Annotated in this window: 210 protein-coding genes, 3 tRNA genes, 1 pseudogene, 1 riboswitch and 1 other annotated feature (2 of these 216 only partly in view); of the genes and pseudogenes, 74 read left to right on the forward strand and 140 right to left on the reverse strand. The window is 61.4% G+C overall.

Annotated elements, in window-relative coordinates:
• Together degP and dgt are read right to left on the reverse strand one after the other, a co-directional pair.
• Nucleotides 1-1,027, reverse strand: partial view of a serine endoprotease DegP gene (gene degP, locus J0X03_RS20235; RefSeq protein WP_033641869.1) — the 5' portion only. The gene continues 416 nt to the left of window position 1, outside the view; only the first 1,027 of its 1,443 coding nucleotides appear in the window; its start codon is at nt 1,025-1,027; the stop codon falls past the left edge of the window.
• Nucleotides 1,028-1,208: 181 nt separating this feature from the next.
• Complete coding sequence (dgt, locus tag J0X03_RS20240) at nt 1,209-2,726, reverse strand: dGTPase (RefSeq protein WP_033651661.1); 1,518 nt, start codon at nt 2,724-2,726, stop codon at nt 1,209-1,211.
• A gap of 129 nt (nt 2,727-2,855) precedes the next feature.
• Here dgt and mtnN point away from each other — a divergent pair, with 129 nt between their 5' ends.
• From mtnN to J0X03_RS20260, 4 genes are all read left to right on the forward strand, one after another.
• The gene (gene mtnN, locus J0X03_RS20245) at nt 2,856-3,557 is read left to right on the forward strand and encodes a 5'-methylthioadenosine/S-adenosylhomocysteine nucleosidase (RefSeq protein WP_160203968.1); all 702 of its coding nucleotides are present in this window, start codon (nt 2,856-2,858) and stop codon (nt 3,555-3,557) included.
• Between the two features lies 1 nt (nt 3,558).
• Entirely contained in the window at nt 3,559-4,365 is an 807-nt protein-coding gene (gene btuF / locus J0X03_RS20250; RefSeq protein ID WP_123061387.1) for a vitamin B12 ABC transporter substrate-binding protein BtuF, read from the forward strand.
• Complete coding sequence (locus tag J0X03_RS20255) at nt 4,365-4,979, forward strand: TRIC cation channel family protein (protein WP_033641866.1); 615 nt, start codon at nt 4,365-4,367, stop codon at nt 4,977-4,979. Before btuF ends, J0X03_RS20255 begins: the two co-directional genes overlap by 1 nt.
• A gap of 186 nt (nt 4,980-5,165) precedes the next feature.
• Entirely contained in the window at nt 5,166-5,414 is a 249-nt protein-coding gene (locus J0X03_RS20260; RefSeq protein WP_160203967.1) for a hypothetical protein, read from the forward strand.
• Nucleotides 5,415-5,470: 56 nt separating this feature from the next.
• Here J0X03_RS20260 and erpA read toward each other — a convergent pair whose 3' ends face one another.
• A complete protein-coding gene (gene erpA, locus J0X03_RS20265; RefSeq protein WP_033641865.1) occupies nt 5,471-5,815 on the reverse strand; it encodes an iron-sulfur cluster insertion protein ErpA in 345 nt (114 codons plus the stop codon).
• A gap of 89 nt (nt 5,816-5,904) precedes the next feature.
• Complete coding sequence (gene clcA, locus J0X03_RS20270; RefSeq protein WP_033641864.1) at nt 5,905-7,344, reverse strand: H(+)/Cl(-) exchange transporter ClcA; 1,440 nt, start codon at nt 7,342-7,344, stop codon at nt 5,905-5,907.
• Between the two features lie 174 nt (nt 7,345-7,518).
• Here clcA and hemL point away from each other — a divergent pair, with 174 nt between their 5' ends.
• Entirely contained in the window at nt 7,519-8,808 is a 1,290-nt protein-coding gene (gene hemL / locus J0X03_RS20275) for a glutamate-1-semialdehyde 2,1-aminomutase (protein WP_015376661.1), read from the forward strand.
• Between the two features lie 62 nt (nt 8,809-8,870).
• On the opposite strand, the gene ampE is transcribed toward hemL, so the two are convergent.
• Together ampE and ampD are read right to left on the reverse strand one after the other, a co-directional pair.
• Entirely contained in the window at nt 8,871-9,725 is an 855-nt protein-coding gene (ampE, locus tag J0X03_RS20280; protein ID WP_033631795.1) for a beta-lactamase regulator AmpE, read from the reverse strand.
• Complete coding sequence (gene ampD, locus J0X03_RS20285; RefSeq protein WP_103101738.1) at nt 9,725-10,321, reverse strand: 1,6-anhydro-N-acetylmuramyl-L-alanine amidase AmpD; 597 nt, start codon at nt 10,319-10,321, stop codon at nt 9,725-9,727. Before ampD ends, ampE begins: the two co-directional genes overlap by 1 nt.
• An 84-nt stretch (nt 10,322-10,405) precedes the next feature.
• On the opposite strand from ampD, the gene nadC reads away from it, so the two are divergent.
• The 4 genes from nadC to hofC all read left to right on the forward strand — a co-directional run bounded on the left by nadC (nt 10,406) and on the right by hofC (nt 14,564).
• On the forward strand, nt 10,406-11,296 hold the full coding sequence (gene nadC / locus J0X03_RS20290) for a carboxylating nicotinate-nucleotide diphosphorylase (RefSeq protein ID WP_025301584.1): 891 nt from the start codon (nt 10,406-10,408) through the stop codon (nt 11,294-11,296).
• Nucleotides 11,297-11,482: 186 nt separating this feature from the next.
• Nucleotides 11,483-11,920 carry a prepilin peptidase-dependent pilin gene (gene ppdD / locus J0X03_RS20295; protein WP_033651664.1) on the forward strand — a complete coding sequence of 146 codons (438 nt, stop codon included), beginning with the start codon at nt 11,483-11,485 and terminating at the stop codon, nt 11,918-11,920.
• A gap of 5 nt (nt 11,921-11,925) precedes the next feature.
• The gene (gene gspE / locus J0X03_RS20300; protein ID WP_160203966.1) at nt 11,926-13,368 is read left to right on the forward strand and encodes a type II secretion system protein GspE; all 1,443 of its coding nucleotides are present in this window, start codon (nt 11,926-11,928) and stop codon (nt 13,366-13,368) included.
• Nucleotides 13,365-14,564: a protein transport protein HofC gene (hofC, locus tag J0X03_RS20305; protein ID WP_060659952.1), complete on the forward strand. Its 1,200-nt coding sequence runs from the start codon at nt 13,365-13,367 to the stop codon at nt 14,562-14,564. Before gspE ends, hofC begins: the two co-directional genes overlap by 4 nt.
• Before the next feature lie 54 nt (nt 14,565-14,618).
• Here the strand turns inward: hofC and J0X03_RS20310 are convergent, their stop codons facing one another.
• Nucleotides 14,619-15,662, reverse strand: a complete 1,044-nt coding sequence (locus J0X03_RS20310; protein ID WP_015376656.1) for a GMP reductase — start codon at nt 15,660-15,662, stop codon at nt 14,619-14,621.
• A 362-nt stretch (nt 15,663-16,024) separates the two neighbouring features.
• Here J0X03_RS20310 and coaE point away from each other — a divergent pair, with 362 nt between their 5' ends.
• Nucleotides 16,025-16,639 (forward strand): dephospho-CoA kinase, encoded by a 615-nt coding sequence (coaE, locus tag J0X03_RS20315; RefSeq protein WP_025301580.1) that lies wholly within the window; start codon nt 16,025-16,027, stop codon nt 16,637-16,639.
• Here coaE and J0X03_RS24345 read toward each other — a convergent pair.
• A complete protein-coding gene (locus J0X03_RS24345) occupies nt 16,539-16,769 on the reverse strand; it encodes a hypothetical protein (protein ID WP_227414610.1) in 231 nt (76 codons plus the stop codon). The two genes, coaE and J0X03_RS24345, sit on opposite strands and share 101 nt — an antisense overlap.
• Between J0X03_RS24345 and zapD the strand changes: the two genes are divergently transcribed.
• Together zapD and yacG are read left to right on the forward strand one after the other, a co-directional pair.
• Nucleotides 16,696-17,397 (forward strand): cell division protein ZapD, encoded by a 702-nt coding sequence (zapD, locus tag J0X03_RS20320; protein WP_372507295.1) that lies wholly within the window; start codon nt 16,696-16,698, stop codon nt 17,395-17,397. The genes J0X03_RS24345 and zapD overlap by 74 nt on opposite strands.
• A 51-nt stretch (nt 17,398-17,448) precedes the next feature.
• Nucleotides 17,449-17,640 carry a DNA gyrase inhibitor YacG gene (gene yacG / locus J0X03_RS20325; protein ID WP_025301578.1) on the forward strand — a complete coding sequence of 64 codons (192 nt, stop codon included), beginning with the start codon at nt 17,449-17,451 and terminating at the stop codon, nt 17,638-17,640.
• A 39-nt stretch (nt 17,641-17,679) separates the two neighbouring features.
• On the opposite strand, the gene mutT is transcribed toward yacG, so the two are convergent.
• From mutT to secM, 3 genes are all read right to left on the reverse strand, one after another.
• Nucleotides 17,680-18,084, reverse strand: coding sequence for an 8-oxo-dGTP diphosphatase MutT (mutT, locus tag J0X03_RS20330; RefSeq protein ID WP_033641858.1), 405 nt, complete (start codon nt 18,082-18,084; stop codon nt 17,680-17,682).
• A gap of 80 nt (nt 18,085-18,164) precedes the next feature.
• Nucleotides 18,165-20,873 (reverse strand): preprotein translocase subunit SecA, encoded by a 2,709-nt coding sequence (gene secA, locus J0X03_RS20335; protein WP_042783690.1) that lies wholly within the window; start codon nt 20,871-20,873, stop codon nt 18,165-18,167.
• An 82-nt stretch (nt 20,874-20,955) separates the two neighbouring features.
• The gene (gene secM, locus J0X03_RS20340) at nt 20,956-21,486 is read right to left on the reverse strand and encodes a secA translation cis-regulator SecM (RefSeq protein WP_033641856.1); all 531 of its coding nucleotides are present in this window, start codon (nt 21,484-21,486) and stop codon (nt 20,956-20,958) included.
• A 26-nt stretch (nt 21,487-21,512) separates the two neighbouring features.
• Between secM and J0X03_RS20345 the strand changes: the two genes are divergently transcribed.
• Nucleotides 21,513-22,028 (forward strand): DUF721 domain-containing protein, encoded by a 516-nt coding sequence (locus J0X03_RS20345; protein WP_004932751.1) that lies wholly within the window; start codon nt 21,513-21,515, stop codon nt 22,026-22,028.
• A gap of 114 nt (nt 22,029-22,142) precedes the next feature.
• On the opposite strand, the gene lpxC is transcribed toward J0X03_RS20345, so the two are convergent.
• The 16 genes from lpxC to mraZ all read right to left on the reverse strand — a co-directional run bounded on the left by lpxC (nt 22,143) and on the right by mraZ (nt 39,993).
• Nucleotides 22,143-23,060 (reverse strand): UDP-3-O-acyl-N-acetylglucosamine deacetylase, encoded by a 918-nt coding sequence (gene lpxC / locus J0X03_RS20350; RefSeq protein WP_004932754.1) that lies wholly within the window; start codon nt 23,058-23,060, stop codon nt 22,143-22,145.
• A 103-nt stretch (nt 23,061-23,163) separates the two neighbouring features.
• Complete coding sequence (ftsZ, locus tag J0X03_RS20355) at nt 23,164-24,318, reverse strand: cell division protein FtsZ (RefSeq protein WP_004932757.1); 1,155 nt, start codon at nt 24,316-24,318, stop codon at nt 23,164-23,166.
• A gap of 74 nt (nt 24,319-24,392) precedes the next feature.
• On the reverse strand, nt 24,393-25,649 hold the full coding sequence (gene ftsA / locus J0X03_RS20360) for a cell division protein FtsA (protein WP_004932758.1): 1,257 nt from the start codon (nt 25,647-25,649) through the stop codon (nt 24,393-24,395).
• Nucleotides 25,646-26,497: a cell division protein FtsQ gene (gene ftsQ, locus J0X03_RS20365; protein WP_004932761.1), complete on the reverse strand. Its 852-nt coding sequence runs from the start codon at nt 26,495-26,497 to the stop codon at nt 25,646-25,648. The genes ftsA and ftsQ overlap by 4 nt, the downstream gene beginning before the upstream one ends.
• Before the next feature lies 1 nt (nt 26,498).
• Entirely contained in the window at nt 26,499-27,419 is a 921-nt protein-coding gene (locus J0X03_RS20370; RefSeq protein ID WP_033651670.1) for a D-alanine--D-alanine ligase, read from the reverse strand.
• Complete coding sequence (gene murC, locus J0X03_RS20375; protein WP_025301571.1) at nt 27,412-28,887, reverse strand: UDP-N-acetylmuramate--L-alanine ligase; 1,476 nt, start codon at nt 28,885-28,887, stop codon at nt 27,412-27,414. Before murC ends, J0X03_RS20370 begins: the two co-directional genes overlap by 8 nt.
• A gap of 83 nt (nt 28,888-28,970) precedes the next feature.
• Nucleotides 28,971-30,035 (reverse strand): undecaprenyldiphospho-muramoylpentapeptide beta-N-acetylglucosaminyltransferase, encoded by a 1,065-nt coding sequence (murG, locus tag J0X03_RS20380; RefSeq protein ID WP_004932773.1) that lies wholly within the window; start codon nt 30,033-30,035, stop codon nt 28,971-28,973.
• Nucleotides 30,036-30,038: 3 nt separating this feature from the next.
• Nucleotides 30,039-31,241, reverse strand: coding sequence for a cell division protein FtsW (gene ftsW / locus J0X03_RS20385; RefSeq protein WP_015376649.1), 1,203 nt, complete (start codon nt 31,239-31,241; stop codon nt 30,039-30,041).
• On the reverse strand, nt 31,238-32,557 hold the full coding sequence (gene murD, locus J0X03_RS20390) for a UDP-N-acetylmuramoyl-L-alanine--D-glutamate ligase (RefSeq protein WP_123061384.1): 1,320 nt from the start codon (nt 32,555-32,557) through the stop codon (nt 31,238-31,240). Before murD ends, ftsW begins: the two co-directional genes overlap by 4 nt.
• Nucleotides 32,558-32,559: 2 nt before the next feature.
• Nucleotides 32,560-33,642 carry a phospho-N-acetylmuramoyl-pentapeptide-transferase gene (mraY, locus tag J0X03_RS20395; protein ID WP_004932782.1) on the reverse strand — a complete coding sequence of 361 codons (1,083 nt, stop codon included), beginning with the start codon at nt 33,640-33,642 and terminating at the stop codon, nt 32,560-32,562.
• Nucleotides 33,636-34,997 carry a UDP-N-acetylmuramoyl-tripeptide--D-alanyl-D-alanine ligase gene (gene murF, locus J0X03_RS20400; RefSeq protein ID WP_033641854.1) on the reverse strand — a complete coding sequence of 454 codons (1,362 nt, stop codon included), beginning with the start codon at nt 34,995-34,997 and terminating at the stop codon, nt 33,636-33,638. The genes mraY and murF overlap by 7 nt, the downstream gene beginning before the upstream one ends.
• Nucleotides 34,994-36,481, reverse strand: coding sequence for a UDP-N-acetylmuramoyl-L-alanyl-D-glutamate--2,6-diaminopimelate ligase (murE, locus tag J0X03_RS20405; protein WP_033641853.1), 1,488 nt, complete (start codon nt 36,479-36,481; stop codon nt 34,994-34,996). Before murE ends, murF begins: the two co-directional genes overlap by 4 nt.
• Entirely contained in the window at nt 36,468-38,231 is a 1,764-nt protein-coding gene (locus tag J0X03_RS20410) for a peptidoglycan glycosyltransferase FtsI (protein WP_004932790.1), read from the reverse strand. The genes murE and J0X03_RS20410 overlap by 14 nt, the downstream gene beginning before the upstream one ends.
• Before the next feature lie 42 nt (nt 38,232-38,273).
• The gene (gene ftsL, locus J0X03_RS20415) at nt 38,274-38,594 is read right to left on the reverse strand and encodes a cell division protein FtsL (protein WP_033651674.1); all 321 of its coding nucleotides are present in this window, start codon (nt 38,592-38,594) and stop codon (nt 38,274-38,276) included.
• On the reverse strand, nt 38,591-39,532 hold the full coding sequence (gene rsmH, locus J0X03_RS20420; protein WP_089196585.1) for a 16S rRNA (cytosine(1402)-N(4))-methyltransferase RsmH: 942 nt from the start codon (nt 39,530-39,532) through the stop codon (nt 38,591-38,593). The genes ftsL and rsmH overlap by 4 nt, the downstream gene beginning before the upstream one ends.
• A gap of 2 nt (nt 39,533-39,534) precedes the next feature.
• Nucleotides 39,535-39,993 carry a division/cell wall cluster transcriptional repressor MraZ gene (gene mraZ, locus J0X03_RS20425; RefSeq protein WP_004932796.1) on the reverse strand — a complete coding sequence of 153 codons (459 nt, stop codon included), beginning with the start codon at nt 39,991-39,993 and terminating at the stop codon, nt 39,535-39,537.
• An 862-nt stretch (nt 39,994-40,855) separates the two neighbouring features.
• On the opposite strand from mraZ, the gene J0X03_RS20430 reads away from it, so the two are divergent.
• Nucleotides 40,856-41,296 carry an L-alanine exporter AlaE gene (locus J0X03_RS20430; RefSeq protein ID WP_033641852.1) on the forward strand — a complete coding sequence of 147 codons (441 nt, stop codon included), beginning with the start codon at nt 40,856-40,858 and terminating at the stop codon, nt 41,294-41,296.
• Between the two features lie 34 nt (nt 41,297-41,330).
• Here the strand turns inward: J0X03_RS20430 and cra are convergent, their stop codons facing one another.
• The 5 genes from cra to leuO all read right to left on the reverse strand — a co-directional run bounded on the left by cra (nt 41,331) and on the right by leuO (nt 48,304).
• Nucleotides 41,331-42,335, reverse strand: a complete 1,005-nt coding sequence (gene cra, locus J0X03_RS20435; RefSeq protein WP_004932801.1) for a catabolite repressor/activator — start codon at nt 42,333-42,335, stop codon at nt 41,331-41,333.
• Between the two features lie 218 nt (nt 42,336-42,553).
• Nucleotides 42,554-43,045, reverse strand: coding sequence for an acetolactate synthase small subunit (ilvN, locus tag J0X03_RS20440; RefSeq protein WP_004932806.1), 492 nt, complete (start codon nt 43,043-43,045; stop codon nt 42,554-42,556).
• 2 nt (nt 43,046-43,047) lie between these two features.
• On the reverse strand, nt 43,048-44,766 hold the full coding sequence (gene ilvI / locus J0X03_RS20445; protein WP_028127857.1) for an acetolactate synthase 3 large subunit: 1,719 nt from the start codon (nt 44,764-44,766) through the stop codon (nt 43,048-43,050).
• A gap of 316 nt (nt 44,767-45,082) precedes the next feature.
• Nucleotides 45,083-46,891 carry an AMP-dependent synthetase/ligase gene (locus J0X03_RS20450; protein ID WP_160203965.1) on the reverse strand — a complete coding sequence of 603 codons (1,809 nt, stop codon included), beginning with the start codon at nt 46,889-46,891 and terminating at the stop codon, nt 45,083-45,085.
• A 465-nt stretch (nt 46,892-47,356) separates the two neighbouring features.
• Nucleotides 47,357-48,304, reverse strand: a complete 948-nt coding sequence (gene leuO, locus J0X03_RS20455; RefSeq protein WP_033641849.1) for a transcriptional regulator LeuO — start codon at nt 48,302-48,304, stop codon at nt 47,357-47,359.
• Nucleotides 48,305-49,176: 872 nt separating this feature from the next.
• On the opposite strand from leuO, the gene leuA reads away from it, so the two are divergent.
• From leuA to leuD, 4 genes are read left to right on the forward strand one after another with little or no spacing between them, the layout of a single operon-like run.
• A complete protein-coding gene (leuA, locus tag J0X03_RS20465; protein WP_033641848.1) occupies nt 49,177-50,751 on the forward strand; it encodes a 2-isopropylmalate synthase in 1,575 nt (524 codons plus the stop codon).
• 2 nt (nt 50,752-50,753) lie between these two features.
• On the forward strand, nt 50,754-51,845 hold the full coding sequence (leuB, locus tag J0X03_RS20470; RefSeq protein ID WP_025159635.1) for a 3-isopropylmalate dehydrogenase: 1,092 nt from the start codon (nt 50,754-50,756) through the stop codon (nt 51,843-51,845).
• Nucleotide 51,846: 1 nt separating this feature from the next.
• On the forward strand, nt 51,847-53,247 hold the full coding sequence (gene leuC, locus J0X03_RS20475) for a 3-isopropylmalate dehydratase large subunit (protein ID WP_160203964.1): 1,401 nt from the start codon (nt 51,847-51,849) through the stop codon (nt 53,245-53,247).
• A gap of 9 nt (nt 53,248-53,256) precedes the next feature.
• Nucleotides 53,257-53,859 carry a 3-isopropylmalate dehydratase small subunit gene (leuD, locus tag J0X03_RS20480; RefSeq protein WP_025159634.1) on the forward strand — a complete coding sequence of 201 codons (603 nt, stop codon included), beginning with the start codon at nt 53,257-53,259 and terminating at the stop codon, nt 53,857-53,859.
• Nucleotides 53,860-53,896: 37 nt separating this feature from the next.
• Here leuD and J0X03_RS20485 read toward each other — a convergent pair whose 3' ends face one another.
• From J0X03_RS20485 to sgrT, 3 genes are all read right to left on the reverse strand, one after another.
• Entirely contained in the window at nt 53,897-55,369 is a 1,473-nt protein-coding gene (locus J0X03_RS20485; protein WP_047572680.1) for a DASS family sodium-coupled anion symporter, read from the reverse strand.
• Nucleotides 55,370-55,513: 144 nt separating this feature from the next.
• Nucleotides 55,514-56,710, reverse strand: a complete 1,197-nt coding sequence (locus J0X03_RS20490; RefSeq protein ID WP_033641845.1) for a sugar efflux transporter — start codon at nt 56,708-56,710, stop codon at nt 55,514-55,516.
• 156 nt (nt 56,711-56,866) lie between these two features.
• A complete protein-coding gene (gene sgrT, locus J0X03_RS20495) occupies nt 56,867-57,040 on the reverse strand; it encodes a glucose uptake inhibitor SgrT (protein ID WP_071845093.1) in 174 nt (57 codons plus the stop codon).
• Nucleotides 57,041-57,130: 90 nt separating this feature from the next.
• Between sgrT and sgrR the strand changes: the two genes are divergently transcribed.
• The 7 genes from sgrR to ilvN (J0X03_RS20530) all read left to right on the forward strand — a co-directional run bounded on the left by sgrR (nt 57,131) and on the right by ilvN (J0X03_RS20530) (nt 64,571).
• A complete protein-coding gene (sgrR, locus tag J0X03_RS20500) occupies nt 57,131-58,792 on the forward strand; it encodes an HTH-type transcriptional regulator SgrR (protein WP_033641844.1) in 1,662 nt (553 codons plus the stop codon).
• 37 nt (nt 58,793-58,829) lie between these two features.
• Nucleotides 58,830-58,948, forward strand: a riboswitch (TPP riboswitch).
• A gap of 57 nt (nt 58,949-59,005) precedes the next feature.
• Nucleotides 59,006-59,992, forward strand: coding sequence for a thiamine ABC transporter substrate binding subunit (thiB, locus tag J0X03_RS20505; RefSeq protein WP_042783680.1), 987 nt, complete (start codon nt 59,006-59,008; stop codon nt 59,990-59,992).
• Complete coding sequence (gene thiP / locus J0X03_RS20510) at nt 59,968-61,575, forward strand: thiamine/thiamine pyrophosphate ABC transporter permease ThiP (protein ID WP_089196583.1); 1,608 nt, start codon at nt 59,968-59,970, stop codon at nt 61,573-61,575. Before thiB ends, thiP begins: the two co-directional genes overlap by 25 nt.
• Nucleotides 61,562-62,266 carry a thiamine ABC transporter ATP-binding protein ThiQ gene (gene thiQ, locus J0X03_RS20515; RefSeq protein WP_046688226.1) on the forward strand — a complete coding sequence of 235 codons (705 nt, stop codon included), beginning with the start codon at nt 61,562-61,564 and terminating at the stop codon, nt 62,264-62,266. Before thiP ends, thiQ begins: the two co-directional genes overlap by 14 nt.
• 88 nt (nt 62,267-62,354) lie before the next feature.
• A complete protein-coding gene (gene ivbL / locus J0X03_RS20520; RefSeq protein WP_154747116.1) occupies nt 62,355-62,468 on the forward strand; it encodes an ilvB operon leader peptide IvbL in 114 nt (37 codons plus the stop codon).
• Nucleotides 62,469-62,579: 111 nt separating this feature from the next.
• Nucleotides 62,580-64,274, forward strand: coding sequence for an acetolactate synthase large subunit (ilvB, locus tag J0X03_RS20525; protein ID WP_033641840.1), 1,695 nt, complete (start codon nt 62,580-62,582; stop codon nt 64,272-64,274).
• 3 nt (nt 64,275-64,277) lie between these two features.
• Nucleotides 64,278-64,571, forward strand: a complete 294-nt coding sequence (ilvN, locus tag J0X03_RS20530) for an acetolactate synthase small subunit (RefSeq protein WP_160203963.1) — start codon at nt 64,278-64,280, stop codon at nt 64,569-64,571.
• A gap of 29 nt (nt 64,572-64,600) precedes the next feature.
• Here the strand turns inward: ilvN (J0X03_RS20530) and J0X03_RS20535 are convergent, their stop codons facing one another.
• On the reverse strand, nt 64,601-65,377 hold the full coding sequence (locus J0X03_RS20535) for a DedA family protein (protein WP_160203962.1): 777 nt from the start codon (nt 65,375-65,377) through the stop codon (nt 64,601-64,603).
• A gap of 215 nt (nt 65,378-65,592) precedes the next feature.
• Between J0X03_RS20535 and J0X03_RS20540 the strand changes: the two genes are divergently transcribed.
• The 3 genes from J0X03_RS20540 to rluA all read left to right on the forward strand — a co-directional run bounded on the left by J0X03_RS20540 (nt 65,593) and on the right by rluA (nt 71,821).
• On the forward strand, nt 65,593-67,959 hold the full coding sequence (locus tag J0X03_RS20540) for a DNA polymerase II (RefSeq protein WP_101453541.1): 2,367 nt from the start codon (nt 65,593-65,595) through the stop codon (nt 67,957-67,959).
• A 247-nt stretch (nt 67,960-68,206) separates the two neighbouring features.
• The gene (gene rapA, locus J0X03_RS20545) at nt 68,207-71,113 is read left to right on the forward strand and encodes an RNA polymerase-associated protein RapA (RefSeq protein WP_047025192.1); all 2,907 of its coding nucleotides are present in this window, start codon (nt 68,207-68,209) and stop codon (nt 71,111-71,113) included.
• Between the two features lie 57 nt (nt 71,114-71,170).
• Nucleotides 71,171-71,821 (forward strand): bifunctional tRNA pseudouridine(32) synthase/23S rRNA pseudouridine(746) synthase RluA, encoded by a 651-nt coding sequence (rluA, locus tag J0X03_RS20550; RefSeq protein ID WP_033641835.1) that lies wholly within the window; start codon nt 71,171-71,173, stop codon nt 71,819-71,821.
• Nucleotides 71,822-71,964: 143 nt separating this feature from the next.
• Here the strand turns inward: rluA and djlA are convergent, their stop codons facing one another.
• Complete coding sequence (gene djlA / locus J0X03_RS20555) at nt 71,965-72,786, reverse strand: co-chaperone DjlA (RefSeq protein WP_025301546.1); 822 nt, start codon at nt 72,784-72,786, stop codon at nt 71,965-71,967.
• A 228-nt stretch (nt 72,787-73,014) separates the two neighbouring features.
• Between djlA and lptD the strand changes: the two genes are divergently transcribed.
• From lptD to apaH, 6 genes are all read left to right on the forward strand, one after another.
• Nucleotides 73,015-75,375 (forward strand): LPS assembly protein LptD, encoded by a 2,361-nt coding sequence (gene lptD, locus J0X03_RS20560; protein ID WP_021505352.1) that lies wholly within the window; start codon nt 73,015-73,017, stop codon nt 75,373-75,375.
• A 65-nt stretch (nt 75,376-75,440) separates the two neighbouring features.
• The gene (surA, locus tag J0X03_RS20565; RefSeq protein WP_033641834.1) at nt 75,441-76,742 is read left to right on the forward strand and encodes a peptidylprolyl isomerase SurA; all 1,302 of its coding nucleotides are present in this window, start codon (nt 75,441-75,443) and stop codon (nt 76,740-76,742) included.
• Nucleotides 76,729-77,721 (forward strand): 4-hydroxythreonine-4-phosphate dehydrogenase PdxA, encoded by a 993-nt coding sequence (pdxA, locus tag J0X03_RS20570; protein WP_160204701.1) that lies wholly within the window; start codon nt 76,729-76,731, stop codon nt 77,719-77,721. Before surA ends, pdxA begins: the two co-directional genes overlap by 14 nt.
• Complete coding sequence (gene rsmA, locus J0X03_RS20575; RefSeq protein ID WP_033641833.1) at nt 77,714-78,532, forward strand: 16S rRNA (adenine(1518)-N(6)/adenine(1519)-N(6))-dimethyltransferase RsmA; 819 nt, start codon at nt 77,714-77,716, stop codon at nt 78,530-78,532. Before pdxA ends, rsmA begins: the two co-directional genes overlap by 8 nt.
• Nucleotides 78,533-78,544: 12 nt before the next feature.
• Nucleotides 78,545-78,922, forward strand: a complete 378-nt coding sequence (apaG, locus tag J0X03_RS20580; protein ID WP_015376624.1) for a Co2+/Mg2+ efflux protein ApaG — start codon at nt 78,545-78,547, stop codon at nt 78,920-78,922.
• A gap of 2 nt (nt 78,923-78,924) precedes the next feature.
• On the forward strand, nt 78,925-79,776 hold the full coding sequence (apaH, locus tag J0X03_RS20585) for a bis(5'-nucleosyl)-tetraphosphatase (symmetrical) ApaH (RefSeq protein ID WP_033641832.1): 852 nt from the start codon (nt 78,925-78,927) through the stop codon (nt 79,774-79,776).
• 46 nt (nt 79,777-79,822) lie between these two features.
• On the opposite strand, the gene J0X03_RS20590 is transcribed toward apaH, so the two are convergent.
• From J0X03_RS20590 to J0X03_RS20605, 4 genes are all read right to left on the reverse strand, one after another.
• The gene (locus J0X03_RS20590; protein WP_160203961.1) at nt 79,823-81,712 is read right to left on the reverse strand and encodes a PhoX family protein; all 1,890 of its coding nucleotides are present in this window, start codon (nt 81,710-81,712) and stop codon (nt 79,823-79,825) included.
• Between the two features lie 180 nt (nt 81,713-81,892).
• The gene (gene folA, locus J0X03_RS20595) at nt 81,893-82,375 is read right to left on the reverse strand and encodes a type 3 dihydrofolate reductase (RefSeq protein ID WP_033637073.1); all 483 of its coding nucleotides are present in this window, start codon (nt 82,373-82,375) and stop codon (nt 81,893-81,895) included.
• Between the two features lie 143 nt (nt 82,376-82,518).
• Complete coding sequence (locus tag J0X03_RS20600) at nt 82,519-82,983, reverse strand: threonine/serine exporter (RefSeq protein WP_033651687.1); 465 nt, start codon at nt 82,981-82,983, stop codon at nt 82,519-82,521.
• Nucleotides 82,980-83,780, reverse strand: coding sequence for a threonine/serine exporter family protein (locus J0X03_RS20605; protein WP_033641829.1), 801 nt, complete (start codon nt 83,778-83,780; stop codon nt 82,980-82,982). The genes J0X03_RS20600 and J0X03_RS20605 overlap by 4 nt, the downstream gene beginning before the upstream one ends.
• A 128-nt stretch (nt 83,781-83,908) precedes the next feature.
• Between J0X03_RS20605 and J0X03_RS20610 the strand changes: the two genes are divergently transcribed.
• Nucleotides 83,909-84,523 (forward strand): LysE family translocator, encoded by a 615-nt coding sequence (locus tag J0X03_RS20610; RefSeq protein WP_015376619.1) that lies wholly within the window; start codon nt 83,909-83,911, stop codon nt 84,521-84,523.
• A gap of 34 nt (nt 84,524-84,557) precedes the next feature.
• Here the strand turns inward: J0X03_RS20610 and kefC are convergent, their stop codons facing one another.
• From kefC to pvcA, 8 genes are all read right to left on the reverse strand, one after another.
• Entirely contained in the window at nt 84,558-86,411 is a 1,854-nt protein-coding gene (kefC, locus tag J0X03_RS20615) for a glutathione-regulated potassium-efflux system protein KefC (protein WP_033651689.1), read from the reverse strand.
• Complete coding sequence (gene kefF / locus J0X03_RS20620) at nt 86,404-86,961, reverse strand: glutathione-regulated potassium-efflux system oxidoreductase KefF (RefSeq protein WP_033641826.1); 558 nt, start codon at nt 86,959-86,961, stop codon at nt 86,404-86,406. The genes kefC and kefF overlap by 8 nt, the downstream gene beginning before the upstream one ends.
• A 170-nt stretch (nt 86,962-87,131) precedes the next feature.
• On the reverse strand, nt 87,132-90,356 hold the full coding sequence (carB, locus tag J0X03_RS20625; protein ID WP_025301533.1) for a carbamoyl-phosphate synthase large subunit: 3,225 nt from the start codon (nt 90,354-90,356) through the stop codon (nt 87,132-87,134).
• Between the two features lie 16 nt (nt 90,357-90,372).
• A complete protein-coding gene (carA, locus tag J0X03_RS20630; protein ID WP_160203960.1) occupies nt 90,373-91,521 on the reverse strand; it encodes a glutamine-hydrolyzing carbamoyl-phosphate synthase small subunit in 1,149 nt (382 codons plus the stop codon).
• A gap of 470 nt (nt 91,522-91,991) precedes the next feature.
• Nucleotides 91,992-92,813, reverse strand: coding sequence for a 4-hydroxy-tetrahydrodipicolinate reductase (dapB, locus tag J0X03_RS20635; protein ID WP_160203959.1), 822 nt, complete (start codon nt 92,811-92,813; stop codon nt 91,992-91,994).
• Nucleotides 92,814-93,076: 263 nt separating this feature from the next.
• A complete protein-coding gene (locus tag J0X03_RS20640; RefSeq protein WP_160204700.1) occupies nt 93,077-94,336 on the reverse strand; it encodes a glycosyltransferase in 1,260 nt (419 codons plus the stop codon).
• 25 nt (nt 94,337-94,361) lie between these two features.
• Nucleotides 94,362-95,225: a TauD/TfdA dioxygenase family protein gene (locus J0X03_RS20645; protein WP_033651693.1), complete on the reverse strand. Its 864-nt coding sequence runs from the start codon at nt 95,223-95,225 to the stop codon at nt 94,362-94,364.
• Nucleotides 95,226-95,320: 95 nt separating this feature from the next.
• Nucleotides 95,321-96,289 (reverse strand): L-tyrosine isonitrile synthase, encoded by a 969-nt coding sequence (pvcA, locus tag J0X03_RS20650; RefSeq protein WP_004932937.1) that lies wholly within the window; start codon nt 96,287-96,289, stop codon nt 95,321-95,323.
• A 212-nt stretch (nt 96,290-96,501) separates the two neighbouring features.
• Here pvcA and J0X03_RS20655 point away from each other — a divergent pair, with 212 nt between their 5' ends.
• Complete coding sequence (locus tag J0X03_RS20655) at nt 96,502-97,407, forward strand: LysR family transcriptional regulator (protein ID WP_223525040.1); 906 nt, start codon at nt 96,502-96,504, stop codon at nt 97,405-97,407.
• Between the two features lie 271 nt (nt 97,408-97,678).
• Here J0X03_RS20655 and ispH read toward each other — a convergent pair whose 3' ends face one another.
• The 5 genes from ispH to ribF all read right to left on the reverse strand — a co-directional run bounded on the left by ispH (nt 97,679) and on the right by ribF (nt 103,519).
• Complete coding sequence (gene ispH, locus J0X03_RS20660) at nt 97,679-98,632, reverse strand: 4-hydroxy-3-methylbut-2-enyl diphosphate reductase (protein WP_033641819.1); 954 nt, start codon at nt 98,630-98,632, stop codon at nt 97,679-97,681.
• Nucleotides 98,613-99,083, reverse strand: a complete 471-nt coding sequence (fkpB, locus tag J0X03_RS20665) for an FKBP-type peptidyl-prolyl cis-trans isomerase (RefSeq protein ID WP_016929135.1) — start codon at nt 99,081-99,083, stop codon at nt 98,613-98,615. The genes ispH and fkpB overlap by 20 nt, the downstream gene beginning before the upstream one ends.
• A 1-nt stretch (nt 99,084) precedes the next feature.
• The gene (gene lspA / locus J0X03_RS20670) at nt 99,085-99,594 is read right to left on the reverse strand and encodes a signal peptidase II (protein WP_025301524.1); all 510 of its coding nucleotides are present in this window, start codon (nt 99,592-99,594) and stop codon (nt 99,085-99,087) included.
• A gap of 13 nt (nt 99,595-99,607) precedes the next feature.
• Complete coding sequence (gene ileS, locus J0X03_RS20675) at nt 99,608-102,424, reverse strand: isoleucine--tRNA ligase (protein ID WP_033641818.1); 2,817 nt, start codon at nt 102,422-102,424, stop codon at nt 99,608-99,610.
• A gap of 156 nt (nt 102,425-102,580) precedes the next feature.
• Entirely contained in the window at nt 102,581-103,519 is a 939-nt protein-coding gene (ribF, locus tag J0X03_RS20680; protein WP_033641817.1) for a bifunctional riboflavin kinase/FAD synthetase, read from the reverse strand.
• A gap of 390 nt (nt 103,520-103,909) precedes the next feature.
• Here ribF and rpsT point away from each other — a divergent pair, with 390 nt between their 5' ends.
• On the forward strand, nt 103,910-104,173 hold the full coding sequence (gene rpsT / locus J0X03_RS20685; RefSeq protein ID WP_004932960.1) for a 30S ribosomal protein S20: 264 nt from the start codon (nt 103,910-103,912) through the stop codon (nt 104,171-104,173).
• A gap of 71 nt (nt 104,174-104,244) precedes the next feature.
• On the opposite strand, the gene nhaR is transcribed toward rpsT, so the two are convergent.
• The 4 genes from nhaR to dnaK form a co-directional block, all read right to left on the reverse strand.
• Nucleotides 104,245-105,144, reverse strand: a complete 900-nt coding sequence (gene nhaR, locus J0X03_RS20690) for a transcriptional activator NhaR (RefSeq protein ID WP_004932962.1) — start codon at nt 105,142-105,144, stop codon at nt 104,245-104,247.
• A 192-nt stretch (nt 105,145-105,336) separates the two neighbouring features.
• On the reverse strand, nt 105,337-106,503 hold the full coding sequence (gene nhaA, locus J0X03_RS20695) for a Na+/H+ antiporter NhaA (RefSeq protein ID WP_089196576.1): 1,167 nt from the start codon (nt 106,501-106,503) through the stop codon (nt 105,337-105,339).
• A 235-nt stretch (nt 106,504-106,738) separates the two neighbouring features.
• Nucleotides 106,739-107,863, reverse strand: coding sequence for a molecular chaperone DnaJ (gene dnaJ / locus J0X03_RS20700; protein ID WP_004932969.1), 1,125 nt, complete (start codon nt 107,861-107,863; stop codon nt 106,739-106,741).
• Nucleotides 107,864-107,969: 106 nt separating this feature from the next.
• The gene (gene dnaK / locus J0X03_RS20705) at nt 107,970-109,883 is read right to left on the reverse strand and encodes a molecular chaperone DnaK (RefSeq protein WP_033641815.1); all 1,914 of its coding nucleotides are present in this window, start codon (nt 109,881-109,883) and stop codon (nt 107,970-107,972) included.
• A 325-nt stretch (nt 109,884-110,208) separates the two neighbouring features.
• On the opposite strand from dnaK, the gene satP reads away from it, so the two are divergent.
• Entirely contained in the window at nt 110,209-110,808 is a 600-nt protein-coding gene (gene satP / locus J0X03_RS20710; protein WP_033644189.1) for an acetate uptake transporter, read from the forward strand.
• Nucleotides 110,809-110,851: 43 nt separating this feature from the next.
• Here the strand turns inward: satP and J0X03_RS20715 are convergent, their stop codons facing one another.
• The 3 genes from J0X03_RS20715 to tal all read right to left on the reverse strand — a co-directional run bounded on the left by J0X03_RS20715 (nt 110,852) and on the right by tal (nt 113,976).
• Complete coding sequence (locus J0X03_RS20715; RefSeq protein WP_160203958.1) at nt 110,852-112,159, reverse strand: MFS transporter; 1,308 nt, start codon at nt 112,157-112,159, stop codon at nt 110,852-110,854.
• Between the two features lie 124 nt (nt 112,160-112,283).
• Nucleotides 112,284-112,871, reverse strand: coding sequence for a molybdopterin adenylyltransferase (gene mog, locus J0X03_RS20720; protein WP_015376607.1), 588 nt, complete (start codon nt 112,869-112,871; stop codon nt 112,284-112,286).
• 151 nt (nt 112,872-113,022) lie between these two features.
• Nucleotides 113,023-113,976, reverse strand: coding sequence for a transaldolase (gene tal / locus J0X03_RS20725; RefSeq protein WP_004932982.1), 954 nt, complete (start codon nt 113,974-113,976; stop codon nt 113,023-113,025).
• Nucleotides 113,977-114,360: 384 nt separating this feature from the next.
• On the opposite strand from tal, the gene J0X03_RS20730 reads away from it, so the two are divergent.
• Both J0X03_RS20730 and yaaA read left to right on the forward strand, forming a co-directional pair.
• Entirely contained in the window at nt 114,361-115,797 is a 1,437-nt protein-coding gene (locus J0X03_RS20730) for an alanine/glycine:cation symporter family protein (protein WP_004932985.1), read from the forward strand.
• A gap of 105 nt (nt 115,798-115,902) precedes the next feature.
• Nucleotides 115,903-116,679, forward strand: a complete 777-nt coding sequence (gene yaaA, locus J0X03_RS20735) for a peroxide stress protein YaaA (protein WP_047575391.1) — start codon at nt 115,903-115,905, stop codon at nt 116,677-116,679.
• Between the two features lie 46 nt (nt 116,680-116,725).
• Here yaaA and thrC read toward each other — a convergent pair whose 3' ends face one another.
• The 5 genes from thrC to J0X03_RS20760 all read right to left on the reverse strand — a co-directional run bounded on the left by thrC (nt 116,726) and on the right by J0X03_RS20760 (nt 122,460).
• Nucleotides 116,726-118,015, reverse strand: a complete 1,290-nt coding sequence (gene thrC, locus J0X03_RS20740) for a threonine synthase (RefSeq protein ID WP_046688216.1) — start codon at nt 118,013-118,015, stop codon at nt 116,726-116,728.
• Nucleotides 118,016-118,018: 3 nt separating this feature from the next.
• Nucleotides 118,019-118,948 carry a homoserine kinase gene (gene thrB, locus J0X03_RS20745; protein ID WP_004932993.1) on the reverse strand — a complete coding sequence of 310 codons (930 nt, stop codon included), beginning with the start codon at nt 118,946-118,948 and terminating at the stop codon, nt 118,019-118,021.
• 1 nt (nt 118,949) lies between these two features.
• Complete coding sequence (gene thrA / locus J0X03_RS20750; protein WP_033641811.1) at nt 118,950-121,409, reverse strand: bifunctional aspartate kinase/homoserine dehydrogenase I; 2,460 nt, start codon at nt 121,407-121,409, stop codon at nt 118,950-118,952.
• Between the two features lie 24 nt (nt 121,410-121,433).
• Nucleotides 121,434-121,551, reverse strand: a sequence feature (Thr leader region).
• Entirely contained in the window at nt 121,490-121,576 is an 87-nt protein-coding gene (thrL, locus tag J0X03_RS20755) for a thr operon leader peptide (protein ID WP_071845095.1), read from the reverse strand. (Overlaps the previous feature by 62 nt.)
• Nucleotides 121,577-121,770: 194 nt before the next feature.
• Nucleotides 121,771-122,460, reverse strand: a complete 690-nt coding sequence (locus J0X03_RS20760) for a tRNA/rRNA methyltransferase (protein WP_046688215.1) — start codon at nt 122,458-122,460, stop codon at nt 121,771-121,773.
• A 629-nt stretch (nt 122,461-123,089) separates the two neighbouring features.
• Between J0X03_RS20760 and arcA the strand changes: the two genes are divergently transcribed.
• On the forward strand, nt 123,090-123,806 hold the full coding sequence (gene arcA, locus J0X03_RS20765) for a two-component system response regulator ArcA (RefSeq protein ID WP_004933003.1): 717 nt from the start codon (nt 123,090-123,092) through the stop codon (nt 123,804-123,806).
• Nucleotides 123,807-123,857: 51 nt separating this feature from the next.
• Here arcA and creA read toward each other — a convergent pair whose 3' ends face one another.
• The gene (creA, locus tag J0X03_RS20770) at nt 123,858-124,337 is read right to left on the reverse strand and encodes a protein CreA (RefSeq protein WP_033641809.1); all 480 of its coding nucleotides are present in this window, start codon (nt 124,335-124,337) and stop codon (nt 123,858-123,860) included.
• A 342-nt stretch (nt 124,338-124,679) separates the two neighbouring features.
• Here creA and robA point away from each other — a divergent pair, with 342 nt between their 5' ends.
• Entirely contained in the window at nt 124,680-125,549 is an 870-nt protein-coding gene (gene robA / locus J0X03_RS20775) for an MDR efflux pump AcrAB transcriptional activator RobA (protein WP_033641808.1), read from the forward strand.
• Here robA and gpmB read toward each other — a convergent pair.
• Nucleotides 125,546-126,193, reverse strand: coding sequence for a 2,3-diphosphoglycerate-dependent phosphoglycerate mutase GpmB (gene gpmB, locus J0X03_RS20780; protein ID WP_069101002.1), 648 nt, complete (start codon nt 126,191-126,193; stop codon nt 125,546-125,548). The two genes, robA and gpmB, sit on opposite strands and share 4 nt — an antisense overlap.
• A gap of 101 nt (nt 126,194-126,294) precedes the next feature.
• On the opposite strand from gpmB, the gene yjjX reads away from it, so the two are divergent.
• Entirely contained in the window at nt 126,295-126,813 is a 519-nt protein-coding gene (gene yjjX, locus J0X03_RS20785) for an inosine/xanthosine triphosphatase (protein WP_033641807.1), read from the forward strand.
• A gap of 11 nt (nt 126,814-126,824) precedes the next feature.
• Here yjjX and trpR read toward each other — a convergent pair whose 3' ends face one another.
• Together trpR and sltY are read right to left on the reverse strand one after the other, a co-directional pair.
• Nucleotides 126,825-127,154 carry a trp operon repressor gene (gene trpR, locus J0X03_RS20790; protein ID WP_016929152.1) on the reverse strand — a complete coding sequence of 110 codons (330 nt, stop codon included), beginning with the start codon at nt 127,152-127,154 and terminating at the stop codon, nt 126,825-126,827.
• Between the two features lie 54 nt (nt 127,155-127,208).
• Nucleotides 127,209-129,137 carry a murein transglycosylase gene (gene sltY / locus J0X03_RS20795; RefSeq protein WP_069101000.1) on the reverse strand — a complete coding sequence of 643 codons (1,929 nt, stop codon included), beginning with the start codon at nt 129,135-129,137 and terminating at the stop codon, nt 127,209-127,211.
• A gap of 632 nt (nt 129,138-129,769) precedes the next feature.
• On the opposite strand from sltY, the gene yfiR reads away from it, so the two are divergent.
• The 4 genes from yfiR (at nt 129,770) to ettA (ending at nt 133,971) form a co-directional block, all read left to right on the forward strand.
• Nucleotides 129,770-130,381: a regulatory sequestration protein YfiR gene (gene yfiR / locus J0X03_RS20800; protein WP_033651698.1), complete on the forward strand. Its 612-nt coding sequence runs from the start codon at nt 129,770-129,772 to the stop codon at nt 130,379-130,381.
• A complete protein-coding gene (dgcN, locus tag J0X03_RS20805) occupies nt 130,378-131,625 on the forward strand; it encodes a diguanylate cyclase DgcN/YfiN (RefSeq protein ID WP_033641804.1) in 1,248 nt (415 codons plus the stop codon). Before yfiR ends, dgcN begins: the two co-directional genes overlap by 4 nt.
• Before the next feature lie 38 nt (nt 131,626-131,663).
• Complete coding sequence (gene yfiB, locus J0X03_RS20810; RefSeq protein ID WP_033641803.1) at nt 131,664-132,161, forward strand: outer membrane lipoprotein YfiB; 498 nt, start codon at nt 131,664-131,666, stop codon at nt 132,159-132,161.
• A gap of 142 nt (nt 132,162-132,303) precedes the next feature.
• Nucleotides 132,304-133,971, forward strand: a complete 1,668-nt coding sequence (gene ettA / locus J0X03_RS20815) for an energy-dependent translational throttle protein EttA (RefSeq protein WP_025159620.1) — start codon at nt 132,304-132,306, stop codon at nt 133,969-133,971.
• A 30-nt stretch (nt 133,972-134,001) separates the two neighbouring features.
• Here ettA and J0X03_RS20820 read toward each other — a convergent pair whose 3' ends face one another.
• Nucleotides 134,002-134,907 carry an AraC family transcriptional regulator gene (locus tag J0X03_RS20820; protein WP_033651700.1) on the reverse strand — a complete coding sequence of 302 codons (906 nt, stop codon included), beginning with the start codon at nt 134,905-134,907 and terminating at the stop codon, nt 134,002-134,004.
• Between the two features lie 107 nt (nt 134,908-135,014).
• Nucleotides 135,015-135,926, reverse strand: coding sequence for a LysR family transcriptional regulator (locus J0X03_RS20825; protein WP_047572716.1), 912 nt, complete (start codon nt 135,924-135,926; stop codon nt 135,015-135,017).
• A 97-nt stretch (nt 135,927-136,023) separates the two neighbouring features.
• Here J0X03_RS20825 and J0X03_RS20830 point away from each other — a divergent pair, with 97 nt between their 5' ends.
• Nucleotides 136,024-137,025: a zinc-binding alcohol dehydrogenase family protein gene (locus J0X03_RS20830; protein WP_033641800.1), complete on the forward strand. Its 1,002-nt coding sequence runs from the start codon at nt 136,024-136,026 to the stop codon at nt 137,023-137,025.
• A 31-nt stretch (nt 137,026-137,056) separates the two neighbouring features.
• Here J0X03_RS20830 and J0X03_RS20835 read toward each other — a convergent pair whose 3' ends face one another.
• The 4 genes from J0X03_RS20835 to serB form a co-directional block, all read right to left on the reverse strand.
• Nucleotides 137,057-138,490, reverse strand: coding sequence for a glycosyltransferase family 39 protein (locus tag J0X03_RS20835; protein ID WP_033651702.1), 1,434 nt, complete (start codon nt 138,488-138,490; stop codon nt 137,057-137,059).
• Between the two features lie 133 nt (nt 138,491-138,623).
• Complete coding sequence (nadR, locus tag J0X03_RS20840) at nt 138,624-139,898, reverse strand: multifunctional transcriptional regulator/nicotinamide-nucleotide adenylyltransferase/ribosylnicotinamide kinase NadR (protein WP_033641798.1); 1,275 nt, start codon at nt 139,896-139,898, stop codon at nt 138,624-138,626.
• 58 nt (nt 139,899-139,956) lie between these two features.
• Nucleotides 139,957-141,342 carry a DNA repair protein RadA gene (gene radA, locus J0X03_RS20845; RefSeq protein WP_004933048.1) on the reverse strand — a complete coding sequence of 462 codons (1,386 nt, stop codon included), beginning with the start codon at nt 141,340-141,342 and terminating at the stop codon, nt 139,957-139,959.
• Between the two features lie 19 nt (nt 141,343-141,361).
• On the reverse strand, nt 141,362-142,339 hold the full coding sequence (serB, locus tag J0X03_RS20850; RefSeq protein WP_042783658.1) for a phosphoserine phosphatase: 978 nt from the start codon (nt 142,337-142,339) through the stop codon (nt 141,362-141,364).
• Nucleotides 142,340-142,449: 110 nt separating this feature from the next.
• On the opposite strand from serB, the gene J0X03_RS20855 reads away from it, so the two are divergent.
• Nucleotides 142,450-143,133: a YtjB family periplasmic protein gene (locus J0X03_RS20855; protein WP_160203957.1), complete on the forward strand. Its 684-nt coding sequence runs from the start codon at nt 142,450-142,452 to the stop codon at nt 143,131-143,133.
• 169 nt (nt 143,134-143,302) lie between these two features.
• On the opposite strand, the gene deoD is transcribed toward J0X03_RS20855, so the two are convergent.
• The 13 genes from deoD to J0X03_RS20920 all read right to left on the reverse strand — a co-directional run bounded on the left by deoD (nt 143,303) and on the right by J0X03_RS20920 (nt 155,804).
• The gene (gene deoD, locus J0X03_RS20860) at nt 143,303-144,034 is read right to left on the reverse strand and encodes a purine-nucleoside phosphorylase (RefSeq protein ID WP_004933059.1); all 732 of its coding nucleotides are present in this window, start codon (nt 144,032-144,034) and stop codon (nt 143,303-143,305) included.
• A gap of 166 nt (nt 144,035-144,200) precedes the next feature.
• Nucleotides 144,201-145,424 (reverse strand): phosphopentomutase, encoded by a 1,224-nt coding sequence (gene deoB, locus J0X03_RS20865; RefSeq protein ID WP_033641795.1) that lies wholly within the window; start codon nt 145,422-145,424, stop codon nt 144,201-144,203.
• A gap of 192 nt (nt 145,425-145,616) precedes the next feature.
• Nucleotides 145,617-146,942, reverse strand: a complete 1,326-nt coding sequence (deoA, locus tag J0X03_RS20870; RefSeq protein ID WP_033641794.1) for a thymidine phosphorylase — start codon at nt 146,940-146,942, stop codon at nt 145,617-145,619.
• A gap of 66 nt (nt 146,943-147,008) precedes the next feature.
• The gene (gene deoC, locus J0X03_RS20875) at nt 147,009-147,788 is read right to left on the reverse strand and encodes a deoxyribose-phosphate aldolase (RefSeq protein ID WP_160203956.1); all 780 of its coding nucleotides are present in this window, start codon (nt 147,786-147,788) and stop codon (nt 147,009-147,011) included.
• Nucleotides 147,789-148,158: 370 nt separating this feature from the next.
• Nucleotides 148,159-149,436, reverse strand: coding sequence for a NupC/NupG family nucleoside CNT transporter (locus J0X03_RS20880; protein WP_160203955.1), 1,278 nt, complete (start codon nt 149,434-149,436; stop codon nt 148,159-148,161).
• A 184-nt stretch (nt 149,437-149,620) separates the two neighbouring features.
• Nucleotides 149,621-150,403, reverse strand: coding sequence for a TatD family hydrolase (locus tag J0X03_RS20885; RefSeq protein WP_046688209.1), 783 nt, complete (start codon nt 150,401-150,403; stop codon nt 149,621-149,623).
• Entirely contained in the window at nt 150,400-151,518 is a 1,119-nt protein-coding gene (locus J0X03_RS20890; protein WP_033651706.1) for a patatin-like phospholipase family protein, read from the reverse strand. Before J0X03_RS20890 ends, J0X03_RS20885 begins: the two co-directional genes overlap by 4 nt.
• Nucleotides 151,519-151,528: 10 nt before the next feature.
• Nucleotides 151,529-151,714 (reverse strand): CsbD family protein, encoded by a 186-nt coding sequence (locus tag J0X03_RS20895; RefSeq protein ID WP_004933086.1) that lies wholly within the window; start codon nt 151,712-151,714, stop codon nt 151,529-151,531.
• Between the two features lie 68 nt (nt 151,715-151,782).
• Entirely contained in the window at nt 151,783-151,944 is a 162-nt protein-coding gene (locus J0X03_RS20900; RefSeq protein WP_004933089.1) for a DUF1328 domain-containing protein, read from the reverse strand.
• Nucleotides 151,945-152,106: 162 nt separating this feature from the next.
• Nucleotides 152,107-152,721, reverse strand: a complete 615-nt coding sequence (osmY, locus tag J0X03_RS20905; protein WP_033641790.1) for a molecular chaperone OsmY — start codon at nt 152,719-152,721, stop codon at nt 152,107-152,109.
• A 516-nt stretch (nt 152,722-153,237) separates the two neighbouring features.
• Nucleotides 153,238-154,827: a peptide chain release factor 3 gene (gene prfC / locus J0X03_RS20910; RefSeq protein ID WP_033641789.1), complete on the reverse strand. Its 1,590-nt coding sequence runs from the start codon at nt 154,825-154,827 to the stop codon at nt 153,238-153,240.
• A 151-nt stretch (nt 154,828-154,978) separates the two neighbouring features.
• Nucleotides 154,979-155,422, reverse strand: a complete 444-nt coding sequence (rimI, locus tag J0X03_RS20915; RefSeq protein WP_033641788.1) for a ribosomal protein S18-alanine N-acetyltransferase — start codon at nt 155,420-155,422, stop codon at nt 154,979-154,981.
• Nucleotides 155,367-155,804, reverse strand: a complete 438-nt coding sequence (locus J0X03_RS20920) for a DNA polymerase III subunit psi (RefSeq protein WP_033641787.1) — start codon at nt 155,802-155,804, stop codon at nt 155,367-155,369. Before J0X03_RS20920 ends, rimI begins: the two co-directional genes overlap by 56 nt.
• A 146-nt stretch (nt 155,805-155,950) precedes the next feature.
• On the opposite strand from J0X03_RS20920, the gene rsmC reads away from it, so the two are divergent.
• Nucleotides 155,951-156,991 (forward strand): 16S rRNA (guanine(1207)-N(2))-methyltransferase RsmC, encoded by a 1,041-nt coding sequence (gene rsmC / locus J0X03_RS20925; RefSeq protein ID WP_033641786.1) that lies wholly within the window; start codon nt 155,951-155,953, stop codon nt 156,989-156,991.
• 51 nt (nt 156,992-157,042) lie between these two features.
• Here the strand turns inward: rsmC and J0X03_RS20930 are convergent, their stop codons facing one another.
• Nucleotides 157,043-158,035 (reverse strand): aldo/keto reductase, encoded by a 993-nt coding sequence (locus J0X03_RS20930; protein WP_047025178.1) that lies wholly within the window; start codon nt 158,033-158,035, stop codon nt 157,043-157,045.
• A gap of 118 nt (nt 158,036-158,153) precedes the next feature.
• Here J0X03_RS20930 and J0X03_RS20935 point away from each other — a divergent pair, with 118 nt between their 5' ends.
• The 4 genes from J0X03_RS20935 to J0X03_RS20950 all read left to right on the forward strand — a co-directional run bounded on the left by J0X03_RS20935 (nt 158,154) and on the right by J0X03_RS20950 (nt 159,509).
• Nucleotides 158,154-159,098: a LysR family transcriptional regulator gene (locus tag J0X03_RS20935; protein WP_060659972.1), complete on the forward strand. Its 945-nt coding sequence runs from the start codon at nt 158,154-158,156 to the stop codon at nt 159,096-159,098.
• A gap of 72 nt (nt 159,099-159,170) precedes the next feature.
• Nucleotides 159,171-159,257: transfer RNA gene (locus J0X03_RS20940), tRNA-Leu, on the forward strand.
• A 36-nt stretch (nt 159,258-159,293) separates the two neighbouring features.
• Nucleotides 159,294-159,380: transfer RNA gene (locus J0X03_RS20945), tRNA-Leu, on the forward strand.
• 42 nt (nt 159,381-159,422) lie between these two features.
• A tRNA-Leu gene (locus J0X03_RS20950) sits at nt 159,423-159,509 on the forward strand.
• 89 nt (nt 159,510-159,598) lie between these two features.
• Here the strand turns inward: J0X03_RS20950 and J0X03_RS20955 are convergent.
• A complete protein-coding gene (locus J0X03_RS20955) occupies nt 159,599-159,883 on the reverse strand; it encodes a DUF1435 domain-containing protein (protein ID WP_116286794.1) in 285 nt (94 codons plus the stop codon).
• A gap of 259 nt (nt 159,884-160,142) precedes the next feature.
• On the opposite strand from J0X03_RS20955, the gene J0X03_RS20960 reads away from it, so the two are divergent.
• Nucleotides 160,143-161,222, forward strand: coding sequence for a GGDEF domain-containing protein (locus J0X03_RS20960; protein ID WP_033641782.1), 1,080 nt, complete (start codon nt 160,143-160,145; stop codon nt 161,220-161,222).
• A 45-nt stretch (nt 161,223-161,267) separates the two neighbouring features.
• Here J0X03_RS20960 and J0X03_RS20965 read toward each other — a convergent pair whose 3' ends face one another.
• Nucleotides 161,268-161,864 (reverse strand): TetR/AcrR family transcriptional regulator, encoded by a 597-nt coding sequence (locus J0X03_RS20965; RefSeq protein WP_069101052.1) that lies wholly within the window; start codon nt 161,862-161,864, stop codon nt 161,268-161,270.
• 136 nt (nt 161,865-162,000) lie between these two features.
• Here J0X03_RS20965 and J0X03_RS20970 point away from each other — a divergent pair, with 136 nt between their 5' ends.
• Complete coding sequence (locus tag J0X03_RS20970; protein WP_069101051.1) at nt 162,001-163,197, forward strand: MFS transporter; 1,197 nt, start codon at nt 162,001-162,003, stop codon at nt 163,195-163,197.
• Nucleotides 163,198-163,207: 10 nt separating this feature from the next.
• Here the strand turns inward: J0X03_RS20970 and J0X03_RS20975 are convergent, their stop codons facing one another.
• Nucleotides 163,208-164,119, reverse strand: a complete 912-nt coding sequence (locus J0X03_RS20975; RefSeq protein WP_101453549.1) for a LysR family transcriptional regulator — start codon at nt 164,117-164,119, stop codon at nt 163,208-163,210.
• A gap of 108 nt (nt 164,120-164,227) precedes the next feature.
• Between J0X03_RS20975 and J0X03_RS20980 the strand changes: the two genes are divergently transcribed.
• Nucleotides 164,228-165,430: an MFS transporter gene (locus J0X03_RS20980; protein WP_160203954.1), complete on the forward strand. Its 1,203-nt coding sequence runs from the start codon at nt 164,228-164,230 to the stop codon at nt 165,428-165,430.
• A 1-nt stretch (nt 165,431) separates the two neighbouring features.
• Here J0X03_RS20980 and fucP read toward each other — a convergent pair whose 3' ends face one another.
• Genes fucP through J0X03_RS21015 form a run of 7 tightly spaced genes read right to left on the reverse strand, consistent with a single transcriptional unit; the run spans nt 165,432 to nt 171,593 of the window.
• A complete protein-coding gene (gene fucP / locus J0X03_RS20985; protein WP_160203953.1) occupies nt 165,432-166,661 on the reverse strand; it encodes an L-fucose:H+ symporter permease in 1,230 nt (409 codons plus the stop codon).
• 40 nt (nt 166,662-166,701) lie between these two features.
• Nucleotides 166,702-167,061, reverse strand: a complete 360-nt coding sequence (locus tag J0X03_RS20990; RefSeq protein WP_096242793.1) for an L-rhamnose mutarotase — start codon at nt 167,059-167,061, stop codon at nt 166,702-166,704.
• Entirely contained in the window at nt 167,058-167,834 is a 777-nt protein-coding gene (locus tag J0X03_RS20995) for an L-fucose dehydrogenase (protein ID WP_046688200.1), read from the reverse strand. Before J0X03_RS20995 ends, J0X03_RS20990 begins: the two co-directional genes overlap by 4 nt.
• A complete protein-coding gene (locus tag J0X03_RS21000) occupies nt 167,812-168,675 on the reverse strand; it encodes an amidohydrolase family protein (protein ID WP_160203952.1) in 864 nt (287 codons plus the stop codon). The genes J0X03_RS20995 and J0X03_RS21000 overlap by 23 nt, the downstream gene beginning before the upstream one ends.
• A 14-nt stretch (nt 168,676-168,689) precedes the next feature.
• On the reverse strand, nt 168,690-169,967 hold the full coding sequence (locus tag J0X03_RS21005) for an L-fuconate dehydratase (RefSeq protein WP_160203951.1): 1,278 nt from the start codon (nt 169,965-169,967) through the stop codon (nt 168,690-168,692).
• Between the two features lie 14 nt (nt 169,968-169,981).
• Nucleotides 169,982-170,827, reverse strand: coding sequence for a fumarylacetoacetate hydrolase family protein (locus J0X03_RS21010; protein WP_101453552.1), 846 nt, complete (start codon nt 170,825-170,827; stop codon nt 169,982-169,984).
• Nucleotides 170,828-170,852: 25 nt separating this feature from the next.
• Nucleotides 170,853-171,593, reverse strand: coding sequence for an SDR family oxidoreductase (locus tag J0X03_RS21015; protein WP_101453553.1), 741 nt, complete (start codon nt 171,591-171,593; stop codon nt 170,853-170,855).
• Between the two features lie 236 nt (nt 171,594-171,829).
• Here J0X03_RS21015 and J0X03_RS21020 point away from each other — a divergent pair, with 236 nt between their 5' ends.
• Complete coding sequence (locus J0X03_RS21020; protein WP_033641770.1) at nt 171,830-172,588, forward strand: FadR/GntR family transcriptional regulator; 759 nt, start codon at nt 171,830-171,832, stop codon at nt 172,586-172,588.
• Between the two features lie 125 nt (nt 172,589-172,713).
• The gene (gene ampH, locus J0X03_RS21025) at nt 172,714-173,856 is read left to right on the forward strand and encodes a D-alanyl-D-alanine-carboxypeptidase/endopeptidase AmpH (RefSeq protein WP_033651366.1); all 1,143 of its coding nucleotides are present in this window, start codon (nt 172,714-172,716) and stop codon (nt 173,854-173,856) included.
• Nucleotides 173,857-173,890: 34 nt separating this feature from the next.
• Here the strand turns inward: ampH and hpaC are convergent, their stop codons facing one another.
• The 11 genes from hpaC to J0X03_RS21080 all read right to left on the reverse strand — a co-directional run bounded on the left by hpaC (nt 173,891) and on the right by J0X03_RS21080 (nt 184,550).
• Nucleotides 173,891-174,406: a 4-hydroxyphenylacetate 3-monooxygenase, reductase component gene (gene hpaC, locus J0X03_RS21030; protein WP_016929186.1), complete on the reverse strand. Its 516-nt coding sequence runs from the start codon at nt 174,404-174,406 to the stop codon at nt 173,891-173,893.
• A 16-nt stretch (nt 174,407-174,422) separates the two neighbouring features.
• The gene (gene hpaB, locus J0X03_RS21035) at nt 174,423-175,985 is read right to left on the reverse strand and encodes a 4-hydroxyphenylacetate 3-monooxygenase, oxygenase component (protein WP_004933158.1); all 1,563 of its coding nucleotides are present in this window, start codon (nt 175,983-175,985) and stop codon (nt 174,423-174,425) included.
• Nucleotides 175,986-176,163: 178 nt separating this feature from the next.
• Entirely contained in the window at nt 176,164-177,060 is an 897-nt protein-coding gene (gene hpaA / locus J0X03_RS21040; protein WP_004933161.1) for a 4-hydroxyphenylacetate catabolism regulatory protein HpaA, read from the reverse strand.
• A gap of 34 nt (nt 177,061-177,094) precedes the next feature.
• Nucleotides 177,095-178,465, reverse strand: a complete 1,371-nt coding sequence (gene hpaX, locus J0X03_RS21045) for a 4-hydroxyphenylacetate permease (protein WP_160203950.1) — start codon at nt 178,463-178,465, stop codon at nt 177,095-177,097.
• Nucleotides 178,466-178,468: 3 nt separating this feature from the next.
• Entirely contained in the window at nt 178,469-179,263 is a 795-nt protein-coding gene (gene hpaI / locus J0X03_RS21050; protein WP_049235379.1) for a 4-hydroxy-2-oxoheptanedioate aldolase, read from the reverse strand.
• Nucleotides 179,264-179,339: 76 nt separating this feature from the next.
• Nucleotides 179,340-180,143, reverse strand: a complete 804-nt coding sequence (gene hpaH, locus J0X03_RS21055; protein ID WP_004933170.1) for a 2-oxo-hept-4-ene-1,7-dioate hydratase — start codon at nt 180,141-180,143, stop codon at nt 179,340-179,342.
• 14 nt (nt 180,144-180,157) lie between these two features.
• Entirely contained in the window at nt 180,158-180,544 is a 387-nt protein-coding gene (locus tag J0X03_RS21060; RefSeq protein WP_004933172.1) for a 5-carboxymethyl-2-hydroxymuconate Delta-isomerase, read from the reverse strand.
• A 50-nt stretch (nt 180,545-180,594) separates the two neighbouring features.
• Nucleotides 180,595-181,668 (reverse strand): 3,4-dihydroxyphenylacetate 2,3-dioxygenase, encoded by a 1,074-nt coding sequence (gene hpaD, locus J0X03_RS21065; protein ID WP_089180517.1) that lies wholly within the window; start codon nt 181,666-181,668, stop codon nt 180,595-180,597.
• Nucleotides 181,669-181,705: 37 nt separating this feature from the next.
• Nucleotides 181,706-183,160 carry a 5-carboxymethyl-2-hydroxymuconate semialdehyde dehydrogenase gene (gene hpaE / locus J0X03_RS21070; RefSeq protein ID WP_160203949.1) on the reverse strand — a complete coding sequence of 485 codons (1,455 nt, stop codon included), beginning with the start codon at nt 183,158-183,160 and terminating at the stop codon, nt 181,706-181,708.
• Nucleotides 183,157-183,921, reverse strand: a complete 765-nt coding sequence (locus tag J0X03_RS21075) for a fumarylacetoacetate hydrolase family protein (protein WP_160203948.1) — start codon at nt 183,919-183,921, stop codon at nt 183,157-183,159. Before J0X03_RS21075 ends, hpaE begins: the two co-directional genes overlap by 4 nt.
• Nucleotides 183,918-184,550, reverse strand: coding sequence for a fumarylacetoacetate hydrolase family protein (locus tag J0X03_RS21080; RefSeq protein WP_033651368.1), 633 nt, complete (start codon nt 184,548-184,550; stop codon nt 183,918-183,920). The genes J0X03_RS21075 and J0X03_RS21080 overlap by 4 nt, the downstream gene beginning before the upstream one ends.
• A 328-nt stretch (nt 184,551-184,878) precedes the next feature.
• On the opposite strand from J0X03_RS21080, the gene hpaR reads away from it, so the two are divergent.
• A complete protein-coding gene (gene hpaR, locus J0X03_RS21085) occupies nt 184,879-185,331 on the forward strand; it encodes a homoprotocatechuate degradation operon regulator HpaR (RefSeq protein WP_160203947.1) in 453 nt (150 codons plus the stop codon).
• Between the two features lie 56 nt (nt 185,332-185,387).
• Here the strand turns inward: hpaR and J0X03_RS21090 are convergent, their stop codons facing one another.
• From J0X03_RS21090 to J0X03_RS21120, 7 genes are all read right to left on the reverse strand, one after another.
• Complete coding sequence (locus tag J0X03_RS21090; RefSeq protein WP_100396026.1) at nt 185,388-186,179, reverse strand: SDR family oxidoreductase; 792 nt, start codon at nt 186,177-186,179, stop codon at nt 185,388-185,390.
• A 4-nt stretch (nt 186,180-186,183) separates the two neighbouring features.
• Entirely contained in the window at nt 186,184-186,981 is a 798-nt protein-coding gene (locus J0X03_RS21095) for a MoaF C-terminal domain-containing protein (protein ID WP_160203946.1), read from the reverse strand.
• A 10-nt stretch (nt 186,982-186,991) separates the two neighbouring features.
• Nucleotides 186,992-187,774, reverse strand: a complete 783-nt coding sequence (locus J0X03_RS21100; protein WP_046688188.1) for an SDR family NAD(P)-dependent oxidoreductase — start codon at nt 187,772-187,774, stop codon at nt 186,992-186,994.
• Complete coding sequence (locus J0X03_RS21105; RefSeq protein ID WP_060659985.1) at nt 187,767-188,357, reverse strand: DUF3156 family protein; 591 nt, start codon at nt 188,355-188,357, stop codon at nt 187,767-187,769. The genes J0X03_RS21100 and J0X03_RS21105 overlap by 8 nt, the downstream gene beginning before the upstream one ends.
• A complete protein-coding gene (locus J0X03_RS21110) occupies nt 188,332-189,825 on the reverse strand; it encodes an APC family permease (RefSeq protein ID WP_160203945.1) in 1,494 nt (497 codons plus the stop codon). The genes J0X03_RS21105 and J0X03_RS21110 overlap by 26 nt, the downstream gene beginning before the upstream one ends.
• Nucleotides 189,826-189,954: 129 nt before the next feature.
• Complete coding sequence (locus tag J0X03_RS21115) at nt 189,955-191,139, reverse strand: anaerobic sulfatase maturase (RefSeq protein ID WP_047572777.1); 1,185 nt, start codon at nt 191,137-191,139, stop codon at nt 189,955-189,957.
• Nucleotides 191,136-192,848: an arylsulfatase gene (locus J0X03_RS21120; RefSeq protein WP_089197651.1), complete on the reverse strand. Its 1,713-nt coding sequence runs from the start codon at nt 192,846-192,848 to the stop codon at nt 191,136-191,138. Before J0X03_RS21120 ends, J0X03_RS21115 begins: the two co-directional genes overlap by 4 nt.
• Before the next feature lie 482 nt (nt 192,849-193,330).
• On the opposite strand from J0X03_RS21120, the gene J0X03_RS21125 reads away from it, so the two are divergent.
• The 4 genes from J0X03_RS21125 to J0X03_RS21140 all read left to right on the forward strand — a co-directional run bounded on the left by J0X03_RS21125 (nt 193,331) and on the right by J0X03_RS21140 (nt 197,318).
• Entirely contained in the window at nt 193,331-193,978 is a 648-nt protein-coding gene (locus J0X03_RS21125; RefSeq protein WP_123062141.1) for a helix-turn-helix transcriptional regulator, read from the forward strand.
• 140 nt (nt 193,979-194,118) lie between these two features.
• On the forward strand, nt 194,119-195,306 hold the full coding sequence (locus J0X03_RS21130) for an MFS transporter (RefSeq protein ID WP_123062140.1): 1,188 nt from the start codon (nt 194,119-194,121) through the stop codon (nt 195,304-195,306).
• Complete coding sequence (locus tag J0X03_RS21135) at nt 195,303-196,415, forward strand: class II histone deacetylase (RefSeq protein ID WP_160203944.1); 1,113 nt, start codon at nt 195,303-195,305, stop codon at nt 196,413-196,415. The genes J0X03_RS21130 and J0X03_RS21135 overlap by 4 nt, the downstream gene beginning before the upstream one ends.
• Nucleotides 196,416-196,511: 96 nt before the next feature.
• On the forward strand, nt 196,512-197,318 hold the full coding sequence (locus J0X03_RS21140) for an alpha/beta hydrolase (RefSeq protein WP_142001869.1): 807 nt from the start codon (nt 196,512-196,514) through the stop codon (nt 197,316-197,318).
• A 39-nt stretch (nt 197,319-197,357) separates the two neighbouring features.
• Here J0X03_RS21140 and J0X03_RS21145 read toward each other — a convergent pair whose 3' ends face one another.
• The 3 genes from J0X03_RS21145 to J0X03_RS21155 form a co-directional block, all read right to left on the reverse strand.
• On the reverse strand, nt 197,358-197,723 hold the full coding sequence (locus tag J0X03_RS21145) for a cupin domain-containing protein (protein ID WP_015376517.1): 366 nt from the start codon (nt 197,721-197,723) through the stop codon (nt 197,358-197,360).
• Between the two features lie 18 nt (nt 197,724-197,741).
• Entirely contained in the window at nt 197,742-199,043 is a 1,302-nt protein-coding gene (locus tag J0X03_RS21150) for an NAD(P)/FAD-dependent oxidoreductase (protein WP_033641752.1), read from the reverse strand.
• Nucleotides 199,044-199,144: 101 nt separating this feature from the next.
• Nucleotides 199,145-199,903: a helix-turn-helix transcriptional regulator gene (locus tag J0X03_RS21155; protein WP_046898053.1), complete on the reverse strand. Its 759-nt coding sequence runs from the start codon at nt 199,901-199,903 to the stop codon at nt 199,145-199,147.
• 229 nt (nt 199,904-200,132) lie between these two features.
• On the opposite strand from J0X03_RS21155, the gene J0X03_RS21160 reads away from it, so the two are divergent.
• A complete protein-coding gene (locus J0X03_RS21160) occupies nt 200,133-201,260 on the forward strand; it encodes an iron-containing alcohol dehydrogenase (protein WP_160203943.1) in 1,128 nt (375 codons plus the stop codon).
• Nucleotides 201,261-201,395: 135 nt separating this feature from the next.
• On the opposite strand, the gene J0X03_RS21165 is transcribed toward J0X03_RS21160, so the two are convergent.
• Complete coding sequence (locus tag J0X03_RS21165) at nt 201,396-202,325, reverse strand: LysR family transcriptional regulator (protein WP_033651382.1); 930 nt, start codon at nt 202,323-202,325, stop codon at nt 201,396-201,398.
• Nucleotides 202,326-202,460: 135 nt separating this feature from the next.
• Here J0X03_RS21165 and aptA point away from each other — a divergent pair, with 135 nt between their 5' ends.
• From aptA to J0X03_RS21185, 4 genes are all read left to right on the forward strand, one after another.
• Nucleotides 202,461-203,801 carry an omega-aminotransferase AptA gene (gene aptA, locus J0X03_RS21170; RefSeq protein WP_033641748.1) on the forward strand — a complete coding sequence of 447 codons (1,341 nt, stop codon included), beginning with the start codon at nt 202,461-202,463 and terminating at the stop codon, nt 203,799-203,801.
• A 10-nt stretch (nt 203,802-203,811) separates the two neighbouring features.
• Complete coding sequence (locus tag J0X03_RS21175; RefSeq protein ID WP_042783620.1) at nt 203,812-205,320, forward strand: CoA-acylating methylmalonate-semialdehyde dehydrogenase; 1,509 nt, start codon at nt 203,812-203,814, stop codon at nt 205,318-205,320.
• A 125-nt stretch (nt 205,321-205,445) separates the two neighbouring features.
• Nucleotides 205,446-206,822 carry an APC family permease gene (locus tag J0X03_RS21180; RefSeq protein ID WP_033641746.1) on the forward strand — a complete coding sequence of 459 codons (1,377 nt, stop codon included), beginning with the start codon at nt 205,446-205,448 and terminating at the stop codon, nt 206,820-206,822.
• Between the two features lie 2 nt (nt 206,823-206,824).
• Entirely contained in the window at nt 206,825-207,934 is a 1,110-nt protein-coding gene (locus J0X03_RS21185) for a DmpA family aminopeptidase (protein ID WP_047025158.1), read from the forward strand.
• A gap of 34 nt (nt 207,935-207,968) precedes the next feature.
• Here J0X03_RS21185 and J0X03_RS21190 read toward each other — a convergent pair whose 3' ends face one another.
• From J0X03_RS21190 to J0X03_RS21210, 5 genes are read right to left on the reverse strand one after another with little or no spacing between them, the layout of a single operon-like run.
• On the reverse strand, nt 207,969-209,219 hold the full coding sequence (locus tag J0X03_RS21190; RefSeq protein WP_160203942.1) for a phospholipase D-like domain-containing protein: 1,251 nt from the start codon (nt 209,217-209,219) through the stop codon (nt 207,969-207,971).
• Nucleotides 209,212-209,862: a MotA/TolQ/ExbB proton channel family protein gene (locus tag J0X03_RS21195; protein WP_060659997.1), complete on the reverse strand. Its 651-nt coding sequence runs from the start codon at nt 209,860-209,862 to the stop codon at nt 209,212-209,214. Before J0X03_RS21195 ends, J0X03_RS21190 begins: the two co-directional genes overlap by 8 nt.
• 46 nt (nt 209,863-209,908) lie before the next feature.
• Complete coding sequence (locus J0X03_RS21200; RefSeq protein WP_047572799.1) at nt 209,909-212,152, reverse strand: TonB-dependent receptor family protein; 2,244 nt, start codon at nt 212,150-212,152, stop codon at nt 209,909-209,911.
• Nucleotides 212,153-212,191: 39 nt separating this feature from the next.
• Nucleotides 212,192-212,938, reverse strand: coding sequence for an energy transducer TonB (locus tag J0X03_RS21205; protein WP_046688175.1), 747 nt, complete (start codon nt 212,936-212,938; stop codon nt 212,192-212,194).
• A gap of 1 nt (nt 212,939) precedes the next feature.
• Nucleotides 212,940-213,347, reverse strand: coding sequence for an ExbD/TolR family protein (locus tag J0X03_RS21210; protein ID WP_021504179.1), 408 nt, complete (start codon nt 213,345-213,347; stop codon nt 212,940-212,942).
• Between the two features lie 542 nt (nt 213,348-213,889).
• Here J0X03_RS21210 and J0X03_RS21215 point away from each other — a divergent pair.
• Nucleotides 213,890-214,192, forward strand: a complete 303-nt coding sequence (locus J0X03_RS21215) for a DUF5862 family protein (protein WP_004933246.1) — start codon at nt 213,890-213,892, stop codon at nt 214,190-214,192.
• A gap of 55 nt (nt 214,193-214,247) precedes the next feature.
• Here the strand turns inward: J0X03_RS21215 and idi are convergent, their stop codons facing one another.
• From idi to J0X03_RS21240, 5 genes and pseudogenes are all read right to left on the reverse strand, one after another.
• Nucleotides 214,248-214,823 (reverse strand): isopentenyl-diphosphate Delta-isomerase, encoded by a 576-nt coding sequence (gene idi / locus J0X03_RS21220; RefSeq protein WP_069100389.1) that lies wholly within the window; start codon nt 214,821-214,823, stop codon nt 214,248-214,250.
• 41 nt (nt 214,824-214,864) lie between these two features.
• The gene (locus J0X03_RS21225) at nt 214,865-215,092 is read right to left on the reverse strand and encodes a non-oxidative hydroxyarylic acid decarboxylases subunit D (protein WP_096242776.1); all 228 of its coding nucleotides are present in this window, start codon (nt 215,090-215,092) and stop codon (nt 214,865-214,867) included.
• A gap of 142 nt (nt 215,093-215,234) precedes the next feature.
• Nucleotides 215,235-216,152: pseudogene (locus J0X03_RS21230) on the reverse strand (L,D-transpeptidase family protein); the annotation flags it as partial.
• Nucleotides 216,153-216,385: 233 nt separating this feature from the next.
• A complete protein-coding gene (locus tag J0X03_RS21235; protein ID WP_047025153.1) occupies nt 216,386-217,261 on the reverse strand; it encodes a helix-turn-helix domain-containing protein in 876 nt (291 codons plus the stop codon).
• 10 nt (nt 217,262-217,271) lie between these two features.
• On the reverse strand, nt 217,272-217,649 hold the full coding sequence (locus J0X03_RS21240) for a hypothetical protein (protein ID WP_069100371.1): 378 nt from the start codon (nt 217,647-217,649) through the stop codon (nt 217,272-217,274).
• Between the two features lie 120 nt (nt 217,650-217,769).
• Between J0X03_RS21240 and J0X03_RS21245 the strand changes: the two genes are divergently transcribed.
• A complete protein-coding gene (locus tag J0X03_RS21245) occupies nt 217,770-218,591 on the forward strand; it encodes an AraC family transcriptional regulator (protein WP_096242775.1) in 822 nt (273 codons plus the stop codon).
• Between the two features lie 36 nt (nt 218,592-218,627).
• Here J0X03_RS21245 and J0X03_RS21250 read toward each other — a convergent pair whose 3' ends face one another.
• From J0X03_RS21250 to J0X03_RS21280, 7 genes are all read right to left on the reverse strand, one after another.
• On the reverse strand, nt 218,628-219,764 hold the full coding sequence (locus tag J0X03_RS21250; RefSeq protein WP_046688171.1) for a porin: 1,137 nt from the start codon (nt 219,762-219,764) through the stop codon (nt 218,628-218,630).
• A 371-nt stretch (nt 219,765-220,135) separates the two neighbouring features.
• Nucleotides 220,136-220,906, reverse strand: a complete 771-nt coding sequence (locus J0X03_RS21255) for a 3-hydroxybutyrate dehydrogenase (RefSeq protein ID WP_101453565.1) — start codon at nt 220,904-220,906, stop codon at nt 220,136-220,138.
• A 12-nt stretch (nt 220,907-220,918) separates the two neighbouring features.
• Nucleotides 220,919-222,313 carry a GntP family permease gene (locus J0X03_RS21260; RefSeq protein ID WP_197666623.1) on the reverse strand — a complete coding sequence of 465 codons (1,395 nt, stop codon included), beginning with the start codon at nt 222,311-222,313 and terminating at the stop codon, nt 220,919-220,921.
• 42 nt (nt 222,314-222,355) lie between these two features.
• On the reverse strand, nt 222,356-223,279 hold the full coding sequence (locus J0X03_RS21265; RefSeq protein WP_160203941.1) for a 3-hydroxyacyl-CoA dehydrogenase family protein: 924 nt from the start codon (nt 223,277-223,279) through the stop codon (nt 222,356-222,358).
• 18 nt (nt 223,280-223,297) lie between these two features.
• Nucleotides 223,298-224,482 (reverse strand): acetyl-CoA C-acetyltransferase, encoded by a 1,185-nt coding sequence (locus J0X03_RS21270; RefSeq protein ID WP_160203940.1) that lies wholly within the window; start codon nt 224,480-224,482, stop codon nt 223,298-223,300.
• 2 nt (nt 224,483-224,484) lie between these two features.
• A complete protein-coding gene (locus J0X03_RS21275) occupies nt 224,485-225,150 on the reverse strand; it encodes a CoA transferase subunit B (protein WP_069100375.1) in 666 nt (221 codons plus the stop codon).
• Between the two features lie 11 nt (nt 225,151-225,161).
• Entirely contained in the window at nt 225,162-225,860 is a 699-nt protein-coding gene (locus J0X03_RS21280) for a CoA transferase subunit A (RefSeq protein ID WP_004933280.1), read from the reverse strand.
• 168 nt (nt 225,861-226,028) lie between these two features.
• On the opposite strand from J0X03_RS21280, the gene J0X03_RS21285 reads away from it, so the two are divergent.
• Complete coding sequence (locus J0X03_RS21285; RefSeq protein WP_047572821.1) at nt 226,029-226,946, forward strand: LysR family transcriptional regulator; 918 nt, start codon at nt 226,029-226,031, stop codon at nt 226,944-226,946.
• A gap of 151 nt (nt 226,947-227,097) precedes the next feature.
• Nucleotides 227,098-227,499, forward strand: a complete 402-nt coding sequence (locus J0X03_RS21290; protein WP_046688163.1) for a putative T6SS immunity periplasmic lipoprotein — start codon at nt 227,098-227,100, stop codon at nt 227,497-227,499.
• Nucleotides 227,500-227,514: 15 nt separating this feature from the next.
• Here the strand turns inward: J0X03_RS21290 and J0X03_RS21295 are convergent, their stop codons facing one another.
• Entirely contained in the window at nt 227,515-227,814 is a 300-nt protein-coding gene (locus J0X03_RS21295; protein WP_049204564.1) for a hypothetical protein, read from the reverse strand.
• Between the two features lie 236 nt (nt 227,815-228,050).
• Here J0X03_RS21295 and J0X03_RS21300 point away from each other — a divergent pair, with 236 nt between their 5' ends.
• Nucleotides 228,051-229,184, forward strand: the 5' portion of a protein-coding gene (locus J0X03_RS21300; protein WP_122016555.1) for a glutamine synthetase family protein. The gene runs 237 nt beyond the window's last position; only the first 1,134 of its 1,371 coding nucleotides appear in the window; its start codon is at nt 228,051-228,053; its stop codon lies off the right edge, out of view.

Raw genomic sequence — 229,184 nt, forward strand, 5'->3', positions numbered from 1 at the left:
TAGTGACGATCACGTCACCGGCCTTGATGCCCGCCTTCGCGGCGGAAGATTTCGGCATTACCTGGCTGACGAAGGCGCCGCGCTGCGCGTCGACCTTCATCGCCTTGGCCAGCTCAGAGTTCAGCTCGGTGCCCATGATGCCCAGCTCGCCGCGTTTCACCTGGCCATACTCGACCATTTGCGCCGTCAGGTTTTTCACCATATTGCTCGGAATGGCGAAGCCGATGCCGATGTTGCCGCCGTCCGGCGCCAGGATCGCGGTGTTGATGCCGATCAGCTCGCCGTTCAGGTTAACCAGCGCGCCGCCGGAGTTGCCGCGGTTGATTGCCGCATCGGTCTGGATAAAGTTTTCGTAGTTTTCGATGTTCAGGCCGCTGCGCCCCAGGGCGGACACGATGCCCGAGGTGGCGGTTTCACCCAGCCCGTACGGGTTGCCGATCGCCACGGTGTAATCGCCGACGCGCAGCTGATCGGAGTCCGCCATCTTGATCGCCGTCAGGTTCTTGAAGTCTTTCAGCTGGATCAGGGCGATGTCGGAACGCGGATCCTTGCCGATCACTTTGGCGTCGAAACGGCGGCCGTCGCTCAGCTGCACCTGGATCTTGTTGGCGTTGTCCACCACGTGATTGTTGGTCACCACATAGCCCTTGGCGGCATCGATAACCACCCCAGCGCCCAGCGCCTGGAATTTCTGCTGCGTGCCCTGCGGCTGCTGGCCATCCGGTCCGGGCTGTTCAGCGCCCTGACACATCGGCGAGCCCTGGAACGGTGAACCGTCCTGGCAGAACGGCGAATCTTCACCGAAGAACTGTTGGAACTGTTGCGGCATGCGCGGCGTATTGACCGTGGTGCTGCCCTCAACGTTAATGCTCACGACGGAAGGCATCACCTTCTCCAGCATCGGCGCCAGGCTCGGCAACTGCTGGGTGCTGGAAGACGCGGTTTCAGCGGCGCTGGCCGTAACCGGGCCCATCGCCATACCGATGCTGAATGCCAGTGCGCTCAGAACTAATGCGGTTTTTTTCATCTGTGTGTCTCTTATAAAGTCGTTCAAAAAAGAATGGCTGTCTTGCGTGCTTATTCAGAGTTAATTAATAGCCCGAAGTTCCGGCACAGATGATTGGCAATAGTAAACAAATATTGTTCGTCTTTACAAAACTCGAGACAGCCAACCGGTTGGAATTGCTGATAATTATTCCTCCGCTTAATTATTCCGCCGCCATTAATCGACGATATTCATCATAGGCATAAAGGTCGGTCATTCCGCTGATATAGTCCTGCAATAAACGCGCGCGGAAATAATATTCCCGAATGGTTTGCTGCTCCGGCGATAAATGCTGCAGCCCTTCTACCGCTTCCACATAAGCCAGCCGATGCTTGGTGGACAGCTTGTGGAACAGGCGCGTTTCGATCGGGTAAGCGCGATGGCTGTCCTCGCGCACCAACCGGCTGAAGTCCGCCAGCGACATCGCCAGCAGCGGGCTGTAAATGTCCAGCAGGCCGCTGATCACCCGGTAGCCTTGCAGCTCGAGCTGCTCGACCTCCGGGTGGTTGAACACGTGCTTGAACGCCACATTTTTAAATATTTTCAGTAGCTGATAGGCCGGGCTGGAATCTTCCAGCAGCGCCTGATTGAAACTGCCCTGATAAACCGCGTCAAGATTGTCGATAAAGCGCTGCGCCGCGTGCGGCACCAGCCGCGCCACGGTAAACACCCGCAGATACATGAAGAACTGATCTTCCGCGCTGCGCCGCGCGCCGCCGCGGTCGATCTTGCGAAACGCGCTGGCGACGGTCTTGTCGAACAGATCGCCCGGCGCCACCTCGCCCCACTCCTGAATCAGGTGCTGATACAGCTGCTCGACGGTGAAAATGCTCTTCTCCACCGCGTCTTCCAGATCGGCCACGCAGTACGAGATATCGTCGGCGGCCTCCATGATGTAGGTCAGCGGAAAACGATCGAACTCGCCCATGTGCAGCTCGCGCCGCAGCCGATCGACAAAGGCTTCTTCCGCCAGATAATAGCCGGGCTTTTTCATCAAATAGCTGTGGCTGGCGGGGATGTCGCCCGCCCAATAAGCCGGGCGGGTGTATTTCAAAATGCAGCCGACCTGCGCGTAGGTCAGATTGAGTTTCAGCAGGCTGTACACCATGCGGATCGCCTGGGCGTTGCCCTCGAAATGGCTGAGATCCTGACGGATCCGGCTGCGCAGCCGGTTCAGATCGCTCTCCCCTTCATGCAGCCGCAGCGACGCGACCTGGCAGCGATCGTGACTGCCCGGCTCGCTGCCGCAGCTGGCAGGATCGAGCCGCTGGGCGAACCAGTCGTTGATCGCCGACTCGCCGAAGTGGCCGAATGGCGGATTGCCGATATCGTGCATCAGACAGGCCATTTCCACGATGCTCTCAAACGGATCGAGCAGCCGGGTCAGGCCGAATTCATCGATCTTACCCGCCTGTTTGAAGCGGTTGAGGATCTCTTTGGCTATATGGCGCCCGACCTGCTGCACCTCCATCGAGTGCGTCAGGCGGCTGCGCACCGCCGCGTTGCGCTCCAGCGGAAACACCTGGGTTTTTTGCTGCAAACGGCGAATGGCGGCCGAGTTGACGATGCGCCCGCGATCGCTCTCGAACTGCCGCACGATGTCGTACTCTTCCTCGGCCTCGATCGGTTTGCTGAAAGGCCGTTGGAAGCTGATTTTTTGCTTGAAGTCGATCCCGGACATCTGTTTCTCCGCCGTTGCGCCCTGCCCCCGTGATAACAATTCCCGGCGGCGGATGCAACGCATTATCTCTGATACACAGCCATGATAGACTATGCCGCAATTCTCACGGCCAATCAGCGAGTGTTATTTATGAAAGTAGGCATCATCGGCGCAATGGAGCAGGAAGTCACCCTGCTGCGCGATCAAATCGAAAACCGTCAAACCATCCAGCGCGCGGGCTGCGAAATCTACACCGGCCAGATCGGCGGCGTTGAAGTGGCCCTGCTGAAATCCGGCATCGGCAAAGTCTCCGCAGCCATGGGCACCACCCTGCTGCTGGAGCACTGCAGCCCGGACGTGGTGATCAATACCGGCTCCGCCGGCGGCCTGGCCAGCACGCTGCGCGTGGGCGACATCGTGGTGTCGGAAGAAGTGCGCTACCACGACGCCGACGTCACCGCCTTCGGCTACGAGCCGGGCCAGATGGCCGGCTGCCCGGCGGCGTTCGTCGCCGACGACGCACTGATCGCGCTGGCGGAAAGCTGCATCAAACAGCTGGATCTGCACGCGGTGCGCGGCCTGATCTGCAGCGGTGACGCCTTCATCAACGGCGCCGAGCCGCTGGCGCGCATCCGCGCCACCTTCCCGCGCGTCGCCGCCGTGGAAATGGAAGCCGCGGCGATCGCCCACGTCTGCCATCTGTTCGGCACGCCGTTCGTGGTGGTGCGCGCCATTTCCGACGTCGCCGACAGCGAGTCGCACATGAGCTTTGACGAGTTCCTGGTGGTAGCGGCCGAGCAATCTACGCTGATGGTCAACGCCATGCTGCAAACCCTGGCCAAGCGCGGTTGATGTGAGGCTGCGCTTCACCTCGGCGCTCTGGCTGCTGGCGTTCTGGCTGGCCCTGCCGGCCGGGGCCGCCCAGCGAGTGATCAGCCTGGCGCCCAACGCCACCGAACTCGCCTATGCCGCCGGCATGGGCGAGGTGCTGGTGGCGGCGAGCGCCTATTCCGATTATCCGCCGCAGGCCGCCAGGCTGGAGCAGGTGGCCTCCTGGCAGGGCATCAACCTGGAGCGGGTGCTGGCGCTCAAGCCGGATCTGATCCTCGCCTGGCGCGGCGGCAATCCGCAGCGCGTGCTGGATCAGCTCGCCGCATTCGGCATCCCGATCTTCTATGCGGACGCCGATAATCTCGAAGGGATCGCCGGCTTGCTGGATAAGCTGGCGCAATACAGCCCGCACCCGGACCAGGCGCATCAGGCCGCCGCCGGCCTTCGCCGCCAGTTCGCCGATCTCAGGCAACAGTACGCCGATAACCCTCCGCGACGCGTGTTGCTGCAGTTCGGCACCCAGCCGCTGTTCACCAGCTCCGGCGCCACGCTGCAGAGCCAGGTGTTGACGCTGTGCGGCGCGCAGAACGTCTTCGCCGACAGCCGCACGCCTTGGCCGCAGATCAGCCGCGAGCAGGTGCTGGCGCGCCAACCCCAGGCCATCGTCATCACCGGCGGCGCGAAAGAGGCCGCCAATGTGAAAGCCTTCTGGGCGCCGCAGCTGCAGGTGCCGGTGATCGCGCTGAATGAAGACTGGTTCAATCGCGGCGGCCCGCGGCTGCTGTTGGCGGCGCAGCAACTGTGCCGCCAGCTGGCGGAGATCCGCTGATGCTGGTGTTCTGGTTGGATATTCTCGGTACGGCGGTGTTCGCCGTCTCCGGCGTACTGCTGGCCGGCAAACTGCGCATGGATCCGTTCGGCGTGTTGGTGTTGGGCGTGGTTACCGCGGTCGGCGGCGGCACCATCCGCGATATGGCGCTGGCCAACGGCCCGGTGTTCTGGGTCAAGGATCCCACCGATCTGGTGGTGGCGATGATCACCTGCGTATTGACGCTGCTGCTGGTGCGCCAGCCGCGCCGCCTGCCGAAATGGGTGCTGCCGGTGCTCGACGCCGTCGGGCTGGCGGTGTTCGTCGGCATCGGCGTCAACAAGGCTTTCGCGGCCGGCACCGGCCCGCTGGTGGCGATCTGCATGGGGGTGATCACCGGCGTCGGCGGCGGCATTATCCGCGACGTGCTGGCGCGCGAGATCCCGATGATCCTGCGCACCGAAATTTACGCCACCGCCTGTATCATCGGCGGCATCGCGCACGCCACGGCGTTTTACACCTTCAACATGCCGCTGCAACAAGCCATGATGCTGGGCATGGTCATCACGCTGGCCATTCGGCTGGCGGCCATCCGCTGGCACCTCAAGCTGCCCGCCTTTATTCTCGAACGCTGAGCCGCCGCCCTGCGGGGCGGCGGCCTGGTGATTTATTAGACTATAAACGGGTTTGGTGGTATTATTTTCGTCCAGAAAATAGCGTATTGACGATGTAAAGTTCTGTAACCATCAGGTTAATTCCTTCCCCGCGCTGTTAAAACTTTTTAACTTTTTGCCGATAAGTCATCACAAGATGGCTTACGGATGGCTATTCCCGCAATGATGAAAAAAATTCTGCTTGCCTGCTGTGGCTCCCTGCTGAGTGGAGCCGCCTATGCCGATGCCGTCAGCGGCCAGATCGGCATTACCCTGACTATTGAACCGCAATGCACCGTGCGCCTCGAAGCCGCCGCCCTGCGGGACGAATGCAGCCACGCGACGGCACAGCCGAATATCATCCACAGCCCACCGGCCCAGGAGAACGGCGTGGCAGTGATCCTCGTGGAGTGGTAGGCATAAAAAAACCCGCCGGCTGGAAAGCAAGCGGGTTGATATTCTGACAGGCAAACTCAGATGCTGAACGACGAACCGCAACCGCAGGTGGTTTTGGCATTAGGGTTGGTCACCACGAAGCGCGATCCTTCCAGCCCTTCGGTGTAGTCCACCGAACCGCCAACCAGATACTGCAGGCTCATCGGATCGACCACCAGCGCCACGCCCTGCTTCTCGATGGTCATGTCGCCATCGTTGACCTTGTCGTCAAAAGTGAAACCGTACTGGAATCCGCTGCAGCCGCCGCCGGTAATGTAAACCCGCAACTTCAGGTTCGGATTTTCTTCGTCAGCAATCAGGTACTTGACCTTGTTTGCTGCTGCCTCGGTAAATTGCAGGGGCAGTGCCGTTTCATCACTCATACTCTTTACTCCCAACATTGTTCAGCATCAGATCGCGACCAGGGCTGCCTGATTAATATTAACGATTATCCGATACCTGAGTGTTGCGTTCAAGTATTCACCGCATTTGTTGTATTTTCTTTACTTGTTTTCTCCGCCGCTTCCCGCGCCAACTGCGCCTCCTGCCGTTGCAGGGTGCGCGCCAGGATCGACGAATACAGCGGCTTGCCGCCGAGCAGTTGCGCCACCACCGTAGCGCCGAGGCAGGTGATGATCATCGGTAAAATCAGCTGGTAGTTGTCGGTCATTTCCAGCACCAACACGATGCCGGTCAGCGGGGCGCGCACCGTGGCGGCGAACAACGCCCCCATGCCGGCGATGGCGAAAGTGCCCGCCTCGATGCCGTACTGCGGGAACAAATGCGCCCCCGCCAGCCCGAAGGCGGTGCCGAACAGCGTGCCCAGCGCCAGCATCGGCGCAAAGATGCCGCCCGGCGCGCCGGAACCGAAGCACAGCAGCGTGGTGAAGATGCGGGTAATGAAAATGAACATCAACATGCCGACGCTGTAATTGCCCGCCGCGGCGATCGGGATCAGCCCAAAGCCGCCGCCCGCCGCCTCCGGCTGGATCAGCCCCAGAATGCCGCACACGCCGCCGAGCAGCCCGCCCATCAGCAGCACATTGCGCATTCTGCCGCCGTGCAGGCGCGCGAACATGTCCTGAGTGCGAAAGATCAGCGCGTTGAATCCCACGCCCACCGCGCCGAATATCGCGCCCAGCACCAGATAGAGCCACAAGGTGTTGATGGGTGCCGAGGCGAGTTTGCCGACCGCGATCACCGAGCCTTGGCCGTTGAACAGCTGGAACACCACGCTCGACATGATAACGCCGATAAACACCGCTTTAATCGAGATCAGGTTGTAGCGAAACTGCGGCCGCATCTCTTCGATGATAAACAGAATGCCGGCCAGCGGCGCGTTGAACGCGGCGGACAGCCCGGCGGCGGCCCCGGTCGCCAGCAGCGAATGGCGCGCCTCGGCGCCGCGAATGCGCAGCACGTCCAAGACCATGCGCCCGACGTTGCCGCCCATCTGTACCGTAGGCCCTTCGCGCCCCAGCACCATGCCCGCCCCCAGCGTTCCCATGCCGCCGATGAATTTCACCGGTATCACGCGCCACCAGCGCACCGGCCGCAGCTCCTCCAGCGCGCCTTCGATCTCAGGAATGCCCGAACCGCCAGCCTCAGGCGCAAAGCGCCGCACCAGGTAATAACCCAGCGCCGCCAGCGCGGCGGACAAGATAAACGCCAGCGGCCACACCAGGATCCAGAAGTCGGCGACCTGCGCCAGCGAAGCCAGCCGCTGCTGCTGCACCCACTCCACCGCTTTATCGAAGGCCACGCCGAGCAAACCGGCCAGCGTCCCCACCAGCGCGGCCATCAACAGGATCGCCACCGGCGTTTTGTCGCGGCGGATAAACTGGCGCACCGCATCGCTGCGGCTAAGACGCGGGCTCAACGTCCCGACTGGCTGTGATTGTGATTCTGTCATCGCGAGTGATTCGTCAGGTAATTTGTAATACAAATAGGCAGGGCGATAATTCTACCCCAACCCGGCGGCGGGCGCTGCCGTTAATGGTATCTGACTGTGATCGTTTCATAACGCGGCGCTCTCCTCTAGAATAGCGCGGTCAAATCATTCAAAAGAGAATCCAGGAGCCGATTTATGAGCCTACACAGCAAGTCCGAAAGTCTGTACGCCCAGGCGCAACAGTTGATCCCCGGCGGGGTAAACTCTCCGGTGCGTGCATTCACCGGCGTGGGCGGTGTGCCGCTGTTTATCGAGCGCGCAGACGGGGCTTACCTGTTCGATGCCGACGGCAAGGCCTATATCGACTATGTCGGTTCCTGGGGGCCGATGGTGCTGGGGCATAACCACCCGGCGATCCGCGACGCGGTGATTGAAGCGGCGCAGCGCGGCCTGAGCTTCGGCGCGCCGACCGAGATGGAAGTCAAAATGGCGCAGCTGGTCACCGAACTGGTGCCGACGATGGATATGGTGCGCATGGTGAACTCGGGCACCGAAGCCACCATGAGCGCCATCCGCCTGGCGCGCGGCTATACCAACCGCGACAAAATCATCAAGTTCGAAGGCTGCTACCACGGTCACGCCGACTGTCTGCTGGTGAAAGCCGGTTCCGGCGCGCTGACCCTCGGCCAGCCGAACTCACCGGGCGTGCCGGCCGACTTCGCCAAGCACACCCTGACCTGCACCTACAACGACCTGGATTCGGTGCGTGCCGCCTTCGAGCAGTACCCGTCCGAGATCGCCTGTATCATCGTCGAGCCGGTTGCCGGCAACATGAACTGCGTACCGCCGCTGCCGGAATTCCTGCCGGGCCTGCGCGCCCTGTGCGACAAGTACGGCGCGCTCTTGATCATCGATGAAGTGATGACCGGCTTCCGCGTGGCGCTGGCCGGCGCGCAGTCCTATTACGGCGTTGAGCCGGATCTGACCTGCCTCGGCAAAATCATCGGCGGCGGCATGCCGGTGGGCGCCTTCGGCGGCCGTCGCGAGGTGATGGACGCGCTGGCGCCGACCGGCCCGGTCTACCAGGCGGGCACCCTGTCCGGCAACCCGATCGCCATGGCGGCGGGCTACGCTTGCCTGACCGAAGTGTCGCAGGTTGGCGTGCACCAGACGCTGACCGAACTGACCGAGATGCTGGCCGCTGGCCTGCTGCACGCGGCGCAGGAAGAGAATATTCCATTGGTGGTCAACAACGTCGGCGGCATGTTCGGCCTGTTCTTCACCGACGCGCCGGCGGTCACCTGCTACCAGGACGTGATGCAGTGCGACGTGGAACGCTTCAAGCGCTTCTTCCACCTGATGCTGGAAGAGGGGGTGTATCTCGCGCCGTCCGCCTTCGAAGCGGGCTTCATGTCCGTGGCGCACAGCAAGGAAGACATCCAGCGCACCATCGACGCCGCGCGTCGCTGCTTCGCCAAGCTGTAATCCCGGCCGGATGGCCAAAAAGAAACGGGCGCCGAGGCGCCCGTTTTGTTTTTCACGGCGGTTTACAGCAGCGTGCCGTAAATGGTCAACAGCGCCACCACCACCACGATGATCATCGTCACCTTGCGCGCCAGCGTCACCGCCGCCCGCGGCGTTTGCACCGGGTCCATATGCGGATCGCGCGCCAGCGAGAACTGCGCCAGCCGCGTCAACACCTGATACGACGACGAATGCCGATCGCCGAGTGAGGCGAACCAGGCCGGCAACGCGCGCTCGCCGTGGCCGAACAACGCATAGGCCACCCCGGCCAAACGCACCGGGATCCAGTCCAGCCAGTTCAGCAGATGATCGATGCCCGACTGCGAACGCTCCAGCGGCGTATTGTGGCGCGCCAGCCAGGTTTGATAGGCGCGCAGGAAGGCATATCCCGCCAGCGCGATCGGCCCGTACGGCCCAAAGACCACGAACCAGAACAGCGGCGCCAGGTAATAACGGAAGTTGATCCACAGCAGCGCGTTTTGCAGCTCGCGCAGACGCAGCTCTTCACTGCAGTCCACCGGCAAACCGTGGATCAACGCCAGCTCTTCCGCCATCTGATCGCTGGCATGGGTATCCCCCTGCCGCGCCGCTTTCAGGTAGGCGCGATAGTGTTTGCGCTTGATGCCGGCGCCGACGCACAGCAGATCGATGACGATCCACAGCAGCAGCGTCACCACGCCGAAGAATAACCCGTGCGACAACCACAGAACGCCCCAGACGATCACCATCCAGGCGGCGGTCATCGCCAGCGTCTGCGCCAGCGAAACCCGATGCAGCCGCTGAAATACCACTTCGAGGCGATGATCCAGCTGCCAATGTTCCCCCAGCTTGAACAGGCGCTCCCAGGCCAAAACCAGCAACAGCGTAAACAGCGTCATTAGCGATTCCTCTCCCTTTTTCTTGTCTCAAGCATAGCGTCGGCGGGCGCGCCGCGTTGTTCCAGAGATGCCAGATAGCGATCCCAATCGAACGCCGGCCCGGGATCGGTTTTGCGGCCGGGGGCGATATCGCAATGCCCGGCGATATGCGCCGCCAACGGCGGATAATGTTCGGCCAGCAGCGCGGTGACCGCCTGCAGCGTGCGATATTGCGCCTCGGTGTAGGCTAACTGGTCGGTGCCTTCCAGCTCGATGCCGATGGAGAAATCGTTGCACCGTTCGCGCCCCTGATACACAGAAACGCCCGCGTGCCACGCGCGCTGGTCGAAGGGCACATACTGCACGATCTCCCCGTCGCGGCGGATCAGGCAGTGCGCAGACACTCGCAGCTGATGGATCTCGGCGAAATAAGGGTGCTGCGCGGGATCGAGCGTGCCGGTGAACAGCTGGTCGATATAGGGGCCACCGAATTCGCCGGGCGGCAGGCTGATGTTATGGATGACCAGCAGCGAGGGCGGCTCGTCATCCGGGCGCCGATCGCAGTGCGGCGAAACCACTCGCGTCACCCCGACAATCCAGCCATTTTCCAACTGCATCAGACACCTCTCTGCGGTGGTACTTATTCCTGCAACAGAGTAGCATGTTCCCCTACGAACTAACCGTCCATTTCGGAGTTTTCCATGCCGACACGCCGCTACAGTGCCGACCGTCGCCGCACCGAGCTTCTTGAACGTATTGAAAGTGATATTCCCTATTCCGTCGCCCAGGCGCTGCGCGAAGACCTGGGAGGTGAAGTTGACGCCGGGCGCGATATTACCGCGCAATTGTTACCGGCGGACAAGCAGGCCGAAGCCACCGTCATTACCCGCGAAGCCGGCGTGTTCTGCGGCCGCCGCTGGCTGAACGAAGTCTTTATTCAGTTGGGCAACCAGGTGCAGGTGGAGTGGCTGGTGGCAGACGGCGACCGTCTGATACCGAACCAACCGCTTTGCCGGCTGCGCGGCCCTGCGCGGGTGCTGTTGACCGGCGAGCGCACCGCGCTGAACTTCGTGCAGATGCTCTCCGGCGTGGCGACCGAGGTCAGCCGCTACGTGGCTCTGCTGGAAGGCACCCAGACTCGCCTGCTCGATACCCGCAAGACCTTGCCCGGCCTGCGCACCGCGCTGAAATACGCCGTGCTGTGCGGGGGCGGCAGCAACCACCGGCTGGGGCTGTCCGATGCCTTCCTGATCAAGGAAAACCACATCATCGCCTCCGGCTCGATCAAAAACGCGGTGGAAAAAGCCTTCTGGCTGCACGCCGACGTGCCGGTGGAAGTGGAAGTCGAGTCGCTCGATGAGCTGCAGCAGGCGCTGGACGCCGGCGCCGACATCATCATGCTGGACAACTTCAGCGTCGAGATGATGCGTCAGGCGGTCGCCCAAACCCAGGGCCGCGCCCAGCTGGAGGTGTCCGGCAACGTCACCAGCGAGACGCTGCGCACCTTCGCCGAGACCGGCGTGGATTACATTTCGGTCGGCGCGCTGACCAAACATGTGACCGCGCTCGATCTGTCGATGCGCTTCAAATGATCCCCTCGCCCCCGGCCGCCGGGGGCGTTAACGCAGATTTGCGAAGCCCCTCGCACCGTTTTTCCCTCCGCTGCAAACGACATCAATACTGATGGAAGCACGCCGAGAAACGCGTAAAACCCGCTCGCCGTTCCCCCGCGCAAACCGCTACCGTTGTTTTCCACACCCTTATGGAGGAAACAACGCATGGAAACGCAACGCGGCTTTAGCCTGATCGAACTGATGGTGGTGATCGCCATCATCGCCATCCTCAGCGCCATCGGCATTCCCGCCTACCAGCGCTACATCCAGAAAGCGGCGATGACCGACATGCTGCAAACCATGGCGCCATATAAGCTGGCGGTCGAGCTGTGCGTACTGGATGAAGGCGCGCCCGCCGGCTGTGAAGCCGGCAGCAAAGGCATTCCCAGCGGCGGCGCGTCGCGTTACGTCAGCGGGGTGAAAGTCGTTAAAGGCGTAATCACGCTGACCGGCACCCAAACGCTGCAGGGGCTGGCGGTGGCGTTAACCCCCAAGTCGAACGCCGATGGGCTGACCCGCTGGACCCGGCTGTGCAGCAGCGAAAACGCGACGCTGGTTGAGGTGTGCCGGGAAGTCTTCCGCTTCGACGACGCGGCGGAGTAACGGCGATGAACGCGCAAATCAGCGAAGAGGTTCACACCCTGTGTCGGCGCTATCAGGCGCTGGCGTTGAGCGAGGACCCGACCACCCTGACGGTCGCGCTCAGCGAAGAAGCGCCGCAGGGGCTGCTGGCGGCGCTGCGTTTCGCCACCGGCAAACGCATCCATCTGGAACAATGGCCGGCGGCCAGGTTGGAGCTGGCGCTTAACCAGCGCCACGAACCGCTCTCGGCGCCGCTGGCGGCCGAAGAGGACACAACCGACATCGCCTACCCCGACGACGGCGATGCGCCGGTGGTGCAATTCATCAACCAGACGCTGCGCCTGGCCATCCAGCGCCGCGCCTCGGACATCCACTTCGAGCCTTTTCGGCAGCATTTTCGCATTCGTCTGCGCATCGACGGCGTGCTGCAAACCCTCGCCTCACCGCCGCCGCAGCTGGCCGCGCGCCTCGTCGCCCGGCTGAAGATCCTCGGCCAGTTGGATATCGCCGAGCGCCGTCAGCCTCAGGACGGGCAGCTCAGCCTGACGCTGGACAGCGCGCGCTATGCCATGCGTATCGCCACTCTGCCGACGCTGCACGGCGAAAAGGTGGTGCTGCGCGTTCAGCAGGGCGAGCAACAAGAACTGCCGCTGGATCAGTTAGGCATGAGCCGGGCGGATCTGGCGCGCTACGCGACGGCGCTGGCCTGCCCGCAAGGGTTGATCCTGGTGACCGGCCCGACCGGCAGCGGCAAAACGGTGACGCTGTACAGCGGTCTGCGCCAGTTGAACGATGCGCAGAGCAACCTGTGCAGCGTCGAGGATCCGGTCGAGATCCCGCTGTTCGGCGTTAATCAGACCCAGATCAACGCCAAAACCGAGCTGAGCTTCGCCCGGGTGCTGCGCGCCCTGCTGCGCCAGGATCCAGACGTCATCATGATCGGCGAGATCCGCGATGCGGAAACCGCCGAGATCGCGGTCAAGGCCGCGCAAACCGGCCACCTGGTGCTGTCGACGCTGCATACCAACTCTACCGGCGAAACCCTGACGCGGCTGATGCACATGGGGATCCCCGGCTACCTGCTCGCCGGCTGTCTGAAGCTGATCGTCGCGCAGCGGTTGGTGCGCAGACTGTGCCGCCACTGCCGCTATCCGCACAGCCAGCCGACGCATTTTCCCAGCGAGATCTGGCCGGAACCGCTCACTGTCTGGCGCGCCGATGGCTGCGAGCATTGCTTCGGCGGTTACTATGGGCGCATCGGCGTGTATGAACTGTTGGCCATTACGCCGGAAATACAGGCGGCATTGCTGGCGAACGCCGCTCCCAGTCTGCTGGCGGATATCGCCCGCGAACAGGGGCAGCTTTCGCTGCTGCAAGCGGGCCTGGCGCTGGCCGCCGAAGGCACGACCTCGCTGGAAGAACTGTACCGCGTGATCGACGTCGTCCAGCCTGGCATAGCCGCGCCATGAAAGCGCGCCGGCTGTTTCTTTGGCAGGCTTTCGACGCACAGGGCGCCTTACGCCGCGGCGAACTGATGAGCGAGGAAAAACGGCAGGTGAGCCGGTTGCTGATCGAACAAGGCCTGCAACCGTACCGAATCGGGCACGGCAAACGCGTTACGCCCGGCCAATGGCGTGGAGAACCGTTAATCCACTTCACCCGCCAGCTCGCCACTCTGCTGCAGGCGGGGTTGCCGCTGGTCAATGCGCTGCAGTTGCTGGCAGCAGAGCATCCTTCGGCAGCCTGGCGCTGCCTGCTGCGCCAGCTGGCCGACCAGGTGCGCGAAGGGCAACCGCTTTCCGAAACCCTCGCCGAACAACCGGGGATTTTTCCCCTGATCTATCGCCAGCTGATCGCCATCGGTGAACTGACCGGCAACCTCGATCGCTGCTGCCTGCAGCTGGCGCAACAACAGGAGGCCCAGTTGCTGCTGCGCCGCAAGGTGACCAAAGCGCTGCGTTACCCCCTCTTCATCTGCGCGGTGGCGCTGATGGTCAGCGTGTTGATGCTGGTGATGGTGCTGCCGGAATTCGCCAAGGTTTATCAATCGTTCGATGCGCCGCTGCCCTGGTTTACCCAAGGGTTGCTGGCATTGTCTGCGCAGTTGATCGCCACCGGCCCCTATCTGGCGCTGCTGCTGGGCGCGTCGCTGTTCGGCTATGGCCGCTGGCTGCACCCGCGCCCGCCGTGGCGCAGACGTGAACAGGCTCTCTTGCTGCGCCTGCCGCTGATCGCCCGGCTGGTGAGCGGCGGCGCGCTGAGCCAAACATTTCGCATCCTGACCATGACCCAACGCGCCGGGCTGACGCTGGTGGAAGGGTTGAACGCGGCGGCGTTGGCGGCTGACCATCTGCTGTACAAACAGGCGCTGGAGCAGGTGCAACGGCAGATCGCCGAAGGCGAAGCCTTTCATCATGCCCTGGGCCTGCAACCGCTGTTTCCGCCGCTGTGCCGGCAGCTGGTGCGGGTGGGCGAAGAGTCCGGTTCGCTGGACGCCTTGCTGGATAAATTGGCGCAGTTGTATGAACGGCAGACGCACGAGCTGGCCGATACGCTGGCGCAAACGCTGGAGCCGCTGCTGATGCTGGTGGTAGGTGGGATTGTCGGCGCTTTGGTGATCGCCATGTATCTGCCTATCTTTCAACTGGGCAGCGTGTTGGGATAAGGGTAAAAGGATAGCGGGCGCCGCGATGCGCTGCGCCCGAATGCAAGGTGCGGCTTATTTGCTGCCGAAGACGCGGTTTTCCTGCTCCGCCACGCGGATAAAGGTGGTGCGCTTGGTCAGCTCTTTCAAACGCTCGGCGCCGACGTAGGTGCAGGCGGAACGCAGGCCGCCGAGGATATCGCGCACGGTGAACTCCACCTCGCCTCGCAGCGGCAGCTTGACGGTTTTGCCTTCGGCCGCGCGATACTCCGCCACGCCGCCGACGTGGCGCTTCATCGCTGACTCGGAGCTCATGCCGTAGAACAGCATAAATTTCTCGCCGTTCTCTTCCACCACGGTGCCTTCGCACTCGTCGTGGCCGGCCAGCATACCGCCCAGCATCACGAAGTCCGCGCCGCCGCCGAAGGCTTTGGCGACATCGCCCGGCACCGAGCAGCCGCCGTCGCTGACGATTTGGCCGCCCAGCCCGTGGGCCGCATCGGCGCATTCGATCACCGCCGACAGCTGCGGATAGCCCACGCCGGTCTTCACGCGGGTGGTGCATACCGATCCCGGCCCGATGCCGACTTTAACGATGTCGGCGCCGGAGAGGATAAGCTCCTCCACCATCTCGCCGGTCACTACGTTGCCGGCGCAGATGACGTGATTCGGGCAGGCTTCGCGCGCTTTCTGCAGGAAGGCGACGAAGTGTTCAGAGTAGCCGTTGGCCACGTCGATACAGATGAATTTCAGCGCCGGAGACAGGGCCAGGATCTGCTGCATTTTGGCGAAGTCGGCTTCTGAGGTGCCGGTGGACACCATCACGTGGCGCAGCACCGATTCCGGCATGCGCTGCACGAAGTCAGCCCATTGCTCGACGCTGTAATGTTTGTGTACGGCGGTGAGAACGTCGAAAGAAGCCAGGGCCTCAGCCATGCGGAAGGTGCCCACCGTGTCCATGTTGGCGGCGATAATCGGCACGCCGGACCAGCTGCAACCTGAATGCTTGAAGGTAAACTGACGTTCCAGTTCAACCTCGGAACGGCTTTTCAACGTGGAACGCTTAGGGCGGATCAACACGTCTTTAAAGCCTAACTTCAAATCTTCTTCAATACGCATGACTTATGATTTCCTGGTTAATGGCGACGGATCGCAAGGAGGATATTCGAACCTCTGCCCGACGGCTTTCCCGTGGCGCGGAAAGATGACGGCGAGATTAATGCCAGTTCCAGTGACGTTATAATACGCGCTAATAATCGCCGAACAAGACTGCGAATTCGCCTTTATTTACGCTACAATCCGACAAATTTACCTGCATAATCGCAGTGTGATTGCCCGCTCATTTCTGCCGTGCCGCTGCGCTTTTTCTCGCCGTCCAAACGGGGCCGGGGCGCAAGCGCCGCCTGCCGACTTGCACTTCTGCGCGATCGCTTTATGATTCGTCTATTATTTTTTTATGAACATCGGATGCACCTAACACCATGGCCTACATTGTTGCGTTGACCGGGGGCATAGGCAGCGGCAAAACGACCGTTGCGAACGCCTTTGCGCGCCACGGCGCAGCCATTGTCGATGCCGACGTGATCGCCCGTCAGGTCGTTGAGCCGGGCACCCCTGCTCTGGCCGCGATCGCCGAGCGATTTGGTAATGAAATGTTGCTGCCGGACGGCGCGCTCAACCGCGCTGCGCTGCGTCAGCGCATCTTCAGCCACCCCGATGATAAAACCTGGCTGAACCAACTGCTGCATCCGCTGATACACCGCGAGACCCAACGCCAACTGGCGCAGGCGGCCAGCCCGTACGCGCTGTGGGTCGTGCCGCTGCTGGTGGAAAACGGCCTGCAGGATCGCGCCGATCGGGTGCTGGTGATCGACGTCGACACCGAAACCCAGTTGGCTCGCACCATCGCGCGCGACGGCATCAGCCGCGAGCAAGCGCAGAGCATTCTCGCCGCCCAGGCCACGCGCCAGCAGCGCCTCGCCGTGGCGGATGACATTATTGACAACAGCGGCGCCGCTCAGGGGATAGAGCCACGGGTCGCCGCACTGCATCGTCGCTACCTTGAACTGGCGGCAACAGCGCCCCAACAGGATTAAACTGCATGAGTGATGTTTCCCCAACCGTTCTCTTTGAACACCCGCTGAACGAAAAAATGCGTACCTGGCTGCGCATCGAGTTTTTACTGCAACAGCTGCACGGCCAGCGCGCCCTGAGCGAAACCGCCATCGCCCTTACCTTTTTCCGCACCGTCTCCGATTTGCTGGACGTACTGGAGCGCGGCGAGGTACGCACCGAACTGCTCAAAGAGCTGGAGCGTCAGCAGCAAAAACTGTTGGCCTGGGCCGATGTGCCGGGCGTGGATATGGCGCTGATCGAGCAGTTGCGCGGCCAGTTGAAGTCGCGTTCATCGGCGCTGATGGCGGCACCGCGCCTCGGTCAGGCACTGCGTGAAGACCGGCTGATCGGCCTGGTGCGCCAGCGTCTGAACATTCCCGGCGGCTGCTGCAGCTTCGATTTGCCGACCCTGCACATGTGGATGCATGCGCCGCAGCAGGATCGCGATGCCGACGTCGCCGCCTGGCTGCAGTCGCTGGATCCGCTGAACCAGGCGCTGATCATGGTGCTGGATCTGATCCGTCAGTCGGGGCCGTTCCGCAATCAAATCAGTCTGAACGGCTTTTTCCAGGACAACGCCGAAGGGGCGGACCTGCTGCGCCTGCGCCTTCATCTGGCGCCGCAGCTTTATCCGCAAATTTCCGGCCACAAGACGCGTTATGCCATTCGTTTCCTGCCTTTGGACAGCGAACATGGCATGGTGCCTGAACGCCTGACGTTCGAACTGGCCTGTTGTTGAACTCATGAAAGCAAGCCTTCTCAGCACCGCCAGAAGGCGTAAGGAACCGTTATGACGACCGTAGTGAAATGCCCAACCTGTGGCACCGGCGTGGTTTGGGGCGAAGTCAGCCCGTTCCGGCCGTTTTGCAGCAAGCGCTGCCAACTGATCGATCTTGGCGAGTGGGCCGATGAAGAGAAGCGCATTCCGAGCAACAGCGATCTGTCGGAAAGTGAGGACTGGAGCGAACTCGACGACCGCTAATCGCCGATTGAAGGCCTGGCGCACGCCAGGCCGATAGTGTTATTGCGCGGCACCAGCCTGCGCCACCAGCAGTTGGATAATGCCGGCGTTGGCTTCCGGGAACTCGTCTTCACGCAGCTCCGCCTGTTTTACCCAGCGCATCGGCTGCCCCTCACGGCCAAACGGCTCGCCCGCCCAATGCTCCACCAGATAAAAATTCAGCGTCACGATGCGATCGCTGAAGCGATGTTCCACCACCTCCAGCAGTTCGGCCCGATCGGCTTCGATACCGGTCTCTTCACGCAGCTCACGGCTCAGCGCCTGTTCCGGCGTCTCACCCGGTTCGATCTTGCCGCCGGGAAACTCCCAAAATCCGGCCATGTGCGCGTCAGCGGCGCGGCGCGTAATAAAGATCTCCCGTTGAGCATTGCGGATGATGCCCACGGCGATATTCAGATGTTTCATCTCACCCTCCTGATGGGTGCCAAAAAACAGGGGCTCAGCAAGCTGAACCCCCGGGTATTATCGGTCAACCGCGGCCGGCATTACTGCAGGCGGCCGTGGCACTGCTTGTATTTCTTGCCGGAACCGCATGGGCAAGGATCGTTGCGGCCCACTTTGCGCTCGGCGGTCGCCGGCGCGTTCGGATCTTCGGTCACCAGCGCGTTCTCGTCGTGGTGGCTCAGCTGTTGCTGCTGCGCCAGACGCTCGGCCTCTTCACGGCGCTGCTGTTCCAGCGCTTCCACCTCTTCCGGCATCCGCACCTGTACCTTGCTCAGCACACTGATCACTTCATATTTCAGCGATTCCAGCATGGTGGCGAACATGTTGAAGGATTCGCGCTTGTACTCCTGCTTCGGATCCTTCTGCGCATAGCCGCGCAGGTGGATGCCCTGACGCAGGTAGTCCATCGCCGCCAGGTGCTCTTTCCACAGGGAATCCAGCGTCTGCAGCATCACGCCCTTCTCGAAGTTGCGCATCATTTCGCTGCCGACCACTTCTTCCTTACGCAGGTACTGCTCTTTGGCGTTCTCCAGAATACGTTCGCGCAGCGTCTCTTCGTGCAGCTCCGGCTCTTTGTCCAGCCACTGGGCGATCGGCATCTCCAGATCGAAGTCGTTCTTCAGGCGCTCTTCCAGCCCCTGAATATCCCACTCTTCTTCCAGCGACTGCGGCGTGATGTAGTTGTCGATGGTGCTCTTGAACACGTCCTCGCGGATGCTGGCGATGGTTTCGCTCACGTCGGACACGTCCAGCAATTCGTTACGCTGGCTGTAGATGGCGCGGCGCTGATCGTTGGCGACGTCGTCGTATTCCAGCAGTTGCTTACGGATATCGAAGTTGCGGCTTTCCACTTTGCGCTGCGCGTTGGCGATCGCCTTGGTCACCCACGGGTGCTCAATCGCTTCGCCTTCTTTCATGCCCAGTTTACGCATCATGCCGGACACGCGATCCGAGGCGAAGATACGCATCAGGGCATCTTCCATCGACAGGTAGAAGCGGGATGAACCGGCGTCGCCCTGACGACCGGAACGGCCGCGCAGCTGGTTATCGATACGGCGCGATTCATGGCGCTCGGTGCCGATGATATGCAGGCCGCCCGCCGCCAGCACCGCGTCGTGGCGCTCTTTCCAGGCGGCTTTGATAGCTTCGATCTGCTCTTCGGTCGGCTCTTCCAGCAGCGCCACTTCGGCCTGCCAGCTGCCGCCCAGCACGATATCGGTACCACGGCCCGCCATGTTGGTGGCGATGGTCACCGCACCGCTCTGGCCGGCCTGGGCGACGATGTCCGCTTCCATGGCGTGGAATTTGGCGTTCAACACCTTGTGGTCGATGCCCGCTTTGGTCAGCTCTCGGGACACCACTTCGGATTTCTCGATTGAGATGGTCCCCACCAGCACCGGCTGGCCTTTGGCGGTACGCTCGCGGATGTCTTCAATGATGGCGCCGATCTTCTCTTTCTCGGTCATGTACACCAGATCCGGCATATCCTTACGGATCATCGGACGGTTGGTTGGCACCACGATCGTGTCCAGCTTGTAGATCGAGCTGAATTCGAAGGCTTCGGTATCGGCGGTACCGGTCATCCCGGCCAGCTTCTCGTACAGACGGAAGTAGTTCTGGAAGGTGATCGAAGCCAGCGTCTGGTTCTCGTTCTGGATCTCCACGCCTTCTTTGGCTTCCACCGCCTGGTGCAGACCGTCGGACCAGCGGCGGCCCTGCATGGTACGGCCGGTGTGCTCATCGACGATGATCACTTCGCCGTCTTTCACGATGTAGTCCACGTCGCGGGTGAACAGCACGTGAGCGCGCAGCGCGGCGGTAACGTGGTGCATCAGCATGATGTTGGTCGGCGAGTATAGCGATTCGCCTTCATCCATGATGCCGGCTTCCACCAGCATCTCTTCAATCAGGATCAGGCCGCGTTCGGTCAGGTGTACCTGACGCGCCTTCTCGTCCACCGAGAAGTGCCCTTCACCTTTGAAGGTGTCGGAGTCTTCTTTTTCCTGGCGGATCAGTTTAGGGATCAGCTTGTTGACCTTGATGTACATCTCGGAGCTGTCTTCTGCCGGGCCGGAGATGATCAGCGGCGTACGCGCTTCATCGATCAGGATGGAGTCCACCTCATCCACCAGCGCATAGTGCAGTTTGCGCTGCACACGCTCTTCCGGGCTGAACGCCATGTTGTCGCGCAGGTAGTCGAAGCCGTACTCGTTGTTGGTGCCGTAGGTGATGTCGGCGGCGTAAGCTTCGCGCTTGGCCGGCGCCGGCATGCCCGGCAGGTTGATGCCGATGCTCAGACCGAGGAACTCGAACAGCGGACGGTTGTTTTCGGCGTCGCGCTGCGCCAGATAGTCGTTGACGGTCACGACGTGCACGCCGCGGCCGCTCAGGGCGTTCAGATAAGCCGGCAGCGTCGCGGTCAGGGTTTTACCTTCACCGGTGCGCATCTCGGCGATGCAGCGGTCGTTCAGTACCATGCCGCCCAGCAGCTGCACGTCAAAGTGACGCATGCCGAACACGCGCTTGCTCGCCTCACGCACCACGGCGAAGGCTTCCGGGATCAGGCTTTCCAGCGATTCGCCTTTCTCCAGGCGCGCGCGGAATTCGTTGGTTTTCGCTTTCAACTCGTCATCGGACAGCTTTTCCATGTCCGGTTCCATGCGGTTGATCTGCTCAACCACTTTGCGCATGCGGCGCAGGGTACGATCGTTACGGCTGCCAAAAACTTTGGTTAATAATTTCACTAACATGATGTTTGATATCTCTGTCATGACCGCCGAGCGCGGCAGTCAACTTGCTATTATTTATGGTTTTTGTGCCCAAAGGGCGAGATCAGACGAGGGCGACGGGCCCGGCGCGAATGCCCTGCACCTGCGCCACCCACAGGCCGGTCTGGTGCCGCGCCAGCGTTGGCAGCACCTCAAGGTGGGTGTGGCGAATGATGGTCGGCGGCTTCGGCTCGTGCGTCAGCAGCGCGTTGAGAGTAGAAAGCAGCGCCAGTTGCGCTACCTGCAAAGGGGGTTCCGCTTCGGCTTCGCTCTCCTGCACACGCGCATAAACCGCCTGCGGCGCCAGCGCGAAAGAGAGGTGACGAATGACGGTGCGCAGCGCATGTTGCTGCCAATAATCTACGCTGAAGGTAGGACGGCGATGCGCGTCCTGCAGCAGGGCCAGGCTGTTGAAGGTGCCGTTGGCCGAATTTTGCCGGTTAAGGCTGGACGATGTGCTCGGCAATGCGGCCTGATCGGGTGCGCCGGACAAATTGGAAGGCGCGCCAAGCGTGGCCGCAACCATCCCTAACAGGAGATGGGGCCAGAAATAACGTCTGCCAAATTGTCGCCAACGATTTAGAATACCGATCACGAGTTTATAATCCGCCGGAGCCCATTATGCGCGATAGCCGTCCACAATTATTAGATGTCCTGTTCGACGACGCGTCTGCCGGCAGCAAAGGGCCGCTGCATAACGTCCAGCAACGCGCGGTGGCGCTGCTCAAGCTTAACCGTGCAGTGAAGGGCCTGTTGCCCGCTCCCCTGCATCCCTGGTGCCGCGTCGCGAATTTCCGACAGGGTATTTTAGTGCTCGAAACGGCAAATGCCAGTTGGATGATGCGCTTGCGCTACGAACAACCCGCTTTGCTGTCTGCACTACGAGCGCAAATTCTACCATCATTGTCGTCGATCGACATCAGGATTAATCCGGCCTTGATGGCGAAAGGCAGCAACCAGGTGCAAAACGCCGAAAAAGCGCCGGAAAAACCCGTGCCGATGCGGCATTTGAGTCTGGAGAGTGCGGAAGAGCTGAGGGGATTAGCGAGCCGTAGCCCAGAGAAACTGCGCAAGATATTGGAACGGCTGGCTGCATTGGCCGGAGAGGGTACCAACACAACCAGTCGTGATAAGTAATCAGCGACACGGACTGCAAAATACCGGACAGCCGACACCACACCATCGTGAGCCTGAATTCTCAGGCTCTCAGGGGATGCGCCTGCCGTTATTCGCAGGCGAGGAATGCAGACCTTACGCCAATACGGTAGACGGTGCCTTGAATGCCAATGGCATTTCGGCTTCGTCCTGGAAGGTCACGTATTCCCACGCTTCCTGCTTGGCCAGCACGGCCTGCAGCAGTTTGTTGTTCAGCGCGTGGCCAGACTTGAACGCGGTGAACGCGCCAATGATGTTGTGGCCGCACATGAACAGGTCGCCGATGGCGTCCAGCATTTTGTGACGTACGAATTCGTCTTCGAAACGCAGACCGTCTTCGTTCAGCACGCGGTAGTCGTCTACCACGATGGCGCAATCGAAGCTGCCGCCCAAGGCCAGGCCGCGGGACTGCAGGTATTCGATATCACGCATGAACCCGAAGGTGCGCGCGCGGCTGATTTGACGCACGAACGACTCAGCCGAGAAATCAAGACGATAGCGCTGAGAGCTGGCGTCGATGGCCGGGTGGTTGAAGTCGATGGTGAAGTCCAGGCGGAACCCGTTATGCGGGGACAGCTCGGCCCACTTGTCGCCATCTTCAACGCGTACGGTCTCTTTCAGACGCAGGAATTTCTTCGCCGAGTTCAGTTCTTCGATGCCGGCATCCAGCAGCAAGAACACGAACGGACTGGCGCTGCCGTCCATGATTGGGATTTCAGCGGCGTCGACTTCGATGACGATGTTGTCGATGCCCAGCCCAGCCAGCGCGGCGTTAAGATGCTCAACGGTCGAAATACGCACGTCATGCTCATTCACCAGGCAAGTACAGAGCATGGTATCACGCACGGATTTTGCATCAGCCGGAAAATCAACCGGTGGATTCAAGTCAGTGCGACGATAGATGACCCCGGTATTAGCCGGCGCTGGGCGCATTGTCAGCGTGACTTTCTTGCCGGTATGCAAACCGACGCCAGTCGCCTGAACAATACGTTTTAATGTCCTTTGTTTGATCATCGTTTTATCTCGCAATGTTATCCATCCTACCAGCCAAGCATACAGCATGGCTGGCGGGACAGTTTAGCACAAAGAGCGGAGATTCCAAATTCTCAGGATATTCTTAGTCTGCCTGTTTACGCAGGAAGGCTGGAATATCAAGATAGTCGGGCTCTTTATTCGGCTGCGCAGCTTGGTCGTTGACCACCTTCGCGGCAGGTTTCACTTCCTGCGGCAGAGGCGACATGCCGTGCTGCTGATAACGGTGATCCATCACCGGCTGGCTGGCCTGCTTATTGGTCACCAGGGTGATTTCAGGACGCTTGTCCATACCGATACCGGTTGCAACCACGGTTACGCGCAGTTCGTCGTTCATTTCCGGATCCAGCGAGGTACCGATAACCACGGTGGCGTTGTCGGAAGCGAACGCACGGATGGTGTTACCCACGGTTTCGAACTCATCCAGACGCAGGTCGAAGCCGGCGGTGATGTTGACCAGTACGCCGCGCGCGCCGGACAGGTCGATGTCTTCCAGCAGTGGGCTGGAGATCGCCATTTCGGCCGCTTCTTCGGCGCGGTCTTCACCGCAAGCCACACCGGAACCCATCATCGCGTAGCCCATTTCGGACATCACGGTGCGCACGTCGGCGAAGTCGACGTTCATCAGGCCCGGACGGGTGATCAGCTCGGCGATACCCTGCACCGCGCCTTTCAGCACGTCGTTGGCCGCGCCGAACGCGTCCAGCAGGGAGATGCCGCGCCCCAGAACTTTCAACAACTTGTCGTTCGGGATGGTGATCAGTGAGTCCACGTGTTTGGACAGTTCAGCGATACCCTGCTCCGCGAATGCCATGCGCTTTTTGCCTTCGAAGTTGAAAGGCTTGGTCACCACGGCCACGGTCAGAATACCCAAATCTTTAGCCACTTCAGCCACCACTGGCGCCGCACCGGTACCGGTGCCGCCGCCCATGCCGGCTGCGATGAAGACCATGTCTGCGCCGTCCAGCGCTGCGCGCAGGGCTTCGCGGTCTTCTTCCGCTGAATTGCGACCCACTTCCGGGTTCGCGCCCGCACCCAGACCTTTGGTAATACCGCTACCAATCTGGATGGTTTGGCCAACCGCCGTTTTGCGGAGCGCCTGGGCGTCCGTGTTCACAGCGAAGAATTCAACACCTTCGATGCGCTCGCGCACCATGTGTTCAACGGCGTTGCCACCGCCGCCGCCGACGCCGATGACTTTAATCACCGCGTCATTGGTTAGTTCCATTGGTTCAAACATAGTTTCTCTCCGTTTTGTGCCTGTCGCTGCGAGATCATAAAAAGATTACTCAGCATGATCTCTTTGTTGAAACATTAAAACTCTTTTCTCAGCCAGCTATTGATGCGTTTAAACCAATTGCCCACCGAGGCGCGTTTTTCTACTTCTGTCTCACCGCTCAGGTGAGACTCTTTTCCATAGTGCAGCAGACCTACCGCCGTCGAGTAGTAAGGCTCCTGCGCATAATCCGTCAGACCCGTGATGTTCAAGGGTTGGCCGATGCGTACCTGGGTGTGGAACACCCGTTGCGCACAGGCTGCCAGGCCATCAATCTGGGCGGCGCCACCGGTCAGCACGATACCGGCCGCCAGATGATGCTTCACCCCTTGCTGACGCAGTTGCTCCTGCAATTGCAAAATTTCATCGTTAACCAGATTCAACAGTTCGGTGTAGCGTGGCTCAATGACTTCAGCCAGCGTCTGTCTTTGCAGACTGCGCGGAGGACGTCCCCCGACGCTAGGCACCTCTACATTCTCATCCTTGCTAACAATCGACCCAAGCGCACAACCGTGTCGAACTTTAATCGCTTCCGCGTCGGTCGGCGGCGTGCCGAAGGCGTAAGCGATATCGCTGGTGACCACGTTCCCGGCGTAAGGGATCACTTTGGTGTGGCGCAGCGCACCGCCGGTGTACACCGCCATATCCATGGTGCCGCCGCCGATATCCACCACGCAAACGCCGAGTTCGCGTTCATCTTCGGTCAGCACCGCGTAGCTCGCGGCCAGACCGGCGAAAATAAGTTGGTCAACTTTCAGGCCGCAACGTTCCACGGCCTTGACGATGTTCTTCGCCATATCGTTATGGCAGGTAATCAGATGCACCTTGGCCTGCATGCGCACGCCGGACAGCCCAACCGGGTTTTTGATGCCTTCCTGATAATCGATGGCGTATTCCTGAGGAATCACGTGCAGGATGCGGTGTTCGTCGCGCACGCGCACCGATTTGGCGGTGTGCACCACGTTCTCCACGTCGTCCTGCGTCACTTCCTCTTCCGAGATAGGCACCATGCCGATTTCGTTCTGGCAGCTGATGTGTTTGCCCGACAGCGCCAGGTACACCGACGAGATCTGGCAGTCCGCCATCAGCTCGGCCTGATCGATGGCGCGCTGTACGCACTTCACCACCGACTCCAGGTCGTTTACGCCGCCCTTATCCATGCCGCGAGACGGGCAGCTGCCCACCCCGATAATGTTGACCATGCCATCGGGCAGAACTTCCCCTACCAACGCGGAGACTTTTGCAGTACCGATCTCCAGTCCAACTACCAGTTTTCTGTCCGTCGACTTGATCATTGTTGTTTTGCCTGTGCCTGATTCTGTTGCTGATTACTGTTTTGCTGACCGCCAAGCGCCTGCGGATCGACCAACACCGGAGCCCACCCTACCGAAGCGCCGGACTCGTAGCGCAGATCGACATAGCTGACACGCTTGCTCTCCGCCTGGCCCTGCTGCTGCAATACCGGGTAAAGCTCGATAAACCGCTGCAAACGCCCGTTGCGGTCATCGCGCCCCAGCTCAAGCCGGACATCGTTGTCCAGCGCCAGCTGCCAGGAATGGCGCGCGGTCATCGCCGCCATTTTCAGCGTATATTTGCTGGCCGCCAACGTGGCGCTCATCGCCCGATAGCCTTCCAGCACATCCTGCTCGCTCCCTTCCGGCCCGTAGAGCAGCGGCAACTTCTGCTTGCCCGCCCGCTCCGCCGGCACGCTGAACGCTTTGCCCTCGGCGTCCACCATGTGCAAATCGTTCCAGCGCGCCACCGGGACATACTCCACCAGATGGATCTTCAGCTCATCCGGCCATTGTTTGCGCACGCTGGCCTGCTTGATCCACGGCAGACGTTCGATCTGCTGCTGGATAACGTCCACATCCTGCGTCATAAAGGTGCCGGGCGCGCCCAGCGCCAGGATCGCCTGACGAATATCATCGTTGGTGGTGTAATGGCGTTCGCCGGTCACCACCAGCCTTGAGAGCGGCAGGCGACTGGCGTCTTTCATCCAGCCAAGCACCGCCCAACCGCTCCACACGACCGTTCCCAACACCATCAGCAGGAAAATCATTCCCGCCAACTGGGTTCCATTGCTGCGGCGCGGGCCGTTATCCACCTCGCGATCGCGCGCATTCAGGGCAGCTTGCGACATATCAGTCGGCCAACTCCAAAATTCTCGCCACTAGCTGCGAGAAGCTTAATCCAAACTGGCGCGCCGCCATCGGCACCAGGCTATGACTGGTCATGCCCGGAGAGGTATTCACCTCAAGCAGATAGAAGCTGCCATCGCTGTCTTGCATCACATCGACGCGGCCCCAGCCGCTGCAGTCCAGACCGCGGTAGGCGCGCAGCGCCAACGCCGCCATCTCGGCTTCCTGCTCGGCGCTCAAACCGCTCGGGCAGAAGTACTGCGTGTCGTCCGAAATGTACTTGGCCTGATAGTCGTAAAACACGCCGGCCGGCTGGATACGAATAGACGGCAGCACCTGGTCGCCCAGCATCGCCACGGTGTATTCCGGGCCGCTCAACCACTTCTCCACCAGCACATCGTCGTCATGGCGGAAGGCTTCTTCCAACGCCGCTGCCAACGCCGCGCTTTCGGTGACCTTGCTCATGCCAACGCTGGAGCCTTCACGGCTCGGCTTGACGATCACCGGCAGACCGAGATCCGCCACGCGCGCCAGCAGCGCCGCTTTTTCGGCGCCGAGATACAGCTGGCGATTCAGCGCCACGTAAGGCGCCACCGGCAAGCCCATCGATTGCCACACCATCTTGGTGCGCCATTTGTCCATGGTCAGCGCCGAGGCCATCACGCCGCTGCCGGTATAAGGCAACTCGAGAAACTCCAGCAGCCCCTGCAGGGTGCCGTCCTCGCCGCCGCGGCCGTGCAGCGCGATAAACACTTTGGTGAACCCCTGCTCTTTCAGCTGGGTCACCGGGAAATCGCGGGTATCGACGCCGTGCGCATCGATACCGGCTTCGCGCAACCCGGCCAGCACCGCGGCGCCGGACTGCAGAGAAACGTCACGTTCAGCGGAGGTGCCGCCCAGCAGAACTGCAACTTTATCAGCCATGGTGCTCCTCCTCTTTCTTCGGCGGCTGCAGCTTCAGCTCGGCCAGTTTACGGGCGATTTTGCCCACGTTGCCGGCGCCTTGCACCAGCACCAGGTCTTCATCCTGCAACAGCTGCGCCAGCGTTTCCGGCACGGTATCGGCATCGGAAACCAGGATCGGATCCAGCTTGCCGCGGCTGCGGATGGTGCGGCACAGCGAGCGGCTGTCCGCGCCCGGGATCGGCGCTTCGCCGGCGGCGTACACGTCGAGCATCAGCAGCACATCCACCTGCGACAGCACGTTGGCGAAATCGTCGTACAGATCGCGGGTGCGCGTGTAGCGGTGCGGCTGGAAGATCATCACCAGACGCTTGTCCGGCCAACCGGCGCGCGCCGCTTTCAACGTGGCGTCCACTTCGGTCGGATGGTGGCCGTAATCGTCCACCAGCATCGCGCTGCCCGCTTTGCCGTTGACCGGCTCCAGCGGAAACTCGCCGAGGAAATCGAAGCGGCGCCCAGTGCCCTGGAAGCCCGCCAGCGCGCGCAGGATATCTTCGTCGTCTATGCCTTCTTCGGTCGCTACCGCCACCGCCGCCGCTGCGTTCAACGCATTGTGGCGGCCCGGCGCGTTCAGCGTCACCGTCAGCAACGGTTTGTCCTGACGGCTCAGGGTAAAGTGCCCCTGCGGCCCAATCTGCCGGTAGTCTTCGATGCGCACGTCGGCATCTTCACTGAAGCCGTAGGTGGTGATATGACGACCCACGCGCGGCAGCAGCTCACGCACCACCGGATCGTCGATGCACATTACCGCGCGACCGTAGAACGGCAGGTTGTGCAAGAAATTGATAAACGTCTGCTTCAGGTTCTCGAAGTCGCCCTGGTAGGTGTCCATGTGGTCGGCTTCGATGTTGGTGACCACGGCCACCATCGGCTGCAGATGCAGGAACGACGCATCGCTCTCATCCGCTTCCGCGATCAGATAACGGCTGGACCCCAGTCGTGCGTGGGTGCCCGCCGCCTTCACCAGCCCGCCGTTAACGAAGGTCGGGTCCAGGCGGGCTTCGGCGTAAATGCTCGAGACCATCGCCGTGGTGGTGGTTTTGCCGTGCGTGCCGGCGATAGCGATGCCGTGGCGAAAACGCATCAGCTCCGCCAGCATTTCAGCGCGGCGGATCACCGGGATGCGCGCTTCACGGGCGGCGACGATCTCCGGGTTGTCGGCGGAGATGGCGGTAGATACCACCACCACACTCGCATCCAGCACGTTTTCCGGACGGTGATTGAAATAAATCGTCGCCCCGAGCGCGCTCAACTGCTGGGTCACCGGATTTGGCGCCAGGTCGGAGCCGCTGATCTGATACCCTTCGTTTGCCAACACTTCGGCGATACCACCCATGCCGGCGCCACCGATGCCGACAAAGTGAATGTGCCGGACGCGACGCATCTCGGGCACGATAGTACGTAGTTTCGCCAGTTGTTGTGTATTCATCACTCTCTCTAATCCGGATCCGGTATCCCGGCCTACATCACATTGCTTTTATTCAGGTTCGGCGCGCCGAACCCCTGCACTCGTTACTTAGCGAGCCGCACCAGCTCCGCCGCCACGCGCTCGGTGGCGTCCGGAATGGCGACCGCGCGCGCTTTCTCGGCCATGGCCAGCAGCGTCTTGCGATCCCAGCTCGCCAGCAGTTCGGCCACCACATCGGCGTTGAACTGCGGCTGTTCGATAATCTTCGCCGCGCCGGCTTCTTCCAGCGGGCGTGCGTTCCAGTACTGTTGACGATCCTTGTGCATGAACGGCACGAAGATCGCCGGCAGCCCCGCCGCCGCGATTTCGCTGACGGTCAACGCGCCGGAGCGGCAGACCACCACGTCGGCCCAGGCATAGGCGGCGGCCATGTCGTCGATGAACTCAGTCACCTTGTGCTGCGTCTGACCTACCCTTTCGTAGTCGCGCAGTACCGTTTCCAGCGCGCCCTTGCCAACCTGATGCCAGAGCGTAATTCTATCGCCCAAACGCGCCGCGACTTCAGGAACTGTCTGATTCAGCACGCGGGCGCCCTGACTTCCGCCAATCACCAGCACGCGGATCGGGCCTTCGCGCCCTTGCAACCGCTCCGCCGGCAACGGCAGCGCCAACACGTCGGTGCGCACCGGGTTGCCCACCACCTCGGCGTTCGGGAACGCGCCGGGGAAGGCCTGCATCACTTTGGCGGCGATGCGCGCCAGCCAGCGGTTGGTCAAGCCGGCGATGCCGTTCTGCTCGTGCAGCACCACCGGGATGCCGCACTGCCAGGCCGCCAGGCCGCCGGGGCCGGAAACGTAACCGCCCATCCCCAGCACCACATCCGGCTGATAACTGCGCATGATGGCTTTCGCCTGCCGCACCGCCTGCCAGATCCGCAGCGGCGCCGTCAACTGGGCCTTCAGGCCCTTGCCGCGCAGGCCGGAGATGCGGATAAAATCAATCTCGATCCCGTGCTTCGGCACCAGATCGGCTTCCATTCGGTCTGCGGTTCCGAGCCAGCGCACCTGCCAGCCCTGCGCCATCAGATGATGCGCGACCGCCAGCCCCGGGAACACGTGCCCGCCGGTACCGCCTGCCATCACCATTAAACGCTTAGGTTTCCCGCTCATCCCTTACCTCTTCACAAACGCCTGAGCCTTGGTCAGGCGCGTTTCATAATCAATTCGCAGCAACAGCACGATCGCCGTCGACATAATCAGCAAGCTCGAGCCGCCGTAACTGATCAGCGGCAGCGTCAGACCTTTGGTCGGCAACATGCCCGCGGCGGCGCCGACGTTAACCAGCGCCTGGAAGCTGAACCACACGCCGATCGCGCAGGCCAGGAAGCCGGAGAAGCGTTGGTCGATCTCCAGCGCGCGGCGCCCGATGGACATCGCGCGAAAAGCGACGAAGAATACCATTAACAGGGCTAAAACCACACCGATATAGCCCAGTTCTTCACCCAAAATGGAGAAGATGAAGTCGGTGTGCGCTTCCGGCAAATACTCCAGTTTCTGCACCGAGTTGCCGAGCCCCTGCCCCCAGAACTCGCCGCGGCCGAATGCCATCAGCGACTGGGTCAACTGGTAGCCGCTGCCGAACGGGTCGGCCCACGGGTTCCAGAACGAGGTCACGCGGCGCATACGGTACGGTTCCGCGATAATCAGCAGCACCACGGCGAACACGCCGGAGCCGATGATCGCCAGGAACTGCCACATTTTCGCGCCGGCCAGGAACAGCATCGCCAGCGTGGTGATGAACAGCACCACCACGGTGCCGAGATCCGGCTGCGCCAGCAGCAGCACCGCCAGCACCACCATGACGCCCATCGGCTTACAGAAGCCCCAGAAGTTGCTGCGCACCTCTTCCACCTTGCGCACCAGATAGCTCGCCAGGTAGCAGAACAGCGACAGCTTGGACAGCTCCGCCGGCTGAATACGCAGCGGGCCGAGCGCGATCCAGCGCGAGGCCCCGTTCACCGAGCTCCCCACCACCAGGACGATCAGCAGCATCACGATCGACATCAGCAGCATCACGTTGCTGTAGCGCTGCCAAACTTCCATCGGGATGCGCAGCGTCACCAGCGACAGGCCGAACGCCAGGCCGAGGTACAGCGCATCGCGTTTGGCGAACAGGAACGGATCGTCCGCCAGGCGTTGGCCGATCGGCATCGACGCCGAGGTCACCATCACGAAGCCGATGATCGCCAACCCGAAGGTCAGCCACAGCAGGGTGCGATCGTACAGCACCATGTTGACCGCGTCGTTGTCGCGCGCGCCGGTCACCCAGTCTTTCAGCCGTTCTGTCAGCCCGAAGTTCGGCAAGCGTAGTTTCATCCGCCAAGCTCCTGCGCCAGGCGGGCGAACTCATCGCCGCGCACTTCAAAATTACGGAACTGATCGAGACTGGCGCAGGCCGGCGACAACAGCACCATATCGCCGGGCTGTACGCGGCCGGCGATGGTGCGCATCGCCTGCTCCATGGTCTCGGTCAGCGTCGCCACTTCCGGCCGCAGCTGCGCCAGCTGGGCGCCGTCGCGGCCAAAGCAATACAGCCGCACGTTGTCGCCCTGCAGATAGCGCGCCAGCGGCGAGAAATCGGCGGACTTGCCGTCGCCGCCCAGCAGCAGATGCAGCGTGCCGTCCACCTGCAGGCCGTTCAGTGCCGCTTCGGTGCTGCCGACGTTGGTGGCTTTGGAATCGTTGATCCAACGCACGCCGTTGTTCTCCCAGGCCAGCTGGAAGCGGTGCGCCAGGCCGGTGAAGGTGGTCAACGCCTTCAGGCTGGAGGCACGCGGGATATTGACCGCATCCGCCAACGCCAGCGCCGCCAGGGCATTGGTGTAGTTGTGGCGGCCGGTCAGCTTCATCTCGCGCGTATTCAGCACCTTCTCACCGCGCACCCGCAGCCAGGTTTCCCCCTGCTGGCGGTTCAGGTGATAGTCGCCCACGTCCGCCCCGAAGCTGACGCAGCGTTCGTCGGCGCCGCGCACCGGCATGGTCAGCGCATCGTCCGCGTTCACTACGCACACCGCGGCGTTTTCATACACGCGCAGCTTGGCGCCGCGATACTGCTGCAGGCCGAACGGATAGCGATCCATATGATCTTCGGTCACGTTCAGGATGGTCGCCGCCGCCGCCCGCAGGCTATGCGTCGTTTCCAGCTGGAAGCTGGACAGCTCCAGCACGTAAAGCTGACATTCCTGGCGCAACAGGCTCAGCGCCGGCAGGCCGATATTGCCGCCCACGCCCACCGCCCAACCGGCAGCTTTCGCCATCTCGCCCACCAGGGTGGTGACGGTGCTCTTGCCGTTGGAGCCGGTAATCGCCACGATCGGCGCCTGCGCCTCGCGGCAGAACAGTTCGACGTCGCCGACGATTTCCACGCCGGCGTCAGCCGCGGCGCTCAATGCCGGGGTCGCCAGCGCGACGCCCGGGCTGGCGACGATCAGATCCGCCGCCAGCAGCCAGTCCTGGTTCAAATCGCCCAGATGGCGCTCCACGCTTTCAGGCAGTTTGTCCAACCCTGGCGGCGCGATACGGGTATCCATCACGCGCGGCGTCACGCCGCGTGACATGAAGAAATCGACACAGGACAGGCCGGTGAGGCCCAACCCGATGATGACGACTTTTCTACCCTGATAGTCTGCCATGATTAACGCACCTTCAGCGTTGCCAGGCCAATCAGCACCAGCATCAGCGAAATGATCCAGAAGCGCACGATCACGCGCGGCTCCGGCCAGCCTTTCAATTCATAGTGGTGGTGAATCGGCGCCATGCGGAAAATGCGTTGTCCGCGCAGCTTGAACGATCCCACCTGCAGGATCACCGACAGCGTCTCTACCACGAATACGCCGCCCATGATCACCAACAAAAACTCCTGGCGCAGCAGCACCGCGATGGTGCCCAGCGCGCCGCCCAGCGCCAGCGAACCGACGTCGCCCATAAACACCTGCGCCGGGTAGGTGTTGAACCACAGGAAGCCGAGGCCGGCGCCGACGATGGCGGTGCAGACGATCACCAACTCACCGGCATGACGCAGATACGGAATATGCAGGTAGTTGGCGAAGTTCATGTTACCGGTCGCCCAGGCCACCAGCGCGAAACCGGCCGCCACGAATACCGTCGGCATAATCGCCAGGCCGTCCAGACCGTCGGTCAGGTTGACCGCGTTGCTGGTGCCGACGATGACGAAATAGGCCAGCAGGATGTACAGCAAGCCCAACTGCGGCATCACGTCCTTAAAGAACGGCACAACCAGCTCGGTGGCTGGCGTGTCTTTTCCTACGGCGTACATGGCGAATGCGACAATCAGCGCAATCACCGACTGCCAGAAATACTTCCAGCGGGCGATCAGCCCTTTGGTGTCCTTACGCACCACCTTGCGGTAGTCATCGACGAAACCGACGATGCCGTAACCCACCAGCACAAACAGCACACACCAGACATACGGGTTGGACGGGTAGGCCCACATCAGCACCGAAATGGTGATGGAGGTCAGGATCATGATGCCGCCCATGGTCGGCGTGCCGCGCTTGCTGAAGTGCGACTCGGGGCCGTCGTTACGCACCACCTGGCCGAAGGACATTTCTTGCAGACGCTTGATCACCCGCGGGCCCATCCACAGCGACAGGAACAGCGCGGTCAGCAGGCTGACAATGGCTCGGAACGTCAGATAAGAAAAGACGTTGAAGCCTGAGTAATACTTGACCAAATGCTCGGCCAGCCAAACTAACATGGTGCTTTCTCCTGTAACGCGCGTACTACCTGCTCCATTGCGGCACTACGTGAACCTTTGATTAACACGGTGATGACCGCATGTTCCGACAGTAATTCCGCCACGCGCGCGATCACTGCTGTCTTGTCCTGATAATGTTCGCCGTTGCCGGAAGCCTCGCTCAGCACGCGGCTCAACCCGCCGACGCTGATCACTTTATCGACCCCGGCCTGGCGGGCGGCTTCACCCACCTGACGGTGGCACTCTTCCGCTTCTGCGCCCAGCTCGGCCATATCGCCGACCACCATCACGCGGTAGCCCGGCATCTCCGCCAGCACCTGCGCCGCCGCAGTCATCGACCCGACGTTGGCGTTGTAGCTGTCGTCCAGCAGCAGCTTGCCTTCGGCCAGCGCCACCGGGAACAAACGCCCCGGCACCGCCTGCAATTGTTTCAACCCCTGACGCACCGCTTCGAGGGTGGCGCCCACCGACATCGCCAGCGCCGTGGCCGCCAGCGCGTTGGCCACGTTGTGGCGCCCCGGCAGCGGCAGCGCGATCTCGGCGGTGCCGAACGGGCTGTGCAGCGTAAACTGCGTACCTGCGCCGTTCACCCGCACGTCGTGCGCGAAGAAGTCCACGCCTTCGGCCGCCTGCGGCGAGAAGCGCCAGACGGTTTTGCCGCCCAGCATGCTCTGCCAGTGCGGCCAGTCGTTGTTATCGGCGTTGATGATCGCCACGCCGTCGGCCGGCAGGCCGGTAAAGATTTCACCTTTCGCCTGGGCGACGCCGGCCAGCGAGCCGAAGCCTTCCAGGTGCGCCGCCGCCAGGTTGTTCACCAAAGCGGTCTGCGGACGCGTCAATGCGGTGGTGTAAGCAATTTCGCCAATGTGGTTAGCGCCCAGCTCTATCACGGCAAAATCATGCTGCGGCTCCAGACGCAACAGCGTCAACGGCACGCCGATGTCGTTATTGAAGTTGCCGGCGGTATACAGCACTTCGCCGCATTCACGCAGAATGGCGGCGGTCATTTCTTTCACCGATGTCTTGCCCGAGGAGCCGGTCAGCGCCACCACGCGCGCCGGCACCTGCTGACGCACCCAGGCGCCAAGCTGCCCCAGCGCCAGACGGGTGTCTTTCACCACCAGCTGCGGCACGTCCACCAATAAGCGCTTACTGACCAGCAACGCCCCGGCGCCTGCGGCTATGGCATCCGCCGCGAAGTCGTGAGCGTCGAAACGCTCGCCTTTCAGCGCCACAAACAGGCAACCGGCGGTCACCTTGCGGGTGTCTGTCGTCACCTCGACAATTTGGCAATCGGCGCCGATCGGTTCAGCGCTCAATACCTCAGCCAGTGTCTGAAGAGAGACAGGGATCATGCCAGCACCCCCAGCAGTCGGGCGACCGTCGTGCGGTCGGAGTAATCCAGGCGGCGGTTGCCCACCAGCTGATAATCTTCGTGGCCTTTGCCCGCCACCAACACCACATCCTGCTCCTGCGCCTGCATGATGGCGCTGGTCACCGCTTCGGCGCGGCCGTGGATCACCAGCGCTTGCCCGGCATCCAGCAATCCGGTCAGGATATCGTTGATAATCGCGCGCGGCTCTTCGGTACGCGGGTTGTCATCGGTGATCACCACGCGATCGGCGAACTGCTCGGCGATGCCGCCCATCAGCGGACGCTTGCCCTTGTCGCGATCGCCGCCGCAGCCGAAGACGCACCACAGCTGCCCCTGGCAGTGCAGGCGCGCCGCTTCCAGCGCTTTCTCCAGCGCATCCGGCGTGTGGGCGTAATCCACCACGACCGTCGGTTTGCCCGGCGCGTTAAACACTTCCATGCGGCCGCAGACCGGCTGCAGACGGTTGCCGGTTTCCACCAGCGCCTCCAGCGGGTAGCCCAGCGACAGCAGCGTCGCCAATGCCAACAGCAGATTGCTGACGTTGAAAGCGCCCATCAGGCGGCTTTCGATCTCGCCGTCGCCCCAGCTGGAGCTGAACCGAACCGTGGCGCCGTTGTCGTGATAATCGACCGCCGTGGTTTTCAGCCAGCGGCCGTGACAGCCCGGCTGCAGGTTGCCCTGCATCGTCACCGCCACCGCATCCGGCAGCTTGCTCAGCCAGCGCTGGCCGACTTCATCGTCGGCGTTGATGATCGCCTGCCCCACATTGTGGGCGGCGAACAGCGACCATTTGGCCGCTTCGTAATTGGCCATGTCACCGTGGTAATCCAGGTGATCGCGGCTCAGGTTGGTGAAGACCGCGGCAGCGAACGGCAGCGCCGCCACCCGGTGTTGCACCAAACCGTGGGATGAGACTTCCATCGCGGCGAAGGTCGCGCCCTGTTCCGCCAAGTCGTTTAATACGTGTTGAACATCCACCGCAGAACCGGTGGTATTCTCGGTCGGGCAGACCTGGCCCAGCAGACCGTTGCCGACGGTGCCCATCACCGCGCTGGTTTCGCCCAGCAGTTGGCTCCACTGCGCCAACAACTGCGTGGTGGTGGTTTTGCCGTTGGTGCCGGTCACGCCGACCAGGCGCAGACGCTCGCCCGGCTGATGGTAAAAACGCCCGGCCAGCGCGGAAAGGCGCTGGTTCAGTTGGCTCAGGTAGATCACCGGCACGCCGTGCATCTCAACGATGGCGCCGTCTTCGGCCTGACCCTCAGCTTCGGCGATCACGGCGGCGACGCCCTGCGCAATGGCCTGCGGAATATAGCGGCGTCCATCCGTTTGATGGCCGACCACGGCGACAAACAGATCCCCGGCAGCCGCCACACGGCTGTCTAATGTCATTTCCCGCAGCGCGCGCCCGGGCGCCGTCGGCACCCACGGGGCGAGTAAGTCGCGCAAATTACGATCTGCCACCTGAACCCTCTTTCTTGTTAATCACTAATTCGCTTTTGTCACCGGTGGGCAACGCGTCAGGCTCGACGTTCATGGTGCGCAATACGCCGCCCATGATGGCGCCGAACACCGGCGCGGAGATTGCGCCACCATAGTATTTCCCACCCTGCGGGTCGTTGATGACGACCACCAGGGCAAAACGGGGGTTACTTGCCGGCGCGACGCCGGCGGTATAAGCGATGTATCGGTTGACGTATTTGCCGTCCGGGCCCACTTTTTTCGCGGTACCGGTTTTGATGGCGATACGGTATCCCTTGATGGCGGCTTTCACGCCGCCGCCGCCCGGCAAGGCCACGCTTTCCATCATGTGCACCACGGTGCGCACCAGAGGTTCAGGGAAAACGCGTTCGCCGGCGACCGGAGGGTCAACCTTGGTGATCGACAATGGGCGATACACGCCCAGACTGCCGATCGTTGCATAGACTCGCGCCAACTGTAACGGAGTTACCATCAGCCCGTAGCCGAAAGAGAAGGTGGCCCTCTCTATGTCAGACCACCGTTGTTTTTTTGGGTATATGCCACTGCTTTCTCCGACCAGCCCCAAATTGGTCGCTTTTCCCAGCCCAAAACGAGAGTAAGTATCTACTAACGCTGAGGACGGCATCGCTAACGCCAGCTTTGAAACACCGACGTTACTCGACTTCTGCAAGATCCCGGTCAATGACAGCTCCGAGTACCGCGCCACGTCTTTGATCTCGTGGCCCTGAATGCGGTACGGGATGGTGTTCAGCACGCTGTTTTCTCTCACCACGCCGTTTTGCAGCGCGGTCATCACCACCATTGGCTTCACGGTTGAACCGGGTTCAAAAATATCGGTGATAGCGCGGTTACGCATGGTTTCTTTCGGCGTACCGGCCATGTTGTTCGGGTTATAAGACGGGCTGTTGGCCATCGCCAGCACTTCGCCAGTGTTCACGTCGATCAGCACCGCAGTGCCCGATTCGGCCTTGTTGAACGCCACGGCGTTGTTCAGCTCGCGATACACCAGCGCCTGCAGGCGCTCATCGACGCTCAGCACCAGGTTATGCGCCGCCTGGCTATCGACGGAGGAGATATCTTCAATCACTCGGCCGAAGCGATCCTTGCGCACCGTTCTCTCGCCCGGTTGCCCGGTCAGCCAGCGATCGAAGCTCTTCTCGACGCCTTCGATGCCTTGCCCGTCGATGTTGGTCACGCCGATGATGTGCGACGTCACCTGCCCCGCCGGGTAGTAACGGCGCGACTCCTGCCGCAGGTAGATCCCCGGCAGCTTGAGTTTGTGGATGTAGTCGCCGATCGCCGGGTTAACCTGGCGCGCCAGATAAACGAAGCGCCCTTTCGGGTTGGCGTTGATGCGGTTGGAAAGCTGGTCCAGCGGGATGTTGAGCGCATCGGAAAGCGCTTTCCAACGGCTGTCCAGCGTGATGCCGCCGCGTTCGTTCAGCTCTTTCGGATCGGCCCACACCGCATTCACCGGCACGCTGACCGCCAACGGGCGGCCGGCGCGATCGCTGATCATGCCGCGCGCGGTCGGCACTTCCTGCACGCGCAGCGAACGCATGTCGCCTTCTTTCACCAGACGATCGGGGTTGATGACCTGCAGGTACGCGACGCGCAGCATCAGGCCAACCATCGCCAGCAAAATGCAGCCGCACAGCAACGCAAAACGCCAGCTGACAAAGCTGGCCTGATCTTCCTGGCGTCTCAACTTACCGGGGCGCGCTGCTTTCATGCGTTTCCTTTCTACTCCGTGTCATTATTCCGGTTAAACCATTCATTGTTTAACGATGATATTTTCCTGCGATGGATCAACGTGTTGCATCTGCAGTTTTTCTGTCGCGATACGTTCAACCCGGCTGTGATCGCCGAGGGCGTTCTCTTCTAAAATCAGGTTGCGCCACTCGATATCCAGCGCATCGCGCTCCAGAACCAGCTGCTCGCGTTCGGCGGTCAGCAGGCGGGTGCGGTGCGCGGTGGTCACCACGAAAATCGCGGAGACCAGTGACGCAATCAGTAAAATCATGGGGATCTTGGCGTTGCGCAGCAGATCGCCGCCAATCACCCCGACCAGGCCGTGACGTTCGTTGCCAATCACGCGGGCATCCTCTCAGCAATGCGCAGCACCGAGCTGCGCGCACGCGGGTTGTCCGCCACTTCCGCTTCCGACGGCATCATTTTGCCCAGCGCTTTCAGCGTTCGCCCGCCCATGCCGCGCAGTTGCTCCTCGGTCAACGGAATGCCCGCCGGCACCTGGGCGCCGCGGCTGTGGTGTCGCATAAAGCGTTTGACGATGCGGTCTTCCAGCGAATGGAAGCTGATGATCGACAAACGGCCCTGCGGGGCCAGCACTTCCAGCGCGCCATCGAGCGCACGCTCGATCTCTTCCAGCTCGCTGTTGATATAAATGCGGATCGCCTGGAAGCTGCGCGTCGCCGGATGCTTGTGCTTTTCACGGAACGGGCTGGCATCGGCGATCAGATCCGCCAGCTCTTTGGTGCGCGTCATCGGCTCCACGCGGTTTCTTTCGACGATGGCGCGCGCGATGCGCTTGGCGAAACGCTCTTCGCCGAAGGTTTTCAGCACCCAGGCGATGTCGTCCGCTTCGGCCTTCATCAGCCACTCTGCGGCAGACAGGCCGGTGGACGGATCCATGCGCATGTCCAGCGGACCGTCGCGCATAAAGGAGAACCCGCGCTCCGCGTCGTCAAGCTGCGGCGAGGAAACGCCCAGATCGAGCAGAACGCCGTCGATCTTACCCGCCAGCTCGCGCTCCCGCACATAGTGCGACAACTCGGAAAATGGGCCGTGTACGATGGTAAAACGAGGATCTTCAATAGATTTGGCGGCTGCAATCGCCTGAGGGTCACGGTCAATTGCCAGCAAGCGCCCTTCCGGCCCCAGTTGGGACAGAATCAGACGAGAATGGCCACCGCGACCAAAAGTACCGTCGATATATATGCCGTTGCTGCGGATATTGAGGCCGTTGACGGCTTCGTCCAGCAGGACGGTGGTGTGTTTATAGTTTTCCAACATGCTTATAGCGACAAGTCCTGTAGCCGCTCAGACAACGGTTCCTGAGTCGACTGTTCAGCGTCAATATCATCCTTGACTTGTTGATACCAGGTCTGTTCATCCCACAGTTCAAACTTGTTGAACTGACCGACCAGCATCACTTCTTTCGTGAGCCCGGCGTGTTGCCGCAGCGTACTGGCTAACAGCAAACGACCGGCACTATCCATCTGACACTCACTGGCATGTCCCAACAGCAGGCGCTGAACGCGGCGCTCGGCGGGATTCATGCTCGACAGACGTGATAATTTTTGTTCAATAATTTCCCATTCGGGCAAAGGATAAAGCAGCAGGCAGGGCTGATGGAGGTCAATGGTACAGACCATTTGGCCTTGCGATTCCTCGTTGAGCAATTCCCGATATCGGGTAGGTACGGCGAGCCGCCCTTTGCTGTCGAGGTTGACCATCGTCGCTCCACGGAACATTCCTGAGCTACCCCTTAGTGACCGTTTTCACCACTTTACCCCACAAATTCCCACACAATGGAGTTTACGGAGGGTATGAAAACCTTGTCAAGCCAGAGCGCCAGCGCTTTGGCAATATTTCTCTGGTCATTTTGGGAGCTGACTCGCGAAAGAAACTCTGATTATTCGACGATTAAAAATTAACACCATGATAAACGGAGAGAATTTTCTAGGCGGAAAGAATCTGATTAAAAACCTGACGAACTGGCGATTAATTAACTCATTACTTCCTTCTGCAAGCCATGTCTCATTTTTCAGCTCGGCAATCTCAGGGCTGTAACCGCTGCCGCCCCGCGCGCGCCAAGGCTCGGCGCCTGACGAGTCGACCGCAGAATAAGGCTATAACTCCTTGAGTTAATAACGCTCAATCGTTATTCACCGTGAAACTGCGCGCTATTTTACTTCAATTTGCACCGCCGTGATGAGAGCACGGCGAAAATAAATGGCTCGGATATTACGAGCAGAAGTAATTTCGATTTAAATCAATTTGGTAAGATTATTCCCAAAACACCTGTTTACAATTATGGTTTCATTTTCTTACACCTTTATTTCCACAATTTTTGCCGGAAAAATCCCCCCGCGGACACAAAAAATCGCAACAGCATGTTTTTAATAGGTTTATTTAAAAACACCGATTTTAATCTCTCCATCCCTTCCTGCGCCCCGGCCCTGCGGGACAAAAACCGAACAAATGTTAAAAATAAAAATATAAACCTAGTTAAAAAACACAAACCAGATCAGCAAACTATATAAAAAGCAAAAAATCAGAATTAACAACCACAAATTATAAAATTAACAGCACATTAACACAAAGGAGAGATACATGCTTTCGCCCGCCGCACACTGGCGCAGCGCCGCTGCCGATACGTTTGCACTGGTGGTGTACTGCTTTATCGCCGGTATGGCGATTGAAGTGTTGATCTCCGGCATGAGCTTCCAGCAATCCCTCTCTTCACGCCTGTTGTCGATCCCGGTCAACATTCTGATCGCCTGGCCTTATGGCCGCTATCGCGATCTGTTTATCCGCACGGCGCGCCGCTGCCCGCACGGCCAGTTCCTACTGCGCAATCTCGCCGATCTGCTGGCCTATGTCAGCTTCCAGTCGCCGGTTTATGCTGCAATTTTATGGAGCGTGGGCGCCGACGGCCAACAAATGCTGGCGGCGGTAACCAGCAATGCGCTGGTCTCCATGGCGATGGGCGTGGTGTATGGTTACTTCCTGGAGTACTGCCGGCGGCTGTTTCGGGTAGCGGATTACGTCTAAAGGAGCCCGCCAACGCGGGCCCCTGTCAGGCAAACTACTTGCGGCTCAGACTGCCGCGGCGGAACAGATTGCGGCGAATGCGCGTCAGCCCCGGCTTGGGTTTACGCGGTTCGTCCAGGCTGGCCAGCACCAGTTCCAGCACGCGCTCGGCCACGTCGCGATGGCGCTGCGCTACCGCCAATACCGGGCACTCAAGGAAATCCAACAGTTCATGATCGCCGAAGGTGGCGATCGCCAGATCGGTCGGCAAGCGGCCGCGTTGCTTCAGCGTCACGTCCATCACGCCCTGCAATAAAGAGAACGACGTGGTAAACAGCGCCTGCGGCATCGGGTGCGTTTTCAACCATTCGGCAAACAGCGCGCCGGCGGCTTCGCGTTCGTAGCTGTTGGCGTACAGGTAATCGACGTGGCGGGGATCCTCTTGCCAGGCCTGACGGAAGCCCTGCTCACGCAGGAAGCTGACCGAAAGCTCCGGCAAGGCGCCCAGGTACAGCACCGACTCCGCCGGGAAGGTGCGCAGCTCCTGCGCCAACGCAAAAGCGTCTTCCTGATCGGCGCCCACAACGCTGATGAAATGCTCGCGATCCAGCGCGCGGTCCAGCGCGATGATCGGCAGCGGATCGTTGGCCCAGCGTTGATAGAAAGGATGCTCCGGCGGCAAGGCGGTGGAGACGATGATGGCGTCCACCTGACGCTGCAGCAGGTGCTCAATGCAGCGCATTTCGTTGTCCGGCTGATCTTCGGAACAGGCGATCAGCAATTGGTAACCCCGCTGGCGCGCCTGGCGCTCCAGGTAGTTGGCGATGCGGGTATAGCTGGTATTTTCCAGATCCGGGATCACCAGGCCGATAGAACGGGTGCGCCCGGCGCGCAGCCCCGCCGCGACGGCATTCGGGTGATAGTTATGCTCCCTGACCACGGCCATCACTTTCTCGACGGTTTTATCGCTGACACGATACTGCTTCGCCTTGCCGTTGATGACATAACTGGCCGTCGTGCGCGAAACGCCCGCGAGACGCGCGATTTCATCCAGTTTCACATTAACCCCTTAATGACGCTGAAAATAGAAGTGAAGGCTGTGCTCGGATTAACCATGGCATCCCGTGCGGTTATTCAATCCAGCCTCTGCGATCTAACAGCAGAAAACACTACCTAGCAACCGCTTTTGCCGAAAGGTGCCGGCAATCGGGCAAAAAAGGCCGAAAAACAAAGGGCGCAGCCACGCCGCGCCCCCGATTATTCGCCGCCAGACCGCGCTCAGCGCATGATTTTGTCGCCGCGCGACACGCCGACCACGCCGGAACGGGCCACTTCCACAATCTCCGCCACTTCACGCACCGCGCTCAGGAAGGCGTCCAGCTTGTCGCTGGTGCCGGCCAGCTGCACCGTATACAGCGTCGCCGTCACATCGACGATCTGGCCACGGAAAATATCGGCGCAGCGTTTCACCTCTTCACGGCCGTAGCCGCTGGCCTGCAGCTTCACCAGCATGATCTCGCGTTCAACGTGAGCGCCCTGCACCAGCTCGCTGACGCGCAACACGTCCACCAGCTTGTGCAACTGCTTCTCAATCTGCTCCAGCACTTTCTCGTCGCCGACGGTCTGGATAGTCATGCGCGACAGCGTCGGATCGTCGGTCGGCGCCACCGTCAGGCTCTCGATGTTGTAACCGCGCTGGGAGAACAACCCCACCACGCGCGACAGGGCGCCGGATTCGTTTTCCAGCAAGACAGATAAAATACGGCGCATGATCAGGTCCTCTCCGTTTTGCTAAGCCACATTTCGTCCATGCTTCCGCCGCGGATCTGCATCGGGTAGACATGTTCGGTTTCATCGACGGTCACGTCGACGAACACCAGCCGCTCTTTTTCCGCCAGCGCCTGCGCCAGCTTGCTTTCCAGCTCATCCGGCGTGCGGATGGCGATACCGACATGGCCGTAAGCCTCGGCCAGCTTGACGAAGTCCGGCAGTGAATCCATGTAAGACTGCGAATGACGGCCGGAATAAATCATGTCCTGCCATTGCTTGACCATGCCCAGATAGCGGTTGTTGAGGTTCACCACCACCACCGGCAGGTTATATTGCAGCGCGGTGGACAGCTCCTGAATATTCATCTGAATGCTGCCGTCGCCGGTCACGCACACCACGGTTTCCTCCGGCAGTGCCAGCTTGACGCCCAATGCCGCCGGCAGGCCGAAGCCCATGGTGCCGAGGCCGCCGGAGTTGATCCAACGGCGCGGTTTGTCGAACGGATAATAGAGCGCGGCGAACATTTGGTGTTGACCGACGTCCGAGGTCACATAGGCGTCGCCTTTGGTCAGGCGATGCAGGGTTTCAATCACCGCCTGCGGCTTGATGGTGCCGCTGTTTTTGTCGTAGCCCAGGCAGTCGCGGGCGCGCCACTGCTCGATAGACTGCCACCAATCGCGCAGCGCATCGTGATCCTGCGCTTTCTCGTCCTGCGCCAGCAGCTCCAGCATCTGCACCAGCACCTGCTTGGCATCGCCGACGATCGGGATATCGGCGTCCACCGTTTTGGAGATCGAGGTCGGATCGATATCGATGTGCAGCACGGTGGCATCCGGACAGTATTTGGCCAGATTGTTGGTCGTACGATCGTCGAAACGCACGCCGACGGCGAAGATCACGTCGGCATGGTGCATGGTTTTATTGGCTTCATAGGTGCCGTGCATGCCGAGCATGCCAACGCTCTGGCGGTGGGTACCGGGGAAGGCCCCCAACCCCATCAGGCTGCTGGTCACCGGCAGGTTCAACTGCTCCGCCAACGCCAACAGTTCGGCTTCGCAGCCAGCGTTGATCGCGCCGCCGCCGACGTACATCACCGGCTTTTTGGCCGCCAGAATGGTTTGCAGCGCGCGTTTGATTTGCCCGCGGTGGCCCTGCACCGTCGGGTTGTAAGAACGCATGCTCACGTCCTGCGGATAGGCATAAGGCATCCGCACCGCCGGGCCGACGATGTCTTTCGGCAGATCGATCACCACCGGGCCGGGGCGGCCGCTGGAGGCCAGGTAAAAGGCCTTCTTCAACACCGCCGGGATGTCTTCGGTGCGTTTCACCAGGAAGCTGTGTTTCACCACCGGCCGAGAAATCCCCACCATATCGCACTCCTGGAAGGCGTCGTAGCCGATCAGCGAGCTGGGCACCTGCCCCGACAGGACGACCATCGGGATCGAGTCCATATAAGCGGTAGCGATACCGGTAATGGCGTTGGTGGCGCCGGGGCCGGAGGTCACCAGCACCACGCCCACTTCGCCGGTGGCGCGCGCGTAACCGTCGGCCATGTGCACCGCACCTTGCTCGTGGCGCACCAGAATATGATCGATCCCTCCGACCGTATGCAGGGCGTCGTAGATATCGAGCACCGCCCCGCCGGGGTAGCCGAATACATGTTTAACGCCCTGATCGATCAACGATCGGACGACCATCTCGGCTCCTGACAACATCTCCATGGGTTTGCCTCCAGGCTTGCTTATTCTTCTCTGGCGCCGGAACGTAGCGCCTGCTGCGGGGCAATGCCCCTAAATTTTTATGGGTTGTCGCTATCGAATTAACATAACGTCAGAATATGGGGCAGGCAAACGGCAAAATGGCTTAACGACGGCGGGGTTATTGCCAAGCGGCTGGAGATCGCGACTTTATAAAAACAATGCGCTAGCCCCAGGGGCGTCAGGCTAGGCATTGTTTCGAACAGAGGGAAAATTACAGAACTAAATCAGGCGAAGAATATGCCGTTTTTTTCGCCGAACGCGCGGTCCGGCGGCGGCCTCAGCCCTGTTCCTGATACATGGAGTCGATTTCACGCTGATAGCGCTGCAGGATCACTTTGCGGCGCAGCTTCAGCGTTGGCGTCAGCTCCCCCAGCTCCATGGAAAAGGCCGCCGGCAGCAGCGTGAACTTCTTCACCTGCTCGAAGCGCGCCAGCTCCTTTTGCATCTCGCGCAGACGCTTTTCGAACATCTCGAGGATTTCACCGTTGCGCAGCAGCTCCAGGCGATCCTGATACTTCAGGTTGACTGACTTCGCGTACTCTTCCAGCGACTCAAAGCACGGCACGATCAGCGCGGAAACGAACTTGCGCGCATCGGCGATGATCGCCACCTGCTCGATAAAGCGGTCCTGCGCCAGCGTGCCTTCCAGCATCTGCGGCGCGATGTATTTGCCGCCGGAGGTTTTCATCAAATCCTTAAGGCGCTCGGTGATGAACAGATTGCCCTCTTCATCGATCGCCCCGGCATCGCCGGTTTTCAGCCAGCCGTCTGCGGTAAAGGTCGCGGCGGTTTCCAACGGTTTGTTGAAATAGCCGCGCATCACGATCGGCCCGCGCACCTGGATTTCATTTTCTTCACCGATGCGCACCTCGACCTCCGGCAGCGGTTTGCCGATAGAGCCGAAGCGGAAATGCCCTTCTTCCCAGCAGGACACGGTCGCACAGGTTTCGGTCATGCCATAGCCGTACTTGATATTGACGCCCATCGCCTGGAAAAACAGGATCACATTGTCATCCAGCTTGGCGCCCGCCGCCGGCAGGAAGCGCACCCGGCCGCCGAGGATGCCGCGCAGCTTGCTCAATACCAGCTTGTCGGCCCAGCGATGAGAGAGTTCGAACAGTTTACCCAACGGTTTGCCGGCCCGCTCCTGAAGGAACTTGCGCTCCCCGCAGACGATCGCCCAGTGGAACAGCGCGCGGCGCAGCCAAGGCGCGCGCGCCACTTTTTCATGCACCGCGCTGAAAATCTTCTCGTAGAAACGCGGTACCGCGCACATCAGCGTCGGGCGAACCTGCCCCATCGCTTCCCGCACCCAGTCGGTGTTCGGCAGGAAGACGTTCTGCGCGCCGGAATGCATGACAAAGAAGCTCCAGGCACGCTCGAACACATGCGACAGCGGCAGGAAACTGAGCGACACATCCTCTTCGCCGACCGTCAGTCTCTCATCATGCAGGTAGAGCTGCGCCGCCAGGTTGCGGTAATCCAGCATCACCCCTTTGGGCTCGCCGGTGGTGCCCGAGGTATAGATCAGGGTGAAGAGGTCCTGCAGGTCGCACTCTTCAATGCGCTGCCGACGTTGAGCGATAAAAGCCGTCGGATCGGCGGCATGCTCGAAGGCGCTCAGGTGTCGCGCTATCTCGCAGCCGCGCAGGTAGGCATCTTGGTCAAACACGATAATATGGCGCAGCTGTGGGCAAACGCCGCGCAGCGCGATGGCCGCGTCCAACTGCGCCTGTTCGCCGACGAACAGTATGCGAATGTCGGCGTCGTTGATGACGAAGGCCGCCTGCGCCGGCGTATTGGTGGAATAGAGCGGCACGCTGACGCCGCGCAGGTGGAGAATCGCGAGATCGGCCAGCGACCAGGCCATGCCGTTATTGGCGAAAATGCCGATGCGCTCTTGCACTTCGGCCCCCAGGGCCAACAGCCCGGCGGCAATGCGATCGATGCGAACGGCGGCCTCTTCCCAGATCAGTTGAAACTCGCCGTTGGGCGACCATTGGCGAAAAGCTGTGCGATCGGCTCGGTGGGTGATTTGATGCTGTATACGATGGATCAAATGGTATTGCAGCAGATTAGTGATCATAGTGCTCTAAGCCTGAAATGAATCATACAGTTAAGCCTGAACGACGCCTTACGGCCCTCATCTCAGCTTACACGTGTTTACTTTTTTCCGCGCAGTCTACCTACTCTCAGGCAGGGGGAAAAGCGATTTCAGCGTAGAAGTGTGAGCCAAAACTCAGGCCGGCTTTCGCGCTTTCATGGGTTGGACAGAACGGGAAGGAAAAGGTTTGCTGGCGGCAATAAAACGCGGCCCATCCGGGCCGCCGCATCGAGTTAGTTAAAAATACCAGTCGTAAAGTAAAAATCAGAATATTAATTTATATTAATTATTTTTGGTAAACGAACCAACTCACCCTGAAAATAAGTTATTTAATCGCCGCAAAACCAAGAAACATCTTAATAAAAACCCAGATAGTTCTTAGTTTTTATCATGAGAAAAAAACGCTCAGTTGAATATTATCTTTATATATCCCCATTTTTTATCGCTTTACTTTGGGTTACCCGCCTCAATCAGGACGGACTTCATCCACTGGTGCCCTTTATCCCGTTCGGAGGATTCATGCCAGGAAAGATAGCAGGTCGCTTTATTGTGATTGGCGCACAAAGGAACCGCCTTTATTTTCAACGCCTCCGTCTGTTGCCGCACCAACCAGGCGGGCGCAATCGCCACCATTTCCGTTTGCGACACCATATTCAACACGCTGTAGAGGTCCGTGCACTGTTGTGTCACGGCGCGCAGCATCGGCTCCTCTAAATAGAAAGGTTTACTGAACGATCCAAAACTTTCCAGGGAAACCGCCGCATGCTGTTCGGCCAACATGTGTTCCGGCGTCACCTCCTCCCCTATTCGCGGGTGCGCCTGCGCAACCGCCAGCACTAATTCGTCGTCGAACATCGCCAGGCTGCGAAACTCCGCCGACTCGAAACGGCTGTAGCCGATGACAAATTCGACGTCCTGATAACGCAATTGATGTTCAATATTATTGTTAATGTATGACTTTATTTGCAGGTTAAGCTGCGGCGCTATCTGTTTGACGTGATTGATTATCCCGGCGCCCAGACGCAAATCGAGCGGGCTGCACAGGGACAGGGAGAACGCTCGCGTGCTGGTCAGCGGCTCAAACTCAGATCCCGGCAACTCATTTTGCACCAGCTGCAGCGCTTGCCGCACCGGCCCGAACAGCTGCCTGGCCCGCATGGTGGGCTGGATCCCGCGCCCGCAGCGCACGAACAGCTCGTCGTTGAACATCACCTTCAGACGCGCTACCGCGTTGCTCACCGCCGGCTGCGACATCCCTAACGAATTAGCAGCTCGCGTAATATTTTGCATTTGCATCACGGCGTCAAACACCGTCAGCAAATTAAGATCGACGCTGCGCAAATGGATGTCCGCCGGCTCTTTGACCATGGCGATTTCTGAATCATATTCAGCCATATTTCACTCCACTAAATCCTGTGTAGATAATCTAATCCTTATGCTCGACAAACAATGAAACGCCGCATTGTCTTATCTTTGCACGACAAATCCTGCCATTACCGTCTTCAGCCGATAAAAAACCTCGTGTTATCGACACGATTTAAGTCGTATATGGAATGCATATCAGTCACTTCTACCGTCAGCAGGAAGAATGCCACCTGGGTGGTACTAATAATTAGGTATTAACAATGATTAATACAATTAAACAACGTAACCCCACTGTATGAGACAAACTATAAAAACACATCATAAGCAATCAAACCATCTAAAAACATCAATCGCTTTGTGTAAAATCGCATTATTTTGTTATATTATGACTAAAACAATCAATTAATCATATGAATTCAATTTAAATCATTCGCATTAAAAATGTTATTTTGTTTCCTCCCGTGATTAATCCTCCTTATTTTTTCATCACAAATCTTAACCCAACAAAATCCAGAAGCAATTAGCGCAGTATATATTCGATTCGTTTATGCTAAGCAGCACGCAAACTGCTCCCATTTTTTCTCTATAGCGCTGCATTTTTACCGAATGATCCTCTGTTTGGACGCATAGCCGGTGCATTGTCCCCGCATTCAATCAGGTGTTGACATCGCCAGGCCAATCACGTATCAAATTAGGCAGACACCCAATTTAAGAGAAGCTGAACCATTATGATCCGTACTCACCGTCTACTAGGCCTACTACTCAACGCATCTTGTTTGCGCGGTATGCCTGTGGACGAAGTTCGGAGCTGACTCAGCCGATCACCCATAAGAAACCCGCGCTACTGCGCGGGTTTTTTTTTGCCCGCTTAGCGTGAAATCAACACGATAAGGAATGCACCGATGAGCCAACAAGTCATTATTTTCGATACCACGCTGCGTGATGGCGAACAGGCATTGCAGGCCAGCCTGAGCGTAAAAGAGAAGATTCAGATTGCGCTGGCGCTGGAAAGAATGGGCGTTGACGTGATGGAAGTCGGCTTCCCGGTCTCTTCGCCGGGCGATTTCGAATCGGTGCAAACCATCGCTCGCCAGATCAAGAACAGTCGCGTCTGCGGCCTGGCCCGCTGCGTGGACAAAGACATCGACGTGGCCGCCGAAGCGTTGCGCGTCGCTGAAGCTTTCCGTATCCACGTGTTCCTGGCCACCTCCACCCTGCACATCGAATCGAAGCTGAAGCGCTCGTTCGACGAAGTGTTGGAGATGGCAGTGCGCTCGGTCAAACGCGCCCGCAACTATACCGACGACGTGGAATTCTCCTGCGAAGACGCCGGCCGCACGCCGATCGACAATCTGTGCCGCGTGGTCGAAGCCGCCATCAACGCCGGCGCCACCACCATCAATATTCCGGATACCGTCGGCTACACCACGCCAAACCAGTTCGGCGGCATCATCACCACCTTGTATGACCGCGTGCCGAACATCGACAAAGCCATCATCTCCGTACACTGCCACGACGATTTGGGCATGGCAGTCGGCAACTCCATTGCCGCGGTCCAGGCCGGCGCCCGTCAGGTGGAAGGCACCCTGAACGGCATCGGTGAGCGCGCCGGCAACTGTTCGCTGGAAGAGGTGATCATGGCGATTAAGGTGCGCCAGGACATCATGAACGTGCACACCAACATCAATCATCAGGAAATCTTCCGCACCAGCCAGATCGTCAGCCAGCTGTGCAACATGCCGATCCCGGCCAACAAGGCGATCGTCGGCGCCAACGCCTTCGCCCACTCCTCCGGCATTCACCAGGACGGCGTGCTGAAGAACCGCGAAAACTACGAAATCATGACCCCGCAGTCGATCGGCCTGAAAGACGTGCAGTTGAACCTGACTTCCCGCTCCGGCCGCGCGGCGGTGAAACACCGCATGGAAGAGATGGGCTACCAGGAGCAGGACTACAACCTGGATACCCTGTACGCCGCCTTCCTGAAGCTGGCCGACAAAAAAGGCCAGGTGTTCGACTATGACCTGGAGGCGCTGGCCTTCATCAACAAACAACAGGAAGAACCGGAACACTTCAGCCTGGGTTACTTCAGCGTGCAGTCCGGCAGCAGCATCATGGCCACCGCCTCGGTGAAACTGATCTGCGGCGGCGAAGAGAAAGCCGAAGCCGCCACCGGCAACGGCCCGGTCGATGCGGTCTATCAGGCGATCAATCGCATCACCGATTACCCGATCGAACTGGTGAAGTACCAGTTGACCGCCAAAGGCCATGGGCGCGATGCGCTGGGCCAGGTGGATATCGTCGTCTCTTATAACGGCCGTCGTTTCCATGGCGTGGGTCTGGCGACCGACATCGTCGAATCCTCCGCCAAGGCGATGGTGCACGTGTTGAACAATATTTGGCGCTCACAGCAGGTAGAAAAAGAAAAACAGCGTCTGCAGCAAAACAAACATCAAAATAATCAGGAAACGGTGTGAACATGACGAAGACTTATCACATTGCCGTCTTGCCCGGAGACGGTATCGGCCCGGAAGTAATGGCTCAGGCGCGCAAAGTGTTGGACGCGGTGCGTCAACGCTTTGACATTCGCATCACCACCGCCGAGTACGACGTCGGCGGCATCGCCATCGATCGCCACGGCAGCCCGTTGCCGGCGGCGACCGTCGCCGGCTGCGAGCAGGCCGACGCCATCCTGTTCGGTTCGGTGGGCGGCCCGAAATGGGAACACCTGCCGCCGGCCGAGCAGCCGGAACGCGGCGCGCTGTTGCCACTGCGCAAGCACTTCAAACTGTTCAGCAACCTGCGCCCGGCCCGCCTGTATCAAGGGTTGGAGGCGTTCTGCCCGCTGCGCGCCGATATCGCCGCCCGCGGCTTCGACATTCTGTGCGTGCGCGAACTGACCGGCGGCATCTATTTCGGCCAGCCGAAGGGCCGCGAAGGCCAGGGCATGCAGGAGCGCGCCTTCGACACCGAGGTGTATCACCGTTTCGAGATTGAACGCATCGCGCGCATCGCCTTCGAATCCGCCCGCAAGCGCCGCCACAAGGTGACGTCGATCGACAAGGCCAACGTGCTGCAAAGCTCCATCTTGTGGCGTGAAGTGGTCAATCAGGTCGCCAAGGATTACCCGGACGTGTCGCTGTCGCACATGTATATCGACAACGCCACCATGCAGCTGATCAAGGATCCGTCCCAGTTCGACGTGCTGCTGTGTTCCAACCTGTTCGGCGACATCCTGTCCGACGAGTGCGCGATGATTACCGGCTCGATGGGCATGCTGCCGTCCGCCAGCCTGAACGAGCAAGGCTTCGGCCTGTACGAACCGGCGGGCGGTTCCGCGCCGGATATCGCCGGCAAAGGCATCGCCAACCCGATTGCGCAGATCCTGTCCGCCACCCTGCTGCTGCGTTACAGCCTGGGCGCCGATGAAGCGGCCGACGCCGTAGAGCGCGCCATCAACCAGGCGTTGGAACAGGGCTACCGCACCGCCGATCTGGCCGGTGACGGCAAAGCCGTCAGCACCGATGAAATGGGCGACATCATCGCTCGCTTTGTAGCTCAGGGGGCATAACATGGCCAAGACCTTATACCAGAAATTGTACGACGCCCACGTGGTGCACGAAGCGCCGGACGAGACGCCGTTGCTGTATATCGACCGTCACCTGGTGCACGAAGTCACGTCGCCGCAGGCGTTCGACGGCCTGCGCGCCATGGGCCGGAAGGTGCGCCAGCCCGGCAAAACCTTCGCCACCATGGATCACAACGTGTCGACCCAGACCAAAGACATCAACGCCAGCGGCGAGATGGCGCGCATCCAGATGCAGGAGCTGATCAAGAACTGCGCGGAATTCGGCGTTTCGCTGTATGACCTGAACCACCCGTTCCAGGGCATCGTGCACGTGATCGGGCCGGAGCAAGGCATGACGCTGCCGGGCATGACCATCGTCTGCGGCGATTCACACACCGCGACCCACGGCGCCTTCGGCTCGCTGGCGTTCGGCATCGGCACCTCCGAAGTGGAGCACGTGCTGGCGACCCAGACCCTGAAGCAGGGCCGGGCCAAAACCATGAAGATTGAGGTCACCGGCGATGCCGCCGAGGGCATTACCGCCAAAGACATCGTGCTGGCGGTGATCGGCAAAACCGGCAGCGCCGGCGGCACCGGCCACGTGGTGGAGTTCTGCGGCAAGGCGATCGAGGCATTGAGCATGGAAGGCCGCATGACCCTGTGCAACATGGCGATCGAAATGGGCGCCAAAGCCGGGTTGGTCGCGCCGGACGACACCACCTTCGCCTACCTGAAGGGGCGTCAGTTCGCGCCGACCGGTGAAAACTGGGAGCAGGCGGTCGCTTACTGGCGCACGCTGAAGTCCGACGCCGACGCCCAGTTCGATACCGTGGTGACGCTGCGCGCCGAAGAGATCGCGCCGCAGGTCACCTGGGGCACCAACCCTGGCCAGGTGATCGCCGTCAATCAGGCGATCCCGGCGCCGGAATCGTTTAACGATCCGGTTGAGCGCGCCTCCGCCGAGAAAGCGCTGGCCTACATGGATTTGAAGCCGGGCATCAAATTGACCGAAGTGCCGATCGACAAAGTGTTCATCGGTTCCTGCACCAACTCGCGCATCGAAGATCTGCGTGCGGCGGCGGCGATCGCCAAGGGGCGCAAGGTCGCCAACGGCGTGCAGGCCATCGTGGTGCCGGGCTCCGGCCCGGTGAAGGCCCAGGCGGAAGCCGAAGGGTTGGACAAAATCTTTATTGAAGCCGGTTTCGAATGGCGCTTGCCGGGTTGCTCGATGTGCCTGGCGATGAACAACGACCGTCTGAATCCGGGCGAGCGCTGCGCGTCCACCAGCAACCGTAACTTCGAAGGGCGCCAGGGCCGCGGTGGGCGCACCCACCTGGTCAGCCCGGCAATGGCCGCCGCGGCCGCCGTCGCCGGTCACTTCGCTGACATCCGTGATATTCACTAAGGGGCTAACGTGGCTAAATTTACTCAACATACCGGCTTAGTGGTGCCTTTGGATGCGGCCAACGTCGACACCGACGCCATTATTCCCAAGCAGTTTTTACAGAAGGTGACCCGTACCGGTTTCGGCCAGCACCTGTTCAACGACTGGCGCTTCCTCGACGATGCCGGCCAGCAACCCAACCCGGAGTTCGTGCTGAACAAACCGCGCTATAAAGGCGCCAGCATCCTGTTGGCGCGGGAGAACTTCGGCTGCGGCTCCTCGCGCGAACACGCCCCATGGGCGCTGACCGACTACGGTTTCAAAGTGGTGATCGCGCCGAGCTTCGCCGATATCTTCTACGGCAACTCGTTTAACAACCAGCTGTTGCCGGTCACGCTGAGCGAGCAGCAGGTGGACGAGCTGTTCAAACTGGTGGACGCCAATGAAGGTACGGAGTTCGTGGTGGATCTGGAGAACCAGACGGTCAACGCCGGTGGCAAAAGCTATCCGTTCGAAATAGACAGCTTCCGCCGCCACTGCATGATCAACGGGCTGGACAGCATCGGCCTGACGCTGCAGCATGAAGCGGACATCTCCCGCTACGAAGCGCAGCAGCCGGCGTTTCTGAATTAATCCCCTTCACCCGCCGCCCGGCGGGTGAATTTTTTCCTCACCAGTAGCCCAGCAGCTTCCACCATGCGCCACCGATCACTATCCAGATCAGTAGGTTAACCACGCTCATCACCCATCCCGCTTTCCACCACTCCCCCAACGTCACATAGCCGGAGCCAAAGATGATCGGCGCGGTGCCGGTCCCGTAATGCGTCAGCGACATCATCAGCGAAGAAGAGAACGCCAGGATCAGGCCCAGCAGCGCCGGCGGCGCGCCGAGCGCGATGCCGGCAGCGAAGAAGGCGGCGAACATCGCCGTTACGTGCGCAGTGGTGCTGGCGAAGAAATAGTGAGAATACAGATAAATGATGGTCAGCAAGATCGTGCCGCCCACCCAACTCATGCCCATATGGTCGATGCCGTTGCCGACGGTCTGCGACAGCCAGCCGATCAGCCCCAGCTTGCCGAGGAAACTGGCCATCATCACCAGCGCCGAGAACCACACGACGGTATCCCAGGCCCCTTTATGCTTCAGCACATCCTCCCAGCTCAGCACCCCGGTAGCCAGCAGCACCGCCAGGCCGATCAGCGCCGCGGTGGTAGGATTGACCGCCAGCGCCGGGCCGAAAATCATCGCCGGAATGCCGGCCCACAGTACCAACAGCAGCGCGAACACCGCGAGAGTAATTTTCTCCGGCAGCGTCACCGGCCCCAGCGCCTGCAGCTTTTCGCAGGCAAAACGCGGCGCGTCCGGGGTGCTTTTCACCTCCGGCGGGTACAGCAGATAAATGACCAGCGGCATCACGATCAGCGAACACAGCCCCGGCACCAGGGCGGCAATCGCCCACATCGACCAGGACAGTTCGAAGCTGCCGTGGGTGCCTTTGGCGATCAGGCTGACAATCAGCGGGTTAGGCGCCGTGGCGGTGATAAACATCGCCGAGGTGACCGGGTTAATGTTGTAGTTCACCAGCGACAGATAGCGGCCGATCTTGCCGGAGGTATTGAGCTCGGGTTTGGAACCAAAGCTGTCGGCGATCGATTTCATGATCGGGTGAATGATGCCGCCGCCGCGCGCGGTGTTGCTCGGCGTCACCGGCGCCAGGGTGGTTTCCGCCAACGTCAATGCATAGGCGATGCCGAGCGTTTTTTTACCGAACAGCGAGATAAAGTAGTAGCCGATGCGCGCGCCCAGCCCGGTTTTGTTCAGGCTGAGGGAGATCATGATAGAAAAGCCGATCAGCCAGATCAGCTGGTTGGAAAAACCGCTGAGCGCGTCGTCCAGCGCGGCGCCCGGCTTGCCGGGGTTGGTGACGCCGGTCACCGCCACCAGGGCGATGGCAATCACCGAGACCGCGCCGATCGGCATCGCCTTGCCGATGATGGCGATGATGGTGCCGATAAACAGCGCCAGCAGCTGCCAGGCGTTGGGCGCAACGCCCTCCGGCACGGGAATGAGGAACCAGATGATCAGCGTGGCGGCAAGGGCGCACAGGGAAGGAAGCGGTTTGAGCGGTGTGAGTTTATCCATAACGTTCCCACTGTTCTAAACAACAAGGCGGCATCTCAATAGCGAGACGGGCGTGGACGCAACGATCGCGCTCCATATGCCTTCAGCTTGGGCGTCCGCTTCAGCCTTCTCAATGACTTGCATCAAGAATGCCGTCGTTTGACCTCACACTTCACGCACTTTGGCGCTCATCCAGAGCGCCGCCAGCGCCAGCAGCGCCGCCATCCAATACACCGAGCCATGACCGAGGTTCTCCACCAGCGCGCCCTGCAGCACCCCGGCCAGGATCACCCCGGTCGAAATGCTGTTGGTGAACAGCGTGGTGGCGGCGCCCGGTCGGCCCGGCATCAAATCTTGAAAATAGAGCATGCCGATACCGGCGACGATGCCGATAAACACCGCGTTGAGCAGTTGCAACGCGATCAGGGTCGGCTTGGTCGCCAGCACCGTCAGCCCGAGGTAAAACAGCACGCCCGCCGCCACCGCCAGCAGCATCATGTTGCGCTTGCCGAAACGTTTGACGTAGTAACCGGCCAGCAGCATCGCCGGGATCTCCAGCCCGGCAGCGGTGCCCATCAGCACCCCGGCCAGCCCCTCAGGCAGGCCGAGATCGGCGGTAATATACAGCGGCATGTCGATGATATACATGGTGTTGCAGGTCCACATCAGCATCGAGGCGATAAACAGCAGACGCACGTCGCGATTGCGCCAGGCGCTGGCGGGCGCAATCGGCGCGGAAGCACCGTCCCGCAGCCCGTCGCCGTCCGCCGCGCGCGGCACCGAAGGCAGCATGAACCCGACCAGCAGCACGCAGATGGCGAAGGTGGCGGCGGCGATCAGGAACATCACGGTAAAGCCGTAATTCAGCGCCAGCGCAAACGACAGCGGCGGGCCGATAACCCACGCCAGCGAAAGCTGGGCGCGCATCACCGAACTGAACATCACCACTTCACGCGCCTCGCTGTCGGCGTATTCCCGCGCCAGCGCGAAGATCTGCGGCATGGCGGTGTTGGCAACGGCGGACATCAACACCCCGGCGGTGATCAGCGTCAGGTAGTCGCGGTTGAAAGCGAACAGCAGGCAGTTGCCGACCGCCATCAGGCAGCACAGCAGGATCAGCCTGCGCCGATCGCCGCGGGTGTCGGAACGTTTAGCCAGCAGGAAGCTGACGACGATGCCGGCCACCGCGTTGGCGGTGTAAAACAACCCGACCCACAGCGGCCGCACCTTAACTTCGGTGGTCAGAAACAGGCTGAGCGTCGGCGTCAGCAACGCGCCGGCGATGCCGGAGAGAAAAGCGATCAGCAGGAAGGCGGCAAAGATGGGGTTGATGCGCAGTGATAACCGTCTCAGGCGTTCCATATCCTCTTCCCTGATCCCAAAGCAGAAGCAAAAACCTTAGGTCACGGCGAGGAAAATGCAAGTCCATCGCTCTAACCGCAAATAAAAAAACCAGTGGGGCGACCCACTGGCTGGTGAAACAGCACCATTACTCAGAAACTTTTATGCCGCAGCGCCTTACAGGTGCTCGCGATACTGCTTGTCGCTCATCTCTTTGATATCCCATTGCGTCAGGTGCGCCAATATTGCCAGCCGCGCCTGCTCGGGCACCACGTTCAGCCAGTCAGCGTGCTGCCGACGCACCGCGCTGAAATAGCGCTGATAGAACGATTTGGATAAGAAAGCTTTCATGATTACGCCCTCCCCTTTCATTGATGAAAATTATCGGCGTAATATAGGGAAAGAAAAATTGACGAGTTGAGACAGGAGTGTTCCTCTTTTATGTCCACGTCCAGATTGCAGCAGCAGTTCATCCGTCTGTGGCAGCGCTGCCACGGTGAAACCACCGACACCACGCTGCAGGCACTGGCGGAGGCGCTGAGCTGCTCGCGGCGCCACGTACGCTCCCTGTTGAGCGCTATGCAGCGGGAGGGCTGGCTCACCTGGCAGGCGGAGTCGGGACGCGGCAAGCGTTCGCGGCTAACCTTTCATTACACCGGCCTGGCGCTGCAGCAACAGCGGGCCGAGGAGCTGCTGGAGCAGGATCGCATCGATCAGTTGGTGCAGCTGGTGGGCGACAAAAACGTGGTGCGCCAAATGCTGCTGTCGCAGCTGGGGCGCAGCTTCCGTCAGGGGAAACATATCCTGCGGGTGCTCTACTATCGGCAGTTGTACAACCTGCTGCCCGGCTCGGCGCTGCGGCGTTCCGAGACCCATTTGGCGCGTCAGATCTTCAACGGCCTGACGCGCATAAATGAGGAAAACGGGGAACTCGAATCCGATCTGTCCCACCATTGGCAGGCGCTGACGCCGCTGCACTGGCGGTTTTACCTGCGCCCGGCGATCCATTTTCATCATGGCCGCGAGCTGGAGATGGCGGACGTCATCAGCTCGCTTTCGCGTCTGACCTCGCAACCGCTGTTCTCGCATATCGAAAGCGTCACCTCGCCGACGCCGTTCGTTGTCGACGTGCATCTGCGCAGCCCCGACCACTGGTTACCCTGGCTGCTGGGCAGCGTGCACGCCATGATCCTGCCGCGCGAATGGCGCGATCTGCCGGACTTCACCCGCCATCCGATCGGCACCGGCCCCTACCGCGTGGTGCGCAACCTTCCCAGCCAGATGAAGATCCACGCCTTCGATGACTATTTCGGCTACCGGGCGCTGATCGATGAGGTCAACATCTGGGTGCTGCCGGAGTTCTCCGAAGAACTGGTGCACTCCGGCGTACAGCTGCAGGGCGATGAAACCGGCAACAGCGAGCTGGAAAGCCGGCTGGAAGAAGGCTGCTACTTCCTGCTGTTCGATCAGCGCTCTCCCTTGGCGGCCGATCCCGCCATGCGCAGCTGGCTGTGCGAATTGATCAACCCCATTTCGCTGCTGAGCCACGCCGGGCCGCTCTACCAGCGCTATTGGTCGCCGGCGTACGGCCTGCTGCCGCGCTGGCACCACAACCGCGCGCTGGCGCAGCAGCCCAAACCGGCGGGGCTGACCGAACTGACGCTGACTCACTTCAATGAGCATTCGGAGTTCCACGCCATCCGCCAGGCGATCGAGCCGCTGCTGGCGCAGCACGGCATCCGCCTGATCGTGCAAAGCGTGGATTACGCGACCTGGCACCAGGGCGACGCGCGCAGCGATCTGTGGCTCGGCAGCGCCAACTTCTATCTACCGCTGGAGTTTTCGCTGTTCGCCACGCTGTACGAGCTGCCGCTGATGCAGCATTGCATGAGCGAGGACCTGGCGCAGGATGCGGCGCTGTGGCGCGCCAACCGTCTGCCGCTGGCAGAGTTCTGCCAGCGCCTGGTCAGCAATCACCAACTGCATCCGCTGTTCCACCACTGGCTGCAGTTGCACGGCCAGCGCAGCATGCGCGGCGTGCGAATGAACACCCTCGGCTGGTTCGACTTCAAATCCGCCTGGTTTGCCCCGCCGGAGGCATAAGCGCCTTTCGCCCAAGTCGGTTAATCTTTACAATAGCGCCGTCTCAACGGGGTGCGGAGAGTCGGGCCGCGTGATAAGCCCGATTTTCCGCTGAGAGCACACCCGTCGAACCTGATCCGGTCAATACCGGCGGAGGGATTTGAGCCCAGCGAACCGGCGACGCCGCCTCGCCCCCTCAGATGCCCTTGCCCCCTTATTTTTCAGGAGTGCAACGTGGTCAAAAAATATCTGCCCTGCTTATTGCTGCTGTGCGCCGCGCCGGTGTTCGCCAAGCCGACGCTGACGGTTTACACCTACGATTCCTTCGCCGCCGACTGGGGCCCAGGCCCGGCGGTGAAAAAAGCCTTCGAAGCCGAGTGCGACTGTGAGCTGAAGTTCGTGGCGCTGGAAGACGGCGTCTCACTGCTGAACCGCCTGCGCATGGAAGGCAAGAACAGCGCCGCCGACGTGGTGCTGGGGCTGGACAACAACCTGCTGCAGGCGGCGCAGCAAACCGGCCTGTTCGCGCCGAGCGGCGTGGACACCGCCAAACTGACGGTGCCGGGCGGCTGGCAGGACGCGACCTTCGTGCCTTACGACTACGGGTATTTCGCCTTCGTCTACGACAAGGAAAAACTGAAGAACCCGCCGAAAAGCCTGCAGGAGCTGGTCAGCAGCGATCGTGACTGGAAGGTGATCTACGAAGATCCGCGCACCAGCACGCCGGGCCTCGGCCTGCTGCTGTGGATGCAAAAAGTGTATGGCGACAAGGCGCCGGCCGCCTGGCAGCAGCTGGCGAAAAAGACCGTGACCGTCACCAAAGGCTGGAGCGAAGCCTACGGCCTGTTCCTGAAAGGCGAAGGCGATCTGGTGCTCAGCTACACCACCTCCCCCGCCTATCATCTGATCGCCGAGAAAAAAGACCGCTACGCCGCCGCCACGTTCAGCGAAGGCCACTACCTGCAGGTGGAAGTGGCCGGCAAACTGAAGGCCGCCAAACAGCCTGAGCTGGCGGAGCGTTTCATGCAGTTCATGGTGACGCCGGCATTCCAGAACACCATCCCGACCGGCAACTGGATGTACCCGGTGATCAACACCCCGCTGCCCGTCGGCTTTGAACAGATGAACGTGCCGCATACCGCGCTGCAATACAGCGCCGAAGAGGTGGCCACACAACGCGGCGGCTGGATCCGGGCATGGCAAACCGCCGTCAGCCGCTGATCCCCCGCTGGCTCTGGCCGGGGCTGCTGGCCGCCGGCATGATCCTGCTGGTCGCCGCGCTGGCGATGGGCTCGCTGTGGCGTCACTCGCCGGACAGCGGCTGGCGCGGCCTGTGGCAGGACAGCTACCTGTGGCACGTGGTGCGCTTCACTTTCCTGCAGGCGCTGCTGTCGGCGCTGATTTCGGTGCTGCCCGCCATTCTGCTGGCGCGCGCGCTCTATCGCCGCCGTTTCCCCGGCCGGCAGTTGCTGCTGCGACTGTGCGCCATGACGCTGGTGCTGCCGGTGCTGGTGGCGGTGTTCGGCCTGCTCAGCGTCTATGGGCGCCAGGGCTGGCTGGCGACGCTGTGCGGCTGGCTGGGCGTCGAGTATGATTTCTCGCCCTACGGGCTGCAGGGCATTCTGCTGGCGCACCTGTTCTTTAACCTGCCGCTGGCTACCCGCCTGTTGCTGCAGGCGCTGGAGAATATTCCGGTGGAACAGCGCCAGCTGGCCGCCCAGCTGGGCATGAACGGCTGGCAGCAGTTCCGCTTCGTCGAATGGCCGGCGCTGCGCCGCCAAATCCTGCCGAGCGGCGCGCTGATCTTCATGCTGTGCTTCGCCAGCTTCGCCACCGTGCTGTCACTGGGCGGCGGGCCGCAGGCCACCACCATCGAGCTGGCGATCTACCAGGCGTTGAGTTACGACTACGATCTGGGCCGCGCCGCCCTGCTGGCGCTGATCCAACTGGGCTGTTGTCTGGGGCTGGTGCTGATCAGCCAACGCCTGAGCCAGGCATTGCCGGTAGGGCATACCCACGCCCAGCGCTGGCGCAACCCGGAAGACAGCCTGTGGCGGCGCATCAGCGATTTTCTGCTGATCGCCGCCGCGCTGTTGCTGCTGCTGCCGCCTCTGCTGGCGGTGATCGCCGACGGCGCCAATCAGGCTATCATCAGCGTGCTGCGCCAGCCGGTGCTGTGGCAGGCGCTGTTCACGTCGCTGCGCATCGCCCTTGGCGCCGGAGCGCTGTGCGTGGCGCTCACGATGATGCTGCTGTGGAGCAGCCGCGAGCTGAAACTGCGGCAGCAGCTGCGCGGCGGCCAAGCGCTGGAGCTGAGCGGCATGGTGATCCTGGCGATGCCGGGCATCGTGCTGGCCACCGGGTTCTTCCTGCTGCTGAACGATACGATCGGGTTGCCGCAGTCGCCCTATGCGCTGGTGATCCTCACCAATGCGCTGATGGCGGTGCCCTATGCGCTGAAGGTGTTGGAGAACCCGATGCGCGACCTCGCCGAACGTTACAACCCGCTGTGCCTGTCGCTGGATATCCGCGGCTGGCGACGGCTGCGGCTGATTGAACTGCGCGCCCTGCGCCGCCCGCTGGCGCAGGCGCTGGCCTTCGCCTGCGTGCTGTCGATCGGCGATTTCGGCGTGGTCGCCTTGTTTGGCAACGAGCATTTCCGTACCCTGCCTTTTTACCTGTATCAGCAGATTGGCGCCTACCGCAGCCAGGACGGGGCGGTGACCGCGCTGCTGTTGCTGCTGCTGTGCTTCCTGCTGTTTACCCTGATTGAACGCTTACCGGGCCGCCATGCTGACGCTTGAAAAACTGACCTATCTGTATGAACACCTGCCGATGCGCTTTGATCTGCGCATCCAGCCGGGCGAGCGCGTCGCGGTGCTCGGCCCCAGCGGCGCCGGTAAAAGCACCCTGCTGAGCCTGATCGCCGGTTTTCTACCGGCGGCCAGCGGCCGGCTGCTGCTGAACGGCGAAGACCACACCGCCACGCCGCCGGCCAAACGGCCGGTGTCGATGCTGTTTCAGGAAAACAACCTGTTCGCGCACCTGACGGTGGCGCAGAACATCGGGTTGGGGTTGGATCCCGGTCTGCGCTTGACTGCGCAGCAACGTCAACAGCGAGAGCACATCGCCCGTCAGGTCGGCCTGGAAGAACACCTGGATCGCCTGCCGGCGCAGCTTTCCGGCGGTCAGCGTCAGCGCGCCGCGCTGGCGCGCTGTTTGATTCGCCGGCGGCCGATCCTGCTGCTCGACGAACCCTTCTCGGCGCTCGATCCGGCGCTGCGCAACGAGATGCTGCAGCTGCTGCAGACGGTGTGCGAACAGCGCGACCTGACGCTGCTGATGGTGTCGCACAACCTCGACGACGCCGCGCGCATCGCGCCGCGCACGCTGCTGGTGGTCGACGGCCGCATCTACTACGACGGCCCGACGCAGGCCCTGCTGGACGGCAGCGCACCGGAAGCGCGCGTGCTGGGCATTTCGGGTAAAGCGTGATCTGACGCGCGTTTTTTATGCTGCGCCAATAAACCTGTTGTGCGAATTTTGCGCCTGTGTTTTTATAAAAACCTGACTTTTTTTACTGATGATAAGGTTCCCTGTGATCGCATCCTCGCTGACTTCGACCCTACTAGTTACCGCGCTACCAGCCGCGGTGGTCGTCGTGCGTGTGGTGGTGGTCGTCGGCAATGCGCCGTAGGGTCCGAATCAACGCATCGATTCCAAAACCCCGCCGGCGCAAACCGGGCGGGGTTTCTTGTTTTAGCACCCTGCCCAGAAAAGCTCACCGGCCTTGAGAAAGGACAGGAACATGGCAACTTCGGGCACGCCTCAACCGGGCACCAGTTTCACCGGCGCACAATTGATCGTTCATCTGCTGGAGCGTCAGGGCATCACCACCGTCGCCGGCATCCCTGGCGGCGCCGCGCTGCCGCTGTATGACGCGCTGAGCCAAAGCACCCGCATTCACCACGTGCTGGCGCGCCACGAACAGGGCGCGGGCTTTATGGCGCAAGGCATGGCGCGCGCCAACGGCAAAGCGGCGGTGTGCATCGCCTCCAGCGGGCCGGGCGCCACCAACCTGGTCACCGCCATCGCCGACGCCAAGCTCGACTCCATTCCGCTGGTGTGCATCACCGGGCAGGTGCCTTCCTCAATGATCGGCACCGACGCCTTCCAGGAAGTGGACACCTACGGCATTTCCATCCCGATCACCAAGCACAACCATCTGGTGCGCGATATCCGCGAGCTGCCGCAGGTGATTGGCGACGCGTTCCGCATCGCCGAGTCCGGCCGTCCCGGCCCGGTCTGGATCGATGTGCCGAAAGACGTGCAGACCGCCACCATCACCCTGGAAGAGCTGCCGCCGATCGCCGTGCCGGACGCCGCCCCGAGCTTCGATCCGGCGCTGGTTTCGCAGGCCGCCGCGATGATCAATCAGGCGAAACGCCCCATCCTCTACCTGGGCGGCGGCATCATCTGCGCCGACGCTCACCGGCAGGCGCTGGAGCTGGCCGAGCGCGCCGGTCTGCCCACCACCATGACGCTGATGGCGCTGGGCGCGATGCCGGTGGAACACCCGCTGTCGCTGGGCATGCTGGGCATGCACGCCGCGCGCAGCACCAACTTCATTCTGCAGGAGGCCGATCTGCTGATCGTGCTGGGCGCGCGCTTCGACGATCGGGCGATCGGCAAAACCGAGCAGTTCTGCCCTAACGCCGCCATCATTCATGTGGATATCGACCGCGCCGAGCTGGGCAAGGTCAAACAGGCCAACGTGGCGATCCATGCCGACGTCGGCCAGGTGCTGCAACAGCTGCTGCCGCAGATCGACACGCAGCCGCGCAGCGCGTGGCTGAACACCGTCAACGATCTGAAGCGCGAATTCCCGTTCAACATGCCGAACGCCGACGATCCGCTGAGCCATTACGGCCTGGTGCTGGCCGCCGCGCGCTGCGTGGACGACAGCGCCATCATCACCACCGACGTGGGTCAGCATCAGATGTGGGTAGCGCAGGCCTATCCGCTGAGCCGGCCGCGCCAGTGGCTGACGTCGGGCGGCCTGGGCACCATGGGCTTCGGTCTGCCGGCGGCGATCGGCGCGGCGTTGGCGGAGCCCGAACGTAAAGTGCTGTGCTTCTCCGGCGACGGCAGCCTGATGATGAACATTCAGGAAATGGCCACCGCGGTCGAGCACGATCTGGACGTGAAAATCATTTTGATGAACAACCAGGCGCTGGGGCTGGTGCACCAACAGCAAACCCTGTTCTACCAACAGCGCATCTTCGCCGCCGCCTATCCGAAGCGTACCGACTTCCTGAAAATCGCCGCCGGATTCGGGCTGGATACCTGCGATCTGAACGCCGCGGAAGATCCTCAGGCGGCACTGGCTGAGGCGATCCAGCGCCCGGGTCCCTGCCTGATCCACGCGCTGATCGATATCAACGAAAAAGTGTTCCCGATGGTGCCGCCGGGCGCCGCCAACATCGACATGATTGGAGAATAAGCCATGCTGCAACCACAAGATAAACCACAGGTGATCCTGGAGCTGGCGGTGCGCAACCATCCCGGCGTGATGTCGCACGTTTGCGGGCTGTTCGCCCGCCGCGCGTTCAACGTCGAAGGCATTCTGTGTCTGCCGTTGAAAGACGGCCAACAGAGCCGCATTTGGCTATTGGTCGCCGACGATCAGCGGCTGGAACAAATGATAAGCCAGGTGGAAAAGCTGGAAGACGTGCTGCGGGTGAAGCGCCACAGCGAAGACGTGCGGGTATTTGAACAGCTGGAAGCGTTCTTCCTGTAAGGCGAACGGGGGCTGACGCCCCCTATCCATTATGATGATTGCCCGGACAGCACCTGCCACAACAGGTGCCGATACACCGGCATCAGCGGCTGCTGGCTCAGCAGATAACCGACCGACAGCGCCGCCAGCCAACTCACGGCGCACACCACGCGCAGCCGCAGCGGCGTCAGCCACCGGCTCAGCCGATCGGCGTTGCGCTTGCCCTCGCGCCACCAGCGCCAGCTCAGCCACACCGCCAGCCAGACCAGCAGCGCCGCCGCGAGCAACAGCCACTTGAACGTCGCGCTGTTGGCGTCGGCGGGGATATCGATCGCCACCCCCGCCAGAATGCCGGGGAAGAAATAGACCGGCGGCCAGGTCAGGCAACCGATGATGTTCGGCAACGCAAACTTGTACGGCGGCAAATCGAGCATGCCGGCCACCATCGGCACCAGCGGGCGCGTCGGGCCAACGAAGCGGCCGATCAAAATGGTCGCCATGCTGTGCTGGTGCAAGGCATGTTCGGTTTTGTCGAGCAGCGCTTTGTTCTTCTTCAGGAACGACCAGCGGTGCAAAGGCCCCTTAAAGGCGCGACCGACGAAATAGGAGATCCAATCGCCGAGCAGGCAGCCGACGATGCCCGCCGCCCAGGCGTAGTAAAAATCCACCTTGCCGCTGCCGATCAGCGCGCCGATGCTGGCCATCATCACCGTGCCAGGCAACAGCAGCCCCACCAGCGCCAACGACTCCAGAAAAGCGACCAGCAGAACGACCATCAGAGTGAAAGCCAGTGACTGGGTGATCAAATCTTGTAAATAGGCTTCCATTACACCTCTGTGGATTATTCGGGCCAAACGGGGCCGAGGATTTTCCAGCGCCGCCGCTGGCGAGTCAATCGATGAATTGTATGCGTATTTGGCAACGCCGCGCAGCAATGGACAATGACTGTATAAAAACCCATACTATAATTTATCTATATTAGCGCCAAAACCGACATCACGCTGAACGTCGCACACGCCGCCCGGCGAAAAACGAAGGGGTTATGACAGCACTGCAACAGGGGTTCCTGCTCACTCGCCACTGGCGCGACACGCCCGCCGGCACCGAGGTCGAATTTTGGCTGGCGACCGACGCGGGCCCGCGCCAGCTGCGTCTGCCGCCGCAAACCTCGGTGGCGTTTATCCCCGCCGAACAAAGGCAGCGCGCGGAACTGCTGCTGCGAGAAGAGCGGCAAGTCGAACTGAAACCGCTGGCGCTAACGGATTTTCATCACCGGCCGATGCTGGGGCTGTACTGCCGCCAGCACCGTCAGCTCATCAAGCTGGAAAAACTGCTGCGGGAAGGCGGCGTTGCGGTCTACGAGGCCGACATTCGCCCGCCCGAGCGCTACCTGATGGAACGCTTCATCACCGCGCCGGTATGGTTCAACGGCCAGGGCGACGGCAATGGGCCGTTGCTCGGCGGCCAAATGAAGCCGGCGCCGGAGTACCGCCCAACGCTAAAACTGGTGTCGCTGGATATCGAAACCACCGCCCACGGCGAGCTTTACTCCATCGCGCTGGAAGGCTGCGGCCAGCGGCAGGTCTACATGCTGGGGCCGGCCAACGGCGGCGATGAGCCACTGGATTTCGATCTGGAATACTGCGCCAGCCGCCCTCAGTTGCTGGAACGGCTGAACGCGTGGCTGGAGCGTCACGATCCCGACGCCATCATCGGCTGGAACCTGGTACAGTTCGATCTGCGGGTGCTGCAAAAGCACGCCGAACGCTACCAAATCCCGCTGCGGCTGGGGCGCGGCGGCAACCTGCTGGAATGGCGCGAGCATGGCTTCAAGCAGAATCACTTTTTCGCCGCCGCCGCCGGCCGCCTGATCATCGACGGCATCGAGGCGCTGAAATCCGCCACCTGGAATTTTCCCTCCTTCAGCCTGGAATACGTTTCGCAGGAACTGCTGGGCGAAGGCAAGGCGATCGACAACCCTTATCAGCGCATGGCGGAGATCGACCGGCGCTTCGCCGAAGACAAGCCGGCGCTGGCCCGCTACAACCTGAAAGACTGCGAGCTGGTGACGCGGATTTTCGCCAAGGCCGACCTGCTCAACTTCCTGCTGGAGCGCGCCACCGTCACCGGGCTGGCGGCCGATCGTAGCGGCGGATCGGTGGCGGCCTTCAGCCACCTCTATATGCCGCGCATGCATCGCCTGGGCTTTGTCGCCCCCAACCTCGGCGAACAGCCGGAGGAACACAGCCCCGGCGGCTTTGTGATGGATTCCCGGCCCGGCCTGTACGACTCGGTGCTGGTGCTGGACTATAAAAGTCTGTACCCGTCGATCATCCGCACCTTCTTGATCGATCCGGTCGGGTTGGTGGAAGGCATGCGCCACCCAAACGACGCCAACTCGGTGCCCGGCTTTCGCAACGCCCGCTTCTCGCGCAGCAAACACTGCCTGCCGGCGATCGTCGAGCAGATCTGGCAAGGGCGCGAGGCCGCAAAACGCCAGCACAACAAGCCCCTGTCACAGGCGCTGAAGATCATCATGAACGCGCTGTATGGCGTGCTGGGATCGAGCGGCTGCCGCTTCTTCGATCCGCGGCTGGCGTCGTCGATCACCCTGCGCGGCCACGAGATCATGCGCCAAACCCGCGAGCTGATCGAAGCCGAAGGCTATCAGGTGATTTACGGCGACACCGACTCCACCTTCGTCTGGCTGAAACAGCCGCATGACGAGCAACAGGCGGCGCAGATCGGCCGGGCGCTGGTGCAACGGGTCAACGCCTGGTGGCAGCAGCATCTGCAGCAGCAGTTCGGGCTGGAGAACGCGCTGGAGCTGGAGTTCGAAACCCACTATTCCCGCTTCCTGATGCCGACCATTCGCGGCGCCGAGCAGGGCAGCAAGAAACGCTACGCCGGCCTGATCGCGCGCGCCGACGGCCAGGAAGAGATGGTGTACAAAGGCCTGGAAACGGTGCGCACCGACTGGACGCCGCTGGCGCAGCAGTTCCAGCAGCAGCTCTATCAGCGCATCTTCAAACAACAGCCCTACCAGGACTATGTGCGTGACTACGTCGGCAAAACCCTGAACGGCGACTTCGACGATCAATTGGTGTACCGCAAACGGCTGCGCAGAAAGCTCGACGACTATCAGCGCAACGTGCCGCCGCACGCCCGCGCCGCGCGCATCGCCGACGACTACAACCGCAGCCAGGGGCGGCCGCTGCAGTATCAGAACGGCGGCTGGATCAGCTACGTGATGACCGTCGCCGGGCCGGAACCGCTGGAAACCCGCCATTCGCCCATCGATTATCAGCACTACCTCGAACGTCAGCTGCAACCGGTGGCAGACGCTATACTCCCTTTCTTGCACGACGACTTCACCACGCTGGTCACCGGGCAGATGGGGCTGTTTTGAGATTGCGCCAGGTTAAGAAAAATCATCCGGTTTTGCAGGTGACGAACGCGCCGCCTTCCATTACCATAGCGCCCTTCCCAAAACTGAACCACGCTTAGCCCTGCCGTCTCGCGACGTCTGCATGGCGTGAACGGCTATTGCCCGTCAAATTTAAAACAAACCGGGATTAACCGATGTTCAGTACAGGTGCCGCGGCCCTTCCCGCCCGGTAACAAGACTTACTTACAAAGAATCGAGCCGACAATATATGCCTTTTACTCTTGGTCAACGCTGGATCAGCGACACGGAAAGCGAATTAGGACTGGGCACCGTCGTGGCGCTGGATGCGCGCATGATTACCCTGCTTTTCCCCGCCACCGGTGAAAACCGCCTCTATGCCAGAAACGATTCGCCGATCACCCGCGTGATGTTCAACCCGGGCGATACCGTCAGCAGCCACGAGGGATGGCAGCTGCAGGTGGAAGAGGTGAAAGAGGAAAACGGTCTGTTGACCTATATCGGCACCCGCCTGGACACCCAGGAAAGCGGCGTGGCGATGCGCGAAGTGCTGCTGGACAGCAAACTGACCTTCAGCAAGCCGCAGGATCGCCTGTTCGCCGGCCAAATCGACCGCATGGATCGTTTCGCGCTGCGTTTTCGCGCCCGCAAATACCAGAGCGAGCAGTATCGCCTGCCGTTCGCCGGCCTGCGCGGCATGCGCGCCAGCCTGATCCCGCACCAGCTGCACATCGCTCATGAAGTCGGCCAGCGCCATGCGCCGCGCGTTCTGTTGGCGGACGAAGTCGGCCTCGGCAAAACCATCGAAGCCGGCATGATCATCCACCAGCAACTGCTGGCGGGCCGCGCCGAGCGCGTGCTGATCGTGGTGCCGGAAACGCTGCAGCACCAGTGGCTGGTGGAGATGATGCGCCGCTTCAACCTCTACTTCTCGCTGTTCGACGACAGCCGCTACGCCGAAGCCAAGCTCGACAGCAGCAACCCGTTCGAGACCGAACAGCTGGTGATCTGCTCGCTGGACTTCGTGCGCCGCAACAAGCAGCGCCTGGAAGAGCTGGCGGACGCCCAGTGGGATCTGCTGGTGGTCGATGAAGCGCACCACCTGGCCTGGAGCGAAGAAGCGCCGAGCCGCGAATATCAGGTGATCGAACAGCTGGCCGAGCATATCCCCGGCGTGCTGCTGCTGACCGCCACCCCGGAACAGCTGGGCCAACAGAGCCACTTTGCGCGCCTGCGCCTGCTCGATCCGAACCGTTTCCACGACTACGGCGAGTTCGTCGCCGAACAGCAGAAATACCGTCCAGTGGCCGACGCCGTCACCCTGCTGCTGAGCGGTGAACGCCTGGCCGACGACAAGCTGAACCTGCTGGGCGAGCTGATCGACGAGCAGGACATCGAACCGCTGCTCAAAGCGGCCAACAGCGAAGGCGACAACGCCGAGCAGGCGCGCCAGGAGCTGGTGGCCATGCTGATGGATCGCCACGGCACCAGCCGCGTGCTGTTCCGCAACACCCGCAACGGCGTGAAGGGCTTCCCGCACCGCAACCTGCACCAGATCAAGCTGCCGTTGCCAACCCAGTATCAGACCGCGATCAAAGTGTCCGGCATCATGGGCGCCAAGAAATCCGTCGAAGCGCGCGCGCGCGACATGCTGTATCCGGAGCAGATCTACCAGGAATTCGAAGGCGAAAACGCCACCTGGTGGAACTTCGACCCGCGCGTCGAGTGGCTGTTGGATTACCTGCTGGCCAACCGCAACGAAAAAGTGCTGGTGATCTGCGCCAAAGCCGATACCGCGCTGCAGCTGGAGCAGGTGCTGCGCGAGCGTGAAGCGATCCGCGCCGCGGTGTTCCACGAAGGGCTGTCGATCATCGAGCGCGACCGCGCCGCCGCCTACTTCGCCTCCGAAGAGGAAGGCGCGCAGGTACTGCTGTGTTCCGAGATCGGTTCCGAAGGCCGCAACTTCCAGTTCGCCAGCCAACTGGTGATGTTCGATCTGCCGTTCAATCCGGATCTGCTGGAACAGCGCATCGGCCGTCTGGACCGTATCGGCCAGATGCACGATATCCAAATCATGGTGCCTTACCTGGAGCACACCGCACAGGCGGTGCTGGGCCGCTGGTTCCACGAAGGGCTCGACGCCTTCGAACACACCTGCCCGACCGGCCGCACCATCTACGACAGCTGCTACGAGCAGTTGATCGGCTATCTGGCCGCGCCGACCGAGCAGGAGGGCCTGGACGAATTCATCCACGCCTGCCGCCAGCAGCATGACCAGTTGAAAGCGCAACTGGAACAAGGCCGCGACCGCCTGCTGGAGATGCACTCCAACGGCGGCGACAAAGCCCAGGCGCTGGCCGCCGCCATCGCCGAGCAAGATAACGACGTCAACCTGGTGGGCTTCGCGCTCAACCTGTTCGACATCGTCGGCATCAATCAGGAAGATCGCAGCGACAACCTGATCGTGCTCACGCCGTCCGACCATATGCTGGTGCCGGACTTCCCGGGCCTGCCGCAGGACGGCTGCACCGTCACCTTCGATCGCGATCAGGCGCTGTCGCGCGAAGACGCGCAGTTCGTCAGCTGGGAACACCCGATCATCCGCAACGGTCTGGATCTTATCCTGTCCGGCGATACCGGCAGTTGTGCGGTGTCCCTGTTGAAAAACAAAGCGTTGCCGGTCGGCACCTTGCTGGTTGAGCTGGTGTACGTGGTGGAAGCCCAGGCGCCGAAGCACCTGCAGCTGACCCGCTTCCTGCCGCCGACGCCGATCCGCATGCTGATGGACCGCAAGGGCACCAACCTGGCGGCGCAGGTCGAGTTCGAAAGCTTCAACCGCCAGTTGAACGCGGTCAACCGCCACACCTCCAGCAAGCTGGTCAACGCCGTGCAGCAAGACGTGCACGCCATGCTGCAGCAGGCGGAAAGCCTGGTGGAAGCGCAGGCACGCACGCTTATAGAACAGGCGAAGCAAGAGGCGGACGACAAGCTGAGCGCCGAGCTGGCGCGTCTGGAAGCGCTGAAGGCGGTCAACCCGAACATCCGCGACGACGAAGTCGAGACGCTGGAGTTCAACCGCCGTCAGGTGCTGGCCAACCTCAATGAAGCCGGCTGGCGTCTCGACGCCATTCGTCTGGTGGTGGTCACCCACCAGTAACCGGCGCGACGCGGGGAGGTGGTTGCCTCCCCGTTCGGCCCTTTTCGCGGAGCCAAGATGGAACCCTACAATCCCCCGCAGGACCCGCTGCACATCCTGTATCAGGATGAACACATCATGGTGGTCAACAAGCCCAGCGGCTTGCTGTCGGTGCCCGGCCGCGCGCCGGAAAACAAAGACAGCCTGATGACCCGCATTCAGGCCGATCATCCGGCCGCCGAATCGGTGCACCGGCTGGATATGGCCACCAGCGGGGTGATCGTGGTGGCGCTCAACAAGGCCGCCGAGCGTGAACTGAAACGTCAGTTTCGCGAACGCGAACCGAAGAAATCCTATATCGCCCGCGTTTGGGGGCATATGGCGCATGACGAAGGGTTGGTGGATTTGCCGCTGATCTGCGACTGGCCGAACCGGCCGCTGCAAAAGGTGTGTTTTGACACCGGCAAAGCGGCGCAGACGGAATATCTGGTGCTGTCGCGCGATGCCGACGGCAGCACCCGCGTGAAGCTGACGCCGATCACCGGCCGCTCGCATCAGCTGCGGGTGCACATGCTGGCGCTGGGACACCCGATCCTCGGTGACGGTTTCTACGCCCCGCCGGAGGCCAAAGCGATGGCGCCGCGGCTGCAGCTGCATGCACAAGAGCTGCGCATCACCCACCCCGCCTTCCAGACGCCGATGCACTTTCGCGCCGAGCCGGATTTCTGAGCTCATCACCCTGAGATACCCTAAATAATTCGAGTTGCAGGAAGGCGGCAACTAAGCGCAGCCCCGGGAGCGTACAAAAAGTACGTGACCGGGGTAAGCGCGGGCAGCCAACACACCTGCAGCTCGAAGTATGACGGGTATCGTTATTTAAAACCTTTCTCGCGTTTGATCAGGTCGTACGCCGCCTGGATCTCCTGCGCTTTCTGCTTGGCCATTTCCATCATCTCCGGCGGTAAGCCTTTCGCCACCAGCTTATCCGGATGGTGTTCGCTCATCAGCTTGCGGTAGGCGCGTTTGATGGTGGCGGCATCGTCGCTGCTGCGCACACCGAGCACCTTGCACGCATCGTCGAGCGTCGGGCCGCGCTGAGCCTGCTGATAACCGCCCTGCGAATACCCGCCCTGCTGACCGCCGCCGAACTGACGCCCGCCCTCCATCATGCTGAGGAACTGATCGAACTGCGCGCGCGAAATGCCCAGCTCTTCGGCGATGACATACAGCACCTGACGTTCGTTCGGGTGCAGCGAGCCGTCGGCGAACGCCGCCTGAATCTGAATTTCCAGAAACATCCGAATCAGATCGAAGCGGCCGAAACAGATGCTGCGGAACTGCTGCAGCGTCTCACGCAGCGGGAACTGGCTCTGTTTGCCCTCGCGGAACGCCTGCTGCGCCGCAGTGCGGGCTTCGCCGTGCAGCTGCAGGCGATCCATGAACAGGCTGGCGATCTGGATATCCGCCTCGGTGACGCGTCCTTTGGATTTGGTCAGGTGGCCCATAACCTGAAAAGTGGTGCGGAAAAACAGCGTTTGCCGCGTTTGCTGGTCGGTGAAAAACCCCCGGCTGCGCTTGTTGCTGCGCGCCGTATCGATCATATGACCGATAATCAGCCCCAGAACTACACCCCAGAATCCCGCGCCAGACCAGATGGCGACGATGACGCCGAGCAGTTTTCCCCAATACTGCATATACTCCTCAATTATCATGCCGAAAGCCGCCCGCTCTCCTCCGTTTCAGGAAAGGGCGCAGGCGATTTTTCCTAGAATTTGGATTATCATACCTGTCATTTATCTTTGCGCCTAACGACGACGCAAGTAAACGGCTGGATTTAGCACTAGCGCAACGCAGATGAGTAATATAGTCTCTGACCGTTTGCCGGACACGACGCCTCTGATGACGGAACACCAAAACCGCGTATGAAAAAAAGTTTCCCAACACTGCTGGCCACGATGATTTGGACGGCACTCTACAGTCAGCATGCGCTGGCTGATCTGGCCGAGCAATGCATGCTTGGCGTTCCTGTTTACGACAAGCCTTTGGTCAGCGGCGATCCGAACAGCCAGCCGGTGACCATCAATGCCGATGACTCGCGCGCCGACTACCCGAAAAGCGCCCTGTTCAGCGGCAACGTGCATATCGAGCAGGGCAACAGCACCCTGACCGCCAAAGAAGTTGAGCTGAATCAGACGCAAAACCCCGGCCAGACGGAACCGGTGCGTACCGTCACCGCCACCGGCGACGTGCACTACAGCGACAATCAGATCAAACTGAAAGGCCCGAAGGCCTGGTCTAACCTGAATACCAAAGATACCGACGTCTATGAAGGCGACTACCAGATGGTAGGCCGTCAGGGACGCGGCGACGCCGACAAGATGAAAATGCGCGGCGCCAACCGTTACACCATCCTGGAAAACGGCACCTTTACCTCCTGTCTGCCGGGCGACGACAGCTGGAGCGTGGTCGGTTCCGAAGTGATCCACGATCGCGAAGAGCAGGTGGCGGAAATATGGAACGCCCGCTTCCGCATCGGTGGCGTGCCGGTGTTCTACAGCCCGTACCTGCAGCTGCCGGTCGGCGACAAGCGCCGTTCCGGCTTCCTGATCCCGAACGCCAAGTACGGCAGCAACAACGGCTTCGAGTTCATGTTGCCGTATTACTGGAACATCGCGCCGAACTACGACGCCACCATTACCCCGCACTATATGTCCAAGCGCGGCCTGCAGTGGCAGACCGAGTTCCGTTATCTGGTGCAGCCGGGCCTCGGCCTGATGGAGTTCGACTGGTTGCCGGACGATAAGGAATACGGCAAAGATCATGACGACAACAAACGCTGGCTGTTCTACTGGAACCACAACGGCGTTATGGATCAGGTGTGGCGCTTCAACGTCGATTACACCAAGGTCAGCGATTCCAAGTACTTCACCGATCTGGACTCCAAATACGGCTCCACCACCGACGGCTACGCCACGCAGAAATTCAGCCTCGGCTACGCCAACGAAAACTGGAACGCCACGCTGAGCTCCAAGCAGTTCCAGATTTACGACGATACCGATCGCTCACAGTCGGACTCGTATAAAGTCCAGCCGCAGCTGGATCTGAACTACTACAAGAACGACCTCGGTCCGTTCGACTTCCATATTTACGGCCAGGCGGCCAAGTTCACCAGCGTCAACCCATACAGCCCGGACGCCACCCGTCTGCATATGGAACCGACGCTGAGTCTGCCGCTCACCAACGGCTGGGCCAGCCTGAACACCGAAGCCAAGGTGATGGCGACCCATTACCAGCAGGATATTCCTGACGGTTTCGCCGCCAACTACCAGAGCCGCAAAAACGCTGCCGCGCCGGAGCTCGATGATTCGGTCAACCGCGTACTGCCGCAGTTCAAAGTCGACGGCAAGCTGGTGTTCGAGCGGCCGATGATCTGGGCCGAAGGCGCCACCCAGACGCTGGAGCCGCGCGTGCAGTACCTGTACGTGCCGTACCGCGACCAGAGCAACATCTACACCTACGACACCACGCTGCTGCAGACCGACTACTCCGGCCTGTTCCGCGATCGCACCTACAGCGGCCTGGATCGCATCGCTTCGCAGAACCGCGTGTCTACCGGTTTGACCACCCGAATTTATGATGACGCGCTGGTTGAACGTTTTAACGCTTCCGTGGGTCAAATCTACTACTTCAGCCGTTCGCGCACCGGCGATCGGGTAACCGGGTACGACAACAACGACGATACCGGCAGCGTGGCCTGGGCCGGCGATACCTATTGGAAAATCGACGATCGTTGGGGCCTGCGCGGCGGCCTGCAGTACGACACCCGCCTGAACAGCGTCTCGCTGGGCAACGGCGTGGTGGAATACCGCCAGGATGCCGAGCGCGTAGTGCAGCTGAACTACCGTTACGCCACGCCGGAATATATCCAGACGGCGTTGAACACCAAAACGGTTCCGGCCTTCCAGGACGGCATCTCGCAGGTGGGCATCACCGGCAGCTGGCCGATCGCCGATCGTTGGGCGGTGGTCGGGGCGTACTACTACGACACCCGCGCCAAACAATCCGCCGATCAGCTGGTGGGGCTGAAGTACAACACCTGCTGCTGGGCGGTGACGCTGGGCTATGAGCGCAAGATCACCGACTGGAACAACAGCAACAATACCAGCGTTTACGACAACAGAGTTTCGTTCAACGTCGAACTGCGCGGCCTGAGCAGCGATCATAGTCTCGGCTCCGCAGAAATGCTGCGCTCCGGCATTCTGCCGTATCAGCGCGCATTCTGACGCTTTGCAACACTTTGAAAACGAGAACTTTCACCCGCATTTGCGGATTACATAATGGGAAATGTATGAAGAACTGGAGAACGCTTATTCTCGGATTGGTGGTTTGCGCCAATGCCGCGTTCGCAGCACCCCAAGAAGTGGATAAAGTCGCCGCCGTCGTGGATAACGGCGTGGTACTCGAAAGCGACGTCAACGGACTGTTGCAGTCGGTGAAGCTCAACGCCCAGCAGGCCGGTCAGCAACTGCCGGACGACAAGACGCTGCGCCATCAGATCATCGAACGTCTGATCATGGATAACATCCAGCTGCAGATGGCCAAGAAAATGGGCATCACCGTCTCCGACGCCGATCTGGACAAAGCGATCGCCAACATCGCCGCGCAGAACCGCATGAGCGTCGATCAGCTGCGCAGCCGCCTGTCGTACGAAGGGCTGAACTACAACACCTACCGCGCGCAGATCCGCAAAGAGATGCTGATCTCCGAAGTGCGCAACAACGAAGTGCGCCGCCGCGTCACCATCCTGCCGCAGGAAGTGGACGCGCTGGCCAAACAGGTGGGCGCGCAGAACGGCAGCGACACCGAAATGAACATCAGCCACATCCTGATCCCGCTGCCGGAGAACCCGTCGCAGCAGCAGGTCGACAAAGCCGAAGAGCTGGCCAAACGCCTGGTGGGCGAGATCAACAGCGGCGCCGACTTCGGCAAGCTGGCGATCACTTACTCCGCCGACTCTCAGGCGCTGAAAGGCGGCAACATGGGCTGGGGCAAGCTGCAAGAGATCCCGACCCTGTTCGCTGAACGCCTGGTCAGCGCCAAGAAAGGTGACGTCGTCGGCCCAATCCGTTCCGGCGTCGGCTTCCACATCCTGAAAGTCAACGACATCCGCGGCGCCAGCCAGTCGGTGTCGGTCACCGAAGTGCACGCCCGTCACATCCTGCTGAAACCTTCGGTGGTGCTGACCGACGACCAGGCGCGCGCCAAACTGCAATCCGTGGCGGAAGCGATCAAGAGCGGCCGCGCCAAATTCGCCGACGAAGCCAAACAGCTGTCGCAGGATCCGGGTTCCGCCATGCAGGGCGGCGATCTGGGCTGGGCTTCTCCGGACATCTACGATCCCGCCTTCCGCGATGCGTTGCTGAAGCTGAGCAAAGGTGAGATCAGCGCGCCGGTGCACTCTTCCTTCGGTTGGCACCTGATTCAGCTGCTGGATACCCGTCAGGTGGATAAGACCGACGCCGCGCAGAAAGATCGCGCTTACCGCATGCTGTTCAACCGTAAGTTCGCCGAAGAGGCGCAGACCTGGATGCAGGAACAGCGCGCCCAGGCTTACGTGAAGATCCTCGATGGCAGCGATGCGCAGCAATAAACGCGTCGTCATTACCCCCGGCGAACCCGCCGGGGTGGGGCCAGATTTGGTAGCCGCCCTGGCGCAGCAGGATTGGCCTGTTGAGCTGGTGGTGTGCGCCGATCCGGCCCTGTTGCTTGAACGCGCCAAGCGTTTGGGCCTGCCGCTGACGCTGCGCGACTACCAGCCGCAGCAGCCGGCCGAGGCGCAACGCGCCGGCACGCTGACCGTGCTGCCGGTGCCGCTCGCTCAGCCGGTTACCGCCGGTGAACTGAACGTCGGCAACAGCGCCTACGTGGTGGAAACCCTGGCACGCGCCTGCGACGGTTGCCTGAACGGCGAATTCGCTGCGCTGATCACCGGCCCGGTGAACAAGGGCGTGATCAACGACGCCGGCGTGCCGTTTATCGGCCATACCGAATTCTTTGCCGATCGCAGCCGCTGCGATCGCGTGGTGATGATGCTCGCGACCGAAGAGCTGCGCGTGGCGCTGGCGACCACCCACCTGCCGCTGCTGGCGGTGCCGGGCGCCATCACGCAGCAGAGCCTGTTCGAAGTCATTCGCATCCTCGACCACGATCTGAAAACCAAATTTGGCATCGCCCAGCCGCACATTTACGTCTGCGGTCTGAATCCCCACGCCGGGGAAGGCGGCCATATGGGGCGCGAAGAGATAGACACCATCATCCCGGCGCTCGAAGCGCTGCGCGCTGACGGTATCCATCTTGTCGGCCCGCTGCCGGCGGACACCCTGTTCCAGCCCAAATATCTGCAAGATGCCGATGCGGTGCTGGCGATGTATCACGATCAGGGGCTGCCGGTGCTAAAATACCAAGGGTTCGGCCGCGCGGTGAATATCACCCTCGGTTTGCCTTTCATACGCACCTCGGTCGACCACGGTACCGCTCTGGAACTGGCCGGCACCGGCACCGCCGATGTCGGCAGTTTCCAAACGGCCCTGAATCTCGCCATTAAAATGATAATTAATTGTAATGAATAACAGAGTCCACCAAGGGCACTTTGCCCGCAAACGCTTTGGACAAAACTTTTTAACCGATCAGTTTGTCATCGATAGCATTGTCTCCGCCATTCACCCGCAGCCGGGCGAAGCGGTGGTCGAGATCGGCCCCGGCCTCGGCGCCCTGACCGAGCCGGTCGGCGCACGCATGGACCGCATGACGGTGATCGAACTGGACCGCGATCTGGCCACTCGGCTGGAGAATCACCCGCAGCTGAAAGACAAGCTGACCATCCGCCAGCAGGACGCCATGACGGTGAATTTCGCCGAACTGGCCGAGGAGGCTGGCCAACCGCTGCGCGTATTTGGTAACCTGCCGTACAATATTTCGACGCCGCTGATGTTCCACCTTTTCAGCTATACTCAGGCAATCCGCGACATGCACTTTATGTTGCAGAAAGAGGTGGTCAACCGTCTGGTGGCCGGCCCTAACAGCAAGGCCTACGGGCGTTTAACCGTGATGGCGCAGTACTACTGCAACGTCATCCCGGTGCTGGAAGTGCCGCCGACCGCGTTCGCGCCGCCGCCGAAGGTCGATTCCGCCGTGGTGCGCCTGGTCCCGCACACCGAGCTGCCGAACCCGGTGGGCGACGTGCGCATGCTGAGCCGCATCACCACGCAGGCGTTCAACCAGCGGCGGAAAACCATCCGCAATAGCCTGGGCGATCTGTTCACGCCGGAGCAGCTGACGGAGCTGGGCGTCGATCCTTCGCTCAGAGCAGAGAATATTTCTGTGGCGCAGTACTGCAAGCTGGCGAACTGGCTGTCAGCCAATCCGGCGCCGCAGCAATAAGGAGTTGTTGTCATGATTGATTCGCCCCGCGTGTGTATTCAGGTTCAGAGCATCTATGTGGAATCACAGTCGATCCCTGAAGAAGAGCGTTACGTCTTCGCCTATACCATTACCATCCGCAATCTGGGGCGGACCAACGTGCAACTGCTGGGCCGTTACTGGCTGATCACCAACAGCAACGGCCGCCAAACCGAAGTCCAGGGCGAAGGCGTGATCGGCGAACAGCCCGTCATTCCGCCCGGTGGAGAGTTTCAGTACACCAGCGGCGCCATTCTGGAAACACCGCTGGGCACCATGGAAGGCCATTACGAAATGGTTGACCATCAGGGTCAGCCGTTCCGCACCGCTATTCCCGTGTTCCGCTTAGCCATTCCAACGCTGATCCATTAATTATGTCGACATACCTTATCGGCGACGTTCACGGCTGTTTCGATGAACTGAAGTCGCTGCTGGCTCAGGTTGCGTTCGATCCCGAGCGCGATCAACTGTGGCTGACCGGCGATCTGGTGGCGCGCGGCCCCGCCTCGCTGGACGTGCTGCGCTATGTGCGCTCGCTCGGCCCGGCGGTGCGCATGGTGCTGGGCAACCACGATCTGCACCTGCTGGCGGTTTACGCCGGCATCAGCCGCAACAAACCCAAAGATCGCATCACGCCGCTGCTGGAAGCGCCGGACGCCGACGAGCTGATCAACTGGCTGCGCCGCCAACCGGTGCTGCAGGTGGATGATGAGCAAAAGCTGGTGATGGCCCACGCCGGCATCACCCCGCAGTGGGACATCGACACCGCAAAAATGTGCGCTCGCGAAGTGGAGGCGGTATTGAGCAGCGACAGCTATCCGCTGTTCCTCGACGCCATGTACGGCGACATGCCGAACAACTGGGCGCCGGAGCTGAGCGGCCTGGCGCGCCTGCGTTTCAGCACCAATGCGCTGACGCGCATGCGCTACTGCTTCCCCAACGGCCAGCTCGACATGATCTGCAAAGATGCGCCGGGCAGCGCGCCGGCGCCGTTGAAACCGTGGTTCGAGCTGCCGCGCCTGGTGGACCCGGAATACACCATCATCTTCGGCCACTGGGCCTCGCTGGAAGGCAAGGGCACGCCGGAGGGCGTGATCGGGCTGGATACCGGCTGCTGCTGGGGCGGCGATCTGACGATGCTGCGCTGGGAAGATCGCCGTTACTTCACGCAGCCCGCCAATCGCGGCGAAGCGCCTGACCACGCCGGCAGATTAGCCGCATCCTGAAACGATAAAGGCGGCCCGGTGGCCGCCTTTGTTCTGTATTGCCGCCTTACGCCCCAATCACTCCGCCATCTTCACGCGTGATCATCAACACCGATGAACGCGGGCGCGGGCTGTTGTTCGGGAAGTGCGAATCGCCTTCTTCTCCGGGATGCTGTACGTTGACGAACATCGTCTTGTAGTCCGGGGTGAAGGTGATGCCGGTCAGTTCGCAGGACTTCGGCCCCACCATGAAACGGCGGATCTCGCCGCTGACCGGATCGCCCACCAGCATCTGGTTGTTGCCCTGCCCGACGTAATCGCCCTTGTTGCTGTACTTGCCGTCGGTGAGGATCCACAGACGGCCGGCGCGATCGAAGCCCAGCCCGTCCGGGCTGTTGAAGGTGTTTTCCGCCGTGATGTTCGGCGTGCCGCGGTTGACGCCTTCGGGGTGGGCAATCGGGTTGCCGCACAGCGCATAGATGTCCCAGGCGAAGGCGTCGGCGGTGGCGTCGCCGCCCTCGTCCCAGCGAATGATTTGGCCGTAGATATTGTTCGGTCGCGGGTTGGCGGCGTTCAACGGCATCCCTTCCTCGCCGCGCTTGCTGTTGTTGGTTAACGTGCAGTACGCGCGCCCGTCATGCGGGTTTACCGCGATCCACTCCGGGCGATCCATTTTGGTGGCGCCGACCTGCTGCGCCGCCTTGCGGGCGAAGATCAGCACTTCGGCCTCATCGCGGAAACCGTTCTCCGGCGTCAGGCCGTTCTTGCCGAACTCAAGCGCAATCCAGCGCCCTTTGCCCTTCAGCGGCGTGCCGGCTTCATCGCCGTCGAACTGCGCCACGTACAGCGTCCCCTCATCCAGCAGCGTACGATTGTTGGCCGGATTGGCGGCGTCGACCACGCCTTTGGAGACGTACTTATAGATATGTTCGCCGCGCTCGTCGTCGCCCATATACACCACCAGACGGCCGTCTTTGGCCACGGTCACCGCCGCGTTTTCATGTTTGAAACGGCCGAGCGCGGTGTGCTTGATGGGCGTCGAGGTCGGATTCAACGGATCGATCTCGACAATCCAGCCGTGACGGTTGAATTCGTTGGGATTCTTCGCCACATCAAAACGCTCGTCATAGTCCGGCCAGTTGCGTTCCGGTTCGCTGACCTTCAGCGTGTAGCGCTTCTGTTCCGGCGTGGTTCGATAATCGGCCTGACGGGTGCCGAAATAGGTGTCGAAGTTTTCCTCGCAGGTCAGGTAGGTGCCCCACGGCGTCTTGCCGTTGGCGCAGTTGCCGAAGGTGCCCAGCACCTTGCGGCCGCTCGGATCGGCGGCGGTCTGCAACAACGGATGTCCGGCGGCCGGGCCGCTGAATTGCATCTCGCTGTTGGCGGTGATGCGGCGGTTATAGCGCGACGGGCGCTCCACCTCCCAGCGCTGGCCGTCGCCGAGCCGCTTGACCGCGACAATGGAGACGCCGTGCGCCGCCTGCGATTTGCGCACCTCTTCCAGGCTGGTGGCCTTGGCGCCGCCGTGGGCGAACAGGTACTGCTCGTTAACGTATTCGTTATTGATGGCCATCACGCCGTGATTGTCATCGATAGGGAAAAAGCTCATGCCATCGTTGTTGTCGCCAAACTGTTTTTCCTGATCGGCGGCGCTGTTGTTGCCCTGCGGATCGAAGGCCGGCGCGCCGTCCACCAGCGGCTCGCCCCAGGAGATCAGTACCTCGGCGCGGTAGCCCGGCGCTATCGTCACTTCATCGGCGGTAGACGCGGCGATGCCCCGGAAGCCCAGCAGCGTGTTCGGCGGCAGATCCTCGGCTAACGCCTCGGTGGAGACCGACCAGATGCCGCCGCCGAGAAAACCGGCCAGGCCGACGGCGCCGGCGCTGCCAAGCAGCAGCTTGCGGCGAGTGGGATCGATCAGGCGGTCGGCGTCTAATTGCTCAATTTGCTTGGTCATAACGTGGTTACCTTTTTAGTTATGGCGCCGCGGTCAAGATTCACCAGAGTTGCCGTGGCGCTCGGAGTTGGGCTTCATACTAATCAGGTAATGTGACGGAAAGGTTACGAATGACCGGCGCAAAAAGACCGGGGGCGCAATTGCTTGCGCCCCCGGGGATGACTGGCTAACGCGCTGAGATCAGCGGCGCTGCAGGATTTCGAAGCAGTAGCTGTGCGAGTTCAGATCGTCGGCGTCGTGGAATTCGCTGAACGTGGTTTCCCACTCGTCCGGCTCGTAATCCGGGAAGTGAGTATCGCCGCCGACTTCGGCGTCGATGTGTGTCAGGTACAGGCGATCGGCGCGCGGCAGCAACTGGGTATAGATGCGCCCACCGCCGATCACCATTACTTCTTCCACCTCACCCGCGGCGGCCAGCGCCTCATCCAGCGAGGTCACCCAGGTCACCCCGGCGGCATTGCCCGGGCGGCTGCTCAAAACGATATTGTGACGGCCCGGCAGCGGGCGGCCGATGGACTCGAAGGTCTTGCGGCCCATAATAACCGGCTTATTCAACGTGTTGCGTTTAAACCACGCAAGGTCCGCCGGCAGGTGCCACGGCATGGCGTTTTCCATGCCAATAACGCGATCCGCCGCCAAGGCAGCGATCAGGCTGATAATCATTGTTTAACCCTGTGTAGGCAGCAAAATTGGTGACACTATACGTAAAGGCCTGAGTGCCGTCGATAGGCTAATCAAGCAAGATGAATATATAAGATAGCTCTTATCAGCATATCTAATAACCAACGTTCTTTTGCCGGGGAATTTCACACGCCGGGGCGTTTGCGGTACAACCACAGACCCGGTAACGACAGGCCGATCGACAACGCGCCGACGATGAAACTGGCCTTGAGGAAGTTGGTGATCATGGTCTCCATCAAAGCCTCGCTGTAGCCCAGATGCGAGATCTCCACCACAGTTATCATCGCGGTATAGGCGGAAATGCCGGGGAACATCGGGATCACCGCCGCCACGGTGAACACCTTCGGATGCGCCAACAGCCAGCGCGACCAATAGATACCGATGATGCCGATCAGGATCGCCGCCAGCAGCGACGCCCACTCGATGTTCATGCCCACGTGCATCATCAGCATGCGCGAGCCGCGCCCGATTGCACCGAGCAACGCGCAATAGCGCAGCGCGCGCAGCGGCACGTTGAACACCATGGCGAAGCCCAGCGCCGGCACCGCCGCCAACAGCATCTCCTGCAACAATGCCCACAGCAGACTCATGACCACCCCCGCAGATCCCACAGCGACATCGCCATCACCACGCCGATACAGGTCGCCAGCGTCAACAGGCTGGCCATCGCCCAGCGCGCCAGCCCGGTGTTGACGTGCCCCTTGAACATGTCGGCCACCGCGTTGATCAGCGGGAAGCCCGGCACCAGCAGCAGCACGCTGGCGGCCATCGCCACGCTCGAGGTCTCTTTAAACACCGGCAGGCGCAGCAGCAGCCCGGATATCGACGTCGCGACAAACGCCGTCAGGCAAAAATTGATCAGCGGATTCATATGGCGGGCGGTGAGGATCTGGCGCACCAGCATCGCCGCGCCGCTGGCGATAAAAGTCACCAGGAAGGCGTCGCCGCCGCCGCCGTTGAGCATGCTGAAACACCCGCAGGACAACCCCACCATCAGCACCACCAGCCAGCGCGGATAGCGCAGCGGCCGGATCTTTTCGAAGCGCCGCGCCACGTCGTGCGTATCCGCCAGATGATGCTCGGCGAGGATCACGATATGCTGCACTTCCGTCACCACCTGCATATTGATGCCGCGATCGACATTCTTGCGGGTCGTGGTCAGGCAGGCGCCGTGGCTGAGGGTGGTCAACACCACCGCATTGGCGGAGATTGAACTTTCCACGCTGTCCATCCCCAGCGCCAACCCCAGGCGGGTGGACAACTGCTCCACCACCGTGCTCTCGGCGCCGTGCTGCAACAGCAGCAGCGCGCATTGAATGCACAAGCGGGTGATTTCACGCTGTTGCCGGTGCGGTTCCGGCCTGTCTGTGGCGGTAGTCTGCTGCATGGTGCTCCGTCGCTGGCGATAGATGAATTATTATCATAGAGCCTAACAATACCTCATTGGGTTGATGCGCATCAGAGGAAGCGGCGTTATTATCGCCAACATGCTGCCTTTTGCGCGAGACGCCTCCCATGCTTGAAACTTCACTGTTCGTCGCCGGCATTGCCGCCCTCGGCATGCTTTCCCCCGGCCCGGATTTTTTCCTGGTGATCAAAAACGCCGCCCGCTACCCGCGTCTGGCCGCCATGATGACCGCCTTCGGCGTGATCTGCGGCGTCGCCACCCACATGTCCTACTGCGTCGCCGGGCTGGCGGTGGTGATCACCACCACACCGTGGCTGTTCAACCTGCTGAAATACGCCGGGGCGGTCTATCTGGTGTGGATCGGCATCCAGGCGCTGCTGTCGCGCGGCGGCGGCAAAATGAACGTCAGCAATCTGCCGCAGCAACAGGTCAGCCTGAAGAGCGCCTTTGCGCAAGGCTACCTGTGCAATCTGCTGAACCCGAAAGCCACCCTGTTCTTCCTGGCGGTCTTCACCCAGGTGTTGCAGATCGATTCCGGTCTGGGTGACAAGCTGTGGTACGCGGGGATTATTCTCGGCCTGTCGGTCATCTGGTGGCCGCTGCTGGTGTTTTTGATCCAGAGCGGGCCGGTGCGCCGCGGGCTGGAAAAGACGCAGAAGATCGTCGACAAATTGCTGGGCGGCATGTTGATCGCCTTAGGCATCAAGGTCGCGCTGAGCTAAGCAAAAAAGGGGCGCCATCACGGCGCCCCTCCCCTTATCCTTTGGCTTCCACCACTTCGTCTTCCGGCGCCTTGCCGTCGATACTGCCGCGCCAGCCGGTCTGCTGCACCCGCGCCAGCCGATTCTGATCCTGCTCGATGGCCGCGCTGAGCATCTCCTTGGCCCGCTGCAGGCTGGCGATACGGAATTCAGTATCCTGGTAATTATCCAGCGTATCTTCCAGCATCTTCAGGTTATAGCGACGGAAAGTGTCCGCTTTCTCGCGCGCCTCATAGGCGTCCAGCCCCAGCAGCTCCAGCGTTTCACGGCCGACGCGCAGCGAGCTTTCGAAGGTTTCGCGCTCCGGTTTTTCCACCCCCAACTGCCGCAACTGATACCAATGATCGACGTCGCGCGCCCGCGCCACCACTTTCAGATGCGGGAAGTGCTGCCTGGCCAGCTCGGTTAACGCCAGGCTGTCCTCCACATCGTCGATGGCGTTGATCAGCACCTTGGCGTGAGCGGCGCCGGCCGCCTCCAGCAGATCGGCGCGCGTGGCGTCGCCGTAGAACACCTTGGTGTCGAATTTACGCAGCGTTTCGATATGGTCCGGATCGTGATCCAGTACCACGGTGTGCACGCCGTTGGCCAACAGTAAACGACCGGCGATCTGGCCGAAACGGCCGAAGCCGGCGATGATCACGCTGGCGTTCTCGTCATCAATGACATCAGCCGGGCGATCCTCTTTCGGCGCATTTTTTTCCAGCTGCGCGGCGATCACCAACAGCAGCGGGGTGGCCGCCATCGACAGCGCCACCGCCAGCGTCAGCGACTTGGCCCATTCAACCGGCAAGACGCCGGCCAGCTGCGCGGCGCTGAAGATCACGAAGGCGAACTCACTGCCCTGCCCCAGCAGAATGGCGAACAGGCCGCGCTGGCGCTTCGGCACCCCGAGCAGCGGGCCGATCAGCCACAGCAACGCCGCCTTGATCAGCATAAAGCCCAGCAGCAACGAGGCGATCAGCAACGGATGATGGAACAGCGTGCCGAAGTCGATCGACATGCCGACGCCGATGAAAAACAGCCCCAGCAGCAACCCTTTGAACGGCTGAATATCGCTCTCCAGCGCGTGGCGGTATTCCGAGCTCGCCAGCAGCACCCCGGCGAGGAACGCCCCCATCGCCATCGACAACCCGGCCATCTCCAGCAGGATGCCAAAGCCGAACACCAGGAATAGCGCCACGGCGCTGAACACCTCGCGCATGCCCGAACGGGCGACGAAGTGCAGCAGCGGGCGGGTGACGTAGCGGCCAAGCAGCACCACCATCGTCAACGCGCCCACCACTTTGGCCGCCGACAGTACGAAAGCGCCCAGCGTCGTGGTGGCGCCGCTGCTGGCCAGCAGCGGGATCATCGCCACCAGCGGGATCGCCGCGATATCCTGGAACAGCAGCACCGCAAACGCGCTGCGGCCGATCGGCGACGGCGTCAAATTGCGTTCGCTCATCGCCTGCATGGCGATGGCGGTCGATGAGAGCGCCAGCGTCAAACCGATCAGCAGCGCCACCTTCCAGTTGAGGCCGAGGAAGTAGCAGAAGGCGCTCAGCGCCAGGCCGCAGCCCACCATCTGAATGCTGCCGCCGCCGAACACCGAGGCGCGCAGCGTCCACAGCCGTTTGGGATCCAGCTCCAGGCCGATGATAAACAGCATCAGTACCACGCCGATCTCGGCGAAGGTCAGGATAGACTCGGCATCCGACACCAGCTTCAGCCCCCAGGGGCCGATAATGCAGCCGGCGATCAGGTAACCGAGCACCGAACCCAGCCCCAGGCGCACCGCAATCGGCACGAACAGCGCGGCGGAACCGAGATAGATCAGCCCCTCGATCATCATGTGGTGGTTATCCATGGCTGGCCTCCCTGGTTTCCGCTTCGGCATGTTCCATCAGATAGTCGACCAACCGCTGCCGGTAGGCTTCGCCGGCGGCGATTAGCGCCGGTTCGTTGCAGGTAAAGGTGTTGTGCAGGGCGAAGTACGGCTGCCAGTTCATGCCGCAATAAATCGCCGTGGCCTGCAGCGGCTGCGCCAGCGCGGCGAAGTTGGGAAAATCGCCCAGTTCGAAATGGTGCTCGTCACCGCCGCTGGTCACCGCCCACAGGCAGTCTTTGCCCACCAGCGCGTTGCCGTCGTGGCCATAGGCCCAGCCGTGCTCCAGCACTTTGTCGATCCACAGCTTCAACAGCGGCGGGAAGCTGTACCACTGCATCGGATGCTGCAGCACCACCATGTCGGCGCGCTCCAGCGCCTGTTGCTCGGCGTTGATATCGATATTGAAATCGGGGTACAGCTCATACAGCGAGCGCACCTCCACCTCGGGAAGATCCCTCACCGCCTGCAGCAGGCGGTGATTGGCATGCGAATGCCGGGGATACGGGTGAGCATAAATTATCAGAATCATTGTTATCGTCGTTCCTTCGTTCCTTGCCAATACACCAAGCATATACCAATCACACAGAGTGACAGTTTGCCCACTGATTGATAGCGGAAATTTTTAACGCCAGCCTACAAATTCACTGAATAAAAAAGGGCGCTGCATCTGCAGCGCCCTGGCGTAGCGTTCTCGCGCGGTTACTTACCAATACGCGCGTGCATTTCCTGCACCGATGTAACCTGCTCGGTCGGATCCGCTTTCAGCGCCATCGCGGTGGCGAAGCCGCCGTTCAGCGTAGTGTCGTAGTGCACCTTGTACTGCAGGGCGCTGCGGCGAATCAGCTTGGAGTCCTCAATCGCCTGACGGCCTGCCGTGGTGTTGACGATGTAGGTGTACTCGCCGTTCTTGATACGGTCCTGAATGTGCGGACGCCCTTCGTGCACCTTGTTGACCAGGCGCGGGTTGATGCCCGCTTCGCCCAGCACCACCGCGGTGCCGTGGGTCGCGTCCAGCTCAAAGCCCTGCTTCAGCAGGCTGGCGGCCAAATCGACCACGCGAGCCTTGTCGCCTTCGCGCACCGACAGCAGCGCGCGGCCCTGTTTCTTCATGCCCGAGTTGCTGCCCAGCATCGCTTTGGAGAAAGCTTCCGCGAAGGTGCGGCCCACGCCCATCACTTCCCCGGTAGAGCGCATTTCCGGCCCCAAAATCGGGTCGACGCCCGGGAATTTGTTGAACGGCAGCACCACTTCTTTCACCGAGTAGTACGGCGGGATGATCTCTTCGGTCACGCCCTGTTCAACCAGCGTTTTGCCCGCCATCACGCGCGCGGCCACTTTGGCCAGCGGCACGCCGGTCGCTTTGGACACGAACGGCACGGTACGCGCGGCGCGCGGGTTGACTTCAATCAGGTAAACTTCGTTGTCCTTCACCGCGAACTGCACGTTCATCAGGCCGCGCACCTGCAGCTCGAACGCCAGTTTTTCCACCTGGCGACGCATCACGTCCTGAATTTCCTGGCTCAGGGTGTACGCCGGCAGCGAACACGCGGAGTCGCCGGAGTGCACGCCCGCCTGCTCGATGTGCTCCATGATGCCGCCAATCAGCACGCGCTCGCCGTCGCAGATAGCATCGACGTCCACTTCCACCGCGTCGTCCAGGAAGCGGTCCAGCAACACCGGCGCATCGTTGGACACGCTGACCGCGGTCTGGAAGTAGCGGCGCAGGTCGGTTTCGTCATAGACGATTTCCATCGCCCGGCCGCCCAGCACGTAGGAAGGACGCACCACCAGCGGATAACCGATGCCCGCCGCCTTCTCGACCGCCTGCTCGATGGCGGTGACGGTGGCGTTGGCCGGCTGCTTCAGGCCCAGGCGGTTGACCGCCTGCTGGAAGCGTTCGCGGTCTTCGGCACGGTCGATGGCGTCCGGGCTGGTGCCGATGATCGGCACGCCTGCGGCTTCCAGCTCGCGCGCCAGCTTCAGCGGGGTCTGGCCGCCGTACTGCACGATAACGCCTTTCGGTTTCTCGATGCGCACGATTTCCAGCACGTCTTCCAGGGTCACCGGCTCAAAGTACAGGCGGTCCGAGGTGTCGTAGTCGGTGGAGACGGTTTCCGGGTTGCAGTTGACCATGATGGTCTCGTAGCCGTCTTCACGCAGCGCCAGCGAAGCGTGCACGCAGCAGTAGTCGAACTCGATGCCCTGACCGATACGGTTCGGCCCGCCGCCCAGCACCATCACTTTCGGCCGGTCGTTGGTCGGGTTGGACTCGCACTCTTCTTCATAGGTGGAGTACATGTAGGCGGTGTCGGTAGCGAATTCCGCCGCGCAGGTATCCACGCGCTTGTACACCGGATGCAGGCCGTGGCTGTGGCGCAGCTTGCGAATTTCGCTCTCGGCGACGCCGGCCAGCTTGGCCAGACGCGCATCGGCGAAGCCCTTGCGCTTCAACGTGCGCAGGAAGTCTTTGTCCAGGCCGTTGATGCCCGCTTCGGCTACCTGCTCTTCCAGGCGCACCAGCTCTTCAATCTGCACCAGGAACCAGCGATCGACGTTGGTCAGGTTGAAGACGCCGTCGACCGACAGACCGGCGCGGAAGGCGTCGGCGATGTACCAGATGCGGTCGGAACCGGCGTCTTTCAGCTCGCGGCGGATTTTGGTCAGCGCTTCCGGATCGTCCAGGCTCACTTTCGGATCGAAGCCGGTGGCGCCCACTTCCAGACCGCGCAGCGCTTTCTGCAGCGACTCTTGCTGAGTGCGGCCGATGGCCATCACTTCGCCGACCGACTTCATCTGGGTAGTCAGGCGATCGTTGGCGCCGGCGAACTTCTCGAAGTTGAAGCGCGGGATCTTGGTCACGACGTAGTCGATGGACGGCTCGAACGACGCCGGGGTGCGGCCGCCGGTGATGTCGTTCATCAGCTCATCGAGGGTATAGCCCACCGCCAGTTTGGCGGCGATCTTGGCGATCGGGAAGCCGGTGGCTTTCGACGCCAGCGCCGAAGAGCGCGACACGCGCGGGTTCATCTCGATGACAATCAGGCGGCCGGTTTTCGGGTTAACCGAGAACTGCACGTTGGAGCCGCCGGTTTCAACGCCGATCTCACGCAGCACCGCCATCGAGGCGTTGCGCATGATTTGGTATTCCTTATCGGTCAGGGTCTGGGCCGGCGCAACGGTGATCGAGTCGCCGGTGTGGATGCCCATGGCGTCGAAGTTTTCGATGGAGCAAACGATGATGCAGTTGTCGTTCTTATCACGCACCACTTCCATCTCGTATTCTTTCCAACCGATCAGCGATTCGTCGATCAGCAGCTCGTTGGTCGGCGACAGGTCCAGACCGCGTTCGCAGATCTCTTCGAACTCTTCGCGGTTGTAGGCGATGCCGCCGCCGGTGCCGCCCATGGTAAAGGAAGGACGGATGATGCACGGGAAGCCGACGTCAGCGGCTACCGCCAGCGCTTCTTCCATGGTGTGCGCGATGCCGGAACGCGCGGTATCCAAACCGATTTTCTTCATCGCCACGTCGAAACGGCGGCGGTCTTCGGCCTTGTCGATGGCATCGGCAGTTGCGCCGATCATGGTGACGCCGAACTCGGCCAGCACGCCCTGACGCTCCAGCTCCAGCGCGCAGTTCAGCGCCGTCTGGCCGCCCATGGTCGGCAGAACCGCATCCGGACGCTCTTTTTCGATGATCTTGCGCACCACTTCCCAGTGGATCGGCTCAATGTAGGTCGCATCGGCCATTTCCGGGTCGGTCATGATGGTCGCCGGGTTGGAGTTGACCAGAATGACGCGGTAACCCTCTTCGCGCAGCGCTTTACACGCCTGGGCGCCCGAGTAGTCGAACTCACACGCCTGGCCGATAACAATCGGGCCAGCGCCGAGGATCAGGATGCTTTTTATGTCTGTACGTTTTGGCATTTTTTACTGCTCCTGATTATTTGGCGTTAGAACGGTAAGTCTCAATCAGTTCGATAAAGTGATCGAACAGCGGCGCGGCGTCGTGCGGGCCTGGGCTGGCTTCCGGGTGCCCCTGGAAGCTGAACGCCGCCTTGTCGGTGCGGTGAATGCCCTGCACCGTGTGGTCGAACAGCGATTTGTGCGTCACGCGCAGATTCGCCGGCAGGTCGTTTTCATCGACGGCGAAGCCGTGGTTCTGCGCGGTGATCATCACCGTGTTGTTGTCCAGATCCTTCACCGGGTGGTTGCCGCCGTGGTGGCCGAGCTTCATCTTCATGGTTTTCGCCCCGCTGGCCAGCGCCAGCAGCTGGTGACCCAGACAGATGCCGAATACCGGAATGTCGGTTTCCAGGAACTGCTTGATGGCGGCGATGGCGTAGTCGCACGGCTCCGGGTCGCCCGGGCCGTTGGACAGGAAGATGCCGGCCGGATTCATTTTCAGCACCTCGTCGGCCGGGGTCTGCGCCGGCACCACGGTCAGGCGGCAACCGCGATCCACCAGCATGCGCAGGATGTTGCGCTTGGCGCCGTAGTCGTAAGCCACCACGTGGAACGGCAGTTCCGCGGCGGTTTTGGCTTCCGGCAGGTCGCCTTCAAGCGTCCAGCTGCCTTGCTGCCAGCTGTAGGCCTCTTGAGTGGTGACCTCTTTCGCCAAATCCATGCCCTTCAACCCCGGGAAACCTTGCGCCTTGGCCAGAGCCAGCGCGGCATCCGGCGAATCGGCGGCGACGATGCAGCCGTTCTGGGCGCCTTTTTCGCGCAGCAGGCGAGTCAACTTACGGGTATCGATATCGGAGATCGCCACGATGTTGTGACGCTTGAGGTAGTCGGACAGGCTTTCTTCACTGCGGTAGTTGCTGGCGATCAGCGGGAGGTCACGAATGACGAGGCCTTGGGCGTGTACTGCGGAGGATTCTTCGTCGGAAGCATTGGTGCCGACATTGCCGATATGAGGATAAGTAAGAGTAACGATCTGGCGGGAATAGGAAGGATCAGTGAGGATTTCTTGATAACCGGTCATCGACGTATTGAAGACCACTTCCCCCACTGCCGTTCCCTCTGCCCCGATGGCCCGACCGTGGAATTGGGTTCCGTCTTCCAGAACCAATAGCGCTGACTTTATCAAAACATCCTCCGAGGAATAATCAATCACAATATTTGCATATTAATTCAGATATCGCGATCTAAATCAATGCAAAAACCGTCCGCGAGGCCAATTTTTGGCAAATTGGGCGCATTTTAATGATGAGTGCCTGGCTTGTCTACCCAAACTGCCGTTTTTTGTTTTATTTTTGCAGTTCTCGGCGCGCATGCGGCTTGAGCGCCGATAAAAACACAGAAAACCGGGACTGGAAAACGGTTGCGGGGAAGAATGACGGAAAACGGCGCCGGAATGGAACAAAAAAGACGCTAAAAAAGCCGAGAGTGGAAAAAAAGGAGATGATTAGCAAAGTAAATATAGATAAATAACATCTTTGACAATAAAACAAATCCAACATGATATTTATCATGTTAAAAAAAAGGACAATAAAATTATTGCCCGATTATCATAGCATTATGACCAATACAACCACATCACGATGGTATGCAAATCAATTATAACTGGTCCAAATTCAATACATCTCGCATATCAAACAGACCTTTATCCCGACTCCGAAGCCAGGAAGCCGCGCGCACCGCGCCGCTGGCGAAAGTCATGCGGCTGGAGGCCTTGTGGGTGATTTCCACCCGTTCACCGATGTCGGCGAACATCGCGGTGTGCTCGCCGACGATGTCGCCGGCGCGAATGGTGGCGAAGCCAATGCTCTTCGGATCGCGCTCGCCGGTATGGCCTTCGCGCGCATAGACCGCGCAGCTTTTCAGATCGCGCCCCAGCGCGCCGGCGATCGCTTCGCCCATGGCCAACGCCGTGCCCGACGGCGCATCCACTTTGTGCCGGTGGTGCGCCTCAACGATTTCGATATCGGTATAGTCGCCCATGACCTGCGCGGCCTTCTCCAGCAGTTTCAGCACCAGGTTGACGCCGACGCTGAAGTTGGCGGCGAACACGATGCCGATGTGCTGCGCCGCAGCGCGGATCGCCTGCTTGCCGGCGTCATCGAAGCCGGTGGTGCCAATCACCATCGCCTTGTGGTGCGCCACGCAAAATTCCAGGTAGCCCAGGGTGCTTTCAGGGCGGGTGAAGTCGATCAAAATATCGAACTCGCTCGCCACTTTATCCAGACTGTCACTCACCTTGACGCCCAGCGCGCCGATGCCCGCCAGCTCGCCGGCATCAACGCCGACCAGGCTCGATCCCGGTCGTGACAGCGCCGCCCCCAACACCACGCCTTCCGCCTGCTGCACCGCCTGGATCAATTGACGGCCCATCCGGCCGCCGGCGCCCGCAATCGCAATGCGGATTTGTGAATCTTTCATGCTTGCTCTCTTCTTGATGTAACGCGTATCCCATTAACCTATCGATTCAGGGTAACTGCCCCGCTGCAGCGCCGCCAGAGGATTCATTTCATAATTAGAAAATTATGATATTGCGCTTCTTTCATCAGCGGCGCTGTCGTGAGATTAACATTCAACCGATTTGGCGGCCTGCGACGATTGTACATAATCATGCAGTTTCCATGGCAAAAAAATGCAGAAAAAAGGCGCCGAAAACGGCGCCTGGGGAAAGGATCACAGCGTGGTCAGGCGGTAATGGCGGCCACTTCGTTGGCTATCGCCGTCAGCGCATCGTGGCGAGCATAGTCCTCCTGCACCAGCGCCGCGCGCCGGCGATAGATCGGCTGTTGCAGAATGCGCGTCGCTGCCGCCAGTATTTGTTCCGCGCTTGGCGTGCTGGTATGCAGGCTGATGCCGCAACCGGCGGCCACCACGCGCGCGGCCGCCTCCAGCTTGTCCTCGCCGGTGCCGGCGACAATCAGCGGCACGCCGCTGTCCAGCGCATAGTTGATCGAGCCGTAACCGCCGTTGGTGATCAAGAGCGCCGCCTGCGGCAACCAGTGTTCGAAGGAGATGAACGCCCGCACTCGGGCGTTGTCCGGCAACGCGTCCATCAGCCCTTCGGTCGCCCGCCCGCCGGTAGTAGCCAACACCCGCACCGGCAGATGCGCCAGCGCCTGCAGCGTCGGCACGATCAGCTGATGCAGATCGACATTGGCCAACGTGCCCTGAGACACGATCACCAGCGGCCGACGATCGTCCTCCTCCCACAGCGCCTCTTCCGCGGCCGGTTGACCACCGCTGCGCAGCGGCCCGACGAAGCGCACGCCGCTCGGCAGGTCGTCGCGCTCATATTCCAGCGCCGTGGTGGCCAACTGCAGGAAACGCTCGCAGCCGCCGATCAGCGCATCGGTAAACGGGCGATTCAGCGGCCGCCCACCCGCTTGCACCAGCGCGGTATCAAAGCTTTGCTGCACCTCATCAAGCAACACCCGCGTCGCTTCATCCACCAATTGCTCGCGGGTCAGCGCCCGCGGCAGCAGCGCCGGCGGGATGCGCGGGCCATAGAAAATGGCGTCGCGCGAAGAATACGACAGCGGCGTGACGCCGATCCCGAAGACCGGCGGCCGTTCGGCGGACTGCAGCAGCGGCAGCACGCCGTAGAAGCAGTTCTCCACCATCAGCAGATCGGTCTTTTCGGCGGCGATGGCCGCACGCAGCTGACGATCCAACAGTGGGATCGGCGCGGCGAAGAAATCTTTCAGCGCCAGCGCCATCTGCGCATTGCCCGGCGGCAGCGCGGCGCGCTCGGGGAAATGCTCCTCCAGGTGGCGATAGTCGAAGTCCACCTGCGCGTCGAACGGCACGAAGCTCGCCCCAGCCGCTTCGGCGCGTTCGCGGAACAGCGCGCCGGTCATCACCCGCACCTGATGCCCTTGGGCGATCAGGTGGCGAGCGATGGCTAACATCGGGTAGACGTGCCCCGGAGTGGCGACCGCCGCCATCAGTATCCTTGCCATAATGCTCCTTTTAAGCTTCTGCGTTGGCCGGCTTCAGCGCCAGATTGGCGCACACCGGATTGCTTTGAATATGCACGCGCTGCAAATGACGCGCGGAACGGGCGGTAAAGCCCTCGCGACCGTGCAGCAGCGAGAAGTTGTCCGCGACCACCACGTCACCCTGTTGCCACTGGTGGGCATAATAGTGACGCGGATCGTACAGGTGCTGCTGCAGAGTACGGTGGAACTGTTCCTGCTGCTGCGCCGGCACGCCGTGATATTCCAGCGCGTGCTGGTTGAGGAATTTTTTTCCCTCCGTCGGCGGTTCATTGTAGCGCATGATCAATCCTCTGCCGTTCGGGTGCTGCACCACCAGCGGCGAACAGACTTCGCCGCCGTAATGCACCACCTGCTTGATGCGGTAGGTGATAGACACCGACAGCCACTGCTCCAGCAACGCTTCGTCCGCATTGGCCAGCAAGCGCGTGGTGTCGACGAAGGTGGTACATCCGCCTTCGTCCGGCGACGGCGCCGCCACGCAGTGGAATAACTGGAACTCGGGGATGGTCGGCTTATACATGCCATCCCAATGCAGCGGGACGTAGCTGCTGTCGAAGATATGATCCTTGGCGTCCGGATGTTCCTTCACGTCCAGCACCGCACCGAACGGCCACATCATGATCTCGCCCCACTGTTCGGCATAGCGAGTCAGGACTTCCGGCTCGCTGAAACCGGAGTCGAATCCGCGCAGCACCAGCAAGTGGTGCTCCTGCGCCAGCGCTCGCAGCGCCGCCACCGGCAGCTCGCTGACCTTTTGCCCCGGATGCTGCGGCGTCAGGATCGCGCCGAACGGGGTGTTCGGTTGAATGTGGCAATTAAGCGGTTGGTTGTTCATAGTGATTCTCCTTGCATCGAATGTGCTGCTCACACGGCAACGTGCCGTCAAAAAGGCGCCCGTCAGGATTTCGGGCGCAAAAGCATGCAGCGGCCTCAGGCCATCTGCGGTTGTTCGATCAGGTAATGGCTCGGCGTGCCGCGGATCTCAACCAACTCGCCGTCCAGGCTCTGCGCGTCTTTACGCTTCATCAGCACGAACTGGCCGTTCACGTTGGCCGCCACGCCATGCCACGGCGTCAGCCAGTCGTCTTTGGTCGGCATCATGTGGATGCCTATCTTCAGGCTGTCGGCCGGCTGCGGGTGAATCGACAGGCGGATCGCCGCCGGGAAATGCTGGGCCAGCAGGTTGCCCCAGGCCCAGCTGCGCTGGATAACGCCGCAGGCGCGCCGTTTGGCGTCTTTTTGCAGCGCGGCGTTGGAACCGCTGTAGCCCGGCAGGAGGCTGTCTTCATACAAGAAGCGCGTGATGGCGCGATACAGCATTAATCCCTGCTCGTCCTGCATCAGCTGGCGCTTGATCGCCTCTTCCGATTCGGCATAACCGTCCACCAACAGCCGGCGCAGCAGATCGTAGTCATCGGTATGCTCCGCCAGGCCTTTGACATCACCGAGGTTGAACACGCTCAGGTGGGTTGCGCCCACTTCATGCAGCAGGCTTTCAATCTCACGTTGATAATGGTTGATCGCTTCGTCGCTGACGCGGATCAGATCGCCGAACACGTGGCCGTCGGAACAGATAACGATATGCGCGCCCGGCGGGTAATAGAGTTGAATGCGCTGGCACAGCGAGTTGAGGAAGATCAGCGACAGCCGCTCCGCCATGTCCGGCACCGCGCCTATCACTTTATTGGCGTTGGGTGACTTGGTCGGAAAAGCCGGCAGCACGAATTCGATGCGCTGGTCGTTTTCAATGAATGCCCGAATGCGCGGCAATTGCACCTGAGTGACCTGCCGCTCCTCTTCAGCCAGAGAAGCATCGTCGGCGATGAGGCGACGTCGATATTGCAATAATTCACGTAGGATTTTTAATGCTATCTCTTCTTTTTTCTGTGCGCTATCCACAATGAGCTCCTGTTGCGATGTGGCGCGGGTGTATTATTGGCAAGCGCAATAAGATTTATCAAAAAGAGATAAAGCGCATGCAAAATAATAATCAGCCCGGCGTTTATATGCTTCAGGCAATATAGGAAAGATGGTGCTATATTATTAGCCCGTATAACTCACAATCTAGGTTAAGTTGTGCTTAACAAACTATGAGCAATATTTTAAAACGCATGGCCATTTTCTCAAAAGTGGTCGATTGTGGCGCATTCAGCATGGCGGCAAAAGAATTGGGCATGACGACATCGGCCGTCAGCCAGCATATTCGCCAGCTGGAGGAACATCTGGGTATTCAATTACTGTTGCGATCGACGCGCTCATTGAGCCTGACCGAAGCCGGATTGTGCTTTTATGAAGATTGTCTGCTGATGATCCACGCCGCCGAGCGCGGGCAACAGCGGATCGCCGCGCTGCGCGGCGAGCTGGTCGGTGAACTGCGCGTCGCCACCTCGACCGAATTCGCCACCCATTATCTGGTGCCGGCGCTGCAGAGCTTCCTCGACGAACACCCGCGCATCACGCTGCGGTTGGAAATCCACGATGAGAGAATAGACCTCATCGCGCAACGCATCGATCTGGCGATACGCGGCGGCGCGCTGGCTGACTCCAGCTACGTCTCCACGCGGCTGGCGCGCTGCCGCGAAGTGCTGTGCGCCTCCCCGGCCTACCTGGCGAACTACGGGGTGCCGGATTCGCCACAGGCGCTGACGCAACATCACTGGGTCACCTTTACGCCGCTCGGCAATCCGCAGTTTGTTCGCCTGATCCATCGCGACGGCGGCGAGCACCGCATGCGCATGACCGGGCGACTGTTCACCAACAGCGGCATGGCGATGAAGGAGCTGGCGCTGACCGGCAAAGGCATCATTCGCAATTTCTTCGCCAACGTCGAGCGAGAGTTGCGCAGCGGCGAGCTGATTGAAATATTGCCCGACTGGCGATTACCGGAAATTAATTGCTATGCCATTATGCCGCGACGGGAGATCCAGCCATTAAAAGTCCGGCGATTGCTGGAGCATATGAAGCTCTATTTAAAGGAGAAAGGATTAAACGACCTAGAACAGATTCGACAAGAATAAAATAAGAAACATCTGCAAGACCACTATTGTAATTATTGTAATCACGTTGACGACACCAGGCCCTATTTAGATTGCAGCCTAATGATATTCTATTTAATGACTTTATTCAGCCTATATAATTAATGACGCCACCGCTATTTCAAATACTCAGAATAAATTTGGCTTTAGTTAGCAGAAAATTTGAATATGCTCAGCATTTTATTTTTAATGCCGTTGGCATTCCAAAAAAAACGGGAAGCCTAAGCTCCCCGTTGTCATTCGCTCACGCACCTCAGTCAATCTGCCGGACGTCCACGCGCAGCTCTTTCGGCACTTCGAACACGATGTTCTCTTCACGCCCGCTGATTTCATGCACGTCGACACCGCCCAGCGCTTTCAGGCGAGAGATCACCTCCTGCACCAGCACGTCCGGCGCCGAAGCGCCGGCGGTGACGCCGATGTTGCGCGCTTCGCTCAGCCAACTTTCCTGAATATCCGCCGCCGAATCGATCAGATAAGCCGGTTTGCCCACGCGCTGCGCCAGTTCGGCCAGACGGTTAGAGTTGGAAGAGTTCTTCGACCCCACCACCAGCACCACGTCCGCATCGCCGGCCAGGTTACGCACCGCTTCCTGACGGTTGGTGGTGGCGTAGCAAATGTCATCCTTGCGCGGACCGATAATGCTCGGGAAGCGCTGACGCAGCGCATCGATCACGTCCGAGGTATCATCAACCGACAGCGTGGTCTGCGTCATGAAGCACAGGTTGTTTTCGTCTTTCACCTGCAGCTTCCACACGTCTTCCGGCGATTCGACCAGGTACATACCGCCCTGCGGGTTGCTGTACTGGCCCATGGTGCCTTCCACCTCCGGGTGCCCGGCATGGCCGATCAGAATCGCTTCGGTGCCGCGGCGGCTGGCGCGCGCCACTTCCATATGCACCTTGGTCACCAGCGGACAAGTGGCGTCGAACAGCATGGTCAGATCGCGCGCCTTGGCTTCGGCGCGCACGGCTTGAGACACGCCGTGCGCCGAGAAGATCAGGATAGAGCCGTCCGGCACTTCGGCGATCTCTTCGATAAACACGGCGCCACGCTCACGCAGGCTGTCGACCACGTAGCGGTTGTGCACCACTTCATGCCGTACGTAGATCGGCGCGCCATACAGCTCCAGCGCGCGTTCCACGATGCTGATCGCACGATCAACCCCGGCGCAGAAGCCGCGCGGGTTAGCCAGCAATATTTGCATGCGTCTCCTCCTGCTGCGGATCGATCTCCAGCACTTCGATGTCGAAGGTCACCGGATGGCCCGCCAGCGGATGGTTGAAATCGACGGTGATCGAATCTTCCGCCACCGCGCGCACCACGCCCGGCATTTCGCTGCCGTCAATCGCGGTAAACAGCATGATGGTGCCCACGTCCGGCACGCCGGTTTCCGCGAAGTCGCGGCGCGAGAAGAACTGGACCAGATCCGGGTTCTCCGCGCCGAACGCCGCTTCCGGCTGCAGGGTAAAGGCGCGCTTGTCGCCCGCGCGCAGGCCGAGCAGCTGCTCTTCCAGCGGCGCCGACAGGCTGCCGTCACCCAGGCGGAACAGCGCCGGTTTGCCGCTGCTGCGGGTGGATTCGGCGGTCGAACCGTCTTCCAGTTTCAGCGTAAAGTGAACCAGCACCGCGCTGTCACTGATAACCTGAGCCGTCATATTACTCACCTTTGCTCTTTGCGCCTTTGTTCGCCGGCGACAGGAAACCTTCCAGCACGATCATCGCCGCGCCCACGCAGATAAAGCTGTCCGCCAGATTGAAGGTCGGGTAGTGCCAGTCACCGACGTAAAAGTCGATGAAATCGACCACGAAACCGTGCCACAGGCGATCGAACAGGTTGCCCAACGCCCCGCCGATGATAAAGGCGTAGGCGATGTTGTTCAGCTTCTGCTGCGCCGCGCTGCGGTACATCATCACCAGCAGCACCGCGACGATGGCGATGGCGATGCCGGCGAAGAACCAGCGTTGCCAACCACCGTGATCGGCCAGGAAGCTGAACGCGGCGCCGTAGTTGCGCGCGTAAAACAGGTTGAACGACGGGATCAACGGCTGGGACTGGCCCAGCGTAAAGTTAGCGAGGATCCACTGTTTGCTGCCGAAATCCAGCGCCAGCACCGCCACTACAACCCACAGCCAACGCAGGCCGGTCGAACAAATTGGTTTACTCATCAGGCGCAAGTTCTCAGGCAAAGTTACGCTTCTCGCCGTCACCGGCGACGTTGCTCACACAGCGGCCGCAGATGTCTGCATGCTCCGCTACCAGGCCGATATCGGTGGTGTAATGCCAGCAGCGCGGGCACTTCTCACCTGGCGCCGTGCTGAAGGCGATCTTCAGCCCTTTCAGCAGCTCGGAGGCCTGCGCGTCGGCCGGCGCCTCCGCCAATGGCGCAACGCTTGCCGCAGAGGTCAGCAGCACAAAGCGCAGCTCATCCTGCAGGCTGTTCAGACGCGCCGCCAACTCGCTGTCGGCATACAGCGTCACCGCCGCTTCCAGCGAACCGCCGAGGCGTTTGTCCGCACGCGCCTGCTCCAGCACCTTGTTCACTTCGCCGCGCACTTTCAGCAGCTCAGCCCAGAAAGCGTCGTTCATCGGCTCGCCTTCCGCCAGCCCGAACAGGCCGTCATACCACTCTTCGGTGAACACGTACTGCGCGCGTTTGCCCGGCATGAAGCCCCAGATCTCGTCTGCGGTGAACGACATGATCGGCGCCATCCAGCGCACCAGCGCTTCGACGATGTGATACAGCGCGGTCTGGCAGCTGCGGCGGGCGACGCTGTCGCTCTTGGCGGTGTACTGACGATCCTTGATGATATCCAGGTAGAAGGAGCCCATCTCGACCGAACAGAACTGCATCAGGCGCTGCACCACTTCGTGGAAATCGTAGTTGGCATAAGCCTGCTCGATATCCTGCTGCGCCGCCAGCGCGCGGCCGACCGCCCAGCGATCCAGCACCACCATGTCTTCCGGCGCCACGCAATCGGTGCTTGGCTCGAACCCGTTCAGGTTGGCCAGCAGGAAGCGCGCGGTGTTGCGGATGCGGCGGTAAGAGTCGGCGGAACGCTTGAGGATCTCGTCGGACACCGCGATCTCGCCGGTGTAATCGGTCGACGCCACCCACAGACGCAGAATGTCGCCGCCCAGCTTGTTCATCACGTCCTGCGGGCTGACGGTGTTGCCGATCGACTTGGACATCTTGCGGCCCTGGCCGTCGACGGTGAAGCCGTGGGTCAGCACTTCCTTGTACGGCGCCTTGCCCTTCATCGCGGTGGAAATCATCAGCGATGACATGAACCAGCCGCGGTGTTGGTCGGAGCCTTCCAGATACATGTCGGCGCCGTGGCCGTTGAATTCAGGACGCACGTCGACAACGGAGGCGTGGGTAGAACCGGAATCGAACCACACGTCCAGCGTATCCGGCACTTTCACGTAGTCGGCGGCTTCCGCGCCGAGGATGTCGGCCGCGTCCAGATCCCACCAGGCCTGAATGCCGTCTTGCTCGACGCGCTTGGCCACTTCTTCCATCAGCTCAACGGTGCGCGGGTGCAGCTGCTCGGTCTCTTTGTGCACGAACAGCGACATCGGCACGCCCCAGGTGCGCTGACGCGAGATGCACCAGTCCGGGCGGTTGGCCACCATCATTTCGATGCGCGCTTGGCCCCAATCCGGGATCCACTGCACGCCCTTGATCTCTTCCAGAGACTGCTGACGCAGGCCTTTCTGATCCATGCTGATGAACCATTGCGGCGTGGCGCGGAAGATGATTGGCGTCTTGTGGCGCCAGCAGCACGGATAGCTGTGCAGGAACTTCTCGACGTGCAGCAGCGCGCCTTTCTCGCGCAGCAGATCGACGATCAGATCGTTGGCCTTGAAGACGAACTTGCCGTCCAGCAGCGGGTAGGTGCCGGTCAGGTAGCAGCCGTTCGGCCCTACCGGGTTGGCCACTTCCAGGCCGTATTTCTGGCCGATCACGAAGTCGTCCGGGCCGTGACCCGGCGCTGTGTGCACCGCACCGGTACCGGCGTCCAGGGTCACATGCTCGCCGAGGATTGCCGGCACGTCGAAGTCCATGAACGGGTGTTTGAAGCGCAGCAGCTCCAGATCGGCGCCTTTGCAGCTGCCCAGCACCGTCCACTCGGTGATGCCGGCGCGTTTCATCACGCTTTCCACCAGTTCGGCCGCCAGGATCAGGCATTGGCCGTCAACCTGCACCAGTTGATAGGTGAAGTCCGGGTGCAGCGAGATCGCGCGGTTGGCCGGCAAGGTCCACGGCGTGGTGGTCCAGATAACCAGCGAAATGGCGCCGTTGAAGTGGCTCACGCCGAACTTGGCCGCCACGGCAGCCGCGTCGGCCGCATGGAAGGACACGTCGATCGACGGCGAAGTCTTGTCGTAATACTCCACTTCCGCTTCCGCCAGCGACGAGCCGCAGTCGGTGCACCAGTGAACCGGCTTGGCGCCTTTCAGCAGGTGGCCGTTGCTGATGATCTTGCCCAGCGCGCGGATGATGTTGGCTTCGGTTTTGAAGTCCATGGTCAGGTATGGACGATCCCAGTCGCCCAGCACGCCCAGGCGGATGAAGTCCTTCTTCTGGCCTTCAACCTGCTCGGCCGCGTATTCGCGGCACTTCTGACGGAACTCGGCCGCCGTCAGCTTCTCGCCCGGTTTGCCGTACAGCTGCTCAACCTTCAGTTCGATAGGCAGGCCGTGGCAATCCCAACCCGGCACATAAGGCGAGTCGAAGCCGGCCATCCCTTTCGACTTGATGATAATGTCTTTGAGAATCTTGTTAACCGAGTGACCAATGTGAATGCTGCCGTTCGCATACGGAGGGCCGTCATGCAAAATGAAGGTTTTTTTGCCCTTTTTGGCAGTACGAATAATCCCGTACAGATCCTGTTCATACCAACGTTGCAGCATGCCAGGCTCGCGCTTGGCGAGATCGCCGCGCATCGGGAACCCTGTTTCCGGCAAGTTCAGGGTATTCTTGTAGTCACTCATGAGATTCTCGTTTCCGTTTTCGGCTATTTACCCGTCACACTTCAAGCTGCATCTTTGTCGGCCGCCCTTTCTCACCCGAATCACTTGCCTGTGCAAGCTCATCGGGGTTCGCGCGGTTGCCGCCGCGATGCGGCTCGAATTGTTTAGGGTAAACGATTAAACCAGTGTTTTTAACCCGAAGAACTTCCGGGCCGTCACCACATCATTGGCGATTTGCTGCTTCAGGGCATCGAGCGAAGCAAACCGTTGTTCATTGCGCAATTTTGCGCGGAGCACCACCTCAATATGGCGCCCGTAAAGATCCATTGTGACATCCAGCAGATGCACTTCCAGCTGCTGGCGCACGCCGGCGACGGTCGGGCGCGTGCCGATGTTGGCCACGCCCGGCAGCGGCTGCGGCCCCAGGCCGTACACCTCCACCGCATACACCCCTTTCACCGGCGCCACCAGGCGCTTGAGCGGCAGGTTGGCGGTCGGGAAGCCGATGGTGCGGCCCAGCTCATCGCCGTGCACCACGCGCCCGGAGATGCTGTACGGGTGGCCCAACAGGGTCTCCGCCAGCGGCAGATCGTCCTCGCTCAGCGCAGTGCGGATCGCCGTACTGCTGATGCGCCGGTCGCCTTCGCGGAAGGTCGGGGTGCTGACCACGTCGAAGCCGTACTCTTTTCCGGCCTGCTGCAATAGCGGAAAATCGCCCTGACGCCCGGCGCCAAAGCGAAAATCATCCCCCACCATCAGGAATTTGACGCCGAGCTTCTCCACCAGCAGCTCGGCGACGAACGCCTGCGCGGTGTTGGCGGCAAAACGCGGATCGAACTTGACGCACAGCAGGTAATCAACGCCCGCCTGCGCCAGATAGTTGGCCTTGTCGCGCAGGCGCGTCAAACGGGCCGGCGCCTTGTCTGCGGCGAACATCTCCAGCGGCTGCGGCTCAAAGATCATGACCATCACCGGCAGCCCGAGGCGTTGCCCTTGTTGCTTCAACTGCTCCAGCAGCGCCTGATGACCGCGGTGTACGCCGTCAAAGTTGCCGATGGTGAGCACGCAACCATGGTGGCGCGCCCGGATATTGTGAATGCCGCGAATTAGCTCCATAGCTGGCTCAAAACAGTGTAAATCGGCGGATTATACCTTGTACAGCCGGTAAGGTTAACCCGCGATTGGTGCCTTTATGTAATAGACATACCATACCGGAGATAATCTGCGCGTGAAACGGCTTCACCGCAGTTTATCCCGCGCCGCCGGGCCGATTCTCGACCGCGGCCAACGGCTTGCGCCCGCCGCGGCAAATCATTGGCGAATTTTCTCGCGAAACACTGTATTCCCAAGAGCGAAGCTGGTAAAATCCTGCGCCATCACAACGTAGCGAGTGCCGCCTGTACAAACGGCGCTTATTTGCACAAATCCATTGACAAACGAAGGCTAAAAGGGCATATTCCTCGGCCTTTGAATTGTCCTCAATAGAATATATTTGGGAGTTGGACCTTGGCTAATATCAAATCAGCTAAGAAACGCGCCGTACAGTCTGAGAAACGCCGCAAGCATAACGCAAGCCGTCGCTCAATGGTGCGTACCTTCATCAAGAAGGTAGACGCAGCTATCGCAGCTGGCGACAAAGAAGCAGCACAAAATGCATTCCTGGTAATGCAGCCACTGGTGGACCGTCAGGCAGCTAAAGGCCTGATCCACAAAAACAAAGCAGCGCGTCATAAGTCAAACCTGACTGCACGCATCAACGCAATGCAATAAGCATTTCGTTATCTGCTTGATAAAAAAACCGGCTCAGGCCGGTTTTTTTACGCCCTGCGTTCAGTAAACCGCTAGCAGGAAAACAGCGCCGAGAAGTCTTTGTTGCACACCCGTTGCACCGCCGGATGCTGGATCATGCGCTCGGCAAAGATGATGTAATACTCCTCCTGCACACTGTCGATGCGCCCAATCTCCACCACATTGTCATCGTTGTAGGTATCCTGCGCATACAGCGTCGGCGCCACGAAAATCGCGTTGTGGTACATGCCGAAGGCCTTCATCAGCGCCGCATCGTCGAACTCGCCCAGGATCTCCACCTGAATGCCCTGCGTATTGAACCAGTTGAGCAGCTTGCGCCCCAGCATCGAGCGGCGGCCGGGGATCAGCAACTTACGCTGCTCCAGACAGGCCGGGAACGGCAACTCCGGCGCCGGCTGGCGGCAGAAGAAGCTGATGCCGCACTCGCCCAGCTTCAGCGAGAACAGCCCTTCCTGCTGGCTGGAGTCCACCGGGCAATCCGACAGGATCATATCCAGCTTGTGCTGGCTGAGCTGCTCCAGCAGCATCTCGTGCGTCGATTCAAAACAACGCAGGTGGATCTGCTCGTTGTCCACCACCACCGCCGTTTCCAATACCTGGCTGACCAACCGCTTCGACAGCGCATCCGCCACGCCGACGTCGAACAGCAGGTTCGACTCTTTGCGGTAGTTGACGATATCCAGCATTTCCTGGCTGAGCATGAACATCTTGTCGGCATAGCGGAACACCAACTGCCCCAGCTCCGAAGGCACCAACCCGCGCCCCTGGCGTTTGAACAGCTTGCCGTCCAACCGCTCTTCCAGCGCCTTGATCTGGCCGGTGATGGTCTGCGGCGTCAGAAACAACGCTTCAGCGGCGCCGACCACGGAACCGGCCTTGCAGACCTGCCAGAAATAGTAAAGGTGATTAAAGTTGATATGCGACATCCTCACGAGCGGCTCTCCTTAACAACGTTTCGCAGCGGCAAACGGTGTGCCGTGACGAGCGACAAACTTCCTTTCCCTGCTTCAGACAACGTATAGCCCCATTAGTCCCAACGAAGAACGGCCGAAGCTGCACATATTTTATACCGCACAGCTCCGACCAGCCATTTTATTGTGCGCCCCTGCCGGGCACTGACAGGATTAACGTACGCGCGGCAACGCCAGACGCAGTAATCCGTACCCCGCCACCGCCGCGGCGGTGGAGCCCAACAGGATCCCCAGACGGGAATAGGTGCTGAGCGCCGCATCGGCCTCGCCGAACGCCAGCGAGGCGATGAAAATCGACATGGTAAAACCAATACCACAGAGCACCGAAACGGCAAACACCTGTTTGAAGCCGATCCCCTCAGGCAAGCGGGCGATGCCCATTTTCACCGCCAGCAGGCTGAAGAGGAAAATCCCCAGCGGCTTGCCGATAAACAGACCGGCCGCAATCCCAACCGGCAGCAGCGAGGTCATTCCCTCCAGCGATACGCCCTGCAGAGAGACCCCGGCGTTGGCGAAAGCGAACAGCGGCAGGATCATGAACGCCACCCACGGGTGCAGCTCATGCTCCAACGTCTCCGACGGCGATGGCCCCTTCTTCACGTTCAGCGGGATCATAAAGCCGACGATCACCCCGGCCAGCGTCGCGTGCACCCCGGACTTGAGGATCGCCACCCACAACACCAGGCCGACCATCATATACAGCGAAGTTTTGCCCACGCCGCGCCAGTTCATCACCGCCAGCAGCACCGTCGCCGCGGCCGCCACCCCCAGCGCGATCATCGACACTTCGTGGGTGTAGAACAGCGCGATGATGATGATCACGCCCAGGTCGTCGATGATCGCCAGCGCCAACAGGAACACTTTCAGGCTGGTCGGCACGCGGTTGCCCAGCAACGCCATCACGCCCAGCGCGAAGGCGATATCGGTCGCGGCCGGGATCGCCCAACCCTGGCGGGTAACTTCATCCGCGCCGTTGAACAACAGGTAAATCAGCGCCGGCGCCAGCATGCCGCCCAGTGCGGCGATCGCCGGAAACACCGCCTTGTCACGCCCGGACAGTGAGCCTTGCATCAGCTCGCGCTTGACCTCGAGCCCCACCACCAGGAAGAAGATGGCCATCAGCCCGTCGTTGATCCACAGCAGCAGCGGCTTGGCGATCTCCAGCGAAGCTACCTTCACCATCACCGGCAGGTTAAGGAATGCCTGGTAGATCCCCTGCGCCGGGCTGTTGGCCATGATCAGGGCGACGATCGCCGCCGCGATCAGGATGATGCCGCCCGCGGCTTCCTGACGTAAAAATTGACGAATGATGTTGGTCACAATACGTCTCTCCAAATCTGAGCAAGGCGTAGCGCCCTGCGAAGCACAGTCATGAAGTGAGTATAGAGGGCGTTTTAATTCGAAAAAATAAGTTTATAAATGCTAAACAGCTCGAAAAAACCGATTAAAAGCACGAATAAGTCACATTTATATAAGGGATTAGCGGTTTGGCGCGCAAATAAAAACCCCGGGACAGAAGCCCGGGGTTCGCGCATAAGCTAACAGAAACAGAAGGTTAGCGAGTCAGATCGTCAAAGAACTTTTTCACCCCGTCGAAGAAGCTCTTCGAACGCGGGCTGTTCTTGTCGCCGGACGGGCCGCCAAGGCTCTCTTCCAGCTCACGCAACAGCTGCTTCTGCTTGTCGTTCAGATTGACCGGGGTTTCCACCACCACGCGACACAGCAGGTCGCCCTGGCTGCCGCCGCGCACCGATTTCACGCCCTTGCCGCGCATGCGGAACAGCTTGCCGGTTTGGGTCTCCGAAGGCACCTTCAGTTTCACCCGGCCATCCAGCGTCGGCACTTCAATCTCGCCACCCAGCGCCGCCATGGCAAAGTTGATCGGCACTTCGCAGTACAGGTTGTTGCCTTCACGCTCGAAGATCGGGTGCGCCTTCACCTGCACCTGAACGTACAGATCGCCCGCCGGTGCGCCGTGCTCGCCGGCTTCGCCTTCACCCGCCAGGCGGATGCGATCGCCGGTATCCACGCCGGCCGGAATTTTCACCGACAGCGTTTTGGATTTTTCTACCCGGCCGTGGCCATGGCATTTGTTGCACGGATCTTTGATGATCTGACCGCGGCCATGGCAATGCGGACACGCCTGCTGCACGGTGAAGAAGCCCTGACGCATCTGCACCTGGCCCTGACCATGACAGGTTGGGCAGGTGACCGGCGAACTGCCCGGCTTGGCGCCGCTGCCGTGGCAGACGTCGCACTCTTCCAGCGTCGGGATGCGGATCTCTTTGGTGACGCCACGTACCGCTTCCTCGAGGGTCAGCTCCATGTTATAGCGCAGATCGGAACCGCGGCTGGCGCGCTGACGGCGGCCTCCGCCAAAGATGTCGCCAAACACGTCGCCAAAGATATCGCTGAAGTCGGCGCCGCCGCCAAAGCCGCCGCCGCCCATGCCGCCCTGTTCAAAGGCCGCGTGCCCGTACTGATCGTAAGCCGCGCGTTTCTGGTCGTCGGTCAGGACTTCGTAAGCTTCTTTAACTTCTTTAAACTTGGTTTCGGCGTCTTGCTCCTGGTTGCGGTCAGGATGGTATTTCATCGCCAGGCGTTTGTACGCCTTTTTGATCTCACGTTCATCCGCCGTCTTGCTGACGCCGAGAATCTCGTAATAGTCTTTCTTCGCCATTCTTTCGCTTACCCTTAACATGCGTGCACGGGCGCAGAGTTGCCTCGACGCCCGTGCTGGTTTCCGGGAGCGGCATCTCGGCCGCCCCGTGCCCGCTTAAGGGCGATTATTTTTTGTCTTTAACTTCTTCGAACTCGGCGTCAACCACGTCGTCTTCTTTCTGCGCCGCGTTGTCCGCGCCGGCGTCAGCACCCTGCTGAGCCTGCTGCGCCTGAGCCATTTCCAGCAGCTTGCCGGAAACCTGCACCAACGCCTGGGTCTTCGCTTCGATCTCGGCTTTGTCTTCGCCTTTCACCGCCGCTTCCAGATCTTTCAGCGCCGCTTCGATCGCCGTTTTGTCTTCCGCCGGCAGTTTGTCGCCCGCTTCTTCCAGCTGTTTGCGCGTGCCGTGGATCAGGTGATCCGCCTGGTTGCGAGTCTGTACCAGCTCTTCGAACTTGCGGTCAGCTTCAGCGTTCAGCTCGGCGTCGCGCACCATTTTCTGGATTTCGTCCTCGTTCAGGCCAGAAGACGCCTTGATGGTGATCTTCTGCTCACGACCGGTGTTCTTGTCTTTGGCAGACACGTGCAGAATGCCGTCGGCATCGATGTCGAAGGTGACTTCGATCTGCGCCATGCCGCGCGGTGCCGCCTGGATGCCGTCCAGGTTGAACTGGCCCAGAGATTTGTTATCGCTGGCGCGCTTACGCTCACCCTGCAGCACGTGGATGGTGACCGCAGACTGGTTGTCTTCCGCAGTAGAGAACACCTGGCTGTGCTTGGTCGGGATCGTGGTGTTTTTGGTGATCAGCGGCGTCATCACGCTGCCCATGGTTTCGATACCCAGCGACAGCGGGGTAACGTCCAGCAGCAGAACGTCTTTCACATCACCGGCCAACACGCCGCCCTGTACCGCAGCGCCCACGGCAACCGCTTCGTCCGGGTTCACGTCTTTACGCGGCTCTTTGCCGAAGAAGTCTGCGACTTTCTTCTGCACCATTGGCATACGGGTCTGGCCACCCACCAGGATCACGTCCTGGATGTCGGAAACCGACAGGCCTGCGTCTTTCAGCGCCACTTTCAGCGGCTCGATGGAGCGCGCCACCAAATCTTCAACCAGCGACTCGAGTTTGGCGCGAGTCACTTTGATGTTCATGTGTTTTGGACCGGTCGCGTCTGCCGTGATGTACGGCAGGTTAACGTCGGTCTGCTGAGCGGAAGACAGTTCAATCTTCGCTTTCTCGGCGGCTTCTTTCAGACGCTGCATCGCCAGCGGATCGTTGCGCAGATCGATGCCCTGATCTTTCTTGAACTCTTCCACCAGGTAGTTGATCAGACGGCTGTCGAAGTCTTCGCCGCCCAGGTGGGTGTCACCGTTGGTCGCCAGCACTTCGAAGGTTTTTTCGCCGTCAACGTCGTCGATTTCGATGATGGAGATATCGAAAGTACCGCCGCCCAGGTCATAAACCGCGATGGTGCGGTTGCCGACTTCTTTGTCCAGGCCGTAGGCCAGGGCCGCCGCGGTCGGTTCGTTGATGATGCGCTTGACTTCCAGACCCGCGATGCGGCCGGCGTCTTTAGTCGCCTGACGCTGGGCGTCGTTGAAGTAAGCCGGTACGGTGATAACCGCTTCAGTTACCGGTTCGCCCAGGTAATCTTCCGCCGTTTTCTTCATTTTCTTCAGCACTTCCGCAGAGATCTGCGGCGGAGCCATTTTCTGGCCTTTCACTTCCAGCCAGGCGTCGCCGTTGTCGGCTTCGATGATTTTGTAAGGCATGATCGCTTTGTCGCGCTGCGCTTCTTCATCCTGGAAGCGGCGGCCGATCAGGCGCTTGATGGCGAACAGGGTGTTTTCAGGGTTGGTCACTGCCTGACGCTTAGCCGGCTGGCCAACCAGAGTTTCACCGTCCTGGGTATATGCGATAATAGAAGGAGTGGTGCGGTCGCCCTCGGCGTTTTCCAGCACGCGTGCCTTGGCACCATCCATAATTGCTACGCAAGAGTTGGTAGTACCCAGGTCGATACCAATAATTTTGCCCATCTAAACGTCTCCACTAAAAAATTCATAAGTCAGTCAGGTTGCTAACCTATATGCGGGCGATTTTTTGCTTTTCAACTGCCCGATATCTCAGTGCGACCCGCGGTTAGCAGCTGCGGTTGCAAATAAGATGGGGCCATCCAGCTCGGCATCAAGGGGCAAGGCAAAAAAAATTTCTTTTTTTATCGTCATTCAGATCATTGTTTCCGGCTGCGGGGATCATTATGATGCGCGCGCTCTGATGGAAAACTTCGATTTTTTGGCCATTCAGACCATTTATGATTTTACTTCGCTGTTTCCGTTAATTTTCTGTTATCGCAGAGGACTTATGCACACCAACAAGTTGGCGAATCCCGGCCCTCTCGGCCTGATGGGCTTCGGGATGACCACCGTCTTGCTGAACCTGCACAACGCGGGCTTTTTCCCACTGAACTCCGCCATCATCAGCATGGGGATTTTCTTCGGTGGCCTGGCCCAGATCCTGGCCGGCCTGCTGGAGTACAAGAAGGGCAACACCTTCGGCATGACCGCATTCACAGCCTACGGCAGCTTCTGGCTGAGCCTGGTCGGCCTGCTGCTGCTGCCGCGTTTGGGCCTGGCGGAAGCCACCGAGGCGCACGTGCTGGGCATCTATCTGGCGCTGTGGGGCGTCTTCACCCTGTTCATGTTCTTCGGCACCCTGGGCGCCAACCGCGTGCTGCAGTTCGTGTTCGCCAGCCTGACGCTGCTGTTCGCCCTGCTGGCCGTCGGCAACATCACCGGCAACCACGCGCTGCTGACCTTCGCCGGTTATGAGGGCATCATCTGCGGCGCCAGCGCCATCTACCTGGCGATGGCCGAAGTGCTCAACGAGCAATACGGCCGCACCGTGCTGCCGATTGGCGAACCGGCCTCGGCCCGCGTCGCGGCATCGCCGGTCACGGCGTAATCGCCCGCCCCTGACGAAAAAGCCCTGCAATGCAGGGCTTTTTTTAGCTGTAGGAACCGGCTCGCCGCTCGCCGGCTTCGCTGTTCAGGTCGCGATGCAGGTAGACACCGAGCAGCAGCCCGATAAGCGACAGCGCCAGCACATAGTAAGCGGGCGCTAACGGGGTTAATTTCATGATCAGCGTCACAAAAATAGGGGTTAAACCGCCAAAAATAGCGTACGAGACGTTATATGAGAACGAGATGCCGGTAAACCGCACTTCCGCCGGGAAAGCCCGCACCATCACGTACGGCACGGCCCCCACCACGCCTACGCTGAAACCCACCAGCGCATAGCAGGCGAACAGCATTTCCGGGCGCACGCCCACCGTCTGATAGAACAGCCAGCTGCAGCCGGCCAGCAGCAAACTGCCGACCACCAGCGTTTTGCTGGCGCCGAAGCGATCGGCCGACAAACCGGCGACGATGCAGCCGGCGATCAGCATGATGGTGGCGATGCTGTTGGCCTGCAGCGTCAGGGCCGGCGCAATGCCGAACTGTTTTTGCAGATAGGTCGGGGTCATCAGGATCACCACCACGATACCGGCGGAGAGCAGCCAGGTCAGCAGCATCGACACCGCCACTTCCCGTTTGTGGTTGAACACCACCGATTTCAGCGGCAGCTCCTCGGCCAGCGCTTTGCGCGCCTGCATCTCGATGAAGATCGGCGTTTCCTGCAGCCAGCGGCGCAGGTACATCGCCACCAGGCCGAACATGCCGCCCAGCAGGAATGGAATGCGCCAGCCGCCGCCGGCAATGCTCTGCGGGCTAAGCGTGGTGTTGATCACCGTCGCCACCACCGATCCCAGCAGGATGCCCACCGTCAGCCCGGCGGTCAGCGTGCCGCAGGCGAAACCGATGCGCCGGCGCGGCACGTGTTCGGCGACGAAGACCCAGGCGCCCGGCACCTCACCGCCGATCGCCGCCCCCTGCAGCACGCGCATCAGCAGCAGCAACAGCGGCGCGGCGATGCCGATGCTGGCGTAGGTCGGCAGCAGGCCCATCGCCAGCGTCGGCAACGCCATCAGCAGAATGCTCAGGGTAAACATCTTTTTGCGGCCGACCAGATCGCCGAAGTGCGCCATCACGATGCCGCCCAGCGGGCGGGCCAGATAGCCGGCGGCGAAAATGCCGAAGGTTTGCACCAGCCGCAGCCATTCCGGCATGTCCGCCGGGAAGAACAGGTCGCCGACCACGGCGGCGAAGAATACGAAGATAATGAAGTCGTAAAACTCCAACGCGCCGCCCAACGCGGCCAACGTCAGCGTTTTGTAGTCTTGCCGGTTCAGCCGGCGATTAGTGTCGTGAGGCATAGGGCACCGTCGGTAAAGGCTGTAAAAATAAAAGCCGCAGGCTTTCTGTAAAAGAATCCTTACTATAGCGGCAAATTATTTTCACACCAAACGGGCTGAAGCCGATCTCGCAGATTGCTGAAATTTAGAGGTTTATCTCGCGACGCGCGCTCTTTGGCCGAAATGCTGCTACCACTGCGGCATGCGTTTCGACATAAGGCCCGTCGAGCAGCTGAATGCAATAAGGCACGCTGGCGAAGATGCCGTGCACCACCGCATTGCCCTGCTCGTCCTTCACCCCTTCCAGCGTTTCCTTGATCGACTTTGGCTGGCCGGGCAGATTGATGATCAGCGCCTGCTTGCGGATCGCCCCCACCTGGCGAGAAAGAATTGCCGTTGGCACATAGTGTAGGCTGATCTGACGCATTTGCTCGCCGAAACCGGGCATCACGCGATCGGCTATCGCCAGCGTGGCGTCGGGGGTGACGTCGCGACGCGCCGGCCCGGTGCCGCCGGTGGTCAGCACCAGATGGCAGCCCATTTCGTCCACCAGCTCACACAGCGTTTGTTCAATTTGCGTCTGCTCATCGGGGATCAGCCGGGTTTCCAGCTTGAACGGCGTCGCCAGCGCGCCGGCCAGCCATTCCTCCAGCGCCGGAATGCCTTTATCCTGGTAAACGCCGCCGGAAGCGCGGTCAGAAACGGAAACCAAACCAATACGTAAAATATCCATGCGTAACCTCTACAGCCTGATGGGGTCCGAACGGGTTCGTCTCCCGTTCTGTTGTCATTGCCGAGAGTATAAGGGCTTCCCCCGCCGGCGGGAGCGTCGGGCATAAAAAAAGGTGGCCTGAGCCACCTTTTTACTGCGCGATCTGCGGGAATTACAGCAGGTCGGCGATCATTTTTTCCAGTTTGCCCTGGTCTACGGCGAACTTGCGGATGCCGTCGGTCAGTTTCTCGACCGCCATCGGATCCTGGTTGTGCTGCCAGTAGAATTCAGGTTCGGTCAGTGCGGCAGGACGCGCCTTCACTTCACCGGTATAAGACAGTTTGCGCTCCAGCGCGCCTTCGCTCTCCGCCAGCTCTTTCAGCAGCGCAGGGGCGATGGTCAGGCGGTCGCAGCCGGCCAGCTCGATGATTTCGCCGACGTTGCGGAAGCTGGCGCCCATCACCACGGTGTTGTAACCGTGTTGTTTGTAGTACTGGTAAATCTCGGTCACGGAGATCACGCCCGGATCTTCGTGCGGCGCGAACTCTTTCTTGTCGCCGTTGGCTTTGTACCAATCGAGGATACGGCCGACGAACGGCGAAATCAGGTAAACGCCGGCTTCGGCGCAGGCGCGAGCCTGAGCGAAGGAGAACAGCAGCGTCAGGTTACAGTTGATGCCTTCTTTCTCCAGCTGCTCCGCCGCGCGGATGCCCTGCCAGGTCGAGGCCAGTTTGATCAGAATGCGATCGTTGCTGATGCCGGCTTCGTTGTACAGCTTGATCAGGCGCTTGGCCTTGGCCACGCTGGCGACGGTGTCGTAAGACAGACGCGCGTCAACCTCGGTGGAGATGCGGCCCGGAACCAGTTTGAGGATCTCCAGACCGATGTTGACCGCCAGCTTGTCGGCGGCGTCGGCGATCTGCTGCTCGCGATCGCTGCTCTGGCCGCGCGCCCAGGCGATGGCTTCGTCAATCAGTTTGCGGTATTCAGGAATTTGGGCTGCATTGAGGATCAGCGAAGGGTTGGTTGTGGCGTCCTGCGGTTGATACAGCTTCATTGCCGCGATATCACCCGTATCTGCAACCACTGTAGTCAGCTGGCGCAGGGAAGTTAATTTGTCGGTCATGTTGGCATTATCTCATCGTTTGTGCATGAACTTTTGGCATTGTTCAACCATGCCCTGCCCTGATAATAACATGCGCCAAGCCCGGTGCAAGGCTGGAAAACCGCGGCGCGCAAGCATCTGTTTTATCCTTGGGCGAGCAACCGTTTACGCCGATATCTTTCGCCATTACCGAGCGGATGGAAAGGCAATAACGTGCTATCGCCCGAATAAATTATGTTAAATTCGAAAAAATTGATGCAATTCGTCCGCCAATCTGCGAAAAATCTCAATCGCCTGACGCCGGACCGATTCCAGCTAAGCTCTTGTAAAAAATAGGCCAATATTTCTCACCTGCGGTGGATGCTGCCAGGTGCGCATGACATTTCGATAAGGAGGAGGGATCCCTTGACGGACCTGATGAATTTTATAAACAACATTTTGTGGGGGTCGGTGCTGATTTATCTGCTGCTCGGCACCGGCATTTACTTCACGCTGCGCACCCGTTTTATCCAGCTCCGCCACTTTAGCCACATGTTCTCGGTGTTGAAAAACAGCAATAAAAGCGACAGCGCCGGCATCTCCTCTTTCCAGGCGCTGTGTACCACGCTGGCGGCGCGCGTCGGCACCGGCAACCTGACCGGCGTCGCCATTGCCCTCACCGCCGGCGGCCCCGGCGCCATCTTCTGGATGTGGGTGGTGGCGTTTATCGGCATGGCCACGTCATTTGTGGAAAGCTCGCTGGCTCAGCTCTACAAAACCAAAGACGACAACGGCAACTACCGCGGCGGCCCGGCCTATTACATGGAAAAGGGACTCGGCATGCGCTGGATGGGCGTGCTGTTCTCCATTTTCCTGATCATCGCTTTCGGCCTGGTGTTCAACGCCGTACAGGCCAACTCCATCGCGCAGGCCTCCGCCGTCGCCTTCCATTTACAGCCGCTGCACGTCGGTATTGGCCTGGTGCTGCTGAGCGGCGTGGTGATCTTCGGCGGCATCCGCTCCATCGCCAAAGTGGCCGAGCTGGTGGTGCCGCTGATGGCCGGCGCCTACCTGCTGCTGGCTCTCTGGGTGATTGGCCATAACATCGAGCACATGCCGGCGATCCTGACGCTGATCTTCAAAAGCGCCTTCGGCCTGCAGGAAGCCGCGGCCGGCGCCGTCGGTTACGGTATCTCCCAGGCGATGACCCAGGGCGTGCAGCGCGGCCTGTTCTCCAATGAAGCCGGCATGGGATCGGCGCCCAACGCGGCGGCGTCCGCCTCGCCTTATCCGCCGCATCCCGCTTCACAGGGCTACGTGCAGATGCTCGGGGTATTTATCGACACCATCGTCATCTGCAGCGCCACCGCGGCGATCATCCTCTCTTCCGGCATTCTCGATCAGCCGACCGACAGCATCAGCGGCATCGATCTGACCCAGCGCGCGCTGTCGACCGCCGTCGGCAGTTGGGGGACTCCGTTCGTCGCCATCGCCATCTTCTTCTTCGCCTTTACGTCGATCATCGCCAACTACGCCTATGCCGAGAGCAACCTGGTGTTCCTCGAGCACAACCACCCAGGCGGCCTGTTGATTTTCCGCTGCGTGGCGCTGGGCATGGTGATGTTCGGCGCGCTGGCGGAGCTGCCGCTGGTGTGGAAAATGGCGGATACCTCCATGGCGCTGATGGCGATCACCAACCTGACGGCTATCTTGCTGCTGTCGCGGGTCGCGCTGAAGCTGGCCGACGACTACCATCGCCAGCGCCGCCTGGGCAAGCTGCCGACCTTCGACGCCAACCGTTACCCGGAGCTGAAATCGCAGCTGGAGCCGGGCGTGTGGGACGACAAGCAGCCGCCGCGCTGAGTATTCCGGGGCGCGTGCGATGCGCGCCCCGCCTATTGGACCGATAGCCCCTTTTTCCCGCGCTTTTTGCTACAGTATGCGCACTTGGATAAACAGGATCTGGCCATGCTCGTTATTATTTCACCTGCAAAAACGCTCGATTACGACAGCCCGCTGGCGACAAAACGCTTCACGCAGCCCGAACTGCTGAGTAAGTCTAAGCAGCTTATCAACATTTGCCGCGAGCTGACGCCGGCGCAAATCGCCAGCCTGATGAGCATCAGCGACAAGCTGGCCGGGCTGAACGCCGCGCGCTTTAGCGAATGGCAACCGACATTTACCCCGGACAACGCCCGTCAGGCGCTGCTGGCGTTCAAGGGCGACGTATATACCGGCCTGCAGGCGCAGGACTTCAACGAAGCCGATTTCGACTTCGCCCAGCAGCATCTGCGCATGCTGTCCGGCCTGTATGGCGTACTGCGCCCGCTCGATCTGATGATGCCGTACCGGCTGGAGATGGGCATCAAGCTGGAAAACCCGAAGGGCAAAGATCTGTACAGCTTCTGGGGCGATCAGATCACCAAAAAGCTCAACGAAGCGCTGGAGCAACAGGGCGACGACGTGGTGGTCAACCTGGCGTCAGACGAGTATTTCAAAGCGGTGAAGCCGGCCAAGCTGCACGGCTCGCTGATCAAACCGGTGTTCCTCGACGAGAAGAACGGCAAGTTCAAGGTCATCAGCTTCTACGCCAAGAAAGCGCGCGGGTTGATGAGCCGCTTTATCATCAAAAACCGCCTGACGCGCAGCGAGCAGCTGGCGGACTTCAACCTGGAAGGCTACGCCTTCGACGAAGCCGCCTCGCAAGGCAATGAACTGGTGTTCAAACGCCCGGAGCAGGCATAAAAAAAGCCGTCGCAAGACGGCTTTTCGCATTTTACCCTGCCGAACTTCAGGCCGGCAGCCCCATCAGGAACTTGCGCAGCTCGCCGAAGCTGGCCGGCAGCGTGTGCGACAGCAGCGGCAGCTCAGCCCGCAGCGCCAGCGCTTTCGGCAACGGCAGTTCCTGGCCGAGTATCGCTTCCACACTCTCTTTAAACTTGGCCGGATGCGCGGTGCCGAGGAACAGGCCGAACTCCCCTTCCTGCAATTGGTCACGCAGCGCACGGTAGGCGATGGCCGCGTGCGGTTCGGAGATATAGCCCAGCTCGGCCAGCTCACGCATCGTGTCTTTGGTGGTCTCGTCGCTGACCGCCGCGTGACCCAGCTCCTTCAACTGCCAGACCTTGCGACGGAACAGCTCTTCCACGCGCGGCCAGTTGTTCGGCTGGCTGACGTCCATGGCGTTGGACAGCGTCGCGACCGTAGCGTGCGGCTGCCACTGGCCGCTGGTCAGGAAGCGCGGCACGGTGTCGTTGGCGTTGGTGGCGGCGATGAAGCGCTTCACTGGCAGGCCCAGCGATTTGGCCAGCAGCCCGGCGGTCAGATCGCCGAAGTTGCCGCTCGGCACCGAAATCACCAGCTGATTGCGCGCTTCCTGTGGCAGCTGCGCCACCGCTTCGAAGTAGTAGCAAATCTGCGCCAGCAAACGGCTGATGTTAATCGAGTTGGCCGAGTTCAGGTGCAGCGCGTCTTTCAATTCCTGATCGTCGAACGCCTGCTTCACCAGCGCCTGACAAGCATCGAAGTCACCGTCGATCGCCACGGTGTGAATGTTGCCGCCCAGGGTGCAGAACAGCTTTTCCTGCAGCGGGCTGATTTTGCCCTGCGGATACAGGATCACCACCCGCACGTTTTTCAGGCCGTAGAAGGCGTGCGCCACGGCGGCGCCGGTGTCGCCGGAGGTGGCGGTCAGAATGGTCACCGGCTGCTCGCCGGCCACTTCCGCCAGCATCTGCGCCATAAAGCGGCCGCCGAAGTCTTTGAACGCCAGCGTCGGGCCGTGGAACAGCTCCAGGCAGGAGACGTCATCGGTCACTTTCGCCACCGGCGCCGGGAACTCAAAGGCGGCCTGCACGCGTTTCTTCAGCGCCGCTTCCGGCACCTCTTCGCCGATAAAGGCCGACAGAATGCGGCTGCTGCGGGTGACAAAATCCTGTTCCAGCAGGTGGTCGATTTCGGTCAGTTCGAACTCCGGCAGCTCCAGCGGGAAGAACAGCCCCTGTTGCTTGCCCAGGCCTTGTTTGATCGCCTGCGCGAAGCTGACCTGCTCGTTGTGATCCTTAAGGTTGTACAGTTTCATGCGTTATCCCAGTAGTCGAGCGCCTGCGGTATCCAGACGGCAAATATGAACAAAACCTTCGTCGTTTTGCAGATAGTGTTGTTGCAGCCAGGCGGCCATGCGTTGCGCGGTGGCGCCGTCGTTGCAGACGGCGAACAGCGTCGGGCCAGAGCCGGAGATGCCGCAGGCCAACGCGCCGATCTCCTGCGCCGCCTTGCGCGCTTCGGCGAAGCCCGGCAGCAGCCGGGTGCGGTACGGTTCGGCGATCACGTCCTGCATCAATTTGGCGGCCAGCTGCGGCTGCCGGGTATGGCAGGCGTGAATAAAGCCGGCCAGATAGCGGCCATGGCTGATGCAATCCTGACGACGGTATTGCGCGGGTAAAATGGCGCGCGCTTCGGCGGTGGACACTTTGATGCCCGGATAGGCCATAACCCACAGCCAATCGTCAAAGCACGGCACCTCCTGGCTGATAATGCCTTCTTCTTCCAGCATCAGCTGCAGGCCGCCCAAATAGCAAGGCGCCACGTTGTCATAATGCACGCTGCCGGAAATGCGCCCTTCCAGCTCGCCCATCAGGCCGAGCAGCGTCGTCTTATCCAACGGACGATCGCAGAATTCGTTCATCGCCATCAGCCCGGCGACCACCGAACAGGCGCTGGAACCCAGCCCCGATCCGATCGGCATGTTCTTTTCCAAACGCATCGCCACCGGCACTTCGCGGCCGATCTCCTGGCAGAAGCGCTCCCAGCATTGATAAACGATGTTCTCTTTCGGCTCGGCCGGCAGCTTGCTGACGAAGCGCCCGGCATTCTGCAAACTGAACGTCTCGGCGGCTTCGACGCTGACACAGTCGCCCAGCAGCGTGCCGTCGATCGGCGAAACCGCCGCGCCCAGCACGTCGAAACCGACGCTGACGTTGCCGATCGAGGCCGGTGCATACACCTTAACCATATTAAACTCCCAACTTCCATGACAGTGTGCGCAGCAGATCGGCGAATACGCCCGCTGCAGTCACATCGTTACCGGCGCCGTAGCCGCGCAGCACCAGCGGCAACGGCTGATAGTAGCGGCTGTAGAAGGCCAGCGCGTTCTCGCCGTTCTTCACTTTATACAACGGATCGTTGCCGTCCACCGCCTCAATGCGCACCTTGCAGCGCCCTTCGTCGATCAGGCCGACATAGCGCAGCACCTTGCCTTGCTCGGCGGCGTTAGCCACGTTGCGCGCGAACTCTTTATCCAGCTCCGGCAACCGCGCCAGGAAGGTGTCCACGTCGCCCGACGCGTCGAAGGACGGCGGCAGCACCGGCTCGACCTCGATATCGCTCAGTTCCAGTTTATAACCGGCCTCGCGCGCCAGGATCAGCAGCTTACGCGCCACATCCATCCCGGACAGATCGTCGCGCGGATCCGGCTCGGTGTAGCCGTTGGCCCGGGCCTGCAGGGTCGCCGCCGACAGCGACAACCCTTCGTCCAGCTTGCCGAAGATAAAGGACAGCGAGCCGGACAGGATGCCGGAGAAACGTACCAGCTCATCGCCGGCGTTCAGCAGGTTTTGCAGGTTCTCAATCACCGGCAGACCGGCGCCGACGTTGGTGTCGTACAGGAACTTGCGGTGCGAACCGGCGGCGGCCGCGCGCAGCTGCTGATAATAGTTCATCGACGAGGTGTTGGCCTTTTTGTTCGGCGTCACCACATGGAAGCCGTCCGCCAGGAAGTCCACGTACTGATCGGCCACCGCCTGGCTGGAGGTACAGTCGACGATCACCGGGTTCAGCAGGTGATATTCCTTCACCAGCCGGATCAGGCGGCCGAGATTGAACGGCTCCTGCGCGCCGGCCAGCGCGTCGCGCCAGCTGTCCAGCGCGATGCCGTGCACATTGGTCAGCATCACGCGCGAGTTGGCGATGCCGCACACCCGCAGATCGATATGTTTTTGCTTCAGCCACGGCTGCTGGCGATAGATCTGCTCGATCAGCGCCCCGCCGACGCCGCCGACGCCGATGACGAACACTTCGATCACCTGATCGGTGTTGAACAGCATCTGGTGGCTGACGCGCACGCCGGTGGTGGCGGAATCATTGCTGACCACCACCGAAATGGAACGTTCGGAAGACCCTTGGGCGATGGCAACGATATTGATGTTGGCGCGCGCCAGCGCGGAGAAGAAGCGTGCGGAAATGCCGCGCAGGGTGCGCATGCCGTCGCCAACCACCGAGATGATCGCCAGGCGTTCCATCACGTCCAGCGGATCCAGCACGCCGTCTTTCAGCTCCAGATAGAACTCCTCTTCCAGCGCGCGACGAGCGCGCTGCAGTTCACCCTGCGGCACGCAGAAGCTGATGCTGTATTCGGAAGAGGATTGGGTGATCAGCACCACCGAAATGCCGGCGCGCGACATCACGGCGAAGACCCGTGCGGCCATGCCGACCATGCCTTTCATGCCCGGGCCGGAGACGTTGATCATCGCCATGTTGTTCAGGTTGGTGATGCCCTTCACCGGCATATCGGCATCGGTGCTGTCTTTGCCGATCAGCGTGCCGGGGGCCTGCGGGTTGGAGGTGTTTTTAATCAGGCAAGGGATTTGGAACTGGGCAATCGGAGTGATGGTGCGGGGGTGTAACACTTTGGCGCCGAAATAGGAAAGCTCCATCGCTTCCTGGTACGACATCGATTTCAGTAACCTGGCGTCCGGCACGGTGCGCGGATCGCAGGTATACACGCCGTCGACGTCGGTCCAGATCTCGCAACAGTCGGCGCGCAGGCAGGCGGCCAGCACCGCGGCGGAATAGTCGGAGCCGTTGCGGCCCAGCACCACCAGCTCGCCCTTGTCATTACCGGCGGTGAAACCGGCCATCAGCACGATGTGATCGGCCGGGATCGCCGCGGCGGCGATGCGCAGCGTAGACTCGGCGATGTCCACGGTGGACTCCAGGTAGTGGCCCTGCGCCAGCAGTTTCTCCACCGGGTTAATCACCGTGACCGGATAGCCTTTGGCGCGGAACACCCCTTCCATGATGGCGATGGAGAGCTTTTCGCCACGGCAGATGATCGCCGCGTTCACGCTGTCCGGGCACTGCCCCAGCAGCGAGACGCCATGCAGCACCTGTTTGAGCTGCGCGAATTCCTGATCGACCACGCCTTTCAAACGATCGTATTCAAAGCCCGGCAGCGCCTGCGCCAGCCCGCTCAGCAGGTCGGCAAAGATCCGCTCGGCGTCGCTCATATTCGGCAGAATGTCCTGGCCCGCCACCGTTTTGTCGATCATCGCCACCAGATGGTTGGTGATCTTTGCGGGGGCGGACAAGACCGTGGCTACCTGTCCCTGACGCGCGTTACTCTCCATGATGTCGGCGACGCGCAGAAAACGTTCCGCATTCGCTACCGAGGTTCCGCCAAATTTCAGCACTCGCATTTGTGATCTCTCCGAATTTAAGCCGAAAAAAAAGCCCGCACTGATTAGGTGCGGGCTTTTTTCTGTGTTTCCTGTGCGCGTCAGCCCGCCCCGTTACCTGTGGTATCGGTGGTGGTAATAATTGTGGTAGTCAGGCTGATATTGCGCATGTTGTCTGTCTGTCTCATGAAATACTTTGTCCCCTCTATTGGTTAAAGCAATCGCTATCCCAAGTCAAACGATTTCTTATTTTTGCTTATTTTCCGTTCAGCGGCGGTAATGCGCGATGCAACAGGTGAAAAGCAAAATGACAGAACAAAAAAACAACCTAAAGCCGGTTTAATAGTGGATCACACTGAGTAACCGCCTGCTGGAGCCGCTATCACTTGGCGAGTTTTTTTTCGATGTCGTGCAGCAGCGTATGCAGCATCGCCGTATCTCGCTGCGGCAACGCACCGAGGCGCTGGTGCAGCCAGTCGCGCAATTTTTGGTCATCGCCGACCTCCAGGGCATCCAACAAAGCATCGGCGCGGTGGCGCAACGCCCTGAGTTGCCCTTCAGGCGCCGCAGCCTCCTGCGGCGCGGCGTTGACGCCCATCAGGCTCGCCAACTGGTAGCAGTACACCATCACCGCCTGGCCCAGATTGAGCGACGGATAATCCGCCTGCATCGGCACGCCGGTCAGCAAATCCGCCAGCGCCAGCTCTTCGTTGGTCAGGCCGGAATCCTCGCGGCCGAATACCAGCGCGGCCTGGCCGACCCACTGCTTACGCTCACTCAGCTGTTCCAGCAGCTCAGGCGGCGTGCAGTAGTAGTGAAAACGCGCGCGACTGCGGGCGGTGGTGGCGACGGTAAAATCCACATCCGCCAGCGCCTGTTCCAGCGTGGCGAACGTTTGCACGCCGTCGAGGATCTCGCCGGCCCCATGTGCCACCCAGCGCGCCGCCGGCTGCAGATGCGCCTCGCTGTCGACGATGCGCAACGAAGCGAAACCCATGGTTTTCATCGCGCGCGCCGCCGCGCCGACGTTTTCCGGCCGCGCCGGAGCCACTAGAACAATATGAAGCTGCATCACTCTTCCACCGAAGGCGGGCCTGCGTTTTTGACGATAGCGCAGCGCCCGCATGTATTTACAATTGCGTAACAATAAACGCGTTAATAGCAACAAACAAGATTAAACGGCTCGTTGAGCTAATAAACCTGTCGTAATAGTCATTATTCATGCTTATGTTTTACTGCATTTATTTATCAATGAGTTAAAACAACGCAATGATCAATAAGCGAATAATTGTATCCTATCGGGCCGGATAATGCTGAATCGTTCACAGAATTTGAGGTTCTGTGACTTAAACTGGCATTTCTGTAAGTGTTTTTCACAAATCTGTTAACGTGCTACAATTGAATTTGATATATGTCAACAAAGCGTAGTTTTGTTGGGTGATGAATTCGGCACGCGCTGTTATATTGCTGTTAATGGGGTTAGGATATGCGCCGTTTTGGCACCCAAGGGGTTGTAGGGAACGGCATCCCCACCAGGCTAGCGATCTTGTTGACATGAGATGGAAAGTGCATCAAGAACGAGTTTACGTACTTTAGTCATTTGCTGAGAGGGAACGTGGCGCTATCTCTGCCCTCCTCTAAGAAAACAGAGACTTCTGTACTTCCTATTTTCTATTTTGTTGGCAATTTTAGGTAGCAAATATGCAGACCCCGCACATTCTGATTGTCGAAGACGAGTTAGTCACTCGTAACACCCTGAAGAGCATTTTCGAGGCGGAAGGCTACATTGTTCATGAAGCCAATGATGGTGCAGAGATGCACAATATCCTGTCTGAAAATGATATCAATCTGGTCATCATGGACATCAATCTGCCAGGCAAAAACGGCCTGCTGTTGGCGCGCGAACTGCGTGAACAGGCCAGCGTCGCCTTGATGTTCCTGACCGGCCGCGATAACGAGGTGGATAAAATCCTCGGCCTGGAAATCGGCGCCGACGATTACATCACCAAACCGTTCAACCCGCGTGAGCTGACCATCCGCGCGCGCAACCTGCTGTCGCGCACCATGAATCTGGGCAGCCTCGGCGAAGAGCGCCGCCTGGTCGAGAGCTACAAGTTCAACGGGTGGGAGCTGGACATCAACAGCCGCTCTTTGATCAGCCCGGCCGGCGAACAGTACAAGCTGCCGCGCAGCGAATTCCGCGCCATGCTGCACTTCTGCGAAAACCCGGGCAAGATCCAGTCCCGCGGCGAACTGCTGAAGAAGATGACCGGCCGCGAGCTGAAACCGCATGACCGCACCGTGGACGTCACCATCCGTCGCATTCGCAAGCACTTCGAATCGACGCCGGACACGCCGGAAATCATCGCCACCATCCACGGCGAAGGCTACCGCTTCTGCGGCGATCTGGAAGAGTAATTCCAGCCTGCCGTCATGAAAACGGGGTTCAGCATGCTGAACCCCGTTTTTTTATTTTGCCTCAGCCCACGGCATGATCGGCACCGCGCTCAGCGCATTCTTCGGCGAGCCGTCGATCACCTTGTCGGAGTAGCTCAGGTAGATCAGCGAATTGCGTTTGGCGTCGTAGAAGCGCACCACCTGCAGCTTCTTGAACACCAGCGACGTGCGTTTCTGGAACACCACATCGCCTTCCGCCTTGCCGTTTTTGATCTTGTCACTCAGCTCGATAGGCCCGACCTGCTGGCAGGAAATGGCCGCGTCGGCGGTATCTTCCGCCAGGCCCAGCCCGCCTTTGATGCCGCCGGTTTTGGCGCGGCTGATATAACAAGTTACATTTTTAACATCCGGATCGTCGAACGCTTCGACCACGATTTTGTGGTCCGGCCCCAACAATTTAAACACCGTATCAACGGAACCCACTTGCTCCGCCTGTGCGCTTCCCACGGTTGCGCAAACCAAACCGAATAAAAATATCCAGCTTTTTTTCATTTACTTAACTCCGATATAACCTTGCCGCGAAAATGGGCTCGGCGATCACCATTATTTATGTCTAAGCTCACGGAATTGGGTTTTTACGGGTCCGCACCGTCCGTTTTAGCACAGAGCGTGACAAAAATCTTTGAGAGTCGCGGAGGAAAAAAATTGCTATGATGCGGCGTCGTTATTTCTTTGCGCCCACTACGGTGTACCCCAATCCAACTCTGGCGCGGCATGCGCAGCAGAGGCAAAGAGTGCAACCCATAATGGCTCATGGATCGGTCTGATAGCGCAGCACCAGCGTGACGAATCAACAGTTCGGGTTCCTACCCCCAAGCTTTACGAGGAAGTTCTATGGATCAAGCCGGTATCATTCGTGATCTGCTTAGCTGGCTGGAAAGCCATTTGGACCAACCCTTGTCGCTGGATAACGTGGCGGCCAAGGCTGGCTACTCCAAATGGCACCTGCAACGGATGTTCAAAGATATTACCGGTAATGCCATCGGTGCTTACATCCGGGCAAGAAGGCTGTCCAAGGCCGCCGTCGCGCTGCGCCTGACCAGCCGGCCGATTTTGGATATCGCTCTGCAATATCGCTTCGACTCGCAGCAGACCTTCACGCGCGCCTTCAAGAAACAGTTTGCGCAAACGCCGGCGCTGTACCGCCGCGCCGAAGACTGGAACGCGTTCGGCATCTGCCCGCCGATCCGTCTGGGGGCCTTCACTCTGCCGCAGCCCGAGTTCCTCTCGTTGCCGGATAAGCATCTGGTCGGCCTGACCCAAAGCTACTCCTGCACGCTGGAACAGATCACCACCGTGCGCACCGAGCTGCGCTCGCAGTTCTGGCGCCAGTTCCTCGGCGAAGTCGAAACCTTGCCGCCGGTGCTGTACGGGTTGCACCACTCGCGTCCGAGCCAGGAGAAGGACGACGAACAGGAAGTGCTGTACACCACGGCGCTGGAGCCGGATCAGGTGCCTGATAAAGTGCAGGAAGTTCAACCGCTGGTGCTGCCGGGCGGCGAATTTGCAATGTTCAGCTATGAAGGGCCCATCGGAGGCCTGCAGGACTTTATCCTGACGGTCTACGGCACTTGCCTGCCGGAGCTCAAACTGACGCGCCGCAAAGGGCACGACATCGAGCGCTTCTACCCGAAAGGCGAGCGCCGTCCGCATCAGGCGCCTACCGAGATCAAGTGCGATTACCTGATCCCGATTCGACGTTAACGCTGCAGTTCGTCCAACGCGGGCATGTCCAGATGCGTGACATCGCCCGCCGTTTCGACGATCCAGCCGGAAGCCAGCCACGGGCTCTGCTGGTGATCGACGCGCGACAGTGAGCAGTTGCGCAAGCGCAGGCGACGTTCCGCATAGGCCGGCAGCCCGAGCACCGTACTGATCAAACACCCCAACGCGATGCCATGGCTGACGAGCAGCGGCTTGCTGCCCTCCGGCAGCATCAGGCAGCTCTCCAGCGCAGCGCGCATGCGCTCGCCCAGCTCCTCCATGGATTCGCCTTGAGGGATACGGCCGTCAGGAGTACCATCGACCATCTGTTTGCGCCACTGTTCTTCCTGCGGCGTCAAACTGTCGATCAGGCGTTCTTCCAGAACCCCCATGTGCAGCTCACGCAAACGCGGATCGCCAATCACTTCGCAGCAACAGGCTTCGGCGATGATCTGCGCGGTGCGGCGCGTGCGCCCCAGGTCGCTGGTAATGATATGCGTAATGCCTTCTTTGCTGACGCGCCTGGCGACCAGACGGGCCTGGTGTTCCCCCATGGCGGTTAACGGGCTGTCGGACTGACCCTGGATGCGGCGAGCCGCGTTCCATTCCGTTTCGCCGTGGCGAACGAGGTATACCTGTAACATTTTTGTTTTCCGTTATACTGCGTGAAATTTGCGTTTATCCCCGGCCCGGCGGCGCTTTTGCCGCTGCCCGGCGTATCGGCCAGAAGGATATCAAACCCGTTATGTACCATGTTGTCGCTGCAACTACCAACCCGGCAAAGATCAAGGCTATTCAATTGGCCTTCGATGACGTCTTCGGCGCAGGCCAATACCGCATTGAACCCGTCGACGTCGCCAGCGGCGTTTCGCTGCAGCCGATAGGCAATCACGAAACGCGCACCGGTGCGCGTCAACGCGTGATGGAAGCGCGCCAGGTCAGGCCCGAGGCCGATTTTTGGGTCGGCGTGGAAGCCGGGATTGAAGAGAATATGACCTTCGCCTGGATGACCATCGAGAACCCGTCCATCCGCGGTGAATCCCGCTCGGCGAGCCTGATGCTGCCGGAAGTCATTTTACAAGGTATTCGCGAAGGCCGCGAATTGGGCAGCGAAATGGCGACGATCACCGGCAACGCCGAGGTGAAGCGCCAGGGCGGCGCCATCGGCGTCTTCACCGACGGCCGGCTGAGCCGCACCAGCGTTTATCATCAGGCGCTGCTGCTGGCGCTGGTGCCGTTCCACAACGCCATCTATCAGCAATAACGCAGAGTCTGCTAGGGCGCGTCGTGCAGCAACTGCTGCTCAAGCCACTGTTTCAGCGCGGGTGAAGCCGCTTTCAGGCTGTTAGAACCGCGGGTGATGGTGGCGATCCCCGCGCCCAGTTCATTTTTCAGCTCGCGCTGGCTCATCTCGCCGCGCATCAGTTCCTGAATGATCCGCACCCGGGTGCCCAGCGCGGTGCGCTCGTCCGGCGTCAGCATCAATTGCAACAGCGGTTGATGCAGTTCTTGCGCAAACGAATTCTGCAGCAGCGCGACGAAGCGCAGCCAATCCTCATTGCCTTGTTCTGAAAGAGCGGGGTCGTTTAACGATAATTGCGTCATGGCAGCCACCATACTATTTAACTAGTACAGCAGCATACCATAGGGCCGTCAAAATCAATAACGTCTCTGCCACTCGGCGTCGGTCAGCACCTTGGCCGGCCGGTGCGTCAGATAGCGGTAAAACGCATCGTAAGCCAGCACGTTCTTGACGTAGCCGCGGGTTTCCGAGAACGGAATGCTTTCGATGAACGCTACCGGATCGATCCGCCCCGCGCTGTTGCCCAGCCAGGTGTTCACTCGCGACGGGCCGGCGTTATAAGCGGCGCTCGACAGAATGCGGTTGCGGCCGAACTGCTGATAGACCGACTCCAGATAGCTGGTGCCGATGGTGATGTTGGTCTGCGGATCGAACAATTGGCTCGGCCCGACATAGCCGGGAATGTTGTACATCTGCACCGTATGCTGCGCGGTGCGCGGCATGACCTGCATCAGGCCGGAGGCGCCGACCGGCGACTGCGCCTTCGGATTCCAGGCGCTCTCCTGACGCGCGATCGCCATCGCATAGCTGCTGGTGATCCCCTTGTCATCGGTGGCGCGGCGGAACTCCTGCGGCCAGGCGACCGGGAAACGCTCTTCCAGATGATCCCACAGCTTGCCGACGATGGTCGCCTGCACGCTCAGATCGGCCCATTTTTGCTCAAAGGCGTAACGCGCCAGCGCCTCTTGTTCAGGCCGGCTGCGGCTGGCGACATAGGAACCCCACTCGCTGCGGGCCAGGTTGTCCATATTCCAGTACATCAGCTCGCGCACTCGGGCCACTTCCGGCCCGTCGGTCAGCGACGCGCGCGGCTTGGCCGCCACCGCCACCATCACCGGATAGGTTGCGTTCAGCTTCTGCGCCGCCACCATCGGATAGAAGCCGCGTTCGGTCATCAGGTTGCGCAACATCTCCTCGCCTTCGGCGCGTTTGCCTTCGTCCATCAGCTGATTGGCGCGCCAGTAGCGCCACTCATCCTTGTTGCGCGACTCTTCCGGCAAGCGAGCCAGCCAGGTCGCGACGCCCTGCCGATCGCCGTTGCCCAGCGCCATGCGCACCCGGCGCTCCAGCAGCGAAGGCGAACGGCTGCGCAGAATCACCTGATCGCGCCACTGCGCCTGTTCATAGGTAGCGTCGCTGCCCATCAGGCGCCAGGCCACCGCCTCTTCCAGCCCCAGCCGCTCCTCGTCGCTCATTTTCTGCAGCCGCGCGAGCGTCGGGATCATCGCCCGCGCGTTTTCCACATCCTGCCGCGCCAGGCGCTCAAAGGCGATGCCGGTGGCGGCACGGGTAAAGTCAGTCGGCCCTACGCTGCGGGCGAAGGCTTCCACGGTGGTCGGATCGTTTTGCAAGCGCACCAGAGCGTTGCCCATGGTTTGATAGTCGGCCGGCAGTTGGCTGTAGAGGTTGCTGACCAGCGAGCTGTTGCCCTCTTTCAGCGCCAGCTTCATGCGCGCCAGAATATCGAGCGGCGTTTGCTTGCCTGCGCCGCGCCAGACGCTGAACAGCCGATCGCAGGCGCTCGGCAGCGTTTTGCCGTTCAGCCACAGCTCGTCGGCGCCGCTCCAGGCCGCCTGCTGGTCGCCGGTAGCCCATTTGGCGTAGTAATAGTTGCAGCGCGCCGCCACCGGTTTGGGCGGCTGTGGGCTGAAGGCCAGCAGGGTGCGCCAATCTTCGCGCCGCGCCAGTTCATTGACGAAGCGCGGCGCCAGCGATTTCGCCGGCGGCAGCGTCGGGTTGCGTTTGATAAAGTCGTTCACTTCGGAGAACCCCGCCTGACTCAGATCCTGAGTCAGCTCGCGGTATTCCAGATAAGGATAAAGCGGGTAATCGCGCAGCGTCGGCATCAGCTGCGCCACCACGTCCATCTGATTGCCGTCCCACGCCTGCTTGATCTGCTGGTAGCGCTGACGTTGCGCATCCAGAGAATCCGCCAGCGCCGCGCCGGAAAACGCCGTCAGGCACAGCCCCATCGCCAACAGCCGTCGCTTGTCCACCTTGACCATCCTCGCTCTTTCCTCACTGATTGTGCCGCGGGAGCCGCCCAGCTCCCCGGTAACCGCCGCGCCACGGCGCCGCAGAACAAAATAAAACCGGGCGCACGGCCCGGACGCAGATATCTACCATAGACAGCGCAATCGCTCATCCATTCAATACTGTAGAAGAAGAAGTGTATCGCCATGATCGGAGCCAGGTAAAAAACGTTTACTTTGGCTGACAAATCAGGGCGGCGAGATATTATCGCCGGCCGGATTTTTATTAGCCGCAACGGCGTTTATTGGAAAAGTAAAATACTTTCTAATTATTAGTTATCACATTATTGCATTTAAGAGATAGCGCCGACGTTGCGCAAATCGCCTGACAGCTGGCCAAACGCGCCAACTTTGCAGAAAAGCGGTGGCAAACCCGAGAGGGCATTTTTATACTATCAAAAATAAGTAGGATAATTCCGAGAAAACAGCACATAAAGCGCCCAACGAAGACATCTTATAATACAATCCGCGCCAATTATGGGTAGATAGTGTTCATTAGGCAGTGCGACTGACAGCTTTCAGCAAAACGATTGTCCCTTCAAGCGGGCCGGATTTTTACTTGTCGGGCCACGGCCTGCGGGCGGTGGATCAGGCCGGAATGGCGGGTGAAGATGGCGAGTAATACCGCGATAACGATGCGTTGCGCAAAAAGCCCCGTGCCGGGCTTCCTTGCCGCACGCCTGAATATCGGCCGCCTGTTGCTGATCGTTTTGTTGGCGCTGCTGACGTTGCCCGGGCCTGCGCGCGCCGCCGATGATCCCTATCAACAGCGCACGCACGCCGTGACGACCGTGGTGGTAGGCATCATCAGCTACGCCCGCTGGTCACGTGAACCCAATCCGATCCGGTTGTGCGTGACCGCACCCACCCAGTATGCCGAGGGGCTGTTCGATCCGATCCTGCTCAGCGCGCCGCGTCCGATTAAAACCGAACGCGTGCCGTTCGACAGCCCGACGCTGAGTACCGGCTGCGATGTCATCTATTTAGGGAACATCAACGCCGCGCAGAGACAAAATTTCATGCAGCGCATTTCCGGCAACTCCATTCTCAGCATCAGCGAGAACGATAGCGAATGCTCCGCCGGCAGCGCATTTTGCCTGCAGATCAACGGCGACCAGGCCGGCTTCAAGGTCAACCTGGACGCCCTGGCGCGCAGCGGCGTGCGCGTTCACCCCAACGTGCTGCAGCTGGCGCGCAAACAGGCGCCGCCGCTATGAGGCTGTTGCGTAGAAACCGTTCCGGCAATGCGCGCCCGACGTTGGGCCGAGTGCTGCAGCGGGTGCATCTTGGGCTGGCGTTGATCGCCGTTGGCACCGCCGGCATCTTTCTGACGCTGGTGGCGCTGTTCGCGCTGCGCGCCTATGCCAACCACAACCTGCACCTGATCGCGCGCTCCATCAGCTATACGGTTGAAGCGGCAGTGGTGTTTGGCGATCGCCCCTACATTCGCGAGGCGATGGTGCTGATCGCCGCCAAAGAAGAGGTGTCGGAGGCCAAAATTCTGAACAACGCCGGTGACGTGCTGGTCAGTTGGCATCGTCCCAAAGATGGCCCGCTGCACGGCATGGAGCAGGTTATCGCCCACTGGGCGCTGCCCGAGCCGGTCATCCTGCCTATCTCCCACGAGGGCAAACAGGTCGGCCAGGTCTGGCTGAGCGGCAACGGCGGCAGCCTGTTGCGTTTCCTGTTGCGCGGGCTGGTCGGCATGATCGCCTGCATGGTGCTCAGTACCCTGTGCGCCCTGGTGTTGTCGCGCCGCATGCTGGTCGGCATCGTCAGTTCGTTGGACGACATCGCCAACGTGGCGCATGCGGTGCGGCGAGATCGCACCTTCGGCCTGCGGGTGCCCTCGGCGCCGATCGCCGAGCTGCATGAGCTCAGCAATGATTTCAATGGCTTGCTCGATGAACTGGAGGCCTGGCAGGCCCATCTGAAGCAGGAAAACGACTCGCTGGCTCACCGGGCGACGCACGACAGCCTGACCGGCTTGCCGAACCGCGCCTTCTTCGAAGGCCGGCTGAGCCGCGCCCTGGGCGATATCGCGCCGCCGGCGAAATTGGCGGTGCTGTTTATCGACGGCGATCGCTTCAAGGAAGTGAACGACAGTTACGGTCACGCCGCGGGCGATGCGGTGCTGACCACCATTGCCGGACGCATTCGCGCGCAGCTGCGCGAAACCGATCTGGTCGCACGCCTGGGAGGAGATGAATTCGCCGTGCTGCTGGCGCCGGTGCACAGCACGGAAGATGTCTTGCAGATCGCCGACAACATCATCGATTGCATGACGCAACCGGTTATTTTACCGAACGACGAGACGATCATTACCTCTCTGAGTATCGGCATTGCGCTGTACCCTGATCACGCGTCGACGCCTCAGGGTCTTTTGCACGAAGCTGACGATGCGATGTATCAGGCAAAGCATCGTTATAACGGAGGCTGGCGGCTGGCTATACATAAATAAGAGCCCCGGCTATAACACTTGAACTAGGGATTTTGACTATGATACAGCAACTGTTTAAAGGTCGTTTTTCACTGCTGACGATGGCGTTCGTCGCCCTGCTGGCGCTCGCCGGTTGCCAGAGCAAGCCGCAAGGCCTGACGCCCGAGCAGGTTGCGCTGCTGCAATCGCAGGGCTTCAAACTGACCGACAACGGTTGGGAATTCGGCCTGTCGGATAAAGTGCTGTTCGGCAACAACATCGGCAAGCTGAACCCGGAAAGCACCGAGACGGTGCAGAAGATGGGCCGCGCGCTGCTGAGCGTCGGCATCACCAAGTTCCGTCTGGACGGCCATACCGACAACTACGGCGAAGACAGCTATAACGATCAGCTCTCCCTGCGCCGCGCCGATGCGGTCGCCGATCTGCTGGCCAGCGTCGGTATTCCGCGCGCCAATATCGAAACCCGCGGCATGGGCAAGCGCGATCCCGTCGCCGACAACCGCACCTCCAGCGGCCGCGCGGAAAACCGCCGCGTCGCGATCGTCGTCACGCCATAAGCCACCAATATGCGCCTTTATCGGCGCATAAACGGTTATACTTAGCGATCGCTGAGCGATGTCTGGGATCCAAGATCGAAACGGGCTACACTCATGCCGCCAGACATCCTATAAATACTGATATAGAGAGGCTTAGAGCAACGTGGCTCAATACGTCTATACCATGCACCGCGTCGGCAAAGTGGTACCGCCGAAGCGTCATATTTTGAAAAACATCTCCCTGAGCTTCTTCCCTGGGGCAAAAATCGGCGTACTGGGCCTGAACGGCGCCGGTAAGTCCACCCTGCTGCGCATCATGGCCGGCATCGATACCGATATCGAAGGGGAAGCGCGCCCGCAGCCGGGCATCAAGATCGGTTATCTGCCGCAGGAGCCGCAGCTTAACCTCGAACACACCGTGCGTGAGTCGGTGGAAGAAGCGCTGGCGGAAGTGGTCGGCGCGCTGAAACGCCTGGACGAAGTGTACGCGCTGTACGCGGAAGAAGGCGCAGACTTCGACAAGCTGGCCGCGGAACAGGGCCGCCTGGAAGAGATCATTCAGGCGCACGACGGTCACAACCTCAACGCGCAGCTGGAACGCGCCGCCGATGCGCTGCGCCTGCCGGACTGGGACGCCAAAATCGCCCATCTGTCCGGGGGTGAACGCCGCCGCGTCGCGCTGTGCCGCCTGCTGCTCGAAAAGCCGGACATGCTGCTGCTGGACGAACCGACCAACCACCTGGACGCCGAGTCCGTGGCCTGGCTGGAACGCTTCCTGCACGACTTCGAAGGCACCGTCGTGGCGATCACCCACGACCGCTACTTCCTGGATAACGTGGCCGGCTGGATCCTCGAACTGGACCGCGGCGAAGGCATTCCGTGGGAAGGCAACTACTCGTCCTGGCTGGAGCAGAAAGACGCGCGTCTGGCGCAGGAAGCGTCCGCCGAAGCCGCTCGTCGCAAGTCGATCGAGAAAGAGCTGGAGTGGGTGCGCCAGGGCGCCAAAGGCCGCCAGTCCAAAGGCAAGGCCCGTCTGGCCCGCTTTGAAGAGCTGAACAACACCGAATACCAAAAACGTAACGAAACCAACGAACTGTTCATTCCACCTGGCGCGCGCCTGGGCGATAAAGTGGTCGAAGTCAGCAACCTGCGCAAGTCTTACGGCGACCGCCTGCTGATCGACGACCTGTCGTTCTCGGTGCCGAAAGGGGCGATCGTCGGCATCATCGGCCCGAACGGCGCGGGTAAATCCACGCTGTTCCGCATGATGTCCGGTCAGGAGCAGCCTGATTCCGGCAGCATCGTGCTGGGCGATACCGTCAAGCTGGCGTCCGTCGATCAGTTCCGCGACAGCATGGACGGTTCGAAAACCGTGTGGGAAGAAGTCTCCGGCGGGCAGGACATCATGCGCATCGGCAACACCGAGATGCCGAGCCGCGCCTATGTCGGCCGCTTCAACTTCAAGGGCGTCGATCAGGGCAAACGCGTAGGCGAGCTGTCCGGCGGTGAGCGTGGCCGTCTGCACCTGGCCAAGCTGCTGCAGGTTGGCGGCAACGTACTGCTGCTCGATGAACCGACCAACGACCTGGATATCGAAACCCTGCGCGCGCTGGAAAACGCCCTGCTGGAATTCCCAGGCTGCGCCATGGTGATCTCGCACGACCGTTGGTTCCTCGACCGTATCGCCACCCACATCCTGGACTACCAGGACGAGGGCAAGGTGGAATTCTTCGAAGGCAACTTCACCGAGTACGAAGAGTACAAGAAGCGTACGCTGGGCGCCGATGCGCTCGAGCCGCACCGCATCAAGTACAAAAAGATCGCCAAGTAATCCCCAAGGCGCCGCATGCGGCGCCTTTTTTTATGCCCGCGTCCGGCGATAATCGCGCGGTGAGCACGCCATCACGCGCTTGAAAGCATGGCTGAACGCGCTGTCGGAATCGTACCCCAAACGTTGCGCGATGATGGATACCGGTTCAACGCCGGTACGCAGCGCCCGCGCAGCCAGCAACATGCGCCAACGCGACACATACTCAAGCGGCGCCATTCCCGCCTTCTGCTTGAAGCGCAGCGCCAACGTCGAACGGGAAACGCTCGCCGCATCGGCCAATGACGCCACCGTCCAGCGACGGGCAGGATCGGCGTGTACTGCCTGCATCGCGGCGCCGATGCGCGGATCGAACAAGGCGGGCAGCCAGCCGGAGGCCGCGCCCTCCTCCCCCGTCAGGTAAATCCGCAGCGCCTGGGTCAGCATGATCTGCCCCAGATGATGCGTCATCAGCGCGCTACCCGGCGAAGGCTTTAACAGCTCGTCCGCCAGCCGCTGCAACGCCCATTGCAACACGGCGGCCTCTTCGGTGCCGCCTCGGATCACCATCAACGCCGGCAAACTCCCCAACAACCGCTCCACTTCCTCACCGAAGGTAAAACTCCCGCCGATAAACAGGCAATCCTCCGCCTCGCCGCAACTCGCCACGCCATTTTTCGCCTGCAGATAAAGTACGTCAGCATCGAGCGCCGGCAGCGACAGATCGCTGCCGACAGTGACCGGCAGGCTGCGGGTCAGCAGCAAGCAGTCGCCGGCCGCCAGCCGCAGCGGTTCGGCCAACCCTTCCGCCGCCAGCCAACAGCCGCCGCGCACCACCGCGTTGAATTTCCCGCTCTGCGGCGCAGGAAAATGAACGGCCCAGTCGCCGCCGGCCTTCAGGCCGCCGAAAAACGCATTCTGGCTGTTCAATGGCGCAAGCACTTCCGATAACGGATCCATACCCTCTCCCCCTAAGCCCCTTTCATGAGCATAGCCCGCGCCATGCTCCAGCCAAAGGTTTTAGGACGATGGCGACAGAAATTAGGCGTCTGCGTCATCTGCCAGGCCTACTCCCGCGTCAGCTCGCGCGCGTAGTCGTCAAACGCCGGGTGCTGTAATACCACATCGATGAAACAGGCCAGCGCCGGGGAATTCAGCTTGCGGCTCGGGTAGACCAGATACAGTTCATTCCCTTCTGCACGCCAGGCCGGCAACACCTCCACCAACAGCTTCTGTGCCACCACCTCGCGGCTGAGAAACGCCGGCAGCAGCGTGATCCCCGCGCCAGCGATAGCGCATTCGCGCGCATACAGTAGATTGTCGGTGGTGTGCGCCAGCGGCAGCTGCCAGCGGTAATAATCGTCGCCGCAGCGCAGGTTCCAGGCCGTCCAGGCGCGGTGGGCAATGCAGCGATGCTGCTGCAGCTGCTGCGGGTGTTCGATCGGCGGGTGCTGCGCCAGATAGGACGGCGCAGCCAGCAGATAGCGCGGCGCATACCCGAGGCGGCGGCCGATCAGCGAAGAATCCTGCGGCTTGCCGGTGCGCAGCGCGGCGTCGAAGCCTTCCTGCACCAGATCCACCATGGCGTCGGATACCGACACCTCCAGCGATACGTCCGGGTACTGGCGCTGAAAATCCGCCGCCAGCCGCGCCACCAGGGTTGCCCCCAACCCGGCCGGCGTCGAGATGCGCAGGCGGCCGCTCGGGTTGTCGCGCAGCCGCTGCAGCGCCAGATCGGCCCGCTCGGCGGCGGACATCATCGCCTGGCAGTGTTCCAGATAGCGCTCGCCGGCGAAGGTCAGGTTCAGCTGGCGCGTGGTGCGGTTGAGCAAACGCAGCCCCAGCGTCTGTTCGAGCTGGCTGATGCGCTGACTGACGCTGGACTTCGGCAACCCGACACGCTGCGCGGCGGCGGTGAAACTGCCGCACTCCGCCACCAGCGCGAACAGCGCCATGTCCTGCAGCTGTTTGAACTCCATTGTTCACCTCTGACGAACACTCAGTTAGATATTGTCCATCTTATCACCCCACTGCTGCGGGTCTACACTGGGGACATCATTTGAAAGGAGCACAATCATGTCAATAAAAGCCATTGCCGTAGACCCGCAGAACCCCGCCGGTTTCATCGAAATCTCACCGGAGATGCCGGTGCCCGGCCAGTACGATCTGCTGGTGGAAGTGAAAGCGGCCTCGGTCAACCCGGTGGATACCAAAGTACACGCCGGTCTGCAGAAAAGCGGCCTGCAGCAGCCGCGCGTCCTCGGCTGGGACGCCAGCGGCGTCGTGCTGGACGTGGGCAGCGGCGTCAGCGGCTTCAAGCCCGGCGATGAAGTGTGGTACGCCGGCGACATCACCCGGCCCGGCAGCAACAGCAGCCACCAACTGATCGACTCTCGCATCGCCGCGCACAAACCGCGCAGCCTGAACTGGGCGGAGTCCGCCGCCATGCCGCTCACCGCCCTCACCGCCTGGGAGGCGCTGTTCGAGCACCTGAACATTCAGGATGCGCCGGAGCACAAGACGCTGCTGATCATCGGCGGCGCCGGCGGGGTCGGCTCGCTGGCCATTCCGCTGGCCGCGCTGCGCAGCAAGGTGAAAGTGATCGCCACCGCGTCCAGGCCGGAATCCGCCGCCTGGTGCCGCGAGCGGGGCGCCGACCTGGTGGTGGACTACCGCGATTTGAAGGGCAACCTGGCGCAACACGGCATCGAGCAGGTGGATTACATCCTCTGTCTGAACGATACCGACGGCCACTGGCCGGCGATGGCCGAACTGATCGCGCCGCTCGGCCATATCTGCACCATCGTCGAGAACGCGCAGCCGTTGGATCAAAACGCGCTGAAGCTGAAAAGCGCCGCGCTGCACTGGGAATTCATGTTCACCCGCAGCATGTTCACCACCCCGGACATCGCGCAGCAAGGCCGGATCCTGCAGCAGGTGGCGCAACTGCTGGACGACGGCAAACTGAGCACCACGCTGAGCGAAACCCTGCACGGGCTGTCGGTAGACACGCTGACCGCCGCGCACCAACAGCTGCTCGGCGGCCATATGCAAGGCAAGCTGGTTATCGCTTACTGAGTTCGCATCGCGGCGGTGCTCTGCGCCGCCGTTACTGCGGGCGAACGAAGCCGACGCACAGCACCTGCTCATCGCTCTGCGGATCGGCGCGGAAGGTCAGCGTCTGCTGCCAGTCGAGGCGCATCTTCGGCCAGTGGGCCAGTTCGCCGCCGAAGTCGCTGTGTGCGCAGTCTTCACCCAACCGACCGAACAAGGCGACGCCATGCCGCGCAATCTGCGGATAGCTGATGTTGACGTTGTAGATGTTCGGCCGCGTATGATTGGACCAGCGCGTAATGGTCTGCGGCCGGGAACCGGCATACACCGTCATCCACTGCGACAGGTATTCGCCGCCGACATAACGCAGACTGACGCCATACCGCTCCTGCCACAGCTGCTCCACTCCGGCGCTGAACGCCTTGATGCCCACCATCTTCTGACCGGCATTGCGCACGTTGCCCAGCATCACCGCGGCATACCCCAGATAGACCGCCAGCGCCGCGCACATCAGCCCAATAGTCGCCGCCCGCAGCGAACGCACCGGCGGCTGACGCACGCAGCCGACCAGCAGCGCGGGGGCCAGCATGAAGAACGGCTGCAGCCACTCGGTCAAGCGGCCGCCGACGTTGAAGGAGAACCAGAAGGTGATGATGCCGAGCGGCAGCAGGTAGATCCACAGCAGCACCCGCATCGGCAAGGCTTTCGGCCAGGCCAGCACCGCCCCGCTGCGGCGCAGGATCCACCACAGCACCAGCGACGGATAGAACACCAGTAGCAGCGACTGCAGCATGTCGAGATTGAGCTGCATCTTGATCTGCGAATCCACCCACTTAAAGGCGGCGAAGTCGTGGTTCCACAGCCAGAATACGTTCGGCAACACCAGCGCCAGCCAGATCGCCACCGCCAGATAGAACTGCGGTTGGCGATAGCAGCGACGGATCTGCGGCACGAACAGCGTCGACAGCGCCGCGAAATAGACGAAGGCGAAGGTCGAATACTTCGCCATCATCGCCAGACCGGCGGCCAACGCGAAGGCCGGCCACCAGTTGGCCGAACGGGAAATCGCCATGTGGAAGAACAGCGCCATCCACGGCCACAGCATCACCAACAGGTAGTTGTCGTTGTAGGGAATGATGTCGAAATTGATGATGCCGGACAGGTTGAGCGTCAGCAGCGCCATCCAGGCCAGCGAAGTGCTGCCGCTCAGACGTCGCGCCAACAGCCAGACGCCCAACATGCCGATGGCGATGGCGATGAAGTGCCCGCCGTACCAGTAAACGTTCAGCGGCAGCCACGACAGCCAGATCGCCGGCTGCATCGCCGCACCGACCAACCAAGGATTTTTCGGTGAGCCCCACTCGCCGTTGAGGCCCCAATTGAGCGCCTCGACGGCGTCGTAAGGCAGGGTAGGATCGAGATGAACGGTCAGCAGCGTCCAGGCTGCGGCATAGCAGATCAACCAGAGAGCGAGTAAGCGATAAGACATGTCTTCTTCTGAGCGTTATTGTAAAGAAAACCTTAACGTAGTCGCTACCGAATGAACCATGTTTAAACAGGCCTTTAAATGTGCGTCCGTGCGGCCGTTTCTGCCGCGCGATCGCACATTACGCTAATTTTTCTCAGCCTGCGGCGTGGCGCTGGGCGGGCGCATTCGCCAGCCGACCGGCGTCCGCCGCCAGCAGCTGTTGCACCAGCTCGACACAGCGCAGGAAGCGCTCTTCGTAATCGCTGGACTCAACGTGCACGTACTCGATGTTGTTGGCGCGCAGCATCTCCTCCAGCAGGCGCTGGAACGCCAGGCGATCGGCGGTGCTGCCGAGACTGCGCAGGCCGTCCGCCACCCACGGCGTGTTGTTTTCCAGCAGGATCACCAGATCGAAGCGGTATTCGTCGATCAGCGCCTGCACGAAGGGATGCTCACGCCCTTCGTACTTTTTGCAAAACGCCTGGGTGGTGACGAAATCGGTATCGATAAACGCCACCTTGTTGGCGTACTTGACCGCGAAATCCACGTATTGCGCCTGCCCGAGGGCAATTTTGTCGTAGTCGGAGTACTGCAGCGCCATCTCGTCGCCGCCCAGGTGCGAGAACACGTAATCGCGGCCATATTCCCAGGCGCTGGTGGTGTTGAAGATGTTGGCCAGCTTGTTGACCAGCGTCGATTTGCCGCTCGACTCGCCGCCGAGGATCGCCACGGTGCGCACGAAGAACGGTTTCACCTCGGTCGGGATGTAATCCCAATAACGGAACGGATCCTGACGGATCTGATTGCCGCTGATGTTCATGAACGACCGTTCGGGATCGACCAAAATGGTTTCGATGCCCAGATGCTCGCGGTAGCGCGGCGCATCCTGCGCTTCGCTGGAATAGATGAAGCTCGGCACGATGCCTTTCTGTTCCATAAAGGCCTTCATGCCGTCGCTCCACACGTTCCAGCCGTGCGGGTACGGTTCGATGCCCTGCTCGTCGAACGAGTGGATATGGATGTTTTTCTGGTACTTGAAGGTCTGCAGCAGCCAGCGCAGGCGATCGCTGACCGTCGGCTGTTGCGACATCGAACTGTTCTCGAACAGCTCACGGTCGCGCGGCTCGTCGTGGCACAAGATAACGTGCAGCTCATCCACCTGGCTGCAGGCGCGCTGGATCAGATAGATGTGGCCGGTATGCAGCGGGTAAAATTTACCAAACACCACGCCGACTTTGACCTCTTTGCGCGGGAACTCCAGCCCGAGAAAACGGTGCAGCGCCTCGAGCTTTTGCGCGCTCGGGCTTTTGATCTTGTCGTTCAACAGCTGGCTGAGATAGCCTTTGGTCATGCCGCTGGCATCCGCCACCTGCTGCAACGTGCAGCCCTTTTGCTTGATGGACGTCTTCAGGTAATCAAATTGCGGCATGGCCACCTCCGTTTAGTATGCTAAACAAAATAGCATATCTTTCTCGCCGTCGGCGACATTAATAAAACCCTTCCAGCACGTCCAGCGCGTCCGCCAGCTTCTTGACCCCGAACACCTGCATATTGGCCGGCGGCTTTTTCGGCATATTGCCGTGCGGCACGATGGCGCGTTTGAAACCGTGCTTGGCCGCTTCGGCGATCCGCTCCTGGCCGCTCGGCACCGGACGGATCTCACCCGCCAACCCCACTTCGCCGAACACCACCAAATCGTTCGGCAGCGGCCGATCGCGCAGGCTTGAGACCAGCGACATCAGCAGCGCCAGATCGGCGCTGGTCTCGCTGACCTTCACCCCGCCGACCACGTTGACGAACACGTCCTGATCCGACATCTGCAGCCCGCCGTGCCGGTGCAGCACCGCCAGCAGGATCGCCAACCGGTTCTGCTCCAGCCCCACCGCCACGCGGCGCGGGTTGGACATCATCGAATGATCCACCAGCGCCTGGATCTCCACCAGCAGCGGCCGGGTGCCTTCCCACACCACCATCACCGAACTGCCGGAGGTAACTTCGTCGCCGCGGCTGAGGAAGATAGCCGAAGGGTTGCTCACTTCGCGCAGCCCCTGTTCGGTCATGGCGAACACCCCCAGCTCGTTGACCGCGCCGAAGCGGTTCTTGTGGCTGCGCAGGGTGCGGAAGCGGGAATCGGCGTCGCCGTCCAGCAGCACCGAACAGTCGATGCAGTGTTCCAGCACTTTTGGCCCGGCCAGCGAGCCGTCTTTGGTGACGTGGCCGACCATCACGATCGCCACGCCGCGCGTCTTGGCGAAGCGCGTCAGATAGGCGGCGGTTTCCCGCACCTGCGCCACGCTGCCCGGCGAAGACTGAATGTCCGCCATGTGCATCACCTGAATCGAGTCGATCACCATCAGCTTCGGCTGTTCCTGCTCGGCGATCAGGCAGATCTGCTCGATGCTGGTTTCCGACAGCATGTTCAGGCCGCCGGTCGGCAGCCCCAGACGGTGGGCGCGCATCGCCACCTGCTGCAGCGATTCCTCGCCGGTGACGTACAGGGTTTTCATCTGTTCGGACAGTTTGCACAGCACCTGCAGCAACAGGGTGCTCTTGCCGGCGCCGGGGTTGCCGCCGATCAGAATCGCGCTGCCGGGCACCACGCCGCCGCCCAGCACGCGATCGAACTCGAGAAAGCCGGTGGTGAAGCGCGGCAGCGCCTCAAGGCTGATTTCCGACAGCTTCTGCACTTTGCTGACGCCGGCGTCGCCGGCATAGCCGCTGAGGCGATCGTTGCGCGCCGCAGCGGGAGACGCGGCCAAACGCACTTCCGTGATGGTGTTCCAGGCATGGCAGGCGCTGCACTGCCCCTGCCAACGCGGATAGTCCGCCCCGCACTCATTGCACACAAATGCCCGTTTTGCCGCTTTTGCCACGTCTTACCTCAATCTTTCGTTATCGCACTTCGTGTTTCAGGCTGCCGGTGAGAATACACAGCACGCCCATCAAATCCGCATGCCGGATCGCCACCTGCGCTTTTTCATACACTTTCGGTTTGGCGTGGTAGGCGATGCCCAGCCCCGCCGCCTGCATCATTTTCAAATCGTTGGCGCCATCGCCGATGGCCACGGTCTGCGCCAGCGGGATCTCCAGCTTCTCCGCCAGCCGCAGCAGCGTATCGGCTTTGAACTGCGCGTCCACCACCGGCCCCAGCACTTCGCCGGTCAGCTTGCCGTCGCGGATCTCCAGCTCGTTGGCCGCCGCCGCCACCAGCCGCAGCCGGTTGCGCAGGTATTCGGCGTAGTAGGTGAAGCCGCCGGAGGCGATCGCCACATGCCAGCCCATCGCCTGCAGCTTGCCCACCAGGCTGGTCAGCCCCGGCATCAGCGGCAGCTCGTCGCGCACCTGCTTAAGGATGTTGGCGTCGGCCCCTTTCAGCGTGCCGACGCGCTGGCGCAGGCTGGCGGTAAAGTCCAGCTCGCCGCGCATCGCGCGTTCGGTCACTTCCGCCACCTGCTCGCCGACGCCCGCCAGCTTGGCGATCTCATCGATGCACTCGATCTCGATCGCCGTTGAATCCATGTCCATCACCAGCAGCCCCGGCGTGCGCAGGTGCGGGATTTTGCCGAGCGGCGCCACATCCAGCCCGCTCTCCGCCGCCAGCAGCTTGGCGCGCGGCGTCAAGGTGCCCGCCAGCCGCACCACCTGATAGTCGTCCACGCCCCAGGCGGTGACGATCACCATCGCCGCGCCCAGCTTGCGTTGGAATTGGGTAATGCGCGCCTTGTCCAGCGCCCTGCCATATAACAGCCACCCGGTATTGCCCGCCCGGTAGTCCAGCGGCATCACTTCGTCGCCGCTGAGCGAAAGGGGAAGACCCGGCCATTGAGAGATCTCCGCCGGAAGATCGCAATAGGTCAGACTGTTTGACATCATTGACTCCTGAATGGACAAAAACGCTGCATGATAAAACGACGCATCAAGCTATCCTATCGCCAGCGGTTCTGGCAACATAAAGTGTCCCCGATGCCCAAGGAACCTGCATGGCTCGCGCTAAACTGAAATTTCGCCTGCACCGCACCGCTATTATCCTGATTTGCCTGGCTTTGCTGGTGCTGCTGATGCAGGGCGCCTCTTATTTTAGCCTGAGTCACCAAATGGCGCGATCCGAGCAGGTGGAAGAGCTGGCGCAAACGCTGACCAAACAGGTCGCCTACAGCCTGGCGCCGCTGCTGGACGACGAGGGCAACAATCCGCGCATCGACGCCATCCTCAAGCAGCTCACCGATCACAGCCGCATTCTCGACGTCAGCGTGTATCAGCTGGACGGCACGCTGGTCTCCCACGCCGGGGAACAGATAAGTATACGCGATCGCCTGTCGCTCGACGGCAAACGCGCCGGCAGCTACTTCAACCACCAGTTGGTCGAATCCATTCAGGGCAAAGACGGCCCGATCGGCTTTATCCGCATCACCCTCGACACCCACGTGCTGGCGACCGAATCCAAGCAGGTGGACAACACCACCAACCTGCTGCGCCTGATGATCCTGCTGGCGCTGGCGATCGGCATCATTCTGGCGCGTACCCTGTTGCAACACCGCCGCAGCCGCTGGCAGCAGTCGCCCTACCTGTTGACCGCCAACACGCCACTGGAAGAAGGCAATACGGTGGAAGACGATGAAGACGATGCGCCGGAGAAAAAACAGGAAACGCCTAAGCAGGGGTAATTCAGGCCAGGCGTTGAATGCGTTCGTGCCGTTTTCTTGTCCTTTCGGTGAATAGATTGTCCGTAACAACGGGATCCACATCCAATTGAAAGGTAAAGCGTTAGCCAAAAACGGCCATGCGGAATGAATAGATTGACGGGCGGGCGCCATGATGACGCCCGCCGCGGTATTACGCTTTGTCGCCCAGCAGCACGGATTCCAGCGCGATAACGATCATTTCGTTAAAGGTGGTCTGGCGTTCCGCCGCCGTGGTCGCTTCGTGACGCAGGATGTGGTCGGACACGGTGCAGATGGTCAGCGCCTTACAGCCGAACTCTTCGTACAGCTCCGCCGCCACGCCGTAGATGCCGGCCGCTTCCATTTCCACGCCCAGGATGCCGTACTTCTTCATCACCTGGAACATATCCGGATCCGGGGTGTAGAACAGATCGGCGGAGAAGATGTTGCCCACGCGCGCCGGGATGCCCTGCGCCGCCGCCGCGTCGACCGCGTTGCGCACCATGTCGAAGTCGGCGATCGCCGCGTAGTCGTTGTCCTTGAAGCGCAGACGGTTCACCTTGGAGTCGGTGCACGCGCCCATGCCGATCACCACGTCGCGCAGTTTGATATCGTCACGCACCGCGCCGCAGGACCCCACGCGAATGATCTTCTTCACGCCGAATTCGGCGATCAGCTCGCGCGCGTAGATGGAGCAGGACGGAATGCCCATGCCGTGGCCCATTACGGAGATGCGGCGGCCTTTGTAGGTGCCGGTGAAACCCAACATGCCGCGCACGTTGTTCACTTCCACCGCGCCTTCCAGGAAGGTTTCGGCGATGTATTTTGCGCGCAGCGGGTCACCCGGCATCAGTACTACGTCAGCGAAATCACCCATCTCAGCATTAATGTGCGGCGTAGCCATAATTTTCTTCCTTTAGAAATCTTATTTAATAGAAACGTCAAACATCCAAGCCTTGAATGTCGAGTTGCAGCCAGGCAGCTAGCGGGTGGATCCCCAGGCGCTTACTTGAGTAAGCGACTGGGGTTCACGCGTGAAGCTAACAACGCTGCGGCTTGAAAGACAGGGCTTAGAACAGGGTCTTACCGTAATCCATCGGCGACAGGCCAAAGTAATTGGCGACGGTCTGGCCGATGTCGGCGAAGGTCTCGCGGTGGCCCAGCGAACCCGGTTTCACTTTCGGGCCGTAAACCAGCACCGGGATGTGCTCGCGGGTGTGGTCGGTGCCGCTCCAGGTCGGATCGCAGCCGTGGTCAGCGGTGAAGATGATGATGTCTTCGTCTTTCACCAGCTTCAGCAGTTCCGGCAGGCGGCGGTCGAACAGCTCCAGCGCGGCGGCGTAGCCCGCCACGTCGCGACGGTGACCGTAGGAGGAGTCGAAGTCCACGAAGTTGGTGAACACGATGGTGTTGTCGCCGGCCTTTTCCATTTCGATCAGGGTCGCGTCGAACAGCGCGTCGATGCCGGTCGCCTTCACCTTCTTGGTGATGCCGACGTTGGCATAGATGTCGGCGATTTTACCGATCGACACCACTTCGCCGCCCTTCTCGTCCACCAGCTTTTTCAGCACGGTCGGCGCCGGCGGCTCTACCGCCAGATCGTGGCGATTGCCGGTGCGCTGGAAGTGGCCCGGCTTGTCGCCGACAAACGGACGCGCGATCACGCGGCCGATGTTGTAACCGCCTTCGGTCAGCTCTTCACGCGCGATTTCGCACAGCTCATACAGGCGCTCCAGGCCGAAGGTCTCTTCGTGACAGGCGATCTGGAATACCGAGTCGGCGGAGGTGTAGAAAATCGGCTTGCCGGTTTTCATGTGCTCTTCACCCAACTGATCGAGGATCACGGTGCCGGATGAGTGGCAGTTGCCCAGGTAGCCCGGCAGATTGGCGCGCTCCACCAGCTTATCCAGCAGCGCCTGCGGGAAGCTGTTGTGCTCGTCCTTGAAGTAGCCCCAGTCGAACAGCACCGGCACGCCGGCGATTTCCCAGTGGCCAGACGGCGTGTCTTTACCGGAAGAGAGCTCGCTGGCGTAGCCGTAGGCGCCGATGATGTCGGCGTTGCGATCCAGCCCCTGCGGGAAGTTGCCGGTCGACTCTTCCGCCGCTTTGCCGAGGCCCAGACGGCTCAGGTTAGGCAGCGTCAGCGGGCCCTGACGGCCCACGTTGGCCTCACCGCGCGCGCAAACCTCGGCGATGTGGCCCAGAGTGTCGGAACCCTGATCGCCAAAACGTTCGGCGTCTTCGCTGGCGCCGATGCCGAAGGAGTCCAATACCATAATAAATGTGCGTTTCATCTGTGCTCTCCTGCGTGTTCTCACGCTATTGCGACCGCAAAACTGCAATCGCCCTTATTCTCTAAATTTATACCCAATGGATTTCAAGTTGTAGCTAGGCGGCTAGCGCGTGTATCCCAGGAGCTTACTCAAGTAAGTGACTGGGGTGCACGCGTGTAGCCAACAACGCTACGGCTTGAAAGACGAGGGTCATCACGCTTGAGTGATGCGCTTATACACCACCGGCGTCGCCTCCGGCGCCTTATCGCTCAGCGTCATTGCGCTGCGCACCGCATCGGCCGCCTGCTGCCAGCTCTCTTCATCGTTGGCGTGGATCATCGCCAGCGGCTGCTGGGAATCCGCCGTATCGCCCAGGCGCGCCATCTCGGTCAGGCCGACGCTGTAATCGATGGCGTCGCTCGCCCGACGGCGGCCGCCGCCCAACGACACCACCGCCATGCCCAGCGCGCGGGTATCCATGGCGCTGATGATGCCCGGCTTTTCAGCATACACCGGCTTGCTCAGCGTTGCCGCCGGCAGATAGCTATCGTAGCGTTCGACGAAGTCTATCGGACCCTGCTGCGCCGCCACCATGCGGCCAAACACCTCCGCCGCCTTGCCGTTATCCAGCACCGCCTGCAGCTTGGCGCGCGCGTCGGCCTCATCTTGCGCCAGGCCGCCGGACAACAGCATCTCTACGCTCAGCGCCAGCGTCACTTCCAGCAGGCGCGGGTTGCGGTATTCGCCGGTCAGGAAGCGCACCGCTTCGCGCACTTCCACCGCGTTGCCGGCGCTGGAAGCCAGCACCTGATTCATGTCGGTCAGCAGCGCGGTGGTCTTGCAGCCCGCGCCGTTGGCCACGCCGACGATCGCCTGCGCCAAATCTTGCGACAGGGCATAGGTCGGCATAAAGGCGCCGGAGCCGACCTTCACGTCCATCACCAGCGCATCCAACCCTTCCGCCAGCTTCTTGGCCAGAATGGAGGCGGTGATCAGCGGGATAGAATCCACGGTGGCGGTGATATCGCGGGTGGCGTAAAAACGCTTGTCCGCCGGCGCCAGCGAGCTGGTCTGGCCGATGATCGCCACGCCGACGTCCTGAATGATTTTGCGGAAGGCGTTATCGTCCGGGAAAATATTGAAGCCCGGAATGGCTTCCAGTTTGTCCAGCGTGCCGCCGGTATGCCCCAGGCCGCGGCCGGAGATCATCGGCACATAGCCGCCGCAGGCCGCCACCATCGGACCGAGCATCAGCGAAGTCACGTCGCCCACGCCGCCGGTCGAGTGCTTGTCGACGATCGGGCCGTTCAGCGCCAAACTCTTCCAGTCCAGCACGGTGCCGGAATCGCGCATCGCCATGGTGAGCGCCACGCGCTCCGGCATGCTCATGTCATGGAAATAAATGGTCATCGCCAGCGCGGCGATCTGCCCTTCCGACACCACATTGTCGCGAATGCCGTTGATGAAAAAGCGGATTTCCGCTTCGCTTAACGGCTGGCCGTCGCGTTTTTTACGAATAATTTCTTGAGCCAGGAACAAGGCATCCCCCTGTGTCGCCGAGAGTCGGTGCAGACGGGCGCGCCTGGCGCCCGCCAACGATATCGATCAGTAGCCGCCGCCGGCGGTCTGGGTTTGGTGGCCCAGCGCGGCCAGCAAGCTGGCCAGCAGGCTGGAAGCGCCAAAGCGGAAATGCCGCGCGTCGGCCCACCCTTCGCCCAGAATACGATCGGCAAGTTGCAGATAATGCAGCGCGTCTTCCGCGGTGCGCACGCCGCCGGCCGGCTTGAAGCCCACCGTCTTCGCCACGCCCATATCGCGGATCACTGACATCATCAGCTCGGCGCTCTCCAGGGTGGCGTTGACCGGCACCTTGCCGGTGGAGGTCTTGATAAAGTCGGCGCCGGCCTTGATGGCGATCTCGGACGCCTTGCGGATCAGATCGGCCTGCTTCAGCTCACCGGTTTCGATGATCACTTTCAGCAGCACGTTGGCCGCCTGGCAAGCCTGTTTGCACTGTTTCACCAGCTCGAAACCGACCTGTTCGTTGCCGGCGATCAACGCGCGGTAAGGGAACACCACGTCCACTTCATCCGCCCCATAGGCGATGGCCGCGCGGGTTTCCGCCAGCGCGATGTCGATATCGTCGTTGCCATGCGGGAAGTTGGTCACGGTGGCGATACGGATGTCCGGCGTGCCTTGCTCGCGCAGCGCCTTACGCGCCACCGGGATAAAACGCGGGTAGATGCAGATGGCCGCCGTGTGGCCGGCCGGGGTGTTGGCCTGACGACAGAGGGCGATCACTTTCTCGTCGGTGTCATCATCGTTCAGCGTGGTTAAATCCATCAAGTTCAGCGCACGTTGCGCTGCTGCGGTTAATTCGGTCATAAAACTCTCCAACTGAGTACCTGGGTGTTGGCGAGCGGACTTGGTTCCATGAAGATAGCGCAGGGGAACGGCGTTCCCGCGGCGGCAACTGAGATCCTTCTCACCGCACATGGCCACCCGCCTTGCGGCCGGCCAGTAATAGCTATTTGAACACGAATGCCGGGGGCGATTCGCGTTCATCGTCACACTATATGAAATAGCACTGTAACAGACCGGAATTATATGTGAAGAACATCACAAAATAACGCGATATCGTTCACAAATTCGCTAAAGAAGCGGCTGAAGATCGCGGATGCGGCAAGCACCCGCGTTGCTTAGAGTATAGGCGGAGTCCCGCGATCGGTCGCGCCGACGCGGGCTCAGCGAGGGCTTACAGCGCCAGGAAGAAGCCGGCGATGGTGGCACTCATCAGGTTGGACAGCGTGCCCGCCGCCACGGCCTTCAGACCGAAACGCGCGATGTCATGGCGACGGTTGGGTGCCATGCTGCCCAAACCGCCCAGCAGGATCGCCACCGAGGAGAGGTTGGCGAAACCGCACAGCGCAAAGGAGATGATCGCCTTGGTGTGCGTTGACAGCACCTGCAGGCCTTCCGCCGCCACCACATCGTCCGGGCGCAGATAGGCGCCGAAGTTCATATAGGCGACAAACTCATTGACGATGATCTTCTGGCCGATAAACGAACCGGCGGTCATCGCTTCACTCCACGGCACGCCAATCAGGAAGGCGATCGGCGAGAACACCCAGCCGAGGATCAGCTCGAGCGACAGCTGCGGGTAATCGAACCAGCCGCCGATGCCGCCGAGAATGCCGTTGAGCAAGGCGATCAGCGCGATAAACGCCAGCAGCATCGCGCCGACGTTCAGCGCCAGCTGCATGCCGGAAGCCGCGCCGGAAGCCGCCGCATCGATCACGTTGGCAGGACGATCCTCTTCGGCGATCAGTTTCATCGCATCGTCTTTATCGTGGGTCTGCTCGGTTTCCGGCACCATCAGCTTGGCGAACAGCAGCCCGCCCGGCGCGGCCATGAAGGACGCGGCGATCAGGTATTCCAGCGGCACGCCCATCTGCGCGTATCCCGCCAGCACCGAACCGGCCACCGAAGCCAGGCCGCCGCACATCACGGCGAACAGTTCTGACTGGCTCATGGTGGCGATATACGGACGCACCACCAGCGGCGCTTCGGTCTGGCCGACGAAAATGTTGGCGGTCGCCGACAGCGATTCGGTGCGCGAGGTGCCCAGCAGCTTGTGCAGGCCGCCGCCCAGCACGCGGATCACCAACTGCATGATGCCGAGGTAGTACAGCACCGCAATCAGCGAGGAGAAGAACACGATCACCGGCAGGACGCGCAGCGCGAACACGAAGCCGCCGCCGCCGAACACCTCGAACATCTTGTCGGAAACCAGCCCGCCGAAGATGAACGAAATGCCCTGATTGCCGTAAGCGATAACATTTGCCACGCCGTTAGACATACTGCCGAGGATGCTGCGGCCCAGCGGCACGTACAGCACCAGCGCGCCGATACCGACCTGAATGATGAACGCCCACACCACGGTGCGCAGTTTGATGGCCTGACGGTTGCTGGAGAGCAGCACCGCAATGGCGATCAGCACCGCCATCCCGACCAGACTCATGATGAGTTGCATGCAAAGTTTCCCTGTTGCAAAAAATAAAATACATCCCTGCTCATGAAGAGAGGTCTGCTATTGGAGAGTTTCGGGGGGGATTATACTGAGCGAGGTCACCCTCGCACCGATTTATGTCACAAATGTATACAACGAGACGCAAATGAAAATCTTATAACGTGACGCAAGTCACGTTATGCAGACCTCAATTCGGCATGGCGAACAGCGCTTGGGTATTGCGTTGCAGGTGGGCGGCTATCACGTCGGCCGGTTCCGGCCGCAGTTCACACAGCGCGTGAAACACCTCGGCGGCGCGCTCGGGGCGGTTCGGCTGCCCCTGATAGCCGGCCAGCGGCATGTCCGGCGCATCGGTCTCCAGCAGCAGCGCCTCAAGCGGCAGCTGCGCCATCACGGCGCGCGTTTTCTGCGCCCGCTCATAGGTGATGGTGCCGCCCACGCCGATGTAATAGCCGAGGCGGATAAACGCCTGCGCCTGCGACAGGCTGCCGGCAAAGCCGTGCACCACGCCGCGGCGCGGCAGCTGCATGCGCCGCAGCGCGGCGGCCAGTTGGTCGTGGGTGCGGCGCGAATGCAGGATCACCGGCAGGTCATGCTGTTTCGCCAGCTTCAGTTGGGCCAGCAGCACGCTGTGCTGCCGCTCGAACTGTGGGTTATCCATATACAGATCGAGCCCGATCTCCCCCACCGCCACCAGCTTGTGCGGCCGTTCGGCCAGCAGCGCCGCCAACTGTTCCAACTGCGGCTCATGATGCTGCGCGATATACAGCGGGTGCAGCCCCAGTGCGGCGAACAGCGGCGCATGCTCCTGCGCCAGCCGCAACACCCGCGCGAAGCGATCGGCGGTGACCGTCGGGACGATGATGCGCTTTACGTCGGCGCTTGCCGCCCGCGCCAGGCTCTCGGCCTCATGCCCGGTAAAGGGCGGGAAATCGAAATGGCAGTGGGTGTCGGTAAAGGCGTAACTCACAGCGCGCCCCCTTCACCCGGCGGCAGATCGCCCGGCAGGATGATTTTCGGCGCCGCTACCGCCGCCTCCGGCTGCGCCGCCCGCTCGGTGGGCATGGCGATGTCGGTCACGATCGGCGAAGGCATTCTGACGTTCTCCGGCTGGATCAGGCGGCGCGACAACGCTTTTCGCACCTTCATGCCGTCGGGCTCCTGCTGCGCCATCCACTGGCCGACGGTGGCCAGGAAGTAGCGGCCGCAGCGGCGCCCCAGGTGATAATCCTGATTGAGCGCCCCCAATCGGCTGCCCAGCGCATTGCTGGCCAGCGGCTTCGGCGGGAAGATCTCGAAGATGCGCAGCTTGCCCGGCGGCTTTTCGATAAAGCGCTGGATGCGGTGATAGCTTTGCTCGTGATGCTGCAGGATGCGCACCATCTGCTGCAGGCTGCTGTCGCTCAGCCAATGCTCCATGCGCTTCATCCACTGCGGGGTGTAGTACATTTGCGAAGGCACGGTGCGGATCACCACGATGGTGTCGGCGCCGCGGCGATAGGCCTCTTCCACCGGGATCGCATCGCTGATGCCGCCGTCCTGATAGCTGACGCCGTCCAACTCCACGCCCTGACGGTAGAAGCCGGGAATGGCGCTGGACGCCTTGATGGCCGGCAGCCAGCGTTCGCGCTGCGCCGGCAGATAGGTCGGTTCGAAATCGTCGCTGCGGCAGGCGCACAGCAGGAATTCGCGCCCGTCGGTAAAGTGCTGTTCCGCCACGTCCATCGCCAGCGGCATCTGCGCCGCCGCCGTATCAACCAGCCAATCGAGATCGATCAGATGCCCGCCGCGCACGAAGCGCAGCGGATTGAAGAACTGTGCCGAAGTGGTGTAACGGGTGATCACCCGGCGCGCGTAGCCCATCTGCCCGCAGATATAGGCAGACAGATTCTGAGCGCCGGCCGATGTGCCGATCAGCAGATCGAAAGGGTTAAAGCCCGCGCGCTGAAACTCGTCCAGCACGCCGGCGGTGAAAATGCCGCGCTGGCCGCCGCCTTCGCAGACCAACGCCATTTTTCCTGGTCGAAAAGGTTTAGACGCCAGCGGTTCTATATTGCCGAGCGTGATGGGTATTCTGTATCCCAACTTGGCATCCTCAGTGAGACGTTTTCTCCGAGGATACCGCGTCTCGCTCTCTTCCGTAATCCTCTTGCAGCACGCCGACGAGGAAATCATTGCTGCCGGCCAACCAGGCACCATCGCTGCCGGACCATTCGGCCCAAGCCTGCCATACCTGACCTTTCAGTTGTTTCCAGCGCCCGACGATGATGTCGCTGTTCATGGCCGGCCCTCCCCGACGTGAGAAAAGGAATTAAGCTTTGTTACAGTTTGCAGGAAAATGCCGGCCGGCTAAGGGCGCCGACGGCCGGTGAACAGACTGACCAGGAACAGGATGATGCCGACAACGAACACGACTTTGGCGGCCCAGGCGGCGGTGCCCGCCAGCGAACCGAACCCCAGTGCCGCAGCGATAAGCGCGATGACTAAAAAGATAATGCCCCAACGAAACATAAGCTTCTCCTTACCATTGTGAAAAAATTCGCTGCCGTCTACCGCCCCGACAACGGGACATCGACGGCAAATCAGTTTCTTTTTTTGGTGGTACACGTCGGGCCGCCTTGACGGCCCGACAGATGCGGCTTGTTGTTACTTGTTACGGGCGCCATGGCGGGATTACTGCTTGACCACCAGGTCGTTTTTCACGCTTTTCACGCCGTCGATAGCCTTGGCGATGCTTTCGGCACGCTCAGACTGCGCCTGCGTTTTCACTTCACCGGAAAGCTGCACCACGCCATCGGTGGTTTCCACTTTCACATTGCGCGACGGCACGATGTCATCGGCCAGCAGCTTGGCTTTCAGCTCGCTGGTGGTGGCGGTGTCGCCGGCATACGATTTGATCGACTGGTTGGCTTCATCTTTCACGTGCAGCTTGTCGCTGACGGTTTTGACGCCTTCCACCTTGCCGGCAACCGCAACCGCATGCTCTGCCTGCGCCTGGCTGCCGACAAACCCGCTCAGGATCACGGTGCCTTTTTCGGTTTTCACCGAAATGTCAGTGCTTTTGATGCTCTTATCGTCCACCAATGCACTTTTAACTTTAGCCGTTATCGCGCTGTCATCCATGTAACCGTCAACTTTTTTCATGGAGCTATCGATTTTGGCACCGGCACTGTCCGCGGCGTTAGACGCCTTGTTGAGCAGACTGTCTTCGGCCAGCGCAGTGCCGCTCACCAAAGCAGAACCCAAAACAACAGCCATCAGCGAGTGTGCAAATTTGGTCTTTTTCATCGATCTCTTCCTTTTGTTGGGGGCCCCAGCGCCAGAGCGCCGGAACCCTTCAGCCGCCTTCACGCGGCCTCTCGGTAAATACTTCATCATCGCTATACGATTAAGCGTTCACGACAGGAATATTGCAACCGCCGTGCCAACTCCATAAACACCTTAAAAATCAAACAAAAAAAGCGTTGAGTCGGATTTTTAATCAAAAAACTGTCGCCTATTGACGACAGACCAAGTGACACGAAACGGTAAAACAGTCATCTCATTGATATTTAAGGAAACAGACTGTCTCCTATCGGCAACACATCAGAATAACTCACCAAACAATAAGCGTATTACAGTGATTTACTCTCAAGCAATGTGCGGACATCTCGTTAAAGATAGACCATGCGGCGGAAAACGCAGGCCAATCGCGTCTCGCCTGGGCGACATCGATTCGCAGGATAAAATATGAGGAAGATTTATTAATTAGCGGAGTGAGAATACGGGGAATTGGCAGGGCGCACCGGGCGCCCTGCCGATGTATCAGTGTTCGCGGGTCTTGCGGAAGGTCACGTCAGGATAGCGTTCCTGCGTCAGGTTGAGGTTCACCATGGTCGGCGCGATGTAGGACAGGTTGTCCCCGCCGTCCAGCGCCAGGTTGATCTCGTTCTTGCGCTTGAACTCTTCGAACTTCTTCACGTCGTCGCACTCGACCCAGCGCGCGGTCGACACGTTGACCGATTCGTACAGCGCTTCCACGTTGTACTCGCTCTTCAAACGCGCCACCACCACGTCGAACTGCAGCACACCGACCGCGCCGACGATCAGATCGTTGTTGGCGATCGGACGGAACACCTGTACCGCGCCCTCTTCGGACAGCTGCACCAGCCCCTTCAGCAGCTGTTTCTGCTTCAGCGGATCGCGCAGGCGAATGCGGCGGAACAGCTCCGGCGCGAAGTTCGGAATACCGGTGAACTTCATGTCTTCACCCTGGGTGAAGGTATCGCCGATCTGAATGGTGCCGTGGTTGTGCAGGCCGATGATGTCGCCCGGGTAGGCTTCTTCCACGTGCGAACGGTCGCCGGCCATAAAGGTCAGCGCGTCGGAGATCACTACGTCTTTGCCGGTGCGCACCTGGCGCAGCTTCATGCCCTTCTCGTAGCGGCCGGACACCACGCGCATAAAGGCCACGCGGTCGCGGTGTTTCGGATCCATGTTGGCCTGGATCTTGAACACAAAGCCGGTGAATTTCTCTTCCGCCGCCGTCACTTCACGGGTGTCGGTTTTGCGCGGCATCGGCGCCGGCGCCCAGGCCACCAGACCGTCCAGCATATGATCCACGCCGAAGTTACCGAGTGCGGTACCGAAGAACACCGGGGTCAGCTCGCCGCTCAGGAACGCCGCCTGATCGAACTCGTGGGAAGCGCCCTGCACCAACTCCAGCTCATCGCGCAGCTGCGCCGCCAGATCTTCGCCTACGGCGACATCCAGCTCCGGGTTGTTCAGGCCTTTGACGATGCGCACTTCCTGAATGGTGTGGCCTTTACCGGTCTGGTACAGGTAGGTTTCATCCTTGTACAGGTGATAAACGCCTTTAAACAGCTTGCCGCAGCCGATCGGCCAGGTGATAGGCGAACAGGCGATTTTCAGTTCGCGCTCGACTTCGTCCATCACTTCCATCGGATCGCGGATGTCGCGGTCCAGCTTGTTCATGAAGGTCAGGATCGGCGTGTCGCGCAGACGGGTGACTTCCATCAGCTTGCGGGTGCGATCCTCAACGCCCTTGGCGGCGTCGATCACCATCAGACAGCAGTCCACGGCGGTCAGGGTGCGATACGTATCTTCGGAGAAGTCCTCGTGCCCCGGGGTATCCAGCAGGTTGACCAGGCTGTCGCGGTACGGGAACTGCATCACGGAGGTGGTGATCGAGATCCCACGCTGCTTTTCCATTTCCATCCAGTCGGATTTGGCGTGCTGGCTGGAGCCACGGCCTTTTACCGTACCGGCGGTCTGGATCGCCTGTCCGAACAGCAGCACTTTTTCGGTAATGGTGGTTTTACCGGCATCGGGGTGCGAGATGATGGCGAAAGTTCTTCTTTTGGAGACTTCGCGGGCAAATTCACTAGGAGACATGGTTTTCAGGTTCTACGGTTAGTCCGCCCTGCGACATCATCAGAACGCGCCGATCGCGGCGCCGGGCAAAGCGGTGAATAAAAGATAACAGCCGGGCATTTTCGCCGATTTGCCAACCGGTGACAATCAATGCTTTTTCCGGCCGGGCTGATTACCCCAGCGGCAACGCCATCACGATCGCGTCTTCGCGGCCGTGGGCGCTCGGGTAATAATTGCGGCGCACGGTGACTTCGTTGAAACCGAGATCTTCATACAGCGCGATCGCCGCCTGGTTGGAGGCACGGACTTCCAGCCACAGCGTAACCACGCCGCGGCTCTCCAGCTGTTCGATCAACGCGTTGAGCAGCAGGCGGCCAAAGCCCCGGCGCTGGTGCTGCGGATGAATGGCGATGTTGAACAGCGTGGCTTCGTCCAGCACGATCTGCGTGATGGCGAACCCCGCCATCTCCCCATCGGCGCTCAGCTTCAGGTTAAGGTAGCGATCGCCCTGATTGCTGGCAAAGGTGGTTTCCGTCCAGGGGAAAGCGTGGCTGGCTTGCTCAATGTTGAAGGCCGTGGCCAGGTCGGCCGCCGTCAGGGTAGAAATCGTGTTCATGATGACAAATCTGCTGCCAGAGGGCGCGTTTGGCCCCCGCGTCTTGGGAAAGCTCGGCCAGCGCCGGGCTGTGTAGCTGCGCGCCGGCGACCGCGAGCGGTTCCGTCACGCCCAGCCGCCAACTGTTGCATGCGGTCTCTTCAGGCAGCATCGCCACCTGTTCCGGCGTCAGGCTGTAGGTTTGCGCCGGCGTCAGCCCCAGGCTGCGCAGCACGTCGCAAAACAGCGGATCGTCGGGCGCCGGCTGCGTCTGCGCCACCACCAGCAGGCGCGTCTCGGGCGGCAGACTGACCGCCACTTCGCCCTGCAACACGCCCGGGCGGCGCAATGTCCACTGCGTAATACCCAGTTGTTGTAACAGCCAGTCGCGTTTTGATGCCATGCCGATTCCTACCCGTTGTGGTGCGCCATGCCTGCCATGCGCCGCGCTATGCTAACAAACCCGCGCAGCCCGCGCCAACAAACCCGTCGAACATATCGCCACAAAGCTCTATAATCCCCGGTCTCATTTCCAGGAGCCAATATCTGATGTCTGCATTAACCCCCGCCAGTGAAGTCATGCTGCGCCACAGTGATGAATTTATCGAACGCCGCGTGCTGTTTGCCGGCGACCTGCAGGACAGCCTGCCGGCCCAATTCGAGGCCGCGGACGTGCGCGTCCACACTCAGCAATACCATCACTGGCAGTTACTGAACCGGACGATGGGCGATAACGTGCAGTTCGGTTTGACCGTCGATCCCGCTTTCGTCGCCGACTGCGACACGCTGGTTTACTACTGGCCGAAGAGCAAGCAGGAAGCGCAATTCCAGCTGTGCAACATCCTGGCGCTGCTGCCGGTGGGCGCGGACGTGTTCGTGGTCGGTGAAAACCGCAGCGGCGTGCGCAGCGCCGAGCCAACGCTGGAAGGCCACGTCACGCTGGTGAAAATCGACAGCGCGCGCCGCTGTGGCCTGTATCACGGCCGCCTGGACGCGCAGACCGAGTTCGACCTGAACGACTGGTGGGACAGCTATCAGCTGCACGATCTGGAAGTGAAAACGCTGCCGGGCGTGTTCAGCCGCGACGGTCTGGACGTCGGCAGCTCGCTGCTGCTGTCGACGCTGGAAAAACACATGAAAGGCAAGGTGCTGGACATCGGCTGCGGCGCCGGCGTCATGGCCTCGGTAATGTCCAAGCTGTCGCCGAAAGTCAAATTGACCCTCAGCGACGTCAACGCCGCCGCGGTGGAATCCAGCCGCGCGACGCTGGCCGCCAACGGCATCGAAGGGGAAGTGATCGTCAGCAACGTTTACTCCGACATCACCGGCCGTTTCGACATGATCATCTCCAACCCGCCGTTCCACGACGGGCTGCAGACCAGCCTGACCGCCGCCGAAACTCTGATCCGCGGCGCGGTGAAGCACCTGCCGATCGGTGGCCAACTGCGCATTGTCGCCAACGCCTTCCTGCCATACCCGGACATTCTGGACGCCACCTTCGGCAGCCACGAAGTGCTGGCGCAGAACGGCCGCTTCAAGGTGTACCAGGCGACCGTCGGCCGTCCGCCGCGCGCGCCGAAGAAGAAATAATTCGCCGTTGGCGGAAAACGACAGAGCGCGGCCTGCAGGCCGCGCTTTTTTTTAACCGTTGATGTAGGTCATCGACTCCGCGCCGTAGCGATCGCCGGCCGCTGCGCTCAGCGGGAACACCGCTTCAATCGCCGCCAGCTCAGCCGCGCTCAGCGTTATCTCCGCCGCCGCGACGTTCTCTTCAAGGTAACGACGGCGTTTGGTGCCGGGGATCGGCACGATGTGTTCCCCCTGCGCCAACACCCAGGCCAGCGCCAGCTGCGAAGGCTTGACGCCCTTCTGCGCCGCCAGCTCGCTCACCTTCTCCACCAGCGCCAGATTGCGGCTGAAGTTTTCCCCCTGGAAGCGCGGGTTGCTGCGGCGGAAGTCGTCCTCGGCCAGATCCTCCGGCCGCTGGATAGCGCCGGTGAGGAAACCGCGCCCTAACGGGCTGTAGGGCACAAAGCCGATGCCCAGGCGCTCGCAGGCCGCCAGCACGCCCTGCTCGGCGTCGCGCGTCCACAGCGAATATTCGGTCTGCAGCGCGGTGATCGGATGCACCTTGTGCGCCCGCTCCAGCGTGGCGACCGACGCCTCGCTCAGGCCGATGTGGCGGATCTTGCCTTCGCGGATCAGATCCGCCATCGTGCCCACGACGTCCTCGATCGGCACCTGCGGATCGACCCGGTGCTGATAATAAAGATCGATCTCCTCCACGCCCAAGCGCCGCAGGCTGCCCTCGACGGAGCGCCGGATATACTCGGGCCGGCTGCTGACGCCGCGCGCCGAAGGATCCGCCGGATCGCGCAGAATGCCGAACTTGGTGGCCAGGAACACCTGTTGCCGCTTGCCTTTGATCGCTTCCCCCACCAGCTCTTCGTTGGTGTGCGGGCCATACATGTCGGCGGTGTCGAGCAGCGTGACGCCCAGCTCCAGCGCCCGGTGCAGCGTGGCGATGGCTTCCTGCCGATCGGCGCCGGTGGAGTAGAAGTCGCTCATGCCCATGCATCCCAACCCCAGGGCGGAGACGACGGGACCGTGGGAACCGAGTTTACGTTGTTGCATTGTGCTGCCCTCATGCGGTGAATGGATAACGCAGCAAAGTCTGGTTGTTTACTCGACAAAGATAAATAATGCAGATTGCACATCACTGTTCAAAAATCACCAACAATCCGGAGTGGACATGGATCAGGTTCAAGCCATGCGCATTTTTACCCGCATCGTCGAACTGGGCAGCTTCAGCCGGGCGGCCGAACGCCTGCAGCTGCCGCGCGCCACGGTCAGCAACGCGCTGAAACGGCTGGAACAGCGGCTGGGCGTACGCCTGCTGATCCGCACCACCCGCCAGGTGCAGGTGACCAGCGAAGGCAGTCTCTACTATCAACGCTGCGTGCAGTTGCTGGGCGCGCTGGAGGAGGCGGACACGCTGTTCAGCCACCATAAGCTGCAGCCGTCCGGCAAAGTGCGCATCGATATGCCCCATTCGCTGGCGCGCGAAGTCGTCATTCCGGCGCTGGACGACTTCTACCGGCGCTATCCCGACATCACGCTGGCGCTGGGCGCCAACGACACCCACGTCGATCTGCTGCGCGAAGGCGTGGACTGCGTGCTGCGCGCCTGGGAAACCGAAGACGACAGCCTGGTGGCGCGGCGGATCGCCAAGCTGCCGCAGGTCACCTGCGCTTCCCCCGCTTACCTGCAGGCCCAAGGTACGCCGCTCGACATCGATAGCCTGGCGCCGCACCGCGCGGTGGGGTATTTTTCGCTGGCCAGCAACCGCGATTACCCGCTGGAGTTTTGCCGCGGCGGCAAGCTGGAACTGCGCGAACTGCCCGCCCGGCTGAGCGTCAGCGGCGCCGACGCCTATATCGCCGGCGCGCGTGCCGGCATGGGATTGATACAGGCGGCGCGCTATTCGCTTGCCCCTTGGCTGGAACAGGGCGAACTGGTGGAAGTGCTGGCGGAAACGCCGCCTCCGCCGATGCCGATTTACATCATGTATCCGCCCGGCCGTTTCCTGGCGCCGCGGGTCAGAGTGTTGATTGATTGGCTGATTTGGCTGTTTGACCAGCAGAAAAGCGGCGATATGGCTGTTTTTCCAGCAAACGCCCGCAAAGCGGGGAAATAACTGTTGACGTGTCCGCCAAAATCTCTAGAATTCGCCTCCGTGGTAACGTTACTCCGGTAATGTTTCTGGTACGCGAAGGTGGCGGAATTGGTAGACGCGCTAGCTTCAGGTGTTAGTGTCCTTACGGACGTGAGGGTTCAAGTCCCTCTCTTCGCACCAAATAACCACATGATTTATATTGCACTCAGCATCGATGCGAAGGTGGCGGAATTGGTAGACGCGCTAGCTTCAGGTGTTAGTGTTCTTACGGACGTGAGGGTTCAAGTCCCTCTCTTCGCACCAAGCTGGCGACGTAATATAAATCAAAGCAACAACATCGACTGTGCGAAGGTGGCGGAATTGGTAGACGCGCTAGCTTCAGGTGTTAGTGTCCTTACGGACGTGAGGGTTCAAGTCCCTCTCTTCGCACCAATTGATGATCTCTCCGGTAGTTCCTTCGAAAAAATCCCAATGCATTGATGATAAACACGCCTAAGCGTGGTTTTGCCGTTTCCGGCGTTTCACCCGAAGCTGAAGTTGAGGCTGATTGCCGCCAGGCCGCCCGCCAGCGCCATACAGGAAGGCAGCAGCAGATAGTGGCGCAGCCGGCTGTTGAACAGCATCACCAGCGTGGCCAACATCGCTATCACGATCAGGGTGCGCAACTGCACCATATCCAGGTCGATCAAGGCCAGCAGCGGCATCAGCGCACAAGGCAGCAAAACGCCCCAGGCGCTGGCCAGGCGATCCCCGAGGCACCAACTGACGCCCCACAGCCCGCACGCGGCAATCATGGCGGTGAGCATGACAACCCCCTTCAAGTGATAATGATAACCAATATCATATAACACTTTTTTGGCCGCCGCATCATTTTCACTGCGCTGACCAAACCCAGATGACACCAGCATGAAAAAATGATAATTTGACATAAGAAAATTCCTAGTCCTGTTTGCATGATAATAATCACAATCCTCAACCATGCAATTCAAGTGGATATTCGCGCCAAAGGAATGCTTCTCAACCTTAATTATTCGACAGAACGACTTTGCAAAGAGTGACCTCCGTATGAACGCCCGTTCTTATCAGGAATTACTGAACAGCAAGCAGCGCCTGGCATTATTTCTTTTTCTGATAATGAATGCCGCCTCTTCCGTATTTACATTATTGTTCCCTTTTAGGGATACGCCCGCATTTACCCTACCTTTATTATGTATACCGCTATTTTGTCTGGTAGCCGCGCTATTGTCCCTGCAAACGCCACGCAAATACTTGTGCAAACTCAACCTGTTCGCCGGCGTGCTCGGCCTGCTCTGGGCCGCACATATTTACGTTAAAAGTCAATATTGCCTACCGAATAACCAAGATTTTTTATTAATTAGTTTGTTTAGCATCTTTTTTATCAGCGCTATTTCCCTGACGGACAACTTTACCGCCTTTTGTTTACACGCCGTGCCTTCCGCAATGGTGATCCTGGCTTTAGACGGCATGCATAATACCCTGCGGATATTATTCACCACGCTATTACCTATTATCGCTTTCTCCATCCACCACCTGATGTTGAAACGCAGTGAAATCTTTACTCACGCGCTGGTGGCCAACCTGTATAACGAGCGAGATAAATTCAATAATTTGAGCATGATCGATCCTCTGACCGGCCTTTATAACCGGCGCGGGCTGGAGAATAAGATCACGATGCTGCTGGAACCGCAAACCGGCCATCATTACGTGCTGTTGCTGGATATCGACCACTTCAAGGTCTATAACGACAGCTACGGCCACGCCATGGGCGATCGGGCGTTGGTGCAGGTGGCGGTCGCCATCCGCGATGCGGTGCGTTCGCGCGACATCGTGGTGCGTTACGGCGGGGAAGAATTTTTGGTGCTGCTGACCAACGTGCACGAAGGCTACGCGGCGCAGCTGGCCGAACGGGTGCGCCAGCGGGTGGCGGAGCTGAACATCCCGCACGGCGCCAGTCCGCAGCACAGCGGCACGCTGACGCTCAGCGCCGGCATCTCCGCGTTGGAAAAACTGGACATCGAATCGGCGATAGGCGCGGCCGACGCCGCGCTCTATCTGGCGAAGCACAGCGGCCGCAACAATATTCAGCTGGCGCAAAACGTCGAGCCCGCTGCCGTTCACTCTTAAGCCGCCGTGGTAACGGCGCGGCGGCTGACATCAACACTTATACGGCTATACGGCGGTGGAACGCAGCCCGTTCAGCAACAGGTTCAAACTGGCCAAGGCTTGTTCCAGCCCCACGTCTTTTTCCGGATGATGGGCGACCCACAGCGCGGCATCCATCAGGCCGCCGTTGATTAAATGCGCCAGCGCTTCCGGATCGGCAACGGCGATACGCCGCTGCGCCATCAATAACTCCAATGCGCCCGTCATCCAGCTGATGCACGCCAGCTTGCTGGCCCGCAGATATTCAGCTCCCAGCACCGAAGGTGAATCACGCAACAGAATGCGTTGCGCTTGCGGCTCCGTCATCATGATCAGATAACTGCGGCAACGCGCCGCAAAAGCCTCCCAGTCATCCGCAGTACTCGCGGTTATCTCAGCCAGATGCGCATCCATCTCCGCATCTATCGCCTGCACCACCGCCAGGAACAGCCCCTTTTTATCGCCAAAATGGTGATAGAGCGCGCCGCGCGTCAGGCCGGCCTGGGCGGTGAGATCATCCATCACCGTTTCGGCATACCCCACGTTGCCGAATTGCAGGCGGGCCGCCGCCACCAGCTTTTGTCGGGTTTCTTCAATCATTTCGGTACGCGCTTTACGTGCCATGGGTTCACTCCCGCCTCGTTATTGATGACGTTATAATTGACATACGCTATGTATGTCAATTAACGTAACATACGTGGCGTATGTCAATGATGGACATTGAGCGAATACCGAGCCGCAACATTCCGGAGCCCATTTTATGGCAAATCCTTATTTCAAACTGTTCACCGCCCCGGGCAGCAAGGCGTTTTCCTCTGCCGGGCTAATCGCGCGCCTGCCGGTCTCGATGACCGGCATCGGCATCATTACCATGCTCTCGCAGGTACGCGGCTCCTATTGGTTAGCGGGCGCGGTGGCGGCGACGTTCGCCTTTTCCATGGCGCTGCTCGCGCCGCAGATCGCGCGCGCAGCGGATCGCTTCGGCCAACGCCGAGTGCTGCCGTATGCCACCGGGACCAGCGCGATCGCCCTCTTGCTGCTGCTGATTTGCACTCGCTGCCAGGCACCGGATTGGGCGCTGTTCGTCTTCGCCGCGCTCGCGGGCGGCATGCCCAGCATCTCCGCGATGGTCAGAGCTCGCTGGAGCGAAATTTATCGCGGCACGCCGCAGCTGCACACGGCATTTTCATTCGAGTCGGTGTTGGACGAAGTCGCCTTTATCATCGGCCCGCCGATCGCCGTGGGGCTCAGCGTTTCACTTTTCCCAGAAGCCGGTCCTCTGGTGGCCGCGCTGCTTCTGGTGGCGGGCGTCACGGCATTCGCCTTGCAAAAAAGCACACAGCCCCCGGTTTACACCCACAACAGCGAGCGGCAGCGCGCCATCCTGGCTATGCCGTCAATGCAAATTCTGGTGCTGGCGCTGATCGCCCTGGGCACCATTGTCGGCACCGTGGACGTCATCAGCGTGGCCTTCGCCGAGCAGCAAGGCCAGCCGGCCGCCGCCAGCATCGTGCTGTCGGTTTACGCGTTTGGCTCCTGCCTCGCCGGGCTGATTTTCGGCGCAATGAAGATCCCCGTCCCCTTGCCCCGCCTGTTCTTATACGCGGCGTTCGCCACCGCATTCACTACCCTGCCGCTGCTGTGGGTGCACAATGTCTTGACGCTGGCGGCGGCGATGTTTGTCGCCGGACTGTTTTTCGCGCCGACCATGATCATTGCCATGGGGCTGGTTGAAAACATCGTGCCCCCCGCCAGGCTGACGGAGGGATTGACCTGGATGGTCACCGGTCTGGGGATAGGCGTGGCGTTCGGCGCAGCCCTGGCGGGCCTGGCGATCGACGCTGCGGGGATAACGGCCGGCTTTGGCGTCACGCTCACGGCCGGCCTGGTCGTACTGCTGGTGGCGGCCGGCGGCTATCGCCTAATGCGGCGAACGCTGGCCTTGAAAGCGGCGTAAACCGCCTGCGCTAAACGGTTTCCCAAATCGCCTTGCCCTGCCAGCGCCGTTCGATCGCCGCCAGAAACAGTTTCACTTTGGGGGAGAGATGGCGTCGGCTGGGATAGACGGCGCAGATCGGCGGCCCCGGGCGACAATAGCGTTCCAGCACCGGCACCAGCGTGCCGGCCGCCATCTGTTCACCGACCAGAAACGCCCCTACCTGACACAGACCGGCCCCGGCGACGGCTGCATCCCGCAATGCCTCGACGTTGTTGAAACGCATCCGGCCGCGCACCGGCTGTTCGTGCAGTTGGCCGTTAACCCGATAGCGCCAGGGCGCCGGCAATCCCTGGTGGCTGAAGACCAGCGTCTCGTGATCGCCCAGCGCCTCCGGTGTCGCAGGCGTGCCGTAGCGCGCCAGATAGTCCGGCGCCGCGCAGGTGATCAGGCGGTGCGGCGCGAGCACCCGCCGCACCAGCCGACTGTCGTCGCTGCCGCCGACGCGGATCGCCATGTCGATGCCGTCGCGCACCAAATCGCTGTAATCGTCGGAGAAGCTGACGTCGGCGTCCACCTCCGGCCACTGCGCCAAAAATTCCCGCAGAATCGGCAAAATATGCAACCGCCCCAACGAGACCGGCACATCCAGCCGCAGCCGCCCGCGCGGGGTTTGCCGCCGCGTATTGAGCGCCGTTTCTGCCTCTTCGGCCTGCGACAGGATGCGCTGCGCATATTCGTAAAACACTGCGCCGTCTTCGGTCAGGCTGACGCTGCGCGTGGTGCGCTGCAGCAGCCGGGTCGCCAATCGCGCCTCCAATCGGTTCACGCATTTGCCCGCCGCCGATCGGGAGATGCCCAGTCTCTCGGCCGCCAGCGTGAAGCTGCAGGCGTCGGCGACGCGAATGAATACCAGCAGGTCGGTCAGGTTATCCAACGGCATAGACGGTAAATTAGCCACGCTTTGTCCCCAATGTTGCGCATTCAGGCCAGTTTATCAGCCATTTTGGCGCGGATACACTGAGGTTCGTCATCTGTTGGGAGAGTCATTATGAGTGCCTTACACGCCGACGGCGGCGCAAAAGCGTGGCTGGCGACCTTCGCGGTCGGCCTGTCCACCTTTACCGTCGTCACCGCAGAAATGCTGCCCGTCGGGCTGCTGACCCCGATCGTCAGCACCCTGAACGCATCGATCGGCCGCGCCGGGCTGCTGATTTCCCTGCCGGCCCTGTTCGCCGCGCTGTTCGCCCCGCTGGTGGTGCTGGGCGCCCGGCGCACGGACCGCCGCAACCTGCTGGCGGGCTTTCTGCTGCTGCTGACAGCCGCTAACCTGCTGACCGCCGCCGCCACCTCCCTGGCGCTGCTGTTCGCCGCGCGCATCCTGCTGGGTTTTTGCATCGGCGGTATCTGGGCCATCGCCGGCGGGCTGGCGGAACGCCTGGTGCCGCCGGCCTCCGTCGGATTAGCGCTGTCCATCATCTTCGGCGGCGTAGCGGCGGCCTCGGTGTTCGGCGTGCCGCTCGGGGTATTCCTCGGCGAAGCGCTGGGCTGGCGCATGGCGTTTCTGGCGGTCGCCGTTCTGGCGGCGCTGACCCTGCTCCTGCTGGTGTGCGTGCTGCCGCCGCTGCCGGTCACGCAGGCGATCGGCTGGCGGTCGTTCACCGCGCAACGCACGAATCGCCGGCTGCTGACCGGGCTGCTGCTGACGTTTCTGCTGGTCGCCGGTCACTTTATGGCTTACACCTTTGTCCGTCCGCTGCTGCAGACGGTCTCCGGCATCGAGAGCCGCTGGGTGGGGCCGCTGCTGTTCGCCTACGGCATCGCCGGCCTCGTCGGGAATTTTATCGCCGGCCAGGCCGCCGCCAAACGACTGCGCCGCACCCTGGCGCTGATCGCCCTCGGGCTGGCGCTCGCCGTCCTGCTGCTGCCGCTGCTGGGCCACACGCCGCTGAGCGGCGGCGCCTTCCTGCTGCTGTGGGGCATCGCCTACGGCGGCGTTTCCGTTGCGCTGATGGCGTGGATGCTCAAGGCGGCGCCCGATGCGGCCGAGGTCGCCTCTTCACTGTATATCGCGCTGTTTAACCTGGCGATTTCCTGCGGTTCGCTGGTGGGCGGGCTGGTGGTGGATGCCGGCGGCCTGACGATAAACGGCGCGCTGTCCGGCCTGGTGCTGCTGCTGGCGTTGGCCATCCTGATGGGGACCCGGCGGCAGATGCCGAAAACGGCGGCGAAAGCCGATTCGCCGCCGGGGTGAATCAGGCGCGGCGCTGCCGCAGGCCGTAGACCAACACCACCGCGAAGCACAGCAGCGGCAGCAGATAAGAGAGTGCGGTGCTGTAACGGTCGGCCAGCGCCCCCATAAAGTAAGGCATGATGGCGCCGCCGACGATCGCCATGATCATGAACGAGCTGGCGCGCTTGGTGTGCTTGCCCAGATTTTTCACCCCCAGGGCGAAAATGGTCGGGAACATGATCGACATAAAGAAGAACACCGCGATCAGCGCCACCACCGAGACGCCGTCTACGCTCAGCATTACCACGCCGCACAGCGCGATGTTGATCAGCGCATAGACCGCCAGCAGCGTCGCCGGTTTGACCCATCCCATCAGCCAGGTGCTGAAGAAACGTCCGACCATAAAGCAGATCATGGCGATCGACAGCAGGTAAGAGGCGCTCTGGTTAGACACCTCGCGCCAGTGCTCGGTGGCGTAGTTGATGAAGAACGCCCCCACGCCCACCTGCGCCGCCACGTAGAAGAACTGTGTGATAACCCCGCCGACGAAATGCGGATGCTGCCACAACCCCTGCGCTATCACGCCGTGCACCGGTTTTTCCTCTTCGCGGATCGCCGGCAGCCGGGTGCGGCTGAACAACAGCGCGATCAGCAGCACCAGCGCGGCGATCGCCACATAGGTCATCTTCACCGCGCTCTGATCGCCGCCGCCGACGGACTGACTGGCGGAGAAGAACAGCGTGCCGCCGATCAGCGGGCCGATAAACTGCCCGAGGCCGTTGAACGACTGCGCCAGGTTGAGCCGCCGTTCGGCGCCCTGCGCGTCGCCCAGCACCGTGGCGTACGGGTTGGCCGCCGTTTCCAGGCAGCCCAGGCCGCTGGCGATAACGAACAGCGCGAACAGGAAGACGCCGAAGCTGTTGGCCGACGCCGCCGGCACGAACAGCAGCGCGCCCAGTGCATACAGGCACAGCCCGACCAGAATGCCCGCCTTATAGCCCTTGCGATCCATAAAGTACCCGGCGGGCAGCGCCACCAGGAAATAGGCGCCGAAATAGGCCGCCTGCAGCAGCCCCGACTGCGCCTTGGTGACGTGCAACGTCTCCTGAAAATGTTTGTTCAATACGTCCAGCAGGCCATAGGACAGCCCCCACATGAAGAACAGGCTGGTGACCAGGATAAAGGCCCAGCGCAGATTGGCGGTCACGGGGACGCCCGGCTGCGCGGAGGCCGCACTTTTTTCAGCAAGCATGGTGATACCCTCGTATCGTCTGGCGATGATGATGTTGGCGTTATTGCTGTTGCAGAGAGAAAATCCGCGCCATTTCCACCCATTTTTCGCCCTGCGGCGTCCAGGGGGTGGCGGCCTGGTAGTGCCACATCAGCGCTTCCCATCGCTGTACTTCGGGGTTGTTCAGGCTGGCGGCGTCAAAACGCGCGGCGTCGAAATCGGCGCTGACCTCCACGATCATGAACAGCCGGGTGCCCAACCGGTAAATCTCCATGTCCAGAATGCCGTGCTCGCGCAAATGCACGGCGATGCCCGGCCAAATGCGCTGATGATGCTGCTGGTACTCCGCAATCAGCGCCGGTGAGTCAATCAGATCGAGCGCCTGGCAGAAACGGCGCCGCCCTGCCGCCGCGCCGCTCACGTCAGCGCCCGATCGAGATGCAGGTAGCCGCCGTCCACCGACAGCCACTGTCCGGTGGTGTGTGATGACCGCGACGACAGCAGAAACGCCACGGTATCGGCGATCTCCTGCGGCGTCGTCATGCGCTGTCCGAGCGGAATGCGCGCGGTGATCTTCTCCATCTGCCGCTGCGGGTCGGCGAAGGTGTTGAGCCAGCGCTGGTACTGCGGGGTAATCACCTCCGCCGGCACCACCGCGTTCACCCGCACCCCATCATGGCGCAGCGACACCGCCCATTCGCGCGTCAGCGCCAGCACCGCGCCCTTGGCGGCGGTGTAGCCGCTGGTGCCGCCCTGGCCGCTGAGCGCAGTCTTGGAGGCGATGTTGACGATGACGCCCCGGCTCTCCCGCAGCGCCGCCTGGCACAGGTGCGCCATCAGGTAGTAGTGCACCAGGTTCTTTTCCAGCGAGCCGACGAACGCTTCGCGCCCCGCCTCTAGCCCGACGCCGTCGTTGACCCCGGCGTTGTTCACCAGCCCGTCAATGCGGCCGAAGGTCGCCAGCGTCTGGCTGACCGCGCGGCGGCAGGCCGCCTCGTCGCACAATTCGGTGAGGATCACCCCGGTGCGCGGCTGCAGCCGCTGCAAATCGGCCAGCAGCGCCGCCTCCGGCGCGGCGTTGGTGACCAGCACCGGGATCGCCCCCTCTTCGGCCAGCACATGAGCAATCGCCGCGCCGATGCCGGCACCGCCGCCGGTGACCAGCACCACCTTATCTTGCAAATACAGATCCATAACCAGACTCCGTTAAACCGTAAATTCGCCAGGCGGTGTCGCCCCAAATCGCCGCCTGCTCGGCGGCCCCCAGCGTCGACAGCGCCCGTTCACACAGTTGCACCACCTGGCGGTAGTCGCCGGCCAGCAGGCACACCGGCCAGTCGGAGCCGAACATCAGCCGCTGCGGGCCGAACGCCTCCAGCGCGGCGTCGAAGAACGGCAGCAGTTCTTCCGCGCGCCACCGGCCACCCGGCGCCTCGGTGATCAGCCCCGACAGCTTGCAGGCCACGTGCGGCAGCGCCGCCAACGGCCGGATTTGCTGCGCCCAGTGCCGCGCGCCGCGCGCGATGTCCGGCTTGCCGAAGTGATCCAGCACCAGCCAGTGTTGGTCGTGGCGGCCGGCAAACGCCGCCGCGGCCGCCAGATCCCGGTGCGTCACCAGGATCTCGTACACATACCCGGCACGCTGCAGCGTTTGCATGCCGCGTTCCACCTCGGGCCGCGCCAGCCAGGCCGCCGGATCCGCTTCGTCCTGCACCTGATGGCGCACCCCGCGCAGCGCGCTGTAAGGTCGCCAGGCCTCCAGACGCTGCGCCAGCTGTGGCGCGGTGATATCCAACCAGCCCACTACGCCGCATACGCCCTCGCTCTGTTCAGCCAGCGCCAGCAGGGCCAGCGTCTCGTCCTCGCTGGGGCGCGCCTGCACCGCCAGCGCGCCGTCGAAACCCTGTTCCTGCAACAGCGGCCGCAGCCGGTGAGGATCGAAATCCTGCCGCAGCACGCGCATCCGCTCGTCGATCCACGGGTAGTGCTGCGGGTGGTAGCGCCAGTAGTGCTGGTGAGCGTCGATGCGCGGCATGCGATCCTCCCGGCTCACCCGCGGAACCGATACTGCTCGATCGAAGACGGATGCATCTCGATCGAATAGCCGGGACGGCTCGGCGGCATGTAGGCCGCACCGTTGATCACGCAGGGATCGACAAAGTGCTCATGCAAATGATCGACGTACTCGATCACCCGGCCTTCGTGGGTGCCGGCAATGCACAGGTAGTCGATCATCGACAGGTGCTGCACGTACTCGCACAGCCCGACGCCGCCGGCGTGCGGGCAGACCGGCAGCTGGTATTTGGCCGCCATCAGCATCACCGCCAGCACTTCGTTGACGCCGCCGAGGCGGCAGGCGTCGATCTGCACCACGTCCACCGCGCCACGCATGATGAACTGCTTGAACATGATGCGGTTCTGGCACATCTCACCGGTGGCCACCTTGACCGGCGCCACCCCTTCGCGGATGCGGCGATGCCCTTCGACGTCGTCCGGGCTGGTCGGCTCTTCGATAAACCAGGGTTTGGCGAACGCCAGATGTTTCACCCACGGAATGGCTTCATCCACCTCCCACACCTGGTTGGCGTCGATCATCAGCCGGCGATCCGGGCCGATCACCTCACGGGCGATGCGCACCCGGCGAATGTCGTCTTCCAGATCGCGCCCGACCTTCAGCTTCAGGTAGGAGAAACCGGCGTCGACCGCTTCCTGGCACAGGCGGCGCAGCTTGTCGTCCGGGTAGCCCAGCCAGCCGGCGGAGGTGGTGTAGCAGGGATACCCCTCCTGCAGCAGCCGCTCCAGACGCTGCTCTTTGCCCTCGGCCCGCTGTTTCAGCAGCGCCAGCGCTTCCTGCGGCGTGATGCAGTCGGTGATGTAACGGAAGTCGATGCAGCGCACCAGCTCCTCCGGCGTCATCTCCGCCACCAGCCGCCACACCGGCTTGCCGACCGATTTGGCCCACAGATCCCACACCGCGTTGACCACCGCGCCGGTCGCCAGGTGAATGGCCCCCTTGTCCGGCCCGATCCAGCGCAACTGGCTGTCGCTGGTGAAACGCCGCCAGAAGGCGCCCATGTCGGCGGCGATATCCTCCAGCCGCTCACCAACGATCTGATGTTCCAGCGCGCGGATCGCCGCACAACAGATCTCGTTGCCGCGGCCGATGGTGAACGTCAGCCCGTGGCCGCTGAGATCCGCGCGATCGGTCTCCAGGATCACGTAGGCGGCGGAATAGTCGGGATCCGGATTCATGGCGTCGGATCCGTCCAGCCCCAACGAGGTGGGGAAACGAATGTCTTCAACCCGCAGTGCGGTAATGGTGGTCATGGCGGCGCTCCCGGTTAAGCCTGTACGGTTTGCTGGCGCTGTTCGCCCAGCCCTTCGATGCCCAGACGCATCGTCTGGCCCGCCCGCAGATAGACGGGCTGCGGTTTCTGCCCCATGCCGACGCCCGGCGGCGTACCGGTGGAGATCACATCGCCCGGCTGCAGGCTCATAAAGCGGCTGAGGTAGCTGACGATTTGCGGAATGCGGAAGATCATGGTGCTGGTGTTGCCGTCCTGATAGCGCTTGCCGTCCACCTCCAGCCACAGGTTCAGGCTGTGCGGATCGGCGATTTCGTCGGCGGTCACCAGCCAGGGGCCGATCGGCCCGAAGGTGTCGCAGCCTTTGCCCTTGTCCCAGGTGCCGCCGCGCTCAATTTGATATTCGCGTTCGGAGACGTCGTTGATCACGCAATAACCGGCGACGTGGCGCATTGCCTCCGCTTCGCTGATGTAGCGCCCGCCCAGGCCGATCACCACGCCCAACTCCACTTCCCAATCTGTTTTCTGCGAGCCGCGCGGGATCTCCACCCGGTCGTAGGGGCCGACCACCGCGCTGGTCCATTTGTTGAACACCACCGGTTCTTCAGGAATGGCCGCGCCGGTTTCCGCCGCGTGATCGGCGTAGTTCAGGCCGATGCAGATGAACTTGCCGATGCCGCCGACGCAGGCGCCGAGGCGCGGCTGCCCCTCGACCAGCGGCAACGCGGCGCTGTCCAGCGCGCGCAGTTTGGCGAGCGACGCCGGCGATAACGCGGCGCCGCCCACGTCGGCGATATGCTGCGACAGATCGCGCAGGCGGCCCTGCGCATCCAACATGCCGGGGCGCTCTTGCCCGGGTTCCCCATAACGTAAAAGTTTCATGCGTTCCTCTCTCAAAAATGGCGGCTCAGTTGCTCCAGCCGCCGTCGATGATCTGCACCGTGCCGGTGGTGTACGAACTGGCGTCGGAGGCCAGATACAGCGCCAACTGGGCAATTTCCTCGGTGGTGCCGATGCGCCCGATCGGCTGGCGGGCAACGAACGCCTGATACACCTCTTGCTCGCTACGCCCCTGCTCGCGCGCCTGCTCGGCGATGCGCTGACGCAGCGACGGCGATTCCACCGTGCCGGGGCAAATGGCGTTGCAGCGGATGCCCTGGGTGACGTAATCCGCCGCCACCGAGCGCGTCAGGCCGATCACCGCCGCCTTGCTGGCGCCGTAGGCGAAGCGGTTCGGCACCCCTTTCACGCTCGAGGCCACCGAGGACATGTTGATGATCGAGCCTTTGCCGCGCGCCAGCATGCCCGGCAGGAAGGCGCGGATCATGCGGAACATCGCGGTCACGTTGAGATCGAGCGCGAACGCCCACTGCTCCTCGCTGCAATCGAGGATCGATCCGCTGTGCACCACACCGGCGCAGTTGAACAACACGTCGATCGGGCCGATCGCTTCCGCCGCCGCCGCAATGGCGGCCGGATCGGTGACGTTCAGCGCCAGCGCGCGGATCCCGGCGCAGTCCTGCAGGCGCTCGAGGTTGATGTCGCTGGCGATCACGTCGGCGCCGGCGGCGGCGAACAGCCTGGCGGTGGTGAATCCGATCCCTTGCCCGGCGGCAGTGATCAGTACGCGTTTCCCGGTTAAATCCATCTTGACTCCTCGGCCTAAAGGTCTAATGGTCAGGCCACTAAAGGCGGTTAAAGGTCAGGCCTCTAACATGACAAAAGACGCTTTACGCGTTATCGTTGGGGGAAGAAGTTAATAAAAACAGCCTTGAAACTGCATTTCAATTAACCATTTTTTTACACTTGAATAACGATTACTCAAGCGCCTTGTCGCATAATTGTGCGCCAAATCACTGAACGCCGAATCGTCAAAGGTCAAAAATGCCGATTACCCGACTGGAAAACCCAAGGATTTACAGACAGATAGCTGACCAGCTCAAACGTCTTATCGAGAACAACGAATTTCCGCCGGGCAGCCGCCTGCCCTCGGAGCGCGATCTTGCCCAGCAGTTGCAGGTCAGCCGCGCGTCGGTGCGCGAGGCGCTGATCGCGTTGGAAGTGATTGGCCTGGTGGACGTCAAGGTGGGCAACGGGGTGATCGTGCGTTCGCAAACGCCGCCGCCGGCGTCGCAAGAACCGGTCATGGCCCAGGCCGGCCGCAACCAGTGGGCGGAAATCGACGACGAACTGAATATCGAGCTGGATTTCAACGCCGAGCTGCCGCCGTTTTCACTGCTGCAAACCCGCCTGTTGATCGAACCGGAGACCGCCGCGCTGGCCGCGCGCCACGCCACCGACGAAGAGCTGGCGGGCATCCGCGCCGCCTATGAGCAGAACTGCCGCGATAACCGGGCCGGCTCCGCCACCCACCCCGGCGATCGGCTGTTCCACATCCGCATCGCCCAGGCCAGCGGCAACCCGGCCTATGCGTTCATCATCGGGCACCTGCTCGGCCACCGTTACGGCAGCATGTTCCGCGTGCTGCAGCGCCACTATACGCCGGACGACATGCCGCACCGTTCCGAGCTGGAACACCGGGCGATCCTGGCGGCGATCGAAGCGCGCGATGTGCGCGGCGCCCGCAAGGCGATGAAGGCGCACCTGGACGAAGTGATCGCCATTTTCGCCCGCGCGCAATAGGCCGCGGCGGTTAAAAATTTTTATCGCCACCGCTCTTTTTTCTACATGCAGCAGGGGCCTCGGGGCATTACACTGGGCGACGAATAACGCCCTTTCCCGCTGCATTGTTAAATGGATAACGACCGTTGAAGAACTCTGTCTCCGCTTTATTGCTGGCGCTGGGCCTGTGCGCCGCGCCGCTGGCCGTGCAGGCCGCGCCCCCGCAGCTGGCTTCGCAAATCGTCGACCAGTATGCCGAACATATTTTCTACAACAGCGGCGCCACCGGCATGGCGCTGGTGGTGATCGACGGCAATCAAGTGGTTAACCGCAGCTTTGGCGACACCAAGCCCGGCAACAACCTGCGCCCGCGCCCGGATTCGCTGATCCGCATCGCCTCGATCACCAAGCTGATGACCAGCGAAGTGATGGTGAAGATGGCGGCGGAAGGCCAGGTCAAGCTGACCGACCCGCTGCGCAAATATGCCCCCAAGGGCGCCTATGTGCCGGCTTACAACGCCGGCCAGCCGATCACCTTATTGAACCTGGCGACCCACACCAGCGCGCTGCCGCGCGAGCAGCCGGGCAAGAAGCCGCCGAAAACGCCGGTGTTCACCTGGCCGACCAAGGCCCAGCGCTGGCAGTGGCTGGCGCATGCCAACATCACGACGCCGCCGGGCGTGCACGCCGCGTATTCCAACCTGGCGTATGATCTGCTGGCCGACGCGCTGTCGCGCGCCGCGGGCAAGCCATACAACGCGCTGCTGAAAGAGAAAATCACCGCACCGCTCGGCATGGTCGACACCACGCTGACGCCGAGCCCTGAACAATGCTCGCGCCTGATGGTGGCGGCGGCCGGCCCAAGCGCCTGTCGCGACACCACCGCCGCGGCCGGCAGCGGCGGCGTCTACTCCACCCCGCGCGACATGCAGCGCTGGATGCAGCAGTTCCTCTCCTCCAGCGCCAGCGGCCCGCGCAAAGCCACCGCCGCCAGCGAGCAAACCATGTACTTCCAGCGCCACGATCTGGTGTCGCTGAAGGGCATGGACGTGCCGGGGCAAGCGGATGCATTGGGATTGGGCTGGGTGTATATGGCGCCGAAGGACGGGCTGCCGGGCATCATTCAGAAGACCGGCGGCGGCGGCGGATTCATCACCTACATGGCGATGATCCCGGCGAAAAACGTCGGGGTGTTCGTGGTGGTGACCCGTTCGGAGCTGAGCAAGTTCACCAACATGAGCGATCCGGTCAACCGCCTGGTGAGCGATCTGGCGGCCAACAAGAGTTGAGATGGGGGGGCGCAGCTGGCTGCGCCCCTAGGCGTCAGGCCGGCACTGCCATCTGATGAATCACCGGATGGAAGTTACGCTTGAAGTAGATCAGGCCGTTGCCCGCTTCGCTCAGCGCGATCTGCTTGATCTGCACCAGGTACATCTGGTGGGTGCCGATGCTCTGGATCTGCTCGATCTCCCCTTCCAGGCTGGCCAGGGTATTGCGCAGCACCGGCTGCCCCAGCGCGCCGAGCTGCCACTCTTCCAGCCGGAAACGATCTTCCATGCTGACGCCGGTCATGCCGGCGAAGTGGCGCGCCATCAGCTCCTGCTCGTGGTTAAGCACGTTGACGCACAGCCTGCGGTTTTCCTGAAACACCGGGTTCATCGCGCTGTTGCGGTTGATGCACACCAGCAGCGTCGGCGGCGTATCGGTCACCGAACACACCGCCGTGGCGGTGATGCCGCAGCGCCCCGCCGGGCCGTCGGTGGTGACGATATTCACCGCCGCCGACAGGCTGGCCATGGCGTCGCGAAAGCGCAGCCGCTGTTCATTTTCCTGAGACATACAACCTCCTCCTGAATTACTTCAGCAGATTATCCAACTGATTAATATCGTCATTGTTCCGCAGGTGCGGCACCTTCCAGCCGTGCTGATCGTAATCGGCCAGGCACTTGTCGACCATCTGCATCATGCGATCCATGTTGCCGGATCCCTGCGCGTGGCGCAGGCACTGCAGGCGGATCTCATCCTGGCTGCCGGCGTAGTTGATCTCATACAGCTCGTGGCGCCCGCCGAACTCGCTGCCGATCGCATCCCACATCAGTTTGAGGATCTTGATGCGCTCAACGTGATCCATGCCGTCCGATCCGCGCACGTAGCGCGCCAGGTACTTGTCGATCTCCGGGTTGTTCATGTCGCGCACGCTGGACGGCAGGTAGATCAGGCCGCTGGTGACGTTCTTCTCGATGATGTGTTTCACCTTGGTGTAGGCCATCGGCGCCATCACGCGGTAGGTTTGCAGCGCGGCGGAATCCGGCAGGTAGGCGCCGTTTTCCCATTGCGTGGCTTCGGCGCACATCGCGTCGCTCAGCGACCAGAACAGGTTGCGCCAGGCCACCACTTCGCCCAGATCGGCCTGCACGCCGCGGAACTCCAGCACGCCGGTGCACGAGAGGCTCTTTTGCAGCAGCGCGGTGATGAAATCCATCTTCACCGCCAGACGCACGCAGGCCTGCAGCGGGAACAGCCGGGCGAAACCGCCCTGGGTGCTCCAGCGGCGGCAGCGGTCGAAATCGCGGTAGATCAGCACGTTTTCCCACGGGATCAGCACATGATCCATGATCAGGATCGCGTCGTTCTCGTCGAAGCGGCTGGTCAGCGGGTAGTCGAACGGCGAACCGGTCGCGCCGGCCACCAGCTCGTAGGAGGCGCGCGAAATCAGCTTCACCCCTTCGGCGTCCATCGGCGCCACGAACATCAGCGCAAAGTCCGGATTATCGCCCATCACCTGCGCCGAACCGAAGCCGATGAAGTTGTAGTGGGTCAACGCCGAGTTGGTAGCCACCACTTTGGCGCCGCTGACGATGATGCCGGCGTCGGTTTCTTTCTCCACCTGAATGTAGACGTCCTTCACCTCGTTGACCGGCTTATGACGATCGATCGGCGGGTTGACGATAGCGTGGTTGAAATAGAGCCCGGTTTCCTGAATGCGTTTGTACCAGTGGCGCGCGTTGTCGGCGAACTGGCCGTAGAACTCCGGATAAGCGCCCAGCGCGCAGCCGAAGGCCGCCTTATAATCCGGCGTGCGCCCCATCCAGCCGTAACTTTGGCGCGACCAGTCGGCGATGGCGTCACGCTGCTGGCGCATCTCCTCCGGGCTGCGGGCATAGCGGAAGAACTTGTGGGTGTAACCGCCGTTGCCGGTGTCGGTATTCCAGCACAGGCGATCCTGGCTGGCCGGATCGTGCAGCGCGTCGTACAGCTGGCCGACCGAGGCCGCCGCATTGCGGAACGCCGGGTGGGTGGTGACGTCTTTTACGCGTTCGCCGTAAATGTAGATTTCGCGGCTGTCCTGCAAACTTTTCAGGTACTCGGCGCCGGTGAACGGACGCTTGCTGTCGGCACGAAAGTCTTCTGGTTTCATCGGGTCTTCCTCGTAATCGGCATTTTTCAGGCCGTGGAGCCGGCTATTTGTTAAAATAATGTTTTCTTTTGGTTGCTTAATTGAAGCTGCCAAAGCCGGTTTCGAGAAGAGACTTTTGCGGCAATCGCCGGTACTTTTCAGGTCAGTTTGCCGCTTTCGCGGCAAACTGTGATCGCGGTTACGAAAGGGCGTGTTGCGCCGCGCGGTAGGTTGAAGGGGAACAGCCTTCCAGCCGATTGAAAAAACGGGCGAAATAGGCCGGATCCTTGAAGCCGAGGCTGTAGGCGGTTTCATGCACCGTGCAGGCGCTGAACAGCAGCATGCGCTTGGCCTCGCGCAGCAGCCGATCGAAGATCAGTCGCTTGGGCGGCCGGTTGGCGAAGCGCCGACACAGGTCGTTGAGCCGCGATTCGGTCACGCCCAACGCCTGCGCATACTCCGGCACCGGCAGATGCTCGCGGAAACGCTCGTCCACCATCTTGTTGAAGCGTTGAAACAGCTGCAGTTCGCCGCGCACGCCGCTGTTGGCGCTGTCTTCCAGCGCGGTGTTGCGCAGCAGCAACGTGAACACCGCCTGCGCCAACAGCGCCAGCGTCTGTTCGCGCCCGGCCAGGTTCTGCGCGAACTCGCGGCGGATCAGCGCCCAATAATGGCTGAGCGCCGTCAGCTCCTGCGGCGCATCGGCCAGCGACAGGCAGATGCCCGGCATGTCCAGCGCCAGATTGCTGCCGGGATACAGGCGCTCCAGCAGTGGCCAAATCAACTCCTGACGCACCGTCAGCACGTGGCCGTCGCTGTCCGGTTCGGTGAAAAACGCATGCGGCACCGACGGCGGCGTGAGGATGAACAGCGGCGCCTGCACCGAATAGTGCTGATCGTCGAGCTGCAGCTCTATCTTGCCGGTCTCCAGAAAATGCACCTGGAAGAAGCAGTCGTGCCAGTGCACCTGCATGTCGCGGCCGAAGAACGCCGCCAGCCCGGCGAAGGTTTCGTAGTGCACCTCGTCGGCGGCGTAGCGCGCGTCATACTCTTTGCAAATATCGATGTTGGCGATAAAACCGGTACTTTTCCGCACCTCATTACCTCCTGCAATCCTGCCTATCTGCGTATCAAGGCGTCGCTCTCGGGCGCGAATCCTTCATCGGGATGCGCCACACCAGCACGGCGCCGACGATCAACAGCGCCGAGACGAAATACAGCCCGGAGTTGAAGCTGCCGGTCATGTCCTTGAACCAGCCGATCAACAGCGGGCTGAGCGCCGATCCGATATTGCCGGTGGCGTTGATCACGGCGATCCCCACCGCCCGCGCTTCCAGGCTGATCGACTGATCCGGCGTGGTCCAGAAGATCGCCATGGCGGTAAAGGAACCGACCGACGCCATCACGATCCCCAGCAGTTGGATCAGGCTGTGATCGGTGGCGGAAGCCAATAGCCAGCCGGCAGCGGCGAACAGATACGGCAGCGCGGTGTGATGCTTACGCTCCTGCAGCCTGTCGGATCGTTTGCTCCACCACACCATGCCGGCGATGGTGCAGATCTGCGGGATCGCCGCCAGAATGCCGATCGTCACGTTGCTGCTGCCCTGGTTGAAGCTCTGCAGGATCTGCGGCGTCCAGATGTTGATCGCGCTCAGGGTGTTGGTCAGACAGAAATAGGCCAGCGTGTACATCAGCACGATCGGCGTGAAGATCTCGCGCCACAGGCTGCGCTGCTGCAGCGCGCGGTGGTTGCTCGGCCCGTTGGGCTGCACCAGCTGCAGCTTGTCGGCCTCCATCATCGCTTGCAGGCTGGCTTTCTCCTCGTCGGTCAGCCACTTGGCCTTGGCCGGCGTATCGTCGAGGTAGAACCACACCACCACGCCCAGCAGCACCGACGGAATGCCTTCCAGCAGGAACAGCCACTGCCAGCCCTTCAGGTTCATGACCCCGTCCAGCCCCAGGATATAGCCGGAGACCAACGAGCCGATCGCCATGGTCACCGGCATGGCGATCATGAACAGCGCGTTGGCGCGGGCGCGGTAGAACGCCGGGAACCAGTAGGTGAGGTACACCAGAATGCCCGGCAGGAAACCGGCCTCGGTGATGCCGACGATCATGCGCAGCACGTACAGGCTGGTCGGCCCGGTGGCGAACATGGTGCAGGTGGAGGCGATGCCCCACAGCACCATGATGGTGGCGATCCAGCGCCGCGCACCGACCCGGCTCAGCATCATGTTGCTCGGAATGCCGAAGATCACGTAGGTGACATAGAACAACGTCGCCGCCAGCCCGAACATGGTCGAGCTGAGGCCGAGATCTTTGCCCATCGTCAGCCCGGCGAAGCCGATGTTGATACGATCGAGGAAAGAGAAAACAAACAACACGAACAGGAAAATGATCAGGCGCCGAAACAACTTTTTAATCACCGATTGCTCGGCGGCGGTTAACGCTTTATGTTGCTGCGCCGGGTTGGCCGGCTGCAGCGAATCGACGTGGTTCATGGTTCAGTAGACTCCCGATGAAGGTGCTTGCGCCCCGCCCCGTTTGAATTCGTCCGCCAGGGCTTCCGCCGCCCGCGCCAGCAGGGTGGTATCCACCCCCACCGCAACGAACAGCGCGCCGGCCTCCAGATAGCGCTGCGCCAGTGCCTTGTTGGCCATCAAAATGCCCGGCGCCTTGCCGGCGGCGCGGATGCGCGCGATGGCGTCGTCGATGGTGCGCTGCACCTCCGGGTGCTGCGGGTTGCCAGCGAAGCCCATGTCGGCGCTGAGATCCGCCGGGCCGATAAACACGCCGTCCACCCCATCCACCTGCAAAATGGCGTCGAGGTTTTTCACCGCTTCGCGGGTTTCAATCTGCACCAGCACGCACATCTGCTCATCGGCCTGCTGCAGGTAATCGGGCACCCGGTTCCAGCGCGAAGCGCGCGCCAGGGCGCTGCCGACGCCGCGTACGCCGTGCGGCGGATAGCGCGTGGCGCGCACCGCGTCGCGCGCCTGTTCGGCGTTTTGAATCATCGGGATAAGCAAGGTTTGCGCGCCGACGTCCAGCAGCTGCTTGATGATCACCGCGTCGTTCCACGGTGGCCGCACCACCGGCTGGCTCGGGTAAGGCGCGACCGCCTGCAGCTGCCCCAGCACCGTTTGCACGTTGTTGGGCGCATGTTCGCCGTCGATCAGCAGCCAGTCGAAACCGGCGCCGGCCAGCAGCTCGGCGCTGTAGCTGCTGCACAGCCCGAGCCACAGCCCGATCTGCGGGCGTTTTTCCTGCAGCGCACGCTTGAAGTGGTTGGTTAACATCGCATTCTCCCTGACAAGCGGGCGTAGCGCATGGCCCCCGCCCGGTTTAGTCGGCCCGGTTCGCCGAGCCTGCTTTTTAGACGAAGCGGCAGCTGATGCAGCCCATCGGGCCGTAGTCGACGTGGAAGGTATCACCGCGCCGCGCCGGCACCGGCCGGGTGAAGGAGCCGCCGAGGATCACCTGCCCCGCTTCCAGCTCCACCTCATACGGCGCAAGCTTGTTGGCCAGCCAGGCCACGCCGTTGGCCGGGTGGTTGAGCACCGCCGCCGCCACGCCGGATTCTTCAATCACGCCGTTGCGGTACAGCAGCGCGGAGATCCAGCGCAGATCCAGCGCATCCGGCTTGATCGGCCGCCCGCCCATCACCACCCCGGCGTTGGCGGCGTTGTCGGAGATGGTGTCGAACACCTTGCGCGGCCGTTGAGTCTCGGGATCGACGTTGTGGCTGCGCGCGTCGATGATCTCCAGCGCGGGAATGACGTAGTCGGTGGCGTTGTAGACGTCGAACAGCGTGCAGTTCGGCCCGCGCAGCGGCTTGGCCAGCACGAACGCCAGCTCCACCTCCACCCGCGGCACGATAAAGCGATCGATAGGAATGTCGCTGCCGTCGTTGAAGAACATGTCGTCCAGCAGCGCGCCGTAGTCCGGCTCGGTGATCTGCGAGCTCACCTGCATGGCGCGCGAGGTCAGACCGATCTTGTGGCCTTTGAGCGTGCGCCCCTCGGCGATCTTCAGCTCCACCCACTGCCGCTGAATGGCATAGGCGTCTTCGATGGTGATCTCGGGATGATCGAGCGACAGCGCGCGGATCTGTTCACGACTCTTTTCCGCCTGATGCAGGCGCTGTACGGCGCGGTTAACCTGCTCTTTATCCAGCATTTACGACCCCTTATTCACGCCTTGTTGAACAGCGCGTGGACATTGTTCTGTTTGTAATTCAGCACCGGATCCAGCTCTTCCATGGTGAAAGAGAGCGCCAGGTAACGCTGCGCCATCAGCGCGGCGAAGTGTTCCTTGATCAGAGCAAACAGCATCTCGCCCACCTGCTGCCGGCTTTCCAGACTGCGGCCGTGGCCGATCTTCAGCGTCATGTGCACGAAGGCGTAATCCTGCTTGCCGTCGGCCATCTGCCAGGTGTCGAGCCAGATGGCGCGGCTGCGCACGCCGGCCAGCGGAAAGATGCCGGTCGCCGCCAGCGCCTCGTTGACCTTGGCGAACAGGGTGGGCAAATCCGCCTCGCGGCGGATGTTGTCGGTACATTCAGCGTAAAAATGGGGCATAACGTTCTCCAGACGGCGCATAGGCGCGGGCGCGGCCCGCGCAGCGGCATTTACAGCGTATTGCCAAGTTTGAAACCTTTTTCCGTATCGCCCTCGCGGGTATAGGAAAAACCGTCTGCGCCAATGGTGACGGCCATTTCGCTGGGCGCACTGCGCTCGATGACCGGCTGCGGCTGCCCATCGAGATCCAGCACCAGCGATCCTTCGGTATACCAGCTCGGCACCACCGGATTGCCCCACCAGTCGCGGCGCTGGTTGTCATGCACGTCCCAGGTCACGGTCGGGTTGTCCGGATCGCCGGTGTAGTAATCCTGCGTGTAGATTTCCACCCGGTGGCCATCGGGATCGCGCAGGTAGAGATAGAACGCGTTGGAGACGCCATGGCGGCCAGGGCCGCGTTCGATCAAATCGGATTTGCGCAGCGCGCCGAGCTTGTCGCAGATGGCCAAAATATTGTGCTTTTCATGAGTGGCGAAGGCGATGTGGTGCATGCGCGGCCCGGCGCCGCCGGTCATCGCGGTATCGTGTACCGTTGCCTTGCGGCGCATCCAGGCGGCGTAAACCACGCCGTCTTCATCGCGGATGTCTTCCGTCACGCGGAAGCCCAGCCCCTGGATGTATTCCACGGCGCGCGGCACGTCAGGGGTGATTTGGTTAAAGTGGTCGAGGCGCACCAGCGCGCCCGGCGTATACAGATCGTAGCGCCAGGCCAGACGCTCGACGTGCTGCACGTCGTAGAAAAACTCATACGGGAAACCGAGCGGATCTTCTACCCGCACCGCATCGCCGATGCCTTTGGCGAACCCGTTCACCCGACGCTCGGTACGGCAGCCAAGCGCCTTGAAATACGCTTCGGCGCGATCGACGTCTTCCGGCGTGCGCACGCGGAAAGCAAACGCCGCCACGGCGGCGACCGGGCCTTCGCGCAGCACCAGGTTATGGTGAATAAACTCCTCCATCGAACGCAGGTAGAGGGTTTTATCCTCTTCGGCGGTCACGACTAGGCCGAGGATATCGACGTAAAATTCGCGTGCGGCTTTAAGGTTCGTGACCTGAATTTCCATGTAGGCACAGCGCACGACGTCGGGAGCAGGGACAGCATCAGTGGTAAGTTTTGTCGTCATTGTTCTCATCTCTTTCGTTATTATTGTGGCCTGAGGCTCAAACGCCCCATTTCGGGATCGGGTGGTTGCCCATGGAAATGCACACGTTCTTCATTTCGGCGAATACTTCGAAGCTGTATTCGCCGCCTTCACGGCCGGTGCCGGAGGCTTTCACGCCGCCGAACGGCTGGCGCAGATCGCGTACGTTTTGGGTGTTGACGAAAACCATGCCGGCTTCGATACCGCGGGCCAGGCGCAGAACCTTGCTCACATCCTGCGTCCAGATGTACGACGCCAGGCCGTACTCCACGTCGTTGGCCATGCGCAGGCCGTCTTCTTCCGACTTGAACGGCAGCAGGCAGGCCACCGGCCCGAAAATCTCCTCCTGCGCCACGCGCATCCGGTTATCGACATCCGCCAGCACCGTCGGGCGCAGGAAGTTGCCGTGGCTCAAACCGGCCGGTTTGTCCGGGCCGCCGGCCAGCAGGGTTGCCCCTTCTTCCACCCCGAGGCGGATATAGCCGGAGACTTTTTCCCAGTGCTGCGGGCTGATCAGCGCCCCCACCTGGGTGTTGGGATCTTGCGGATCGCCCACGCGCAGACGGTTGGCGCGCTCGGCGAAGCGTTTGACGAATTCCGGGTAGATGCTCTCCTGAATGAAGATGCGCGAACCGGCGGTGCAGCGTTCGCCGTTGATCGAGAAGATGGTGAACAGCGCGGCGTCGAGCGCCCGCTCGATGTCGGCGTCTTCAAAGATCAGCACCGGCGACTTGCCGCCGAGCTCCATGGAGAATTTCTTCAGCCCGGCGCTTTCGATGATGCGTCGGCCGGTGGCGGTGCCGCCGGTGAAGGAGACCGCGCGCACATCTTTATGGCGCACCAATGCGTCGCCGGCGGTGGCGCCGTAGCCCTGCACCACGTTCAGCACCCCGGCCGGAATGCCGGCTTCCAGCGCCAGCTCGCCCAGGCGATCGGCGGTCAGCGGCGACAGTTCGGACATTTTCAGCACCGCCGTGTTGCCCAGCGCCAGGCAAGGCGCGGTTTTCCAGGTGGCGGTCATGAACGGCACGTTCCACGGCGACACCAGCGCGCATACCCCCACCGGCTGCACCAGCGTGTAGTTGAGCATCTTGTCGTCCACCGGGTAGGTCTTGCCGTTCATCTGCTGGCACACCTCGGCAAAAAATTCGAAGTTATGCGAGGCGCGCGGGATCAGCACGTTTTTGGTCTGATGGATCGGCAGACCGGTATCGGCGGTTTCCATTTTGGCGATCTGCGGCACGTTCTGGTCGATCAGTTCACCCAAACGGCGCATCAGGCGCGCGCGCTCTTTCATCGGCGTATTCGCCCACTTGGGGAACGCCTCTTTCGCCGCGGCCACCGCCTGGTCTATCTCCAGCTGGCCGCCGGAGGCCACTTCCGCCAGCACCTCGCCGTTCGCCGGGTTGATGGTGGTGAAATACTCTTTGCTGGCGACGTTCTTACCGTTGATCCAGTGGTTGATGGTTTTCATCGCAGGCTCTCCTCGTAATCTTTTTCACTGATAATGTGGTTAACCAAACGGCCGATACCTTCGATCTCCACCACCACTTCGTCGCCCGGCTGCACGTCGGCCAGCCCTTTCGGCGTGCCGGTGGCGATCATGTCGCCCGGCTGCAGCGTCATGAATTCGCTCAGGTAGGCGATCAGGAACGGAATGTCGAAAATCATGTCGGCGGTGCTGCCGCGCTGGCGCAGCTCACCGTTGACGTAGGTGCTGAGCGCCAGCCGATGCGGATCGGCGACGTCGTCGCGATCGACGATATACGGCCCGATCGGCGTCAGGGTGTCGCGGCTCTTCACCCGCAGATTCGGCCGGTAGTAGTTCTCCAGGTAGTCGCGGATGGCGTAGTCGTTGCACAGGGTGTAACCCGCCACATACTCCATGGCGCGCTCGCGGCTGACGTTGCGCGCGGTCTTGCCGATCACTGCCACCAGCTCGGCTTCGTAATGCATGTACTCCACGCCGGCCGGACGCACCGACACCTGACGGTGGCCGGCCAGGGTGTTCGGCGCCTTGAGGAACACCAGCGGCTCTTCCGGTGCTTTAAATTCCAGCTCGCTGGCGTGGTCGGCATAGTTCAGTCCCAGGGCGAACACCGTGCCCTGCGCCGGCGGCAGCCATTCCACTTCACGCTCCTGCAGCACCTCGCCGTTCGGCAGCGTGACGCGCAGCTGTTCGTCTACCTGAACGTTGACGATCTGGCCATGATGGCGAATACGGGCATGTTTCATGATGCGGCTCCTGCCTGAGTGACGCGGTTGGTCAACGTGGGCAGGCCGGCGGCGCGCACCGTCACCTCATCCCCCGGTTTGATCGCCACCCGCTGGTGCGGGGTGCCGATCAGCACCGCATCGCCCGGCTGCAGGGTGATGAAATCGCTGATGGCGGCGATCAGCTCCGGCACCGAGCGCACCAGATCGGCGGTGGACCAGCGATCCTGCTCCACGCCGTTGATCTCGGTGACGATCTCCAGCCGATCGGCGTTCTCCAACTGCCCCATCTCCCCCAGCGGGCAGAAGCCGTCGCGGCATTTGGCCTTGATCGCCGGGCGATAGAAGCTGCTCTCCGGCAGGCTGACGTCGTTGGCCAGCGCGTAACCGGCCAGATAACGGCTCACCTGCGCCGCCGGCACCTTGCGCGCGGTGTCGCCGATGATCACCGCCAGCGTGCCGCCGCTCTGCACGGTTTCACCGGCCGGAAACGGGATCGCCCCGCCGTTGGCGAGGTGGGTATTGCGCGGTTTGATAAACCACACCGGGGTTTTCGGCGGGGTTTGATACGGCGGCTGGTGAAACGCCTGATCCCAGGCGTCCAGTTGGCTGCGGTGGTTCAGCGCAACGGAAAATACGGTGCCTTTCATGCGAACTCCTCCAATGGCAAAAACATGACAACCGGCATTCATTAATATATTAATGATTACTTTTATACGCTGTGCAGCTTTTACGCAACGCGCTTGGAGTGATTTGTGATCGTGATAACAAAATATTCACAAATCACGAACATTAGCGTGATTATTCAATGCATTAACCATTTTTCACGCCATTTTTAGCTGCGCCTCGCATTTTTGCTTTATCCCTACGGGTAACTTTGGCTACTATTAAGTTATTAACAAAATCGGGCTTTGCGGGGCAGGCGCCCCCATAACGAGCGCCGTAACAACGAACACCTTGATAGCTAAGGCCAAACTTATGCATGAATCGTTAACCATCGCCCTGCTGCAGGCGCGTGAAACCGCCATGGGGTTCTTCCGCCCGATCCTGAAAAGCCACAATCTCACCGAGCAGCAGTGGCGCATCATCCGCGTGCTGGCCAACAGCCGTTCGATCGAATTCCACGAACTGGCGGCGGAAACCTGCATCCTGCGTCCCAGCCTGACCGGCATTCTGTCGCGCATGGAGCGCGACAAGCTGATCTTCCGCCTTAAACCGGTTAACGATCAGCGCAAGCTGTACGTGTCGCTGACCCAGCAGGGTCAGGAGCTGTATGAAGTGGCGCGCCATCAGGTGGAGCAAGGCTATGGCGAGATTGAAGCCGCCTTTTCGCGGCAAAAAATGGACCAGTTGATGACGTTGCTGGACGAGCTGATCACCCTGGGCGACAGCCTGCCCGCCAACGTCACCGCGCATCCCGCCAAGAAGTGATTTAACCAACCGGAATTCTCAAGTTAATTGACGTTGCAGCCAACAACGCTGCAGCGTCAGGTAAGCAGAGAATTCGTTTCCGGCAGCAGCGCGCCGCCGTCCACCACCAGCGTCTGGCCGGTGATGTAGGCCGCCGCCGGCGAGGCGAGAAACACCATCGCCGCGGCGATGTCTTCCGGTTCCCCCAGCCGCCCGAGCGGTACCGAGGCGGCGATCGCCTGATTCACCTGCGCGTCGCCCAGGTTGGCCATCGCCGGCGTGCGGATCATCCCCGGCTCCACGCCGTTGACGCGAATGTTCTCCGCCGCCAGCTCCAGCGCCGCCGCGCGAATAAACCCGTTCACCCCAGCCTTGGAGGCGGCGTAGTGCGCCAGCCCCGGGTAGGCCACCCGCGGGCCGGTCACCGACGAGGTCACCAGAAGGCAGCCGCCGCCCCGGCGGCGCATCCACGGCAGCGCCGCCTGCGCCAGAAAGAACGGCGCCATCAGATTGACGCTCAGCGTGCGTTGCAGCAGAGCCGCGTCGATGGCGGCGAACGGCGTCAGCGGAAAGTAAGCGGCATTGTGGATCACCACGTCCAGCCGTTGATGCCGCTCACCTACCGCCGTCACCAGCTCAGCGATCTGCCCCGGTTCGGCCAGATCGCAAGCCAGCGCCTGCACGCTCAGCCCTTCGTCCCGCAGCGCCTGCGCCGCCGCCTGCGCCTGCGGCAGCTGCACGTCCGCGATCGTCACCTCGGCGCCCAGGCGGGCAAAGGCGCTGACGATCGCCAGACCAATGCCCTGAGCGCCGCCGGTCACCAGCACCGCCTGCCCGGCGAAGGCGTCGGCCGCATAGGTTGCGCTCATCGCCCTATCCTCGCGGGTGACGCGTGGTGTTCAGCACCTGCGCATGGGCGCCGACCGCAAAGTTGCTCAGCGCGCTGAAATCGCTGCCCTGATAACCGAGGATCTTGCCGTCGGTGCGCATGCCCTGCAGATCGATCATCACCACGCCCAGCGTCGGGATGATCTTCTCGCGCCAGACGAACAGATAAAGCTGCTCCGCCACCTTCACGTAGTGGCAGCGATCGACGTCCGCCAGCCCTTTTTCCACCCCGTCCAGACACTGCCAGGCGTAGAAGTTATCGTTCAGGTAGATGTGCTCGTACCGTTCGGTCGGGCTGTAGGTGTACATGTTGCGCATGCCGATCAGCTCATCGGTAAAGCCCGGTGGCGCCACGTCGGCGTCATCCAGCGTGCCGAAGCGGAATTCGGCCTCGACCGCGGTCAGCGGCAGCCCCTGCTCCACCCGGCTGAAGGCGTCGAGCCGCGCCTGCGCTTCGTCCGGCAGCTGGCCGTATACCGCAGTGAAGTTGCCCTGATTGCGGTCGCATACCAGCGTAATGCTGGCGTTGACGCGGGCAGGATCGAGAAAATCGATGAACAGCACGCCGGGGCGAATGCTGGTGGCGCGATAGGCGATACCGCGCCGCTCCCCCCACTCCAGCGTCTGCTCGTCGGTAAACCGGCAGCGCTGCGTCGCGCCGTCGCTAAAGTGCAGCGTCAGCGTGGTGCCCGCCAGCCCGTGCTGGCGTTCCAGCGTATTGCTGTGCGGCGCAAAGCCTTCCGCCAGCGCGCCAACCTGAATGAATACCGCTTCTGAACTCATGGAATGCTCCTTATAGGGAAGTGAAAGCCAGGGTCGGCACATCGACAATGGTGGAGCCGCCATCGGCCACCAGCGTCGCGCCGGTAATGATTGAAGCTTCGCTGGAGCAGAGGAAACGGCAGACGCGGGCGATCTCCTCGGCGCTGGCCGGCCGGCGCAGCGGCACGTCGCGGCAGACCATCTGGTAAGCCTGTTCCAGCGAAATCTGATGGGCGTCCATCAGCAGTTGCATCTCTTCGTCCGCCATCGGCGTGGTCACCCAGCCCGGGCACACCGCGTTGGCGCGCACGCCCAGCGGGCCATAGTCGCGGGCGATGGAGCGCATCAGCCCGATCAGCGCGTGCTTGGCGGTGACGTAGCCGCAGACCTCTGGCCCGGCGGCCAGCGAGGCGATAGAGGCCACGAACAGCAGGTTGCCGCCGCTTTTAATCAGCTCCGGCAGGCAGGCGCGCGCGCTGGCGAAAGCGCTGTTGAGGTTGCTGTCCATCGCCCCTTGCCACTGCGCGTCGCTCATCTCGGTAATGCGCTTGAAGCCCATGCCGCCGGCGCTGCCGATCAGGCAGTCGATGCGCCCGGCGTCGCGCAGAATCGCCGGCAGCAGCGTGTGGGCCCAGCTCTCGCCGCTGGCGGCGTCGCCCACCAGCGCCTGCGCGCCGATCTCTTGCGCCAGCGCCGCCAACGGTTCCGGGCGGCGGCCGATGATGAACACCCGATCGCCCTGCGCCGCCAGCAAACGGGCGCAGGCGGCACCGACGCCGGTGCCGCCGCCGGTAATCACAACCACTCTATTCATGATTCAGCTTCTCCATCAGTTGGCCGATCATCAGCAGGCTGCTCAACAGCAACCGCCGCTGTTCGGCATCCAGCCGCAGATAGCGGCGACCGGCCGGCACGCGGCTGACCACCTCCGAGGCGGCGAAATGCTCGATATCCGCCTGCCAGCGCCCGTCGTTCACCGTCAGCCGCACGCGGCGAAAATCCAGCTGCGCCAGCGTCTCGCCGATCTGCGGGTAGCGCAGCAGGCCGTCCAACAGCCGCTGCGCGGCCGCATGGCGCTGGCGCAGCAGATAGCGCACTCCGCGCCGCCGCAGCCAGCCGCCGGTCACCACGTCCAGCGTCAGCGGAGGCTGCGCTGTGCACGTGCCCTGCAACCGAAAGCGGTGGCTGACGATATGCGCCATAAACAGCCCCTGCACCTGTTCGCTGACCTCGATCTGCGGCCCCTGCGGCAGCGTCAGCCGCAGCAGACCCGGCGCCAGGCGTTCGCACGTATAGGGCTCCAGGTTGCGCGCCAGACGATCCAGCGCGGCGCCCGGCCGATAGCCCGACGGCGCTCGCCGCCAGGCGCGATTAAGTGAGGGAAGTAAGCCGATCAAACTGCGCCTCCTCGTTTTCGCCCTTGGCGAACGCGTTCTCCAGCACCTGCTCGACCGGCACCGGCTTAAACGGATTCACTTTCTGCACGCACAGCGTCCAGAACAGCGCATAGGCGGCGGTCAGGCCGATCATCCAGCCGAAGGGAATGTAGACGTCGCGCGGATTCATCCCCGGCGGCGTGATGTAAACGATGGCCAGCACGATGCCGACGCTGGAGACGATCTGCGGCAGCGGGAACCACGGCGATTTATAGGCGCGCGGCAGATCGGGGCGGCGCAGGCGCAGCAGCACCACCGAGCAGGTCACCAGCAGGTAGGCCACGCCCCAGGCGCACACCGCCGCCAGCACCAGCGGAATGATCTTGTCGAGGTTGCCCTGAATGGCGAAGGCATGTACGCAGGGGATCAAGACCGCCACCAGAATGCCGATCACCGGCGTCTTAAAGCGCGGGTGCAGATAGGCGAACATACGCGGCAGCGCGCCGTCCAGCGCCATGCCGTACAGAATGCGCGGCACCGCCGCCATCAGCGTGTTGATGGTCGCCGCGCCCGCCAGCAGCAGGCCGACGCCCAGCCAGTATTTGCCGAACTGGCCCATCACCTGGCCGGCGAACGCCGGGATGGCCATCGGCGTTTCCAGCAGGCGCGTGCCGCTGGCGGCGTCGATCACCACGTTTTCCACCTGATGGCTGAGTGCCGCGCCATACAGCGCCATGCACACCGCCACGCCGCACAGCCCGAGCGCCATCGCGCGCGGGATCACCCGATCGCAGCGTTTGATCTCCGGCGCCATCGGCGTCACCAGCTCACAGCCGACGAACATGAACATCGCCATGCCGATCAGGCTGAACACCGCGAACGGATCGTTCAGGCTCAGCGTGCTGCCGAACCAGCCCTCGAGCGGCACCGCATGCGGCGACAGCAGCCCGACGATGCCAAAAATCACCAGCGTGCTCCACATGGCGAAGGTCAGCACGATCTCCGCCTTGCCGAAGGCCTCGATGCCGAACGCGTTGAGCATGCCGAACACGACAACCAGCCCGACGCCGACCATCCAGGAGGCGTTGTGGCTTTCCATCAGGGTGTTGAGGTGTTCGAAGTTCACCAGCGCCATAATGCCGGAGAGAATGGTCTCGGCGGTGCCGGCGAAGATATGCACGATCAGGTAGGCCGACAGCGCGCCGGTGATGGCGAAAAAACGCCCCATGCCGCAGGAAATGTAGTCGTAAACGGAACCGGAGGTCGGCAGCAGCGCCGCCGCTTCGGAGAAGGTGGTGAGCTGCGCCTGCATCATGACGAAAGCGATCAGCATCGCCAGCGCGAAGGTGTCGCCGCCGATGCCAAAGCCGCTGGTGACGGTCAGGATCACCGGGCTGGCCATGATCACCCCGACCGAACTGGCCAGGGTGGTGGGAAAGCCGACCTTGCCTCGAGCCAGGTGGGCGTGCAACCGCGACGACAGGTTCATGGTTATTTCCTCTTATAGTTTTGGCCTGATGCATGCAGGTGCTTGCAGGTTTTTCACCGCCAGCGGCGGTCATCTCACTATAGAGAGGAAAGGAAAATGCTGACTATCGTCCTTAAGGACGAGACGGTTTCAACCTGCGGCCGCGCTCACGGCGGCGCGCCACTGCCTCGCTCCCTGCGGGCTGCGCGGGTAGGCACGCAGCGGCGCCAGCAGCGCGGAAAAGAAGGCGTAATAGCCGGCGCACAGCCGGTTGTAGCGATCTTCGCCCACATGCGCCGGGCAGCCGCCCTGGCAGACGCTTTTCACGCTGCAGCGTTGGCACTCGCGGCGCAGGCTTTTGTTTTTACCGAACGGCATCTCCGCCGCACTGGCCGCCAGGGTGGCGAGGGGCGTTTGCCGATCGGCATGGCCGAGCAGGTGCTGCGCGTTGATCAGGTGATCGCAGGCGTAGACTCGGCCGTCCGGCTCCATCACCAGATTGCCGCCGCAGCGTTCGGCGTGCACGCAGCTGGGGCTGACATGGGTGAAATACTGCGCGTAGACCTGTTCGATGTTCATCACGAAGACCCGGCCAACGTGTCCGCGGCTACGCCAGCGGCGGTACACCGCCAGCATGAAGCGCCCCCAGTTGGCGGCGCTCAGTCCGTAACCGGCGGTGGGCGCATCCCCTTCCAGCATCAGCGGCTGAAACTGCAGATAACGCGCCCCGATCGCCACCGCATGATCGTAGATCGCCTCGGCGCGATCCGCGACGCCGTCGTGCACCACCATCAGCAGGTTGAAGTCGATCTGATGGCGCTGCAACAACGCAATGCCGCGCAACGCGGCGTCATAGCTGGCGCCGCCGCGCTTGTCCGGCCGGTGGGCGTCCTGCACCTCGCGATCGCCGTCCAGGCTGACGCCGAGGATAAAGTGATGCTGCCGGAACAGCCGGCACCAGGCGTCGTTCAGCAAGGTACCGTTGGTCTGCAGGCTGTTGCTGATCCGCACGCCCGGCGGCGCGTAGCGGCGCTGCAACGCCAGCGCCCGCTTGTAAAAACCGATCCCCGCCAGCAGCGGCTCACCGCCCTGCCAGACGAAGTTGATCTCGCGGCTGTAACGCGGCTGGGCGGCGATGTAGCCGCGGATAAATTCCGCCAGCAGGTCGTCGTCCATCTTGCGCGTCCGCTCCTGCTGGCGCTGCGGGTAGTAGCAGTAGCGGCAACCCAGGTTGCAGCCGGCGCCGATCGGCTTCACCAGCAAATGAAAAGGCGCCGCCGCGCGCGGTTCGCTCTCTACCGGGATCTGCTGCGCGCGCAGCTGGGCCAGGTTCATGGTGCCGCCTGCGGTAACGGTTTGTGGGTCTGCGGATCCAAGCCAATGTAGTCGCCGGTGCTGGCGTCTACGCCGAGGTAGTCGATCGCTGCGCCTTTGGCTTCAATGACCATGCCCTGCAGCGCAAAGCGGCGATACGCCTCGCTCAGTCGTTTGACTTGATCCGGGTTGGCGGCGGCCAGATCGCGCGTCTCCAGCGGATCGTCATGCAGGTTGAACAGCCCCCACGGCGCCATCTGCGCCGTCGGCCCGGCCTTCACCAACCGCCGCAGCTTCCAGACGCCGTCCACATAGGCGGCCTGGTTATGCAGCTCCACGCCGTAGGTCGCGCGCGGCACGCCGTCGGCCTCGCCGCTGAAATAGCGCTTGAAGCTGACGCCGACCATCGGCAGCGTCGGTTTGGCCTTCAGCGGTTTGTTGGCGTCGATGCCGGCATAGTCGTACAGCGTCGGGGCGATGTCATATACCGCCATCGGCGTGCGGTCGATGCCGCCGCGCCCCTTCAGCCGCGGCGCGGAGATGATGAAATCGGTATTGATGCCGCCCTGTGCGCTGGTGGTTTTGTGGTAGTTGGCATACGGCGCATTGCTGACGTTGGCCCAGTGCGGCCCGTAAGAAATGAACGATCCCTTGCGGCCGAGGTTGGCGTAGCTGTTGTCGAACTGCCGCCAATACTCCGGCTTCGAGCCGTAGTAGAAGCCGCTGGCCGGGTTGGCGCCGTTGTCGGTGGCGAACACGATCACCGTATTTTGGTCGCGGCCGGTCTGCTTCAGGGTGTTCAGCACCGCGCCGACCTGATCGTCCATGTAAGCAATCATCGCCGCGTACACCTGCATGGTCTTGGCTTCGTATTTTTGCTGCTCGGGCGTCAGCGCGTTCCAGGCCTTATCCAGCGCCAGCGTCGGCATCGGCGTGCGATCGGAAATCAACCCCAGCGCTTTCAGGCGCTGAATGCGCTGCTGATAGGCCTGCTGGTAACCGGCGTCGTATTTGCCGTCGAATTTGGCGATCCAGTCATCCGGCGCCTGCAATGGATCGTGCGGCGCAGTGAACGCCAGATAGGCGAAGACGGGCTTATTCAGCGGCGTATCGCGGATCCACTGTTCCAGCTGATCGGCATAGGCCTTGCTGGAGTAGAAATCTTTGGGCAACGACACGCGTTTGCCGTTCAGGGTGTAGAAGGTGTGGAACGCCTCCACGGTGCCCAGCGGTTTCGCATCGTCGAAATGACTGGTGCCGCCGCCCATAAAGGCGAAGGCGCGCTCGAAGCCGCGATCGGTCGGTTTGGCGCCGTCGACATAGCCCAGGTGCCATTTGCCCGCCATCATGGTGGCGTAACCCGCGTCGCGAAAACGCTCCGGCAATGTGGTCACGCGGTCGGTCAGCCGCATTTCATAGCCCGGCTGCGCGGCGGTGCTCTCATACCACCACATGCCGCCCATGCCGGCCTGCTGATTGGTGTTGCCGGTCATCAGCATCGACCGCGCCGGCGCCGACATCGGCGAGGTGTAGTACTGGCTCATGCGCACGCCCCGTTCGGCCAGCGCCTGCAGGTTGGGCGTCGGTATCTCGCCGCCGAACGGGCTGATGTCGGAATAGCCCATATCGTCCACCAGAATGATCAGCACATTGGGGCGATCGGCGTCCGCCCCCTGAGCCAGGCCCGATAAGGCGCCGCTCAACGCCACCGCCAGCGTTTTTTTCTGCATCGTTCGTTCCCCGTATGGTCATGCGGACTGAACAACCCGACGCCTCAGCCCGAGAAAGGTCATCATTTTTTCGTCTTATACGTTTGGCGCCGCCTGGCGCTATCTTCAATTCGCAGTGTAGGAAGCGGTGGAAAAGCCTGGCTATCGTTCTTAAGAACGAGGGACGGCGACGGTCGCGCCGGTTGTAGCACGCGCTGGGCGGCGAGGGCTTCGCCCAGGCAAGCAGTGAAAAGCGCTGTAAATTCAGCGGGAAAAGCGGTGAATTATTTCATTAACCTATTAATGAAAACCGCAGAAAATCCGACCTGAAAACCCCTGACCATTGCAGTGTCATCTTGTTATTTATGTATTTTATTGCAATCGGCCTCACGTTGTTAATATGTTTTTATTGTGTTGCCAAATTGCTACAACTATGCTTGTATCGTTCATATATTGACCGCCAACATTCTCCAGATTGAACGATAAAGGGAGGAACACGAATCATGCACAGCACAGCATCCGATGCCTTTATCAACAGTTGTTTGGCGACCATCACGCACCTGATCCCGGTGTCCGCCGGGGTGTTTTATCTGGTCGATCGCGACCTGCGGCCGGATCACTACATCCTGCACGGCATGCCCGATAAAACGCATCAGCAATACCTGAACCACTTTCAGCAAATAGACCCGCTGCAGCCAGCCAACTTCCATCGGCAAGACATCACCATGGTCGGCATGAGCCCGGCGGCGATCGCCGACAACCGCCGCTATTACCACGACTTTATGCTGCCGAACGACATGCGCGACATGACGGAGATTTTCATTCGCCAACGCAAACGCATCGTCGCCGGGGTGTCGCTGATCCGCGATACGCCGTTTACCGAAGTGGAGCGCGGCCGCCTGCGCGCGGTGCTGCCGCTGATCGAACTGGCGACGCGCGATCTGTTGCCCGACAGCGAGGCGCAGCTGCTGACCGCCAAGGAACAAGAGATCGTCAACCTGGTGCGCGAAGGCGCCAGCAATAAGCGCATCGCCCTGAAGCTGGGCATTTCGCTGTCCACGGTGAAAACCCATATGCGCAACATTTTCGCCAAAACCGACGTGGTGAACCGCACCGAACTGGTCGCCAGCGGCTTTCTCGCCCACGGTTAACGCCCGATAACGGCCGCCGCTGCCGACGACCGGAAAATAACGCCAAAACGTATTCGCCATTTATGGCGCGGCTCCCCCCTGCCCGCAATCGGGCCGGGCGGGATATTTCATCGTCACTCAACGCTTGGGGAATAAGGTTTATGTCCAGTGATTCGGTTTCCGCGCCCGCCGCCGGCGCGGCGCTCCCCTGCCCGCCGCGGCTGCTGACCGCCATTATCGTCTTCGCCGCCATCGCACCAGGCATTCTGATGACCGCACCCGCCGTGGCCGCCCAGCTCGCCGCGCAGTGGCAGCTCGGCCCGGCGCAGATCGGCCGCCTGTTCTCCACCGAACTCGGCGCCATGAGCCTGGCCACGCTGCCGGCGTGGTGGTGGATCGGGCGCATCAACTGGCGGCGGGTCGCTGCGCTGTCGGCGCTGGTGTTTATCGCCGGCAACCTGGCTTCGGCGCTGGTGCAGGATTTCACCTTGCTGCTGCCGCTGCGCTTTATCGCCTCGTTGGCGGGCGGCACCCTGATGATCCTGTGCATCACCTGCGCCGCCGGCACCGCCAATCCCAGCCGCGTCTATGCCTTCTGGGTGCTCGGCCAGCTGGTACTGGGCGCGGTGGGGCTGCTGGCGCTGCCGCCGCTGTTCGCGCACTTCGGCCTGATGGCGGTCTACCTGATTTTGGCCGCCATCATGCTGTGCTGCCTGCCGCTCATCCCGGCGTTTCCCAACGGTTTCACCGCCGCGCGCAGCGCCCGCAGCGGAGCCGCCGCCTCGCCGACGCGCAAGCTGTGCGCCGTACTGGCGGTGCTGACCTTTTACATCAGCCTGAGCGCGGTCTGGACCTTTATCGGCGGCATCGCCGCCGGCGCCGGGCTATCGCCGGCCCACAGCGGCCAGGTGCTGGCCGTCGCCACCTTGCTCGGCATCGTCGGCGCCGGCGCCGCAGCGTTGATCGGCGCGCGCTTCGGCGGCGGGCGCCCGATCGCGCTCGGTTACGCCCTGCTGCTGGCCAGCGTGGCGCTGCTGGTGGGTCAACCCTTGCTGCTGCGCTTCGCCCTGGCGGCCCTGCTGTTCAAATTCACCTGGACCTTCGTGCTGCCGTTCATTCTGGCGCGGGTCGCCGGGTTGGATAACGACGGCAAGCTGATGAACGGCATCAACCTGGTGATCGGCGGCGGCATGGCCATCGGCCCGACGCTGGCCGGCTATCTGATCGAATCTTCCGGCGGTTTCAACGCCTTGCTGTTCGGCGCGCTGGGCTGCGCGCTGCTGTCGCTGCTGTTGATTTCGCTGGCTGCACCGCGCGCACCGCGCCGTATAACAGGAGGAGAAAGGTGAAAAGAACAACCGGTTTCTTGTTTGATGAACGCTGTTTCTGGCACAGCACCGGCCTGCACGCCACCACCCTGCCGGTCGGCGGCTGGGTGCAACCGCCCTCGGGCGCCGGCCATGCCGAATCGCCGGAAACCAAACGGCGCATGAAGAACCTGATGGACGTGTCCGGCCTGTCGCGCCAGCTCACCCTGCTGAGCGCCGAACCAGCGACGGAAGAAGACCTGCTGCGCATCCACCCCGCCCACTATCTGCAGCGCTTCAAACAGGTGAGCGACAGCGGCGGCGGCCTGCTGGGGGAAGAGGCGCCGCTGGGGCCGGGCAGCTATGAAATCGCCAAACTCTCCGCCGGGTTGGCCTGCGCGGCGGTGGAGGCGGTGTTGCAGGGCGAGCTGGATAACGCTTATGCGCTGTCGCGCCCGCCGGGCCACCACTGCCTGCCGGATCAATCGATGGGCTTCTGTTTCCTGGCCAATATTCCCATCGCCATCGAGCGCGCCAAGGCCCGCCATGGCCTCGGCAAGGTGGCGGTACTCGACTGGGACGTGCACCACGGCAACGGCACCCAGCACATCTATTGGCAGCGCGGCGACGTGCTGACGCTGTCGCTGCATCAGGACGGCTGCTTCCCGGCGGGCTATTCCGGCGAGCAAGATCGCGGCGAAGGCGCCGGGGCGGGCTGCAACGTTAACGTACCGATGCTGGCCGGCGCCGGCGACGATGGCTACCTGCACGCCATGCGGCACATCATCATCCCGGCGCTGGAAAAATTCGAGCCGGAGCTGATCATCGTCGCCTGCGGTTACGACGCCAACGCGCTCGATCCGCTGGCGCGCATGCAGCTGCACAGCGACAGCTTCCGCGCCATGACCGCGCTGGTGCAGGACGCCGCCGACCGGCTGTGCGGCGGCAAACTGGTGATGGTGCATGAAGGCGGCTACGCCGAATCCTACGTGCCGTTCTGCGGGCTGGCGGTGATGGAACAGCTGAGCGGCGTGCGCACTGAAGTGCAGGATCCGCTGCTGGCATTCATCCAGCAACAGCAGCCGCGCGACGCCTTCAACCGCTTCCAGCGCGAAGCGCTCGACGCGTTGGCGCGCCAGTTCGGCCTGTAATCCCCCCCTTTGTGGGCGCCGCACCCGGCGCCCCTGACAACCTCGCCGCCAGCCGCTACGCTGAAGGGCAACCCTACCCACCATGAGAACAATAACATGTCCGAACAAACCGTCAGCTTTATCAAAGGCCGTCACGGCGACATCGCCGTGCACGACTGGGGCAACGACAAGCCGCGCTATCTGGCGTTGCTGGTGCACGGCTACGGCGAGCACCTCGGCCGCTATCAATACGTGGCGCGTACGCTGCAGGCTCAGGGGGCGCGGGTGTTCGGCCCCGACCACCTCGGCCACGGCCTGTCGCAGGGCGAGCGCGTGCTGATCGAGGATTATGACGCCGTGGTCGACGACGTGCAGCGCGTGGTCAGCCATTTCCGGCAGCAATATCCCACCTTGCCGCTGGTGGTGATCGGCCACTCGATGGGCGGCATGATCGCCACCCGCTACGTGCAGCGCTATGGTGAGGAGGTACGCGCGCTGGTGCTGTCCGGCCCGCTGCTCGGCGACAGAACGGCGATTTCCGATCTGGCCGAACTGCCGACGATCCCCGACGCGCCGCTGGATACCGCCACCCTGGCGCGCGATCCAGCGGTTGGCGCGGCCTATCAGGAAGATCCGCTGGTGTGGCACGGGCCGTTCAAGCGCCCCACCCTGCGCGCCATGCAGCGGATCCTCGCCGCCATCAACGCCGGGCCGGGCTTCGGCGCGCTGCCCACGCTATGGATCCACGGCGACGACGATCGGCTGGTGCTGATGAGCGAAACGCAAACCACGCTCGATCGTCTGCAGGGCGACGATTTCGAGCGGATGATCAATGCGGGCGGGCGGCACGAGAGCTTTAACGAAACCAATAAGGATCAGATCCTCAAGCGGGTGACCGATTTTATTGCGCGGGCGCTGGGCTAAAGCGCTCCCCCTCAGCAGGCTGAGGGGGGCATGACGGCGTCAGCCCTCGACGATGGCGAGGTAGTGTTTGACGAAGCGATCCGAGGTGATGTCCCAGCGCACCGGGGTGCCCTTCTCGACGAACCAGGAATCGCCGGCCTGATACTGCACCGATTCGCCGGTGCGTTCGTTGGTCAAGGTCGCGCTGCCTTCCCACACTGTGGCGTGCTCGGCGAACGGATACTCCATCACGAAGCTGCCGCGGGTGCAGCTGAACACGCCGCAGTTCAGGTTGTCGGTCGGTTCGCCGAAGATGCTGGCCACGCCGACGTTTGGCGTGCCGGCGATCACCGTGGCGCCCAGGTTGCTGACGCTGCCGATCTCCAGCAGTTCAGGCAGCGGTTGTTTAAGCAGTAACGGTTTCATGTGATTCTCCTCTGAGGGTTAACGGCGGCCTTTCCAGTAGCCGGATGTCTGGTGCCAAACCTTACCGGCGGTGGTCATCACCCGCCGCAGCTTGTCCTTGCCGAAGATGTTGACGTGCGGGATCGAGCTCATCAGATCGTAGCGATCGGATCCTTCGCTCATGCCCTCTGCCAGCACCTTGCACACGATGTGGCTCGGCGTCACACCGAAGCCGGAGTAGCCCTGCACGTAAAACACGTTGTCGCGATCCGGCAGCGTGCCGATCTGCGGGAACAGGTTGGCGCTGCAGCACAGCGGGCCACCCCAGGCCAGATCGATCTTCACGTCTTTCAGGTACGGGAACACCTTCAGCATCAGGTTGCGGTTCCAGGCCTTGAGATCCGACGGGAAGTATTCGATCAGGCGGGTGGCGCTGCCGAACAGCAGCCGGTTCTCGTTGGTCACCCGGTAATAGTCGATCACCGGGCGGATGTCGCTGTAGGCGCCGCGGATCGGGCTGATCTGACGGATCAGATCGTCAGACAGCGGCTCGGTGGCCAGCTGGAAGGCGTAGGTATTGATAGTCTTGCGGTAGATCTGCGGCTCCATGCCGTTGAGAAAGCCGTTGCAGGCCCACAGCATCTTGTTGGCGCGCACCGAGCCCATGGCGGTGCGCACCGTGATGCGCGGGCCATACTCCACGTCGAGCACGCTGCTGTTCTCGAAGATTTTCACCCCATAGCCGCTCAGCGCCTTGGCCTCGCCCAGCAACAGATTGAGCGAATGCACATGGCCGCCGCCCATGTGTTTCAGCGCGCAGGTGTAGGCGTCGGAGCCCACCACCTGCTTCACTTCCGCGCCGGTGTAGAGTTCGATCTCTTCCTGCGGCGCCACCGCCCTGAACTCCTTCAGCCAGCCGCGCAGGGTCTTCTCCTGGCGTGCGTTGCTGCCGAGGTAGCCGTAGCCGAAGCAGAAGTCGGCGTCGATGTCATATTTCTTGATGCGCTCGCGGATAATGCCGGCGCCGAGGTTGCTGATCTTGAAGATGGTTTCCAGCCCGGACGGGCCGACGTGGCGTTTGATCTTCTCCAGATCGTGGCCGATGCCGGCCATCACCTGGCCGCCGTTGCGCCCGGTGCCGCCGTAGCCCAGATAGCGGCCTTCGAGAATGGCGATGTTGGTGATGCCCTTCTCCGCCAGCTCCAGCGCGGTGTTGATGCCGGAGAAGCCGCCGCCGATGATCACCACGTCAACGTCCAGATCCTCTTCCAGCGTCGGGAAGCGCAGATCGTATTTTTTGGTCGCCGCGTAGTAGGTTAAGGACTCGATTTCGTTGTTCACTGCCGCACTCCCGATTGCCTATGCCATGACATCGGATTATCGGGAGCGGTGGGATCGTCCGCTATGTCCCCTTAGGGACATTCGCTACAAAAAATTAACATTCACGCGCTGCGCCGCTGCGGGGCGGCCAGCAGCAGGCTGAACAGTTCGGCCTGCGAACCGATGTTCAGCTTGCCGTAGATGTTCTTGCGGTGGTTTTTTACCGTGCCGAGGCTGATGAACAGCCGGTCGGCAATCTGCTGCGAACCGCAGCCGGCGAGGATCAGATCGACAATCTCGCGCTCGCGCGGCGTCAGCAGATAGCGCGCCTGGGCGCCGTCATCGTTCACCGTCGCGGCCTCGGCCGGCGCCGCCACCACTTCGCCGTGCAGCCGCGCCACACTTTTCACCAGCGTCAACGCGCTGCGCAGATCCGCCCGCTGCGGGTAACGCACCGCCACCGTGCGGCGCGCCGAACCGAAAAAGACGCCCAGCCCGCGCTCCGGCGTCAGCTGCAGCAGCACGCCGGCCTCGTCGTGCCAGCCGGTCTTGCGATAAAAATTACGGTAATAGTCGCTGTGATAAAACCCGCAGGGCGCCAGCTGGCGCAGCGTGAGCACCTCGCCTTCGCCGCCGTCGTTCAGCGCGCGGTAAAACGGATCCTGCAGGTAGGCGCCCTGCTGGTAGAGCTGATTGACCGCGTCGCTGTTTTCGCGCTCGGTTTTAATCAGGCAGCGCGGCGGCCGGCCGCGTTCGAAGGCATAGACGATGGCGTTGTCGAAGGCGAAAAACCCTTCCAGCCAGTTCAACAGGCTGGGATAAAAGCGTGGGCTGGCCACCGCATCGATCACCGCAGACAAGCGTTCAACCTGAATTTCCATACCAGCCTCGCCATTATTAACACATTAACAATCTACCGATTTCGGATGGGGTTGGCCGCACGACGGCCGGTACTGTTAAAAAAAGCATCCGCAGCGCCGAAATGCAAGAGCGCGATCGTTTACATGTTAAACAACTCACAGGTTGCCGCAGCGGGGAAAGCGGTGGCCGCTCCGCGCCCGCTGGCTTATGCTGTGGCATCGCGACCTGCAACGCCGTCAAGGAGACCTCATGTCCGTCAGCCACATCATCGCCAACCGCCAGACCTGGTTCGGCCACGGCAGCATCCAGCAGCTGCCGCCGCTGCTGCTTGCCGACCCGCAGCCGACGCTGCTGTTCAGCTGCCGCTCTTTTCTCAACGGCCCGGTGTACGCCGGCCTGCGCGAAGCGCTGGCGCCGCTGTTCATCGGCACAGAAATCGTCAGCCACGAGGCGTCGCCGCAGAAAATCGACGCCTGGGTGGCGCGCTGGCGCGGCCAGGCGCGGCGCGTGGTGGCCATCGGCGGCGGCAGCGTGCTGGACGCCGCCAAAGCGTTCTCCGCGCTGGTTGAGCACCCGCTGCCAACGCTGCGCTATATGGAAAAGGTGGGCGACAGCAAAATCAGCGGCGCCACCCTGCCGCTGATCGCCATTCCCACCACCGCCGGCACCGGCAGCGAGGTGACGCAGAACGCGGTGATCACCGATACCCAGGTCAGCAAGGTGAAAGCCTCGCTGCGTCATAACAACTTCGTGCCGCACACCGCCATTCTCGATCCGCAGCTGCTGGCGGGCGCCCCGGACAAGGTGCTGGCCTACTGCGCTATCGACGCCTTCACCCACCTGTTCGAGGCCTATCTGTCGAAAACCGCCGGCGCCATGACGCGCGATATGTCGCTGAGCGGCATCCGCCACTTCCTCGCCGCCTGGCCGGCGCTTAACCGCAGCGACGCGGCGCGCGAAGCCATTATGCAGGCTTCCTACCTCGGCGGACTGACGCTGAGCGCCGCCGGGCTGGGGGTCATTCACGGCATCGCCGGCGAGATCGGCGCGCTGCGCGACTACCATCACGGGCAGGTCTGCGGTCGCCTGCTGCTGCCGTTCCTCGCCCTGTTGGAAAGCAGCGAACAGCCGCAGCAGCGCGCGCTGATGGCCGAGCTGGCCGCCAGACTGTACCCGCACTGGCAGGGCAGCCCGGAGAGCTACCTGACCGATTTCATCACCCGCCACGCCATCGCGCCGTTCTGGCAGGACGATTTGCCGATTTCCGGCCAGGAGCTGGCGGTGGCGCTGGAGAAATCCAACAGCAAGAATTCCTGGATCGACTATGCGCCGGCGCAGCGGCAACGGATGATCAAAGAGGCGTTTCGCGTCGAATGATTATATAATCAGATCAACGCACTAGCAGGAGTTAAGGAAATGGGTATCATCGGCTGGATCTTCGCCGGCATCGCGGTCGGCATCCTGGTCGGCGCGCTGATCAGAATCTTCGGCAAGAAGAAAGAGCAGTAAGCGTCACGCTGTTCCGTGGGCCGCCAGCAGGCACTCATGGAACAGCTTCACCACCCGTTGCGGCACCGGCGAGCGGCGCAGCACGCTGGAGTACTCGCAGTGATAGCGGAACAGCGCCGGTTTGATCGCCCGCATCAGGTTCTGCGCCACAAAAAACGCCGCGTAGTGATCCGGCAAAAAGCCGACGTATTTGCCGGACAGGATCAGCGTGGCGATCGACTCTTGCGCGAACCCCGTCGCCTTGCGATGCAAATGTTGCTGCAGGCTCAGTTCCATATTCGGCGAATGGTAGCCCAATCCGGCGAAAGCATAATTGTGCAGCAGATCCCAATTTAATGTTTCATGGCGGGCGGAAAATAATTCATGCTGCGCGCCGCAATATAAGAACATCCTCTCACTGAATAACGAATGATAAGATAAACTTTCCGCGCTGCGGTGCATGGGAATAACGCCAACCTGAAATTGCCCGTCAATAACGCCACGTTCAATGGTATTAATCGGCTCCACGTACATTTGCAAAGAAACCTCCGGCGCGCGCTCGCTGAATAACGCGATGGCCCGGCCGATCTGCGCCTGCGGATTGCTGACCGTATGGTCGAATATCGCCACGTGCAGCTGCCCGCCCATGCGCTGGTGCACCTCGTCCACCCCGCGCCGGAACGCCTCGGTGGCCGCCAGCAGGTTGACGGTTTCCTGGTAGATAATCAGCCCCTCGTCGGTGACCGCAAAGCCCTCGCGCCCGCGCTGGCACAGCGTCAGGCCCAGCCGCTGCTCCAGATCCTTGATGTGCTTGCTGATGGTCGACAGGCTGATATTCAGCTCCAGTTCGGCGGCGCTCATGCCGCCGCAGTCGACCACGGCCTTGAATACCCGCAGCAAACGCAGATCCATATCCGACAATTGTCCCAGCAACGCGCGCTTTTTTACTTGCATAAAACCTTAAGTAAGTTTCGACATATGATTATTCACAGTAGAGAACAAGCGGTACATAGTCAATTTCGTACAACAATTCGTTAACAACTCATTTTATTTAATTAATCGCACTTATTTTCCTGCCCGGAGGAAAACATGGCCGCTGAAAATTATTCGCTTAATCGTCTCGATGCCGAAGGGTTAGAAGCCCATTGGATGCCTTTTACCGGCAACCGCAATTTTAAAGCGCAGCCGCGCATCATTACTCAGGCCGCAGGGGCGTATTACACCAGCCACGACGGCAGAAAGATTTTCGACGGCCTGTCCGGATTGTGGTGCTGCGGATTGGGGCACGGCCGGCAGGAAATCACCGACGCCGCCCAGCGCCAGTTGGCGACGCTGGATTACTCGCCGGCATTTCAGTTCGGCCACCCGCTGTCGTTCGAGTTGGCCAACAAAATCAAGGCGCTGACGCCGGCGGGGCTGGATTACGTGTTCTTCACCGGCTCCGGCTCGGAAGCGGCGGACACCTCGCTGAAAATGGCGCGCGCTTACTGGCGCGCCAAAGGCCAGGCGGGCAAAACCTGCTTTATCGGCCGGGAAAAGGGCTACCACGGCGTTAACTTCGGCGGCATCTCGGTCGGCGGCATCGCCGGCAACCGCAAGGCGTTCGGCGCCGGCGCCGAGGCGGACCATCTGCCGCACACCCTGCTGGCCGGCAACGCCTTTTCGCGCGGCATGCCGCAACAGGGGGCGGAGCTGGCGGAAGAGCTCAACCGCATCATCGCGCTGCGCGACGCCTCGACGATCGCCGCGGTGATCGTCGAACCGTTCTCCGGCTCCGCCGGGGTGATCGTGCCGCCGGTCGGCTATCTGCAGCGCCTGCGCGAGATCTGTACCCAGCATGACATTCTGCTGATCTTCGACGAAGTGATCACCGCCTTCGGCCGCTGCGGCGCGATGACCGGCGCCGAGGCGTTCGGCGTTACGCCGGACATCATGAACATCGCCAAACAGGTGACCAACGGCGCGCAACCGATGGGCGCGGTGGTGGTGCGGCCGGAGATCTACCAAACCTTCATGAACGGCGGCGAGCCGGACTACCAGCTCGAATTCCCGCACGGTTACACCTACTCCGCCCATCCGGTCAGCTGCGCGGTGGCGCTGGCGACGCTGGACATCCTGCAGCGCGAACAGATGGTGGAGCGCGTGCAGGCGCTGGCGCCCTATTTCGAGCGCGCGGTGCACAGCCTGCAAGGAGCCAAACACGTCGCCGACATTCGCAACATCGGCCTGGCGGCCGGCATCACGCTGGCGGCGCGGCCCGGCGAACCGGCGCGGCGGCCCTTCGAAGCGGCGATGCGCTGCTGGGAAAGCGGGTTTTACGTGCGCTACGGCGGCGACACCCTGCAACTGGCGCCGCCGTTCATCAGCAGCGAAGCGCAGATCGATGCGCTGATCAACGCCGTCGGCGATGCCCTCAACGCCACCGAATAAGGAGCGAACCATGACCATTACCCATTGGATCAACGGCGAACCCGCCGCCGGCGGCGAACGCAGCCAGCCGGTTTACGACCCGGCCACCGGCCAATCGGCGCAGGAGGTGCTGCTGGCCGATCGCGCCACGGTGGAGCGCGCCATCGCCGCCGCCGAGCAGGCTTATCCCGCCTGGCGCGACACGCCGCCGCTGAAGCGCGCGCGCATCATGATGAAGCTCAAGGATCTGCTGGAGCAGCACGCCGACGCCATCTGCCAATTGATCACCGCCGAGCACGGCAAAGTGCTCAGCGACGCCCTGGGCGAACTGCAACGCGGCATCGAGAATATCGAATACGCCGGCTATGTGCCGGAACTGCTGAAAGGCGAACACAGCAAAGAGGCGGGCCCGGGCATCGACAGCTGGAGCGAGTTTCAACCGCTCGGGGTGGTAGCGGGCATCACCCCGTTCAACTTCCCGGCGATGGTGCCGCTGTGGATGTGGCCGATGGCGGTCGCCTGCGGCAATACCTTCGTGCTGAAGCCTTCCGAGCGCGTCCCTTCCGCCGCGCTGTATATCGCGCGGCTGGCGGCGGAGGCCGGGCTGCCGCCGGGGGTGCTCAACGTGGTCAACGGCGATCGCGAAGCGGTGGAGACGCTGCTGCATGACGGACGCGTGAAGGCGATAAGCTTCGTCGGTTCGACGCCGGTCGCAGAACACATCTATCACACCGGTTGCGGCCAGAACAAACGGGTGCAGGCGCTGGGCGGCGCCAAAAACCACGCGGTGGTGCTGCCGGACGCCGATATCCCCGGCGCGGTCGGCGCGCTGATGGGCGCGGCGTTCGGCTCCTGCGGCCAGCGCTGCATGGCCATCCCGCTGGTGGTCGCGGTGGGCGACGGCACCGCCGACGCGCTGATCGCCGGGCTGCGGCAACAGATGGCCGCCATGCGCGTCGGCCCCGGCAGCGACAACCGCAACGACATGGGGCCGCTGGTGACTCAACAGCATTATCAGAAGGTGAAAGGCTATATCGATCAGGGCGTGGCCGAAGGCGCCGAGCTGCTGGTGGACGGCCGCGAACTGCGCGTGACGGACGCCGACGGCCGCCCCAGCCAGGGGTATTTCCTCGGCCCGACGCTGTTCGACCGCGTGACGCCCGGCATGCGCATCTATCAGGAGGAGATCTTCGGCCCGGTGCTCGGCGTGGTGCGCGCGGCGTCGCTGCAGGAGGCGATGGCCTTGATCGACGCCCATGAATACGGCAACGGCACCTGCCTGTTCACCCGCGACGGCGAAGCGGCGCGCCACTTCTCCAGCCGCATTCAGGTCGGCATGGTGGGGATCAACGTGGCGCTGCCGGTGCCGGTGGCCTACCACTCGTTCGGCGGCTGGAAGCGCTCGCTGTTCGGCGATCTGCACGCCTACGGCCCGGACGCGGTCAGGTTCTACACCAAACGCAAGACCATTACCCAGCGCTGGCCGGCCTCCGGCGATGCCCGCCGCGCCAGCTTCAGCTTCCCGTCGGGGCAGGGGTAACACATAAGAACAATAAACTTCCGGGGAGCAACGCTCCCCGGCATTTAGCGCGCTCCATTTGATTTCTGCGTACAGCCTGTGCAGCAAAACAATTACTCACTCACACGTTAATGGAGTCGTTAACCATGAAAGAGTCCGCCCCTGAACACACTTTCAAAGGCAATCTCAGCGTCCTCGACGTGGTGATGATTACCGCTTCCGGCGTGACGCCGGCCAGCTCGATCTTCGTCATCGCGCCGCTGGCGATCGCCAGCGCCGGCAGCGGCGCCTTTCTGTCGTTTCTGATCGCCGCCTGCGTCGCCGCCACCATCGCGCTGTGCTATGCCGAGCTCGGCGCCGCGCACCCCAGCGCCGGCGGCGAATACAGCATCATCAAACGCCTGTTCGGCACCCTGTGCGGGTTGCAGACCTATCTGTTTATTCTCAGCGCCGCGCTGTTCGTGCCGGCGGTGCTGGCCACCGGCGCCGTGCCCTATCTGAATACCGCGTTGGGCACCTCATTCGACGCCTCCACCGCCGGCATGATCACCGTGCTGATCGGCGGCGCCTGCGCCATTTTCAACATCAAGGCCAACGCCCTGCTGACCGGCGCCTTTCTGGTGGTGGAAGTGGCGGTACTGGCGCTGATCGCCTGGCTCGGTTTCAGCCATCCGCATCAAAGCGCGGAGATCCTCACCGCGCCGGTGATGCTGGACGCGCAGGGCAGCCTGGCGCCGGTTTCGCTGCCGCTGATCGTCGCCATGGTCGGGGTCGCGCTGTTCTCCTACAACGGCTACGGCGCGGCGGTGTACATGGCGGAAGATATGCGCGAGCAGGGCAAACCGATGGCGGTCGCGATCATGCTGACGCTGGTCATCGTGGTGCTGGTGGAACTGGTGCCGTTCACCGCCCTGCTGATCGGCTCGCCGTCGCTGGCAGAGATGGCCAAACAGGCCGATCCGGTCGGGTATGTGGTCACCCAGCTCGGCGGCCCGACGCTGGCGCGGGTGGTAAGCGGCGCGATCTATCTGTCGGTATTCAACGCCATCATCGCCATCGTGGCGCAGTTCAGCCGCATGATGTTCGCCAGCGGGCGCGACGGCTTCTGGCTGCCGACGTTCAACCGCGCGCTGAAAATCATCCACCCGCGCTTCGGCACCCCCTGGATCGCCACCCTGCTGTTCGGCGTCCCCTCGGCGCTGCTGGCGTTTTGCTCCGACCTCGAATCGCTGACCTCATTCACCGTGATCCTGCTGCTGCTGGTGTACATCATCATGGCGGTGGCGGCGCTGATCAGCCGCCGTCGCCGCCACTTCCATCACCCGTACCTGATGCCGCTGTGGCCGCTGCCGGTGGCGGCGGCGCTGCTGTGCTGCCTGTACGTGCTGTGGACGATTTTGATCGCCAGCAGCCTGAAAGACTTTATTATCATTGCCGGCATCATCGGCTTCGGGCTGGCGCTGAACCACTTGCGCGGCCGCCAGACGGCGCCCCTCGCCACCCCCTCAATAGAAGGAGAATAACCATGACGCAGCGCGCTCAGGATCTGGGCATCACCATCGGTCAGGGCACGCCCGGCCCGCTGAACGCCATCACCGACGTGCCCGGCGTGCGCGTCGGCCATGCCAGCCTTCATGCCGATTTGGCGGACGGGCGCAGCGTGCGCACCGGCGTGACGGTAATCGAACCGCGCCCCGGCTCCGCTCGCCACGCGCCCTGCTTCGCCGGCGTGCACGTGCTGAACGGCAACGGCGACGCCACCGGCCTGGAATGGGTGCGAGAAGCGGGCCTGTTGACCAGCCCGATCGCCTTCACCAACACCCACAGCGTGGGGGTAGTGCGCGATGCGCTGATCGCGCTGGAGCGTGAAACGCTGCCCGCGAGCGACAACGCGGTGTACTGGAATATGCCGGTGGTGATGGAAACCTTCGATGGCCTGCTCAACGACATCAACGGCTTTCACGTCAAGGCCGAGCACGTGCGCCAGGCGCAGCAGGCGGCCAGAGGCGGCTTGCCGCAGGAAGGCGCGGTCGGCGGCGGCAGCGGCATGATCTGTCATGAATTCAAGGGCGGCAGCGGCACCGCATCGCGCCGCTTGCCCGCCGATCAAGGCGGCTGGACGGTGGGCGCCATCGTGCAGGCCAACCACGGCAAGCGCGAGTCGCTGCTGGTCGGCGGTTACCCGGTGGGCCGCCACCTGGGGCATATCCCCTCGCCGTTCACGCCGCAGTTGCCGCATCCCGGCATGGGCTCCATCGTGGTGGCGCTGGCGACCGACGCGCCGCTGCTGCCGCACCAGTGCGCACGGCTGGCGCAGCGCGCCAGCATCGGCATCGCCCGCACCGGCGGCGGCACCGAGGATTCGAGCGGCGATATCTTTATCGCCTTCGCCACCGGCAACGACGGCCTGCCGCCCGCTGACTACGCCAATAAAGGCGATTTCACCACGCCGCTGCGCATGGTGAACAACGACTACATTTCGGCGCTGTTCGCCGCGGCGGCGGAAGCGGTGGAAGAGGCGATCGTCAATGCGTTGCTGGCGGCCAATACCGTCAGCGGCAACGGCCATCGGGCGGAAGGGTTGAGCGCCGAACAGCTGGTGACGGCGCTGGAGAAGGCCGGCTGGCGGCGGTAAACAACGCGGGGCGCGGGTTAACGCGCCCTGACCGTCAGGATTCGCCGCCCGGTTTGGGCGTCGGGTAATCGTAATCCAGCTTCAACGGCTCGGCGTAGACGCTGTCCCACAGCTGTTGGTACAGCCTGTCCAACCGCCCGCTCATCGCCGTGCTGTGCAGCACCAGCTCCAGATTGCGCGAGTTGTCCAGATAGCCGCCGGTCCAGTTGCTGGTGCCCACCCAGGCAATCTCATCGTCGATGGTCATCAGCTTGCTGTGAATCACGCGGGCAAACGGGATGAAGCCGCTGCTGGCCGGCGGAATGGTCACCACCTTGATCTGCACGTTCGGCACCAGCGCCAGGCTCTTCAGCCAGGCGATATCCGGCTTTTTGGTGTTCCAGTTGGCCACCATCAGCTCGATCTGCACCCCGCGCGCCGCCGCGCTGCGCAGCGCGTTGTCGATCACCGCGTAGAAGGGGCGGCTGCGCTCCGGGCCAAACGACAGCGGCGCGTAGTCCATCACCTGCACCCGCACCCGCCGTTTGGCGTCGGCCAGCAGACGCGGCAGCTCGGCCTGCGAATCGAGCACGCCCGCCGGGTTGTAGGCGCGCGGGCTGGCCACCAGATAGTTGCCCTGCGGCTGCGCCGTCGGCGGCGAATCGGGCAGCGCCGGCACCGGCTTATCCTGCGCCAGCAGCGCCTGCGCCCGCCAATCCTGTTCGAAGATCGCCTGGATCTGCCCCACCACCCTGGCGTCGCTGATGCGCAGCCCGGTTTCGTGAATGTGTTCCAGCGCGCGCCAGTCGAAGTTCTGGCTGCCGACGAACGCCTGCTCGCCGTCCACCAGCAGATACTTGGCATGCAGAATGCCGCCGCTCAGCTTCTGGTATGGGATGATGCGCAGCTCCAGATTGGGGATCGCCTTCAGCTGTTCCAGCGTTTCGGCGGTGGAGAGGCGAATGCCCTTCTCTTCCAGCAAAAAGCGGATTTTCACCCCGCGTTCGCCGGCCGCCTTCAGGTGCTGCAGCACGCCGTCCAGCAGCGAACCGTCCTGATTCGCCACGTAGAACTGCCCCAGATCGATGCGGGTTTTCGCCGCGTCGAACATCTCGCGCCATACCTCGGCGGTGTTGCGCAGGTCGTCGGCCTGCAGCGCGGTTTCCACCGGCGCGGTGTACACCAGCTCGTAACCGGGAATAGCAAAACGCGCCGCAGCGCTCTGGCTCAACATCAACAAACAACCGCTCCACAATGCCGTATAAAGGCGGCATCTCGGCCGCCGTACTGGATGGCCATTAGGCATAGCGCGGCGCTCCGCTGTCAACCCATTGTTCGCCGCTGCCGCTTTCCGGACGGCTGGCCGGTTGACCGGCGCGGATCAGCAGCACCTTCAGCAGTTCGTTGATGCGCTCCATACGGCTCTGCAGGAAATTGTTGGCCACCAGGCACAGCAGCGCGATGGCGATGCCCAGCCCGGTGGCGTACAGCGCGGTGCCCATGCCGGCCGACACCAGACTCGGCTCGGACACCCCCGAGGCGGCCAGCGCCTTGAAGGTTTCGATGATCCCCATCACCGTGCCCAGCAGCCCCAGCAACGGCGCGGCGGTGACCACGGTTTCCAGCAGCCACAGGCCGCGCGCCATCGGCGGCTTGCTCAGCAGATACTGGGCGTCGATCAGATCGCCGATCGCCTCACGGTCGCCGGCGCGGTGTTTCTGCGCCAGCACCGGCGCGATCACGGCCATCGGCAGGCTGTTACGCTGGGTCAGCACGTCCGGCAGATCGGCGGCGCGGCGCACCTCCGGCGTCAGCGCCTGCTCCAGCCGGCGCGCCTGGCGTTGGGTGTAGGCGAAGTACAGCGTGCGTTCGATGATGATCACCAGCGCGATCGCCAGCGCGGCGTACATCACGTAGAAAATAATGTCGTGCAACAGATTGGCGTCCATACAGGGCTCCTCTTCCCCGCCGCCGGGCAGACGGCGGGGCATTCAGTTAAAAGGTGGCTTCCAGCGAGACGCTGAAGGTGCGTTCTTCGCCGACGTTGTAATACGGGGTGCTGGCCTTCACGCCGCCGTAGGGCGCCGCGTTGAAGGTGGTGGTGCGCACCGAGGTCAGGTATTCCTTGTCAAACAGGTTGCTGATGCCAAAACGCAGCGCGGCGCTTTTGACGATTTTCTTGTCCACCGGCAGATGCACCCCCGCCGCCAGATCGAACACCGTGCGCCCGCCGATCTTCTCGTCGTTGGTCAGATCGCCATAGAACGCGCTGACGTACTTGCCGCTGACGCTGCCGTAGTACAGGCCGTCGTCATAACCCAGCGTCATGTTCAGCAGGTTTTTCGGCACGTTCGGCACCTCTTTGCCGGAGGTCGGCAGCGGCAACCCGCCGTTGCTGACGATGTCGCTCTTCTGCTTCGATTGGGTATAGGTATAGGAGGTGTAGTAGTTGAAGTTATGCGGCAGTTGGCCGCTCCACTCCAGCTCCAGCCCTTTGTTCTCCACGTTGCCGATGTTCATCATCTCGTAGTCGCCGGCCGCGTTGGTGGTGGAGATCTGGCGATCGCTGTAGCGCATGTAGAACAGCGTGGCGCTCAGCAGCATGTCTTCCTGTTGGAAGCGCCAGCCCAGCTCGTGGTTCCAGCTCAGCTCCGGCTTGGTGCTGAGCGAATCGCCGACGTTGTACAGCACATAGTTCGGCGGCGTGCGCATGTTGCGCGTCAGGTTGTAGAACACCTGGTTTTCCTGGTTCACCTTATAGCTGGCGCTGAAGTTCGGCAGGAATTCATGATAGGTGGCTTTGCGTTTCTCCGGCGCGTTGTACAGGCTGCCGCGATTGTCCCCTTTACGTTCCACGTACTGATAGGCCAGGCCGCCGACGAAAGTCCAGTCCGGCGTGGCGAACCAGGTATCCTGCAGCCACACCTTCTGCGCCGGGGTGATGGTGTACTGGTTGCGCCCCTGAACGGTGTTGCCGTTGGCATCCTTCACCTGATCGGAACCGCCCGGCGGCCCCCAAATCTGCGACGGGTTGCCGTCGCCCTTGATGCTGATGAACGGCTGGGTCTGCAGCTGGCGCGCGCGCTCATACCAGTAACCGATATCCAGACTGTGCTGATCGTTGATGTCCCACTTCAGCTTGGTGGTGATGCCCGGCCGCCAGGTCTGCGTCCACGACGGGCGGTAGTAGGTGTTGGATTTCAGGTTGCTGAGATCGTACTGCCCTGCCCTGTCCGACGTGCTGGACAATACCGACGCGGTTTGGCCGTTGAAGCTGCCGCCGTTGCCCCAGTAGTAATACGGTTGCAGGGTCAGCGCCAGGTTGTCGCGCAGCTGCAGCTTCTGGGTGAACGACAGCGTGAAGTTCTCGAACGGGTTGCGCTCGAGCTTGTAATACTTGTTCAACTGTCCGCGGCTGTTGTACTCCGGCGTGGTGGCATAGTCGGTGTCGCGGCCGTCGTTTTGGAACTGCGCCTTGCTCAGGGTGTTGTAGTTGGTGTTGTTCTGGCGGTTGTACTTCATCACCAGATTGCTGCTGTTGCCGTTGCCGTCTTCGTACAGCGAGTTCATCTCGAACTTGTCGGAGTACAGCCGCCCCTCGCCGCGCCACTTCTTCGCCTCGGTGTGCGAATAGGAGAGCCAGTTGCTGAAGCCGTTGTACTCGCCGGTGTCCAGGCGGGCGAAGGTTTTGCTCAGGCTGTTGCTGCCCAGCGTTTGCTTGACGAAACCGCCGAAGTCTTTCGCCGGGCGGCGCGTTACCAGGCCGATGTTGCCGCCGCTGGAGCCGATATGCGGGCCGTCCGCTTCGGAAGAGCCCTGGGTGACGAACACCTCTTCCAGGTTCTCCGCATCGCCCAGCAGGTTCGGGTATACCGCGTAGTTGCCGGAGTCGTTGATCGGGATGCCGTCCATCGACAGGCCGATCTGATCCGAGTTCATGCCGCGCATGGTGTAGTCCACGCCGCTCAGGCCGCTGGCGTCATTGCTGTTGACGTTGAGGCCCGGCGTGAACTTCAGCTTGTCGATGGCGTTGGCCGCCGACGGCATTTTATCCATCGCCTCTTTGGTGACGGTGGAGCGCGCTTTGGCGCTGTCGTCCTGCACCATCATGCCGCCGCCGAGCGACTGCCCCTTGACGCTGATGGTGCCGACGTCGGTGCCGTCGGCCGCCAGCGCGGCGCCCGGCAGCATCGCCGACATCACCGCCAGATAGATCCCAGAACGATTGAACGATTTCATGGTGTGCATCCCTTAAAAATCAAACGATTAACCCTTGCGCTAAGGCGCCTGATAATTGAACGTCGCGGTAAATCTTTTGGTTGTTTGCCCGGCGAACGCGTCGCTCGGGAATGGCTTCACTGAACTGATGCTTTGCAGGCTGCTCATCGCCGCGCGATTCAGCAGCATGCTGGCGGCTTTGTTGGCGATGCCGGAAGAGACCACCCGCCCGCTGCGATCGACCTCCAGCCACACCTCGACGTTGCCCTGCGGGCGCTCGAGGGAGGCCTGACGGCCGGTCGGGTAGCGCTTGCGCTGTTCCAGTTCGCGGCGCAAGGCCAGCAGATAGCCGTTTTCAATCGCCTGCGCATTCACCTTCGGCGCCGCCGGGGCGGCCGGTGCGGGTTGCGCCGCCGGTTTACTGACCGGCGCGCGCGGCGCGGCGGGCGCCGGCGTCGGTTTAGGCTTTTCCACCGGTTTGGCTTTCTCTTTCACCGGCTTGGGTTTGGGCTTCGGTTGCGGTTTCGGCACCGGCTTGGCTTCCACGATCGGTTCCGGCGCCGGCACCACCGGTTCGGGGATCGGCTCCGGCTCGGGCGGCGGCGGTTCGGGCTGGGGGTCCGGCGGCGTTTGCGGTTGAGGTTCAGGCGCCGGTTCAGGCTCCACCAGCGCCAGTTCGATGGCGGTTTCGTCGTAGCGCGGCTGGATCTTCAGCGCCGCCTGCTGGCTGGCGAACAACAGGCAGCCGGCGACAATCAGCGCCGGCAACCAGCTGAAAAGATGACGTGAGCGATAGAGCAGATACATGTCACAGCTTCCGTGTCGCGATGGAGACGGAGAAGAAACCGCCCTGGCGCAGGTTATCCATGACCGCCACCAGCCGCTCGACCGCCACGCCTTTGTCGCTGTTGACGATGATGGTGGTGGTCTGGTTGGCCTGCTGCTGTTGCTTGAGCGTCGTGACCAACGCGTCAAGCGCGATCGGCTGGCCATCCAGCTGCAGCTGTTCGTCGGCCCCCAGCGTGATAATCGCTTTCTTCTGCGGTTTCAGCTGTTGCGCGCTGCCGGCGGACGGCAGCTGCGTTTTCAACCCGAGCGCCGGAATGACGTTCAGGCTGATCAAGACGAAAAACACCAATAAAAACATCATCACGTCGATCATCGGGATCAGTTCGATGTGCGCTTTGTTCTTTTTCGGTTCGTTCCAGTTACGCATGACACTCCCTCACAAAAGCGAAGCAGCCAATATAGGAGGGGTTTGTTTACCTTTTGTTACGCTTGTGTGATCTTATTTTCACAGTGCGGATTTTTTGCGAGAATTTTTTCAATGGCAGGCGATAACGAAGAAGATATAACTTATTAATTAGCTATAGTTTTTAATGGAATAATCACAGGACGGACGCACTCGCCTAACGGGTAGCAGAGCCTGAAATGTGAAAATAGTGACAGCCGCACCGGGCCCAGGGCAACGACGAGAAGAAATCGCCTCAGCCCGTCCGCAATAAGGGCATTATGATGCTTTCCACCGCTGCCTCCAGTGATATCGCCTTTTTTAGCCAAGAAGATTCTCAATTCCCGTCATAAAAATATCGACAGAAAATAAATACTCGCATATATAACCAAACAATATTCCACGTTGGATATATTATTGCCAACGGCTTATCAGCTGTTATATTTTTAAATTGAAATAGCGCGTCAGCGTTATTTTCGGTATTAATTAAACTCACTAAGTCACCCTTTTATTTATAAGGATTGTATATGAAAGTACTTAGTCAATATGAAGAGCAGTACGTTAGCGGTGGCGATCTGAACGCGGCCTGGGATGGGTTGCTGGACGGCGCTATGACCGGCGCGCTGATTGCAGGCAAATCCGCAGGGGCCGGCGGCTTTATTGCCGGCGCCGTCGGCCAACTGGTCGGTACCATTATCGGCGGCGTCGCAGGCGGCGTGGGGCTGGGGCTGTATGGCCTGACGCATACGCAGCAGGAAGTGGCGGACTACGCAAAACATTTCCGCGAAACTATCGGCTCCACCTCGACCTCGGTCGGCGGCAGCCTATAAGCACGAATAGATAGTCACCCTCGCGGTGGCTATTTATTTTATTGCCAACCTCACCCTACGCGCCCGCTGAACGCGTTATCATTATCGCATCCCGATATTCTTTCAAGCCTGAGGTTATCGCCTCGGTATTCAATTGCGAAACCATCCACGGGCTGAAAGCGAAAGGCGTTAATTTTACCGCCGCCATTAAATGATTGAGCTCGACCCAGGCATAATCCGCAACCTCATCCGGATTGCCATGGAGCGTGCCTTTAATTTGCGCGGCAAATACCGGGCAAACTTCATTCTCCATCACGCCGGACGCGTCGGTAGCCTGGTAGCTGAATGCCTCGCTCAACAGCATTATCTGCTCCACCTCCGTGCCCAGTTCAACCTGAGCGCGGCGCCTCACCGCCTGTGCCAGCGCCTCTTGCGGCAAGGGATGGCCGCAAAAGGAATTGGTCCAAACCCCCGGCCAGGCGGTTTTACTCAACGCACGTCTTGTGGCCAGCACGTTGCCCTCTGGGGTAAAGAGGTAACATGAAAAGGCCAAATGCAGCGGCGTATGGTGCGTGTGCACCTGATTTTTCGGCATCGTCCCGCAAGGCTGCCAGGCGGCATCGAGCAAAACGACGTCTTCGTTATTCATCATCGCGATTTCCATAAAAGACGGACGCTTGCCCGCCTTCAGTCTCATTTCGTCAAAAGAGGAGGAATGGCCGGCACGTCCGGCGCATTATCGATATCCTGCTGAGTCATGCGAAACTCAGGCGGATAATGCTCCCGTTCCGTTCTGCCAGCAGGCTCGGTATTCCGCCAGCTATAAAGACAGTGCTGGCATTGATATACCGTCCCTACGCCCTTCACCGGTGAATGTATCATGATGTCTGTCTGTTTATCGGCCCGACAAGGGCAAATCATAGGATCGCCTTAAGGACGGTTAGCCGGCATGGCGGTTAATTGTCTCTCCCCCCAGGCCGGCCTCATCAGAGGGTACAAAAATCATAAAAAAAGACGCCCGCAGGCGTCTTCTTGGTATTGTCACTGAAGCCCGAGGCGATCAGTTCACTTTCACCGGCATACCGGAACGGGCCTTGATCGCCGCATCCACTTCGCTCTGGTTGACGCCGGCGTCCATCAGCACTTTGCCGACCGGCGCGGAAATGGTCAGCGGCACCGGATCCTTGGATTGCAGCTGCTCTTCGTTGGCCGACAGCGGGTTGTGCACTTCCACGTAGCGCGAGCCGTCCGGTTCGACGGTGGCCTTCATCGGTTCGTTGATGAACTGCACGCGGGTGCCGACCGGCACGTTCTGGAACAGGTACTTGATGTCGTCGGCGCGCAGACGCACGCAGCCGTGGCTCACGCGCAGGCCGATGCCGAAGTTGGCGTTGGTGCCGTGAATGGCATACAGGCGGCCAACATACAGCGCATACAGCCCCATCGGGTTATCCGGGCCGGCCGGGAACACCGCAGGCAGGATCTCGCCGTCAGCCGCGTATTCGGCGCGCATTTTGGCGGTCGGCGTCCAGGTTGGGCCGTCTTTCTTGCGCTGCACGGTGGTGGTCCAGTTCAGCGGGGTGTCTTTACCCAGCTGGCCGATACCGATCGGCAACACCACGACGGTGTTGGAACCTTTCGGGTAGTAGTACAGACGCATTTCGGCGCTGTTGATGATGATGCCTTCACGCGGCGCGTCCGGCAGGATCAGCTGTTGCGGGATGGTCAGGGTGCTGCCGGCCTTCGGCAGGAACGGATCCACGCCCGGGTTGGCCTCCAGCATGTTGCTCAGCCCCATCTGATACTGGGCGGCGAAGCTCTCCAGCGGCAGTTTGCTGTCTTCCGGTACGGTGATTTGGATATTTTCGCCCACCAAACGGCTGTCTTTTGGCGGCAGCGGGTAGACGACGGCGAAGGCAGCCTGGCTGAATGCAACCAGTGCCGTAAACAGGGTTAATAACGCGCGAATGCTCATTTTCATCTTCGTGTTGGTCAAGGCCACTGGCGATTATGGGTATTGGTTTCTACGGCCACTTTGCCCCGTTGAATTTCAGCCGGCAGCCAACGGCGCTGCGGCCTGAAAAACCAGGGGGGATTTGACCGGATGCGCATTATATGTGCACATCAATCAAAGTGTGAACCATTACCGATGTAATATCGCAATTTTTTGTAACCTGACGCGCCACGAAGGCGATTTTCTGCGAGAACCGCCGCCTAACTGGCGGCGGCCAGCGCCTCCGCCCGCCGAATGGGGATCAGATATTCACAGCGGATCGCCGCGCCGCCAAGCGGGCAACTGCCCTCCTGCGCCGGGTAGAACCGCTCGATATCCTGCCCTGGCCGGCGGATGGCGTTCATCTGCGGCATGGCGGTGTCATACAGCCGGACAATAAAGTTTTGTAACCCTTCCGCCTGCCCCTGATAGGTGAAACGGGCGTATTCCCCCTGTTCGATGGTCACCCGTTCCCCCACCGCCCCTTCGTCCGGCAAAGCGGCGGTATACGCCATGCGCGGGCAGCCCCGACGCTGCCGGTCGATCTCCAGGCTGGTAAGGCCATACATCACCTCGGGCAGCGTCTGCGGCCGCAGCAGTTGCCGCCAGGCATGGCGACGCAGCTCGCATTTGGAAGCCGCCAACTGCCCCAGCGTAAAGCTGCGGCGTTGCGTGTTGCCCACCAGCTGCATGGCGGGCAGCGTCACGATGTCGGCCTGCGGCAGCGGCGCTTCGGTCAGCCGCAGCGGCGGCTGCAGACCGTAGCTCGACCAATCCTGGCTGCGACGATAGCTGGCCGGCGGCAGACCAAACTGCTTGCGGAAGCAGCGGGTGAAGGTCTGCTGCGAATCGAACTGGTACGTATCGGCGATACAGGCCACGCTGGTGCCGGTCAGGCGCAGTTCGCGCGCGGCGGCGGTCAACCTTCTGCGGCGGGCGTACGTGCCGAGGATATGGCCGGTGTGCTGCTTGAACATCCGCTGCAAATGCCACTTGGAATAGCCGGATTTGGCGGCGATGTCGTCCAGCGTCAGCGGCTGATCCAGGCTCTGCTCGATCCAGGCCAGCAGCTGCTCAATCACCTGTTGCTGGTGCATGGTGTTCCCCTTATTTGCTCAGTAATGTCAGCGCCAACATCCGGCCTGCGGCTTCATCGGCGGCCACCAGTATCGGATAGCCCCAGAATTTGGCGCCGTATTCGGCGAATGCTTCCGCCGCCGCGCGTTTGGCGTCGTCCGGTTCCAGCATGATCATGCCTTTCGCCCACCGCTTCAGCGCCGCGCGGTTATCGCGCTTCCACAGCGCCACCTGAGTGCGGGCGTCGCGATCGTGCTCTTCACCTTCATCGCCGACGCTGCGATCGGTCATCAGGACGAAAGGCTCGGCGCGCGCCAGCAGCGCGCTGAATTCAGCCAGCTCGGCCTGGGTATCGCGCCCGTTTCGGCGCATCCACACCAGCGGAAAATCGGCGGTATCGAGTGACATAATCAGTTTCCTCGCGAAAGGGTTTAGGACTGGCGCTTACTTTATCGGCACCGGCGCTAGACCACATTGCGCAATCAGGACATAATACTTTTCAATTCCGCCAAATTGAGAATTGTTCTCATGAAAGTCCAGATCCCACGCCGCAATATCGATATCGATCAGGTGCCGCGCCCGCTGTTCGCCGTGCAGAGTTCCACCATCGAGCAGGACTGGGAAGTCGAGCCGCATCGTCATCAAAAGGCGCAGCTGATCTATACCGTGCGCGGCATGATCCGCTGCGAAGTGGAAAACGGCCTGTGGCTGGTGCCGCCGCAGTGCGCGCTGTGGATGCCGGGCAACGTGTTGCACAACGCCCAGGGCGCCGGCTCGACCGAGGCTTACTGCCTGTTCGTCGATCAACACGTCGTCGCCGGCTTGCCGCAGAGTTGCTGCACGCTGTCGGTCTCGCCGCTGCTGCGCGAACTGCTGCTGCAGGCCACCACCTTCGAACCGCTCTACGACGAACAGGGCGCCGAAGGGCGCCTGACGGCGGTGTTGCTGGATCAGCTGGTGGCCGCACCGATCGAGAATCTGCATCTGCCGGTATCCGACGACGCGCGCATACGGCAGTTGACCGAAGGCATGCTGAGCTGCCCGGCGGACAAATCCACCCTCGGCCAGTGGGCGCAGCGCATCGGCATGAGCGAGCGCTCCCTCAGCCGCACGCTGCAACAGCAGATGGGCATGAGCTTCGGCCACTGGCGGCGTCAGCTGCACGTGATGCTGGCGCTGCAGCGCTTGACGCAGGGCGAGAGCGTACAGACGGTGGCGCTGGATCTGGGTTACGAGAGCGCCAGCGGCTTCGTCACCATGTTCAGAAAGGCGGTGGGCAAACCGCCGGCGCGCTACCTGGCGGAACGCAACGCCTCAGGGCAACCCCTGGGCGGCGCGATCAGCATGTGAACGGCCGGCACCCGCGCCGGCCTGGCAAGAGGCGGATCAGAAGTCGTAGAACACCGTTATCCAGGTGGAATCCGGCTCGTTGTCGCTGCTGTTGGCCAGCGTGCGCTCCACATACACCGACAGACCGTAACCGATGGTGGTGCCCGCGCCGAGGTAGACGTGGTTGGCGTGATACGCCTCGTCTCCTTTCAGCCGCAGCGAGTCCGCCGCGACGTAAGGCTGAACGGATTTGAGGAACGGCTTGTCGATATTGAAGGTGTAACCGACGAAGCCTTCCAGCCCGTAGCCGTCGCCGGCGAAGAAGTGCGACAGCGTGCGCTGGCGGGTGCTCGGCACATAGTCTTTGTAATAGCTGGCGGTGCCGACGATGTACCAGTTGTTCGGCTGCCAGGTCAACGCGGTGCCGGACAGCTGCTGGTGATAATCCTTTTCGTTGTACAGATTATCTTTGATCTTCGCGTCGGTATAACTGTAGGCGGCGCTGAAGGTGAAATCCTTCGTCACCTTATAATCGAAGCCCAGCCCGCCACCGCCCTTGCGGCGGTAAATCAGGTTATCCGCGGTGTGCAGATCGTCTTCCGGCAATAAATAGTTGGCGTACAGCGTTACCGGCCCGAAATCATTGGTGTATTTGATGCTGTTTTTCGGTTTATTGCCGCCGTCATAATCGCCGGAAATACCGATGCCGGTGCCGCCCGCGTGGCCGTCGTTATCCCAGACGTCGCTTTTGATGCCGACCACAGAATAATAGATGCCGTACTGGTGGCCATAGGTCAGGGTGCCGTAACGATCGTCCTTGAAACCGGCGTACAGCTGGCGCTGATAGTCGCGTTTGCCGTCCTCATTGTAGTGCCCGTCCCAGCTGAGCGCGTGCGCCAGATCGACGCCCCACTCGTAATAGCCGATGATCGAGGTGTCCTGCGTCAGCGCATAGTCGCCGCTGAAGCGAAAACGCGTGCCGCCGTCGTGACCGTTTTTGTCATAGCCCGGCTCCGGGCCGTTATTGAAGATCCACTCGGGGCGAATGCTGCCGCCCACCTTTAAACTGAGCGGCGCCAGCAACACATTGCTCTGCGGGTTTTTATCCAGAATGGTGATCTCGGCCTGTGCGCCGGCGGATAACGCCGACAGCAAGACGCCGCCAATGAATATTGGCGTTGTATTCTTTCTCATTATTACCCCTGCCCGAAAAAATTATTGTTATAAACACGGTGGTCTTAAGCCACGCGGAAATAATTACCCGATGTCAACAGCGCACGCAAGATATAAAAATTCACGTCATAATCTGCCATTATTTCAGGTTGGGCTTATTTTCAGCAGAAACGTGTTCACCTGTAACACGGAGAAAAATAATGTAATAACCGCAGCACGAAATAAACCAATCCGCATCTTTTACCCAAAATAACCCGGCGTGATTATCTGGGAATAAAAATAGCAAATAACAAATAAATATTATTGCCGCAGGTAAACCGTCACGCGAGGGAATTAATTAATGGCGGGAAATAACGACGGAGCGCATTGCGCGCTCCGGGAAAATGCCCTCACTACTGCGCCAGCCAGCCGCCGTCCATGTTCCAGGCGGCGCCGCGCACCTGCGCCGCCGCATCGCTGCACAGGAACAGCGCCAGTTCGCCGAGCTGCTCCGGCGTGACGAACGCTTGCGACGGCTGCTTCTCCGCCAGCAGCTCATCGCGCGCCCGCTGCGGATCGATGCCGGCGGCAATGCGCTTGTCGATCTGCTGTTGCACCAGCGGCGTCAGCACCCAGCCGGGGCAGATGGCGTTGCAGGTGACGGGCGTGCGGGCGGTTTCCAGCGCCAGCGTCTTGGTCAGCCCCACCACGCCGTGCTTGGCCGCCACATAGGCCGATTTGTCTTTCGACGCCACCAGCCCGTGCACCGACGCCACGTTGATGATGCGCCCCCAGTTGCGCTCGCGCATACCCGGCAGCGCCAATCGGCAGGTGTGGAACACCGCCGACAGGTTGATGGCGAGGATCGCGTTCCATTTCTCCACCGGGAACTGATCCAGCGGCGCCACGTGCTGAATGCCGGCGTTGTTCACCAGAATGTCCGCGCCGCCGAACTCACGCTCGGCATAGTGCATCATGTCCGCTATCTGGGCCGCATCGCCGAGATCGGCGCCGTGATACCCCGGCGCGGTGCCCAGCCGGGCAACCTGCGCCTTCGCCGCTTCCACATCGCCAAAGCCGTTGAGGATCACACGCACGCCGGCGGCGGCCAGCACGGACGCTATCCCGAGGCCGATGCCGCTGGTCGAGCCGGTCACCAGCGCGGTTTTGCCTTGTACACTCATGGTATCGCTCCTTTAAACAATGCCGGTCAGGTAGAACACGCCAATCACAAACAGCACCGCGGCGCTTTTGATCAGGGTGATGGCGAAGATGCCGCCATAGGCCTGCCGGTGGCTAAGGCCGGTGATCGCCAGCAGGGTGATCACCGCGCCGTTGTGCGGCAAGGTGTCCATGCCGCCGCTGGCCATCGAGGCCACCCGGTGCAGCACCTCCAGCGGAATGTGTGCCGCATGGGCGGCGGCCACGAAGTTATCGGCCATCGCCGCCAGCGCGATGCTCATGCCGCCGGAGGCCGACCCGGTGATGCCGGCCAGCAGGGTGACGCTGATCGCTTCGTTCAGCAGCGGATTGGGGATCGCCGACAGCGCCTGCGACAGCACCAAAAAGCCCGGCAGGGCGGCGATCACCGCGCCGAAGCCGTATTCGGAGGCGGTGTTCATCGCCGCCAGGATCGCGCCGCCGACCGCCGTCTTGCTGCCTTCCGCCAGCCGGCCGCGAATATTGCGAAAGCCGAACGCCACCACCAGCAGAATACCCGACACCAGCGCCGCTTCCACCGCCCAGATGGCGGTGATTTTCGCCACGTCGGTGGTGATCGGTTTGGCCAGCCCCGGCAGCGTCAGCTCGTGGCTGGCGCCGTACCACTGCGGGATCCAATGGGTGAAGCCAAGGTTGAATACCCCGACCAAAATCAACGGCAGGATGGCGATCAGCGGGTTCGGCAGATTGATATCGTCCGGGGTTTCCGGCTCGTTCAGCAGATCGGTACCGTACCCTTCTCCCTTCAGCTGCGCCTTGCGCCGCTGGCGTTCAAGATACAGCAGACCGACCGCGATGATGAACAGCGAGCCGATCAGCCCCAGCCAGGGCGCGGCCCAGGCATTGGTGCCGAAGAAGCTGGTCGGGATGATGTTTTGGATCTGCGGCGTGCCCGGCAAGGCGTCCATGGTGAAGGAGAAGGCGCCGAGCGCCACGGTGGCCGGGATCAGCCGCTTGGGGATGCCGCTCTGGCGGAACAGCTCGGCGGCGAACGGATAGACCGCGAACGCCACCACGAACAGCGACACCCCGCCGTAGGTCAGCAGCGCGCACACCAGCACGATCACCGGAATGGCGTGACGCCGGCCGAGAATGCGGATCGCCGCCGCGACAATCGAACGGGAAAAGCCGGACAGCTCGATCAGCTTGCCGAACACCGCCCCCAGCAGGAACACCGGGAAGTAGAGCTTCACGAAGCCGACCATCTTCTCCATAAACAGCCCGGTGAAGGTCGGCGCCACCGCGCCGGGGTCGGTCAACAGCACCGCGCCCAGCGCGGCGATCGGGGCGAACAAAATCACGCTGTAGCCGCGGTAGGCGGCCAGCATCAGTAATCCCAGTGCTGCCAGGGCAATCAAAACGCTCATCAGGCACCTCGCTATCGTTGTTATTGTCAGGTACGGCGTGCGAAATTACGGTTTCAGCGCAAAGCGCAGCTGATGCGCCCGTCGCCGTTGAATGCGTTCCCTGCGCGCTTCATCCCAAAGATAAAATCCCCGGCCGCTGCGCTGGCCGATATCGCCGCGCTGCAGCCGCTGTTCCACCAGCACCATCATCTCGTCGCCGGTCGCCAGTTCCGGGAACAGGTGGCGGGCGATGTCCGCCACCGTCGGGAGCCCGGTCATGTCGGCGGCCTCCAGCGGGCCGACCATGGCGTAGCGCCGCCCCAGCGAGGCGCGCATCACCTGATCCACCACCTCAGCGCTGGCGATGCCGCTGTGGACGATGTGCAGCGCTTCACGCAGCACCGCAAACTGCAGCCGATTGCCGACAAACCCCGGCGCGGCGCGTTCCAGCAGCACCGCCTCCAGCGCCATCTCGCCCAGCAGCGCCTGCACCGCCGCCAGATGGCGCGGCTCGGTGGCGCGGCCGGGCACGATCTCCACCAGCGGGATCAGGTGCGGCGGGTGCCAGAAGTGGGCGATCAGCAGGCGCTGCGGATGAGTCATGCGCGCCGCCAGTTCGTCCGGCGGCAGGCCGCTGGTGTTGCTGGCAATCACCGCGTCGTCGGCGATCAGCCCTTCCAACTGCTCATACAGCGCGTGCTTCAGCTCGAGCCGTTCCGGGATCGCCTCGATAAGCAGTCGGGCGCGCTCCACGTCGTTCAGATCGCCGGTCACGCGCAGGCGCGCCAGCGCCGCTTCGCGCTCACCGCGATCAAACTGCCCGACGTCGCTCAGCTCGGCCAGAATGCCGCTCGCCACCGCCGGCGCTTCCACCCGCCGCTGCGGATCCGGGTCATACAGCAGCACCTCATGGCCGTGGCGAATAAAGTGGGTGGCGATACCCACCCCCATCAGCCCGGCGCCCAGTACCGCATAGTCAGATGACTGCATGGTGCCCTCCTCGGTTGTTTACGGGCGCTCTACCGCCAGCGCCACGCCCTGCCCGCCGCCGATGCACAGCATCGCCAGCCCCTTGTTCACCCCGCGGCGCTGCATTTCGTACAGCAGCGACACCAAAATGCGACAGCCGGACGCGCCGATCGGATGCCCCAGCGCGATCGCCCCGCCGTTGACGTTGACCCGCTCCGCCTCCCAGCCCAGTTCTTTGCCCACCGCCAGCGCCTGCGCGGCAAAGGCTTCGTTAGCTTCGATCAGATCGACCTCCTCCAGCCGCCAGCCGGCTTTCTCCAGGCAGCGCCGAGTGGCCGGCGCCGGGCCGATGCCCATGATCGCCGGATCGACGCCCGACGAGGCGTAACCCGCGATGCGCGCCAGCACCGGCAAGCGCAGCGCGGCGGCTTTTTCCGCGCTCATCAGCAGCACCACGGCGGCGCCGTCGTTGAGCGACGAGGCGTTGCCGGCGGTCACCGTGCCCTCCTTGCGAAACGCCGGACGCAGCCGCGCCAGCGCTTCCAGGCTGGTGTCGCGCGGCTGTTCGTCGCGCTCTACCCGCAGCGCTTCGCCCTTCGGCTTCGGCACCGTCACCGGCGTGATCTCCTGCGCGAAACGCCCGGCCTGCTGCGCCGCCTGCGCCTTCTGCTGCGAACGCAGCGCGAACCTGTCTTGTTCTTCTCTGCTGATGGCGTATTTCTCCGCCAGGTTTTCGGCGGTGATGCCCATGTGATAGTCGTTGAACGCGTCCCACAGGCCATCGTGGATCACGCTGTCCACCATCTGCGCGTGACCGAGGCGCAGACCGGCGCGCGCGCCGGCCATCAGGTAAGGCGACCGGCTCATGCTCTCCTGGCCGCCGGCGATCACCGCGTCGGCGTCGCCGCTGCGGATCGCCTGCACCGCCAGATGCACCGCCTTCAAACCGGAGCCGCACACCTTGTTGATGGTCAGCGCCGGCGTCGTAAACGGCAGCCCGGCGTTCAGCGCGGTCTGGCGCGCCGGATTCTGCCCGCAGCCGGCGGTCAGCACCTGACCGAGGATCACTTCATCGATCTGCTGCGGCGCCACGCCGCTTTGCGCCAGCAGCCCCTGCACCGCCGCCGTGCCCAGTTCCACCGCCGTCAGCGGCGCCAGCGCGCCATGAAAACTGCCGACCGGCGTGCGCGTCGCCGCCACAATCACCACTTCACGTTGTTGCACATTCACCTCCCGTTCCAGAAACGCATTTCCGGCACATGCTCCGGCACGATCAGCCGGCCGGCGGTTTTGGCGACAATCTCCGCCACGCTGACGCCCGGCGCGCGTTCGCGCAGCACGAAGGCGCCGTCTTCAATTTCCAGATAGGCCAGATCGGTCAATACCTTGCGGATGCAGTTGGCACCGGTCAGCGGCAGCGTGCAGCGCGGCAGCAACTTGGACTCGCCGCCCTTCGCTGCGTGGGTCATCACCACGATGATGTTCTCCGCCCCCGCCACCAGATCCATCGCGCCGCCCATGCCCTTGACCATCTTGCCGGGGATCATCCACGAGGCGATGTTGCCCTCGACGTCCACTTCAAACGCCCCCAGCACGGTCAGATCGACATGGCCGCCGCGGATCATGGCGAACGACTGCGCCGAATCGAAGATCGACGCGCCGAGGCGCGCGGTGACCGTCTGCTTGCCGGCGTTGATCATGTCGGCGTCCAGCTGTTGCTCGGTCGGGAACTCGCCCATCCCCAGCAGGCCGTTTTCCGACTGCAGCATCACGTCCATGCCCGCCGGCACGTAGTTGGCCACCAACGTCGGGATGCCGATGCCCAGATTGACGTAGTAACCGTCCCTCAGCTCTTGCGCCACGCGCTGCGCCATTTGTTCACGGGTAAGCATGCGAATTCTCCTTATGCCCGCAGGGTGCGTTGTTCGATACGCTTTTCGAATGTGCCCTGGATCAGCCGATCGACATAGATGCCGGGGGTGTGGATCGCCGCCGGATCCAGCTCGCCCGGCGCGACGATCTCTTCCACTTCCACCACCGTGATGCGCCCGGCGGTCGCCATCAGCGGATTGAAGTTCTGCGCGGTGTGGCGGTAGATGACGTTGCCGAAGTGATCGGCCTTCCAGCCTTTCACGATGGCGAAATCGCCGGTGATGGCGGTTTCCATGATGTAGGGGCGGCCGTTGAACTCGCGCACCTCTTTGCCTTCGGCGATCGGCGTGCCGTAACCGGTGGCAGTGAAGAATGCCGGGATGCCGGCGCCGCCGGCGCGGATCTTCTCCGCCAGCGTGCCCTGCGGCGTGAGATCCACCTCCAGCTCGCCGCTGAGCGCCTGCTGTTCGAACAGCGCGTTTTCGCCGACGTAAGATCCCACCACCTTGCGGATCTGATGGGTTTCCAGCAGCCGCCCGAGGCCGAACCCGTCGACGCCGCAGTTGTTGGAAACCACCGTCAACCCGCGCACGCCACGCCGGCGGATCTCTTCGATCAGATTCTCCGGGATGCCGCACAGGCCAAAGCCGCCCGCCAGCACCGTCATGTTGTCCGTCAGGCCTGCCAGCGCTTCCTGGTAGCTGCCGACGCGTTTGTCGAGCCCTGCCATATCGTTGCCCCTGCATGTTGCGGCGCAGGGCGAAATGCCCTGGCTTGCGTGAGGGCATCTTCAGGTCACAAAAATGATTTGTTAATTTTGTTTTTATGCCGCATTCATTTAGAATTTTTATTAATCAACCGTTAACCGAAAATTAACAAAGAGTTAACGCCAACCAAAATGAAAATGAGCATCAAACAGTTACGCGCGTTTTTAGCGGTAGCTCACACTCTGAACTTCGCCCAGGCCAGCGAGCGGCTGAATATTTCTCAGCCGGCGCTCAGCCTGGCGATCCGTGGGCTGGAAGACGCGCTGGGCGGGCCGCTGTTGCTGCGCACCACCCGCCGGGTGACGCTGACGCCGGAAGGAGAAACCTTCTTCCCGATGGCGCGCCAGCTGCTGGCGGATTGGGATAACGCGGAAGAGGCGATGCGTCAGCGCTTCACCCTGCAGATGGGCAAGGTGGCGATCGCCGCCATGCCGTCGTTCGCCGGCAACCCGCTGCCGCCGATCCTCAAGGCGTTTCGCGATCGCTATGCCGGCATCAACGTGGCGGTGCACGACGTCATCAACGAACAGGTGTTTGAAATGATCCGCGAAGGCCGGGTGGAGATGGGCATCGCCTTCGAGCCGGAGCCGAGCGACACCCTGCACTTCACCCCGCTGTGCCGCGATCGCTTTCTGGCTGTGGTGCCGAAGGATTCGGCGCTGGCGCGCAAGGCGCAGGTGAGCTGGAAGGAGCTGCTGACGCTGGATTTCATCACCCTCCAGCGGCCATCGGCGGTGCGGCTGCTGCTGGAGCAGGAACTGGCCCGCAGCGGGCGAACGCTGGAGGTGGCGTTTGAGAGCCACCAGTTGGTGACGGTCGGGCGCATGGTGGCCAACGGCCTCGGCGCCAGCGCGGTGCCGGCGCTGTGCGAGCAACAGATGGATGAGCTGGGGGCGGTCTGCGTGCCGCTGATCGGCCCGATTATCGAACGGCGCGTGGGCCTGATCCGCCTGGCGCAGCACCAACTCTCTTCCGCCGCGCAGGCGCTGGCGACGGTGATCGAACGGGAGATGGCGGGGAGTGGCGGGCAGCCTGCGCTTAAACCGTAAACCCGACGTGCTTGCCGTCCGGCAGTTCAATGTCCAGGCGCAGCGTGCCGCCCATCGCTTCCACGTAGCCACCAACTACAGCGGCATTAAAACGTTATGAATGGGTATTGCGAGCTTTCCTGAACAATCCAAAGAACCGGAACACCTTGCTATGACAAAACTTTATCTCTCTTTACTGTGCGCACTGCTACTGAACGGCTGCCAATCCACTCAGCCCTGGTACCATCCGTTGGATGTCTCGCTCAAAGACAACCAACCTTGCTTTGCCGTGCCTATCAACAGCGTTCGCAGCGGTGACAGCCTGCAAAACCGGGGGGTGATCGTCTCACGACAGGAACAACAGCAATGGCATATCGTCTGGGCCTCACCAGAAGTCACTCCGTTGCCCGACCTGAAACCGGGACAATGCGCCACTTATCCGCAGGTAAACTGGGCTGCGGGAGAATACTCGGTCTTGCTCGGCGTCTCGATGAATAACGACACGAAAAGGCGTAAATACATGAAAGAATTCAACTTAATAATTAATCCCAAGGGAGAAATACAGCTACAGTAAGGAGACTGGGATTATTTATTCCCCCTCCACCGCCTGCACCGCCGCCTTCTGCGTGGCGCGCTGATATAAGCACAGCTCCCTGCCCGGCTGGTTTTTCATAAACGGCTGCGGGTAGCGCCCGCCGATAAACAGCGCCGAATAGCCGACGTCATCGCCGTAGTGAACGATCGCCCCTTCCACCCTGGCGTTTTTTAGCCCGCTGGCTTTCAGGCAGGCGGCGCGCATCGCCCGTTCGCTCTCGGCCCACGCCTGTGGGGAAGACGCGGTGGCGTGGAACGCGGCCAGCGCGGCGATAAGCAGCCCTATTCTCTTCATTGTTATCTCTCCTTCTACGGCCCGTCTCGCCAGTATAGACCGTGCCGACCCGGCCAACCCGCCGCGCTCTTTACGGCATTTTTATTCCGCGCCCCGTTAACGTTACGGCGTTTTTACAGACAGTTTTTGCCGCCGCAGATACCCTTTCCACATCGCCGCTATGGCCTCACAAGAGAGTTGTCTCATGCGTTTATCCCTGCCTCTGGCCGTGACCGGTCTTCGTTCTGGAGCGCGCCATGCATTCTAATATTATCGGGTTCAATCCTCTGCTGGCAGAGCTGCCCGCATCGCCGACGCGTACCTTCCGCAAAGAGCTGGAACACTACCTGCAGCGCTATCCGGATACCGAACAGCTGGATATTTATCTGCACGATCTGAACGGCCAGCTGCGCGGCAAGCGCCTGCCGATCGCCGAAGCCTTTGGCCTGGAAAAAGGCTGCTACTTCCCGCTGTCGATCTACGCCCTGGATCTGCACGGCCGGGTGATTGAAGAAAGCGGGCTGGGGCAACGGGCGGGCGAGCCGGATCGGCTGTGCCTGCCGGTGCCCGGCACGCTGCGCCCCTGCGCGCGCGATCCCGAACGCCACGCCCAGCTGCTGCTGACGATGCAAAACGCCGACGGCGACGCCTGCGAGCTGGAGCCGCGTGTGGTGCTGCAACGGGTGCTGAAGCGCCTGCACGAGCGCAACTGCTTCCCGGTGGTGGCGGCCGAACTGGAGTTCTACCTGCAGGATCCACAGCGCCCCGCCGAGGCGGAAGCCTGCCCGACGCAGAGCTTCGCGGTGGATGCGCCCGAGCGCCACCATGCGCTGCTGAGCGACATCGAACGGCACGCGCGGCTGCAAAGCCTGCCGCTGACCGGCGTGGTGGCCGAAGCCGCTTCCGGCCAGTACGAGCTGAACCTGCATCACAGCCGGCGCGTGCTGGAAGCCTGCGACCAGATCATGGCGCTGAAGCGCCTGACGCGGCAGATTGCCGAGCAACATCACCAGCACGCCTGCTTTATGGCCAAGCCCTGCGCCCATGCCGCCGGCAGCGGGCTGCATTTTCACATCAGCCTGCAGAACGAGCACGGCGAGAACCTGCTGACCGGCGCGCCGGGCGAACTGAGCGACAACATGCAGCAGGCGATGGCGGGCATGCTGGCGCTGATGCCGGCGTCGATGGCGATCCTGGCGCCCAACATCAACGCGTTTCGCCGCTTCCGCCCCGGCATGCACGTGCCGCTGCGCGCCTCCTGGGGCCACAACAATCGCACGGTGGCGCTGCGCCTGCCCTGCGCCGACAGCGCCAACCAGCGCATCGAATACCGCCTGGCCGGCGCCGACGCCAACCCCTATCTGGCGCTGGCGGTAATGCTCGGCGGCCTG

This window comes from Serratia ureilytica (genome assembly GCF_017309605.1).
GTDB lineage: Bacteria > Pseudomonadota > Gammaproteobacteria > Enterobacterales > Enterobacteriaceae > Serratia > Serratia ureilytica.

Bases quoted from the DNA above. Each gene is read 5' to 3' on its own strand.
- mog (WP_015376607.1), bottom strand. From the start codon at position 112,871: ATGGATATTTTACGTATTGGTTTGGTTTCCGTTTCTGACCGCGCTTCC.
- creA (WP_033641809.1), bottom strand. From the start codon at position 124,337: ATGAAAAAAAGCTGGATATTTTTATTCGGTTTGGTTTGCGCAACCGTG.
- J0X03_RS20935 (WP_060659972.1), top strand. From the start codon at position 158,154: ATGGATCAGGTTCAAGCCATGCGCATTTTTACCCGCATCGTCGAACTG.
- surA (WP_033641834.1), top strand. From the start codon at position 75,441: ATGAAGAACTGGAGAACGCTTATTCTCGGATTGGTGGTTTGCGCCAAT.
- J0X03_RS20430 (WP_033641852.1), top strand. From the start codon at position 40,856: ATGCTTTCGCCCGCCGCACACTGGCGCAGCGCCGCTGCCGATACGTTT.
- carB (WP_025301533.1), bottom strand. From the start codon at position 90,356: ATGCCAAAACGTACAGACATAAAAAGCATCCTGATCCTCGGCGCTGGC.
- idi (WP_069100389.1), bottom strand. From the start codon at position 214,823: ATGATGAATAACGAAGACGTCGTTTTGCTCGATGCCGCCTGGCAGCCT.
- J0X03_RS21100 (WP_046688188.1), bottom strand. From the start codon at position 187,774: ATGAATAGAGTGGTTGTGATTACCGGCGGCGGCACCGGCGTCGGTGCC.
- dapB (WP_160203959.1), bottom strand. From the start codon at position 92,813: ATGAAAGATTCACAAATCCGCATTGCGATTGCGGGCGCCGGCGGCCGG.
- fucP (WP_160203953.1), bottom strand. From the start codon at position 166,661: ATGCTTGCTGAAAAAAGTGCGGCCTCCGCGCAGCCGGGCGTCCCCGTG.
- J0X03_RS20640 (WP_160204700.1), bottom strand. From the start codon at position 94,336: ATGGCGGCGGTCGCCACTCCGGGGCACGTCTACCCGATGTTAGCCATC.
- secA (WP_042783690.1), bottom strand. From the start codon at position 20,873: ATGTTAGTGAAATTATTAACCAAAGTTTTTGGCAGCCGTAACGATCGT.
- J0X03_RS20645 (WP_033651693.1), bottom strand. From the start codon at position 95,225: ATGAACAACCAACCGCTTAATTGCCACATTCAACCGAACACCCCGTTC.
- J0X03_RS24345 (WP_227414610.1), bottom strand. From the start codon at position 16,769: ATGGCGGTTTCGCTCAGGGCGCGCTGGCCGTGCAGCTGTTGCAGTAAA.
- J0X03_RS21235 (WP_047025153.1), bottom strand. From the start codon at position 217,261: ATGCACCAGCAACAGGTGATTGAGCAGCTGCTGGCCTGGATCGAGCAG.
- J0X03_RS21255 (WP_101453565.1), bottom strand. From the start codon at position 220,906: ATGAGTGTACAAGGCAAAACCGCGCTGGTGACCGGCTCGACCAGCGGC.
- mraZ (WP_004932796.1), bottom strand. From the start codon at position 39,993: ATGTTCCGTGGAGCGACGATGGTCAACCTCGACAGCAAAGGGCGGCTC.
- J0X03_RS20960 (WP_033641782.1), top strand. From the start codon at position 160,143: ATGAACGCCCGTTCTTATCAGGAATTACTGAACAGCAAGCAGCGCCTG.
- J0X03_RS20825 (WP_047572716.1), bottom strand. From the start codon at position 135,926: ATGGAGTTCAAACAGCTGCAGGACATGGCGCTGTTCGCGCTGGTGGCG.
- J0X03_RS20955 (WP_116286794.1), bottom strand. From the start codon at position 159,883: ATGCTCACCGCCATGATTGCCGCGTGCGGGCTGTGGGGCGTCAGTTGG.
- serB (WP_042783658.1), bottom strand. From the start codon at position 142,339: ATGTCAAACAGTCTGACCTATTGCGATCTTCCGGCGGAGATCTCTCAA.
- hpaI (WP_049235379.1), bottom strand. From the start codon at position 179,263: ATGTTAACCAACCACTTCAAGCGTGCGCTGCAGGAAAAACGCCCGCAG.
- djlA (WP_025301546.1), bottom strand. From the start codon at position 72,786: ATGCAGTATTGGGGAAAACTGCTCGGCGTCATCGTCGCCATCTGGTCT.
- J0X03_RS21185 (WP_047025158.1), top strand. From the start codon at position 206,825: ATGACGCAGCGCGCTCAGGATCTGGGCATCACCATCGGTCAGGGCACG.
- leuA (WP_033641848.1), top strand. From the start codon at position 49,177: ATGAGCCAACAAGTCATTATTTTCGATACCACGCTGCGTGATGGCGAA.
- rluA (WP_033641835.1), top strand. From the start codon at position 71,171: ATGGAACCCTACAATCCCCCGCAGGACCCGCTGCACATCCTGTATCAG.
- ftsA (WP_004932758.1), bottom strand. From the start codon at position 25,649: ATGATCAAGTCGACGGACAGAAAACTGGTAGTTGGACTGGAGATCGGT.
- J0X03_RS21145 (WP_015376517.1), bottom strand. From the start codon at position 197,723: ATGAAACCGTTACTGCTTAAACAACCGCTGCCTGAACTGCTGGAGATC.
- dnaJ (WP_004932969.1), bottom strand. From the start codon at position 107,863: ATGGCGAAGAAAGACTATTACGAGATTCTCGGCGTCAGCAAGACGGCG.
- leuB (WP_025159635.1), top strand. From the start codon at position 50,754: ATGACGAAGACTTATCACATTGCCGTCTTGCCCGGAGACGGTATCGGC.
- osmY (WP_033641790.1), bottom strand. From the start codon at position 152,721: ATGAAAAAGACCAAATTTGCACACTCGCTGATGGCTGTTGTTTTGGGT.
- J0X03_RS20540 (WP_101453541.1), top strand. From the start codon at position 65,593: ATGACAGCACTGCAACAGGGGTTCCTGCTCACTCGCCACTGGCGCGAC.
- J0X03_RS21160 (WP_160203943.1), top strand. From the start codon at position 200,133: ATGTCCGTCAGCCACATCATCGCCAACCGCCAGACCTGGTTCGGCCAC.
- rsmC (WP_033641786.1), top strand. From the start codon at position 155,951: ATGTCTGCATTAACCCCCGCCAGTGAAGTCATGCTGCGCCACAGTGAT.
- J0X03_RS21015 (WP_101453553.1), bottom strand. From the start codon at position 171,593: ATGGATTTAACCGGGAAACGCGTACTGATCACTGCCGCCGGGCAAGGG.
- mtnN (WP_160203968.1), top strand. From the start codon at position 2,856: ATGAAAGTAGGCATCATCGGCGCAATGGAGCAGGAAGTCACCCTGCTG.
- J0X03_RS20260 (WP_160203967.1), top strand. From the start codon at position 5,166: ATGGCTATTCCCGCAATGATGAAAAAAATTCTGCTTGCCTGCTGTGGC.
- zapD (WP_372507295.1), top strand. From the start codon at position 16,696: ATGCGTACCTGGCTGCGCATCGAGTTTTTACTGCAACAGCTGCACGGC.
- yacG (WP_025301578.1), top strand. From the start codon at position 17,449: ATGACGACCGTAGTGAAATGCCCAACCTGTGGCACCGGCGTGGTTTGG.
- J0X03_RS21175 (WP_042783620.1), top strand. From the start codon at position 203,812: ATGACCATTACCCATTGGATCAACGGCGAACCCGCCGCCGGCGGCGAA.
- J0X03_RS20410 (WP_004932790.1), bottom strand. From the start codon at position 38,231: ATGAAAGCAGCGCGCCCCGGTAAGTTGAGACGCCAGGAAGATCAGGCC.
- fkpB (WP_016929135.1), bottom strand. From the start codon at position 99,083: ATGACGGCTCAGGTTATCAGTGACAGCGCGGTGCTGGTTCACTTTACG.
- J0X03_RS20880 (WP_160203955.1), bottom strand. From the start codon at position 149,436: ATGCAACTCATCATGAGTCTGGTCGGGATGGCGGTGCTGATCGCCATT.
- ivbL (WP_154747116.1), top strand. From the start codon at position 62,355: ATGATAAGGTTCCCTGTGATCGCATCCTCGCTGACTTCGACCCTACTA.
- J0X03_RS20310 (WP_015376656.1), bottom strand. From the start codon at position 15,662: ATGCGTATTGAAGAAGATTTGAAGTTAGGCTTTAAAGACGTGTTGATC.
- J0X03_RS20930 (WP_047025178.1), bottom strand. From the start codon at position 158,035: ATGCAACAACGTAAACTCGGTTCCCACGGTCCCGTCGTCTCCGCCCTG.
- J0X03_RS20255 (WP_033641866.1), top strand. From the start codon at position 4,365: ATGCTGGTGTTCTGGTTGGATATTCTCGGTACGGCGGTGTTCGCCGTC.
- ilvN (WP_004932806.1), bottom strand. From the start codon at position 43,045: ATGCGCCGTATTTTATCTGTCTTGCTGGAAAACGAATCCGGCGCCCTG.
- rsmH (WP_089196585.1), bottom strand. From the start codon at position 39,532: ATGTTGGAAAACTATAAACACACCACCGTCCTGCTGGACGAAGCCGTC.
- J0X03_RS21240 (WP_069100371.1), bottom strand. From the start codon at position 217,649: ATGTCACTCGATACCGCCGATTTTCCGCTGGTGTGGATGCGCCGAAAC.
- J0X03_RS21125 (WP_123062141.1), top strand. From the start codon at position 193,331: ATGCACAGCACAGCATCCGATGCCTTTATCAACAGTTGTTTGGCGACC.
- hpaR (WP_160203947.1), top strand. From the start codon at position 184,879: ATGCATGAATCGTTAACCATCGCCCTGCTGCAGGCGCGTGAAACCGCC.
- thrC (WP_046688216.1), bottom strand. From the start codon at position 118,015: ATGAAACTGTACAACCTTAAGGATCACAACGAGCAGGTCAGCTTCGCG.
- hpaC (WP_016929186.1), bottom strand. From the start codon at position 174,406: ATGTCTCAGGAAAATGAACAGCGGCTGCGCTTTCGCGACGCCATGGCC.
- arcA (WP_004933003.1), top strand. From the start codon at position 123,090: ATGCAGACCCCGCACATTCTGATTGTCGAAGACGAGTTAGTCACTCGT.
- J0X03_RS20895 (WP_004933086.1), bottom strand. From the start codon at position 151,714: ATGAACAGCGACATCATCGTCGGGCGCTGGAAACAACTGAAAGGTCAG.
- ileS (WP_033641818.1), bottom strand. From the start codon at position 102,424: ATGAGTGACTACAAGAATACCCTGAACTTGCCGGAAACAGGGTTCCCG.
- J0X03_RS21005 (WP_160203951.1), bottom strand. From the start codon at position 169,967: ATGACCACCATTACCGCACTGCGGGTTGAAGACATTCGTTTCCCCACC.
- nadC (WP_025301584.1), top strand. From the start codon at position 10,406: ATGCCGACACGCCGCTACAGTGCCGACCGTCGCCGCACCGAGCTTCTT.
- J0X03_RS20920 (WP_033641787.1), bottom strand. From the start codon at position 155,804: ATGGCATCAAAACGCGACTGGCTGTTACAACAACTGGGTATTACGCAG.
- J0X03_RS21215 (WP_004933246.1), top strand. From the start codon at position 213,890: ATGAAAGTACTTAGTCAATATGAAGAGCAGTACGTTAGCGGTGGCGAT.
- J0X03_RS20975 (WP_101453549.1), bottom strand. From the start codon at position 164,119: ATGCCGTTGGATAACCTGACCGACCTGCTGGTATTCATTCGCGTCGCC.
- lpxC (WP_004932754.1), bottom strand. From the start codon at position 23,060: ATGATCAAACAAAGGACATTAAAACGTATTGTTCAGGCGACTGGCGTC.
- J0X03_RS21295 (WP_049204564.1), bottom strand. From the start codon at position 227,814: ATGAAGAGAATAGGGCTGCTTATCGCCGCGCTGGCCGCGTTCCACGCC.
- ampE (WP_033631795.1), bottom strand. From the start codon at position 9,725: ATGACGCTGTTTACGCTGTTGCTGGTTTTGGCCTGGGAGCGCCTGTTC.
- J0X03_RS21075 (WP_160203948.1), bottom strand. From the start codon at position 183,921: ATGAAACATGCCCGTATTCGCCATCATGGCCAGATCGTCAACGTTCAG.
- hemL (WP_015376661.1), top strand. From the start codon at position 7,519: ATGAGCCTACACAGCAAGTCCGAAAGTCTGTACGCCCAGGCGCAACAG.
- J0X03_RS20835 (WP_033651702.1), bottom strand. From the start codon at position 138,490: ATGTCTTATCGCTTACTCGCTCTCTGGTTGATCTGCTATGCCGCAGCC.
- clcA (WP_033641864.1), bottom strand. From the start codon at position 7,344: ATGACAGAATCACAATCACAGCCAGTCGGGACGTTGAGCCCGCGTCTT.
- J0X03_RS20855 (WP_160203957.1), top strand. From the start codon at position 142,450: ATGGCTCGCGCTAAACTGAAATTTCGCCTGCACCGCACCGCTATTATC.
- deoB (WP_033641795.1), bottom strand. From the start codon at position 145,424: ATGAAACGCACATTTATTATGGTATTGGACTCCTTCGGCATCGGCGCC.
- sgrR (WP_033641844.1), top strand. From the start codon at position 57,131: ATGTCCACGTCCAGATTGCAGCAGCAGTTCATCCGTCTGTGGCAGCGC.
- J0X03_RS20345 (WP_004932751.1), top strand. From the start codon at position 21,513: ATGCGCGATAGCCGTCCACAATTATTAGATGTCCTGTTCGACGACGCG.
- thiQ (WP_046688226.1), top strand. From the start codon at position 61,562: ATGCTGACGCTTGAAAAACTGACCTATCTGTATGAACACCTGCCGATG.
- sgrT (WP_071845093.1), bottom strand. From the start codon at position 57,040: ATGAAAGCTTTCTTATCCAAATCGTTCTATCAGCGCTATTTCAGCGCG.
- folA (WP_033637073.1), bottom strand. From the start codon at position 82,375: ATGATTATCAGCCTGATCGCTGCCTTGGCGGCGGATCGCGTTATTGGC.
- yfiB (WP_033641803.1), top strand. From the start codon at position 131,664: ATGATACAGCAACTGTTTAAAGGTCGTTTTTCACTGCTGACGATGGCG.
- ilvN (WP_160203963.1), top strand. From the start codon at position 64,278: ATGCTGCAACCACAAGATAAACCACAGGTGATCCTGGAGCTGGCGGTG.
- deoD (WP_004933059.1), bottom strand. From the start codon at position 144,034: ATGGCTACGCCGCACATTAATGCTGAGATGGGTGATTTCGCTGACGTA.
- J0X03_RS21130 (WP_123062140.1), top strand. From the start codon at position 194,119: ATGTCCAGTGATTCGGTTTCCGCGCCCGCCGCCGGCGCGGCGCTCCCC.
- J0X03_RS21120 (WP_089197651.1), bottom strand. From the start codon at position 192,848: ATGCAGAAAAAAACGCTGGCGGTGGCGTTGAGCGGCGCCTTATCGGGC.
- satP (WP_033644189.1), top strand. From the start codon at position 110,209: ATGCACACCAACAAGTTGGCGAATCCCGGCCCTCTCGGCCTGATGGGC.
- dnaK (WP_033641815.1), bottom strand. From the start codon at position 109,883: ATGGGCAAAATTATTGGTATCGACCTGGGTACTACCAACTCTTGCGTA.
- J0X03_RS20535 (WP_160203962.1), bottom strand. From the start codon at position 65,377: ATGGAAGCCTATTTACAAGATTTGATCACCCAGTCACTGGCTTTCACT.
- J0X03_RS21165 (WP_033651382.1), bottom strand. From the start codon at position 202,325: ATGCAAGTAAAAAAGCGCGCGTTGCTGGGACAATTGTCGGATATGGAT.
- hpaH (WP_004933170.1), bottom strand. From the start codon at position 180,143: ATGCTGGATAAAGAGCAGGTTAACCGCGCCGTACAGCGCCTGCATCAG.
- J0X03_RS20760 (WP_046688215.1), bottom strand. From the start codon at position 122,460: ATGCAGCTTCATATTGTTCTAGTGGCTCCGGCGCGGCCGGAAAACGTC.
- rapA (WP_047025192.1), top strand. From the start codon at position 68,207: ATGCCTTTTACTCTTGGTCAACGCTGGATCAGCGACACGGAAAGCGAA.
- rimI (WP_033641788.1), bottom strand. From the start codon at position 155,422: ATGAACACGATTTCTACCCTGACGGCGGCCGACCTGGCCACGGCCTTC.
- J0X03_RS21000 (WP_160203952.1), bottom strand. From the start codon at position 168,675: ATGCCGCGCATCGACGCTCACCAGCACTACTGGCGCTACCACCCGCAG.
- J0X03_RS21290 (WP_046688163.1), top strand. From the start codon at position 227,098: ATGACAAAACTTTATCTCTCTTTACTGTGCGCACTGCTACTGAACGGC.
- apaH (WP_033641832.1), top strand. From the start codon at position 78,925: ATGTCGACATACCTTATCGGCGACGTTCACGGCTGTTTCGATGAACTG.
- rsmA (WP_033641833.1), top strand. From the start codon at position 77,714: ATGAATAACAGAGTCCACCAAGGGCACTTTGCCCGCAAACGCTTTGGA.
- mraY (WP_004932782.1), bottom strand. From the start codon at position 33,642: ATGTTAGTTTGGCTGGCCGAGCATTTGGTCAAGTATTACTCAGGCTTC.
- J0X03_RS21245 (WP_096242775.1), top strand. From the start codon at position 217,770: ATGAAAGTCCAGATCCCACGCCGCAATATCGATATCGATCAGGTGCCG.
- J0X03_RS20490 (WP_033641845.1), bottom strand. From the start codon at position 56,710: ATGGAACGCCTGAGACGGTTATCACTGCGCATCAACCCCATCTTTGCC.
- sltY (WP_069101000.1), bottom strand. From the start codon at position 129,137: ATGGTCAAGGTGGACAAGCGACGGCTGTTGGCGATGGGGCTGTGCCTG.
- J0X03_RS20485 (WP_047572680.1), bottom strand. From the start codon at position 55,369: ATGGATAAACTCACACCGCTCAAACCGCTTCCTTCCCTGTGCGCCCTT.
- thiP (WP_089196583.1), top strand. From the start codon at position 59,968: ATGGCAAACCGCCGTCAGCCGCTGATCCCCCGCTGGCTCTGGCCGGGG.
- J0X03_RS20605 (WP_033641829.1), bottom strand. From the start codon at position 83,780: ATGCAGCAGACTACCGCCACAGACAGGCCGGAACCGCACCGGCAACAG.
- hpaX (WP_160203950.1), bottom strand. From the start codon at position 178,465: ATGAACCACGTCGATTCGCTGCAGCCGGCCAACCCGGCGCAGCAACAT.
- J0X03_RS21265 (WP_160203941.1), bottom strand. From the start codon at position 223,279: ATGCAGTCATCTGACTATGCGGTACTGGGCGCCGGGCTGATGGGGGTG.
- aptA (WP_033641748.1), top strand. From the start codon at position 202,461: ATGGCCGCTGAAAATTATTCGCTTAATCGTCTCGATGCCGAAGGGTTA.
- J0X03_RS21285 (WP_047572821.1), top strand. From the start codon at position 226,029: ATGAAAATGAGCATCAAACAGTTACGCGCGTTTTTAGCGGTAGCTCAC.
- gspE (WP_160203966.1), top strand. From the start codon at position 11,926: ATGAACGCGCAAATCAGCGAAGAGGTTCACACCCTGTGTCGGCGCTAT.
- tal (WP_004932982.1), bottom strand. From the start codon at position 113,976: ATGACCGACAAATTAACTTCCCTGCGCCAGCTGACTACAGTGGTTGCA.
- J0X03_RS20965 (WP_069101052.1), bottom strand. From the start codon at position 161,864: ATGGCACGTAAAGCGCGTACCGAAATGATTGAAGAAACCCGACAAAAG.
- kefF (WP_033641826.1), bottom strand. From the start codon at position 86,961: ATGATTCTGATAATTTATGCTCACCCGTATCCCCGGCATTCGCATGCC.
- leuO (WP_033641849.1), bottom strand. From the start codon at position 48,304: ATGGCTGAATATGATTCAGAAATCGCCATGGTCAAAGAGCCGGCGGAC.
- J0X03_RS21110 (WP_160203945.1), bottom strand. From the start codon at position 189,825: ATGAACCTGTCGTCGCGGTTGCACGCCCACCTGGCTCGAGGCAAGGTC.
- J0X03_RS21210 (WP_021504179.1), bottom strand. From the start codon at position 213,347: ATGCGTAACTGGAACGAACCGAAAAAGAACAAAGCGCACATCGAACTG.
- J0X03_RS21195 (WP_060659997.1), bottom strand. From the start codon at position 209,862: ATGGACGCCAATCTGTTGCACGACATTATTTTCTACGTGATGTACGCC.
- yjjX (WP_033641807.1), top strand. From the start codon at position 126,295: ATGTACCATGTTGTCGCTGCAACTACCAACCCGGCAAAGATCAAGGCT.
- dgt (WP_033651661.1), bottom strand. From the start codon at position 2,726: ATGTCCGGGATCGACTTCAAGCAAAAAATCAGCTTCCAACGGCCTTTC.
- J0X03_RS21275 (WP_069100375.1), bottom strand. From the start codon at position 225,150: ATGCTTACCCGTGAACAAATGGCGCAGCGCGTGGCGCAAGAGCTGAGG.
- J0X03_RS20610 (WP_015376619.1), top strand. From the start codon at position 83,909: ATGCTTGAAACTTCACTGTTCGTCGCCGGCATTGCCGCCCTCGGCATG.
- ppdD (WP_033651664.1), top strand. From the start codon at position 11,483: ATGGAAACGCAACGCGGCTTTAGCCTGATCGAACTGATGGTGGTGATC.
- J0X03_RS21140 (WP_142001869.1), top strand. From the start codon at position 196,512: ATGTCCGAACAAACCGTCAGCTTTATCAAAGGCCGTCACGGCGACATC.
- J0X03_RS20715 (WP_160203958.1), bottom strand. From the start codon at position 112,159: ATGCCTCACGACACTAATCGCCGGCTGAACCGGCAAGACTACAAAACG.
- thrB (WP_004932993.1), bottom strand. From the start codon at position 118,948: ATGGTTAAGGTGTATGCACCGGCCTCGATCGGCAACGTCAGCGTCGGT.
- thrA (WP_033641811.1), bottom strand. From the start codon at position 121,409: ATGCGAGTGCTGAAATTTGGCGGAACCTCGGTAGCGAATGCGGAACGT.
- murD (WP_123061384.1), bottom strand. From the start codon at position 32,557: ATGGCAGACTATCAGGGTAGAAAAGTCGTCATCATCGGGTTGGGCCTC.
- J0X03_RS21095 (WP_160203946.1), bottom strand. From the start codon at position 186,981: ATGAGTTCAGAAGCGGTATTCATTCAGGTTGGCGCGCTGGCGGAAGGC.
- coaE (WP_025301580.1), top strand. From the start codon at position 16,025: ATGGCCTACATTGTTGCGTTGACCGGGGGCATAGGCAGCGGCAAAACG.
- ribF (WP_033641817.1), bottom strand. From the start codon at position 103,519: ATGGAGCTAATTCGCGGCATTCACAATATCCGGGCGCGCCACCATGGT.
- kefC (WP_033651689.1), bottom strand. From the start codon at position 86,411: ATGGATAACCACCACATGATGATCGAGGGGCTGATCTATCTCGGTTCC.
- J0X03_RS20655 (WP_223525040.1), top strand. From the start codon at position 96,502: ATGGCCATTTTCTCAAAAGTGGTCGATTGTGGCGCATTCAGCATGGCG.
- J0X03_RS20900 (WP_004933089.1), bottom strand. From the start codon at position 151,944: ATGTTTCGTTGGGGCATTATCTTTTTAGTCATCGCGCTTATCGCTGCG.
- J0X03_RS21080 (WP_033651368.1), bottom strand. From the start codon at position 184,550: ATGAAAGGCACCGTATTTTCCGTTGCGCTGAACCACCGCAGCCAACTG.
- hpaB (WP_004933158.1), bottom strand. From the start codon at position 175,985: ATGAAACCAGAAGACTTTCGTGCCGACAGCAAGCGTCCGTTCACCGGC.
- hofC (WP_060659952.1), top strand. From the start codon at position 13,365: ATGAAAGCGCGCCGGCTGTTTCTTTGGCAGGCTTTCGACGCACAGGGC.
- hpaD (WP_089180517.1), bottom strand. From the start codon at position 181,668: ATGACGACAAAACTTACCACTGATGCTGTCCCTGCTCCCGACGTCGTG.
- hpaE (WP_160203949.1), bottom strand. From the start codon at position 183,160: ATGAAAACCATCAACCACTGGATCAACGGTAAGAACGTCGCCAGCAAA.
- J0X03_RS21250 (WP_046688171.1), bottom strand. From the start codon at position 219,764: ATGAGAAAGAATACAACGCCAATATTCATTGGCGGCGTCTTGCTGTCG.
- J0X03_RS21190 (WP_160203942.1), bottom strand. From the start codon at position 209,219: ATGCCTAATGGCCATCCAGTACGGCGGCCGAGATGCCGCCTTTATACG.
- ftsZ (WP_004932757.1), bottom strand. From the start codon at position 24,318: ATGTTTGAACCAATGGAACTAACCAATGACGCGGTGATTAAAGTCATC.
- pdxA (WP_160204701.1), top strand. From the start codon at position 76,729: ATGCGCAGCAATAAACGCGTCGTCATTACCCCCGGCGAACCCGCCGGG.
- J0X03_RS20970 (WP_069101051.1), top strand. From the start codon at position 162,001: ATGGCAAATCCTTATTTCAAACTGTTCACCGCCCCGGGCAGCAAGGCG.
- J0X03_RS20590 (WP_160203961.1), bottom strand. From the start codon at position 81,712: ATGACCAAGCAAATTGAGCAATTAGACGCCGACCGCCTGATCGATCCC.
- mutT (WP_033641858.1), bottom strand. From the start codon at position 18,084: ATGAAACATCTGAATATCGCCGTGGGCATCATCCGCAATGCTCAACGG.
- J0X03_RS20450 (WP_160203965.1), bottom strand. From the start codon at position 46,891: ATGATCACTAATCTGCTGCAATACCATTTGATCCATCGTATACAGCAT.
- J0X03_RS20600 (WP_033651687.1), bottom strand. From the start codon at position 82,983: ATGAGTCTGCTGTGGGCATTGTTGCAGGAGATGCTGTTGGCGGCGGTG.
- deoC (WP_160203956.1), bottom strand. From the start codon at position 147,788: ATGACCGAATTAACCGCAGCAGCGCAACGTGCGCTGAACTTGATGGAT.
- thrL (WP_071845095.1), bottom strand. From the start codon at position 121,576: ATGAGACAGACAGACAACATGCGCAATATCAGCCTGACTACCACAATT.
- lspA (WP_025301524.1), bottom strand. From the start codon at position 99,594: ATGAGTAAACCAATTTGTTCGACCGGCCTGCGTTGGCTGTGGGTTGTA.
- J0X03_RS20370 (WP_033651670.1), bottom strand. From the start codon at position 27,419: ATGGCTGATAAAGTTGCAGTTCTGCTGGGCGGCACCTCCGCTGAACGT.
- apaG (WP_015376624.1), top strand. From the start codon at position 78,545: ATGATTGATTCGCCCCGCGTGTGTATTCAGGTTCAGAGCATCTATGTG.
- J0X03_RS21090 (WP_100396026.1), bottom strand. From the start codon at position 186,179: ATGAGCGCAACCTATGCGGCCGACGCCTTCGCCGGGCAGGCGGTGCTG.
- robA (WP_033641808.1), top strand. From the start codon at position 124,680: ATGGATCAAGCCGGTATCATTCGTGATCTGCTTAGCTGGCTGGAAAGC.
- J0X03_RS21225 (WP_096242776.1), bottom strand. From the start codon at position 215,092: ATGATTTGCCCTTGTCGGGCCGATAAACAGACAGACATCATGATACAT.
- J0X03_RS21200 (WP_047572799.1), bottom strand. From the start codon at position 212,152: ATGAAATCGTTCAATCGTTCTGGGATCTATCTGGCGGTGATGTCGGCG.
- J0X03_RS20995 (WP_046688200.1), bottom strand. From the start codon at position 167,834: ATGGATCTGTATTTGCAAGATAAGGTGGTGCTGGTCACCGGCGGCGGT.
- J0X03_RS20830 (WP_033641800.1), top strand. From the start codon at position 136,024: ATGTCAATAAAAGCCATTGCCGTAGACCCGCAGAACCCCGCCGGTTTC.
- J0X03_RS21155 (WP_046898053.1), bottom strand. From the start codon at position 199,903: ATGGAAATTCAGGTTGAACGCTTGTCTGCGGTGATCGATGCGGTGGCC.
- murF (WP_033641854.1), bottom strand. From the start codon at position 34,997: ATGATCCCTGTCTCTCTTCAGACACTGGCTGAGGTATTGAGCGCTGAA.
- dgcN (WP_033641804.1), top strand. From the start codon at position 130,378: ATGAGGCTGTTGCGTAGAAACCGTTCCGGCAATGCGCGCCCGACGTTG.
- J0X03_RS20980 (WP_160203954.1), top strand. From the start codon at position 164,228: ATGAGTGCCTTACACGCCGACGGCGGCGCAAAAGCGTGGCTGGCGACC.
- gpmB (WP_069101002.1), bottom strand. From the start codon at position 126,193: ATGTTACAGGTATACCTCGTTCGCCACGGCGAAACGGAATGGAACGCG.
- J0X03_RS21060 (WP_004933172.1), bottom strand. From the start codon at position 180,544: ATGCCCCATTTTTACGCTGAATGTACCGACAACATCCGCCGCGAGGCG.
- J0X03_RS21280 (WP_004933280.1), bottom strand. From the start codon at position 225,860: ATGGCAGGGCTCGACAAACGCGTCGGCAGCTACCAGGAAGCGCTGGCA.
- ftsW (WP_015376649.1), bottom strand. From the start codon at position 31,241: ATGAAACTACGCTTGCCGAACTTCGGGCTGACAGAACGGCTGAAAGAC.
- ispH (WP_033641819.1), bottom strand. From the start codon at position 98,632: ATGCAAATATTGCTGGCTAACCCGCGCGGCTTCTGCGCCGGGGTTGAT.
- J0X03_RS21020 (WP_033641770.1), top strand. From the start codon at position 171,830: ATGCCGATTACCCGACTGGAAAACCCAAGGATTTACAGACAGATAGCT.
- J0X03_RS21010 (WP_101453552.1), bottom strand. From the start codon at position 170,827: ATGAAACTTTTACGTTATGGGGAACCCGGGCAAGAGCGCCCCGGCATG.
- ampD (WP_103101738.1), bottom strand. From the start codon at position 10,321: ATGCAGTTGGAAAATGGCTGGATTGTCGGGGTGACGCGAGTGGTTTCG.
- J0X03_RS21180 (WP_033641746.1), top strand. From the start codon at position 205,446: ATGAAAGAGTCCGCCCCTGAACACACTTTCAAAGGCAATCTCAGCGTC.
- ilvB (WP_033641840.1), top strand. From the start codon at position 62,580: ATGGCAACTTCGGGCACGCCTCAACCGGGCACCAGTTTCACCGGCGCA.
- leuC (WP_160203964.1), top strand. From the start codon at position 51,847: ATGGCCAAGACCTTATACCAGAAATTGTACGACGCCCACGTGGTGCAC.
- nadR (WP_033641798.1), bottom strand. From the start codon at position 139,898: ATGCCGCAATTTGATTACCTGAAGACGTCCATCAAGCAAAAGGGCTGC.
- ilvI (WP_028127857.1), bottom strand. From the start codon at position 44,766: ATGGAGATGTTGTCAGGAGCCGAGATGGTCGTCCGATCGTTGATCGAT.
- J0X03_RS20820 (WP_033651700.1), bottom strand. From the start codon at position 134,907: ATGGATCCGTTATCGGAAGTGCTTGCGCCATTGAACAGCCAGAATGCG.
- trpR (WP_016929152.1), bottom strand. From the start codon at position 127,154: ATGACGCAATTATCGTTAAACGACCCCGCTCTTTCAGAACAAGGCAAT.
- yaaA (WP_047575391.1), top strand. From the start codon at position 115,903: ATGCTCGTTATTATTTCACCTGCAAAAACGCTCGATTACGACAGCCCG.
- lptD (WP_021505352.1), top strand. From the start codon at position 73,015: ATGAAAAAAAGTTTCCCAACACTGCTGGCCACGATGATTTGGACGGCA.
- ftsQ (WP_004932761.1), bottom strand. From the start codon at position 26,497: ATGTCGCAAGCTGCCCTGAATGCGCGCGATCGCGAGGTGGATAACGGC.
- murC (WP_025301571.1), bottom strand. From the start codon at position 28,887: ATGAATACACAACAACTGGCGAAACTACGTACTATCGTGCCCGAGATG.
- murG (WP_004932773.1), bottom strand. From the start codon at position 30,035: ATGAGCGGGAAACCTAAGCGTTTAATGGTGATGGCAGGCGGTACCGGC.
- J0X03_RS21115 (WP_047572777.1), bottom strand. From the start codon at position 191,139: ATGAACCTGGCCCAGCTGCGCGCGCAGCAGATCCCGGTAGAGAGCGAA.
- J0X03_RS21205 (WP_046688175.1), bottom strand. From the start codon at position 212,938: ATGTATCTGCTCTATCGCTCACGTCATCTTTTCAGCTGGTTGCCGGCG.
- prfC (WP_033641789.1), bottom strand. From the start codon at position 154,827: ATGTCTCCTAGTGAATTTGCCCGCGAAGTCTCCAAAAGAAGAACTTTC.
- erpA (WP_033641865.1), bottom strand. From the start codon at position 5,815: ATGAGTGATGAAACGGCACTGCCCCTGCAATTTACCGAGGCAGCAGCA.